A 230,686-nucleotide genomic window follows, 5' to 3' on the forward strand; every position below is an offset into this window, starting at 1 on the left:
AAAAGTTTCGTTTCTTATATTATTATTAATTTTATTATTAAAATGAAATATTTTTACGGCAAAATTTTCTCTTTTTTGCAGAAAACGCTTTTTTACCTGCCATTTTTCAAATTCTCTGCTAATCTTAATTACATTTTCAGATGTAATAGGTAGGCTTGGTTTGAACTCACTCATTGTTTCGGTTTCTATACTTGTTTTTAAATGAGTGTTAGCATATTTAATACGCTTAATGAGGTCTTTGAGTTTCTCATCCATTGTAGTTCCACTTTCGATATTTGGCTTAAAATTAAGTGAAAAAAAGAATATTCAACCCTATTTTTCACTGAGTTTGGCGAAATAAGGTGTGTTTAACGCACCTTATTTCTTGTATACCTAATGCCAATAAATTCACAACATATTTACTATTTTTACCTATCATTTCTTTTCTAAAGGAAACAGTGAATCCACTGTTTTTCGATGGTACTCCGTTATTAAATATAAATTTTTCTTGATCTTCGGTTTTTCTCACTTTAAGAATTCCCCCCAGATTGTTTATCTTCTTTTGGGAGAGATTGGTCTATCTTTCGTGGGGCTATAGCTCAGCTGGGAGAGCGCTTGCATGGCATGCAAGAGGTCAGCGGTTCGATCCCGCTTAGCTCCACCAAGAAGGTTGCGTTTTTTAAGAGGCGCAGATATTCAAGGGTAGGATTTATACAATAATTGGGGGATATTGCAGTGGTTGGGGTGGTTTTTCCAAGATTTTTTCAATGATGCTCGTGGCGTGTCTGTTTTGGGTCGCCTACACTTAAAATATGTTTTTTCCCCCGAATTGTGCCTTTTTAGTCACGTTTCAGCGCAAAAGAGAAAAAATATTCAAGGAAAAAGATAATGCCTTCCTACCGTTCAAGAACATCGACTCATGGGCGCAACATGGCAGGAGCACGCGGTCTTTGGCGTGCGACCGGAATGAAAGATGCCGATTTTGGTAAGCCTATCATCGCAATTGCGAATTCCTTTACACAATTTGTTCCGGGGCATGTACATTTAAAAGATCTCGGGCATTTAGTTGCGCAAGAGATAGTCGCTTCTGGTGGTGTTGCAAAAGAATTTAACACTATTGCTGTCGATGATGGGATTGCTATGGGGCATGATGGAATGCTTTATTCTTTGCCTTCTCGTGAGCTCATTGCGGATTCCGTCGAATATATGGTCAATGCCCATTGCGCAGACGCTCTTATTTGTATTTCCAATTGCGACAAAATTACGCCCGGTATGTTAATGGCTTCCTTGCGGTTAAATATTCCAACAATTTTTGTTTCCGGTGGCCCTATGGAGGCAGGAAAAATTAAATGGAAAGGCCAAGATATTGCCGTTGATTTAGTTGATTCAATGATCGCAGCGGCCGATAATCATAATTCAGAGGAAGAAGTTTCTGAAATGGAGCGTGCCGCGTGTCCTACGTGCGGTTCTTGTTCAGGGATGTTTACTGCTAATTCTATGAATTGCCTTACTGAAGCATTGGGGCTTGCTCTTCCCGGAAATGGATCAATGTTAGCCACGCATGTAGATCGTCGACTGCTATTTGAGGAAGCTGGTCGGCGTATTGTTACGCTGGCCAAGCGTTATTACGAAAAAGACGATGAGACAGTTTTGCCGCGTTCTATTGCTTCGCGTAAGGCTTTTGAAAATGCAATGACTTTGGATATCTCCATGGGTGGATCAACCAATACTGTGCTGCATCTTTTAGCTGCGGCGCGGGAAGGAGAGGTAGATTTCACTATGACCGATATTGATTATCTTTCACGCCGTGTTCCCGTTTTGTGCAAAGTTGCACCTGCTGTCTCTAATGTGCATATGGAGGATGTTCATCGAGCTGGCGGTGTCATGGGACTCTTAGGTGAATTAGCTGCAGCTGGACTTATCGATACGTCCGCTTATACTGTTCATGCAAAAACAATGAAAGAGGCTCTTTGCGAGTGGAACATAAAACAGACTGAAGAATCTACTATTCATAAATTTTACCGTGCGGCACCAGGAGGCGTTCCAACACAAACAGCTTTTAGCCAGGTACACCGTTATGAGGCCCTCGACCTTGATCGCGAAAAGGGCGTGATCCGCGATATTGAGCATGCTTATTCAAAAGATGGGGGGTTAGCAGTTCTTTATGGGAATCTTGCTGAAGATGGTTGTATTGTAAAAACAGCTGGTGTTGATCAGCCAAATTTAACCTTTAAAGGTCCTACGAGGATTTTTGAAAGCCAGGATTCAGCAGTTTCAGCGATTTTGACCAATAAAATTAAACCAGGAGATATCGTTTTAATTCGTTACGAAGGCCCGCGTGGTGGGCCTGGAATGCAAGAAATGCTTTACCCAACAAGCTACCTCAAATCGAAAGGATTAGGTGAGGTTTGTGCACTTGTGACAGATGGCCGCTTTTCAGGAGGATCTTCAGGGCTTTCTATCGGCCATATTTCGCCAGAGGCTGCTGAAGGAGGCACAATTGCTTTGGTGGAAGAGGGAGATATAATAGAAATCGATATCCCTAATCGCACTATTCATTTAATGATAGGTGGCACTGAGATTATGCATCGTCGTAACAAAATGGACGCAAAGGGAAGTGCGGCTTGGAAACCAATTGAGGAACGTAAACGTAAAGTTTCAAAGGCCCTTAAAGCCTACGCGGCCATGACTACTTCTGCTGCTAAGGGCGCAGTTCGCGATATCTGATTGAGGGAAGAATCTAGTTTTAGAGGATTTTCCGCGACTTTCTTTGTAAAATTTCAAACTGAAAAAATTGGTTTGAAATGTTTCGGGAGACAACTTGGAGAGGTTTTTAGGGCAGAGATAAAGAGGGAGTTGTGCGATTTGCAAACTGTGCGGATTTTCCTATTTTTACGTCAATTGTATAGGACACGGTAAGTTGCCTTAGAGTATGTCATAGATATACTGTGCTTGTTGTGGGAAAATGGGGATAACTGAAGCGCAGCTAACAAAATGAACAAAACCATAGGTCGTGAGTAAATGCACGTTTTGATTTTTGCTGAAAAGGGGAGGCATCCTTCAAGAGCAGAAAATTGCTGTAATGCCGCTATTAAATCATAAGCGTGACCACTGAACGATGAGTTAAGTCGGTGACGTTGTAACTATTTGAAAAAAAAAGCAACAGATATTTTTATGTGGAGGAAATCAATGAAGAAACAGATCCGGGCAAATCACTCTTGAGAATATAGCTCATATACACCACGGCCCTCTCTTCAACTTGTTATAAAGCGGTTATCCTTTTTCGAGTTGCTTAAGACGGTAAAGTTCTTCTAAAGCAGCTTTAGGGGAGAGATTGTCAGGATGAATAACTTTAAGAGCTTCTTTAATTGCACAACATTCATTTGTTTTTTTATTCGCAAAAGATGTTTCTTTAAGGGTAAACAGTGGTAAGTCATCAATTAATTTCTTGCCTTTTTTAGCCATTTCGCCTTGTTCTAATTGATCCAGAACGTTTGTAGCACGGGCGATAACCGTTTCAGGAAGTCCAGCAAGCTTCGCAACTTGCACTCCGTAAGATCGATCAGCGACTCCTTTAGTGACTTCATGGAGGAAGACGACGTCACCTTCCCAATTTTTGACTTTCATCGTCACATTATGAAGACGATTAAGCTTTTCGGTAAGTACTGTCATTTCGTGGAAATGTGTGGCAAGAATGGCGCGACAGCGGTTTACTTCATGAAGGTATTCAACCGCTGCCCAAGCGATTGAAAGTCCATCAAAAGTGGATGTACCTCGTCCAATTTCATCAAGGATAACGAGAGAATGGTCGCTAGCGTGATTAAGAATCGTTGCTGTTTCGACCATTTCCATCATAAAAGTCGAGCGTCCCCGTGCAAGATCGTCTGAGGCACCAACGCGGCTGAATAAGCGATCGACAACGCCGATATGGGCGGAAGAAGCTGGAACAAATGAGCCCATTTGCGCCATAATAGTAATGAGAGCATTTTGTCGTAAAAAAGTTGATTTTCCCCCCATATTCGGGCCTGTTAATAGCCAAATTGCCGCATATTGTTGTTTTTGTTGCGCTGAAAGGTCGCAGTCATTAGCCACAAACGGTTTATCTGTTTGTTTTCGCAATGCTTGCTCTACTACAGGGTGGCGTCCCGCGATGATATGAAATGTAAGTGAATCGTCAATTTTGGGACGACAATATCCTTGTTCTTCGGCTAAGTGGGCTAAAGCGACGGATACATCCAAAACAGAAAGCGCTTCAGCTGCTCCGCGAATGAAATCAATTTGTGTAGTAATTTCGTTAACGAGCTCATCAAAGATTTCTAGCTCGAGCGTTATGGCATTATTTGCTGCATGGGCAATACGACTCTCAAGTTCGGCAAGCTCTGTTGTGGTGAAGCGCATGGCATTTGCCATTGTTTGTCGATGAATAAAACGTGCTTTCGCTTCAGGACTATTAGTAAGAGCGGATGCTTGAGAAGCTGTTACCTCAATAAAATAGCCTAAAATGTTGTTATGCTTGATTTTAAGTGTTTTGACGTCTGTTTCTTGTGCATATTGTGCTTGAAGTTTAGCGATAATACGGCGTGATTCATCGCGTAAACAGCGCATTTCATCCAGTTCTTTATGATAATTGAGACGAATAAAATTACCATCGCGTTTGAGAAGTGGGAGATCATCAGCTAATGCTTGTTCTAAACGAAAATGTAAAGCAGTAGGTAGATGTGAAAGCGCTTTTTGTACATCACTTATTTCTTGAGGAAGCAATTGATTGCTAAGGAGCTGATTAAGCGTGTTGATGATATTAAAACCGCACAGAATAGCTCCTATATCACGTGGTCCTCCCCGGCCAAGAGCTAAGCGTGAAACTGCACGCGGCATATCTGGTCCCCCCTTTAAAATCAGTTTGATAGATTCTGCAAGGGAGGTGTTGCGCATAAAAAAGTCGATTGAATCGAGGCGTTTATTAATGGCAGCAGGAACTGTTAAGGGGGTAATTAAGCGATCAACAAGAAGACGTGATCCTCCTCCTGTAACAGTGCGGTCAATGGCCTTTAGCAAGCTTCCATCACGTTGGCCGGATGTGGTTCGGATGAGTTCAAGGCTAAGTCTAGTGGCTGCATCAATGAAGAGAGTGGCGCTTTCATTTTGACGCTCGGGTCGCATAAGAGGGGGACGATGAGTAATTTGTGTTTTTTCGATATAACGAATGGCAGCGGCAATTGCTGAAAGTTCAGAGCGCGAATAATCAGAGATGCCTTCAAGGGTTGATAGTTTAAAATAATTGCAAATATCCCGCTTAGCAGTGATTACGTCAAAAAGACTAGCTGGTTGAGGTGAGACGATGGGACCAAGAATATTAAAAAGCGCTTTTTGGGATTTGTCGTAGAAAAATGAGTCAATTACAATTATTTCTTGTGGATCTACGCGCATAATGTCTGTCAAAAGATTTTCATGGCGACTTTCTGCGACACGAAATATGCCAGTGGAAATATCAATCCAAGAAAAGGCAAATTCTTCTTTATCACTGGTTTTGATGCGGGAAAGTGTCATAAGATAATTTGCACGCGCTGGATCAAGGAGTTTTTCTTCTGTAATGGTCCCGGGTGTGACAAGGCGGACGACATTTCGCTGAACAACCGATTTTGAACCACGTTTTTTTGCTTCGGTCGGATCCTCTGTTTGTTCACATACAGCAACACGGTAGCCACGGGCGATAAGTTTTTGCAAATAATCGTCTGCAGCGTGAACAGGAACTCCACACATAGGAATATCTTCGCCTAAATGTTTGCCGCGTGTTGTGAGCGTAATTCCCAAAGCTTGAGCAGCTTCGACTGCGTCATTAAAGAATAATTCATAGAAATCACCCATACGATAAAAGAGGAGAGAATCGCTATTAACTGCTTTGATCTCTATATACTGCTCCATCATAGGAGTAAGGCGCTCTGGCTGGGTACGGGGTGGTGCTATGGATTGTTGAACTAAATGAGTATTGCTTTCAGTCTCTTTTTTCATTTTTGCGCGTCTTTTTCCTTAAAATATAGGCTTTTTACCCTTTTTTGTTTACTTAAATGTGTGTCTTCATTATCTCTGAACTGAAATACATGATAATCTGAGTAGGGCAGGGTAAGCGTAACGATTTCTAGCATGTGAATCAAATAATTGCACTCATTATCGAGCAAAATTTATATCGTTCTTGGGGAAAATAAGTGAGATGAAAAAAAGTGAGCAGGATCAGAAAAAGCATAAAGTAGTTTATGACGCAAACGAACAAGAAGCCCTCGATTTTCACAGTAATGGCCGACCCGGCAAGCTTGAAGTTATTCCAACAAAATCTATGACAACTCAGCGTGATTTAGCTCTCGCTTATTCGCCAGGGGTTGCCGTTCCTGTCAAGGAAATTGCTCGAGATCCATCTCTAGTTTACGAATATACAGCAAAAGGTAATCTTGTTGCTGTTATATCAAATGGAACCGCTATTTTGGGTTTAGGCAATTTAGGTGCATTAGCATCTAAGCCGGTAATGGAAGGCAAAGCGGCGCTCTTTAAACGTTTTGCGGATATTGATTCAATTGATTTGGAAATTGATACCGATGATACGGAGAGTTTTATAAGTTTGGTGCGTCATCTAGAACCATCTTTTGGTGGTATTAATCTGGAAGATATAAAAGCGCCTGAATGTTTTATCATCGAAAATCGCTTACGTGAGATAATGCATATTCCAGTTTTTCATGATGATCAGCACGGAACGGCAATTACTGCTGCTGCCGGATTAATAAATGCTTTGCATTTAACTGGGCGCGATATAAAAAATACACGGTTAGTTTGTAATGGCGCTGGTTCGGCAGGAATTGCTTGTATTCAACTTATCAAGGCAATGGGTTTTCGTCCTGAAAATATTCTATTATGTGACACTAAAGGTATTATTTATGAAGGTCGCGAAGAGGGGATGAACCAGTGGAAGTCTGCTCATGCTACTAAAACGCATAAACGCACTCTCGCTGAAGCAATGGAAGAGGCTGACGTGTTTTTTGGAGTTTCAGCTAAAGGTGCGTTGACGTATGAAATGGTGAAATCAATGGCGCAGCAGCCGATTATTTTTGCTATGGCCAATCCTGATCCAGAAATTACACCGGAAGAAGTGAGGCAAGTACGTGACGATGCCATCGTAGCGACAGGCCGATCAGATTATCCTAACCAGATCAATAATGTTCTTTGTTTTCCGTATATATTTCGTGGTGCACTTGATGTACGTGCGACCGCTATCAATGACAGCATGAAAATTGCGGCAGTAAAGGCTCTTGCCGATTTAGCGCGTAAGGAAGTGCCGGATTGCGTAGCGGAAGCTTATCGTGGAAATCATATGAAATTCGGTCCTAACTATATCATCCCCGTTCCATTTGATCCACGTTTGCTTACGGTCATATCAATGGCGGTGGCAAAAGCGGCCATGGAAAGTGGTGTTGCTGAAAAATATATTTATGATTTAGAAGCTTATGAGCGTGATTTGAATTCCAGACAATCCCGTTACATCTGTAATGCATAGTTCGTAATCTTGTCCGTCGAGTGTCAAAACAGATTGTATGTGCGAAAAGAAAAGGGGAAACAGGTGTAATATAGCTGGGTGTATTTCTTCTGTTCGTAGAAAATGGAGTAAGGCGATTTTGGTTGATTGCGGAAAGCAAGTTAGAAATTTGTTACTGCCGCTAGAATCGTTATTGAGTGCCAAAATTCTTCTGTTGTTAACGTTAAGTTAGTTTATCGCGCCGGATTCTTAATATTCGTTGCCTTTGCAAAAAAAAAACGCCGCATTAGGAATATTTTTCGCTGTTGCTACCAAAGCGTAATGAGGAAAATTATTTTCCTGCCTGTATGGTGCATTGATAAGCGCTGATGCGATTGCAGGAGTGGTGCGCGATTATGAAAGCACTTTAGTGGATATATGCCGGATGATTGATAAAAAATTAAAAGATGGTCAATTGGTACGATATCCGGTTGTTATTTACTGCAGGTAAATTGTGTATCACCGATACAGTTATTTTATGAGAACCACAACTTTAGAGAATTTGCTGATAAAACCGGTGGGACGGTTTTATCGTAGGTTAAGGTGCTAATATGGGTGGGGCTTTATCACACGAAACAGCGGGCCATAAAGCGTATCTAAAACGCTATACGCGGGGCTGAGTTTGATCTTGATGGAGGAATGGGCATAAATGTAGCGGTATCTTTTATGAAATAACGAAGTCTGCCGATATTCTGGTAATAGCCAGGTATTATCCATATCAATTCTTAGCACAATATCGGAGGAGCTCGGTACAGCAACAATTATCGATCCTATTTTATCGGGGCGGAGGACTTTGTCTAAATGCGCTATTTAATGTTATTATTGCGGCACCGGTCGTTTATTAAAAAAATAGCTTAAAAAACCCCCCCCATCCCTGGAATTCCAGTGAATTTTTATAATGAAAAATATAAGGAATGGGTTTTGTGTGATTGCGCAAACAAATTTTTAAGATGACTGCGTTTGATTGCTTTTTTGTTCTTCAGCAACACGTTTTTGAAACAAAGCAGCAAAATCAATTGGATCAATCCACAAGGGAGGAAAACCGCCATTTTGAGTAGCTTCAGATATGATTTGTCGTGCAAAAGGAAACAAAAGACGGGGGCATTCAATAAAGACCAAGGGCATAATATGCTCTTGTGGGATATTTTGAATATGAAAAACACCTCCGTAGACCAATTCTACATGAAACAATGTTTCAGTTTTATCACCAGCCGTAACCGACAAAGATAACACTACATCATAATTATCATCACCGATCGGATTGGCATTGACATTAATGTTGATATCAATTGGCGGCGCACTTTCTCGTGGACGCAGCGAACGAGGAGCATTTGGATTCTCAAACGAGAAATCTTTTAGATACTGGGTCAATACAGCGAAAACTGGTTCACCACTATTATTCTCTATTTTATCTTCGGCCATGCATAAACCTTCCATTGTGATATATACATTTTTATTTTATATTCGAGGATGATGTGGTTATCATGCCTTGCACAGGGTTTCAAGAAAGGTCTCCTTTGCTTTTGTTACTTTTTGTGCGTTTATTACAGTTTTTTGCGCATTAATAATCATCGTCATTTTTACGCCAAGGAGATTCTTCAGTGTTATAGCGTTGATAATCTTCTGCGTTAAGCTCGATTATTTTTTCAGCTCCCTCTTGAGCATTAGAATTGGTTCGAGAACGGGTGTTCGTTCTGTTTTTAAACAATAAAAGAAGAAAAATACGCATAGGTTTTATAAGAAGAAATATTCCTAAAATATCGCTCACAAAACCAGGAAGAACAAGCAGAATTGCACCGATAATAATTAAGGTATTTTCGGCCACGTAATATTCTGGCGCGCTTCCTTGGGCGAATCCACTCTGTATATTTTGTAAAAGGCTATAACCTCGGATGCGTAGCACAATAATTCCGCTTATCATTGTTAAGAGAGTCAAACTCAAAGTCGCCAAAATCCCGATTTCCCTCCCAACAAGGATAAAACCGGCAATTTCAGTGAAGAGGATACCGAGGGTAATAATTATAAAAAAACGGGGCTTTATATGATAAAATTTTGTCAAAAGAAATTCCTTCTCAACGTTTTTATAGAAATTATATAATCATTTTTTAAACTTAAACTGAGAGTCATGGACGATTTGAGCAGTGGGTTTACTTATTTTACATGTTTATTGATAAATGGTATGGACTGTAATGTTTATAATAGATCATTTTAGGTTCGGAGATTGACAGCCCCCATGGAATTTGATGTTGTATTTATAATAGCCCTCTTTGTCATGGTTGTCGTTTTTATGCAGCTGCGTAGTGTATTAGGGAAGCGGACTGGTTTTGAAAAGCCTCCTTTTGATCCTTATTCGGGCCGCTCCGAAAAACATGCTGAATCAGAAACGACCGATAAGGTTGTTTCGTTTCCTAATCAGATTAATTCACAAAAAAGTGATTTTGGTGAAATTGACGCAATTGCGCCAGAAGGGAGCGCGCTCAATGACGGTCTACGTGCTATACGTCAGATTGACCCCACTTTTTCCCCTCAATTTTTTATGAATGGTGTCCAGATCGCTTACGAAATGATTGTGACAGCTTTTGCACAAGGAGATCGCGACAAGCTTAAGAAGCTGCTTTCTCAAGATGTTTTTGAGAGTTTTTGTACGGCTATTGAGCGACGCGAGGGAAGCAATGAAAAAGTCCAGTTTACTTTTGTCGGGATTAACAAGGCTGAATTTATCGCGGCAGAAGCGCAGAAAAGAGAAGAATTTGTGACAGTGCGTATTGTCAGTGAAATTATTTCTGTAACTTATAATGAACGGGGGGAGCGTGTAGATGGTGATCCCGAGGCTATTGTAGAAATCAAAGATGTCTGGACCTTTGTTCGCGATAGCACATCACGGGATCCAAATTGGAAACTGTTCGCAACGGAAGGTGAAAATTAGGATAAATTTTTATTTGAGGAGCGTTTTTAAAGATCAAATAGAGGTCAAAGAAAGAAATGTTCGGGGATAAATGGGAAAAGAAACAGAGCCCATTGGTTTTAGGGGACCGTCTATTATGGGAGATGGTGTGTCGCACTACGTTACCGCTTCGTGGCAAGCTTCGTTCTTCTGTTCGTGAAGACACTGAAAGCAGCAAAAATGAAAAATTAAAAAGAACAAAAGTCCACTCATTTTCTCAAAAACATCAACAGAAGCCGATGATGGTTAAAGAGGAGAATAGGGTGCTAGCGCAAACAGACAAAATCTATTCCTTTGATCACACAGCGCACCGTAAACTTGCCAAAGGTCGCTATCCTATCGAAGCGCGTCTTGATCTTCATGGTCTCATACAGGAAAAGGCCTATTTTTCTTTAAAAAAGTTTTTACAATCATCTCAGCAGCGTGGATTGCGCTACGTTTTAGTAATAACAGGAAAGGGCCGTTCGCACGGAAGTGATGGTGTTTTGTGCCGGTTGGTTCCTCATTGGTTGTCAACGCCGATTTTTCGATGCTATGTCTACGCGTTTGAGCAGGCGGCTCAACGGCATGGTGGCAATGGTGCACTTTATATACAGTTGCAACATTTGATATGAGAGGAGAAGGCGCGAAGTTATCTGGCCTGTTTTAGATTCAATGATAGATTTAGATATATTGTTCTTCAGATCATGTTCTTTTGAGAGCAATATGTAAGAGGGTGTTTTCGCCGTACTATTTGGGGTGTTTTAATTTCTATAGCGCTATTGTGCTGACAAAAGTGGGTGATTTTGCTGAAAGCTGCCCGATAAAAGCCAAAAAGTAATTTGCGGTTGTTTTTTTTCGGAAAAATAAATTATAATCGAAGCCCGTTCTTATCATTAAAAACTATCGCAAGAATATCTGAAATATTAATTTTTTATGCGCCAAGCATGATAGGGGCGTTATAAAAGCAGGAAACGTATTTTCAGCAGTGAGCTGCTTTGATAAAGTCTGTGAACTCATTTTCGTGGTGTGCGTGGCAACTGTTCTTTATTTTAAAAGATTCGCATTGTTGTTTGATAAAGATAAAAGGGGTCTTTCATAAAAAGACCGCTCAATTTTTAATTTCAGAAAGTTCTGCCAGTTTAAAATGATAAGCTGTCGAGCAAAATTCGCATGTAACGGAAATTTGTTGATTTTCGGCCATTTGAGCGCGTTCTTCAGAAGGAAATCCCTCTAATATTTCTTTAATTTTTGTGTGCGAACACGAGCACTGGTCTATAATAGGGAGAGTTTTAAAAACTGTGACATCTCGTTCGTGAAAAAGTCGGAACAGCAGCCGTTCAGTACTAATTTCAGGATCAGTAAGTTCCGCACTTTCAATGGTTGCTGTCATTATTTTTGCTTCTCGCCACTGCTCTTCGAGTTGGGAACGGCTTTTAACTTTTTCTGTTTTTTGATTTGTTCCGTATGTTTTATCTTGAAGCGATGCTTGAGGCAAAAGTTGAGTTAAAATTCCCCCTGCGCGCCAGCTTTTTTTTACTTCCCCCTGTTGATCACGATTCACTAATACGGCGACTGCTAAGCGGATATCTGTAGGAATTTGTTCTGATTGGCCAAAATAATTACAAGAAACCTTCTGTAAATTTTCTCCATCTAATGCAACAATTCCCTGATAGCGTTGCATATGAGCACCTTGGTCAATCGTAAAAGCCAAGGTTCCTTTGCCAAGCAGCATTTCTGAAGATGTTTGATTACTAGCTATTGTTTGTTTTAAGCTTTCTTCATCAAAGCGAGCATAACCACGCAGACTTGAGGGAGGAGTAAAATCGCATACCAACATATTGACTGGCCCATCAGAATGAGTTTGTAAAATAAATTTTCCTCTAAGTTTGAGCGATGTTCCGAGCAAAACGGTCAAAACTAAAGCTTCCGCCAGAAGATAAGAGACTGGTTCGGGATATTGATGTCTTGCGAGGATAGAATTTAAAGTTTTTCCAAGCTGCACAGCGCGCCCACGAGTATCAAGTCCTTCGACTTGAAAGGGAACAACAATGTCATCTCCACCTAAGTAAGATTTATTTAGAAGGCTTTTGTCCTCGATTTTTTTACATGCTTCATTCATATTTTTACTTTTTTACGAATTTATTGTATAGGGAAAAATGTATCTTGCAAACGCCAAAAAATAGCTTCTTTTCGAATATGAAGGCAGTTTTCGGCTGCGTCGAAAACGATGGAATGCGGTAATATGCGCGCTGTCTCGGTGGTAGTTTTTCTGTGGCCAAGGCGCATTTTTGAATTAGTTAACATAATGGTATCTCCCCACCGAGCTGATGCATGCCGACACCGAATGAAATGCAGGTTCGTGTAGATAATTTTAAAAATCGTCGCCAGTGTTTCATCACCGGGGGATTTTAGGTCTTTCCTTGCTTTAAAAATTTCTTTAAGAGTTTTTGTGTAATTAACGATAAATCGCGCTGTTTTTGGGATTAAAATAGGTAAATCGGCAAAGTGGTGAAGAGTATTTACCATGATATTATGCTTGCCTTTTTTTGTTGGTCTGCGAAAGATTAGCGATTGCTTTTTCAATACGATGTAAGCCTTCACACATTTCTTCTTCAGTTATAATAAGAGGAGGCAATAAGCGCACTGTATTATTGCCGGAATTAACGGTCAAAATATATTCATTTTCTAATGCGCTGACGACTTCATTTTGGGGAACAACACACTGGATGCCCAGCATAAGGCCTATACCCCGAACTGAACATATAATATCAGGATAACTGTCGAGGATAGCTGAAAGTCCTTGTTTAAGCTTATGGCCCATATATTGAACATGATCGAGAAAGCTCTGTTTCAGGATAATGTCAAAAATACCGTTGCTGACAGCCATGCCAAGAAGATTACCTCCAAATGTTGAACCGTGAGTCCCTAGTGTCATGCCTTTAGCGGCTTTGTTTGTCGCAAGACAAGCCCCTAATGGGAAGCCACCACCTAATCCTTTTGCGAGGGTTAAGATATCAGGCGTGACGCCGCTCCATTCATAAGCGAAGAGTTTTCCTGTTCGTCCGATGCCAGTTTGGACTTCATCTAAGATCAGTAATAAGTTGTTTTCATCGCATAATTTGCGCAAAAATTTCAAAGTTTCATCAGATACTACGCGCAGCCCTCCTTCTCCTTGAATAGGTTCAATGAGGAGAGCCGCGGTATTTTCGTTAATGGCGTTGCGCAAAGCTTGTTCATTATTGAAAGGGACTTGAATAAAGCCACCAGCCCTAGGACCACAGCCTTCAAGATATTTTTCTCGTCCGCTAGCCGCGAGCGTCGCGAGTGTACGGCCGTGAAATGCGCCTTCAAAGGAGATGATTTCAGTACGTTCTGGCTGGCCGGATGAATAATGATAACGGCGGGCCGTTTTAAATGAACACTCTAGTGCTTCAGCACCAGAATTACAGAAAAAAACTTTGTCGGCGAAGCTGTTTGCGCAAAGACGTGCAGCAAGTGTTTCTTGTTCAGGTGATTGAAAAAGGTTGGAAATATGCCAAAGTTTTCCCGCCTGTATTTTAATAGCGTCGATTAATTTTGGGTGAGTGTATCCTAAAACATTGACAGCAATACCAGACGTGAAATCAAGATAACGTTCCCCTTTGTCGGAAATAAGCCATACACCACTGCCCCGTTCAAAACGTAAATCGCGTCGAGAGAAAACGTCATAGAGTGGTTGCGTAGGGGTAGTGCTCATCATTATTTCCTTTATTTGTAAAGCACTGCAACGTGATAAGCAGAATAACGCAGTGTTCATTAATGCAACGCCGTTGATAGTCGGCTAAGGCAGATTACCGCGCCAATCGACGAAAAGTCAATTGAGGTTTCAATGAGGTGTTTTACGTGTGAATGTAAGGATATTGTCTGTGATATGACGCGCAAGTTGGGGAAAACATTTTAAAAGGGTGCTTCAGAGGATAAAGGCCCTTGTCATAGAGTCGGTGTATATTGTAGTTTGAGTGAGTGAGCAGGGCTATATTTCCGCCTGTAGACCTTGCGGGGGGTGAACGGAGTCTTTTGATGCGTGGTTGATTATGGAGATTTCCTGCTGAGCTGTTCAGAGTATAGTTGAGATGTCTGAGGATGCGATTGAGTGTATCTCAGCGGGGTGGTTGTCGGGATGGAGTTCTGGTATGGGTTGGACATGTGAGCGCGTTGAGCTTCTTAAAAAGCTTTGGAGTGAGGGTCTGAGTGCAAGTCAAATTGCAGTTCAGATGGGTGGGGTCAGCAGGAATGCGGTGATCGGTAAAGTACATCGGCTAAAATTACCAGGGCGCGGTAAAGCGGTACAAGTAGTGTCACGTACACAAAAAACATTGACAAGTGCTAATTCATCAGCACCGTCGGTGCGCCGTACTGCCTCATCTATGTCGTCAGAGAGTACCGCTTCTCGCAGTGTTGGAGCGGCGAATTTGAGGGTGGAGTTTTCAACAGAAGATGCAGCAGAAGTTGACGCATCTGCGACATCGAATGTGGTTGTGCCTATATCGCGTCATCTTAATCTGCTACAATTGAATGAAAATACATGCAGATGGCCGGTCGGAGACCCTTTATCGCCGGATTTTCATTTTTGTGGCGCTGATTCCGGTGAAAGCAGTCCTTATTGTGCTTTTCACGCTAAGATAGCATTTCAGCCAATATCCGAGAGGCGACGGGCGAGAGCGTAATATCCAGATATATTGGATATTGAATTTATATCCCGTAAGTGAGATTTAGCCGGGAATATGGAGGGCTATCTTCTCTTCAGGGCGGCGTTTTGTGCTCTTAACTTACCATTGAGAGGGGGATATAAAGTAATTATTTATAGATACCGTGTCTTCTTCCGTTCAAGCGTAACTACTTGATGTAATTGCAATGACGACGTGCGTTAATAGAGACGAGGTATTACAGGTGATTGAAGCAGAAGTTATTCATTCTACTGACGTATTTTGGTTTAAGTTTTACCGTGGTATTTTTTTGAGTTAATTTTTTAGCGGTGCCACATAATAGAATTTGTGCTGTTTTTTGAGAGAATGTTCTTCATAATAGTTTTTATCATTGATTAGATAGATCGGCAGATATACCCCCTATGTGCGGAATTCTATATTGATATGATCGGGATGATCGTGTGGGTAAAGATGCCTTAGAGGGTGTGTAGGCGGCTTTGTTATGGCTTGGGGGTTGAAGGGTATTTATGAAAGAGCCATTCACGAAGCTAAAAAATATATTCAGTAAAAAACAGAATTCATAGAAAAAGATCGGTAGATATTTTGAATATGTCGGGAGCTTAAATTAAGAGGTAATTTTTAATTTATCTGATTTTTAAGGAAGGAGATTAAAAGGCTAAAACGGCCTACTTCAGTAAAATAAGTCATTCTTTGCCGGCAGATTCTCCCGCAGCTAGGGCTTTTTCGATTTTCGGCAATATGTCTCGTTGATAAATTTGCCACGTTAAGGGACCAATGTGTTTAGCGATGATGGTGCTCTCTTTATTTAAAATAAATGTTTCAGGTGGCCCATATACACCCCAATTAATTGCCGCGTGGCCTGAAACATCAAAGCCAACTGATTTAAAAGGATTACCAAAATTGGTTAAGAAGCGCTGAGCGTGATCTTTGTCATCTTTGTAGTTAATTCCAATGAGATTAAAGCGTTTATCTTTCGCAATTTCTACGAGGATGGCATGTTCTTCACGGCAGGATGGGCACCATGATCCCCAAAAATTGACCAATATCACGCGTCCCTTAAACTGCTCGGATTTTAAAAAGCCTTCGCTATTTAATAAGGGAAGTTCAGTTTCAGGAGCGGGTTTTCCAACTAATATATTTGGAATAAAAGCAGCGTCATTAGGATATTTTGTGTTCATAGAGTTTAAGAGAAGTGTGATGAAAAGGAAAAAAAGGCAAAACGGCCCTAAAAGACCGAATAAGACGAGAAAAGATGTATTTTTTTCAGCTCTAAGTGGAGTGATTTTCATTGCGTTTTTCTTTCCAAATTAACTCTTTTTCTTTTAATTGTCTCAGGACTTTTTTTTGATATGCTCCTTTATAAAGAATACGCCCAAGGAAGCACAGCAGAGAAATTGCAGAAATCATATAGCTTAAAACGACAATTTGCTCTTGATGAAGCGTGCCAAGAAAATAATCAATTTTCCGGGAAAAATTCCTTAAAACCCCGATTTGATCGCTATTTAAGTTAAGCATGAAGAAGAATCCTGATGTCGGGCGCGATGCACTGCTTTAGCTTGAAGTGTTCGAATATGACGACAGACGATTTCATTTTGCATAGCCATTAAATACAGCAAGGCAAACATAAAGGTGAAGCAAAGCATCATTGTTATAAGCGGCCACAGCATGGCACGATCAATTGTTATAGCGCCCGAACGCAAAAAAGATGTTGGTTGATGAAGTGTGTTCCACCAACTAACAGAAAATTTAATGATAGGAATATCAACAAGTCCAACTAAGGTTAAAATTGCTATGGCGTGCGCAGCTCTCGCTTGATTATCGAAAGCACGAGCGAGTGTGACAATGGCGAGATAGATAAAAAACAAAATCAAAACTGATGTTAATCTAGCATCCCACACCCACCATGTCCCCCACGTAGAACGTCCCCAAAGTGCTCCTGTCATCAAGGCTAAGGCAGTAAAGACCGCTCCAATGGGCGCCCCGCATTTAAGAGCTACACTGGCAAGATCGTGGTTCCAAATCAGGCTTCCTAGTGCAGCGATACTCATTGCGATGTAACAGAGCGTGGATAACCACGCAAATGGTACATGAATATACATAATCCTGACGGTGATTCCTTGTTGATAGTCATCAGGAGAACGTATAATCAAGATTAACCCTACAATAAGAAAAAGCAATGTTATTCCAGTTAACCAGGGCAAGGCAGCACCGCTTATTTTCATAAAACGGGCTGAATCTATGAGGGGAAATTGCATTTCTTTCTTTTGTAGTGATTTATTCATGGGCCTAATAATAGGTAGACTTCAGCATTGCGGCAATTAGCTTTTACTATTCTAATAAATATTTGAGTGTCATAGCGGCTATAAAAGGGCTAAAAATACTAAAAAAGAGCGAAAAAGCGATAAGAAAAGCTAAGGCAGTAAGAAAAAAAGTGCTCGATACCGCCGAGGCTGTAGCTGCTGCAACGCCAAAAATCATGATTGGAATGGTTCCTGGCAAGATAATAATGAAAATGAGAATAGCACTGTGTAATAATGTCGTCGTCAGAGCTGCACCGATAGCGCCGACAAAAATGATAGCGGGCGTTCCACATAAAAGAGTCAACATTGTTGCAAAAGTTGTTATGGCGTCTAAATGAAGCAAAGGAGCTAGAACAGGTGTAGCAAAAATGAGAGGAAGCATAGTCCCAGCCCAGTGTGCGAGACATTTGGTAAAAACTATAAGTGCTAGACTATATCTTTGGTTCGAGAGGATTAGTTGGTCGAGACTTCCGTCATCGCGGTCAGTTTGAAAAAGTTTACTAAGATTGAGGAGACCTGCGAGAAAGGCTCCGATCCATAACATCCCTGGTCCTATTTGTGTAAGAATGTCCGGATCTGGACCGACTGCAAAGGGAGTTATGACGATGACGGCAATGAAAAATAAAAGTCCCGTTAGCCAAGGGGCTTGCGGTGCTAAAGTTAATTTAAGATCGCGCCAAAAGAGTGCTATCATTCTATTGTTCCTGAGGGGGTAAAAAGCGCTCTAGAGCGATTACGTGATTTTCTGGAAGACCAAGGGGCATATGAGTTGCTGCTATAATCATTCCACCTTGGTTGAGATGGCGTCGAAAAAGCTCAGAAAAGACAGCCTGAGCATGACTATCAAGTCCTGATGTTGGTTCATCTAAAATCCAGATAGGGCGATATGATAGCAAAAGACGGGCGATAGCTACGCGTCTTTTTTGTCCAGTTGATAAAATACCAAAAGGTAAACGCTCAAGGTCAGAAAGACCTGCATCTGCAAGAGCTTCATGAGGGGACCGGAAATGTTGTCCGTAAAATGCTGCCCAAAATTGCAAATTGTCAATAACAGATACAGAGGGTTTCATAGCGTTCTGAGTACTTAGATAATGGCATACAGCCGCCAAAGGGTATATTTTTCCGTTTTTTTTGAAAACTACATAACCTTCAGCTGCTTCAAGGAGACCGACAATAATTCGCAACAACGTCGATTTTCCAATACCATTTGGGCCGGTAATTGTCGCGAGTTGTTGCGTGTATAAACAAAAAGAAAGGCCTTGGAAGAGAATTCTTTCATCTCTGCGTGCCGCCAAATTTTTGCCCAATAACACCATCTTTCCGCTCATTTTTTTGCTATTTTTATAGTTTTTATTACATTATATGAAGTAAAAAACACGTTTTTTATGTAATCGTACCTAGAATAGTTCTAGAAATAGTTCTATAAAGCACGCGTTGCGCCAGTATCTGGTGTAGGGTTTTGGGGCCAATTTCCGAATTTTCCGGTCAGAAGGCGAAAAATGAACAGCGAAAATGACGGCACCTGCTTTCGAACTGCGGTTCATTTTTGCGGTTTGCGTTGTTTATTTCGGGAAATGGGCGGTTTGTAGTACGTTACATGAGGGTGGATGGTTATGTCTCAAATTGACAGTTTCAGTTGTCGTAAAACTTTAAATGTTCGTGGCAAAGAATACATCTATTACAGCCTGGTTGAAGCTGAAAAAAACGGGCTCAGGGATATCTCCCGTTTGCCGTTTTCGATGAAGGTCCTCCTCGAAAATTTATTACGGTTCGAAGACGGCCGCACAGTTAAAAAAGAGGACATTTTAAATTTTACCAAGTGGCTAAACGACAAAGGTAGGGCCGGTGCAGAAATCGCCTACCGCCCCGCGCGCGTCCTCATGCAAGATTTCACTGGCGTTCCCGCTGTCGTCGATCTTTCTGCGATGCGCGACGCTATGGTTAAGCTCGGGGGCAACGCTGAGAAAATTAACCCCCTCATCCCTGTTGATCTTATAATTGACCACTCGATTATCGTCGACGATTTCGGTAATTCGATGGCGTTTAAGGAGAATGTCGAGCACGAATATGCGCGCAACGGCGAACGTTATCGTTTTCTCAAATGGGGGCAACAGGCTTTTCAAAATTTTCGAGTCGTTCCCCCAGGAACAGGAATTTGCCATCAGGTTAATTTGGAATATTTAGCTCAGTGCGTTTGGACAAAAAACGACGGCGATTCTCAGATTGCGTACCCTGATACATGCGTGGGGACCGATTCGCACACAACTATGGTGAATGGTTTAGGCGTTTTAGGTTGGGGCGTTGGTGGTATCGAAGCAGAAGCAGCAATGTTAGGACAACCGGTTTCTATGTTACTACCTGAAGTTATCGGTTTTTATTTGACAGGCAGACTCAAAGAAGGCGTGACGGCTACTGATTTGGTATTATTCGTTACGCAAATTTTGCGCAAAAAAGGTGTAGTCGGCAAATTTGTTGAATTTTTTGGCCCCGGTTTAGAATATATGACGATTGCTGATCGGGCTACAATAGGGAATATGGCGCCCGAATATGGAGCGACTTGTGGTTTTTTTCCAATCGATGAAGAAACAGTGCGTTATCTTAATATGACAGGGCGTGACGAAGATAGAATCGCTTTAGTGGAAGCTTATTCTAAGGCGCAAGGGATGTGGCGCGACAGAAAAACCATTGATCCCGTCTTTAGCGATATAGTTGAATTAGATATGGGCAGTGTTGTGCCTTCTATGGCTGGTCCTAAGCGTCCAGAGGGGCGTATTCCATTGGAAAATGTCGGGCAGAATTTTACGTTAGCTTTGGCTAATGACTATAAAAAAGCCGATGAGGAAAATGATCGCTATATGGTTGAAGGTGAGCAGTATAAGCTTGGTCATGGAGATATAGTGATTGCTGCGATTACTTCTTGTACAAATACGTCGAATCCGAGTGTCCTTATTGCTGCAGGTCTTTTGGCGCGTAACGCTGTGGCGAAAGGTCTCAAAAGTAAGCCATGGGTTAAGACTTCTCTTGCACCTGGTTCACAGGTAGTTGAAGCGTATCTCACTGAATCAGGCCTTCAACGAGATTTAGATGCCTTGGGGTTTAATTTAGTGGGTTTTGGATGCACGACGTGTATTGGAAATTCTGGCCCTTTGCTGCCGGTTATTTCTAAAACGATTAATGAAAATGGTTTAATTGCTGCAGCTGTTCTTTCAGGTAATCGCAACTTTGAAGGGCGCGTGTCACCCGATGTACAGGCTAATTATTTAGCCTCACCGCCTTTGGTGGTCGCGTACGCTTTGGTAGGAACAGTGCGTAGGGATTTAACGAAGGAACCTCTTGGTGAAGGTTCAGACGGTCAGCCAGTTTATTTGAGAGATATCTGGCCAACTTCTAAGGAAATACAGGAATTCATAGAGCGCAATGTTACCCGTAAAACTTTTGTTGAGAAATATGCAGATGTATTTAAAGGAGATGAAAATTGGCAAAAAGTTCAGCTCCCTGCGGGCGCTACTTATTCTTGGGATGATCAGTCAACTTATGTACGCAACCCGCCTTATTTCGATAAAATGCCGAAGGTCCCTAGTCCGTTAGGGGATATCAAAAATGCGCGTATTTTAGGGTTATTTGGTGATAAAATTACGACTGATCATATTTCTCCTGCGGGGTCGATTAAGTTTGATTCGCCTGCCGGGAAATATTTAACTGATCACGGGGTTGGAGTAGCTGATTTTAATCAATATGGGACTCGTCGTGGAAATCACGAGGTTATGATGCGTGGGACCTTCGCCAATATCCGTATTCGTAATTTTATGTTGGGAGAAAATGGTCGCGAAGGAGGCTACACAATCCACTATCCATCGGGGGAAGAAAAAACAATTTATGATGCAGCAATAGCGTATAAGCGAGAGGGGGTTCCCTTGGTTGTTTTTGCTGGTATTGAGTATGGTAATGGGTCTTCTCGTGATTGGGCTGCTAAAGGCACTAATCTTCTTGGTATAAAAGCAGTGATTGCTCAATCTTTTGAGCGTATTCACCGGTCTAATCTCGTTGGTATGGGAATTGTTCCATTTGTGTTTGAAGCCGGTGCAAGTTGGCAATCGTTCGGTCTAAAAGGGGACGAACAGATAACAATTGGAGGCATTCATGATTTAAAGCCTCGTCAGAGGGTTACGGCTACGATTACTTCTGCTGACGGGACAGTAAAAAATATGCCATTATTGTGCCGTGTTGATACCGAAGATGAGTTGGATTATTTGCGTCACGGCGGTATTTTGCAATATGTTTTGCGTGATTTAGCTGTTTAATAGAGTGTTTATTTGTTTATTAAAGTACGCGTTAAGTCGGGCTCTTGGGACGTCCTTCTAGTTTTTTACACTTATTCGTGAAAATTCAATTGACGTTAGCTTTAAGGTTAAGTTATAAGCTCACTGATGGGGGGCGGCTATCAGAGTTGGGGTGTGTGTATTTTAATGCCGGTATAGCTCTGGTTGTCCTTGCTGATAGGTCAAAAGAGAGAGATATATTTATGGCGAATACATTTTCGGCTAAAAAGGCGGTGCGCAAAATTGCAGCCCGCACACGGGTCAACAAAGCCCGTCGTTCGCGCGTTCGTACTTTTATTCGTAAATTTGATGATGCTCTGGCTGGGGGCGATAAAGCGTCTGCAGAAATGGCCTTTAAGAACTTTGAACCAGAGGTTATGCGCGCAGTTTCTAAAGGAGTTTTTCATAAGAACACCGCAGCGCGGAAAGTGTCACGTTTGGCGAAGCGTTTGAAGAATTTTAGCGCCTAATTTTTTTGCTTTAGAGGAATCGGGCCAGTATCCGTGAGGGTGCTGGTTTTTTTGTTAATTTTTGGGCAGAATCTATATAGTGCCATTTTTATCAAAAAATATAATAAGTTTTTTATGTTATGATAGTTATCCACAAGGTCTGTGAATTTTGAGAGAGTCTTTTTTGTCAAGCTTTTTTTATTTTTTTTTTTTAGCGAATAAATTCTTTAATTATTAGTAAATTTTACAAAAAAAAAGTGAATTGAATCAATTAGCTTTCCCATTTGTTCTTTCTGTTTACGGGTTTATATCGGCTTTTTGCGATATTTCGATCGTATTTTGACCTCTTGCATTTTACCTCTGCTGTTTTGTATGGTTCTAATGGAAATTAAAGATACACAAGGTTTTTGTTAGCCGAGTGTTCTGTTTCGTGTTGCATTGGGGGGGGGTGCTTTGGGTTGTAGGCTATATGAGGCTTCAGCTTAAGTAAGTTTTCTGGCAGGATCCTTTGGTTTCCTTTATTGGTATATTTTAAAAGAGCGTATCGTGCGATCGGTACGAAATGAATTTATCAATTACCTTTGTAATTGGGGTCGGTATGGAGTGATCCCGGCGGAGGTATAAGTAATCTTATTCGGGGAAGGGCGTGCTTGCTCTCGCGGAGCAGTTTTCGAGCTGCTTAGCAGGACGGGATTGTGGTTTTTTATCGGGATGGAAAATGGTGGATAAGTTGAACTCTAAAGTCAGTTCTTTTAAAAAGGTTTCAGTGGATATCCTGTCTACAGAGAGAATGATAGACAAGATGGCGGATGTAAGTGGGTCGGTTGTTGCGAATGCTTCTGCGGAGCGTCTGATTGCTTTAGAGGAAGAAGGAGCGTCCGCTTTTGCGCGTGTGATGGCTCAGTTAAAGGCACAGGTTGGTGTTGAGGCTTATACTAGTTGGTTTGGCCGTTTGAAGCTTGCCGAGTATAATCGTAATCTCGTGAAACTTTCTGTTCCTACTGCGTTTTTACGCTCATGGATTAATAATCATTATGGTTCCCTTTTAACAAATTTGTGGAAACGGGAGAATTCAGCGATTCTCCGTGTTGAAGTCGTTGTTCGTGGTATGAAGCGCGTTTCGAAGGGTGCTGTATGTAAGGCGGATGAGGGGCCTGTTGTTGCTGTTTCTGAGGAACAAGCTGCTTCATCTTTGATCGGAGAGTGCGCAGAATATACAGTAAAATCTGCTCGTGTAGGCATTTTTGGTTCACCGCTTGATTCGCGTTATACTTTTGAGAATTTTGTTGAAGGATCTTCTAACCGTGTTGCTTTGGCTGCAGCACGCTCAGTTGCAGAGGGGCATAAAAGCGCTTTGCGGTTTAATCCTCTTTTTATTCACGCATCCGTTGGTTTAGGAAAAACGCACTTACTGCAAGCTGTTGCCGCTGCAGCACTAAAGCGTTTAACGCCCGCGCGCGTTATTTATCTGACTGCTGAATATTTTATGTGGCGTTTTGCGACAGCTATTCGTGATAATGATGCTCTTTCTTTTAAGGAGCAGTTACGTGATATCGATCTTTTAATTATCGATGATATGCAATTTTTACAGGGAAAGTCGATTCAGCACGAATTTTGCCATTTGCTCAATATGTTGCTTGATAGTGCAAAACAGGTTGTTGTAGCGGCTGATCGCCCACCGGCAGAATTGGAATCACTTGATCTTCGGGTTCGCTCTCGTCTTCAAGGGGGAGTAGCCCTTGAAGTTGAGGCGCCTGATTATGAAATGCGCCTGAAGATGTTGCGTCAACGGCTGAAGGCAGCGCAGCAGGATGATAATGCAATTGCAATTTCTGATGATGTTTTGGAGTATATTGCTAAAACGGTTTTGGGGTCAGGCCGTGATATTGAAGGGGCATTTAACCAGTTACTGTTTCGTCAGTCTTTTGAGTCTGATTTATCTTTAGAGCGAATTGACGAATTATTGGGCCATTTAACGCGTTCAGGTGAACCAAAGCGCATTAGGATTGAAGAAATTCAACGTACGGTCGCCCGTCATTATAATGTTTCTAAGCAAGATTTATTATCGAATCGCCGGACTCGCACGGTCGTTAAGCCACGACAAGTCGCGATGTATTTGGCGAAAATGTTAACGCCTCGTTCGTTGCCAGAAATTGGGCGCCGTTTTGGGGGGCGCGATCATACAACAGTCTTACATGCAGTGCGTAAAATTGAAGATTCTGTTTGTGGCGATCAGACTTTAGCGAAAGAACTTGAATTGCTTAAGCGGTTGATTGGAGAACAGACTGTATAGCATTATATTCACACCCTATCGTCAAAAATGTTGCAGAGTGTCAGTAGGGAGATAGCGGTTGTTGCATTCAGAGTGGCCTATTGCCATTTTAAAGGATGTTGAATAAAATTTGGCACATGATTCTTTTGAATGAATCGTGGGCTTTTTAATTTAGTGAATTTACAGTCGTTGAAAAATTATAAACGGGGATTTTTAATGCGTATTACAGTTGATCGCAGCCAATTTCTTAAATCTCTCGGTCGTGTTCATCGCGTGGTTGAGCGCCGTAATACTATTCCTATTTTGTCGAATATATTGATTGATGCGGGCGAGGGCAGCGTGCAATTGAAAGCGACGGATCTTGATTTAGAGGTTACAGAATCTTTTGTCGCTAATGTTGAACAAGCAGGGGCGACAACTGTTCCAGCGCATTTACTTTACGATATTGTTCGCAAGTTGCCCGACGGCGGTGATATCGTTTTGTCAGCTGATGTAGAGCAGGTCGGTACTATGTCGATTACCTCTGGCTGCGCTAATTTCCGACTTCAATGTCTTCCTAAAATAGATTTTCCAGAGTCTCTTCCAGGTCAGTTTAGTTGCCGGTTTTCTTTACCCGCGTCGAGTCTCAAGCGTCTGCTTGATTGTACGCAGTTCGCTATTTCTATTGAAGAAACGCGTTACTACCTTAATGGCGTTTACTTCCATGTTATTGATGATGGTACCTTAAAACTGCGTTTAGTTGCTACTGACGGCCACCGCCTGGCACAAGCTGATATGGAAGCTCCTTCGGGAGTTGATGGTATGCCGGGCGTTATTATCCCCCGTAAAGTTGTAGGAGAATTGCAAAAGCTTCTGGCGGAGGAAGTCGATGCTGGCGTGTGTGTAGAGCTTTCGGAAGCGAAAATTTGTTTTTCTGTGGGATCTGTGGTTCTTACGTCAAAATTAATTGATGGAACCTTTCCGGAATATCAACGTGTTATTCCCCTCGGAAATGATAAAAAATTGACTGTAAATCGGCAGGATTTTTCTTCCGCCGTTGACCGTGTTTCAACAATTTCGAGTGATCGCGGACGCGCAGTGAAATTAATAGTTGAAAATGGACAATTGAGGCTTGTCGTTAATAATCCTGACTCTGGGAGTGCAGAGGATCAATTGGTTGCAAATTATACGTCTGATCCTCTTGAGATCGGATTTAATTCACGCTATCTTTTGGATATAGCGGCGCAACTTTCAGGTGACGAGATGATTTTGATGCTTGCGGAGGCTGGGGCGCCTGCGCTAATTCGTGATAATGGTGATGCAGAGGCGCTTTATGTGCTTATGCCCATTCGTGTTTGAGGGCAATACGTTTTGCAATGCGTTGCTGGTCATGTACATAAAGTGGCAGTAAGGCAGCTGAGGTTGGCGCGTTACCGCAATTATTGCTCTTTCAATATTCATTTATCAGGCCAGCATGCGGTTTTTACCGGTAGCAACGGTGCCGGTAAGACCAATCTTTTAGAAGCACTTTCTTTTCTTTCTCCTGGTCGCGGTCTGCGGCGTGCAGCGTATTCTGAGGTTAGTTTGTCTGACGGTACAGAAGGCGGGTTTGTCGTGTTTGCGCGTCTCCAGTGTGCTCTGTATGGTGAAGTTAATATTGGTACGGCCTTAGAAGCTAGCGGTAATGGTCGAAAAATACATATCAATGGCGTGAATGAAGCGAGTGACTGTTTGACAGATTACTGCCATATTAGCGTTCTGACTCCTTCTATGGATCAGCTCTTCGTGGGACCTTCGCTTGATCGACGCCGTTTTTTGGATCGTATGGTTTTAGCCATCGACTCTTTGCATAGTCGCCGTATAGCAGACTATGATAAGGTCATGCGTGCACGTAATCGTTTATTGTTAGAGGGGAGTAAGGACTACGCGTGGTTTAATGCTTTGGAAGCTCAGATGGCCGAGCTTGCGACTGCTATCGCGGCTGCGCGGATTGATATGATACGGTTTTTGAATGACATGCTTGCACAGACACCGGTTTATACACCTTTTCCGCGGGCTTTTTTACAAATTGACGGCTTTTTAGAAAAGATTCTTAGTGAGGCGTCGGCGATTGAGGTTGAGGAACGATTTTTGGATCGTTTACGTCGTAATCGCGCAATCGATCGTGCTGCAGGGCGGACATTGGAAGGACCACATCGCACAGATTTACGGGTTTTGTATGCGGATAAAAATATGGCAGCAGCGTCTTGTTCAACAGGCGAGCAGAAAGCTTTGTTGACGGGTTTAGTTTTATGTCATGCGCGTTTAACAGGTATGATGTCGGATATGGCGCCCATCCTTTTGCTTGATGAAATGGCTGCTCATCTTGATTCTTATCGACGTTCCGCTTTATTCGATATTCTTGACGATTTAGGTGGGCAGACATTTATGACGGGGACGGACCGCATTTTGTTTGATTCTTTAAAAGGGCGTGCAGAATTTTTTGAGATAAAAGATGGAACTTTGTTACAATAAGAAACATGCTAATAGATTTTTATAGGGTGACAATTGAGTAAAAGCGATTCGCTATATCTGCGGTTATAATGATTTTAAATGGCCCCGGTCTGAATTATTTTGGTAGACGTGAGCTAGAAATTTATGGCATTGGAAATATGGAAAAATTTTACAAAGAATGTGCGGAAAAACTCGAAGTAACGCTGCGCTTTTATCAAAGTAATTGTAAAGGTCGATGGATAGAGTGGGCATAGGCGGCGATTGAGGCGAGCGCCGGGTTGATTATTAATCCGGCTACTTATAGCCGCGCGTCTGTCGCAATTCTTGATGCACTAAAGATATTTACGGAATTGATAGAGGGGGTTCGCTTATCGAATATTTACCGACGTGAAGTCTTTCATCACTATTCTTATGTTTTTGAACGTGGATTCAGTTATTGCCGGGTGTGGGAGAGATGGGTATGATTCTGCGCTTGAATATATCGCTAAGTGGGTTAAGTAGTATTAATAGGAGGTGGAGGGAGAGAAAATCGGGTGATATTAATACGAGTATTTGAATTTGCTTGATAATTTTTTTCAAATAAGTAAGACGTATCTGCGAGAAGCTGTCATGGTATTTATAGAGAGTGCCGGTGAATGTAATGGGGGCAAGTAGGAATGAAAAGCGTTGTTCAACAAATAAAGATGCTCGTGGTTTCAGGGACGGCGTTGCTTTTATCTGGCTGTAAAATTGATGTACTCCAGCCAGCAGGGTACGTTGCGCGCCAGCAGCTTGTCTTAATCGTTATATGCGTTTTCGTTATGCTTTGCGTTGTTATCCCAGTAATGATTGCAGTGGTTTTTTTTGCCATCAAATATCGTGCATCAAAGGCGACAGAGGACTATTTACCTGATTGGGGGCATTCAAATAAAATCGAAGCCTTTATGTGGGGCATTCCAATTTTTATCGTGATAATTTTGGGTTTATTTACGGCTCATTATACCTATAAGCTTGAGCCTTCGAATTCACTTCCAGCGGATATTATCGGAGAGGAAAAGCCGTTACAAATAGACGCTGTTGCTCTGGACTGGAAGTGGTTATTCATCTATCCCGAATATGGTATTGCATCGGTTAATGAAATTTATGCGCCAGAAGGTCGCCAAGTATTGTTACAATTAACATCGGAAAGTTCCCTTAATGCATTCTGGGTGCCGAAGCTTGGTACGGTTCTTTACGCTATGCCGCAGATGAATGCTAAATTACATTTAATGGCTGATAAGCAAGGAATATTTAGTGGAAGCTCAGCGAATTATAGCGGTGATGGTTTCGCAAATATGCATTTTCAATGGCATTCTGTGTCTTTGAAAGATTTTGATAATTGGATTGCTAAGGCTCGAGTAAATGGCCAAAAACTTGATCGCGCATCGTATCGTCAGCTCTCTAATCCTCCCCGTATGGGCGATGTCGCCGCAAAAAATAAAGATGCTGAAGTACGTTATTTCGCGCCTGTCGAAAAGCGGCTTTATTACCGAATTGTTAATAGGTGTATCGATGAAAACACAGTGTGTAATGAAGATTTAATGAAGCGTGCTGCTGCTCAGACGCTTTGGGGTACGCTTTGTTCTGTTTTTGATCCTAGTGTTATTTAGGGAGCGCTAACCGAGAAAGAATCCTTTAAAATAAAAAGGTTTTTTGTAAACGTAAGATATTATTTGATATAGGTTGAGAAATGTTTGGAAGACTCACAGATCCTACAGCAGGTGCTTTTCATGCACTTACACATGAGCCAATCGTTCTTTATACGTGTATCGCGATTGTTTCGGGTGCTTTAGTCGCGATTATTGCTTTAACGGTGCTAGGCTGGTGGGGAGTTCTTTGGCGCAATTGGGTTACGACAGTTGATCATAAACGTATCGGTATTATGTACATCATCCTCGGCATTATCATGCTTGTTCGTGGTTTTGCTGACGCGATTATGATGCGGACACATCAAGCTCTGGCGCTTGGAGATGAAACAGCGGGTTATTTGCCACCTGAGCATTTTGACCAGATTTTTTCGGCTCACGGCGTCATTATGATTTTCTTTATGGCCACGCCGATTTTATTTGGCCTTTTCAATTATCTTGTGCCACTTCAGATTGGTGCTCGCGATGTTGCTTTTCCATTCGCAAATAATCTAGGATTTTGGATCACAGCTGCAGGAGCGGTGTTAATTAATATATCGCTGGGCATTGGCAATTTTGGCCGTGGTGGTTGGTTAATGTATCCGCCTTTTTCAGAGTTGCAAGGCAGTCCAGATACAGGGGTGGATTATTATCTGTGGTCGCTCCAGCTTTCTGGTATCGCAACAACGATGGGGGCAATCAATTTTATAGCGACTATTATTAAAATGCGTGCTCCAGGGATGACGATGATGAGGATGCCTGTTTTTTGCTGGGCCGCTTTCGTTACCAATATTCTTATTTTGATTATTTATCCCGTTTTGGCTGTGGCGTTTGCGTTATTAGCAGGTGATCGTTATTTAGGCATGAATTTTTTCACCAACACTGCTGGCGGGAATCCTATGGTGTGGATCAATTATGTTTGGATTTTTGGTCACCCTGAGGTTTATGTTTTGGTCATTCCTGCTTTCGGGATTGTTTCTGAAATTGTGCCGACTTTTTCTTCAAAACGCCTCTTTGGTTATAGTTCAATGGTATGGGCGATTCTAGTTATTTTAGTTCTTTCTCTCCTTGTTTGGGGGCACCATTTCTTTACAATGGGCGGCGGTGAAGCTGTGAACACCTTTTTTAGTGTTGCGACGATGATCATCGCGGTTCCAACGGGTGTTAAAGTCTTTAATTGGTTGTTAACTATGTATAAAGGGCGGATTCGCTTTGAGCCTCCTATGCTCTGGTGTATGGGGATGTTGTTTACATTTGTTGGGGGTGGATTGACGGGCGTTTTAATGTCGATTGTGCCGGCCGATTGGCAATTCCATAATTCTCTATTTTTGGTAGCCCATTTTCACCACACGATTATCGGTGGCGTTATCTTTTCTTATTTGGCGGGGCTCGCTTTTTGGTTTCCGAAAGCTTTTGGTGTTAAGCCGAATCGTGTACTGGGTATCGCGTCTTTCTGGTGCTGGTTTATCGGTTTCTATCTCGCGTTCTTCCCAGTTTATACGCTTGGCTTGATGGGGGCTACGCGTCGCCTTCAGCATTATATCGAGCCTAGTTGGCAGCCGATGTTTATTATTGCCGCGGCAGGGGCTTGTATTATTCTCCTTGGTATTCTTTGCTTTGTGTTACAAATCGTTTTGGCAGTTTGGTATGGTATTAAACATAAAGGGCGCTTGCCGATAACGTCGAATGATCCTTGGGGTGATGCGCGTACCCTTGAATGGTCTACTTCTTCACCACCTCCTTCTTATAATTTTGCGATTATTCCAGAGGTGCAGACCGAAGATGCTTATTGGGATATGAAGAAGAGGGGTTATCAGCGCCCAATAAGTGGGTTTACAAAAATTCATATGCCGTCAAATACGTCGGCGGGCGTTATTGCAGGTTTTTTCTCATTAATTGTTGGTTTTGCACTTGTATGGCATATTTGGTGGCTCGCTGCGATTGGGTTAGTCGGATTCGCTGCAACGATTATTGGTCATTCGTTAGTGGGCGATCATCATGGTTATTATATTTCAGCGGAAGAGGTGCAAAAAACGGAAGATGCATTTACGGCTGTTCTTAGAGAACAAGGAGCGAGAACATGAGCGCGACGACAATGAATAACGCGCATGCGGACGAGCACAATCACGACAATAGTTCGGTGATGATATTTGGATTTTGGATTTATATTCTTTCGGATTTAATCTTATTTTCAACGTTGTTTTCGAGTTTTGCGGTATTTTCTGCATCTTATGGTGCAGGAAAGGCTGGTAATGAATTTATTAATTTAAATTTTGTTTTAGTTGAAACGGCTATTTTACTGCTGTCGTCAATTACTTATGGATTTGCGATGGTGCAAGCCTATAAGGATAACTTAGCCGGCGTACGCTTATGGATGGCTCTCACCTTTGTGCTTGGATTTTGCTTTGTAGGGATGGAGATTTACGAATTCCGTGAACTTTTAAGCGAAGTATATTATCACGATTTCGGTGCTTATGCTGGGATTGATCCTGAAACAGGTGTACAGCTTTTTGGGCGGGAAGTTTTATCTGCCTATTGGTCAGCATTTTTTGCTTTAGTCGGCACCCACGGGCTTCATGTAAGCGTTGGGTTGCTTTGGATGATTGTGATGTTTTTTCATTTGCGGCGCAGTGGTTTAGATCAGTATAATAAGACACGCTTAGCGTGCCTCTCAATTTTTTGGCATTTACTTGATATTGTTTGGGTTGGCGTTTTTACTATGGTTTATTTATTAGGGGCACTGTAATGAGTACTCACAATGAAATACACGGTCCAAGTACTGGTCCTTATTTAATTGGCTTCATTTTGGCTGTATTTTTTACCTTAGGCTCTTTTCTTCCTGTGATGTATGGAATGATGGAAAGCTGGGCAATTAGTACAAAGGTCATTTATCTCATTGGGATGGCACTTATCCAGATTGCTGTGCAGATTGTTTTCTTTTTGCACTTAAATTCTGGCCCAGATGCTAAATGGAATCTGATTTCTTTGTGGTTTACGGTTATATGTGTTTTTATCATTATTGGGGGCACGTGGTGGGCTATTTCCCATTTGAACTATAATATGATGGGTGGGTCGGGGCGTATCATTGAGTCAGAAGTGAGTAGGACTATACCAGAAGAGCAGTCGTCGAGCGCAAAGGCTCCGACGGAATAGTTGCTCGGATACATAAATGCTAATAGAGAAGTCGCCGGACGCGTGAATTTTAGTGGAGTAACTCCCGGATACGTGGGCGTTAACTGAACGGCCGCCGGGCGCGCGGGCGCCTGCTCGGGCGGTGACAGTGATAAAATTTGCTGTTTTATGACGGAGCGCGCGCTTTAATTCTGGATGCATGAAAACGCCACTCCCCCCCCCGACGGCAAACGATACCGTCTTCTCAGCAGAATTTTGGAAGCTTAAAGCCCCTATTAAGATTTGTAAAAGTCCTTAAAATGGGAGAATTTGCCGTTTTTTATACTTTGTATGACTGTTCCTCTTGAATTTCGTCGCTTTGTTTTAATTCTTCGAGTATCGGCATAGACGTAATGTTGTAACCTGAATCAACATAATGAATCTCACCGGTGACACCTGACGACAAATCAGAGAGCAGATAAAGGGCGGATTTTCCAATTTCATTGATGTTCACAGTACGGCGCAATGGTGAGTTGCGGCGTTGATACGCGAAGATCGCGCGTGCAGCCGCAATGCCATTACCGGCTAGAGTTCGAATGGGGCCAGCTGAAATTGCATTGACACGGATATTTTGAGGGCCAAAATCAGCAGCTAAATAACGTACCATAGCTTCTAAAGCTGCTTTAGCGACGCCCATAACGTTGTAATTCGGCACAACTTTTTGCGAAGCCCCATAGGTGAGTGTTAAGAGTGTACCACCGTTAGGCATGAGCTTAACTGCGCGTTGAGCAATTTCAGTAAAGGAATAGGCTGAAATGACCATTGTACGATTAAAATTTTCGCGCGTTGTAACATCAACATAGCGTCCTTTTAATTGCGTTTTATCCGAAAAACCAATGGCATGAACAACAAAATCGATCGTCCCCCATTCTTTTTCAAGACATTTAAAGACGTGATCGACATTTTCAATTTTTTCAACATCACATTCGAATAATAATTTGCAACCGAGCTTTTCTGCTAATGGTTGAACGCGTTTTCCAAAAGCATTTCCTTGATAAGTGAACGCTAATTCAGCCCCCGCTTTCGCTAATTGACATGCGATGCCCCAAGCAATCGAATGGTCGTTTGCGACCCCCATAATAAGGCCACGTTTGCCCTCCATCAAACTTTTCATATCATTCTCCGTAAGACCCATGCTATTTTAATCAACCGAGAAGCTCCATTTATGTGTAGCGTTGAAAAATAAGTGTTGCGTTAGTTCCACCAAAACCAAAAGTGTTTGATAATACAGTATTAAGTTCTTGATGATCACGGCGTTCACGGACGATTGGCATGTCAATGAAAGCTGGATCGAGCTCTTCAATATGAGCACTTTCACAGATGAAATTATGATTCATCATTAATAATGTATAAATCGCTTCTTGAACACCTGCTGCGCCCAGGGAATGGCCTGTCAGAGATTTCGTAGCAGAGATGGGGGGACATTGATCACCTGATCCAAAGATACGGCGAATTGCCTCTATTTCAGGGGGATCACCAACTGGTGTTGCCGTTGCATGAGGATTGATATAATCAATTTTGTCATTCACCCTTGCGAGGGCCATACGCATGCACCGTTCTGCCCCATCACCAGATGGAGAGACCATATCGTATCCATCAGACGTAGCGCCGTACCCGACAATTTCCCCATAGATCTTCGCTCCGCGCGCTTTGGCTAATTCTAGTTCTTCAAGAACCAAAACACCAGCCCCGCCAGCGATAACAAATCCATCACGGTTAACATCATAGGCACGTGAAGCTTCTGCTGGCGTGTCGTTATATTTACTGGACATGGCCCCCATAGCATCAAATAAAACGGATAATGTCCAATCTAGGTCTTCGCAGCCACCTGCGAACATACGATTCTGTTTACCGTATTGTATCATTTCATAAGCGTTCCCTATGCAATGATTAGATGTGGCACAGGCTGAAGAAATAGAATAATTCACTCCCTTAATTTTAAAAAAAGTAGCGAGAGTTGCCGAAGCCGTGGAACTCATTGCTTTAGGCACAACAAAAGGGCCAACCCGCTTTGGGCCTTGTTGACGTGTAGTATCTGCTGCTTCAACGATTGAACGAGTCGAGGGCCCCCCAGAGCCCATAATAATACCGGTATGTTCATTTGATATTTCACTCGGTTCTAAACCCGCATCAGTAATTGCTTGACTCATGGCAATATGATTCCATGCTGTTCCACGGCCGTGAAAACGCAGAGCCCGTCGATCGATTAATCCTTCTACATCGACATTGGGCTTGGCATACACTCTGCTACGGAAGCCTAGTCTAGCATACTCTGACGAATAGGAAACCCCTGATTTTGCGTTTTGCAAACTGGCTAAAACGGCTTGAGGTTCATTTCCAATCGCGGAGATAATTCCCATTCCGGTTACAACAACTCGACGCATTTATACCTCCATGATTCATACAGAACAACGAGACGTCTCTTCTGATTGAAATAATGCTCAGTCTTTTTTAAATAGAGCAACGCGTAAATCACTCGCTTTATAGATAGTTTCCCCGTCTGCCTTCATCCATCCATCAGCTATTCCCAAAACCAAAATTCCGCGCCGGATACGTTTAAAATCTATTCCGTATTCGAGTAACCGGGTTTGTGGAGTTACCATACCGGATAATTTTACTTCACCTGTTGATATAGCGCGTCCCCTTCCTAACTCACCCAACCAACCGAGAAAAAAACCTGTTAATTGCCACATACCATCTAAACCGAGACACCCCGGCATCACAGGATCTCCAATAAAGTGGCAATTAAAAAACCATAGGTCCGGAGTAATATCGAATTCCGCACGGACCATTCCCTTATTGTATGCACCGCCATTTTCATTAATTTGAGTGATTCGATGAATCATCAACATCGGCGGCGTAGGCAATTGTGCATTACCTTTACCAAACATTTCGCCGCGAGCGCAGCTCAGAAGCTCTTCATAAGTATAGCGGGACTTTTGTTCAGCCATTGTTACTCCATTTATTTGCGTACATTTTCACTTTCTGCGCCTTCTACTAACCTACTTTTAGAGCAAATTTTAAAGAGAGGGAAACGATTTTATTTTATTTTGGATGACAAAAAGTCTTTTTTATGTATCTTAATGTGAAAGGTTATTGGAAACAGAATAAAAAGTCCATGTTTTGTGTCTTTTTCAGTTCACTGAATACCGGCCTTAGCTTGAATGTAAGTGTTCTGCGCTTTATAATTTGCCGGTAGGCGCGGGCAATTTGGGGTTTAATGAAGAAAAACAGCCCGTGAGAGAGTTGTGGATTATCATTCTTTATCTGAATTAGAGGAGCGTTTGCGTGAAAGTGGTCTGCGGCCGACGCGTCAGCGGATGGAGCTCGCTAATATGATTTTTTCTCAAGGTGATCGTCATATTGCTGCTGAGGAATTATATGAAGAAGCAATCAGATTAGGCGTCCCTGTGTCTTTAGCGACGGTCTATAATACCCTTCATCAATTTACGGAAGCTGGTTTATTGCGGATTATTGCCGTAGAAGGCTCAAAAACTTGGTTTGACACGAACACATCTGATCATTATCATTTTTATATCGAAAAAGAAAATCGCATTCTTGACATCCCTGATCATTTGGAAGGGTCCCCCATCATTGAGAATTTGCCTACACCGCCGGAGGGTATGGAAATTTCTCACGTTGATTTAATCATTCGGTTAAGACCGAAGAATCTAACCTGATTTTAGGAAAAAAGCTAAATAAGCCGGGCTAAAGTTCATCAGCCTTTAATTTTTTCATCGGGATAAATTCCCCATAATTGGGTTTGGGGAATCCAGCCGCGGACATTCTGAATATCCAATTCGCACCAGTGCCCGTCGCATCGGCGGATATTGCCAACGATGTTAGGCTCTACTTCCGCTATAAGTGCGGACTCATTTGTGGGAGTACGGCGTAGCATAAGTCTTTTCATTTTATCTTTTTGCCAGGGAATAGTAATTGCGGTTCGTTTTCCTGACAAAAGTGATTGATAAACCCACCCTTCATCGCCCTCGGCATCACGAATTTTGCGCCATTGGTCATATTCTTGAGTGATTTCGACAGGCAAGCCTTTTTTTTGGTAGATAAAGACGACAGAATAATCGCTTCCTGGTCCGACGCGGACATTAACGCGAGTAGGTTTAATTGAAGCAAACCGTGGAAGAGGCAGACCACTTGGTCCCACATTTTGATTGAGTATTTGGGCATGTTGCGCATGCAAAGAAGTGAGAGAACAAAACAAAAGCCCTGTTGCTATCGATATACACGACGAGAATAAGGAAAATCGAAACCAAATAGAATTTTTCATTTTTAACTATTTTTCCACTTTTTATATGCTTTCAATTTAAGATTTGAAAGGTAGTTTTTCGGCATCTCAGGCTGTAACATATCTCTGTTAAGGAGGTCTAAACAATTTAGAATTCATTGTAAAATAATAACTTAAAAATGATGCAAAGCTTCAAAGACTTGGATATATTCATAAAAGGCGATTAACTACGGGTTTAATAGGGAATTTTGACTTCCTGAGAAGGTGGGGGGGTATGTGCGCCTTCAATCAACTTAATTAATGTGGTGCGTTATAACACGGTGGCGCTGTGTCCAAGATCATCTAGCGAACGGATATATTGACCCGGGATTTTAGGGAAAGCTGGCGATATCTAATTTTTATAAATCAGCGCGGTAAGGGAGGACCATTTTTGCTCCTACAAAGAGAATTAGAAGCGAAAGTCCCGTTTCTTTATACGAGTAGGGCGGTCAGCACAGCGACAAACGCAATGCGGTCGGCGTCGCGTTCCGTGAATGGGTTGTGAACGCTGTTCTCAATTATGAGAGTTTGCATCATGTTTCTGATCTGGACGGCGTTTAGCTACGGGATATTCGTGGTGTTTAGCAATGCGTGCGATTGCTTCTTCTAAAGGCTCAACTGAAACATCCATGGAACCTCCATTCGCGTGGATGATATTTTCGTGATCGATCATAATAGCGACGTGGCCTTTCCAAAAGATCAAATCACCTCGTTGAAGGCTATCACTTTCTGTGAGTAGCCTCCCTATGGTTTTCTGTTGCACGCTCGTATCACGCAAAACCATTTGGCCGGCCATCATCATTGAAAGTTGCACTAATCCTGAGCAATCAACACCAAAACCACTGACTCCGCCCCAAAGATAGGGTGTGTGAATAAATGTTTGTGCAACTGCGACATAATCTTCGAATACATCTCCGACGAGACTGAGATGATGAGAAATAATTGCACTCCCATTTTCAAGGATAGAATACATTGTGCCGCGTGTTTCAGCTTTATCAACAACACTCACTTTGCTGCCCATAGATAAGGCCCTTTCCATAGGACTGCGTAGGTCAGCTTGTGAATATTGAAAAGTACGTGGCACTGAAACGATGTGGGTTTGCTTTATGGTTGGCGCACAAAGGACCTTTGCATCAATATACCCCACATAGCCGTCTTTAAGCAATTGGACACGTGACATAATTTCCCCTTCTTCTAAGATTAGAAGCTCTTCCCCCAAGAGGCATTCCGTTTGCCTTTCGCTAGTTGGGCTCTCATCCTTAAATAAACCAGCAACAGCGGTGGCGACGCGTTTTATCTCCCCTTGGGTAAAAGGGCGGGGTGTGGTTTCTTTTTTAGAGTTCTGATTTTTGAGGTCAGTTGTGCATGTATGTAACTGTGGGTTTTGGTTTTCCATTTTTTGTCCTTTATATTTTGCACTTAAAAAAGGCCAACAACAGCTACGCCACAACGTTCCATTTTTTCTTGAAAAACGTTACGCTGCGACTTCTTTTTGAAAGTGCCGACCTGAAAACCATTTCTGAACGTGCGTAATTTTGTATCTTTGTGTGCTATTTACGTTAGACCTGGTTTTTAAAGATAATTTGCGCATTTTTACCTACGGGATGATCTGTTTTTACCTATCCGTAAAGATCAAAATGAGCAAAATATCTGTCTTTTTGAAGGCAATCATGCACAAAATTGCCCCTGAATGCATATAATTTAGGTCTTTGTGTATTATTTGTATTAGACTTCATTTTTGAAAAAGTCGTAAAGGGCACGGAGAGTTTGTGCGTTTCCGCCTACGGGATGGCCGGGTTTTTCTTTTTCTACCCACCCATAGAGGTCAAAATGGGCAAAATATTTGGCTTTTTCGACGAAAGAGCTAAGAAACAAAGCAGCGGTTATAGAGCCGGCGGAATTGTCGCTTGCTGTGCTATTGAGATCTGCGATTGGCGATGATAATTTTTCTTTGTAGGGCTTCCAAAGTGGCATTTGCCAAAGGGGATCAGCAACCGAGTTAGCAGATTGAGAAATTTTTTGCGCCCATATCGAATCATCGCAATAAAATGCAGGAAGGTCCGGACCTAATGCTATGCGAGCAGCACCCGTTAAGGTGGCCATGCAAAGCATAAACTGCGGGCTTTGTTCATCACCGTAGGTCAGTGCATCAGCAAGAATAAGCCGACCTTCAGCGTCTGTATTGCCGACTTCCACATTGAACCCTTTACGACTTTTGAGGATATCACTTGGCCGGAATGCATTATCAGAAATTGCATTTTCAACAGCTGGGACCAAAACTTGTAGACTGAAAGGTAGTTTGGCATCCATAATAAGTTTAGCTAGCCCCAAAACGTGCGCACCACCACCCATATCTTTTTTCATAGTCAGCATATTATTCGCTGATTTAATATCTAATCCCCCGGTATCGAAAGTTACACCTTTGCCAACCAATGTTATTTTAGGGTGCTCTTTTTGCCCCCATTGTAGCTCAATGAGGCGCGGTGCCGAGATACTCGCACGTCCTACAGCGTGGATCATCGGGAAATTTTGTTTCAAAAGTTCATCTCCGCGAATAGTTTTAATATGAGCGCTGTAGGTTTGTCCCAGTTGGCACGCCACTTTTTCGAGGGCATCAGGGTTCATATCATTAGCCGGAATATTAATGAGATCGCGGACAAAAAAGACAGTTTCATAAATCCGTCTAAGCTCACCTAGATCAATCTCTTCGTGAACGTGAATCGATAATGATTTAAAAACAGGATTTTGGCGATATTGATTAAATTGGTAGCTTCCTAATGCCAATCCCAAATAGGTGTTTATTTCATTTACAGCTGCTCCTTCGAAATGCCAATGGCCAGCTGGAAGGTTTTTGGCGAGGAGGCCGGTAATAAAAGGCTCTTCACCACTACCCAGCCCGAATAACACTTTTTTTAATTGTCCCGTTTCTTGAGGAACAAATAATATCTGCCCTGCTTTACCGGTAAAGTCATGGACTTTCATCCAAGCGGTGGTTGACGCATCAAGTGATAAATCAGCAATATCTTTTGAATAAACTAAAAGGATAGGAAAGCTGTTATCGGCACGTGTTGAGGTAAAGTTAATCTGCTGTTCGGGCATGCCTATTAGGTCCTTATAATTTTCGGAGAGCTACATATTCTACAAAATGGTTTCTTCCCTTCCGTAAAATAAGATTAGCCCTCGGTCGTGTTGGTAGTATATTTTCCTGTAAATTTTTTAGATTAATTGTGCACCAGAGATCTTCGGCAATTTTTAAAGCTTCTTCTTCACTCAACAGTGCGTAACGATGAAAATAGGATTCAGGATTTTGAAATGCTGTTTTACGTAAACGTTTGAAACGTTCTATATACCAATGCCGGATCATTTTTATTTCTGCATCTACGTAGATCGAAAAATCAAAAAAATCTGAAATAAACGGCACGATTTTTTTATCGTTAGGGAAGTTACCAACCTGAAGTACATTGACACCTTCAACGATTAAAATATCGGGCCGGTCAATGATAATATTCTGATTTTCCAAGACATCATAGGTCATATGCGAATAAAGTGGCGCACGGACATTGCCGATACCAGCTTTTATGGAAGAAAGAAATCGCAGCAATTTTTTAATATCGTAGGAGTCAGGAAAACCTTTGCGATTCATGCGTTTTTTTTTCTGCAACACAGCATTAGGATAGAGAAAACCATCAGTTGTGATCAGATCAACTTTAAGATTGGATGCCCAACGTTTCAGAAGTTCTTGAAGAATGCGCGCAGTGGTTGATTTTCCTACAGCAACAGATCCTGAAATTCCAATGATGAAAGGAGTTTTTTTTGTTCTTTTTTGATGCAAAAATTGCCGGCGTTTTTGAAAAAGCTCCTGTACTGCTTCAATGTGGCACGATAAGAGACGCGATAAAGAGAGATAAATGCGCTGCACCTCTTCAAGATTAATTGGATCACCAATTGATCTTAGACGTTTAACTTCATCAAAGGTTAAAGTAAGCGGTGTATCCGCACGAAACTCGGACCATTCTTCAGCAGTAAAGATGCTATAAGGAGAATATTGTCCGGAGGCGTAATCGGCCAAATCATATTTGTGTTTGATTTTTAGCATAATAATATCGATTATTTGTACCGACTTTACTTCAAAAGAATTTTGTCGGAGGCGGTAGCAATGACGGCAGATGAAAAAGATTGCTGTTTTATTATTAAAAAAGTTTTGTTTCGCATATTCTTTTCTTTAAGATAATCATTGACGCTCTTTCAACTTATAGTCCAGTCATTCCAATGTGTATTGATTTGCGCTCGTGACAGGCCTTGTGCCAAAAAAGTCCACAAAAGTAAACGTGATTTTGCTGCTGATAAATATCCAGACATTAAAGCACCAGCAGCAATTAGATCGATTTCTGAGCCTTTATAGCCGTAAGTTGTACGAGCTGTTGGACCATTATAAGAGCGGCTGGCAATAATGATTGGTATTTTGGATGCATATTGTCGCACAATATCTGCTGCTTTAAAACTGCAATGGCCCGCGCCAAATCCAGCAATGACGATGCCTGAATAATATCCACTTTCGAGGCAAAATTTTATCAAATTTGTATCAGATGACAGAGAGGAATACAGTAACGCTACGTGGTGATCGTCATTTTTGGGTAGCGAAAAAGTTGTAGGACAGAAATTTCGGTTATTGAAATAGATAGGTTTTCCTTCCAAAATCGTCCCCAAAGTGCCGGCCAGGCCAGATTGGAATGTTTCGACATTGAAGGTGTGGCTTTTTTGCACCCAGTAAGGTGAATGGATGGTGTCATTTATCACAACTAAGACGCCTCTGTTGCGGCTCTGCTGATAAGCTGCGACACGGGTCGCTGCCAAAAGATTGGCTGGTCCGTCAGCGCCAGCTTCGGACGGGGTGCGCATGGCGCCGGTCACGACGAGTGGTTCAGCTTTATCCCAGTAAAGGGAAAGAAAAAAAGCTGTTTCTTCCAGCGTGTCAGTCCCTTGCGTTATGACAATACCGCTTGCGCCTGCCTCGATTTGCGCTGCTGCCCATTCTATCGTTTCAAAAAGAATTTCAAAAGATAAAGATGCGCTTGGCAATTGTGTTAACGTTTGAGCCTGAATATCAGCAATATTTTTTAAACCAGGAACATTTTTTACGAGCATTTCAGCGGTTAAAATAGGCTGCATTTGGCCATCACTATCGGCAGCTGTCGCAATCGTTCCTCCTAATGTTCCTATTGCCACCCTTTTCATCGTTTTTCCTTTGAATTGTAAATAGTTTGCGAAGGTTATGTAGCAATAATTTCAGAGGACAACAATAATATCATTTTTTTCATTCCAAAAAATTGAGTTGCACTCAGTTAAAAAATTGAATTGTGTTCAGCCGTTGTGTTTTGCAGTGTATATTCTTAAATAGAAAGGTTGACGGTTGGTATTTTATGTTTGACAAAGGGAAGCGATAATTAAGGAGTTTTTTATGACAGAGCATAAGCCCGATAGAATGTACGGTACTACTATTATTACTGTACGAAAGGGTGATAAAGTGGTTATAGCCGGCGATGGGCAGGTTTCACTTGGACAAACGATTATGAAAGGTAATGCACGTAAAGTACGCCGTCTCGGAAAAGGTGGTGCAGTCATTGCTGGTTTTGCTGGTGCTACAGCGGATGCTTTTACATTGTTGGAAAGACTAGAAAGGAAGCTTGAGCAATATCCTGATCAGTTAATGCGTGCATGTGTAGAGCTTGCAAAAGATTGGCGAACTGATCGATATTTACGTCGTCTTGAGGCGATGATGCTTGTGGCTGATAAAAAGGTGACTTTGGCTTTAACCGGTCTTGGCGATGTATTAGAGCCGGAAGATGGGGTTATGGCAATTGGTTCTGGGGGCAATTTTGCTCTGTCGGCTGCACGTGCACTCATTGATACAGATTTGGATGCGGAAACTATCGCATATAAGGCTATGAGCATTGCAGCTAAAATTTGTGTTTACACCAATGACAATTTTACGATTGAGACATTGGACGCTGAGTTATCTTCTTTAGAGAAAGCTATTTAAATGTGTGTTGTATTTTCCCCTCGCGAAACCGTTTCTGAACTTGATCGTTTTATTATTGGCCAGAAAGATGCTAAACGTTCTGTCGCTATTGCACTGCGCAATCGGTGGCGTCGGCAGCAGCTTGAAGGGCAGATGCGTGAAGAAGTTATGCCTAAAAATATTTTGATGATAGGGCCGACTGGTGTTGGGAAAACGGAAATAGCACGCCGATTAGCAAAACTCGCCGGAGCGCCTTTCGTTAAGGTAGAAGCAACTAAATTTACCGAAGTTGGCTATGTCGGTCGTGATGTTGAACAAATTATTCGTGATCTCGTTGAAATAGCGATTTCTCTTGTTCGTGAAAAAAAACGGGATGAGGTGAAAGCGAAAGCTCATATTAACGCCGAAGAGCGGGTTTTAGAAGCTCTTGTCGGTAAGACGGCAAGCCCCGCTACCCGTGATAGTTTTCGTAAGAGATTACGCGAAGGCGAATTGGATGACAAAGAGGTCGAGATTGAAGTGGCCGATCATAGCAATAATAATGCTCCAACTTTTGATATCCCTGGTATGCCTGGTGCACAAATGGGTATTATGAATTTATCGGATATTTTTGGCAAAATGGGTACGCGTACGAAGATACGTAAAACGACAGTAAAAGACGCCTTTAAACCATTAATTGATGATGAATCCGAAAAACTTCTTGATCAGGATAAAATTATTCAAGAGGCGCTTCGTGTTGCGGAAAATGACGGAATTGTCTTCATTGATGAGATTGATAAAATTGCGACGCGAGATGGTGGAGTAGGTGCCGCTGTTTCACGCGAAGGAGTTCAACGAGACCTGTTACCTTTGGTTGAAGGAACGACAGTTTCTACTAAATACGGGCAAATTAAGACAGATCATATCCTTTTTATCGCCTCTGGCGCATTTCATGTAGCTAAACCATCTGATTTATTACCAGAGCTTCAAGGTCGTTTACCTATTCGTGTAGAATTGAATGCTTTAACGCGGGAAGATTTACGGCGTATCCTTACTGAACCCGAAGCTAGTCTGATTAAACAGTATATCGCTTTAATGGCAACAGAAGAAGTTCATTTAGAAATTACTGATGATGCAATTGATGCTTTGGCAGATATTGCTGTTGATTTAAATGCGAGAATTGAAAATATTGGGGCACGTCGTTTACAAACAGTTATGGAACGCGTCTTAGACGATATCTCTTTTACGGCACCTGATAAAGCAGGGACTTCGTTTAAGGTTGACGCCGCTTATGTCAGGCAATCTATAGGTGACCTTGCTTCTGACATAGACCTTTCACGTTTCATTCTTTAGGAGATTATTATTTATCTAATTTGCTGGCGTGCTTCAATGACTTTAAAACCATGAGCTTCTTCGTGTATAAAAACTGTACGGAAGAGTTTTTTTAACAATATTTCGTAAGGAAGGTGGCGGTTAGCAACGAGAAGCAGACTGCCGTGGGGTTTCAGATATTTTGCGGCGTTGCTGATAAAATGCTTTCCCAGTGATACATCTGCAGCTTGTTGGGTGTGAAATGGTGGATTTGAAATAATTGTGTCATAAAGATCCGTAATAGGTTCATTAATGAGATCATGCCAATAAAAACCGATCGAAAGAGAGGTTTTTATATGTTTCAAATGTCGTTTGGCTGCTTCTAAAGAATTATAGTCGGCTTCATAAAGATCTATTGCGGTTAAGTTTCTGCTTTTTTCAAGCGCAGCATAAGAAAGGAAGCCCCAACCGGCACCGAAATCAGCAGTTTTTCCGAAAATAATTTCAGGTATATGGGCAGCAAGCATGGCCGATCCTGGGTCAATGCGACCATGAGAAAACATACCGGAAGTGGTCTGAAACTGACTCCCAAAATTAAGTGGCAGTGAGCGAAAGCGCGAAATATTTTGTTCATTTATCCGTTGTGGCACTTGAAGCCAAAATATAAGGCGGTGGTTTTTAGACATTTTATCGGTGACAGGAATAATCGTTTGAATCCATTTCATCATTGAAGCTGCACCGACAGTTTTATCCCCACCGACGACAATCCACCCGCCGGGCTTAACGCGTTCTAACAGGTCAAGAAAAGCATTTTGGTTGAGACCACGGTATTTGCCAAGTTGTAAAAGCGCGCCGTCATAGCTGAAATTTTTTCTTACTTGGGGGTAACAGCGGAATTTGGCGTTAATAAATTTTAAAAAGTCTTGTCGCCAAGGGGTTATAAAATCGAAATTTTGTACCCATCGTTCGTCAGGGATTTTGGTTAAACCAAAACTTAACCAACATTCACCTTGGTTTGGCTGAGGGAGATCATAGTTTTCGAACAGCAAAAACAGGGACATTTGGTTCTCTTAAAGAAAAATGCCATACTCACGTTTCCACGTTTATACGGCATTTTGTCCTGCGTAAAAAAAGGATTAATCTTCTTTTTTCTTACGACGTCGTTTATTTTCAGATTGTTTTTTTTCCTCAGTGTCGCTTTCTTTTTCTGTTTTTATCAAGTCGTCACAGACAATTTCTTGTCCAGTTTTCTGATCGACAACCTTCATCGACAAGCGAATTTTGCCACGTTCATCAAAGCCTATTAATTTAACCCACACCTTATCGCCCTCTTTAACAACATCGATTGTTTTAGCTACTCGTTCTGATGTAAGTTGGGAAATATGAACGAGCCCATCGCGTGAGCCGAAAAAATTAACAAATGCACCAAATTCTGCGGTTTTCACAACTGTTCCCTGATAGACGGCACCGACTTCAGGTTCATCAACAATCGAATGAATCCATCGTTTTGCTGCTTCAATAATTTTAGCATCTGTTGAAGCAATCTTAATCGTCCCGTCATCTTCAATATTAATTTTAGCGCCAGTTTGTTCAACAATTTCTCGAATTACCTTCCCACCGGAGCCGATAACATCACGGATTTTATCTACAGAGATGTTCATGACCTCAATACGTGGAGAAAATTCGCTGAGTTCACCACGTGCACTCGTTAAAGCTTTTGCCATTTCACCAAGAATATGGATTCGTCCATCTTTGGCTTGTTCAAGTGCTATTTTCATAATCTCTTCGGTAATGCCGTCAATTTTGATGTCCATCTGCAAAGCAGTGATACCATTTTCTGTGCCTGCTACTTTAAAATCCATGTCACCAAGATGATCTTCATCGCCTAGAATATCGGATAAAACAGCAAAACGTTCACCTTCTTTAATTAAGCCCATCGCAATACCGGCAATGGGACGTGCTAACGGAACGCCGGCATCCATCAAAGCAAGCGAAGTCCCACAAACAGTTGCCATAGAAGAAGATCCATTTGATTCTGTAATTTCTGATACGGTACGAATAGTGTAGGGGAAAGATTCTCTTGTTGGCAGCATTGGATGAATAGCGCGCCACGCTAATTTACCGTGACCAATTTCACGGCGGCCGGGGGAACCAATACGCCCCGTTTCACCTACTGAAAAAGGTGGAAAATTGTAATGAAGTAGGAATGTTTCCTTATACATACCCGTCAATGAATCTATATATTGTTCGTCTTCGCTCGTCCCCAGAGTTGTTACTACAAGCGCTTGTGTTTCACCGCGGGTAAATAATGCTGATCCATGTGTACGAGGAAAAATACCAACTTCTGATTTGATTGGACGCACGGTTGAAAGATTGCGTCCGTCAATGCGTTTTCCAGTATCAAGAATATTTTGTCGAACAATCATCGCTTGCAAATTTTTGAAGACGGTTGCAATTTGATCTACGCTAAAATCACAATTTTCTTCCATTTTTGGTCTGAATTCATTGATGATTTCTGTTTTAATGGCATCGATTGCAGCATACCGCTCTTGTTTGTCTGTAATCGCGTAAGCTTTGCGCAGATCCTGCTCTGCCATTTTAAGCATAGTTTTTTCGAGATCAGATAGATCTTCAGGAGTGAAATCGCGAGGTTCTTTCGCGGCTACTTCTGCAAGTTTTATGATAGCGTCGAGAACGGGCTGAAAGCCTTTTTGGCCAAATATGACTGCTCCTAGCATTACGTCTTCAGGCAGTTCTTGCGCTTCTGATTCGACCATTAGCACAGCACTTTCCGTTCCAGCGACGACAAGATCGAGTTTTGATTCGGGCATTTCATCGATGTTAGGATTGAGGATATATTGTCCGTTACAATAACCGACACGAGCGCCCGCGATGGGGCCCATAAAAGGGACACCTGATAGGGTTAATGCAGCGGAAGACGCTATCATTGCTAGAATATCGGGATTATTTTCTAAATCGTGTTGTATAACAGAAACGATTATCTGAGTGTCATTTTTGTATCCATCAACAAAGAGGGGACGGATTGGGCGATCAATCAAACGCGAAATTAATGTTTCATTCTCGTTTGGGCGCCCTTCACGTTTAAAATAACCGCCAGGTATTTTACCGACGGCATAGGCTTTTTCTTGATAATTGACAGTAAGCGGAAAAAAGTCCTGATCTGGTTTCGCACTTTTTGCTGAAACAACAGTCGCTAAAACAACGGTTTCGCCGTAAGTAGCGATGACTGCACCATCAGCTTGACGTGCAATTTTCCCCGTTTCGATGGTAAGTGGCCGACCGGCCCATTCAATTTCTACCTTATGGGTTTTAAACATTTTTTATCCTTAATGGCCAGTGTTCACATTTTGGTTTTGAGTGTTGCGTTTCAGCTCAAGGCAAGACAGCAAGACGCTTTTGCTTTTGCGCGGAGAGAGAAGTAAACCGCAACGCAGACGCGAAGCAACTGGCAAACCTGCCTTATGACTACTTTTCACCAACCTTTGACCGAAAGCAACAAACCGAAGCACGCAGGTGGACTTTTTTGTAAAAAAATGCCCAACCACTTTCCTTTTATCGACGCAGGCCTAATTTTTTAATAAGCGTTTGGTAGCGGTCTTGGTCGATTCTTTTAAGATAATCGAGAAGGCGGCGGCGCTGAGAGACCATCTTTAAAAGGCCTCGGCGGGAGTGATTATCCTTTTTGTGAGATTTAAAGTGGTCGGTCAAATTGGAAATGCGTTCAGACAGAACAGCAACTTGCACCTCGGGTGATCCTGTGTCACCGGTTTTCGTTGCGTATTCTGCGATAATAGCTTGTTTACGTTCAGCCGTAATCGACATCGTGTCATCCTTTCAAAAAACGAGGAAACCCCAGACGCCCACAGCCGAGATGTCGTTCAGCAGGGGTCCGCGAGACAACGAGAAGAGCGAAAACGCCCTCTCGCTTATGCGTTTATACAAGAAAGAAAGTAAAAATGCTAGCCCTTGAGAACTTCTTGCAAGCTTTATTTGGTGGGTGATATTGCTTCAGAAATACCATTTTAGCTTATTTATGAAAAAGTTTTGTAAAAATAGATATTCTATTTGACTGGGAGCTTGCAGCTTTACAGAGTGTGTTTATGGTAAAAAAGAAAATGAGTTGCCGGGGTTGGAGACAAAAAATGCCAAAAAATTCGATATTAGGTCTTTTTCAGAATAAAACGTTCCGAAATTTGTGGTCTGCTACCCTTGTATTTAATTTAGGAGGGCTCGTCCAAGTTGTGGGAGCGGGGTGGCTAATGACGTCGATCAGTTCTTCGCATTCTATGGTAGGGCTTGTCCAAAGTTCTATAACATTACCGCTCGTTATTTTTTCTTTGATGGCAGGGGCGTTAGCCGATAATTTTAATCGACGCCAGATTATGCTTTCCGCGCAGATTATGATGATGATTGTGGCAATTAATCTGACTATTTTGTCCTTGATGGGTCTGATAACGCCTTGGCTTTTATTGTGCTTTACGTTTTTGATTGGATGCGGGGGTGCTTTTTATAATCCCCCTTGGCAGGCGACGATAGGAGATATTGTAGGCAGAGAAGATATTCCTTCTGCTGTTAGTTTGAATAGTGTTGGTTTTAATTTAATGCGCAGTATAGGCCCCGCCATCGGAGGAATGATTGTCGCGACTTTAGGTGGTACCGCAGCGTTTTTATTCAATGCTATGAGTTATATTCCCTTAATTGTTACTTTATTTCTATGGAAGCCAGATTATGTGAGCAATACGCTGCCGCGAGAGAGGCTTTTGGGAGCTGTGTCGGATGGTATACGCTATGTCTCTATGTCGCCTAATCTCTTAAATATTATGACAAGGGCGTTCTTATTTGGCGCTGGGGCTATTTCAATTTTTGCGTTATTACCGATTGTAGTGCGTGGAATCCTTGGGGGAAATGCGCTTCTTTACGGTACGTTACTTGGGTGTTTCGGCGTAGGAGCAATTACAGCTGGCGTTGTTAATTCGTTTATAAGGCGTCATTTGAGTCCAGAGACAATCATCGCAAGTGCATTTATCGGAGTCGCTTTTTCTTGCTTTTTTTTGGCGACAAGTCGTTCATTAATTGTGAGTCACCTTGTTTTATTTCCCGCTGGGTTATGCTGGGTTTTAGCGTTATCACTATTTAATACATCAGTACAACTCTCCACTCCACGGTGGGTCGTTGCGCGCGCGTTGGCACTTTATCAAACAGCGTCTTATGGCGGTATGGCGGTTGGAAGCGCAATCTGGGGAATTGTTGCCGATAATTATTCTCCAGTAGTCGCTTTGAGTGTCTGCGCAATATTCTTAATTTTGGGCGCTATTGCAGGACTAAAATTTAAAATTCAAGAAATTCCTCGGATAAATCTAGAGCCGCTTGATCATTTTAGAGAGCCAGAGCTTTTACTCGATTTAAAAGCGCGTAGCGGCCCAATCATGATTATGGTTACTTATCAAATCAGTGAAAATGATCTTGAGGAATTTCTTGAAGTTATGACGCGTCGCCGCCATATTCGTTTGCGTGATGGCGCTCGTCAATGGGTCCTTTTACGTGATCTTGAAAGACCAGAGCATTGGACAGAAGCTTATCATATGCCAACATGGGTGGATTATTTACGTCATAATTATCGTCGCATACAGGCAGATGCGGAGGTTAATAAGCACCTTAAGCGGTTGAATTGTGCACCTAATGGCATAAAAGTGCGCCGCATGATTGAGCGGCAGACGGTACCGCACGCCAAAGAAATGCATTTGAAGCCTTCTATTGATCAATGACTTTGATGGCAAAAGATCAGATACGACGCTATAAATGCAGCTTTACTGTAGAAAGGGGTTTTTTTCATACCGCTAAAGTGTGAAGATTCGTTTTGGTCTGAATTGATTCTCATCAAGGGCACCTATAGCGAGAAGCTGGCCTTTGTAGGTCACATAAACATCATTTACATCAATGAGTGTATTTTGATTATATAAGGATATTGGATTGCCTGTTTTAACATACTGGGCTTGAACTTCGTTAAGTGCATAATGTGATAGGCAATTTAACGCGCTTTCGGTCTCAATTAGTAATCTGTCAAGCGCAGAAAAATCTTTCTTGGAAAGCTCCTGATTTTTATCTGTTCCGCCCTCATAGCGTGCTTCTTCTTCTAGTTTGTTCCACGTAATAAGGTCATCTGCATTAAAAGGCGCTACTGCGGTACGGCGCAGATCAGCAATATATCCGTAACAACCAAGATCACGGCCCATATCACGCGCTAAGGAGCGCACATAAGTTCCTTTCCTGCACGTTATTTCAAAGATAGAATGTCCCTGAACAGTAGTTTCGACGAGTTTGAAGGTATCAATTTTTACTTGGCGGGGCAAAATTTCAACAGTCTTACCTTCACGTGCCAGGTCATAAGCGCGGTTACCAGCAATTTTGATCGCTGAAAATTGCGGTGGTGTTTGAAAAATAACACCTATATATTTAGGTAAAAGGGATAGGATATCTTCTTGTGTAGGGCGTTTGGGGGATATTTTAGTAATTTCACCTTCTAGATCGTCTGTGGAACGTTCCTCTCCCCAAGCTACACGAAAATAATAAGTTTTGGCGCCTTCCATAACATAGGGGACAGTTTTAGTTGCCTCACCTAATGCAATAGGTAACATACCAGAAGCTAAGGGATCAAGCGTACCAGCGTGTCCCGCTTTTCGCGCTTCAAAGAGCCGTTTGATTTGCGAAACAGCTTCTGTTGATCTCATCCCTTTTGGTTTGTCAAAGATAACCCATCCAGAGACAGGGCGGCCTTTTTTTTTACGTTCCCGTGTCATGTTTTATAATCCTCAGCCTCATCATTTTTGCGAAGATCGCGTGCCACCTCAGGCGACCGGAGCAAAGCATCAATTTTTGCAAAATTGTCAAAACTGTTATCAAGTCGAAAACGCAGCTCAGGCATGTACTTCATTTGCCGTAACGGGCGGCTAATTTCTCTACGAATAAAACGGCTATGTTTATTTAAGACGCTGATGATATCGGCTTCGGGAGCATCAACAACAGTGTTGAGAGGAGAAATAAAGCAGGTGGCGATTTTTAGATCCGGTGACATACGTACTTCGGAGACAGAAATAACGACATCTTTTAAGACATCGTCAAATAAAATACCTCGCTGAAATATATGAGCTAAAGCGTGGCGAACCTGTTCTCCCACTCTTAGTTGTCGTTGTGACAGGCTTGCATTCTTCATCAAAACCGTTACCTTTTTCGCGATAGCCGCTTCCTTTATCGTCTCAAAAACGAAAAAGGATAGAGGCACTCCGCGTGAAACTTAAAAATCCCCTTCATTTAATAAAAAGGAGGGCAGTTGGGTTATTTTTACAATGTACGATTAATATGCTCGATTCGGAAGGCTTCAATGATGTCGCCTGCACGTATATCTTCGTAATTTTCAAATGCCATCCCACATTCCTGACCGGCGTGCACTTCACTAACTTCGTCTTTAAATCGTTTCAAAGTCTTAAGTTTTCCTTCGTGAATAACAATGTTGTCGCGAATAAGACGCACACCGATTCCCCGCTCTATTTTTCCTTCTGTAACTCTGCAACCAGCAACTTTCCCTATTTTTGTAATGCTGAACACTTCGAGAATTTCAGCGTTCCCAATGAAGGTTTCGCGCTGTTCTGGCGAAAGCAATCCCGACATAGTTGCTTTTATATCATCGACAAGATCATAGATGATGTTGTAGTAGCGGATTTCAATTCCTTGCGTTTTGGCTGAATCACGTGCTTGTTTATTAGCTCGCACATTAAAGCCGATAACAACAGAATTAGAAGCTTCAGCGAGAGAAATATCACTCTCAGTAATGCCCCCCGCACCGGAATGCACGATACGTGCACGCACTTCCTCGTTCCCTAATTTTTCTAATGCCGAAGCAATTGCTTCAATCGACCCTTGGACATCTCCTTTAATAATAAGCGGAAATTCTTTTATGCCGGTGGTTTTTAATTTCGTCATCATTTGTTCAAGAGAACTACGAGAACTGGTTTGCCGAGCTACAGCTTTATCACGTGCTAATCGTTGACGATATTGGGCAATCCCGCGTGCTTTCGCTTCGTTAATTACAACCGCAAAGCGGTCACCGGCCTGTGGTGTTCCTTGCATACCTAAAATTTCTATTGGTGTAGAAGGTTCAGCTTCCTTTATATGATGACCATGATCATTAATCAAAGTACGAATCCGCCCCCATTCATTGCCTGCAACGATGATATCGGAAGAGCGTAATGTGCCTTTTTGAACGAGAACAGTCGCAACAGGACCGCGTCCTCGATCAAGTTTGGCTTCAATAACAATACCTTCTGCTGTGCGTTCCGGATCTGCTTTGAGGTCGAGAATTTCAGCTTGAAGGAGAATAGCTTCCAAAAGTTTATCAAGATTTTGGTTAGTTTTGGCAGAAACCTCCACTTCCAGAGTTTCACCGCCCATAGATTCGACAATAACTTCATGTTGTAGTAGCTCTGTACGTACTTTTTGCGCGTCAGAAGCTGGTTTATCAATTTTGTTAATAGCAACGATGATAGGCACGCCAGCAGCTTTTGCATGATTAATTGATTCAACTGTTTGGGGCATGACGCTATCATCAGCGGCTACGACTAAAACAGCAATATCAGTAACGCGGGCGCCACGGGCACGCATTGCTGTGAAAGCAGCATGTCCTGGCGTATCGATAAAGGTGATTTTTTGATTATTTTGTTCAACTTGATAAGCGCCTATATGCTGTGTAATACCACCTGCTTCGCCAGAGACGACATTAGCTTCGCGGATAGCATCAAGAAGAGAGGTTTTCCCATGGTCAACGTGGCCCATAATTGTCACGACTGGCGGACGTTTTCGCATTTTTTGGGGATTATCTCCTACATTGAAAATGCCTTCTTCTACGTCAGACTCCGATACACGCTTCACTGTATGGCCAAATTCAGCGGCGATGAGTTCAGCAATATCTGCATCAATAACATCACCCGGCTTCATCATCTGTCCCTGCTTCATTAAAAATTTAATGACGTCAACAGAGCGTTCAGCCATACGTTGCGCAAGTTCTTGGATAGTGATAGTTTCTGGAAGAATAACCTCACGAGAAATTTTTTCCCGGGGTTCTTGGTTTTGTGCGCGTTTAAATTTTTCTTGTCTACGGCGCATTGCAGCCATCGAGCGGCCGCGCGCGTTGCCTTCTTCATCTAATGCGCTATTGAGGGTAAGTTTTCCACGACGTCGTTCGTCAGCACCTTTTATAATTTTGGGAGCGCGTACTTCCGATTTAGCGAGATTAGTGCGTCGATTATGTTTGTCTTCATCTTTATTTTCATCCGCGGTACGTTTTTCAACTGAGGCCGCATTTTTCAAGGGGAGAGCAATTTCCGCCGATTCTGCAAGTTCTTTCACAGAAGCTGAAGAGGAAAGGGGTGGGGTCGGGGTTTGTGGGATATTTTCATTTTCTTGCTGCATTTCTACTTCTTGGATAGCCTGCAGACGTGAGTTTTCTTCAAATTTTTTGGCCCGTTTTTCTTGTTCTTCGGCTCGCTCGCGCATGATCTTTTCTTGGATATGCGCTTCTTCTAAAGCACGAAATCTCGCCTCCATTTCAGCGGATGAAAGATTGCTTTGAGGAACCGGTTTATCAGGCGCTGCTTCTTCAAATCGTTGTTTAGGGCGCGGAGCTACATGCGGCTTAGTAATAGTAGGCTGTGGCACCTCAATTTTGTCATCAGGGCGCGCGATTTTGCGCCGTTTAGTTTCGACAACCACAGCTTTTGTACGGCCATGACTAAAATTTTGTTTGACTGTACCGGTTTCCAGTCCCGACCGCTTCAAGGTCAGAGTCCTCTTGACTGTTATTTTGTCGTTATCACTTTCACTCATTGTATTTCCTTCGCGACTTTTGCCGTTATCTCACCAGATTTATCACACTTATCACCACGATAGGCGATTAGTTTGTGCATCGTCGTGAGAAATCCGTCCGCAGCCTTCATATTCAGTAAGGCTGCATGTATCACAGGATTAGTACCAAAAGCCATACTCATTTCATCACTTGTCAATAAAGATATGGTTTCCACATTCTGATTTTTTTGCTGCTGTATTGCACAGATAGCCTGCGAAATTTTCCGTTTTCCATTCTCAGCAGCTTCTTTTGCATGGAGGACAAGAATGACCTGGCCAGAGCGAATAGCCGCATCGATTTTGGTTGAGCCCGTAACGACAGCGCCCGCTTTTCGCGCCATAGAAAGACTACCAAGGGTGGCTTTTAGCAAAAGTTTATCTACTATATCGGCTAGGTCTGGAACAGCTTCAACATCTTCCTTTAAATTTTTGCTAAAAGCCCTGCGTTTGATTGCCTCTTCAATAGTTGTGCGGTGAGCAGAGACCCAGACACCACGACCAGGCAAATTGCCTTTAAGATCTGGAATAATTTGATTATTCGGACCGACGACGAAACGGATCAACCTCGCTGTTGGAGCACTTTTTTTTGTTATAATGCAGGTCCTCTCATTCATTTAAAGTGTGCTCCGCGTCCAAGTTATCTGTTTTTTTGTTTTCTGAAGAATCTTCAGTGACAATATCAGATTGGTCTATCCAACCTGCTTGAACACGTGCCGCTAAAATCATAGCTTCTGCATCGGCGCGTGTAACATCAAACGGGGTTAAAATGCCAGAAAAATTCTGTATTTGACCTTCTTTACGCTCTCGCCAGCCGGCTAAATCATCAACCGCGTATCCCGCAAAGTCTTCCATTGTTTTGACGCCATCTTTACCAATAGCGACTAACATAGCGCTTGTCATACCAGGAAGCTTTCGTAATTCGTCAGCAACGCCCAACTCTTTACATTGTTCGTCCAGCTCTTTTTCTTTGCGTTGTAAATATTCACGCGCGCGGCTTTGGATCTCCGCGGCAGTTTCATGATCAAAACCATCGATGGAAGCAATTTCTCCAAGATCAACGTAGGCAACTTCTTCAATTGAGGCGAAACCTTCCGATGCCATAACTTGCCCAATCATTTCGTCAACATCTAATGATTCCATAAAAAGTTTACTACGTTCAGTAAATTCTTTTTGACGATTTTCGGATTCTTCTTGTTCAGTTAGGATATCAATGTTCCACCCCGTTAATTGCGAAGCCAAACGAACATTTTGCCCACGCCGGCCGATAGCGAGGCTAAGCTGATCGTCGGGGACGACAACCTCAATACGTTCTGCATCTTCATCGAGCACAACTTTCGAAACTTCAGCGGGCTGTAACGCATTGACGATAAATGTTGCGGCGTCAGGTGACCAAGGAATAATATCGATTTTTTCGCCTTGTAATTCTGCTACGACGGCCTGAACACGGCTCCCTCTCATTCCAACGCACGCTCCAACGGGGTCAATTGAGCCATCGCGTGAGACAACAGCGATCTTAGCACGTGAACCTGGGTCACGGGCTACAGATTTAATTTCTATAATACCGTCGTAAATCTCTGGCACTTCCATAGTAAACAGTTTGGCCATGAATTGAGGGTGTGTGCGTGAAAGAAAAATTTGCGGACCTCGCAATTCGCGGCGTACATCGTTGACAAAGGCCCGAATACGATCTCCATAGCGGAAAGATTCGCGTGGGATTAATTCATCACGTCGTACAATAGCTTCTCCGCGTCCTAGATCAACGATAATGTTGCCATATTCTACACGTTTAACTACACCAGAGATGATTTCACCAATTTTATCTTTGAACTCTTCATATTGGCGATCACGTTCTGCGTCGCGTACTTTTTGCACAATAACTTGTTTTGCGGACTGCGCTGCGATGCGTCCAAAATCCATAGGAGGTAAAAGATCAGAAAGAAAATCGCCGGTTTTTATATCTGCTTGATATTTTAATGCGTCGGGTAAAGCGATTTCGGTTGTATAATCCTCGACGACGTCGACAACTTTAAGTAGACGTTGTAATTTAATCTCACCCGTTTTGGAGTTGATTTCAGCGCGGATATTAGTTTCTTGACCATAACGAGAACGAGCTGCTTTCTGAATAGCATCGGCCATTGCAGAAATAACGATTTCGCGGTCGATCGACTTTTCGCGCGCAACAGCGTCTGCGATTTGCAAAAGTTCGAGCTTATTAGCGCTTGTGACCATCAATTTTCTCCTTGTTTATACTACGCGAGGGACGTGAGTACCGCCGGTGTTAATTTTTACAGTTTGCCCCTAGTTTTGAAACACTGAGATTATTTTTGGAGGTCAACTGTTAATGTAAATCTTTATTTTTCTTAAATGCGTCGCGAATAAGCTCGTCTGTAAGAACTAAATGCGCATTTATAACATCAGAAAAGGGGATAGAAACATGCGATACTCCTCCATAAGCGGCCTCATCTATACTTAAGGTGAGGCCATTTTGCGTAGTATCTTCGAGTATACCACGGAATTTTTTATGCCCATCAATTATTACTTTGGTTTCAATTTTTACGACATGTCCTCGCCAACGAAAGAAATCAGATTTTCTCACCAACGGACGATTAATTCCGGGGGATGAGATTTCTAAGTGATATTTATGTTCAATGACATTTTGCACATCAAGAAGAGGCGAAATAGTTCGACTAACGGTTTCACAATCTTCTATTGTCATCGTGCCGTCAACACGTTCAGCCATAATTTGAAGCGTCAAGCCATTTAAGCTGAGAAGTCTCACGCGAACTAAACGAAAGCCCAAAGGCTTAAGCAACGGTATGATGAGGTTAGCAATACGCGCCTCAGCACCATCTTCTTCAAATAGACGCACTTCGTTAATATCGCTCGTTCTTTCAGTTTCATCCATACGTTCATCCAAATTGTTCTTATCATTCCCACGACATTAAAAAAGAGCGGGTCCAACACGGCCCACTCTCCCTATCACAAGATCAAGAATTCGGCTCTTTATACTCTCGGATTCAAAATTTTTCAAGCTGTTTGTGATGAAAGCATCTCGCTACTTATTTCTTAATAAAAGTGAGATAAGCAGGAGTCCTGCCTTCGCGCAAAGCTTTTGCTTCATAGCGGGTGCCTGGCCACAGTGGATAAGGGATCTTCCAATCTTCAGGATTTTCTGCTTGCCATTCAAAGCTGTCGTGGTATGCACAATGGTATAGCGTCCAGTTCACGTAAGTGTCTATATCGCTGACAAAGCGCAATTTTTTACCTATTTTAAGAACTCTTGAAAACCGATCGAGGTTTTTTACGTTAATAAAGCGCCGTTTCCAATGCTTTTTTTTAGGCCATGGATCAGGATAGAGTAAATCTATTCCATCGAGTGATGCGTCAGGTAGCCAATCAAGAAGATGCGTGGCGTCATCATCATAAAGGCGTAAATAATTTTGATGCTTTTTACTCTGTTCGATATACGCTAATAATTTCGCCATGCCATTGGTGAAGGGTTCGATACCAATAAATCCTGTTTGCGGGAAACATTCCATCTCGTGAAGTAAGTGCTCGCCTCCACCAAAGCCGATTTCGAGTCGGATTTCTTTTACTTCACTGGAAAATAAAGATGTTAGATCTGTGGGTGCAGGTTTGTTTAAATCAATGTTGAGAATCGGAAGAAGAGTTTGCATACGCGCAAGTTGATTATCACGTAACTGTTTTCCACGCCGGCGACCAAAAAAGGCCTCACTTATACGTCCTTGATGTACAATCATGGTATTTTAACTATTGTTTTAAGAGTTTTAATGAGATCAGTTTTTTCCCATGAAAATGAGCCATCGCGTTCTGGTTTGCGGCCGAAATGGCCATAAGCAGACGTTTTAGTGTAAATAGGTTTATTGAGGTCAAGGTGTCTACGAATGCCTGTTGGTGAAAGGTCCATTATTTTGCGAATTGCTTCTTCGAGAACATCTTCGCTCACTTTTCCTGTTCCGTGAAAATTAAGGTAAATGGAAACTGGCTGTGCGATGCCAATCGCGTAAGAAAGTTGGATAGTGCACCGTTCTGCTAAACCGGCTGCGACGATATTTTTGGCCAAATATCGTGCAGCATAAGCCGCCGAACGATCAACTTTTGTGGTGTCTTTTCCCGAAAAAGCCCCGCCGCCGTGGGGAGCTGCTCCACCATAAGTATCAACAATGATTTTGCGGCCGGTTAATCCTGCATCGCTTTTGGGACCACCGACGACAAATTTTCCTGTTGGATTAATATACCAGCTGCATTGATCAGAAATAGGAATATCCTGTAAAGCTTGACGAATATAGGGTTCAACCACTGTACGTACTTTATTTGAATCCCAATTTTCATCTAAATGCTGTGTTGAAAGAACAATCGATGTGACCTCTGCGGGTTTCCCATTTTTATACCGTATTGTGATTTGGCTTTTGGCATCTGGTCCCAGTTTTTTAGTTTCTCCTTCTTTCTGATGACGGGCCGCAGCGAGTAATTTTAAGATCTTATGTGCATAATAAATTGGTGCAGGCATGAGATCTGGGGTTTCGCGACAAGCATATCCGAACATAATACCTTGATCGCCTGCTCCTTCTTCGCCTCGGCGATCTACTGCGTTATCGACTCCTTGTGCAATATCAGCCGATTGCGGGCGCAAGAGAACATCAATCTTAACTGTTTTCCAGTGAAAGCCTTCTTGTTCATAACCAATAGCGCGGATAGCACGGCGTGTGACTGCGCGAAAACGGGTAGGATTAATAACAGGGAAACCAGATTCATCATAGACAAAATTACCGTTTTTATCTTTTTTAAAGAATGTATTCGGCACACGTACTTCACCGGCAATAACAACACGATTTACGCTGACCAAAGTTTCACACGCGATTCGCACCAACCACGGATCAGTACCTGTTTTTCGGGATTCTCTATAGATCATGTCAACAATTTCGTCGGAAATACGGTCGCAAATTTTATCGGGGTGCCCTTCGGATACTGATTCACTGGTAAAGAGATAATCTCGGTGCGGCATGGAAACTTCCTTAAAAAAGAAAACCTATATTCTATTAATCGCGCAATAAAAGCTCCACCCTATTTGCCAACCCCACAGAAAATCGTCAATGCCAATTTGGGAAGGGATGTAAAAAGGATAGATGTATTTATTCTTAAAGCTCGTCTATTGGGTCTTCTTCAGAAAGAGCTTTTGCTAAATCAATGATTTTTCGACGCACTTTAGAATCAGATATATTTGTAAAAGCACGCATCAACTGGATTCCCTCACTACTGGAGCAAAAATCCATAAAATTGCTATCATCTTCAGAAAAGCCTTCTACGGGTTTGGCGCTGGTTCCTTTATCGAAAAAATAAGAAACAGGGACATCCATAATTTCTGCAATCGCTTGAAGACGGCTCGCACCGACGCGATTTGTACCTTTTTCATATTTTTGAACCTGTTGAAAAGTGATGCCAAGCTTCTCACCTAGTTTTTCCTGAGTCAAGCCTAATATATTACGACGCAAACGGATACGGGTTCCAACGTAAACATCTATTGGATCAGGTTTTTTTCTAGTTTCGGCCATAATGCAACTCTTTATTTTCAGTACTTCGCCTCTAAACCGACAACAGTAACACGCTGGGTCAGTTTATCATAAAATCAAAATATTTCCCCAACGCTACCCGTATGCACAACATAATATCGTGCACAAGCACTCAATCATTAAAGCTGTTTTGTAGAACCAAAACTAAAACGGCACAATAGCATAAGAATGAATAAGATGAAAGTGAAGAATATTCTGTATTCATTGCTCCATATGGGGATAATCGGCGCTGGAATCGGCAAATCGAGGACACCCACAGCATTTTGTTTAAGAGTGGTAATAGCTCGCCCATAGGGATCAACAACGGCTGATATTCCATTATTAGCTGCTCGGATGAGGGGTATTCCCAACTCAACAGCACGGAGTTGCGCTTGTTGAAAGTGTTGGTACGGGCCGGGCGTCACGCCAAACCACGCGTCATTTGTAATATTAATAATTGCTTGAGGCGAAGGATTTGTGAAAGTAATTTCATTAGGGAATATGGCTTCATAGCAAATGAGTGGCAGATAGGAAAAACCGTTTGGCATTGTTACAACTTTACGCTCAGTGGCTGCGCTATATCCACCAACATCATCAGCGAGGGCGCGTAATCCAATTTTGTCGAATAAATTTTGATAAGGGAGATATTCACCAAAAGGGACTAAATGTAATTTATCAGAAGTGTTAAGAATATCACCCTTAGCGTCAATAACTGCGATTGTGTTAAAATATTGCGTTTGGGTGTTAGATGGGTCGCGATTAATTCGTACAGCACCTATAATAGCCCATTGTTGGGACTTGAGAACAGAGGCAATGCGCATTGTTACAGAGGAGTTATTATCGAGGATGTATGGAACAGATGCCTCTGGCCATACGATAAAGTCGGGTTCGGGATTTTTGTTGACCGTTCGTGTTGTGCTTAAGTTTATATGGGTTGCGAATACAGCTTCTTGTGCGGTGTCATTTAATCTCACATTTTGTTGGACGGAAGGCTGAACGATGCGCACCCAAAAACGGCTGCTTGTTTGATAATCAGCTATGTCAGGTGCCATATGTAGGCGGTAAAATCCGAAGCCGCTATGGATTAATATAAGGAAGAAACAAAGAAAAAGAGCCAATCGCTTCTTTTCGTCTGTCAATAACACAGCAGGGAGACTGTAGGTTAAAACAGCGAGAATATTCATTCCATAAAGTCCAACGATTGCATCTGATTGCATGAGGACCGGTATCGGCATAGCTGTATAACCAAGAGCATTCCACGGAAAACCTGTGAATAAGGTAGCGCGCAGCCACTCAGCTAATCCCAATGCAAAAGCTAAGACGAAGAAACGTGTTATTCCCTTTGTCCACAAAAAACCGGCAATGAAGCCGGAAAAAAACCAATAAAGGGCGAGGTAAATTGGCGGGCCCAAAATAGCAAACGGCAACGCCCAAGCAAAAGTAGATGGGTCTATTAATAAGGCATTGGTCAACCACCAAAGGCTGCAAACAAAATAACCGATGCCAAAATTTCCACAAGTCAGTGCACTTATTAGAAGGCGTTTTTTTGTATTTTGGGTAGTATTCACTGAATCGAGTAAGACGACGAAGACAGGAAAAGTTAAAAAATTGATAGGTGTTAAATAAAAAGGGGGGAGCGTAAAAGATGTAAGCGCGCCGCACAGAAAGGCAACCGCCTGCCGTTTCCAGCCGGTTAAAGAAGACAATAGGAACGTAAATTTAGTTAAAAACACTTGATCATCCTTCAGGAATAGTGTTTCCCTCAAGATGTTCATTTTTGGGGATACGAAGAATGCGTAACCGCTTAATTCGGCGCTTATCGGCTTCTAAAATGCGAAATTGGTAACCGGGTATAGCTTCAATAATTTCACCTTTTGAAGGAATACGGTCAAGAATAGAAACGATCAAGCCGCCGATAGTATCGACTTCCTCACCATATTCTCCAACGACGAAATCAGGACCCAGAGCTTTTTCTACATCTTCTAATTCAGTTTTTGCATCAACGAGCCATTTATTATCGGGTTCGCAGATAATAACATTGTCAGCATTATCATGTTCATCTTCGATATCACCGACGACTAATTCAACAATATCTTCTATAGAAACCAAACCATCTGTGCCACCATACTCATCAATGACCAAAGCCATTTGTGTTCGTGTAGCTTGCATACGTGTTAATAATTGGCTTGCAAGCATAGAACCAGGAACAAACAGAACTGTTCGAATGAGGTTTAGCTCGCTGATAGGCTTATGTAAATCTGCGTGGCTTAATTGGAGCAAATCGAATTTCTGTTTATCCTCGGTCGAGCCCGTCATAAAGCGGGTCATATAGTTCAGGATATCGCGGATATGGATCATACCTCGCGGATCATCTAAAGTTTCAGCGTAAACGGGCATGCGGGAATGGCCAATTTTTTCGAAATATTTTAGGACTTCTCCAAGAGAGGAGCTTATTTCTAACGCTTCAATTTCAGAACGCGGAATCATAATATCGTCGACACGCGCTTCATGCAAACGTAGAATATTATGTAACATAACGCGCTCTTCAGGTGAAAAGGGCTTTGTGCCTTTCTCGTTATCGGCAGCTAGCACGTCAGTAAAGTTATCGCGCAATGATGCACGATTACGGCCACGTAAGAACGAGAATAAATGGCCCAACAGTGAGTCTTTTCTTGTATGATTTGCCCGCTGAGAGGGATCTTCGGTGTTAGGGGGTATCTGGCTGTTATTTTGTGTATTAACTTTATCCACCATGGTTCTAAAATCTTTTAAATTTTCTTTTTATAACAGACGTACGAGACATCGCAGGCTTTGTAAATATAATGCTTGTTTTTAAAAATCCGCTTTTTAGCATTTTAACATAGTTCAGTATAGGGATCTTTTATAGAAAGCTTTCGAAGAATTTCTCTCTCTAACTCTTCCATTTGATCAGCTTCATCGTTTGTTTCATGATCATAACCAAGAAGATGGAGGACACCATGGACAATCATATGCGTCAAATGATCCCGAAATGATTTTCCTTCTTTTTCTGCTTCACGCATAACGGTTTCTCGCGCGATGATAATATCACCGAGCATCGGCCCGGGGCGTTGCCCAGCTTTTAAAGGGAAAGCAGGAAAAGATAAAACATTAGTGGGTTTATTCTTATCGCGCCATCGCGCGTTAATCTGCGCCATACGCTCATCGTCGGTGAAAAGCAGACTAAGCTCGCTTGTTACTTTATTAAACGAAAAATGCTGCATCGTGGCGGTCAGTACTTTTTCACTGATATCATAAAGTACCCCCTTACTCCCCCATTTAGCGCTCTGAATGGTTATATCAATAATAATCATAACGAGCCCGGCTCATTTTTTGGTAAGAAGCACCAAACTAGCATTCTTTTTTTCATTCATCAGAATCACGAGCATAAGCACGAACAATGGCAGCAACAAGAGGGTGGCGCACGACATCTTTTTCACCAAAATGAACGACCGCGATATTTTTTATGTGTGAGAGAATACGGGTCGCCTCTATTAAACCCGATTTTTGTCCTGCGGGCAAGTCAATTTGACTTACATCGCCTGTTACAACCATTCTTGCTCCTTCTCCAAGACGTGTAAGGAACATTTTCATCTGCATAGGGGTGGTGTTTTGTGCTTCGTCAAGAATAATAGCTGAATGAGTCAGTGTCCGCCCGCGCATAAAAGCTAAAGGAGCGATTTCTATAACTCCAGAAGCTAAAACACGCTCTACTTTTCCAGCAGGCATTATATCATAAAGAGCATCGTAGAGCGGTCGTAAATAGGGGTCAACTTTTTCTTTAAGGTCACCGGGGAGGAAGCCAAGCTGTTCTCCCGCTTCGACAGCGGGACGCGATAGAATAATTCGTTCGATAATACCGCGTTCTAGGAGCATTGCTGCGTAAGCAACAGCGAGGTACGTTTTACCGGTTCCCGCTGGACCTACACCAAAAACAAGCTCAGCACATTCCATCGCTCGTATATAAGCGTTTTGTGCTGGGGTGCGGGCGTGGATCGTTTTTTTATAGGCACTCAAGCGCGCTGGTGCGTGTTTTGCTGAAAATCGGTTTATTTGGGGTGATTCTTGCTGTTTATCTGACAAATTTGCCATATTAATTGCGCCCTCTGTATCCGATAACGTGAGCTCTTGATTGGTTTTCGCTCGTTCATAGAGTTGATTTAGCGCGTATTGTGCGCGTTTTACGGCAGTGGTTCCTCCACGGATCAAAATTTCGTTCCCGCGTGGACAAATATAAAGCCCGAGCTTTTGCTCAATATAGGTAAGATTTTCATCAAATTTACCAAAAACTACCTTTGCGTAGTTATTATCGTCAAAAGTTAAAATAACATGATCGCTGTCCAATGCGTTAGCTTTTTCAGTGACAGCAATATTGTCAGAGGAAATACTTATTTTTTTTTGAATGCGGTTTAGTTTTTGGGTTGATCCCTTCAACCTTTTCTCCTGTATTTGTTAAATATGACGGATTTTGGGGATGAACGCCAGTAAAGGCAATAGCTGCCTCTTAGAGACCGTAAACCCGATAATAGTTTTCTTCTTTGAAATTGATACTTTAAAGGCATTTTCATGCATTAACTTTTTCACCAACAAAACTGTTTGAGCTTGCATCTTTAATATAAATTGCCATAACCGTACCCGCGGCAGCTTGTGTGTTCACTACAACGGGTAGGAGCCAAGGTGAACGGCCCACTACTTGTCCGGAGTGGCGGCCAGATTTTTCGATGAGGACATCTGTTGTTTGCCCAATTTTAGAGCGTAAGAACGCATGTTGTTGATCAAGAAGTAGTGCCTGCAAACGCTGAAGGCGAGAATTTTTTACTGCTTCATCAACGTGGTTTTTCATTGTTGCACTAAGTGTTCCAGGCCGGGGTGAATATTTGAAAGAATATGCTGAACTGTAGCCTACTTGCTCAACGAGCTTCATGGTTTCTTCGAAATCTTCGTCGGTCTCACCTGGAAATCCCACAATAAAATCCCCTGAAAAAGCAATATCGGGCCGCGCAGCGCGAATTTTCTCAATAATATGAAGATAATGGGTGCTTTTGTGCTGACGGTTCATCGCTTTTAGAATACGGTCTGAACCTGATTGAACAGGAAGGTGCAAGTAAGGCATGAGCATATCAAGATCTCGGTGCGCGGCAATGAGGCTTTCGTCCATGTCACGTGGGTGACTCGTTGTATAACGTAAACGCTTTAGACCATCAAGTTTGGCGAGATGATAAAGCAAATCGCCGAGGCGCCAAGCTTTACCATCAGCACTTTGTCCGTGCCAACCATTGACATTTTGTCCGAGAAGCGTAATCTCCTTCACTCCTGCTTCGATAAGTTGGCGCGCTTCATAGGTAATTTGCTCGACAGACCGCGATACTTCGGCGCCTCGTGTGTAAGGAACAACGCAAAATGTGCAAAATTTGTCGCAACCCTCTTGTACCGTTAAAAACGCGCTGACGCCTCGTTGTCTTACGGCGCCTTTATTATGAGGTGGCAGGTAAGTATATTTATCTTCGACAGCGTAGCTCGTTTCGACGATTTTCTCTCCCCGTTTAACTTGCTTTAACAACTCTGGCAAGCGGTGGTACATTTGCGGCCCAATGACGAAATCCACGGTTGGCGCGCGTCGCAAAATTTCGCTGCCTTCGGCCTGTGCAACACAGCCGGTGACACCAATAATCAAGGGTTTTTCGGATACGCGCTCCCGACGCATGATCCGCAAGCGACCAAGATCAGAATAGAGTTTTTCTGCTGCTTTTTCACGGATATGGCAAGTATTGATCAAAATAAGATCGGCATCACTCGGTGTGTGCGTTGTAACGTAACCTTGTGCGCTCAGACTGTCATTCATTCGCTGACTGTCGTAGACATTCATTTGGCATCCATAGGTCTTGATAAAAACCTTTTTAGGAGCGGCAGAAGGCGCATTTTTAGAATTAATCCGATTCATAATTATGCTTCTAAACATTTTTTATGCAAACCTCAATCAGCTTGCGTGAAAGTTTTTTGCATAACGATTGCATTTATGCGGCCATTTTGTGATTGATAATAAGCAAGGCGCTTAGCAATTTTTTTAAATTTGAAACGTTGGTAAAGAGCTAAAGCAGGGAGATTAGTTTCTTCTACTTCTAGGAATAATTTGGCGGCGCGCTCAAAGTGTAGGCGACGGAGTATGCTGTCAATGAGCAAATAACCGATTCCTTGTTGGCGGCTATAAGGCTGGACAGCGATAGTAATAACTTCCGCTTCGTCAAGAATAAGGCGGCATAAGCAAAATCCTAAAATTTGAGTAGGTTTCCCGATGGGAGAGGCTTTATAACCGAAAATAGAGCGGTCCTGTAAAAAAGTATCGAATGTTCGTTCTTCCCAAGCTGGCGTAAAACAGTTTTGGTGAATTTCGTGAAGAAGGGTGCTGTCACCAGTTTGCAATGGTGCAATCCAAAAATGCTTTTTTGTTAACGAAAGTCTGGCCATTATTTTTTGAGCGGCAAAGAAAAATTAGTCTGTCGTTTTGCGTCAGCGCCGCGCAGATAGAGCGGACGAGGCGGAATTTGTGGTTGTTTATTTGCAGCAAGGCGGGCATAAGTTAAGATGTCAGCCGCTTCGCAAGATATTTGATTTGATGGGGTGATCGCGTCCAGTTTATTATTTTTAATGTACAGAGTAATGATTTCAGCTGCTGGGCCGGTTAATACGGTCTGTGGAGGCAGATCTGCAACAACATTTTCTAGTGTTTTTAAGCTGGGTTGGCTCAGAGTTATGAGATTTTTATCAAAATTCTGAAAATAGAACATTTCTCTACCGGCTTCAATAACAGCAGTGATGGCCGATGCGCTATTTTCACAAATTACTTGCGCAGCCAAGGCTTCCAGTGCACTTACTCCGATAGCGGGTACTTGTAAGGCTAGAGCTAAAGCTCTCGCGGCGGAAACACCTACACGTATACCCGTAAACGACCCCGGTCCGATATTCACGGCAATACGATCAACTTGATCAAGTGTGACATCAGCCTGGTTGGTTATTTGTATAATTTGGCTAATGAGTTTTTCGGCGTGACCTTTGTTCATACGTTCGCTGATGCGTGCAATAACAGACTTATGACGAACGAGCGCAACGGCGCAATAAATTGAAGCGGTGTCTATGGCAAGAATAAGCATGTGGACATTTTAGCCGAATATAATGCTAAACAAAAGGTCAGCTATAATTTTTCGGTATTTTTGGTTTGTTTACGCATTTTGCTGTTCTATCGGACAACATCATTTCTGAGATATTTCACGATACACTGCTGACATCTACTATGCCGCCACCCCACTTGTATGTTATCTCTGAAGGAAATACAATATTTTTCTTTTTTGAAACACGCGATAAGCGTTAACAATTTTAGGAAGCTGCGCTGTAAGCTTACTGTCAATAAAAGAGGGTCGTAACTGAAACAGGAGAGTTATCGTTGTTCTTTTATTTCTTTGTAAAATTTATCTACATAAAAGTCTAATATTGCGGCCTTTTATGTAGATAATTTTAAGCTTGGCCAAAATAAATAAAATGGGAAGACGGCATACGTTCCCTGCGGGCTTGTGTGTTTCCGCATCGCGGGGCCAATTTAAGGAATGATTGTGCATTAAGAACAGTATTATCACCCTTTAAAATACAGCAACGGTGTTATTTTTTAAATGACGGCGAGAATCTTTGCCTGTTTGTAAGCCGTGCTAAAGAAAATAAATTATTTAATGCACTGTTTTAAAGCATTATGAACTAAGATCCATAAACTCTATCAGAGTCAAGGTGAGTACGCCTAGGACAAGGATAGAGCATATTGAAGTAATTATAACACGCCATCCTGCATCTTTTAATGAATGAAGATTAACTCCCAGTCCTAATGCTGCCATTGAAATGACAGTGAATAATTGGGTGATGAACTTAATGGGGGTGAGGGCACTTTCGGGAATGAGTTCGCTTGATCGCGCGAGCATCATCACGATAAAACCCATGATAAACCAAGGAACGAGGGTGTGTAAACGTAAGTGTATTTGTCCTGATTTGCGATAGATGATCGATAAAACAAGAATGAGAGGGCCTAACATTAAAACCCGTACGAGTTTGACAATTGTTGCAATTTGAACACTTACGAAAGATACAGACGCTGTTGCCGCTAAAACTTGCGGCACAGCATAAACGGTCATGCCTGCGAGTACACCGTATTGAGTAAAAGATAAATTTAAAAGCGGCTGCAAAAAGGGCAGAACAAAAATAACAATAATTCCTAAAAGGGCGGTGAAGGCGATTGATGCAGCTATGTCTGAATGCTTAGCATTAATAACGGGCGCGGTCGCAACGATGGCCGAATTACCGCAAATAGCGTTACCGCAAGCAACCAACATCGCTAAATGTCCAGAAAGCCCAAAAAGCCGCCCAATAAAAAAACTGGCAAGAATAGTTACAAATACAATGGATACGATGCCGATAAGCAAGTTCCAACCTGCTGAAAGAACAGTTTGGACGCTGATACTCGCACCTAAAAGCACAATAGCAATCTCGAGAAGCGTTTTGGCGCAGAAGTTTATCCCTTTTTGAAAATATTGAGGAGGGTGAAAATAGCTGCGGACAAATGAACCCAATAAGATCGCTAAAACAAGGCTTTCAAGCCATGCTTCTGCGAAAAAGTATTTTTCCGCGATTTCTAAACCGTAGGCTAACGCTGATATGAGCACACACAATAAGATGCCGGGACCAAAATTATTCAGGAGAGATGGATTGTTTTTACTTGGCATTTTGATACTTTATTTTAAGTAAAATAGATATGATGGGAAAGGAAAAAGAGTTTTAAAAATGTGTTCTTGCTTGTAGAGCAGCCGCCAAAGTCCCATCATCGAGATAATCCAGTTCCCCTCCGACCGGCACTCCGTGGGCGAGTCTGGTAATCTTAATTGAGAAATTAGAGAGTTGATCGGTGATGTAATGAGCCGTTGTTTGTCCTTCAACGGTGGCGTTAACAGCTAGAATAACTTCTGCGACTGAGCCATTAATAACACGGTTTATCAACGAGGTAATATTGAGTTCGTCAGGGCCTATTCCATCTAACGGAGACAGTCGCCCACCTAATACGTGATAACGTGCTGATAAAGTTTTGGCGCGTTCGAGGGCCCAAAGATCAGAAATATCTTCAACAACAATAATCGTTGTATCATCGCGGCGGGGATCTGTGCAAATTGAACAAGGATCAGCTGTATCGACATTGCCACAAACAGAACAGATGCGAACTTTGTTTTCTGCTTCCCGTATTGCTGCCCCTAATGGCTCCAGCAATGTTTCCTTTTTTTTGATAAGATGAAGCGCCGCACGTCGTGCTGAACGCGGGCCGAGACCAGGTATCCGCGCTAGAAGTTGGATGAGATGCTCAATTTCAGGGCCTGCAATATGCTTAGACATAAATTATTATTCCAGGAAATTATATCAAATTTTATTCATTAAAGGGGGAGTTTAAAACCCGGTGGAAGTGGTAATCCCGCTAATTCTACCGTTATCCTTTGGTTTTTTTCTGCAGCCGCCGCTTCAATTTTTACTTTTGCTTCATTATGAGCTGCCATAATAAGATCTTCAAGAATTTCGGTATCTTCGGGTTTGATTAGTGAAGGATCAATTTTGATCGCCGTTATGGTATTTTGGCCGTTCAAGGTGACACTGACGAGCCCGCCACCAGCTGTACCAGTTATTTGTAAGTTAGCTATTTCATCTTGGATTTGCCGCATTTTTTCTTGCATTTCTTTGGCTTTTTTCATCATGCTCATCATATCACGCATAGGGATCGACTTTCTTATTCATCATTTGTGTTATTATCATTTTCGTTTTTTAAGATATAGGAGGATAAATCAAGGTCTTTTTCTCGTTTTTTCAGACGGATATCTACAATTTTTGCTCCTGGAAAATGGTTAAGGATTTTCGCGACCTCAGGGTCAGTTTGTGCATCAGAAAAAAGAGATTCTTGGACGGCAACGCCTTCTTCCTGTAAAGTTGGCCCGCCTCCTTTATCAACAAGAGTTATGGTCCAGTGTTGTTCTGTCCATTTATGCAGCATTTTTTTTATATCGTGGGCCAGTGAACGTGGAGCGTCTTCGGTAAATCTTAAAGTGATGTGTCCTGGTTCAAAAGAAACGGGATGGACAAATTCTTTAATAAGTAATTTGAAATGCACTTCATTATGCCGTTCAGCCAGGTCAATGATATCAGCTAAAGAATTGATGGTCGCGGGCTTTTGTTTTTCGGTTTCCATTACTGATTGATAAGGTTTTTTTTGTAAATTTTCACTATTTTTAAAGAGCTCAGTGGTTTGGGAAACTTTAGAGATTTCTGCCTTTTCTAAGGAGTCCGTATTTTCAGGCGTTTGAATTTTTAATGGATTTTCCGGTTGTAAGGAAAGGCTAGGCTGATTTTCCGAGTGTATTTCGAAATTTTTCTGGTTTTGTGATACATCTAAAATTTTTGAAGGAAAACCCGGATACGTAGCTTCAGTTATCGCAGTATTATGCACGTTTTGTGTTTTTTCATGGGCAGTGCGGTGAATAATTGAAGAATGCTCTTTTTCTTGAGTAAATTTTTTTAAAGCTTCATCAAGAGTTGGTAAATCGGCAGCGTGGGTGAGACGAATTAACAACATTTCGGCTGCTTGGATAGGGTGCGCAACTTGACTAACTTCTTGTAGACCTTTGAGTAGCATCTGCCAGGTTCGAGAAAGAACACGTATGGAAAGTTTCTGCGAAAAGTCTAAGCTTCGCAGACGCTCACTTTCCGTAAATGGTAGATTCTCTGCTATTTCTGGTGTTAAACGCAATCGTGTAACTAGGTGGTTAAAATCGGCTAATTCCGTTAACATGATGAAAGGATCAGCCCCTGCATTATATTGACTACGTAATTCGTTTAGCGCCCCGACAATGTCTCCTTTCATAATAAATTCAAATAGATCAATGATACGTGTTTGATCAGATAATCCCAACATTGTGCGCACTGAAATGGCACTAACTTTACCATTAGAGTGGGAAATTGCTTGGTCAAAAATAGATAACGCGTCGCGTGCAGAACCTTCTGAAGCACGTGCAATTATAGACAATGCTTGATCTTCTGCTTCAACTTTTTCATGTTCGGCGATTTTTCGCAAATGGGCCACCAAAATTTCTGATTCGATGCGTCTTAGGTCAAAACGCTGACAGCGCGAAAGAATTGTAACGGGCACTTTGCGAATTTCTGTCGTCGCAAAAATAAATTTTACGTGTGGCGGTGGTTCTTCAAGTGTCTTCAATAGGCCATTAAAAGCTTGCGTCGAGAGCATATGGACTTCGTCTATGATATAGATTTTGTAGCGCGCAGAAACAGGTCTGTAACGTATTTGTTCAATGATTTCACGGATATCATCAATGCCAGTATGCGAAGCTGCGTCTATTTCTACGACATCGATGTGGCAGCCTTTGATGATTTGTGCGCAGTGTTCACCAATTGTACTAAAAGTGGTAGTTGGCCGGTCAATATCGTTTGTTTTATAGTTGAGAGCACGGGCTAAAATACGCGCTGTTGTGGTTTTTCCTACCCCACGAATTCCCGTTAACATCCATGCTTGCGCGATACGCCCTGTTTCGAAAGCGTTAGTAAGAGTACGCACCATCGCTTCCTGGCCGATAAGATCAGAGAAATTTTGAGGCCGATATTTGCGCGCGAGAACGCGGTAAATCGTTTCTGCCGGCATATTTTCCATCAATGATTCCAATCTTGAAGCTTCCTTGGATATTTTTGAAAGACGCGAAAAAACAGATTGAGGAATCCACCTTCATACAAAAAGATCTTCATCTCAACCAATTTATTTGTTTGAAGGAAAGGGAGTGGTTCATCTGAGGACACCCGAAACCCTTCTCTTCACGATTCCTAAAGCGCTATCGCAAAAAACTAAGGGCACTGTACCTAAAAATAACGAAAACGCAATTCGCTTAGTAAGGTAGGAGGCTGACATAGTGACCCGCATAAAACTCGTTAGGGCTGCTTCTTTCCAGATCTGACCCGGTTGGCGAGCAATCCGTCCACCACCAACCTCCCGATCTTATATTGTCGATTTAAAATGAAAAATCAAGCTAAGAAACAAACAACATCAAAATACCCACAACGCTCCCATTGACCTTGATCGCGAAAATTCTAGACTACTAATTTCACTGAATATTTACATAAAATAGGATTAAAGGCTCAGAATTTTATCAATTATAATCTCCTGTGTCACAGTCTTTTCCAGCGATCTTTCATCAGCGAAGTTTCGGAGTTTGTGTTTTCCGTATTGAAGGGGGGCGCATATAGACGATGTAACGCCCTTAGAGGCAAAGACATCGCCTTTTAATTATTATATTATTTTGCTTAGACACATTAAGAGTAAGTACTGATTCTTTTAGGCCGATGGCTAAAATAAATTATATTCCATATGTGATGAGCATGGCAACGGCTTTTGTATCAGAAATCGGTTCTCTGGTTTCTCAAAGAGCTGTTTTCGTCTGCTATGATGGAATGGATATAATTTGATAAAGATAACATTATGGGTTGTTTTTCTTTTTTCATTGGCTTTCGTTCCAATAGCGTTTTTTATAGCAGATACTTGCAAGGTTTATCGCTACAAATTTTATCACTGCAACCGCGCTAAACTTACTTCATAATCGTCAGGCTTATTAATGCTTCGTAGATTTATTTCGAATGCTACTTCAATTTTGTGGCTTATTGGACGAAGATCATAACGTTCAGAGGGTGGGCAGAGAGGGTAGCACCGAAGACATAACAAGACCAGCTCTCTTGCTTTTCCTTAAATTAAGCGTATTTTCAAAAATACTAGAAAGCGCGGCGTCTGTATTTAAAATATACTAAGACAAGTTGCACAAAATAAGCATCGTACTTTTTTCAGTAAAGAGATCTTACTGATTTTCAAGGATATTACTATGCTAAAATTTTGCGTACTTTATCAAGATCACGTTGTGTATCAATTCCCAAGGGAATGGTATTAATTATCTCTACATCGATACGCATATTGTCTTCCAATGCACGTAACTGCTCAAGTTTTTCACGTTGTTCTAAGCTAGATGGTTTAAGTGTTACGAACCGTTCAAGTGCTTCGCGTCGGTAGGCGTATAACCCTATATGATGGTAAAGGGGACCTGATCCATAAGGTGCTGTTGCACGAGTAAAGTAAAGGGCTCGGAGACGATTTTTGGCAATCGGCGTCCCAATAATTTTGACTATATTTTGGTCTGTTTTTTCACTTTCTTCAGTTATTTTTGCCCCCAAAGTTGCAATATCAGTTAAGCTGTTTTCTAAAGGCCGCAAGGCATTAATGATTTCATCGGGGGTTATCGTCGGTAAGTCACCTTGTACGTTTAAAATGGTATTGTAGTGCCGCTCGGGATCAACGCTATTTAAAGCTTCATAAATGCGATCAGTTCCTGATTGGTGATCAAGGCGCGTTATGATGCATTTGTGCCCACGAGCTGTGACTGCTTCGGCGATTTTTTCATGATCTGTCGCAACGATAGTGGGCCCTAATGCAGCTTTTTCTGCTTGCTCAGCGACATGAACGATCATCGGCTTGCCAGCGATCTCGGCTAACGCTTTTTCTGGTAAGCGAGTCGAACCCATACGGGCCGGTATGAGAATGAGCGGCCTAAAAGTCATAATAAGGCTCCAAATATTGTGTATGACGCGTCGCACAAATTATGATACTGTACATCGTAAATAAAACAAAGGTTTAAATTAGCGATAACGATAAAGATGTGAGCGTTTGAATTTTGATGAATCGGTTTATGTTTGCCTGTTGCATTTGCGCTTGTATGTTTTTGCTGATCGTTTGGATGGTAGTTTCCATTATAGGCGATGTGCTGTATAATGATTATGTGCCGATTGATGTTTCTCGTCGCGCCGTAGACGGTGAGGCTCTTAAAGGTACACAACATATATCGCGTACTCCTCTATTATTGAGTGATCGCCTTCAACAAGGCGACCTTGAAAATGGTCGTAAGATTTTTAAGCAATGTGCTCTATGTCATACATCTGGACGTAATGGGGTCAACCGTGTTGGCCCAACACTTTGGGGGGTTATTGATCGTCCCTTTGCAGCTGTAGAAGGCTTTTCTTATTCACGGGCATTACGCGAAAACTCTGATAAAAAATGGAATTTTTTTATTTTAGATCGTTATATTCGGTCGCCGCGCACAACGATTCCAGGGACGACAATGTCTTTTCGCGGAATCAAAGATGATCAAGATCGCGCTGATCTTCTACTCTATTTACGCAGTTTGTCTGATGAGCCGGTCCCTTTGCCACTGAGTCCGTTGGAATATGAGGACAGCGAGAAAGATTAATTTATGTGCTAATTTTGTTTCAAAATTACACGGGGTTGATTTTTATTTGGAATTTAGTTTTTATTAATTTAGCGAAAAAGTTATTATTGATTATCATTTGGGGTTAAGCGGTCGGGGCTTTATCAAAGGGTAAGGTAAAAGGATGATAGCTTATATTTTGCGGCGTCTTTTGCTAATTATACCGACACTCATCGGCATTTTAACGGTGACGTTTATTATCGTTCAGTTTACGCCGGGGGGCCCTGTTGAAAATATTATTGCCCAATTACAAGGAATGGGCGGCGACGCTGTAGGGAAGATAGCTGGTGGTAGCGGCGATTTTATGCCTCCTTCTGATTCTGCTTTTGATGGCGCTTATGCTGGATTATCTACCCGTGGGGATTCCAAATATCGTGGTGCACGAGGGCTAGATCCAGAATTTATTGCCGAACTTGAGCGGCAATTTGGTTTTGATAAACCACCTTTGGAACGTTATCTAACAATGCTTGGTAACTATTTGCGTTTTGATTTTGGGGATTCTTATATGCAAGGCCGCTCAGTCGTCGAGCTTATTAAGGATGCTCTGCCTGTTTCTCTATCTCTCGGTTTTTGGCACTTACTGATTTCTTATGCTATTTCCATACCGTTGGGAATCCGCAAAGCTATCAAGGAGGGATCTGTTTTTGATATATGGACAAGCGCAGTTATTGTTATCGGCTATGCGATTCCGAATTTCCTTTTTGGTATTTTTTTAATAGTTTTTTTCGCTGGTGGGTCTTTTTTAAATTGGTTTCCGCTGAGCCATTTAACTTCTGATAATTTTGATCAATTGTCATTTGGGCGCAAAATATTAGATTATTTTTACCATTTGATTTTGCCGTTGACGGCAATGATTATTTCTTCTTTTGCTACGACGACGTTATTGATGAAAAACTGCTTTCTGGAAGAAATTCGTCAGCAATATGTCGTTACAGCTCGTGCTAAGGGTCTAAGTGAGCACTCCATTCTTTATGGCCATATTTTTCGCAACGCAATATTGATAATAATTGCTGGTTTTCCTGCGACTTTTATGGGATCATTTTTTAGTGGGTCTTTGCTGATTGAAATGTTGTATTCGCTAAATGGTATGGGACTTTTAAGTTATACGTCTATTGTTGACCGTGATTATTCTGTCGTATTTGCCACCCTTTATATTTTTTCGCTCATTGGCCTCGTTATTAGCCTTATATCTGATATTGTTTATATGTTTGTTGACCCACGTATTGACTTTGATGAAAGGGATTTATGATGGAAAAGACAAGACACGATAGGCTTCGTGATTCTCAGATCCATAAACAGCCTTTTCTCTCTCCGTTGAACGCGCGCCGTTGGCATAATTTTAAACATAATCGTCGTGGTTGGTGGTCGTTATGGCTTTTTTTATTTTTATGTTTATGCTCTTTTTCAGCGGAGTTCATTGCCAATGACCGCCCAATTATCGCCTCTTATAAAGGAGAATTATTATTCCCTGTTTTTTTTGATTATGCCGATGAAAAATTTGGTGGAAATTTGGCCGTAGCAGATTTTCGTGATCCCTTAATTCAGAACGAAATCGCCCAACATGGTTGGGCATTATGGCCGCCGGTTCGTTATTCTTATAATACTATAGTAGGTAATAAAACTTTGGCGTTAGCGCCTCCTTTTTGGCTACAAAGTAAAGAGAAGCGTTGCGTTAATTATGCGCGAGGGAGTTCTGATACGGAGTGCACCATTAGCCGGTGGAATTGGCTTGGAACAGACGATATGACGCGTGATATTTTTGCACGGGTTTTATACGGCTTCCGATTATCGATAATTTTCAGTATTTTACTGACAGCTATTTCCGCTATCATTGGTGTTACAGCAGGAGCGGTTCAGGGTTATTGTGGCGGTTGGGTTGATTTAATTTTTCAGCGTTTAATTGAGATATGGTCTTCTGTACCGTCGCTTTATTTAGTTATTATAATGGCTTCTGTTTTTGCGCAGGGTTTTTGGGTATTATTGGGGATTATGCTTCTTTTCCAATGGGTGGCGTTGGTTGGCGTGGTGCGCGCGGAATTTTTGCGCGCACGGAATTTTTCCTATATCACCGCTGCGCGTGCTTTAGGAATCTCTAATAGCACTATTATGGTACGCCATTTATTGCCGAATGCTATGGTTGCTGCTTTAACCTATATGCCTTTTTTATTAACATCGGGGATTTCGTTATTAACGTCGCTCGATTATTTAGGGTTTGGTCTCCCTCCCGGTTACGCCTCTTTGGGCGAATTGATGCGGCAGGCTACCTCTAATTTAAGTGCTCCTTGGATTGGTATTACAGGCTTCGTCGTCATTGCTCTCATGTTATCGCTGTTAGCATTTATTGGTGAGGCAGTGCGAGATGCTTTTGACCCGCGGAAGGCATTATAATGACGGAGTTGCTTTCAGTTCGTGATCTTTCGATTACATTGTGCCAAGCAGAAGAAAAAAAATCTATAATTGAGAAAATTTCTTTTAATATTAAGAAGGGAGAAACGGTTGCCCTCGTAGGGGAATCAGGTTCAGGAAAATCAGTAACAGCGTTGTCTATTTTGCGATTATTGCCTTCTTCAAAAACGCTTTGTCAGTCAGGTGAAATTTTCTTTAATGATCAGGATTTGCTGAAGCAAAAAGAAGAAGCTTTGCGTAAAGTTCGTGGTAAAGACATTACTATGATTTTTCAGGAGCCGATGATCTCCCTCAATCCTTTGCATAATGTGGAACGTCAGATAGGTGAAGTCCTCAAAATGCACTCAGATGCGCGTGGCGAACAGTTGCGCGCGCGTATCATTGATTTGCTGATTCAAGTGGGAATTAGTGAACCACAAAAGCGTTTGGGCTCATTTCCTCACCAATTATCAGGTGGTCAGCGGCAACGAGTGATGATTGCGATAGCGCTCGCTAATAGCCCACAATTATTGATCGCTGATGAGCCAACGACTGCGCTTGACGTGACTGTTCAAGCGAAAATCCTTGAGCTGCTGATACAGTTAAAAAAGAGTCGCAATATGTCGATGCTTTTCATCACCCATGATTTATCTATCGTGCGTCGCATTGCGGATCGTGTTTACATAATGAGGGGAGGAGAAATTGTTGAAAATGGGCCAGTAAACGAGCTTTTCGAAAGTCCTCAACATCCCTATACAAAGCAATTGTTAGCGGCAGAGCCTAAAGGGCATCCTCTTCGCGCTGATAACAGCGCCCCTGTTTTGATAAGGGGTCAGAAAATACGCGTTTGGTTTCCTATTAAAAAAGGCTTATTTCGGCGAACAATCGGTTATGTGAAAGCTGTGCAGGATATCGATATTACAATTCGCGCTGGTCAAACGCTCGGTGTAGTAGGGGAATCAGGTTCAGGAAAAACGACATTAGGGCTTGCACTAGCGCGAATGCTTTCTTTTAAAGGCCAGATTTATTTTGATGGCACTGATATTAGCGATTTTAATTTTAGGAAAATGCGCCCTTTACGTCGTCATATCCAGATCGTTTTTCAAGATCCTTTTGGTTCGCTTTCACCGCGCATGTCTGTGGGAGAAATTATCGCTGAGGGGTTATCAGTCCATGAACCACAGCTTTCTTATGCTGAGCGCGACGACCGTGTGATCGAATCTTTATGCGAGGTTAATCTTGATCCTGCCACCCGCTATCGTTACCCACATGAATTTTCTGGTGGACAGAGGCAGCGGATCGCTCTCGCGCGCGCAATCATTCTTAAGCCGCGGTTTCTCGTTCTTGATGAGCCGACGTCTTCCCTTGATGCACGCGCGCAGGCGCAAATTGTCGATCTCTTACGTCAGCTACAACAAAAATATCACCTAGGTTATCTTTTTGTTAGCCATGATCTAAAGATTGTTAAAGCACTTGCGCACGAAATTATCGTGATGCACAATGGAAAAATGGTTGAGCGTGGTTCCGCTGACCGTATTTTTTCCTGTCCTCAAAATTCTTACACACAAACTTTGATGGCTGCTGCGTTTACGCTGGAATCTGGCCGTTTATAGGAAATCACATTAAATTGTGCTGATAATCCGTTATAGAGGAGGATTTTACCTATCAAAGGCTCTCCAATATTTGTGATAAGTTTAATCGCTTCCATTGCTTGGAGTGTACCAATAACTCCGGGCAAAGCACTGATGATTCCGGCTTCAACACATGTAGGGATAACGCCGGCGGCGGGCGGATTAGGGAACAAATCGCGATAATGGGGGTTATTGTCTTTATAGGGCATGAGAACTGTTAATGAACCCTCAAACCGGCTTACGGCACCGCTTATTAAAGGTTTAGCGCGTTGAAAAGAATGGTCAGCGAGAAGATAGCGTGTAGCAAAATTATCGCTTCCGTCAATAATAATATGGTAGGCGTCGATGAGTCTATCTATGTTAGTTTCGTCTAAACGCAGGCTATATTTTTCAGTCATAACATGGGGGTTAATTGCTTTTATCGTGGATTCAGCGCTAGTGGTTTTTCGTTGATTAATTGCGCTTGTTCTGTGAATGACTTGGCGTTGTAAATTGGAAAGCGAAACGATGTCGTCATCGACGATTCCGAGAGTTCCAACACCCGCTGCAGCAAGATAAGTTAAAACCGGTGCTCCAAGACCGCCTGCGCCGACAACAAGGACGCGAGCAGCTTTTAGCTTTTGTTGTCCTGTACCACCAATTTCAGGCAAAATAATATGGCGTGCATAGCGCTCAATTTCTTCTGTGCTTAATTTTGTATCAGCTTCTTGTGTCATAGGTTTTCTCTTGTCATGTCTGTTCGTTATTTAATAAGCTCATGGCTTATTGACAAATTTGCTTTCGGTGATAGGAGATTTTATTCATGAAAGTTGCCATTCAGATGGACCATATTTCGGAACTCAAAATTCGTGGGGATACTACGTTTTCTCTTATTTTGGAAGCACAAGAGCGTGGACATTGCCTTTTCCATTATACACCAGATTTTTTATCCATGCGCGACGGTCGTGTGATGGCACGCTTAGAACCGTTAACTGTGCGCGACGAAGAGGGATGCCATTATCAATTAGGCGAGTCTGTTTACACGGAGTTGACAGATATGGATGTGGTTCTTTTGCGCCAAGATCCGCCTTTTGATATGAATTATATCACGACAACCCATTTTTTGGAACGCATTCATCCCAAGACGCTTGTAGTGAATGATCCGATATGGGTACGTAATAGTCCAGAAAAGATTTTTGTTACCGAATTTCCTGATTTGATGCCAGAAACATTGATTACAAAAGATGTTGAAGAAGTGAGGGCATTCAGAGCTGTATTCGGTGATATTATTATTAAACCACTCTACGGTAACGGAGGTACAGGGGTTTTTTACTTAAAACAGGACGATCATAACCTGTCATCACTTTTGGAATTGTTTGGACAAAATTACCGTGAGCCTTTTATTGTACAGCGCTATTTGAGCGCGGTGCGGCAAGGAGATAAACGGATTATTTTGCTTGATGGTGCGCTTGTAGGAGCGATTAATAGGGTTCCGGCGGAAACGGACATCCGCTCCAATATGCATGTTGGAGGCCGAGCAGAAAATATTAAACTGACAGAACGCGACCACGAAATCTGCGCGCGCATTGGCCCAATTTTAAAGGAACGCGGTTTGCTTCTTGTTGGGATTGACGTAATCGGCGATTATATAACGGAAATTAATGTTACCTCTCCTACGGGAATTCGTGAAATTAAGCGTTTTGGCGGAGCGGATATAGCTTCTCTTTTCTGGGACGCTATTGAATTTAAGCGCCAAAATTAAGTTTGTTCAAGCTGATAACCGAAATATTATTGTGTCATAAAAATTATAAATGTCACTTTTTTGTTTCTTGTATTGCAGACGTCATTTAGAATCTAGGTTATTACAGTGGTAATGGCGTAGATATTAGTGCACATTTGGGGAGTTTATAGATGAGGAAAGTGTTATCAGTCGGAGTGGGGCTGGTTTTCGCTATTGCATTATCGGTTAATGCTGGCAATGCTCGTAATCAAATTCAAATTGCAGGTTCGTCCACAGTTTTACCTTATGAAAAAATCGTCGCCGAGATATTCGGAGAGATTTACCCTAATTTTAAGGTTCCTGTTATTGAATCAGGCGGTTCAGGCGCCGGTATCAAGGAGTTTTGCCGGGATGTTGGGGGAAATACGGTTGATATCGTTAATAGTTCGCGAGCGATGAAGCCAAGTGAGTTGCAGTCTTGTTTTAACGCTGGTGTAAAAGATATTGAAGAAATGCTCATTGGGTATGATGGTGTTGTTTTAGCGACGAACATCAATAGCCCTGATTGGAAATTGCAGCCGGAGGATGTTTATAAAGCGCTCGCTGCTCAAATTGTTATTGACGGGAAATTGCAGTTAAACAAAATTTCCAAGTGGAATGCGGTTAATAATACACTTCCTGACTGGAGGATCACAGCTTATATTCCAGGTGAGAAGCACGGGACACGTGAGGTTTTTGAAGAAAAATTGCTAATTGCTGGTTGCAAGGCCAGTGGGGCGGTTGAGGCGATGAAAGCTTTGGAGATGGATGATAAGGCGATTCATGCTGCTTGTATTGCAGTACGTAAAGATGGAAGTGTTATTGATATTGATGGTGATTATTCTGAAACATTCGCGCGTCTCATTTCCGATAAAACGGGTATCGGTGTTTTTGGTTTGTCTTTTTATGAAAATAATGCTGATAAATTTAAAGCGGTGTACATTAGCGGCGTTGGCCCAAGCGCTGAGACAATTTCCAGAGGTGAATATCCGATTTCGCGTCCACTTTTTTTCTATGTTAAGAAAGCGCATTTAGGTGTTGTTCCAGGTTTGCAGGAATATATTGATTTTTTCCTTTCTGATCAAATGATTGGTCCAGATGGGCCATTAGCTGAATACGGCCTCGTTCCAGCTTCTGAGAAGGAACGGCAAGCGCAGCGTGCTGCTTTTTCTGCTGGAACAGTAATGACTTTGAAATAACTCTCCGAATCTGCGGTACAAAATTCCTCTGTGTTACTTTTTTATAAAAAGTGAAAGATAATATGTTCGTTTCTCTCATTATTGTTTTGCTATTTATTTTGGGGTTTGCTGGTTTTTGCATTTCTTATATGCGGGCTCGTTTTCTTGAAAATACAGGATCTAAGATGCATTCTCGTGCATGCTATTATGGCTGGTGGACATTTTCAATAACTGTCATTCCAGCTCTTATTTTTTTGATTTTTTGGAGTGTGGCGAGTGCGGTTTATTTAGAGCATAATGCTTCGCGAGAAATTGAGGCGTACGCAGCGTGTAAGTCGAATATTGTTACTCATGACCTTATGTTGGGGACTATTCGCAGTCTAGCAAAAATTATTCACCACTTTGAAGGAGACCTTGCCGTAGTTTCTTACGGGGATATGCAGGCACAATTGTTAGCGAAGGGATTTGTTTTGCCTGAACAAGTGCCAGATTATATTTTGAGGATAGCACAGTCGTGGTACCTTTTTTCTACAAAGCTTCAGTTTGCAGGTCATATTTTATTTTTTACAATTGCGTTTTGTTTTTTTATCTTTGGAATTACGCGCGTCGTGCCGCGTCAACGTGCGCGCAATAAAGTTGAGCATTTGATTGTTATTGGTTTAATTTGCGCATCCGCTGTCACAGTTTTGACAACAGTTGGCATTGCAGTTTCCATGTTATTTCAGACGATCAATTTTTTTCAGTCCGTACCATTGTCAAATTTCTTGTTTGGAACGGTTTGGGATCCACGTTTTTCAGCCAGCGGTCTGGGAGACGAAGGAGGGCAATTCGGCTTAATACCACTCTTAGCAGGCACACTTTATATCGCATTTGTAGCAATGCTTTTCGCTGTCCCTATAGGATTATTTTCCGCTCTTTATATGGCCGAGTATGCTTCTACTCGATTACGGTCAATTGTAAAACCATTGTTGGAAGTGCTTGCTGGTATTCCGACTATTGTTTACGGTTTTTTTGCTTTAAAAGTTGTTGGCCCTTTTTTGCGCGACCTTTCTATTTCTCTTTCTGGGGGTGTTGGTTTTATTATGGCTCAAAGCGTTTTGACCGCCGGTTTGGTGATGGGAATTATGCTGATTCCTTTTGTTTCATCTTTGTCAGACGACGTTATTACTGCTGTTCCACGTTTTTTGCGGGAGGGTTCTTATGGGTTAGGAGCAACGCAATCTGAAACAGTCAAAAAAGTGGTTATACCAGCAGCTCTTCCTGGAATCGTAGGCGCTCTCTTACTGACGGCGTCACGTGCGATCGGGGAGACGATGATTGTAGTTTTAGCGGCGGGCGTTGCAGCGAATTTAACTATCAATCCATTTGAAGCTATGACCACTATAACAGTCAAAATTGTCAATCAATTGACTGGCGACTTTGAGTTTAATTCTCCGCAAACTCTTGTGGCATTTGCTTTGGGGATGACGCTTTTTAGTCTGACTCTTTTGATGAATATTCTCGCCCTCTATATAGTGCGTAAATATCAGGAAAAATATGAATGAATAAGGTTTTCTTTCCATATCATCGTAATATCAATCTGAACCGCCGCTATTGGGCTGAACGTCGTTTTCGTGCTTATGGTCTGATTGCTATTTTTATTAGTTTGTTTTTTTTATCTGCTCTTTTATGGTCTGTTATAAGCCAAGGTTATACGGCTTTTTTTCAAAGTGAAATGATATTATCAGTATATTTGGACGAAAAAGTAATCGATCCAGGTGGCCAGCGTAAGGTTAATCCGAAAATATTAATAACCGCGGATTATCCGCTTCTCGTGCGTAACGCTTTGGCTGCAAAGCTTGGAGTAAACCGTGAGGACCGAGCTTCTATGCGCGATATCAATCGCATGTTTTCGGGCAGTGTTCGTGTTCAGTTGCGCGATATAGTGACAAAAAATCCAGATTTAATTGGAACAACACAAAAAATCAGAGCCCCCGCCGCGGCAAACATCGACGCTGCTTATAAAGGGAAGATAGACCTAAACGCAGCGGAGAAAAACCGCAAGGTTTTAAATAAGCAAGTAGAATGGATGAGGCGCTTAACCGCTGACGGTACGCTTTATAAAACATTCAATTATGGTTTTTTTACATCCGGTGCATCAAGTCGTCCTGAGGTTGCGGGGTTGGGCGTCGCGATAATTGGCTCTCTCTATATGATGATTATTGTTTTAGCGATTTCTTTGCCAATTGGGGTGGCGACAGCTCTCTACCTCGAAGAATATGCACATAAAAATAAGTTCACAGATCTTATTGAGATTAATATCAATAATCTTGCCGCTGTTCCTTCGATAGTTTTCGGCCTTTTGGGGCTTGCTGTTTTTATCAATTTTTTGGAGATGCCGCGTTCAGCATCTTTCGTTGGTGGTCTTGTCCTAACTCTTATGACATTACCGACGATTGTTATTGCTACACGCTCCGCTTTGCGGACTGTCCCATCTTCTATTCGTGCCGCAGCTTTAGGATTAGGAGCCTCAAAAACGCAAGTGGTTTTTCATCATGTTGTGCCTTTAGCGGCGCCCGGTATTTTGACAGGTACGATCATCGGTTTAGCGCAGGCATTGGGTGAAACTGCGCCTTTGCTTTTGATTGGGATGGTTGCTTTTGTTGCAAATATTCCTACTACACCTATGGATCCTGCGACTGCTCTGCCCGTCCAAATTTTGATGTGGGCGAGCGAAGCAGAACGAACTTTTGTTGAAAAGACATCGGGCGCTATCATCGTACTCATGATTTTTCTGGCTGTTATGAATATTTCAGCCATCCTTTTGCGCCGGCGATTTGAGCGACATTGGTAAGTTAGATAAGTTTGTGAATTTGAACATCAAAATAAGGTTAGTTTTTAATGAACATTAAAATGAGCGGTCGAGATGTTAAGGTTTTTTACGGGAATAAAGAAGCACTTCATGGCATTACTCTTGATATCCTTGAACATCAAGTAACCGCGTTGATTGGCCCTTCAGGTTGCGGAAAATCAACTTTTTTGCGTTGTTTTAACCGTATGAATGATACTATTGAAAATGCTAAAGTGACGGGCCTTATTACTCTAGACGAGGAGAATATTTATGATTCGCGGATTGATGTTGTAGAATTACGTGCACGTGTGGGGATGGTTTTTCAAAAACCTAATCCTTTTCCAAAATCTATTTTTGAAAATGTCGCTTATGGGCCACGTATTCACGGTTTGGTAAAATCACGCGCTGAATTATGTGATGTAGTTGAAAGGAGCTTGATACAAGCCGGATTATTTGAGGAGGTAAAGGATCGTCTTCATGAGGCCGGGACGAGTTTATCGGGGGGGCAGCAACAACGTTTATGTATTGCTCGTGCCATCGCTGTAAGTCCTGAAGTTATTTTGATGGACGAACCATGTTCGGCTCTTGATCCGATTGCAACAGCACGTATTGAAGAACTTATTGATGCATTACGACAAAATTATACGATTGTTATTGTAACACATTCAATGCAGCAGGCGGCGCGCGTTTCTCAATATACAGCTATGTTTCATTTAGGGCATCTGGTGGAAGTTGGCGAAACTGACATGATGTTTACCTCGCCGAAGGAGCAGCGCACACAAGATTATATTACGGGCCGTTTTGGGTAAGTAAATGCAGGAGTATAGGATATGTTCATGAGTCATACCGTCAGTTCTTATGATGCAGAATTAAAATATTTAGAAGCAAAGATCGCAGAAATGGGAAGTCACGCGGAAAAGATGATTGAACGTTCTGTAGCATCGATTATTCATGATGACCTCCAGCTTGCAGCTACAGTTATTTCCGACGATTTATATTTGGATGAAATGGAACGTGACATTAATGAAAAGGCAATTACTGTTATTTGCAAACGTCAGCCAATGGCCGTTGATCTACGCGAGATCGTTGGGGCTATTCGTATTTCTTCCGATATTGAGCGAATTGGGGATATGGCAAAAAACATCGCTAAGCGGGCAGTTGCCATTTCGAAAATGCGTCAACCTGCCGCTTTTTATCGTGGTCTTGAAACAATTACAGCTTTAGCACTTGATCAGCTAAGAGAGATTTTAGGCGCTTACACCGACCGTTTATTGAATCGTATTGATACGGTACGCGAGCGTGACGATGAAATCGACGCTTTGTATACATCTCTTTTTCGTGAACTTTTGACCTACATGGTGGAGGATATGCGTAATATTACAGTTTGTACGCATTTACTTTTTTGTGCAAAGAATATTGAACGAATTGGCGATCACGTTACTAATATCGCTGAGACGCTGCATTATGTCATAACCGGTCATCATATGCCTTCTGATCGTCCCCGTGATGACCTCACATATCAAGTTGGAATAGATGAGAAAAAAACAGATTAAAGATTTAGTTTTGGGTATATAAAAGCCGCTTCGTTTTGTTGAAGAGAACGAATATATCTGAGATTCTCGGTGTTAGCGTAGACAGTTTTATCTAAGCTTCGATATTAAATTAATCATATAGTTTTCTTCGTACGGGAGCAGATATACCGCTTTCACGGGCGGGCATAGTGCAAATTTAGGGGATGGTACCGAATCATGTTTTAGTACAGTAGAGGTTTTCTGCGTGTCTACCCCGGCTGTGCCTTTTGTGTATACAGTGATTAAGAGACTCTTTAAGAGAACAACCCTCCACTGACGTTGGGGGCGAGAGCGCCGATGCCCAGCGGTTATATCGAGTTATGAATAACGGCAAGGTCGATTCCTCTATATAACCCGAGGGACGATAGATGTGTTGAAATTAAGACTTTTTTATTGTTTCTTCCGCATAAATGTTTTTTAAATACTGTGCGTGCTGGGAATTTATCGCGAGGTGGCGATTAACTGTGCGTTGTTTTGAATTTATGTTCACAGTTTAGTTGAAGCTTAAATGCTTGGAAGACAGTAAAATGAAAAAGAATTGGTGGGTTGTTTTTATTGCCTTTTTCGTAATACAGTTGGTTACTGCGGGATGTGCTCCTAATTACCTGGGAGTTAAGGGAGTGGATGACCGTAAAAAAATTAAAAAGACAGCAGGAAATGCACTAACCGAACGCGAATGCCTTATGCGTGCTATGTATTTTGAGTCGAATCGTTCAAGTCGTGAAGGAATGATTGCGGTAGGAACGGTTGTCATGAATCGTGTAAATTCGAGTGCTTATCCAAAAACGATCTGCGGTGTCGTTGGTCAGCACAAGCAGTTTGCCCCTGGCGTTCTGACGCGCCCTATGACCGAGCAGGCTTCCGTTGCGCGCGCTAAGGAGGCTGCTAACGCTGTTTTGCATGGTGAACGGGATAAGAAAAGTAAAAACGCTATGTTTTTTCACACCGCTGGTTTAGTTTTTCCCTACACAAATATGCACTACGTCCGCGTTGCAGGGGGGAACGCTTTTTATGAAAAAAGAGCGCGTAATGGGTTGCTTCAGGTCCCTACTAACGACCGCCCTTATAACGTCGCTTTCGCTTTTTCTCAAGATAATTCTGACGATGTGTCAGACTTTATAACCGCAGGCTTAAAAAGCAGCGGAAGTAAAGCAGATAGAACAAAAAATACATCTGTTTCAGTCAAGATAGCACAGGCGAATAAGGCCGCTGTGCCTTTTGTTGTTGCACAGCTTGGCAAGATTCCTATTCCCGCACCCGCGCCCAATCATGTAGAAAAAATACGAGAAGTCAGAGAAATTCAGGCATACACTGTACCTTCACCGGATAAGTTAGGTGCAGTCGTCGCAATGCTAGAAGAACAGCATAAAAGCCGATAATTTTTCAATCAAAGAAGGGGATATTGGCGATGCATCTTGATATTTATGAATTGGTATCACTTGAGATGCTCGATCGGCTTGCAGAAGTCGCAGTGAAGGTAGGGCTTAATTTACAAGAAGGGCAGGATCTTATTGTGACTGCTCCGGTTGCGGCTTTGCCACTGGTTCGGCGTGTTGCTTATCATGGCTATAAAGCAGGCGCTGGCGTTATTATGCCGCTTTTTGGCGATGAAGCCTTATCCCTTATACGCTTCGAAAATGCGCATAATGTTAGTTTTGATTGCGCACCTTCTTGGCTTTATGAGGGAATGGCAAAGGCTTTTGAAAATGGGGCGGCGCGTTTAGCTGTCGTTGGTGATGATCCTCTCCTTCTTTCTAATCAAGACATTAATAAAATAACGCGTTTGAATAAGGCTACTTCTGTCGCTTATCAACCTGCTCTTAAAAAAATATCGAATTTTGCTATGAATTGGTCGATTATTGCCTATCCAACGACAGGGTGGGCTGCAGCGATGTTCCCTGATTTACCACTTAACGAGGCGGTTCAGAAATTAGCTGATGCGATTTTTTCTGCTTCGCGAGTCACAGGAGATAATCCAATATATGCGTGGGGTGTGCATAATAAGGCTTTAAAACAACGGTCGTCTTGGCTTAATGAACAGCGTTTTGCTGCTTTGCATTTTAAGGGGCCGGGTACTGACTTAATAGTTGGTTTGGCCGATGATCATGAATGGCACGGGGGCGCTTCCGTTGCCCAAAACGGTGTTGTTTGTAATCCTAATATTCCAACTGAAGAAGTATTTACAACTCCCCATGCTCACAAAGTTAAAGGTTTTGTCCGTTCAACAAAACCACTTTCTTATCAAGGGGCACTGATTGACAATATTGAAATGCATTTCGAGAATGGACGTATTGTTAATGCGCGTGCTTCGGCAGGTCAGCAGGTTTTACAACAGATTTTACAAAGTGATGAGGGTGCTAGTCGATTAGGAGAAGTCGCTCTCGTGCCCCATTCTTCTCCTATTTCTAAAAGCGATTTACTTTTTTATAATACATTATTTGATGAGAATGCGGCATGCCATATTGCTTTAGGACAGTGCTATTCTAAATGCTTCCTTGGAGGGGAGTCTCTCACAGCAGAAGAGATTGCAGCGCGTGGCGGTAATAAGAGTGTGATTCATATTGACTGGATGATTGGGTCAGGCGACATCGATATAGATGGTGTTACACAGACGGGTGCGAAGGTTCCTGTATTCCGCCAGGGGGAATGGGCTTAAGATACTTATTTTTTGAACACTTTGTTTAAAGGTGCGTAATTATTGGGAAAATGAATGCCTGAACTTCCCGAGGTTGAGACGGTCCGCCGCGGACTTGAGCCGGTTTTGACTGGAGCAGAGATTGTATCTGTAACACTCAATCGTAAAAATCTACGATTTCCTTTCTCGGAAGCATTTTCTAAGCGATTGGTGGGCAGAACTATTGTGAAACTCGATCGGCGCGCGAAATATTTGTTGTTTCACCTTTCTCAGAATGAAACGATTTTGAGTCATTTAGGAATGTCGGGATCATGGCGTGTAGAAGATGACCTTTTAGGAAAAGGGAGTGCTTTTACGAAAAAATTGGTTGCGCATGACCATTGTATAATAGTTCTTCAAGCGAAGAGTGGCATAATCTACCGCCTTGTTTATAACGACATCCGTCGTTTTGGTTTTATGCTTTTAGTGGGCACGGAGGAACTCAGTGAGCATTCCCTTTTAAAGAAGTTAGGGCCTGAACCTGTAAGCAACATGCTTTCTGGTGCTTATTTGCGAAAGGCGTTTTTAAATAAGAAAGTTGCTCTCAAAGTAGCTCTGCTTGATCAATCTATTGTCGCAGGTCTTGGGAATATTTATGCTTGCGAGGTTCTTTGGCGTAGTCGTTTATCTCCGGGGCGTGGCGCGTTTACGTTGGCATTGGAAAACGCGCGTGCGCGCGCACTTGCAGATTGTTTAGCGCAAAATATATGCGATGTGGTCGCTGAAGCGATTTTTGCTGGGGGGTCTTCTCTGCGTGATTATGTCCGTGTAGATGGTTCACTTGGTTATTTTCAGTACTCTTTTTCAGTTTATGGACGAGAAGGGGAAAAATGTTCGCGGTGCGGGACATTCATCGCGCGTATTTCACAATCTGGACGTTCAAGCTTCTATTGTCCAGAGTGCCAAAAATAAGCGAGGTATCTTGCAAAATCTGATAACAAGCTTAAAGTTACGTGTAAGTTTTTTAATATTGGGAGATTTTATGCTTAATAAAGTATTGGCGTATCTCGATGAGAATAAGGAAAAAAGCGTCGAACGTCTTTTTTCTCTTTTACGTTTTCAGTCGATTTCCACAGATCCAGCTTATAAAAATGCGTGTCGTGAGACAGCTGATTGGTTGGTTGAAGATTTAAAAAGTATGGGCTTTGAAGCTTCGCGTCGTGATACTTCCGGCCACCCTATGGTCGTTGGGCACCATCCAGGTCCCTCAGATGATTGTTTGCATGTGCTGTTTTACGGACATTATGATGTTCAGCCAGTTGATCCACTGAATTTATGGGAAAATGAGCCGTTTGAACCTTCTATACAAGAACGAAATGGAGAAAAGGTTATTTGCGCTCGTGGAGCTTCGGATGATAAAGGTCAGCTCATGACTTTTTTAGAGGCATGCCGTGCTTTCAAAAATGAGACAGGTCAGCTTCCTGTTAAAGTTACTATTTTATTTGAGGGGGAAGAAGAAAGTGGTTCTCCTTCGCTTGTACCTTTCTTAGAGGCGAATGTCGACGAACTCAAGGCTGATTGCGCGTTGGTCTGTGATACGTCAATGTGGGATGCGGATACACCGTCGATTTCTGTCGGCCTCCGAGGGATGCTAGGAGAGGAAGTGATTATCACAGCCGCTAACTGTGATTTACATTCCGGTTATTTTGGAGGAGCGGCCGCTAATCCTATTCATATTTTAGCCAAAATTCTGGCAGGCCTTCACGACGAAAATGGTAAAGTAACGCTCCCTGGGTTTTATGATGGTGTAGAAAAAACACCTCCGCAGATTTTGCAATCGTGGGATGAGCTTGGTTGTGATGCTGAAACATTTCTTGGTCCTGTTGGGCTTTCTATTTCTTCTGGCGAAAAGGGATATAGTATTTTAGAACAAGTATGGGCTCGTCCTACAGCGGAAGTTAATGGTATTAGCGGGGGCTACGAGGGTGAGGGATTCAAAACAGTTATTGCTTCTAAAGCAAGTGCGAAGGTTTCTTTTCGTTTAGTGCATCAGCAAGATCCAGAAAAAATACGCCAGGGCTTTCGCGATTATGTACGTCGCTGTATTCCTGCTGATTGTACAGTCACATTCAAGGAACATGCTGCTTCCCCAGCTATTCAGTTACCTTATGATTCGTCTTTTGTTATGGCCGCAAAGGATGCTTTATCACAAGAATGGGATAAGCCCGCTTTATTGATTGCTATGGGCGGTTCTATTCCAATTGTTGGAAATTTTCGGTCGATTTTTAATATGGAGACTATTTTGGCGGGATTCGCGTTAGCTGATGACCGTATTCATTCACCTAATGAGAAATATAATCTAAGATCGTTCTACAAAGGACAGCGGTCTTGGGCGCGTATTCTTGTAACTTTAGCGAATAGGAAAATAAATGACAGAGATTCGTATTCATCAAAATGATTTGCCGAATTTGGATAATTATTGTGTTGATGCTGTCGCAGTTGATACTGAAACCCTAGGATTGCAGCCATATCGCGATCGCTTATGCGTAGTTCAGCTTTCTCCTGGAGATGGCACTGCCGATATTATACAGATCGCTAAAGGACAAAGTAGTGCTCCTAATTTAGTTGAATTACTTAAAAATAAAGCGGTTACGAAAATATTTCATTTCGGGCGTTTTGATCTCGCTATTTTAGCGCACACATTTGGTATTATGCCAGATGTTGTTTTTTGCACGAAGATCGCGTCAAAGCTCACTCGTACATATACGGATCGCCATGGTTTAAAGGAAATTTGCAGTGAATTACTGAACGTTAATATTTCTAAGCAGCAACAATCATCAGATTGGGCGGAAGAAGCTTTATCGCGTGCGCAAATCGAGTATGCAGCGTCCGATGTTTTATATTTGCATCGTTTAAAAAGTATATTTGAGGCACGTTTAAAGCGCGAAGAACGAGAAGACATTGCAAAGGCGTGCTTCCAATTTTTGCCTATGAGAGCAAAACTCGATCTTTTAGGGTGGCCAGAAACGGACGTTTTTGCGCATAGTTGATTAGAAATTTATTTTTTCACTTAAAAGTAGAGGAAATTAGTGATTCAGTGAGAAGACCATCTGCATTTTGCGGGTATTTTTGTTTACCCGTTTCTGCTGCATAATTTCATAGCGTAATGCTTTTACGGCAGATACTGTAGTGGTCCGAAGATTGGGCCACCAAAGTACCTTTTTAGTAAGGTGCGCGTTTTTTGGGGTGTTTGCTTTTACTTTAGTTAGATCGAGTAGACACGAAGAATGCATCTAAGATTTGTTGTAAAATTTGTGCTTTTTGCGTTGGCGTAATTTACAAATTTCACTTAGGTGTAAGCTTAAAGTTAAAAAAGGCTTCATATTTTTTATGAAGCCTTGATTTTTTTCAATGGCTATACTACCACGCCTGATTAAAATCCATTTCGGATAGTTCGAAATACAGAGGTAAGACTATGAATGTCAAATATCTTATTGTTATATCTGCCCTTACTTTAGGTTCAGTGTCTATAGCTCGGGGAGCTAATTTCACGGTTGTTAAGGAGTTGGGGGCGAGTTCTACGATTATTATTAATGCTCTATTTAATGGAGAGGTAGGTGACCTGGAAGGGATGTTCTCAAAGGTTATTGGTAGGGCTGACGAGAAACAGAAGGTGAATAGTGCACAAGTGTACAAGGTTTCTTCATCTAAAAAAGGATGCAAAAGATCTAAAGGAGAAAGAAACAGTAAATCTCGTAATGATAGTTGGCGCAAAATGTTTTCACGGTTTCCGTCGTGACCGCTTATGCGTAGTTCAGCTTTCTTCTGGGAATGGCATTGCCGATATTACACGGGTCGCTGGAGGACAAGATGGTGCTCCTAATTTAGCCAGGTCGCTTAAAAATAAAGCAGTTACAAAGATATTCCATCACAAAAAATGCGTCTGAGACTTGTTATAAAACTGGTGCTTATTACGTTGACATAATTTACAAATATCACTTGAGTGTAAGATCAAATTTAAAAAAGGCTTCATATTTTTTATGAAGCCTTGATTTTTTTTGTGGCTGCGCCATCTGCCCCCGTAAAACCCGTTTTGGATAGTTTGTGATATGGAGGTAAGCCTATGAATGTTAAATATCTTATCGTTGTATCTGTCCTTATTTTAGGTTCAATGTCTGCAGCTCAGGGAGCCGGTTTTGTGGCTGTTAAGGAATCAAATATTGTTCCCTCCTTTGCCGTTGTTACAAGCTCTCCGTCTGGTAGCGCGTCGGTGAGCCCAATCCTTGTGAAAGGGCGGGGAAATCCGAAGCTTCATAGAGGGCCGAAGTGGAAGAGTGCGTGGTCGAGAGGGCCGTTCGCTTATTAAAGGGGCGGTTTCGGCGCTGTTTCTTATGTTATTTATAAAGAGTGTTGATGTTGCTCCTCTACCGTGATTTCATGGAAGTCGCGGCAGGGGGGTGCCGCACGGGGGGTATTGAGTTTTTAGTGAACGACGGGGTGGTGGGGGTGCTCTTTGTCGCGGGGTGAGTGGGGAGTGCCGTTGGGGCGTTGTTAGGTGTTGCTGAATGACGCTGGCGTGAAAAGAGGGCAGGCGGTGCGTTATATTGCGGGGTTTCTGAAAAAAGGTAGAAGCGATTGGGAGTCCGTGCTTATTAAAGTGGTTTGCGGGTTTTTGCTTAATAAGTAAGGTGAAGCTCTATCGGGCGGGGGGGTGTTTTTTTTATTGATGTGTTATTTTTGCTACAGATATTTGAGAGAGGCGTTCCATATACCTACTTTGATTTGAATAGCTACGGAGTATATTTATGAATATGAAACGCTTAATTGCAACGTCGGTTTTCGCTTTAGTTGCAGCTTCTTCGGCGCAGGCGGCGGATATTATGGTTCCTCGTCAGCCAGAACCAACTGTTCCTCCAGTTGTTGTTGCTCCTACTTTTTCCTGGACGGGTTTTTATCTCGGGGGGCAAATTGGTAGTTTTTCTGGTAAAACCGATACAAGTAGGTTTAGTGATGGGAAAACCATTCCGTTTGATAAAGAGTTTTCTCCTAAATTATCGGGTTTTATAGGCGGTTTTTATGCAGGGTCCAATGTTGATCTTGGTAATGGCCTTATTTTCGGCGTTGATACAGATATCATTTGGGCTGATAAAAAGGACACAAGAAGCAAAGAGAGAAAGATTTCTGCAGGCCAGGTAGACAAAGTTACTCAAATATTAGAGGAGTTTGGGGCTAAGATTCCGGAGAAGCATTCTGTCGAGGGTGATATATTAGGTACCGCTCTCACTCTTAAAGAAAAATGGGCCGGTGCTACTCGGGCGCGTGTGGGTTTTGCTATGGACCGTATTATGCCTTATATCGCTGGTGGTGTCGCTTATGCGCGGATGCAAGCGATCGCGTCCTATTCGTTAAAGGGCGCTGATAGTCCTACTGTGATTGCCTCTGGTGATATATCGGATGATAAGAAAACTATGACCGGTTATACTATCGGCGGGGGTGTTGATTTTGCGGTGACCGATAATGTGATGATGCGTGCAGAATATCGCTATTCGGATTTTGGTAAAAAGAAATTCTCGCAGGATAAACTCGAAATCAACCACAAAACCAATGATTTTCGTGTTGGTGTAGCTTATAAATTTTAATATTTTGTAATTGAGTTTTTAAAGAGCCCTATCAGAGATAGGGCTTTTACTTTTTTTATAATTGTATCATTTTTACTACAGATTTCTCCGATCTATGTGTGTAGCATCGTGCACTATAACATATTAGCTATGGAGCAAATTTATGAATATGAAATATTTAATGATGTCTTCTGTTGTTGCTTTAGTTTCGGCTTCCGCAGCACAGGCCGCAGACGTCGTAATTCCTCAAAATGAAAGCGTAACAAATGTAGTTGTGGCCCCTTCTTTTTCTTGGACAGGTTTTTATATCGGTGGTCAAGTTGGTAGTTTTTCAAGTGATTTTTCTTGGGAAGGGGACGTGAAGGATACCAGTAATGCTCAGGAAGCTGCGAAAGCTTTTTTTGCTGAAAAAGATCCTAGAGCACCAGACTTTTCTGGTTTCCATGGGGGGCTTTTTGCAGGTTATAATATTGATCTCAGCAAAGGCTTTATCTTAGGTGTCGATACAGATGTAATGTGGTCCAAAAACAAAAGCGAAGAGAGCTCTCCTAAAAAGGTTATTGGGGCTGGAAAGCTTGATGAATTTAATGAACAATTGCAGGCTCTCGTAACTGGGCAAAATGGTGCAGAGCAGTATAAATTTGAAGAGGGTGATACATACATTCAAGGTCACGTCTTTAAAGAAAAAGTGACGGGTGCTACGCGGGTACGTTTAGGCTTTACCTCTGGCCGTATTATGCCTTATGTTGCTGGTGGTATTGCGTATGCGCAAATGCAAAACACTTTCTCTGTAGCATTTAATAAAAACCCTGCCGCTGCCGCTGCTGCTGCTGCTGGTGTTACTAGAGATGAGGAAGGTTCTGTTGTTGTCCCAGGTCCTTCAGCAACTGAAACTGACCCAAAGCCTCCAGTAGCTGATGCTGACCCGAAGCCCCCAGTAGCAAGTGATGGTCAAGATCCGGTAGCAGGTGCTGGCCAAGACTCTGTAGTAGCAGGCGCTGCTCAGAATAAATTACCAGTTGGTCCTGTTGAGCTATTAGATAAGAAAACAAATTTAGTTGGTTTTACTATAGCTGCTGGTGTTGATTTTGCTGTCACTGACAACTTCATTCTCCATGCGGAATACCGTCACTCCGATTATGGTAAAAAGAAAGTTCTATACGACACAGCTGAAATGAAGTACAAGACCGATGAGTTGCGTGTTGGTGTCGCTTATAAATTCTAATTCATTATAAAATTAGATCGCTTAGTGGGCCCTGTCTTTGACAGGGCCTTTATTTTTTTTATGACTGTATCATTTTTGCTACAGATATTTGCAATAGAATGACTTATAAAAACATCGTTTTGGATATTATTAAGTACTATTTTGGATATTTGGAGATATAACGAGCATGAGATCTTTAAAGATAACCTCTGTTTTTGCTTTGATTTCAGTTTCTACAGCGCAAGCCGCTGATGTTGTCCTTCATCATCAGCAGCAGTATCAGCCGGCACCGGTTGCCCCGCCGGTTGTCGTTTCTTCTACTTTTTCTTGGACTGGTTCTTATATTGGTGGGCAGGTCGGCGGTATTTTAACTAATGTTTCTGCAAATATTGCTGAGGGGGGTGCTTTAGACTCTCGTAGTGATAATAAAAAATGGATTCCGCTTCGGGAAGATTTAGTACCTGAAATACGTGGTTCGTCGGCTGGTCTTTACGTGGGGTCTGGTGTTAACGTCGGTGATGGTTTGATTCTGGGTGTTGATACGGATGTAATTTGGTCCGGGCACAATAAGGGTAAGAAGGATGTGCCAGTTAACAGCGCTAATGGCAATGGTAGCAGCAGCAGAGGCGGCAGTAGTAGTGGCGGTGGGGGTGCTTCAAAGTTGAATGCTGTGCTATCTTCTGTAAATAAGAGTGGTGCAAGTAGCGCGAAGGGTGCTCAGGGAGCTGAGGGTAAAACTCTCAGCCATACTTTAGAGCAAGAATGGGCTGCTGCTGCGCGGATTCGCATTGGTTTCGCTGTTGACCGTATGATGCCTTATATTGCCGGCGGTATTGCCTCTGCGAAGGTCAGAGAGGCCTTTTCTATGTCAGGTGGGAAAGAAGAGAAGAGTGAAGATTTAGTTGATGATGCAAAGACAGTTATCGGTTATACTGTAGGCGCTGGCCTTGATTACCTGATGACCGACAATGTCGTTCTGCGTGCTGAGTATCGTTATTCAGATTTTGGTAAAAAGAAATTTGCCAAAGATGAAGTTGAGCTTGATTATGCAGTTAACGATGTTCGCATCGGTGTAGCTTACAAATTCTAATTCATTATAAAATTAGGTCGCTTAGTGAGCCCTGTCTTTGGCGGGGCTTTTTTCTTGACTGTGTCATTTTTACTACATATATTTGCGATAAAATATTTTATATTAGAGATTTATTTTAAGAGTTAGAGATTATTTGTATAAGGGAGATACGAATATGAAATCTTTAATGATGACTTCTGTTTTCACTTTAATTCCGGTTTTCGCGGTACATGCCGCTGATGTTGCAGTTTTTCACAAATCGGAACCAGATTCCACCTTAATCGCTACTCCTCCAGCTTTTTCTTGGACAGGTTTTTATCTCGGCGCCCATGTTGGTGGTTTTTCGAGTGATACCGTTGCCAATGTTCCTGGTGGGGATATCCCACCCATTGGATTTTCGGTTCCTCTCAGCGGTAACGAAAAATGGGAACCACTTCAAAAAAGTTTATTGCCTGATCCTTCTGGTTTTATGGTTGGTTTTTACGCGGGGTCCAATATTGATTTAGGCAATCATTTTATTCTAGGTGTTGATACTGATGTGCTTTGGGTCGGACGAAAAGATACAAAGAATTTTGCTGTGAATGAAGGCGAGGAGTACGGACTTAGGCATCATTCAAGCATCAATCATACTTTAGAGCAGAAGTGGGTTGGCGCTACACGGTTGCAGGCTGGTCTTTCTATTAATCACGTTAGGCCTTATATTGCGGGGGGTGTCGCTTATACGGGGCTTCAGGATATTTTGTCGCTGTCGCTTAAGGAGGTGAGTCCTGAAAGGGGCAATGTAGGGAGTTATGACGCTGAAGAGAAGGATACGAAGACTATGATTGGCTACACCATTGGCGCTGGTGTCGATTTTGCGTTGACCAATAATGCTGTTTTACGTGCAGAATATCGTCACTCAGATTTTGGTAAAAAGAAATTCTCAAAGGATAAAATAGAGATTGGTTACAAAACAGACGATTTTCGCGTTGGCGTAGCCTACAAATTTTGATTTTCCTTAAAATTAAGTTTTTAGAGGCTCTGTTTTTGACAGAGCCTTTAATTTTTGAGAGGTTTATTCGGGGGTTTCTTTTTTTGATTATTTCATGATAGAGCTTGCAAAATGTGATAATATCCCTCTCTGATTACTGCTTTAAAACCGTTATTTGCCTAGTTTTCTCTGTAGATTGGATAAGCAGGGGTCAAGGGGGATGCAAAATAAGATCGTGAAAGCAGGTGGGAACGTCGCGCGATGGCTATGAAAAATGAAACTATAGATTATTCAGAAACTCTTTATTTACCGCAAACGAATTTTCCTATGCGTGCGGGATTGCCTCAAAAAGAGCTTGAGCTGATAGCACGGTGGGAAAAGATGGATCTTTATGCTCAGTTGCGTCAGCAAGCGAAAGATCGTCCATTTTATATTCTCCATGATGGACCCCCTTATGCAAATGGTCATATTCATATTGGGCACGCTCTCAATAAAGTTTTAAAGGATATAGTAATTCGTTCGTTTCAAATGCGCGGTTTTAACGCGAATTATGTTCCTGGTTGGGATTGTCACGGACTTCCAATTGAATGGAAAATTGAAGAAAAATATCGCGCGCGGGGAAAAAATAAGGACGATGTGCCACTTAACGAATTTCGTCGAGAATGTCGTGAATTTGCGCAATATTGGATAGCCGTTCAGAGTGGAGAGTTTAAGCGCCTTGGTATCATAGGAGATTTTGAGAATCCTTATACTACAATGGATTTTCGCGCGGAAGCACGTATCGCTAGTGAATTGATGAAGTTCGTTATGTCAGGCCAAGTTTATTGTGGCTCAAAGCCTGTGATGTGGTCTGTTGTTGAGCGTACGGCTTTGGCTGAAGCAGAGATTGAATATCATGATTATCAATCAGAAGTCATCTGGGTTAAATATCCTATTTCAAAATCCAATTCCGATGATTTGTGTGATGCTTTTGTAGTCATATGGACAACGACACCGTGGACAATTCCCGGTAGCCGTGCGGTCAGTTATTCTTCACAGATTTCCTACGGTATTTATGAGGTTGAAAGTGCAGAAAACGATTTTGGTCCTAAAGTTGGGGAAAAACTTCTTTTTGCCGACGCTTTGGCAATGAGCTGTGCAGAAAAAGCAAAAATTGTCCTGAAACGTTTGCGCGCTGTTTCTGCTGATGAGCTTAAAGCCCTTATTCTTTCGCATCCATTAAGAAATTTTGCTGGAGGTTACCACCACAAGGTTGCAATGTTTGATGGTTCACACGTTACGGACAATACTGGTACAGGTTTTGTTCATACGGCGCCTAGCCACGGACGCGAGGATTTTGAAATTTGGAATGCTCATAAATCTTTATTAGAGCAACACGGCATCGACACGGTTATACCTTTTTTAGTTGATGATGCTGGTTTTTATACGAAGGAGGCCCCTGGTTTTGGCCCAGATCGTAAAGAGGGTGCTGCCCGCGTTATCGACGATAATGGGGAAATAGGCAATGCAAATAAAGAGGTTATTTACGCTTTAATTAAAGCAGATAGGTTGTTTGCGCGTGGTCGTTTAAAACATTCATACCCTCATAGTTGGCGTTCAAAGAAACCTGTGATTTTTCGGAATACACCACAGTGGTTTATTTCCATGGATAAAGATCTTGGTGATGGTTCAACTTTACGTAGTCGGGCTCTGCAAGCTGTTATGGCGACGCGTTTTGTTCCCTCTTCCGCTCAAAACCGTTTAGCTTCCATGATAGCAGACCGTCCTGATTGGGTACTTTCTCGTCAGCGTGCTTGGGGGGTCCCGATTTGTATTTTTGCGAATGAAGATGGTGTGGTTCTCCAAGATGAACGAGTGAATCAGCGTATTTTGCAAGCTTTTGAGTCAGAAGGGGCGGATGCGTGGTTTGCCGAAGGAGCGCGTGAACGCTTTTTAGGTGAACGCGCGCATGAGCCTTGGTATCAGGTGCGTGATATTCTTGATGTTTGGTTTGATTCAGGTGCGAGTCATAGTTTTGTATTGGAAGATCGGGCCGATTTAAAGTGGCCCGCTGATGTTTATTTTGAAGGATCCGACCAACATCGTGGCTGGTTTCAATCTTCCCTTTTAGAAAGTTGCGGTACGCGTGTTTGCCCACCTTATAAGGCAGTGGTCACACACGGTTTTACTTTAGATGAGAATGGCAAAAAAATGTCTAAATCTCTGGGAAACACAGTTGTTCCACAGGATCTTACTAAGACATCTGGTGCTGATATTTTCCGTCTTTGGGTTGCAACAACTGATTATTGGGAAGATCAGCGTTTGGGTAAAACGATTCTTCAGACGAATGTGGATTCATACCGTAAATTGCGTAATGCTATACGCTGGATGCTTGGTACTTTAGCACATGATGAAGGAGAAGAAGTGCCATATAGTGCACTGCCGGATCTCGAAAAATTCGTATTACACCGGATTTATGAGATCGATCAGTTAATTAACCAATCCTATGATGAGTTTGATTTTAAAAAGATTATGCGCGCGTTATTAGACTTTTCTATTACTGAGTTATCCGCATTTTATTTTGATATCCGCAAAGATTCTCTTTATTGTGATGCACCTTCATCAAAAAAACGTAAGGCTGCTTTGCAGGTTGTTCGTAACATTTTTGATCGGGTGGTAACATGGCTTGCTCCAGTGCTGCCTTTTACTATGGAAGAAGCTTGGTTAGAGCGGTACCCGGAGAGTCGCTCGGTACATTTAGAACAGTTTCGTCCTGTACCAACAGAGTGGAAGAATGAACTTTTAGCGGAACGTTGGAGAAAGATTCGTAAAGTTCGTAAAGTTGTCACGGGCGCTTTAGAGCTTGAGCGGGCAGATAAGCGTATTGGGTCATCTTTGGAAGCAGCGCCTACTGTTTTTATTTCTAATCCCGTTTTACTAGAAGCGCTGGAAGATTTGGACATGGCAGAAATTTGTATTACTAGCGCTCTGACGATTATTCAGGGTGCTCCGCCTTCAGATGCATTCATTTTAAGTGATATTGAAGGTGTTGGTGTGCGTTCAGATAAGGCTTTGGGCGTAAAGTGCGCTCGATCATGGCGTTATACACAGGACGTTGGGAGTGATCCAGTTTATCCTGATGTATCTGCGCGTGATGCAGCTGCTTTGCGAGAATTGCAAGCTCTTGGAAAAATTTAGGAGATTTGGGGTATCGGTCATTTAGGTAATGGCATGAGTGGCTTTATTGTTATTGAAATTCTGCCATTGATGAGAGCTTTCTTTTGTGTTAGTCGTGAGGCGCTTTATTTTTTATAAATATGGTGGGGTCTGTGTGTGCGTAGGCGGGGCAGCCACCATGAATTGTGGCGATGTGAATAAAACGTACACCCAAGAGGAAATAGGTTAGTTAGTAGTGAGTAAGTGCAAAAGAAGGGTGTTGTTGACGAGCGTTTTAAGTGGGTGCCTCGTTATGGTTGGGTGTGGTTTGCGTGCGCCTACCTACGGTACGGATAAGACGGCTTCATTGCAGTTTTTAAGTGATATTGTAAATGTCGCTTCGTCAAAAAAGTCAACAAATGTGAGCGATCAGTTTGCAGGGGGACCGCGTCCGAACCTTATATTGCCAGGACCGGGCATGCGTGCGGTTTTGCCCCTACCTCAGGAGGATGCTACGCAGATTGGCTCTTCTGGTGGCGCGGGGTCTTTTGTACCGTACCAGAAGCGCTTGCAAAACGGAACGAGAGAAAATTTATCAAAAGTGACAGCACGGGAGTATTTATACCGCCAGCAAGAGATGCTCACAAAAGATGCGAATCATGGTCAAAATCTCAGTGAGCCACCTCCAATTTATCGTCAACCGGCAAAGACCGCGCCTATTAGCCAACGGGGTAAAGACGAGGAGACTAAAAGGCGCGAGAGAAAAAGGGCTACCTATAGTAAAAATAGTTAGTTGCCTTTTTAAAGAGGGGTAGAGCTTTTTGTGGAAGGAGCTGGTATTTTATAGTGAGAGCGGGATTTATTTTTAACGGCGCTTTTGTGCAAAAAAATCTTTGAGTAATTTGGCAGCTTCTCTTTCCTTAAAGCCGGAATAAATGTCGGGGACGTGGTGGCAAATTGGCTGTTGGTAGAAGCGCGGGCCATGCTCTACAGCGCCGCTTTTGGGATCACTTGCCGCATAATAAAGGCGTCGTATACGTGCAAATGAAATAGCTGCAGCGCACATAGCACAAGGTTCAAGTGTTACATACAGATCACAATCTGGTATTCTTTCGTTTTGGAACGCTCGACAAGCCATACGAATGGCGCGAATTTCCGCGTGTCCTGTAGGGTCGTGCGGAATTTTTGTGTAATTGCCAGCGCGTGCGATAATTGTTTTGCCGTGCACTATGACAGCGCCTACAGGGATTTCACCTTTTTTTTCCGCTGATTGCGCTTCCAAAAGGGCTATTTCCATGGGGGTGAGAATCATATTTTTCTTTCTATTTGAAAAGTAGATAATCAGGAGTTTATATAGAGGCTTGCTACAATGTGAGTGAACTTATTATTATTCATTTTATGATGAAAGGGATTTTATCGTTTTGTGAAAATATTCAGAGTTTATTTGAGAGGAAACAGGTGCGTTATTACTACTAAAGGATAAAACGCGATGAACGATTATGCTATCCCTTCGTCTCCTAAACAGCGCAACACGCGCAGTAAATTTGCCAAACAATCTAGTGGGGATTGGAATGAAAATGAAATGAGTAAAAAAGAGGAGAGTGAACGGATTGCTAAAAGATTAGCGCGCGCTGGTGTAGCATCGCGCCGTGATGCGGAGATGATGATCATCGCGGGTCGTATCGTTGTCAATGGCACGGTTGTGACTACCCCTGTTTTTAATGTAGTTCGCTCTGATGTTATTACAGTTGATGGTAAACCCTTACCTCCTATAGAACGAACGCGATTATGGCTATATCATAAGCCAGCGGGATTTGTTACTACTAACCGTGATCCTGAAGGAAGGCCTACTGTGTTTGAGAATTTGCCGAAAGAAATGCCTCGTGTCCTTTCTGTAGGTAGGCTTGATATTAATACAGAAGGTCTCTTATTATTGACTAATGATGGTGGTTTAGCGCGTATATTGGAACTTCCTGAAACAGGATGGGTGCGTAAATATCGGGTTCGCGCTCACGGAAAAATTAAACAGACTGAGCTCGATAATCTGAAAAATGGCATGGCAGTCGGTGGTATTTTTTATGGTTCGATAAACGCGATAATCGAGCGTGAACAGGGAACAAATATTTGGATTTCTGTGGCTTTGCGTGAAGGAAAAAATCGCGAAATTAAGAATGTTTTTGGCGCGTTAGGGCTATCAGTCAATCGTCTGATCCGCGTATCTTATGGCCCATTTCAGCTATCTGATTTAGCAGAAGGTGCAGTTCGCGAATTAAAAGGTCGAACATTACGTGATCAATTAGGAGAACGTCTGATTATGCGGGCTAATGCAGATTTTGATGCTCCCGTTCTTAAGCCATTTTCAAACATTGTTAAGCAGCGAAATAGCGAAAAGCTTCGTTTAGTAGATGATAGCTCAAGTTCCTCTAGCGCAAAGAATGCAAAGCGTAGAAAACGAGACAGTTTCGCTGAATATGGTCGGGCGCGATTAAGTACAAAACTTGATGAGAAACCGGTTGGCGACGATAATGATAAAAACGGAAAAGCAGAGCGTTTTTTACCACGCTCGCGCCGTTCCAATGTTTGGATGGCTCCTGGTGCGCGTCCACAAGTCTTGCGTAAACAATCTTCGCACAATGAAGATAATCATCATGATTGTAATAAAAGCGATTTGGTTAAGAAGAGATTTTTCGATGAGAGTAAGGAAAGAGCGCCAAAAGGCCGGTTACGGAATGCTGATTTTGGTCAAAAACGCGGCAGGCCATTTCGTGGTGAATTGAGTACCTCTGAAAAGGAGGACCGATTTTTCGATCACAAACGAAAAGCTCAATCATTTGGCGGTGGTGCAAAAAAGTCTAGATCATATAGCGATGGTGCGGGAATATCTCGGCCATTTAGGAGATCACGTGCGGATCATCAGCGGTAAATTTGCGAAGCGTGTTTTGTCAACGCCTACAGGTCAATCTATTCGGCCGACGAGTGATCGTATGCGCGAAAGCCTTTTCAATATTCTTGCTAACCGAGAAGAGCAATTTTGGGCAAATAAACGTATTCTCGACCTTTTTGCTGGCACTGGTGCTTTAGGAATTGAAGCGCTTTCCCGTGGCGCAAAGGCCGCTGTTTTTGTAGAAAACTCAGTTGAGGGTCGTGGTTTGATTCAAAAAAATATTGAGTCTTTTGGATTACAAGGGGTTGGACGCATTTTACGTCGTGATGCAACTAAACTTGGCAAGATTGGAACGATGTTACCATTTGATGTTATTTGTGCAGATCCACCTTACGGACGTTGCTTAGGTGAAAAGGCGTTTATTGAAGCGCTTAAAGGAGGATGGGCGAAAGCCGAGGCGCTTTTTGTACTTGAAGAAGCGAGAGAAGCGGTGATTAATTTACCTGATATATTTTTTTTGGATGACAAACGTTTTTACGGCGACACAGCGATACATATTTATAAACTTCGATCACAATTTTAGGTCTGAGAAAAGATATATCCCTATTAAGTAGAGAAAAAGAAGCTGTTTTATGTGGCCTTTCGCTGTACACTCTTTAGTGAGTGAGGTATTTTGCTAGTGCAGATCTCATTCTAGTCTTATTAATTAACGAAAATTATTTCACAAAGAAAGGGGCTATTTGTGATGAAATTCTTGCGAGGTTAGTAAACAAGGGCCTCATCAGAATTTATTATGCAAAATGACGCGGGCGCCTCTGTTTATGTTGCGGCAAATAATCGACGATATAGAAATGCGATGAGATAAAATCAATGTTGATTATCTTTGAGTAAACGCAATTAATCTCCAAAAAAAACTTTTAGGTGCAAAATTAGAGTTCTTCGTTGTCAGTTCACCAAAAATTCGATAAATACAAGAGATGGTAGGCGGTGTCGCGTAAAAAAGATAATAATTACAGCCTGTTAGCGATGCTCGGCATTAAATCTTTTTTATTTTTTTCAAGATTCAAAAAATTTTGCAACACGTAGAATTTTTCACGGGAAGACTAAAGGAGAAATTTTTCAATCCATTAAAGGAAATACAAATATATTAATGATTGCATAGTTTTTGGCTATGAACACGCAATAATTATGTTTTTTAATTTATTGAATTGCTGATCAATGTAAAATAATCGATATCGTAAGGAGTTTATAATGACTGATGACAGTCAGATTGATAAAGCCGCTTCGTTGATTGAAATGGCAAAGCGTTCTGGAGCAGATTCTGCCGATGCCGTTATTATTCGCTCACATTCCACCCATGTGTCAGTTCGCCTTGGTAAAATCGAGTCGACGGAAGCATCAGAAAGCGATAATTTTACATTGAGAGTTTTTGTTGGGAAGAAAGTAGCAAGCGTTTCTGCTAATTTGGCGGCTTATCCGCGGGAATTAGCGGAACGTGCTATTGTGATGGCCAAAGCCTTGCCTGACAGTTTGTTTGAAGGTTTGGCAGATAAAGAACGTTTGGTTACTCACCCGAAAGATCTTGACCTTTTTGATGATTTTACTCCGCAAAGTCACCTTTTAGCAGAAGACGCTTTGAAAATGGAAGCCGCATCTCTCGATGTTCAGGGGGTAAAAAATTCAGGCGGTGCTGCGACAACTTACGGAACTAGCGGACTCGTTCTTGTGACCAGCGATGGTTTTTGCGGTACTTACCGTTCTAGCTGTTTTTCGCGTTCTTGTAGTGCAGTTTCGGGCGAAGGTACAGCAATGGAGAGAGATTATGATTATACCACCGCCTTGCATTTTTCTGATTTAGAAGCTGCGGAAATTGTTGGCAAAAACGCGGGAATTAGAGCGGTCCGGCGTTTGGGGGCAGTGCGCGCTTCTACAGGAATTGTTAATGTTGTTTTTGACCCGCGTGTAGCTCGTGGAATTGCTGGACATATTGCGTATATGGTTAACGGAGCATCAGTAGCTCGCAAAACGAGTCTGTTACAAAATTTGATGGGGGAAAGGGTGATGAAGTCTAATGTTAATGTGACGGATCAGCCTTTAAAATTGCGTGGAAGCGCTTCTCGCCCTTTTGACGGCGAAGGAGTGGAAGGGCAGGCACTGAGCGTTATTGAAAATGGTATTTTAAAAAATTGGCTTCTTTCGTCATCCTCAGCTCGTGAATTGGGGCTTGAAACTAACGGACACGGCGCCCGCTCTGCGTCGCTGGTTCGCCCGGAAAGTACCAATTTTGCCGTTGAACCAGGTTCTGTATCACCTCACGATATGATAAAAGATTTGAAAAATGGTTTTTACGTGACAGAATTATTTGGGCATGGTGTTGATTTTGTTACAGGCCAATATAGTCGTGGTGCTTCCGGTTTTTGGATTGAAAATGGTGAAATTACTTATCCCGTGAATGAAGTGACACTTGGTTCTGATTTGCTTCATATGTTAGCGCATTTAACACCTGCGAACGATATTGATAGGCGTTATAGTATAGCTTCTCCAACATTGTTAATTGAAGGGATGACGCTTGCGGGAAAATAATGCGGACTATTATTCTGACCTAAATCTTTTACTTTCTGCTTGCGAAGAAGCAGGGGATTTAGCGATGAAATATTTCGGATATGAGCCGAATTTTTGGATAAAAGATGGTAATTCGCCAGTCAGTGAAGCAGACTTTGCGGTTGATCGTTTTTTAAAGCAAAAACTTCTCAGTGCGCGGCCGAATTATGGCTGGGTTTCAGAAGAAACAAAAGATGATAGAGGACCGCAGGTTTGTGAGCGTTTTTTCGTCGTTGATCCCATTGACGGAACTCGTGGTTTTCTTTCTGGTAGCATTTATTGGTGCATTTCGGTTGCCATCATCGAAGGTGGGCGTCCTATCGCGGGCGTTGTGCAATGTCCCGCTAAAGGCGATGTTTACGCGGCTGTCATTGGTGAAGGAGCAACATTAAATGGCACGGGGATGCCTTTTTTATCATCTCGAATTAATCAGAAATATAGGATTTCTGTTGATAAATCAGTGGCCAAAAAATTACCGTATGATTTTTGTAGTAAGGTCGATTTTGTTCATTATGTCCCTTCTCTCGCTTACCGTATCATTCTCGTTGCTCGTGGGGAGGCCGATGCGGTGTTAGTTCGACCGAATTGTCACGGCTGGGATATTGCTGCTGCTGATCTCATTTTACAAGAATGCGGCGGACGTTGTATATCTCTTGATGCTTCGTTTATTTTATATGAAGTTGAGGCTTTGCAGTATGGATTTTTAATTGCTGCTGAAAATAATTGTTGTAAAAATATGATAGATATTGTCCGCCAGGCAAAGTTAGGTTAATTAAATAGGAATGCTCTGAAATTTCTCACTAATACGGAGGCATATGTGATTGAAGCCAACGGAAAAAAGCAGTTATTGCATCTCGTATTTGGCGGGGAGTTAAAAAATCTTAATAGTAACCAGTTTAAAGATCTAGGTAAGTTAGATATTGTCGGTGTTTTTCCGGATTATCAATCAGCTCGAGAAGCGTGGCAGGCAAAAGCACAGAGCAGTGTCGACAACGCGTTACAGCGTTATTATATCGTGCATTTGCATCGACTCCTTGATCCTGAGGGGGATAATGAATAATAAATTAAATGTTATTCTCTGGAGCGCGGTGATATAGTAAAATCGGCCGCGTTTAGCATTAAGATAAGAGAGATAATTCAAAAGCAAGAATAGTATTTTAAAGCAGTTTCGGTGCAAAAAGCATCATTCAGTGGTAAAAACCTGATTTGCACAAATTTTTATTGGGTAGGCCTTAATTCGTTGTTTGCGTTTTGTTTATTGGGTAAAGCTGCGATTGAACTCTCCGAATGATGTCGGGGGAGCGCGGAGTGCTTATAATATTGCTGTTACTTGTTGGCACAGGCGCCGTATCGCGGCGCCTTTTTTAGTTCTTTGAGTAAAGTAGTTGTTGCCATATTTTCTCATTCTTCTGATGCAGAAATCAATGTTTAATTGGTAAAAAAATTGAGGTTTGAAATTACGCGCGATTCAAGAAAGTAAAATAGAGTTTGCTAAATTGATAAGGAGGGCAGGACGGGTATCAGAACAGGCCTTATTAATGCTTAAGAATGCTTTTAAACGGGCAGAATAGGAACTATGATTACGAATATAGTGCGTAAAAAAGCACTTAAAATCAGAAGAGGAATTATTTATTGGCTAAATTATCTGGCTGTCCTATTATTCTTTATATATACACACATTTTCTTGCGAGAAGATTCTTGAAAAACACAGGATAGAACCGAAATCCCGTTGCCTTTTAGGTAATTATTGTTCCTTAAGGGTGGGGTGTTTTTTGTTCAAAAAGATGCAGATGATATTTTTTGAAAAGAAAAGCGTGTGCGATTAATGAATATAATGATTGCTTAACGGTAGAAATTTACAACCGTCTTAAAATGGGTGAATGAGGTTACTAAAAGATGATGCAATTAACAGTACGCACGGCTTTTTCTATTTATCGGGTGGTTAGTTTTTGCCTAGGTTCCGTGGTTCCTCTGTGTTTGTTTCTTCGTGTTGTGCGTGGCAAAGAAGAACCAGGCCGCCAAAAAGAGCGTTTAGGAAAAAGCGATATAGCACGCCCTCCGAATGCATTGATTTGGGTCCACGCGGCTAGTGTTGGAGAAACACTTTCCCTCTTTCCACTTATTAATCACATTTTATCTTTAAAGATCAATATATTGTTTACAACAGGTACTGTTAATTCTTCCACCCTTGTTAAAAAGCATTTCGGTAATAGATTAATTCATCAATATGCTCCATTAGATTTAGAATCAGCTGTTCGCCGTTTTATCTGCCACTGGAAGCCTGATTTAGCGTTGGTTTGTGAATCGGAAATTTGGCCTTTGCGCATTAAGGAGTTGGCTAAAATGCGTATTCCGCAGATTTTGGTCAATGCTCGTATGTCGGAACGTTCTTTTAAGGTTTGGAAAAAATGGTTAGCTCTTGCTAGGTATATTTTTGGACATATTAATATGGCAATTTGCCAAAATGAGAAAGATGTAACTTATTATCGCGCGCTTGGAGTAAAATCTGTTGTATTTTCTGGCAATCTCAAGGCTGATGTTTCTCCTACTGAGAATTCGGCGTTACTGATGCATTATAGGGATGCTATCGGAGACCGACCAACTTGGGCAGCTGTTTCAACTCATGAAGGGGAGGAAAAAATAGCTTTTGAGGTCCATAAGACCTTGAAAAATCATTTACCAAATTTATTAACAATCATTGTTCCGCGCTATCCCGAACGTTCAGGAGAGATTCTCAGGTTATATAGTGAGGAGGGAGTGAATTGCGTCCGGAGGAGTAACAATGCTGTCCCCGTCGCAGAGACAGATATTTTATTGGGCGACACGATTGGAGAAATGGGGCTTTTTCTTCGCTTATCAAAGGTTTCTTTCATTGGAAAATCGTTGTGTAGACGTGGAGGCCATAATCCATTAGAATCGGCTTTGCTTGGTTCAGCTATTTTGACAGGACCTCACGTCGCAAATTTTCAAGATATGTTTGAGAAATTCGTGTCTTGTGATGCAGCTTACATGGTTGAAGATATGACGCGGCTCGCTTTTCAAGTAAATAGGCTGCTAACAGATGAAGCATCGCGTCAAGAAATGGTAGATAGGGCTTATAAAGTCGCAACGAGCATGGCAGGTGCATTTGAGCGCACACTGAAAGTTCTTCATCCATTTTTGCAGCCGCTTGTAATTCAGACAAGTTTAAGCCAATGTCGGAGCGGGTATGCGTGTTAGTTCTCCAGATTTTTGGTGGAAAAGTAAAAGCTTTTTGCGTTTTTTATTAGCACCAATCGCCGGAATTTACGGTTATTTTGCACGCCGCTATATGGCGAGAAAACCTCCTGCCATTGATCTGCCAGTTTTATGCATAGGTAATTTTACATTAGGGGGTGCGGGAAAAACGCCTGTTGTCATCGCTTTTGCGCAAATAGCTAAGGAACTTGGTTTAGTTCCCGGTATTTTGTCGCGTGGTTATGGTGGGACGGTCAATGGTGTACATCTTGTGAATAGAGAACGCGATAACGCGTATGATGTCGGAGATGAAGCGCTTTTGCTTGCACGCTACGCTCTCGTCGCCGTGTCGTCCGATCGTTATGCAGCTGCGCAACGGCTTAAGGAGGAAGGCTGTGATATTATTTTGATGGATGATGGATTCCAGAGTCGCCGCCTTTATATGGATTACGCATTGCTTGTCGTGGATGCGATGCGTTGCCTTGGTAATAGAGCCGTTTTTCCAGCAGGTCCTTTGCGTGCGCCATTAGAAATTCAACTTTCTTTGATGGATAGTGTGTTATGCATTGGGCGTTCAGATTACAGTGATAATTTAGCCTCTCTTATTACGCGCACAGGGAAGCCATTATATTACGCTAGCACTAAATCTTCGGCAACTGATGAGGTCGCAGGAAAGTCTTTTTTAGCGTTTACGGGGATTGGTAACCCAAATAAATTTTTTGAATCCATTAAAAAGATGTCTGGTCACATTGTGCGAGCACGTTCTTATCCTGACCACTATTTTTTCACTGATAAGGATTTAAAGAACCTTGCAAAAAAAGCGAAAATCCAAAATCTCTGGTTAGCTACAACCGCGAAGGATTACGCACGCATACAATCACGCAGCGCAGAGAAAGATTTAGCGCACCTCATCATATTTGACATTTCAATTGATTTCGCGCAGCCGGATTTTTGCCGTATGCTGCTTTTGGAAGTTATAACTCGCTTTAGGAAACGGAAAGGCTCCTTTCAATATACATAATGGGTTCTGCTTTATGAATTTTCAGCTGTTTGTTTTGGTTTTTTTTTCAATAATTGTTGGAGGTGTTTATTACATTCAAGTTCGCGATGATAAGAGAATTCGCAATTAGCGTACGCTTCTTGGCGGTGGTGATTCCAATATTTTAAATCATCTATAGGAATTTTTTGTCCACTGACGGCGCAGAGGGTATAAGTCCCGTATTTTACTACTTTGTACCCATTACTGGAATAATGGAGTGTGGCTTCGCGTTCATTATCGGAAAACATTTTGTACGAGTCCTTTTATAGTTTTATGGAAAAATAATTGCAGACCATAGTGCCATGAAGCGCTTTATAAAGTCGAGAGCGAAGGGGCAAAATATTATTTTTCAGCCAAAACAGCGAGTAAGGTTTTATTTTCTGCCAAAAAGACGTTCTATGTCGGCTAGTTTAAGTTCAATATAAGTGGGGCGACCGTGATTACAGGTGCCTGAATGGGGGGTTGCTTCTATTTGCCTTAAAAGTGCATTCATTTCTTCAGGGTGAAGAAGGCGGCCTGAACGTACTGAACCATGACATGCCATGGTTGCCGCAACATGATCAAGCATTGCTTTTAAATTATTTATGGTATCATATTCAGTAGCTTCATCGGCGAGGTCTTTGATGAGGGCCTGTGCGTCAACTTCCCCTAACATGGCAGGCGTCTCGCGCACAGCGATTGCGCCTGGGCCAAACGGCTCGATTCCTAAGCCAAATTTTTGTAAAGCATTTTTGTGATTTAAAAGGTTTTCTGCGTCTTCTTCAGAGAGTTCCACAATTTCAGGAATGAGTAATAATTGTGAAGGCAGAGCTTTATTATAAAGCGCGGTTTTGAGAGCTTCATAAATTAGTCTCTCGTGGGCGGCGTGTTGATCGACAATAATCAGGCTATCCTCAGTTTGAGCAATAATATAGTTTTTGTGGATTTGCGCTCTTGCTGCACCTAACGGATAGCGCAATTCGTCTGATTTAGGTATCGTAGTGCGAATGTCACCACTTGGTACATTTAGACACCCCATAATGGGGATGGCACTTTCTTCTAAACCAAAAGAATCAGCTGCGTTTAACGGTTTATGGACCATTGATGAGGCGGTTGATGTAATATGATGCGATTGCTGATTATGAAAAAAAGACTGACGTGCGTGCTTAAAGATTTCTGGTGATTGTGTTTGAAACGCAGTTAGCATTGCTTCAGAATTTGTCGAAGTATGGCGGATGCCGGTCTGATGTAATGCTTCACGGATGGATCCAATAATTAAACCACGAATTAAACCTGGATCTCGGAATCTTACATCAGCTTTCGTTGGATGCACATTGACGTCTACATCAGCGGGCGGTAAATCGATAAAAATAATAGCTACGGCGTGGCGATCTTTAGCAATAACGTCAGAATACGCCCCCCGAATCGCTCCCCATAAGAGTTTGTCACGCACTGGACGCCCATTGACGTATGCAAATTGATGAAGGCTATTACTGCGGTTAAAAGACGGCAAGCAGGCGAAACCAGTTAGGCGAACCGCTTCCCGTTCAGCATTAAGTGCAAGGCTGTTAGGGGCAAATTCTTTTCCCATAACTTGCGTAATACGCTGTAATTGTCCCTGAATATCGTTTTCTGTCGCTGGCAGTTCCATAAGACTTCGATCTGTACTAGAAAGAGAAAAGCGAATATGTGGGAATGCGATAGCAATTCGTTTAACCATATCCGTGATGGCATTTGTTTCAGCGCGGTCAGTTTTCATAAACTTCAGTCGTGCTGGAGTGACAAAAAAAAGATCACGAACCTCAACAATGGTTCCAAGGTTGGCCGCAGTCGGCTTTGGCCCTTCAATTTTTCCTGCTGTAACGATGATTTCAGCGGCATTATTGGAATCTTGCGTCCGCGAGATAAGCTTAAGTTTGGCGACAGAGCCAATAGAAGGCAAAGCTTCACCACGAAAACCAAGGAAGCAGATATTATGCACGTCATCGACAATTTTGGATGTGCAATGGCGAGAAATTGCTAAAGACAACTGTTCTTCTGGGATACCACAACCGTTATCGCTCACTCTTATGAGGTTTTTTCCACCGTTTGCTACAGAAATTTCAATTCTGGTCGCTCCTGCATCAATAGCATTTTCAACGAGCTCTTTTACGACGTTCGCCGGCCGCTCGATAACTTCACCGGCCGCGATTTGATTAATGATAGTTTCACTAAGATGACGTATGATCATGGTCAAATTTTAACAGATTCTTTTTAACTGTATAGAAATTTTGGACAGTGGTAATAATATTCCAGAGTTAAAAGGGGGGCGAGATATTATTTCGAGGGTGGTTATGCCTATTGTTAACGGGAAAAATGATGTATAATTTTGGGTATTAAGCACTTTTTCCCTTGGGGTTGTGCTTTATTAGGCTTTGTCTTAATCATTTATAGTCTTAGGTTGTTGATTGTGATTACAGACCAGTTTATCAAATTAGCAAAGAGTGGTTTTTATTGTTGTCAGGGCAGGTTACGCCACTCAATCACTTAGGTGAAAAAGATGGAAGGCAGGATGTATAATGCGCACGAGTGGTGTTCTCGCGGATAGTGATATACAGATTTTAGTTAACGACGGTGTTATCAAGACTATTTGCGCGCTTGATTCTGATCAAATACAACCTGCAAGCCTCGATTTGCGTTTAGGAGATAAAGCGTACCGCATACGCGCTTCCTTTATGCCGGGGCCTGACATCAAAGTTTGTGATAAGCTTGAACGGCTAAAATTACATGAATTTGACTTGCAAAATGGAGCGGTTTTAGAAACAGGATGCGTTTATGTTATTCCTCTTTTAGAAAGTTTGGCTTTGCCAAAAATTTTGTCTGCGGTTTCTAATCCTAAAAGTTCTACAGGACGGCTAGATGTTTTTACGCGTGTGATTACGGATAATGCTCAGGAATTTGATAAAATCTGTGCGGGTTATCATGGTCCGCTTTATCTCGAAATTAGTCCGTGCACATTTCCAATTTTAGTGCGTACGGGATCACGTTTATCACAGCTACGGTTTCGTAAAGGACAAAGTTATTTAAATGAAATTGAGCTACGAACCTTGCATAAAGATCAGACGCTTATATCGGATAATTTTCCCAATATTAGTGATAATGGTATTGGAATTTCTGTTAATTTGGAGGGAGACGGAAACGGGCTTGTAGGGTATCTTGGCAAACATTATACGAGCGTGATTGATATCGATAAACGCACTGCTGTTGATGTTTTAGATTTTTGGGAACCTATTTATAATAACGGCCGGAAGGAACTCATCCTTGATCCAGGCGAGTTTTATATTTTAGTTTCGCGAGAGGCTGTTCATGTTCCCCCACTGTATGCAGCCGAAATGACCCCCTTTGATCCTCTAGTTGGCGAATTTAGAGTCCATTATGCAGGTTTTTTCGATCCAGGATTTGGGCATATGGGAGCAGGTGGAACAGGAGCGCGGGCAGTTTTGGAAGTACGCAGTCACGAAGTTCCATTTATTTTAGAGCACGGCCAAATTATTGGCCGTTTGGTGTATGAGCATATGCTTAATAGACCGTCAGTGCTTTACGGATGCGATGTTGGTTCACATTATCAAGCGCAGGGACTAAAATTGTCTAAGCACTTTAAATGAACGCAGAAATATAATTTTTAATAAGGTGTGCGCAGAAATTCATTTTAAAAAGGACATTTCGATCTATTATAAGTATAATGCGACGCTGGTTTGCTTAATTTTTTGGGTTGAATATGCAGGCTCAACTTTTGTCATATACTTCAGAATCGAAGCAATAAGCAGTGGTGTTCGCGCGTTTTTCCGCGCACAATGAAATATAGATATGAGGCTGATATACAGGAAAATAAATACATTTTTATCGTAATGTGGGAAGGGATTTTTTCTAAAATTGAGGTTGATAGTACTAGAAATTCCTTAACATGTTTAATTTTTGTTCCAAACGCAATTTTGATAGTTTTATAAATTATCATCCTCTGGAATAATTGAGCTTGTATAAAGGATAGAAAAGGCATTTTACCGTTTAGTGTTTATAGTCAAAATTTTATAAGTAGCTCATATATAAATTGCGAAATTTCGATTCTGGCAATTTTTTCAACGAATGCTTTGACCAACTGAAAAATAACCAACTTTTCGATATTAATATAAGAAAATTGACCGGGTATATTCATCGAATTATTTAGCTACATAGCTATTTTTGGCCTTAATGATGGCATTTTTACGATGTACGTGCAGCAACCAGTCGCATTTTTTGAATTATAATCGGATCATTTTGTGTAAGAAAGCGGAATTTTTGAATTGGAACAAATCGCTCAAATAATGCGTTTTGATGAGGTATAAACCACAAAAGGTGTTGTTTCTCAATTATTAGATAGATATTAGTTGCATGTGAACTTTGTATCTTTGATTAGGCTCAAATATTGTTAAGCTCCTGATCTGGAAAATAAAAATAAAAGTGTTGCTTTAATTTATTGATTTTTGGGATCGCAACTGTGCCGTTCTTATTCCCTGAATTTAGGGTTTTATTAGCAGGTCTAATAGAAATTCTTTGTTTAGGGTTGTCAGTTTTTAAGTATTTTAGCTTTTCATTTACGGAGTGATAGTGCCATCATGATTATCTCCTCAACATTTGACTACCGAGAAGCAGCAAGACGTCGGCTGCCTCCTTTTCTATTTCATTATATCGATGGAGGGGCTTATGCTGAGGAAACAATGCAGCGTAATTATACAGATCTCCAAGCACTCGTGCTGCGTCAACGAATTCTTAAGCAGGTTGGTGAAGTTGATCTTTCAGTAAAGATTTTTGATCAAACACTTGATATGCCGATTATTCTTTCGCCTGTTGGGTTGACTGGCATGTATGCACGCCGTGGCGAAGTGCAGGCTGCGCGTGCAGCAGTTGCGAAAGGCACCCTTTTTACTTTATCCTCGGTTTCAGTTTGTCCTATTGCAGAAGTGCAGGCAGCAGTTGGGAGTGCGTTTTGGTTTCAGCTTTACGTCCTCAAAGATCGCGGATTTATGCGTGATGTGTTGGAGCGGTCTTGGGCAGCTGGTCTGCGTACATTAGTGTTTACGGTTGATATGCCGATTCCCGGCGCGCGTTATCGCGATGCTCATTCAGGGATGTCTGGGCCTTATGCTAGGCTACGTCGTATTCTGCAAGCTGTTATTCATCCTCATTGGGCCTGGAATGTCGGTATTATGGGGCGCCCACACGATCTAGGAAATGTCTCTGCTTATCTTAAAAAAAGGACTGAATTAGAGGATTATATTGGCTGGCTTGGTGCAAATTTTGATCCGTCAATTGGTTGGCACGATTTGCAGTGGATTCGAGATTTTTGGAAGGGAAAAATGGTTTTAAAGGGCATTCTTGATCCGCAGGATGCGCGCGAAGCGGTGCAATTTGGTGCTGATGGTATTGTTGTTTCTAATCATGGCGGGCGTCAGCTCGATGGAGTATTGTCAACTGTGCGGGCATTACCGGCAATCGCAGAAGCCGTGAAGGGTGATTTAGCTATTTTAGTTGATTCTGGTATTCGTTCTGGTCTTGACGTTGTACGTATGTTGGCACAGGGTGCAGATACCGTTATGATTGGCCGCGCTTTTGCTTATGCGCTTGCGGCGGCAGGCGAAAAAGGTGTAGCTCATCTTCTCGATCTTTTTGCCAAAGAGATGCAAATAGCTATGACATTAACCGGTGCACGTGCGATTAAAGAAATTACACGCGAGAATTTAGTGAGCGCAGGCCTCTTAAAAGGTTGATTAATTAAGAAAAGCCTGCTCCTCTGTCCTTTCGAAGCACAGAGGCCTTTTTGTTAAATAGAGGAAGATTATGCCTCGATGTATCTCTGTATGTTGTCATCGGGTATTCTCGATAATTTTATAAGCTATATTCGAATTTTTAATTATTTTTCTGTTATTTATAGTTAATTATAGCTCATAATCATGTATCTAATAAGATAATAATTATAATTTTGAAGTTTAAATAACAATTTTTGTAAATTGTATATTCTTTATATTGTATCATAAACGAATATATTAATTCTATACAGTAATATATTCGTTTATAAATTGTGTATTTCAGCACCAAATGGCACATTATATATGAATATTGTTACGCTTATATTCATTTGTCAAACGCACGCTTTTATCTTGTTCCAGGCTTATATTATCCGTCTTAATAAGGGGCCAATACTATACCTTCCCTGAATTATAGCGGGTATTTTAATTGTTAACGAATTTAGGTCAGGGGGTAGTGCGCCCACGTACCTGTATAGATTGAGAAAGGAATAATGATTATTTGGTTAGTCGTGGATCTGTCCGATTATTTATGGTCTATTTACTTATGATGAATAGCTTTTAAAAGGAATAAGAGTATTCGCCATATCAAAGAGATTTAAGTTCGCGTTTGCATCGTATGTCATCTTCGATAAGGTTGTGCAGTATAAATTATATTGTATAACAATAGTTTATAATATGCATATATGTGCGTTAATGTTTCTGTGTCGATATCCATAAGATGACGTATATAGAGAAAACACTACGTTACAAAAAGTGGTCGTTAAAAAATATTGGCTATGCTAATCACATTGATGTCGGCAGAATTCTTCGCCAACAACTTGAAAAATACCTTACAGCAGCGCTATGGTGATATATTCGTGAACGATGTTTTGCACCCAGAAGAGAGCTGCGATGAGTATGTTTTTGAATATGCTATGATATCGAGGCGATTTATTATAGGTTGGATGATAAAAAACCTATCTAAATATTCGAAGGCACCGTCCAGTAAACAGCGAAAACAGTAAACTTCGTAAACACTATAAAGCGGTATTTGACTGTATTTCTGGTGTTTGTAATGCTTTGAATCTCAGAAATTAAGTAGCACTAGCACGCAGCAGGGGGGGTGATTGCTTCCTTATCTCTTAATTATCGAACCCTAACCAGCGAAATTTCGCTATGTGCAGGAAATTAAATGCTCTGCGTGTTAATTATATCCGCGTATTTTTTCCCCACATCGACCGATATTATGACATATAAAGTGTATTTCGTGAGGTGATTAAAAAAATTATTAATACAATCACAAAAGTTTTATATTAATTTGCTATCATAAATATCCAGTAATAGCGGTGCCGCATGCCGGATTCGAACCAGCGACCCCATCATTACGAATGATGTGCTCTACCAACTGAGCTAATGCGGCATGGGGCTATACTCTGTCAATTGAACGAAAGTTTGCCTGAGGGTAATAACTAAAACTATGTTTAAAAGCAAGCGCACAATTTTTTTCAATAATTTATAAGTTATGGTCCCTAGGTAGATTAGAGATAAGATATTTATAAAGAGGTAGGATCAATAAAATGGCCGTTTAGTGTAGAGGTGCTTTTCATTTTTACGGGAGCGGTCGATATAAGGGATTTTTTAATAAACTTAGATATATTTTTACCGAATTGATTTACGCTCATTCTCTTCGTACCATAGCGGCCTTTTAATTTTTTTTGAGAATCTCAAAAGGTTTTGTTTTACAAACTGTACCAGTATCATTTTCTCGGTGTATTGCTTGTGTGGGGGCGGTTTATCCGAAACATAGGGAAAACTGCTTGAGAAGATAAGATCGGAGGCCGTGAGCACTTACCTTGGCTATTCCGACATTTTAGAATTTTCTCACATAAACCGTCTTATAAACGGTGTTGGGAGCAAAATTTGGGCGTAAATAAGTGTTTTCAGTTTGCTAGAATAGCTTATGGTAGTCTGCGCGGTTGTCTATATGCTTAGGGTGGGATGCTTTTAATTCGCGTCTTTTAAAAACAGTGTTCTAATATCAAATATATTTTTCCATTCTGTATGAAATTTTATGAAGAGGTTCTTGTTTTTCGCGGCTTAAGATACAAAATATTACCGCCAAAGTGCCCAAGATAAACCAAGTTGGCAGATAGGTTAGAGTGACGCATATTGAAGACAGAAAAGATGGCGTAAAACAGCGTATAAACTGATTGAGGCTATAGATATCGGTCTGAAAGAAGTATGCTACTGTCTTATTGAAAGGGGTTACGGTCCAGTGCGATGCGCTTATGGAATGCACACTATCGGTGACAAATGTTATAACTGTCAACGTGACGAGAATAAATGCCATTAATTTCAATAAAGGACGAAGCATATTTTTCCTAATTATTTTAGTGGGTTAATATCCTCGTAACTCGTGAAAAAATAAGTAGTTGCATCATGCTAAAAAAATAAATTAGCGTTTACTGCTTTACGATTTTTTTTTAAAGAAAGGTACACAAAATTATGATTGGCCTTTTCCGTAGAGCTTTAGGTTGAGCGCACGACAGTAATGGGGAATGATGCTCAAAGAAAAACGGAATGAACTGAAGTGCGACCTTCAAATCGCCATGTTCAAATGATTGCTTGGGGGGAGGATTATTGGAACAGGTCTTTTTTATGGACCAAAAGAGGCTATTCAATTAGCTGGCCCCTCGGCCGTCGTAGCTTATCTTTTTAGGGGATTTGTTATCTGCTTTATCACGTGGATGCTCGGCGAAGTGTCGGTAAAAGAGCCAGCGTCGGGCGCTTTTATTTTCTTTGCTTATAAATAATTGAGAATGCTTTGTCGGTTTTGTTACAGGTTGGAATTATTGGTTTCTTCTTATTCTAATCAGTATGACTGAACTCCCAGTTATCGGGTTTTACCTCGATTATTGGATTTCTATAGATCATTGGAAATCGTCCCTTGTTGTTTTTTTGTTTGTTACATTGGTGAACCTTGTTGATGTGCGTGTTTTTGGAGAATTTGAATTTTGTTTAGCTTTGATCAAGGTAATTACTATCGTTGGTATGATTATTTTGGGAATTTTTCTTGTCGTAACTGGAATGCATGGTAGTCAAGCAAGCGTTCGCTATCTTTGGGATCAGGGCGGTTTTTTCTTCACAGAGTGGAGGGGATTATTTCAGCTACTTATGTGGTGATGTTTTCCTTTGGCGGAACGGAGCTCATTGGTGTTGCCGATGGGGAAGTACCGAATCCACAAAAAACGATTCCGGCTGCTATCCGTGAGGTTGTGTAGAGGGTTGTGATTTTTTATATTGGCTCTATCATCGTTATTATGATGATAAGTTCGTGGAATATGATTGAGAAAAACGGTAACCCTTTTGCAACTATTTTTGAGACTGTAGGAATTCCCGCGGCTAGTCACATTTCGAATTTTGTAGTGATTATGGCCGCTACCTCGGTTTACAATAGCAGCGTTTATCCCAGTAGCCATATGCTTTATAGTTTAGCTATTCAAAAAAATGCGCCTCGTATTTTTAGTAAGCTTAGCGCTGCCCGTATTCCTTATGTCGCTGTTCTTTTTTCATCATTTTGTGCTGCAATAATTATCGTCGTTAATATGCTTATGCTGGATAATAGTTTTATGCATATTATGGCTGTTGCAACCGCGGCGACGGTCATCACTTGGGCTATCATTGTTATTACCCATTTGAAATTTAGAAAAACTCGTAAAAGCGAAAAAAATTCATTTATTTATGCATTTGGTTTATACTCTCACGCTAATTATTTTTGCCTTTGCTTTCTTGCATTGTTATTTTGCATCATGTTTGTAAGCGGATTTGGGCAAAATGGATTAATGACTCAACTTTTTGACGCGGTAAGAATAAAAACAGTATCTGTTTGGCCACGTATTCCTGGACATAGGCCTGATATGAGTTTGGTAGTCATTATTTCCTGTATAGTGTTTGCTTTTACTGTTAGGGTGCAGATTCAAGAGGCAATTTTAGAAGAAGTAATATACAAGGATTAGTTGGGATAAAGCTTTGGGGATAATAAAATTCGATAAGGTAACACGAGTTTTTGGTGATTTGTGTGCGGTGAGAGACGTGACTGTGCAGCTCAGTGAGAAGCGAGTCGCGGTTATCGGCGCGAATGGCTCCGGGAAGAGTACGTTTATCCGCCTTATTAATGGTTTACAGTTGCCATCAAATGGCTCTGTGAGCGTTGACGGACTTGATACGAAGCGTGATGCAAAGGCGGTGAAGCGTAAAATTGGGTTTGTTTTTCAAAATCCCGATAACCAGATCGTGTTGCCGTTAGTGGAAGAAGATTTATCTTTTGGTCTTAAAAATTTGAAACTCAGTAAGGACGAAATCAGAGAACGAGTAGACGAAATTTTACAACGTTATGACCTCCAATTTTACAGAAATCACCCAGTTCATTCGTTAAGTGGTGGACAAAAACAACTGATTGCTATTTCTGGTGTTGTGGCAATGAAACCGGATTATATTGTTTTTGACGAGCCAACGACATTACTTGATTTGAGAAATAAACGGCGTATTACGCAGGTTATAAAGGAGTTGCCGCAAACAGCAATTGTCGTATCTCATGATTTACAATTTCTTAAGACATTTGATAGAGTTTTGGTGTTTGATAAGGGGGAAATAATTATTGATGATATACCTTCGATTGCTATCAAAAAATATGTAAGAAGTATGTCATGATAGGTTTATATCTTCCTCGAGACAGCTTTATGCATAGGCTTAGGCCGGGGATTAAGCTGTTATCTCTCACTGTTTGCGGGACCATTATTTTTATGGTTTCGTCTGTGTCCGTTCTTTCACTATTATTATTATTGGTGGCTTTATTATATGTTATCGCTCAGGTTCCTTTTAAAAAGGTAGTGCAGCAATTTAGATTGATAGGGCCGTTTTTAATATTTATATTTGTCTTTCACACTGTTTTTGATAATTGGCTTGTGGGTTTAAAAGTCATATTACGTTTTATTATTCTTATTTTTTTAGCATTTCTAGTTCCCTTAACAACAAAAGTTTCAGATATGATGGAGTCAGTTGAAGGAGGGCTCCGGCCTTTTCAGCGCTTTGGTGTAAATCCATCAAAATTGAGTATAGTTTTATCGATGGCGATTAGATTTATCCCGGTTATTATCGAAAAATTCAATGAGGTGCGGGAAGCGCAGCGGGCACGCGGACTTGATGCGCATATTACAGTTCTTGCAATACCTCTTATTATACGAACAATGAGAATGGCCTCAGAGGTTGCTGAAGCATTAGAAGCGCGTTCTTATGATACAGTTACAGACAGCGAGATATCATGCGATGATAAAAATTCTATTTTAAAGGAGTAAGTAAGTGAGTACAAAAGATTTAGCTTATATCGCTTTATTCACCGCTGTTTACGCGGTATTAGGTTTGTTCCCTCCTATTTTTTTACCTTTTTTTTCCGGGGTTCCTATTACCGCGCAGTCTATGGGACCGATGCTAGCAGGTTCTATATTGGGGGCGAAAAGAGGGGCTCTGGCATCAGTATGTTTCCTTATTCTAGTTGCTATTGGAGTGCCTGTGTTAGCTGGTGGACGCGGGGGCATTGTTGTCTTTTTAGGACCTGGTGGCGGTTATATGATTGGCTTTCCGTTTGCGGCGTTTTTCATTGGCTTCATGGTCGAATTACTTTGGAAGCGACTCAACTTCGTTATTTTGATTATAATAAATGCTGTGGGCGGTATCGGTATTGTGTATCTTTTTGGGATACCATGGATGGCTTATATACTGAATCTTTCTTTACTGGCGGCTGCGACGATTTCATTAGGTTTTTTGCCTGGCGGCTGTTTAAAGGTTCTAATTGCATCCTTTATAGCAATGACTGTCAAAAAATCTGTTCCTCTCATTCACCCAAAGAGTTAGTAATAAGCACTTATTACAAGGGTTTTAGAGAGTGGCATACTGAAAGCTTAAAAAGGAAGGAAGAGAAAGAATGTGCTAATAGCTTCTTTCTCATCTTTTTATCTTTTAATGAGAGAGAAGATAACGAGTGAAAGGGGCTCCGGGAGGAGGGACGAGAGGCGAGCTAAAATATATTTCTATAATTTATTATTTTTATTGTATTTTATAGATATTATGGTGCCCAGACGCGGATTCGAACCACGGACACGCGGATTTTCAGTCCGCTGCTCTACCTACTGAGCTATCTGGGCGCTTCATAAATGCATAAAGCGTGTGCGGTTATAGCATCAAAATTCTTTCTGTCTAGGCGTCAAAATAAAAATAATCGATTTTTCATAAGTTTACCTTTATATCCCCAGATATACAATTATCCTTTTGCGAGACTAACTTGATAGATACGTTGTGTACATTGGGTGCGTCGTGATAAGCATGTTACTTCCTCTCGGTGGAAGCGGGGAGATCTCCCTTTTCAAGAGATATAATTGATTGAAATGTTTATTGTTGGAGAAGGCTCATTGTGCTTTAATTTTGCAAAATAAATGAAAAAAATTGATATTTGCGTTAACCAGCCTCAATTATCGGTGTAATTTCTTTAGAGAAATGTCCTTTTTTAGTGGAAGGCGAGTTGACCAAAAGGATAGGATAAATGATGATGTTAAAGGAACCGATTTGCCGGCCGGGGAATCCTAATTTTTCTTCTGGTCCTTGTAGTAAGCGGCCTGGTTGGACGGTTGAGATTCTTAAAAATGCATTGCTTGGGCGTTCACATCGTAGCAGAACGGGTAGATCAAGGCTTGCTGAGGCAATCGATTTAACTCGTGATGTCCTTGAAGTTCCATCTGATTACCGTATCGGCATTGTGCCTGCTTCAGACACGGGCGCTATTGAGATAGCTCTGTGGTCTTTATTGGGCCAACGGGGCGTTGATATGGTGTCGTGGGAAAGCTTTGGTTCAGATTGGATCACTGATGTTGTCCAACAATTAAAGCTTTCTGATGTGCGTCGATTAGAAGCACCCTACGGTGAATTGCCAGATTTAACTCAAATTGATTTTGATCGTGACGTTGTATTCACATGGAATGGAACAACTTCTGGTGTGCGTGTTCCTAGTGCTTGTTTTATCGCAGATAAGCGTGCAGGTTTGACAATTTGTGATGCGACATCAGCTGTTTTTGCACAAAATCTCGATTTTTCAAAATTAGATGTTGTCACTTTTTCATGGCAAAAAGTTTTGGGGGGTGAAGCAGCGCATGGTATGCTGATTTTGAGCCCTCGTGCTGTTGAGCGGCTCGAGCATTATGCTCCTACTTGGCCTTTGCCCAAAATTTTCCGTATAACAAAAGGTGGAAAGTTGAACGAAGGTATTTTTAAGGGAGAAACAATTAATACACCTTCTCTGTTGTGCGTTGAAGATTATCTTGATGCATTAAAGTGGGCGAAATCACTGGGGGGATTAAAGGCATTAATAGCACGTGCTGATAAGAACTTTGCCGTTCTTGATGCTTTTGTTCGCAAAACACCTTGGGTAGAGAATTTAGCAAAAGTCCCTCAAACACGCTCCAACACATCCGTTTGTCTAACAATTGTAGATCCGGTTATTTCTTCCTTAGATACTAAAGTGCAGGCATCTTTCGTGCAATCGGTCGTAGCTCGTCTTGATGAAGCAGGTATTGCTCACGATATTGGCGGGCACCGAAATGCTCCCCCAGGGTTTCGGATTTGGACAGGCGCGACGATTGAGGCTTCTGACCTTGAATCGTTAACGGAATGGATTGAATGGTCATTTCAGATCGAAAAATCTCGTCTTTAAGTAACTCTTGATAGTTTTTATGTGCTGTTTTTCATGAATTTTTACCGATTGTATTTGAATAAAATCTGAAAATCATTGAATTATAAGACTCACTGTTATCAGTAAGATGTCGGATATTATTAGGTTGCAGCAATATCGATTCCAGAATTAACCATTATTATGATCTTTTAGCTTTTTTATTTCTGGCCCATGCATATAAACTAGATATTACAATTGATTTAAGGGAGCTCAAAGAATTTGTCTTCTCGCTGCTTATTTTGGTGAATGGCACGATGAAAAAGACCGCCGCATTAATACGGAAGAAACAGATTTTTAAAAGCTTTTTTTAGTTCGTTGGAATTTTAGACTCTTATGTTGAATTTTTTTTAGAGAAGTATTTTGAAAATATGGATACACACGGTGCGCATAATATTGCTTTTATATCTGACACACACTTGGGCAGCACCGTCGCGAGAAGTGCTAGCGTTTTTTATGGATTACGTTTGGCAACAAAAATATTTATTTTTGATGTCAATTATTGTGTGGAGGTCAGCACTATTTCAGCAAAAATAATAACCTAATACCCTAATTTTTTTCAAAAGACTGTTTAGTATAATAAAAATATGTTTCTCACTGGGGCGTGATTTATTTTGATTATCGAGGAATTTTCGGCTTAATACAGGGATTGGTAAAAAATTGAGGTGAAGAGCCGCGTCTGCTATGAGGTTTCGCTATAAGAAGCCTCTTATTTTCGAATGCTGGGGTTACTTTGCCAAACATAACGGAGAAAATTATGGCCAATGTAGTAGTTGTCGGTACACAATGGGGAGATGAGGGCAAGGGTAAAATCGTAGACTGGTTATCTGAGCGAGCAGATGTTGTGGTCAGATATCAAGGGGGCCACAATGCGGGCCATACATTGGTTATTGATGGAGTGAGTTATAAATTGTCGCTTTTGCCGTCTGGTTTGGTTCGCGGTAAGTTATCGATTATCGGTAATGGCGTGGTGGTTGACCCTCACCATTTTGTGGCAGAACTAAAAAAATTACGCGCCCAAGGCGTAAAGATTACACCGGAAGTTTTGCGTATCGCTGAAAACGCTCCTTTAATTCTTTCTGTACATCGTGACCTCGATGAAGCGCGGGAAAATGGTATGTCGGATTTAATAATCGGCACAACAAAGCGCGGTATTGGGCCTGCTTACGAAGACAAAGTAGGCCGCCGTTCTATTCGTGTAATGGATTTAGCAGAAGCTGACACGCTTATGGCTAAGATTGAGCGACTTTTGAGACACCACAACGCATTGCGTCTTGGTATGGGCTTCACAGAAATTAGCGCACAAACACTGTATGATGAATTAATGCAAGTTGCTGATGAAATTTTGCCTTTTATGGATTGTACGTGGCGTCTTTTGGATGAAAGCTATCGTACGGGACAGCGCATTCTTTTTGAGGGTGCACAAGGCGCGTTGTTGGATAATGATTTTGGTACTTATCCTTATGTAACATCGTCTAATACAATTCCTGGGCAAGTTTTCACCGGTTCAGGTATGGGGCCTGGTTCAGTTCAGTACGTTTTGGGTATTGTGAAAGCTTATACTACACGTGTAGGAGAGGGACCGTTTCCGACAGAACAGGTGAATGATATTGGTAAATTTCTCAGAACACACGGGAAAGAATTTGGCGTTGTGACCAACAGAGAACGCCGATGCGGTTGGTTTGACGCTGTGGCAGTACGCCAGATGGTAGCTATTTGCGGCGTTTGTGGTATCGCGTTAACAAAGCTCGATGTGTTAGATGGTCTGGACAAAATTAAAATTTGTGTTGGCTATGAACTTAACGGTAAGAGAATTGATTATTTGCCATCTTCTATAGGCGCGCAAGCCCGTGTGAAGCCAATTTATGAAATATTAGAGGGTTGGAAGGGAACGACGGCACATGTACGTTGCTGGAAAGAATTACCGGTACAGGCCGTCAAATATGTACGCTATATCGAAGAATTAATTGGCACATCGGTGGCCTTATTGTCAACTGGCCCTGAGCGTGGAGATACAATTCTCATTACCGATCCTTTCGCAGATTGATCGTTTTTGTAGGTGTTAATGCCGGTTTTAATTTGTAGTTAAGATGAAGTTTAAGGAGTGTATGACAGGAAGGGAGCAAAGCGATATGTCGATGTTTTTTTAAAATTTTTGTGCTGTTTGTGCTGATATAAATTGTTAAGTAAGAACTTAAGAGCATTTTAAGTCCTATTACACCGAAATTTTTTTTCTTGAGCTTGAGAAAGAATATATAGGATATGATAGATTTCGTTGGAATCTTAAAAAAGACGATTAATGCGCAAGATAATGTCACGCCGCAATTACGTGAGCGAATTTATGAGCGTGCCACCGAAACTTTGGAACGCAAATTTGGAGAAGTTAAAATCTCTAAAGCTGCAGCGAACGCACAAAGAAAAGCCCTACAGAGTGCTATTGCGACTGTTGAAAAAGAGTATTTAGCTATTGAAGAGGAATTACTTTCTTCGATTATTGGGTGGAAACCTATAGACGAGATTGGTGCTGGCGAGGGCAAGCAAGATTCTGCACTATCGGAAAGTAATGGCGTTTCGGTTTCTACTACAAAAAAAATACAAAAATCATCTGTTGCGGGTTTAATCGGTGATAAGGTATTTGATGAGCCTTCTGTAATATCAGGTGTTCCAGGCGTAGAGCCTGCTAATATTGAAGATCTTTGGGTTAGTTACGCGCATGAAATAGATCGGAGCGCTAAAAAAAGAACGCGTGCGGTAAGCACTTCGACTCCACAAGAAGATAATTCCCATATCGTTTCGCATATTTTTTCTCAAGCTTTGCGGCGCACGAATAGGTCATCTGTACGAAGGCGTATCTTGGTAGGCATCATTGCTTTCGTTGGTCTTGTAATCTTATTCATCAGTATTTTTATTATTTTTGGGCGTATATTTATATCAGAAAATCATCCCTTAAAGGCGGCAGATGCTCAAGTCGTTGAGGGGTTGCCGAAAGTAGTTCAAGGGAAGCGGAAATTGACACAACGTCTATTAGATAATGGAAGAGAGATCGATGTTGGTCCAGCTGAACAAGCAGAATCTTTAAATGATATAGGGGCTGATAACAGTTGCTGTCGCTGAGTAGCTAGACCAAGCTATGTTTTATCAAAAGGCGTAGATTATGATGTAGGAAAAGATGTAATGGCCGGTTCGGGACAGACTAATCATATCATAAAAGGAAATTTTTGTTGAAGAAGCGCTAGAAAAATGAGCTATATAGGGCGGTATAACGATTCCGGAGAAGGGGATTTTGCTGCGGTTGGCTTTATGTCGTAATTTCAATCTTCTTTTCTTTATTGCTTGCGTTATGGATTTGTTTTTCGCCACAAGTGACACATGAGCGTTGACTTTTGATAAAAGTAAACGGCCGGTCGTGTATGTCTCAATGATAATTATCTCAGCTAAGATTGGTGATAACTTTTTTTACATTAAGCGGTAATGACCCTACTTTTTTACCGAATTTACGATCGGCACGCGAATTAGACCGGATTATTTCGGTAAGCGGCGAAACAACCGCACGCAGGCCGGAGAGCTAGTGCAAAAATCAGCCAGATTACCGCCTGCGTAAACGGACAACCCGACATCCCTTTTCTAAAAAAGCAGGGCACTGCCATACGTGGGATCGAAAACCACCCCCCCACAAATAAACACTCATAGTACGGCCCGCAGGGTGCAAGCACGCTGCATTCGCGCCTAGCTTCAATTAACTTTAGAAATACGAAAACAAAGCTGCTCTCGTGTTTGCTGCTGAGACGAGGTAAAAGCCCTCATAGCCTTTTGTACTTTTTCAAATGCACGCATTTCAATTTGCCTCACACGCTCCCGGCTGATGCCGAATTCACCCGAAAGTTCCTCTAAAGTCAGCGGTGCATCATTTAAGCGACGAGCTTCAAATATGCGCTTTTCGCGCTCATTGAGCTCGCTCACAGCCTGCGTCAACATGGAGCGGCGATTCTCTAATTCATCTTGCTCGACCAAAATTTGTTCTTGGCTATCCGAATCATCGACCAACCAATCTTGCCACTCGCAGCTTTGGTCTTCGTTTGTACGAAGAGGTGCATTGAGTGAAACATCGCCACTAAGGCGGCGATTCATTGATACAACTTCGTTTTCTGTAACATTTAACCGGGTTGCAATTTCTTTCACTTGTTCCGCGTTAAGATCGCCGTTATCGAGGGTCTGAAGTTTATTTTTTAATTTGCGAAGGTTGAAGAATAGACGCTTCTGATTAGCTGTCGTCCCCATTTTCACCAAACTCCATGACCGCAAAACGTACTCTTGAATTGATGCTTTAATCCACCACATCGCGTAAGTTGCGAGGCGAAAACCACGTTTTGGTTCGAAACGTTTGACGGCTTGCATGAGCCCTATGTTACCTTCCGAAATGACCTCCCCGATAGGCAAACCATAGCCCCGATATTCCATTGCAATTTTAGCCACGAGGCGCAAATGACTAGTTACCAACCTATGCGCCGCCTTCGAATCGCCATGTTCACGATAACGCTCAGCTAACATATATTCTTCCTTCGGCTTAAGCATCGGAAAACGACGTATTTCCTCTAAGTAACGATCGAGGCCCCCATCACCTGCTGTTACTAATGATAAATTTACATGGGCCATAATAGCACCCTCCTTTTACACGAATCCCCTGATAAGGCGAATTCTATTTACGAACACTAATATAAGCATCCCCTGCCTCATTTGCACGACTGTAATTTTAAACTTTGTCTAAAAATAGATATTTGATCATGAACTCATTGAGACGACTAAAAGTTTCAATTAAGTTTTCTCAAATGGCTGATAAGTTCAGCCATATCCCGAGGGGGAGGTGTGGAAAAAGATACAATACAACCCGTAACAGGATGCTCAAAGGTGAGGCTGGCTGCGTGGAGTGCTTGCCGATTAAATTGATTAATAATATTTTGAATTGCAGGACTAAGCGCGTTTGCTTTCGTTTTAAAAGCATTTCCGTACACTACGTCGCCCACCAATGGATGCCCGATATGAGCCATATGGACACGGATCTGGTGTGTGCGCCCGGTTTCTAATCGGCATTCTAGCAAACTAGCAAAAGGCGTTGTATCTGCGCGGGTTCCGTATTTTTCGAGCAGAGAAAAGTGCGTAATAGCTTGGCGAGCATCAGCTTTCTGGCTAAGGACAACAGCTCGTTTTGTTCGATCATAGGGGGAGCGGCCGAGGAAGGCATTGATAGTGGCAACATTACGACTAGGAAAGCCCCAAATCAGGGCATGGTAACGCCGGTCTAATACACCGCTACGTCCGTGATCGGCAAATTGAGCACTGAGACTTTTGTGAGCAGAATCATTTTTAGCAATAACCATAACGCCGCTTGTATTTTTATCGAGGCGGTGGACGATCCCGGGGCGCTTGATACCATTGATACCTGATAAACTATCACCGCAATGATAAATGAGGGCGTTGACTAATGTTCCGGTCCAATTGCCGTGACCAGGGTGAACAACAAGACCAGCGGGTTTATTAATAACGATGATGTGCTCATCTTCAAATAAGACGTCAAGCGCGATAGCTTCGCTTCCAGGACGTGCATCGCTAAGAGCAGGTATTACTAATTCAATTATTTGATTAGGTCTTAATTTGGTTTTCGATTCCCTTATTAATTGTCCGTCAATTTTAAGATGGCCTTCACGAATCAAAGTCTGTAAACGCGAACGCGATAGCTCACTTTGATAACGCTCGGCAAGCCATTGATCAATTCGCCGCCCAATAGCACCCTCATCTGTTATTTCTTGGATTACCATATAGCCCTATTACCAGTGCGAAATCGCTTTGGTATCCAGAAATTCTTCAATTCCCCACCGGCCACCTTCACGAGCGCGCCCAGAAAATTTTACTCCACCAAAATAACTTCCATCAGGTAAACCACACCCATTAATTTCTACCATGCCAGAACGCAATTGCGTGGCAACGCGTCGACATTTGCTCCGGTCCTGTGATTGTATATAGTTCGTGAGGCCGTAGTGCGTGTCATTAGCTAAGGCCACAGCTTCATCCTCTGTATCAAAGGGAGTCATCGAGAGGACTGGACCAAATATCTCTTCTCGAAAAATACGCATATCAGGCTTAACATCGGCAAAGACTGTCGGACGTATGTAATAACCGCGTTCCATTCCTGTAGGTAAGCCAGTACCACCTGCGATAAGAATTGCACCTTCGTCAATGCCAGATTGAATGAGGGCCTGTATTTTATCATATTGTTGTTTTGATACTACGGGACCAATGTGATTTCCCGCTTGACGGCTAGGTCCGACTGTTACTTTCTCAGCAATACGCTTGGCTGTCGCGACGGCTGCATCATAGGCTGAGCGTTCTACGAGCATACGTGTTGGCGCATTACAGCTTTGCCCGCTATTATAAAAACAGTGGTGCACACCGCGTTGGACGGCATTTGCGTCCGCGTCAGCAAAGACCACGTTAGCTCCTTTGCCTCCAAGTTCTAAGCAGACTCGTTTCAAAGTACCGCCGGCATTTTTAGAAATGTCTCTTCCTGCTCTTGTTGAGCCGGTAAAGCTAATCATTGCTAAATCTGGGTGAGAAGACAGGTACGAGCCTACGCCGGGTCCGTCACCGTTGACTAAATTAAAGACACCGGCGGGAAGGGCCGCTTCGTCTAAAATTTCAGCAAAGAGCATGGCGGAAAGAGGCGCAATTTCGGAAGGCTTCAGGACCATTGTACATCCAGCCAATAACGCGGGAATCACTTTAAGAGTTATTTGATTCATGGGCCAATTCCACGGAGTAATTAATCCTACGACGCCGATAGGATCATATTGAAGAATTGCGTCATCGTTTCCTTCTATTAAACTTCTTTGGAAAAAAAACTCTTTAAAAGCTTCGATAAAATTACGAATATGACGATTGCCTGACGCAGTTTGCGCATTGCGTGCTATATCGATAGGCGCGCCCATCTCCATTGAAATAGTTTGGGCCATGTCTTCAGAGCGTTTTTCATAAATCTCTAAAATTTTTTCAACAAGGGCAAGACGTTCGTGTGGCGCTGTCATTTTCCAGTGATAAAAAGCTCCTTTTGCAGCGGTAATTGCTTTATCTGCATCTTTTGTGCTGCCGAGGCTGATAATAGCACACGGCTTTTCTGTTGATGGATCGATGACATGAAAATCACTTACAGCGTCTGGTTCTTCCCATAGGCCATTGATATAAAATTTCCGCTTATTTAACATAATCTTATTCCCTATATCATCTTTATTATTTCCCAAATTATACACTATTGAAGTCCTTTGTAACAAGGGCACTTTTATTAACAGTTATTAATAACGGTAGAGGCTCGCAGGTTTCATTTTTGGTGTGCGTAAAATTGCTAAAGGCAACTTTTTTCATTGAAAATTGATAACCAGCAAAAGGTTATTAACCTTCATAAAGTAACATTTGCGCATTCTTTTTGAAAAAGCAATTATTCTCCTTGCTATAATTTTGTTGGGTACCATGCGTAATTTGAAAATAAAGTCTATTTCTGCACCCTGTGTCACTGATCAAAGTATGGAAACTGTGTCAGAAAAAACATTATCTCCCGATATTTCTGAGATGTTTTCTTATCCAGAAGTGTGGAAAAAGGCATTTTCCCTCGGAAAGAATGTGCGTTTTACACGGACACCAGAGGTTGAAATTTTGCGTCGCCGCATAGAAACAGACCCAATTTTTGCAAAACAGTTTAAAGTGTTTGCACAGCAAGAGAAACAGAGGCTTGCAAGCATTACAAAATTCGACAAAAAAACGGTAAACTCTCAATTAGTAGAGAAAGCGGTTAATCCTCGATCAGTTGAAAATAAGGCATCGTTGTATTGTTCGACAGTCATTAGGCAGCCGGTACAGCAGATTGCTGAAACATCAACCGAAGGAAATGCCGAAAAGCACGCATCGTCAGTAAAAAATACAGTGCAAAAAATAGAACCTGTTTTTTATCTTTCTGATAACGCATTTTTCGAGTGCGGGCCCTTTATGCTAGAACAAGCTGGTATTAAAATTTTGTGCGAAGAGGGGACGTCTACCGATGCCGCGAGGTCGACGGAGTGCCAAGATAATGAAATTTTTCAAGAAATGTATTCCGCTTTTGATGAGTCAATTACTTCCTTTTACCGCGTTCTTGAGCATCGTTTTCCGCGATTATATGATTCAATTGCGCCAGAAGCTTCGGCAGCAGATATTAAAGACGCTGAGGAAATTTGTGCTTTAGATCATACTGAGAATAATTCTGGCAGAGAAATTTTGATACGCGGTGTTGAATCTGTTTTCGAAGAAAACGAAGAAGCCGAAAAAAATCAAGAGTCACCTTTTATTCAGGTCCCTGTTCAGGGAGCGGGTAATATGACAGAAATTGCGATAAACAACGAGGACAACGGTGTTGCCGATTACGCGGTGGTAGACGAAACAAAGGGCACAACAGATTCTTATGCAGTAAAAGAAGAAAGAAACGCATTTCGGGCCATTAATATGCCATTTCGCAGTCATACTCCCGCTTCTGTGCCTATTTTGCAATCTGTTGATTACGATGACTATAAACTTCCCCCGGCTAATTTATTACATGAGCCTATTTTTCAGAATGATACTATTATTTCTCAGGAAATGTTGGAGCGTAGTGCTGAGCTTTTGGAAAATGTTTTGAAAGATTTTGGAGTTAAGGGAGAAATTACTCATGTTCGCCCGGGGCCGGTGGTGACGATGTATGAATTTAAGCCCGCTGCCGGAGTAAAATCATCTCGGGTTATCGGCCTTTCTGATGATATTGCTCGTTCTATGTCCGCTATTTCTGCGCGCGTCGCTGTGATTCCTGGACATAATGTTATCGGAATTGAATTGCCAAATGCAGTACGTAAAACTGTCTATTTTAGTGAGTTAATTCAATCGAGAACTTTTCGCGATAGCCAACTTAAATTAGCTCTTGCTTTAGGGAAAGGAATTAACGGCGAGCCTGTAACTGCGGAATTAGCAAAAATGCCTCATTTATTAGTTGCAGGAACAACGGGGTCGGGGAAATCTGTTGCTGTTAATACAATGATTTTGTCGATTCTTTATAGAATGACGCCGGAGCAATGCCGCTTGATTATGGTTGATCCGAAGATGTTAGAGCTTTCTGTTTACGATGGTATTCCGCATCTTTTAACGCCTGTTGTGACTGATCCCAAAAAAGCCGTAACAGCTCTAAAATGGGCGGTACGCGAAATGGAAGAACGATACAGCAAAATGGCCAAATTAGGTGTGCGTAATATTGATGGTTTCAATGCACGTATTGCGCTTGCGGTAGAAAAAGGCGAGACGATTATGTGCACTGTGCAATCTGGCTTTGATAAAGAAAGTGGGGAGATGCTTTATCACGAAGAAGCGATGAATCTGGCGCAGCTACCTTATATTGTCATCATCGTTGACGAAATGGCTGATCTTATGATGGTGGCTGGTAAAGAAATTGAGGGGACCATTCAGCGTCTGGCGCAAATGGCACGTGCTGCTGGTATCCATCTTATTATGGCCACACAGCGTCCTTCTGTTGACGTGATAACTGGCACGATTAAGGCGAATTTTCCTACACGCATTTCTTTTCAGGTAACATCGAAAATTGATAGCCGTACAATTTTGGGGGAACAAGGTGCGGAGACGCTCTTGGGTCAGGGAGATATGCTTTATATGGCCGGTGGTGGGCGCATTGCGCGTGTTCATGGATCTTTTGTTTCTGATAAAGAAATCGAATCTGTTGTGGCACATCTTAAGGTACAAGGGAAACCGAATTATTTAGCGACGATAACAGATAGTGAGAGTGACAATGATGATGAGGGAATTGTCGATTCAGCCACCGGGATTGTTGCGGCAGGAAGCTCTGCAGAGGAAAATAGAGAGCTTTATACGCAAGCTATTGAGATTGTGATGCGCGATAGGAAATGCTCAACATCTTATATACAGCGCCGGCTTGCAATTGGTTATAATAAAGCAGCTTCCCTTGTTGAGCGGATGGAAGAAGAAGGTATTGTCGGGGCTGCTAATCACGTAGGTAAACGCGAAATTTTACTCGATGAATGTAATGATATTCAGGGTGATTTTTAAATCACGTAACAACGGAAATTTTTGAAATAAGCTATTTTATAAGGACTGGTGCTACCCCATGCTTGCTTTTTGCTATGGGGCATTAATAAAACTCTAACAAAAAGCGACGATGCAAAAGCGCCGTTCTATATCAAGCTTGTTGGCAGGTAAGGTAGGCTTATTGAAAATGCCTTCGTCGCGACAACACGTCCGCCGGAATTTTTCCGCAACCACCACTGCGCCCCAAACGATAGTAGAAGAGAATTGGGGCGATTTGTTTTATTTTTACGACGCAACCACGGAACAATTGCAAAAATATTCTCTCTGTGCCCCGTGAATGAAATTAAAGCTATCAGTTTACTTTTTTTTGGCTAATAGGTCTCTGATCTCTGCTAAAAGTTGTTCTTCAAGAGACATTGCCTTTGGTTTTTTTTCTGCCTCTTGCGTCCGGCGCAATTTATTCATTCCCTTGACAAATAAGAAAAGAATCCAAGAAATAATGAGAAAATTGATGAATAATGTTATGAAATGCCCATAGCTTATGGTAGCTCCAGCTTCTTTAGCTGCGGTCAGGGTGGCCTTTTTTTCGCCAGCGAGTTGAAGGAACATATTAGAAAAGTCGATACCGCCTGTGACGAGGCCGATAATCGGCATAAAAATGTCATTGACAATTGAATTAACTAAGCTAGTGAAGGCACCCCCTATAATCACACCGATGGCTAAATCAATCATATTTCCTTTTAAGGCAAATTCTTTAAATTCTTTAAGCATTGTATTTTCCCGTTTATGTATGGAGTATATGATAGCCCACTTACCGCTTTTGATAAAAAAAGAAAGGGTGGTCTTTATTTTTTCGCCGTTTTATATCGCAGCTATTATTAATATTCAACGGCATCAGACTGTATAAAAAGTTTCTACGTTAGTACCCTATTTAGTTGCGGCGATAATTCATAAAGCCCAGCTTAACGGAAGGATTTTTGAATTCAGGAATTGTGATTATTAAAGTGGCGAGATATTTCGGACTTATAAATTTATGTCAGAGACCTTATGACGAGATGGCGAAAAGACGGTATATTTTATTGGTAAATTTACCAAATTTTCGATATTTGGGTGACGGCTAGAAAATATCTTCAAGAAAATAAAGAACTTTATTTAACTAATATTATAAACACAAGCTTGATTCAGTGTTAATTGCGGGATTTTTTATAGTGTGCGGTGTAGTTTCAATTGTATTATATGCCACTTTAGCATGAATTTTTGATGTTTAAGAGCTTCAATAATATGGGAAGAGTAATATTGATTTTTTGGAGAAAGCTGTATGAGTTTCTTTCGTTGTATTGGCCGTCCCGCTTTATTTATGTTGGATCCAGAGCGTGCACACTATCTGGCAATCGCTGGGTTAAAAAGTGGATTAAACGGCTGCCAGAAGATCATTGATAAGCGTTTGCGTGTAACGGTTGCAGGTCTCGAATTTGAAAATTTCGTCGGCCTTGCTGCAGGTTTTGATAAGAACGCAGAGGTTATAGATGCTGTTCTGTGTCTAGGATTTGCTTTTACTGAGATTGGCACAGTTACGCCAAAACCACAAATTGGAAATCCTAAGCCACGGCTATTTCGTCTAATAAAAGACGAAGCAATTATTAATAGAATGGGCTTTAATAATGATGGGCACCAAGTTGTTTACGAGAGGATTGGCACGCGCCGACGGGCAGGTATTGTAGGAGTCAATATCGGTGCCAATAAGGATACAGTCAATAAGATTGACGATTATACTGCTGGTATCGCTCGTTTTTACGATGTTGCTGATTATTTCACGGTTAACATTTCTTCACCTAATACACCAGGTTTACGCGATTTACAGGCGCGCGATAATTTACGCCTCCTAATGAGCGCAATTTCACAAGCGCGTCGTGAACAAAAGAAAAAGTATGGAGCTCTTGTTCCAATTTTTTTAAAGATCGCACCCGATTTAACAGAGCAGGAATTAGACGATATAGCTGAAGAAATGAAGCTTTCTGATTTTGATGGCGTGATTGTTTGTAATACTACTCTTTCACGTCAAGATCTCAAGAGTAGCACATTGATTCGTGAGGAAGGGGGATTATCAGGACGTCCATTATTTAAGCTTTCCACCATTGTACTTGCAAAAATGCGTCATAAATTAGGGAAAGATATCGCGATCATCGGTGTTGGTGGTGTGCGGGATGCGCAAACAGCTTTAGAAAAAATAAAAGCTGGTGCAGATTTGGTGCAGTTGTATAGTGGGATGGTCTATGAGGGGCCAGATCTCGCTGTGACCATTATGAAGGGGGTTTTACAGCTTATGGAGAAAGACGGCGTCGGCACCATACAAGATTATCGTGATTATAATGTCGAATATTGGGCAAAACACGCTCTTCCTTCGCAATAAAGCCGTTGTTTCTCAACAAAAAACACAGGATTTTTTTTAAGGGGCTTGCAAACTCTTCTGATCTTCCTTATGTCACACAAGCAGAGGATAAATAGTTTATCATGCGGTTGTAGCTCAGCTGGTTAGAGCGCTGGTTTGTGGCACCAGAGGTCGTAGGTTCAAATCCCACCAACCGTACCATTTTTCGTGACATTCGACACGGTTAGCGGTTCATAGAGATTGTAGAGCGTGTTTTGTCTTGATGAAGGTTGCGGTGTCCTTTAGAATCGGCGGTATTTATACATAAAAGGATACCATAACGTGGGCCCGATCATGTTTAAGTAATAGTTGTGGCTGTAAGAAATAGTGAGCGAATGAAACACTGTGAGCCGGTTGCCGGTTTTTTGAAAAATTTGCGTGGTGTGAAAAATTGGGAGCAAGCTTCGCGGTGGCTTGCATCTCGGGATGCAGAGGATATCGAATGCATTACGCCTGATCAGGCAGGCGTGGCGCGTGGCAAGATGATGCTTTCTAAGAAATTTACATCAGGTACGTCGCTGGCATTACCTTCAGCAGTCTTTATAGCGACGATTTCGGGAGATTATCCCGAAGATGGTAATGGCTTCGAATATCCGAAAACGGATGGTGATTTACGTCTTGAGCCTGATCTTTCTACATTGAGCATTGTACCATGGGAAGACGCCCCTACAGCGCAGGTGATTTGTGATCTGATATATCAAAATGGGCAGGCTGTTGATTATACGCCGCGTAATGTTTTGCGTACAGTAGTAGATTTTTATACTCAAATGGGGTTGAGACCAGTCGTTGCACCAGAAATCGAGTTTTATTTAGTGCAAAAAAATCCTGACCCTGATTATCCTTTAATGTCTCCAGTTGGTCGTTCTGGGCGCTCAATTGGCGGTGGGCAAGGCTATTCGATTGCTGGTGTAAACGAGTTTGATGAGCTGATTGATGATATTTATCATTTTTCGGAAGCGCAGGGATTAGAAATTGATACCCTTATTCATGAAGAGGGGGCAGGTCAGTTTGAAATTAATTTACGTCACGGCGACCCCATCGAGTTAGCTGACCAAGTTTTTATGTTTAAACGGACCATCCGCGAGGCAGCGCTTAAACACGATATGTACGCAACTTTTATGGCTAAGCCTATTCAGGGGCAACCAGGATCTGCTATGCATATCCATCAATCCGTCGTCAATCAGAAAACTGGTGCTAATATTTTTACGGAGAAGGACGGGGGGGAAAGTATGTGCTTTCGCCACTTTATCGGCGGGTTGCAGAGGCATATGGCCGGGGCGCTTGTTATGCTTGCTCCTTATGTTAATTCTTACCGGCGCCTCATGCCTTGTGCCTCGGCGCCTGTTAATTTGCGGTGGGGATATGATAATCGCACTACAGCGTTTCGCGTGCCACGTTCTGTTCCACAGGGGCGGCGTGTTGAGAATAGGCTACCTTCGTCAGATGCTAATCCTTATTTAGCGCTTGCAGCTTCCCTGGCTTGTGGTTTAATTGGTCTGCAGCAAAAAATTGAGCCGGATAAGCCGGCAACAAAGACCGTGAACGCCGATAATATCGAACTCCCACGCGGGTTGATTGAAGCTGTCACTTTGTTTGAGCAAGATAAAGCATTACGCGCCATTCTAGGTGATGCATTCGTGAGCACTTATGCCGCTATTAAAAGGCAAGAATTTGAAACTTTTATGGAAGTGATTAGCCCGTGGGAGCGTGAATACCTCTTGCTGAACGTTTAAATATTGTCACTATGATTGATTATAATCCAATTTCTCCGGGAGTTTCTTGGTATGAAGACACTCTAACAGGGCGTCCTTCTTATCCGTTTTTTAACGAACAAACGCAGTGCGATGTAGTTATTATTGGAGGCGGTTTCACAGGGCTTTCGGCTGCTTATCATTTAGCCGAAGTCGGAATGAATGTTGTTTTATTAGAGGCTTCACGTTTTGGTGATGGTGCTTCGGGGCGCAATGGTGGCCAATTGGGAACAGGCCAACGACGATGGGTGGAAGCATTGGAGAAAAAGTACGGTTTTGAGCGGAGTAAAGCTCTATTTGATTTAGCTGAAGAAGCGAAAAGAGATGTTTTATCTTATTGTTCTACACCTGATTGTAATATAGACTTTATGCCGGGACAGCTCTCAGTTATCCATAAAAAACGTGAAATGGCAGCTTATCAACAGCATGTTGAAATCATGCAGCGTTATGGTTATCACGGTCTTTCTTATATGGACAAAGCTGAAATAACAGAACGACTTGGTTCTTCTTTTTACCACGGCGGTATTTATGATGCAGAAACTGGCCATATCAATCCCTTAAAGCTGATTGTTTGGTTAGCAAAAAAAGCAGAAAAAGCTGGCGCTAAACTTTATGAAAAGGCACAAGTAACGGCAGTAAAGCGTGAGAATGGCCGGTGCATGGTGGTAACAGCGAAAGGCGATATAGCGGCCGAGAATGTTCTATTGGCGACGAATGGATATAATCTTGGGCTCCAGCGTTTTGTCAAAAAAAATATTATTCCTATTCGCTCTTACATCGGAGCTACTGCGCCATTGCCGAAGGATAGTTCTATTCTTCCTGGAGGGGAAGCAGTGGATGATTCCCGGTTTATGGTTCGTTATTTTCGAAAGAGCATTGATAATTGTTTGCTATTTGGCGGAGTAGAAAGTTACGATAATCGGCATCCGGTTAATTTGGATGCGCGTATACGACAACAGATCGTTGAAATTTATCCTCACTTACGGTCCATAAATTTGACTCATAGTTGGGGTGCAACGGTGGCGATCACAGTTGAACGCATGCCCTATGTTCGCCAATTAACATCAGGCATCACTTATTGTGGTGGATATTCGGGACACGGGGTTATGCTTGCTCCCTTTATGGGGAAATTATACGCTGAATGGCTATCTGGGAGACGCGAGCGTTTTAAATATTTTCAGGATTTAAAGATTTCACCTTTTCCAGGTGGAAAAATTTTACGTTATCCGCTTGTATTTTTAGCGATGAGTTGGTTTTCTTTTATGGATCGCTTATAATTGGTTATCGTTTTAAATAAAGAAAGTCAGTATTTCTCCAGTGTTTATTTACTTAACAGTGAGAATTTTAAATAGCCAGCTTTGAGCGGATATACGCGAAATAGCTCAGTGTAAAGCAACAAAAGTATTTGGCGCCGTTTAAATTTCGAAGCGCCTTTTACTTTAGCGTTGCAATTTGGCTTATCGAACTACAGTGGAATTTAGCATATTTATCCCCTTTTGTATTTAATAATAAGAGGAATAGGAGAGGCTTTTAAAGCGCCAGTACCAAACGGCGAAAAGTTTATCATTGTGGTTTATTATCAAGAGCTAAAAATGAATAAATTGTCGTGAATTAAAAATAATTAAGCTATTTTAGAAGGTCATAAATAAAAAGCTGCATTAGATAGGTGGTTATGTTTTAAGTGTATCAGGCTCAATTTTTATCATATTCGGCGTAATATAAGGGGTTTAGGAGGCTTTGTTACGCGATTGCGGGGCAGTAATATTGTATTTGGTGGCTATACATACAAATAGCCTAGCCATGATGGTGGCGCCTAGAAACATTTAATGTGTGAACGGTCGGCGCGATTTGGCTTTTTAAATAGCAAATCTGGCAGCAATATACTGTTTTTGCAGCATTTTCGTTGATGAATTGTGCTAATAAAAGAGCGTCTACCATAGCAGCACGGCTGAAGCTAAAAATTCTGGCAATTTACGTAAATATTATGAAAGCGCTGAAAATTCTTAGAATTTTGGGATGGGCAGTTTATGAGCTCGAGCAGCGGCTTTGAGTGTGTTGACCATGAGCATAGCAATAGTCATGGGGCCAACGCCTCCTGGTACAGGAGTTATAGCGGCGGCTTTTTCTTTAATTTGTTCAAAATCAACGTCACCAACGATACGGGTTTTTTCTGTATTTTTTTCCGATGTCGCAATTCGGTTAATGCCGACGTCTATGATGACAGCACCATTTTTGACCCAGTTTTTTTTGATCATTTGCGGACGGCCGACAGCCGCTACCAAAATATCGGCGCTGCGGCATACTTCTTCAATGTCGCGGGTATGACTATGAGCGATTGTTACGGTGGCATTGGCCGCCGTTAATAGTGCTGCCATAGGTCGGCCGACAATATTAGAGCGTCCGACGACAACAGCATCAAGGCCTGATAAATTTCGCCCGCATTGTTTTTCTATCATCATCATAGCGCCAGCTGGTGTGCAGGGAACAATTGCATCCTCAAGCGCATTCGCTGCCAATTTTCCCATATTAATATAATGAAAACCATCAACATCTTTCTGAACCGCGATAGCTTGCGTTATTTTGTTTGTATCAATGTGAGCAGGGAGGGGGAGTTGCACTAAAATGCCGTGAATTTTGGGATCAGAATTTAATATTTCGATGAGCTGGAGCAGTTCTTTTTCTCGCGTTTCTTTAGAAAGCGTATGTTTGATCGAAAGAAATCCGCATTCTTCAGCTTTTTTACTCTTAGATGAAACATAGATTTGACTTGCGGGATCATCCCCAACAATAATAACAGCGATGCCAGGTTGTATTTTATGGTTGTTGCGAAGTTTCTTTGTTTCAACTTTAATTTTAGTGATAATATCTTCAGCAAGCTTTTTTCCATCAATAACATTGCTCATGAGGGAGATCCTTTCGATAGGGCTGTTTGGACTTTTTGTAGAACATTTATTAATAATAAGATAGAATTTTATAAAAACATTTAGGTCATAACAGGAAAAGTAGTTATATTGTTTTTATCTATTTTTAGCTTTTGTGAAGTATTTAAAATATTTATTTTGCAAATAATCCTTCATATTATTGTTCCAATATAGTTTTTATAAGAGTAATCGAGCTATGAAATGGCTCAAGTGGCTTTAAAGTTATATAATTTGGCTTGAGTCTAAGCTGTTATAAGGATGGGAGCATAGAGAAAATTGTGCCTGTCAGTAGAATAAAATTTTCGAGCAAAATTTTTATTACAATCTTTTTTTTATTCGGGGTCGTTGTCATCATTTGACTTTATGTTGTACCAACGAGCATAATTCATGCTCGTTTAGCACAAGATCTGAAGTCATAGACCACGGCTATAATGCGCAATTATTTAATCCTACATAGTTAACTTTTTTTCCTATTCGAAAGTATTCTTTTCAGGAGTTATGTTAAAACCAGGAATTGATGATGGTGCGCCTTTGATGAAAGCAGAATCGACGAAAGGCGATCTTTTTTTAGGTGATCTCCTCGGTGGGTGTATTTCCTTTTTGGAGACACGGATTATACGTCCACAATTTGTTACGGAAAAACTTATTGAGACAGTGGCCAGTTTTTTAACACAATTTCTCGATCGCGAGGTGCATTGGGATTAGCAATAGCTAATGTTCGTGAAGTCGTAAAACATAGCTCTGATAAAATAAATCAGATACAATATTTTAAATCAATCTCTTAGCGTATTGCGATTGAAAATAGCGTATTGGTCTATAGTAATGGTATTTTTAATATAACAAAAGATAACGGGGCTAAATGCAGCTGTAAATTGTCTAGAATCAGTACAGACAGCGCATTTTAGCGTAAATGCTCGTTGGCACGGAAAGCTGATGGAATTATCGATCAGCGCTGATCAAGCTTTGTTGTTTTGGTCAGGGGGGGAGAAGCCCACGTGAGGAGAATTTTAGTTCTTCATGTGGCAGCATAACATTTATAGGGCGGGCGCGATTACCCGAATATTACATTTTGGGTAGAAAGATATCAAATATATTCTTTTGGTTGGAGCCAGATATTGGCTTGGATCAATAGCAATCAATGTTTAAGCATGGATTAGAAATGCCTATTATGCGGGATTTTCATTTTTTAACGCGATAAAAAATTATGCAAATGGACGCTATTACCTTCATAAATAGGTACAAAAAGAGGTGCGTGAAGCTCGGGAATTTATTTTACAAAACCACGTTCCTGTTGTGGTCGATTCTTCAGAGGTTGATAATCTGGATTTTAACGTATTTGGAAGTTGATATTTTTTTAATTAAGGGAGAAGATAAGTGTTCTGATATAGTAGCTTTAACCGCTTAGATATTGAAGCGAGATTTTCAAATGGTGCAGTGATTGCAACAGAGATACTGATGCATAAAGTAGTTTGGGGTCTTTTCATCTAACGGGGGTAGCGAATTTTGGCACTGAAAACAAAAAATAAGCGGGCATTTCAGGTACACCCGCGAAAATAATCATCCGGAAACTGTATATCGAGGTATCCAGCGTCTTGCCGCTAGCCTCACGCAGTCGCTCGTTTTTTCGCTCAATTTCACGGGGGACTCTTAGTGATTTTTTTTCAAAAATTTACAAAAGCCGAATTTTTTCTTTCGTCATTGACGGTCATTAGTAGGGGAGCACCGAAAAATATTGTAGTTGCACAAAATTTTAAAATGTGCCGAGAGGCATCTACTGAAGTTGGGCGGAGATTCCATAGCCGTCTTTTGGGAGTGCGCTTTTTCCATCAGCTCCAACTGAACCAATTCCCACCGTTATTAGAACGAAGGCCAAAATCGCGGAGACAGTAATGATTGTAGCTTTTTTTGCAGACATGTTTTCCTCTCTAATTACAGCGAGCCGTTGAATATAATGTCGGGTGCTATTCAGTTTCATATTTTTATTAAGCAAAATCATTTAACATTACTATTGGTTGCACTTGTTACCTAATAAAGGTAAAAAAACTTTATTGTTCTTTACACAATCAGCTTTATGAGCTTTCTTTTTTGATTGCGCTTTTTGCTTCACCGTCTTGACGATAGCGATTGGCTCTGGCACACTTTTCCGATGCGTGCAAGTTATAAATTTCAAAGATTATTTACCCAGCAGCCACTTGCTTTAAATAAAGAAATAAGGATAGAGGGCCCACAAGCTTTTTATCTTACGCGTGTTTTGCGCATGAAAGAAGGGGGTAAAATTTTGCTTTTTAACGGGCAAGATGGAGAGTGGTCCGCTAATCTTGAGGTTATTAAGAAAAAATTTTTAGTTGTTAAGCCTACTCGTCAAGAGAGGCCGCAAATAGCGCGTTCAGATCTTATTTATTGCTTTGCTCCACTTAAACACGCACGTTTAGATTACGTGGTACAAAAGGCCGTAGAAATGGGAGCATCTGTCTTGCAGCCGGTTATAACGCATTATACGCAAATTACCCAAGTTAACACAGCGCGTATAGAGGCCAATATCATCGAAGCCGCCGAACAATGTGGCATTTTGGCTTTACCAGAGTGCGCGCCTGCTTTATCATTGGAAGCGCTTTTAGCAAATTGGGATAAGACGCGCATTCTGTTTTTTTGTGACGAGTCATACGGATCGTGCAATCCGTTACCTCTTCTAAAAAAGCATAAGAATTTTCGCCCGGGCGTTTTGATTGGGCCAGAAGGTGGGTTCAGTGAAGAAGAGCGAATCTTTTTAAAAAAGCATCCATTTGTAATTTCTATGTCATTAGGACCACGTATTTTACGGGCTGATACCGCAGCTGTTGCAGCACTAGCTGTTATTAATGCTACTGTAGGGGATTGGTCGATTGATTAACGAATTTATAATAACCATTTAATGTGATTCATGCAAAATGACGGGACTAATGGCAGGATGAAAATAAATTATGGCTCTTGATACGGTTGATAAAAGGGAAATTCCTAATCTAGATTTCTTGGTTAGCTATTTTCAGGGGGGATGCAAAGCGGAAAGTGATTGGCGTATTGGTACAGAGCATGAGAAATTTCCATTCTATATAGATGGTCTTCGCCCTGTCCCGTATGAAGGGACAAAGGGTGTTCGCGCACTTTTGGAAGGAATGCAAGGAGCGTTAGGATGGAACGCTGTTTTAGATGAAGGTAACATTATTGGCCTTGTAGGGGCGGCCAACCAAGGCGCTATTTCTTTAGAGCCAGGGGGGCAGTTCGAATTATCTGGCGCGCCACTAAAAACGGTAGGTCATACTTATCGTGAAGTGATGGAACATTTGGCTCTCCTTAAAAAAATCTCAAAACCATTAGGTATCGGTTTTCTAGGTATTGGTGCCAGTCCAAAATGGACTTTAGCTGAAACGCCGCAAATGCCTAAATCACGTTATCAGATTATGGCCAATTACATGCCGAAAGTCGGTCATAATGGTCTTGATATGATGTATCGGACGTCAACGATTCAGGTTAATCTTGATTTTTCATCTGAAGCTGATATGCGGCGGAAAATGCAAATATCAATGAAGTTACAGTCTATTGTGACTGCGCTATTCGCTAGTTCACCTTTTACTGAAGGACGCCCAAATGGTTTTTTATCTTGGCGTTCTGAAATTTGGTGTAACACCGATAATCAGAGAACGGGGGTGCTCTCTTTTGTATTTTCTGAGCGTTTTGGTTTTGCGGATTACGTTGAATGGGCACTAGATGTACCAATGTATTTTGTTGTACGCAATGGGCATTATCACGACTGTACACATATAACATTTCGCCAATTTATGAACGGAGCGTTAAAAGGACAGATTGCGGATTCAACGCCCAATATAGGTGATTGGATCAATCATTTATCAACATTATTCCCCGAAGTACGCTTAAAACGTTTTTTAGAAATGAGGGGAGCTGATGGCGGTTCTTGGCAGCATATCTGCGCGTTATCCGCTTTTTGGGTCGGCCTTCTTTATGACAGCGAAGCGCTTAATGAAGCCGAGTCTTTTACTAAAGACTGGCGTTTTGAAGAAGTTTTAGAGATGCGGCGACGCGTCCCCAAAGAAGGACTAAAAACACCTTTTCGTCGGACTATAATTTTGGAATTAGCGCGCCAGGCTGTTGCTATTTCACGCAAGGGTCTAGAAAATCGCAAGCGGGGTGGCGCTTATGGTTTTGACGAAACGAACTTCCTTAACCCTTTAGAGGAAATTATTACAGCGGGTCAAACGGATGCTGATAAATTTTTGTCCAATTACTATTCTATTTGGGGTAAGTCAGTGGAACCTGTATTTTTAGAGCGCACTTATTAGATCTCAAGACGAAAAAAAATACAAAAAAGCACACACCACACTTTATCAGAGCAACACTTGCAACACTTTGTCCCACAACGAAGAAAAACCGCGAGCATCAGCTCTGTCCAAGGCAATATTGGAGGAACCGCACACATACAGCCCGCCCCAGACACAAAATTTTCTGTGTTATTTATGCTGTTTCACAACGCGCTAACGACATATCACCGCGCGAAAGAAGCACGGCCATTACCGACCAGACCCTCTCTCTGCGCACGCTTACGGGCGAGCTTACGCGTGCGACGAATAGCCTCAGCTTTTTCACGAGCACGCTTTTCAGAAGGCTTCTCATAACAACTACGCATCTTCATCTCGCGAAATATGCCCTCGCGTTGCATCTTTTTTTTAAGCGCACGCAACGCTTGATCGACATTATTATCACGAACGAGTACTTGCACGATGCATCCTGTTTTGTTTCAATACCACAAATTAAACGCGAAAAACCCCACCCTCTCAAACACAAAACTGGAAGGATATACGCTCCAGTGTGCGTTTATCATATAATTAAGGTATTTGTCTATAATTATTTTTAAAAACATTATTCGTTCTGTTATTGAGTAATTTTTTGTGATTTTATTATGGTGAGCAATATGAATTTTTAGAGACGGGGGTGTATGATAAGTCGAATATAACGCGGCGGTTTTATGGGGCTCTAAAATTATAATTTAAAGGATGAGCGCACTTAAGCTTAAGAAAAAGGACGTGGCGCACCTGAAGACGCTGTTATTATATAATAAAATCAATTAATTATGTGAAAGTAAGGGATTTCTGCCCCTTTGATTTTATTAAGTTTTTTTAATGCCTATCCCGTACCTTTTTCGAGTTTTTTAATTGCCTCAATAGCGAGTCTCCTTCTATCTGCTGTCTTTGTGTAATGCGACGCCATGGCATCATCTATCCAACCAAACAACGCTTTTATTTGTGCCAGTGTTGCACCCGCATTTGCGGCACGTGTGGCGGCTATTTTTCGAACCCCATGAGAAGATTTTTTAATCCCAGCTTTACGACAGGCTATACGGAATAAAAGTCCGAAGCTCTCTTTTGTTAGAGAATTCCCTTTTTTACCGCATATAAAGGTATCGGAACCTGTTTTGCCGCGCTTTAAACTGTCTTTGAGCACTGGCAAAATCGGCAGGTGGACCTCTGTTTTAAAGCCGCTCTTTTCCGTTGTTAGAGATAAGATATCATCTTGAACATCTCGCCAACCGATACGAACCGCATCACCACGACGCAAGCCCGTGTAAAGTAAAACGTCGAGCCATACACGTTCTTTGCTGTGCTCAGCCCAATATGCGTAGTAGACCTCTATGTCTTTTTCCGTCCATGCTATAAATCCCTCTTTATTTTGTAATACAGGTCTTTTAACGCCAATCGTCGGGTCCACCGTAACATAATCCATGTCGAGGGCCCATTTGAATAAACTGCTCATGGCTCCCATAAAACTCTTTGCAGCCCCCGGTGTACCCAGCTGTTCATTTACGGCGTGTTGCAGCGTCTTCCTGGTAATTGTCAGATAAGGAATATCACTATTTTTAGCGATGATGTTACGGTAGATTGATTCTCTCAGGCGGCGAGTTCCTTTCGATAATTTATTCCAGCTAACGCTTTGATAGTAATTATAGATGAGCTCTTTGAGAGAGCCACTCTTTATAGAATCTTTCTTGCGCAGTATCGGCTCATCACTCTTTAGCTGCTGAATGGCCTCATTATATTGATCAACGAATTCCTGTGTTCCATACACCGCTTTGAGACGTATACGGGGGCCGTGTCCGACACGGACATACCATAAAATCTTCCCGTATCTTGTGACTTCTTTCACAAGATGTGGTGGCCTTCTCTTCGGCATTTGATTAAACTTTTCTGTAATATTAGAGTTTCAATTTGACAAAATCTTCTAAAGATGCGTCCTGGTGTTTTTCTTGCATGATAGGCGGTGGTGGATCTTTGAGATGCATTAAAATGGAGCAGCCTTGAGTTCTTACCTCTACGGTATCCACCCCGTTTTTTTTGGCTGAACGTATGACACGGTTAATTTCTGGTTCTGTTATGACAGCTTTTCTCATAGCCATGATTTAATTCCCCCCGGAACAGAGCTGTTCTTCCATTTGATCAATTTCTTCCAGGGCCTTTATGACTTTTTCTTCAACTTTTTTAATAGCGCTATCATCACGGAAAAAGCGCTTCACTCTCATGCGAAATTTGGTGGGAAAGCGTGGATCATAGGACATGAAGTCGCACCATTGTCGGCCTGTACAGGCCATCTGAAATATCATTTGTCTCATATATTCTTCCTTAGGTTCACCCGTCACCAAGAAGCCTATGTGGGTTTTGCTTTCAGGGCACTTGACTTCAACCAGGCCTTCATCACCGACGAGACCATCAGGGCTTGCCCCAGCCATTTCAATTTCAGGGTGGTTGATAAAAAAGGTCTTTTGCACCTTATGCCCCGTTGCAAATGCGTAAGCATCAAGAGCATCTTGTTCATGATCTATGCCCCACTGCATGGAAGCTGTGACTTTATGTTCTTTCAATTCACCAGTGAGGCGTTCAGATAATTTCTCAAAAATATATCCCTCGTAAGTCGCTTTGCCCGAAAACAGCTTACTAACACCACTAGCCGTAATTTTGCCCAAGCGGGCTTTAAACCATTCAGTTGTACGTTGTTCCATATTATACCTCACGAGAGCCAGAGACTTGCTCATGAAGCATATCTTTAAGATGAGCTAAGAGCTCTAATGCTTGCGTCTCTGTTAAAAAGCCTAATGAAGGGACACGTGCATATTTGAGGAAAGATTCTTCATCACGACCTAATGCCGACAATAGATTCTTAATTTCTGTCTGCTGTGCGTCTGTTATAGTGGTGGTATCCTGTAAATCCTCATGATCAGGGATTTGTCCAATTTGATCATAACCTTCGGCAATGCCCTTAAGTGTGTCTTTGAGATGGGAGAATTTATGCTTGGTCTCTTTGTCGAGACTATTCCACCATTCAAGCAAAGCCTTCGTGCCGTTTGAGGCAGCTATCATTCCGTTTCGCTTTAACAGTTCCTGCTCTTCGTCAATGGCAACGCCCATATTACTCCATTCAAGCACTGCCGTACCAGAGCTAATGTCAATTGGCTTATTATCTGGAAATGCATGACGAATATCACCTGGACATTTTTTTATTTCTGGAAAATGAGTGCCTTCCGATAGCATCATTGATATTGTCATTTCATAGGGGAAGGATTTGTCTTGGATAGGGGCGTAACCTTCCTTGACAATTTCTCTTCTTCCTTCAACCGTTACTTGCTTGAGGTCATCTTTTACCCGACAACAAAAGATTAAATGTGCGTTGGTTTGTACAAGTTCACGGATAAGCTTTTTATGCTCCTCCTTTGGCTTTATCCAGCAGTGCAATCCTGGTTTCTTTGTTTTCATTTCGGCGTTTTTTGCTTGTTCAAGAACGCCGCCTGGACCTTCCCATTCATCAGAAATGCTATCAATAATGATCGCTTTATACCCGGCCTCTTCAAATTCTTTAATAGCTTGTATATAGCGCTCAGCTGTAAAGGGCGGGTCAAGGTCAATGACATCAAAACCACCTGAGACATCTGCATAAAAGCACGAGCGTTTATTTTCGGTGTCAATCAGGCCTATTTTCCCGTTTGGTCCCGCCAAACCACGGGCATATAATAGGGCGCTATACGTCTTTCCTGAACCAGACGGGCCGGCAATTAAAGTTAGAGTATGCGCCCGTTCACGGACAGCGCGTTGGATATTCATTATTGCTCTCCCTTTTAAATTTTCGTGATAAATTGCTGTGTTCTGTATTTTCAATGAAGAGTCACGGGGAAGGAGAGGGGTGCCTCGCCATGAGCCGTATTCTCGGTAAAATCCATATCTTGCCTTAATGCAGGATATTTATTGGGTTAGCTGGCTAGAAAGCTTTTTATAGCGCCGTGTCGTGTTGCTGATACACTTACTTCCGTGAATCCAAATATTGCCGCCGATATGCACATTTTCACAGACAGTCGCATCGTAGCCTATCCAACAATTACCTTGTTGACTTAGATTCCATTCGCCTTGAATCTGCCCGCCTATATTACCGATATCAACGTAATGATATTGTCCCAAATTCCTTGAGTTGCGAGGACTTTTTAAACTAAACTTACGTAAGGCAATAATTCTATAAAATACGCTTCCAAGCACTTCGATGTAGTTACGTATAACTCCGTATTTTACTTCCGTAAGATCAGGCTCATCACCGGTCTCAGAGTCACCAAAGACCCATACCTCGCCTTTATAATACGGTGTCCACCCGCCCACGAAACGGACTTCATGAAGTATTGCTTTGCCTACTTTTTTGATTTGGCCCGTAAATTCCAATTGTAAGCCTTCAGGAGACTCTTTTATAAATTCGAATTGTTGTTGCATTGTCTTTCTTTTTCTATAAATTTAGCCAATAGAGTGCCTTCTACAAAAGCATGCGCTAGATGTAGTGTTTGAGGCTCTATATGAAGGGGGAATAAAACGGGAAGTCTTAAGGGCGAGAGTCCTTCAAAGCTTTCCCGCTTAAACTATAAGAAGCGTGACTCAATATCGTAGTCTTTGCCTTCTTCCAGATATTCTCTCCAAACATCTGAATCTTCGACAAATTTTGGAACTACACTATTCTCACCGATATAACGACCTCGTGAATTTTCCTCTAAAATCCATAGCCACGCGACGTCTTCTGTGTAGCTGGTTGTCTTGAGCTTCAGTATATCTCTTAAGCTAAAATGATCGATGTGATAAAACTGATCATCGGCCAATAGCTCGGGCAATTCCTTAATAATTTGTTGTAGATTGTCTATATCCTCAAAAGATACGGCTACGGGGATATCTTCGAGCTTTTCTCCGTTAAGAGTGAAGATTAATTGGTACATTTCGTCACCAGCTTTGAGTCAACTTTCTCGTTACCTCTTTTCCAAACCCGAATATAGCCTCTGGGACCGGCTGGATAATCAATAAAGGTAAGCTTTATTGGCAGATTTGCCCTGTCATGATAAGTAGAAGATGTCCTCTTATGAGGACGATACCGCGTAATGAGTCTCTTTAAAAATCTCATTTCCCCACCCTTTTCTGTAAGTAATTTTGACTCACACCAGATCGGCTTTCGCTTCTTCGTGATGTGTTGTGATGAGGAATATATACCGTAAAGGATTATTATGATCAAGTCATTTTATGCTAAAATGGTTTTTTTATCATTTTTATATTATTGCTTATTGCGAATCGATTCGGGCATTATAACATTCAGTGCAGAATCTCAGTATTCTCTACGTTTCAATTGCTTCTTCATTCGATATAGTTAATGTCGATACAAAATGAGTATTCAAATCTATATAAAAATTTTCTAAAAGCAGTATAAGGGGACATATGCTCGATAAAATTTTGGGACGCATTGATAAAAGACTGAGGGCTGTAGGGCTTACAGAAAGCCGTTCTGCAATAGAAGCTGGTCTTTCGAATTCTACAATTCGTAGCATGCGCATAAAAGTAAAAAGAGGCGACATAAATAAAGGAGTTGAGACAAAAACACTTGCTGCTCTCGCCCCTGTCTTAAAAACGAATGTTGCTTGGCTGATAGATGGAACAGGCAACGAAGAAGGTGACGCTTTCAAATCAGACCAAGATAGCGCGTTGCTTACACCTTGGGCGGATGTCGATAAATTAGGGCAAAGAGAAGTACCGCTCGTATCTTGGGTCAGTGCCGGCGAAATGACTGACCAGGAAGGCGTAACAGATTTCTCTGACTTTCCTACCGTTACAGCGTATAATCTCCCAGAAGGTCAATGGATAGCATTGCGTGTTGATGGCCTTTCCATGAATAAGATCAGTCCGCCTGATTCAATAATCTTCGTGAATATGCTTGATCAAGACCTGGTCTCAAGCGCCTATTATGTCATTGCAGATGAAACAGGTAAAGCAACTTATAAGCGCTATCTCCTAAGTGAAACGCCTCCATGGCAATTTGCTTCATATAAAAACATACCGGCGCCAAAACTTAAGGGCGTCATAAGAGTGATTGGCCGCGTTAGACGGACTGTTATTGAAATGTGATTTATTTCACAGAAAAAACAGAATTCTGTAAAAAAGGCTTTTATCCAAACGCAACTCTTTTGTTTTTAGGGTTTTCTTAAAATCCACAGAACCTTGCCGATTATGCGGATTTCTTCTCCATCAGCTACGCCGTTCACTTTGATAGGTTCCTGATGGTTTGGCTCGGTACTTTCAGGCCATAATTCAAATCCGTTAGTAGTTTGGCGTATACGCTTAGCTGTACGTTCAACCATTTGACCATTAAACCGGCTACGCTCAACTATTACAAGATCATTAGGTTCTACGTTAACGCCAGATTTTATTACATCCAAACAGATTAACTGATCTCCGTTACGGGCAATTTTATTGAGGCAATTGCCGTCGACCTTTAAAGCGAATTGAAAATGAATTGGATATTCCGTAGTGCAAGGAACATACTCTATATCGTCAAATCCAAAATCCATATCTTCTACTGACATCCATGCGCTAGCCGCGACTCTCCCTATTACCGGTATCATTCCGATAGAATGGGATGCTCTTCCTTCGTTCGGAAAGAGAAGGTCAGATGGTTTAACGCCGAGGTGTAATGCTAACTTTTCCGCCCACTCTTTGGTTAGTTTTCGTTCAGATAGTTCAAGGCGTTTGATTTGAGGCTGTGTGGTACCGACCTTTTCAGCCAATTGCACTTGTGTGAGCCCCAACTCTTTTCGCAATTTTCTAATTATGTTCATATTCTGAATACTATACCAAGACGGCCTTTTTCACAAAATCCATATAGGTATTTTCTTTGTTGATTAAAATAGTCCTTTATGGTATTTATGTGATATGGAAAAATTGAAATCATATCTCGAACAGAATAAACTGTCTCAGGCCAAATTTGGGCAGCAAGTTGGTGTATCACAAAGTACGGTTAATCGTTATTTGCGCGGCTTGCGTTTTCCTGAACCTGAGGTTGTTTTGAAAATTGAAGAGGCAACAGGTGGTGTTGTTCGTCCCGTTGATTGGTATGCTCATTTATACCCAAGCTCCTCTGAAGCGGATATGATGCCATTCAGCACGAAAACTTTGAAACAACAGCATCAACAGCCAGGGAGAGTCTATGACAGAGAAGTATGAACTTACAAAAGAAAACGTAAAAACGAGCTGTGGGATAACGCTTCACAGAATTCGTGCTCTACGTGACTTTGGCGATGTTAAAGCCGGTGACTTAGGCGGCTTCATTGAAAGCGAAAAGAACCTGTCTCATAAAGGCGATTGTTGGATTGGCGGCAATGCTCACGTTTATGACGATGCCCGTATCCATGATAATGCGCAAATTTTCGGCAATGCGCAGGTTTTTATAAACGCTCAGGTTCGCGGCAAGGCTAAGGTCTATGGTGATACAGTTGTTTATGACGATGCGCAGGTTTACGGCGATGCTAAAGTCTACGGTAATGTCGAAGTTCGCGGCAATGCTGAAATCAGCGACGATGCTAAAGTCTGCGGTAATGCCGAGGTTTTAGGCAATGCTGAAATCAGCGGCAATGCTAAAGTCTACGGTAATGCGTGGGTTATAGACAATGCGCAGGTTTACGGCGATGCATGGGTCGGCGACGATGTTAAAGTCTATGGTAATGCACGGGTTCACGACAATGCGCGGGTTTACGGCGATGCATGGGTCGGCGACGATGCTAAAGTCTATGGTAATGCACGGGTTCACGACAATGCACGCATCTTCGGTAAGGCGCGCGTCTTTGGCGAGGCACAAATCTGCAACAGAGCGCATGTTGCCGGTAGTGTGCGTATCTTTGGCGATGCTGAGATCTGCAACAGTGCTCAGGTTTATTACCAAGAGTGGGTTCCCGTTCTTCGTTAATCTCAATAAAGCGTAGGGGTGGGGCTGGTTTTTTTGACTCCTTGTGTAACCAGCCCCTCTTCTTTTTTAGCCATGAGACCGTCCAAAACACGAAATGCGATACGGCCAATTGGCTCAAACCCAAATTCATCACTCTCTTTTCTTTTTTCAACTCCTTTCATGAGTTCCAATATAGCGGGAGAGTTTTCGTAAATGTCCAAAAATCCTTCGGAGAATTCCGAAATGTCTGAGTTAGTTTTTGCGTCTGAAATTTTGAAAAAATACGTCGCTCCGCGTAGTGCGGGCGGTTTGATTAGTGAGCGTATTCGCTATGCTTCGCGGCGTCTTGGTTGGACTTATAGTCGTACAAGCGATGTTTGGTACCAGGATGAACGCATTTCTTTAAAGCCTCGCGAATTGCGTCAGATTGAAGAATATACAGGAATTTATTATGGCCGAAAAGAAGTGCGAGAAATCGAAAGCCTCATCAAAATCGCAGACACTCTCCTTATGGGGGAGGAAGAGAATTTCTATCGCGCGTTTCTTGATGGCTTGCGCGCGTTCTTGCGCACTTATCATAGCACCGGAACTGAAAAGAGAGGCAAAAGATGAGTGAGCGTCACTCTGTTTTAATGCACTCGTATCTTATCACACGAAAATAGCAATACAGATTTAATAAAGGGCACAAATTGGGCCCTGTAGGGTTTTAAGGGGGTATTCAATTATGGCAGCGAATTCATGGATAAAATTTTATCCTGCGGATTGGAGGTCTGATCCGGGACTAAGGACGTGTGGCCTTACTGCTAGAGGGCTATGGATAGAAATGCTTTCTATCATGCATGAAGCAACACCACGGGGCAGCATGGTCATCAACGGAGTTGCGGTGAAGTCAGAGAAGCTTGCCATGTTGTCTGGTGCGACCGTTGATGAGGTTAATTTAGCTTTATCCGAATTAGAAAATGCCGGCGTGCTTTCACGCAAGAAAAATGGCGTGATTTATTCGAAAAAAATGGAAAAAGAGGAGAATCTTTCGAGAAAAAGAAGAGAATCTGGTGAGAAAGGGGGTCGTGCAAGTCTTTGTAAAATAAGGGAAAAAAAGGTTTGCTTAAGCAAAATTTTTTCACTGAGGATAAGCAAAATCAAAAACAGAAGAACAATGCAGAACAAGCTGATCTATCTAACTCATTGAGTAATAATGAAATATTTCTAGAAAATTCTGATATTTTTCTAGGAAAAAACTCAGGAAATTCTCACTTTTTTCTCAACTTAGCTGAACGGCAAGAAGAGAAAGAAAAAGTAACCAAAAAGAAAGAGAAGAATTTCAAGAAAGAAGTATACCCAAAAAGAAGAAAGAAGTTACAGCTGCTGATATTTTCGCAGTGATAGGGGAGGAGCAGATTGTTCCAGAGCCTATTACCCCTTCATCAGCCAAAGCGATAGCAGTCAAGGATACAGCTGAAGAGCGTAAGCGACAGCTTGAACGCGAATTTCACGAGACCTTTTGGCCCTCTTACCCACACAAAGTTGGCAAGCCCAAGGCTTTGACCTCCTTCCTCAAAGCGCGGAGCAAGGGGGAGTTATCGGTGATCATGGAAGGGCTTAATCGCTACGTCATGTCGAAGCCGCCAGACAGGCAATGGCTCAATCCCACTACCTTTTTGAACCAGGAACGGTGGGCAGATCAACCGGCACAAATTTCGGAGAAAAGCTATGGAAGCAGTCACAACAATCGACCAAAATCTAAGTCTGAAGAAATCGGAGAGCACATGCAGTATCTCATCGATAAATTCCATCTGGACTCACCTCAACAGCCTTCTGGAGCCTGGTTTTCCCCGGAAATTCCGTTTTGGGAAGAAGCCAACAGTTGCGCAGATGATGGCTATACGAGCCGATTTAGCACAAGCACGCAGAGCGCTTGGTTCTGAAGCAACAGGCACTGAATTCAAGGAATTATTGCAGGTGCTTTTTGGAGGCATGCGGTTGCCAAGAGACGTTGATAGCAGACAGGCTTCAGGAGCTTATTTACTAGCTTTGACAGGGGTGCCTTCAGTGATTTTCAGATACGCCGTGACCCAGATTTTGAAGGGAGAGGTTGATGATCTTCATAAGACTTATGCTCCTACTGCGCCGGAATTGGCCGCTTACTGCAAAAATTTGGGAGAACAGATGGTCTCTAAGATCACCAGCATCGAGAGGATATTGAGGGCGCCCGAACAACAAGCGGTTGCCCCTCGCATATCGGAGGAAAAGTTTCAGCTTTTAAGCCATCAACTGAAGCAGATGAAGGTTATGGGGTGAGAATGACGCACATCTATGCCCTGTTTTATACTCTATTTCCTATTTTAAAGCCCACTGGCGAGCTTTTCATGGTAAAAATGAACGGAACTATATCGAGGTTAAAAATAGCTCTCTATGGCCTTTGTTTTAAGTTTTTATATTTAGGGGAGTTGAACACTCACAAACAGCAAGGCAAGGAGCTGTTTGATGATCAGACTTGAACTTCCTTTTCCCCCTTCTGTCAATGCCATGTATGCCAATGGAGGGAACAAACGCGGGCGGCATAAAACAGCCCGGTACAAAGCATGGATGACAGAGGCCGGCTACAGGATTAAGGACAGCCATAGGCAGGGGCTGAGGGAATATAGCCTGTCCGTTGCTGTCAAACGTCCCGATAAACGGTGCAGAGATATCGATAACTTGGTCAAGCCCATTAATGACCTCTTACAGGGCAGTGGGATTATCAAGAATGACAGTCATTGTGAGCAATTAACCCTGTCATGGGACAGCGCCCTTAATTGCGAGTGTTTAGTATGTGTAGAGCCATTTCAATTAACGAGCAGAGAGGATGATCATCATGGCAAGCGGTGTCAATAAAGTGATTTTACTGGGGAACCTTGGAGCTGATCCCAAAATCAGTAGCCTCAATTCAGGGGACAGAGTTGCTAATCTCACTCTTGCCACCTCTGAAGTCTGGAAAGACCGCAAGACAGGGGAAAAGCGCGAGCGTGTTGAATGGCACAATGTTGTGATCTTCGACGAACGTTTGGTGAAGCTTGCGGAACACTATCTCAAAAAAGGCCACAAGATTTACGTTGAAGGGCAATTACAAACCCGTAAATGGCAAGATCAAAGTGGGAATGACCATTATAAAACCGAAGTGATTTTAAAGTCCTTTGGTGGCAATATTGTCCTTTTAGAAACTCAGGGACACAGCAGTTCAAACACAGCAGGCGGACATCAGGCGATGGGTGCTAACCGGGCAACGCAGCACACATCAGCACAGAGCCCTTTTAGTGATGAGATACCATTTTAAGGTGGTTTGAATGGGAAAAGGAAGTATAACAAAAGCGCGCTCAAAAGCGAGGAAATTACGTACGAAGAGAAGACGAGGGCGGCCAAAGCTTAAGGGAATTAGCCGACAGCCCAATGGGCAGCCATCGAGAGCGAAAAACCCACCGGATAATACATCTCTTGAAGTCAGGGCAAGATTAACGGGTTTAAGCCTTGAACAGGCCAGAGACCCGCGGTCCGCCACCAATTTGGGCAGGCTGGTGCTCTTGAATGAAAGGGAACCAGGCAAAGGTATTACGGCAGATCAATATGATGCTGTTGTCAAATATCTTGACGTAGTCAACGCTTATAAGAAAGCAATATGTTCACCAGGAGCTGTATGGGGTGAGGATATAACCGTACCGAGTGGAGATAATGTAGAATATGCGGAATGGTGCAAAAGAGCCATTAAGCGTTATGATGATGCGAATAAGGCTATTGCGAAAGGGCAGAGGGATAATCCAAATGCTCATTTTGCAATTATCATAAAACACGTAATATTGCGCGACATCGCCATGTCCCACTATATGGCTAGTTTACGTCTTTTATGCGATATTCTTCACGCCCATTTTTACCCCAAAAAAAGCTAATATTATGGGGAAGAGACCTGCGTGTGGCGGCCGTCGTCACGCGATAGCATCAAGTCCTCTTTGTTCAGCTAGCACCAATAATTTCAAGGTTCCACCATCTGGTTTCCGTTCACCGCGTTCGCATTTACTAATGAAGCTAGCTGATACGTTCAAATAATCAGCGAGAACGGCTTGGCTTACTTTTTCGCGCTCACGCAATTTGCGGAGCTGTTCCGGTGTAAATTCATGAATGGGCGTTAGCGTATTCTTATCAAATTTGCGCATAGTCTTTTTGTCTATCACACCAATTTCGAATAGCGCAGACGCGAGTTCTTGAATGGTATCGTCAACGCTGTTAGCCTGGTTACTCTTTTTTTTCATTTTGAATCTCCGTAAACTTTTTAGTAACGAGAAGTTTATCAAGTTCGGTTTTTGTCAAATCTAAAAAGATTTTTGCCAACTCCTTAAATTTGTCTTCTTGTGCTTTACTGATATTATCCTCTTTCGACTTAGCAAAGCCATGAACGAAAAATGCTAATTTGCCGACTTTATAGAGGAGGACAACCCGATAACTGCCGCGCTTTCCTTGACCGTCTCTGGCTATTCTCTGCTTTATGACATTACCGCCTAAATCGGCGTGTATGATTCCGGCTTCTACTTCTTCCACAACAGCCCGAAGTTTATCGTCGCAGAGTCGTTCTTTGTCGGCAAATTTGGCAAACGATTTGAGTTTAAAAATACGCATTTAAAGAATTTTCTCTTTTTTCTTTATTTATAAGACTATGTCCTATATTTCAAGTATTTTTTTACTTGATTTTATCGAAAAGCGTGGAATAAGTCGCACGACTCCCAAAGTGACGGAGTGTGTCCAGAGGCAGGAATTTGTTCCTGCTTTTTTGATTCAAGGGTCCCGTTATTTATTAACGTTTGTTTTTTGAATAGGGAAGATTTGAGGTCTTGATGATATTGTGAATTTGTACTACATTGTAGTACAGTTTTAACAATTAGGAGATCTTAGAAATGGTGAAGATTCAAGCTCGAGTGCCCGATGAGGTTCAGAAGGTTGCGAGCGCGATTATAAAGTCTACGGGTTTAACTGTGTCGGATGCTGTGCGCATGTTTATGACACGTATCGCTACAGATAAAGCTTTGCCTCTTGATCTATTCCAGCCTAGTCCAGAAACGTTGCAAGCTATTGAAGAATCGAAGGCAGGCAAGTTAACACCGACGACGATTGACGGCATCATGGCTGATATAGAAAAAGCGCAAAGCGAAGATTAGCATGCGAAAAATTCAAGAATCGACAGTTTTTAAAAGGGATATAAGGCGTGAAGCGAAAGGAAGATATGGCAAAACACTTGCGGTATTGTTACGTCCTGTCCTGGTGGCATTAGCGAATGACGAGCCTTTGGAGGTGCACTATCGGGACCATGCCTTAACCGGAAATTGGCATGGTTGCCGTGATTGTCATATTAAACCAGATTTGGTCCTGATTTACAGGAAAACGGATGGGAACGTACTAGAACTCTTGCGGCTTGGTTCGCATTCAGAATTACGGCTATAATTTTGCTTGTATTTTTTACTTGACTTCCCAAAAAAGTTTGATTAAATTGCACGTAACTCAATGGTAGAATTGTATCCAGAGGCAGGAATTTGTTCCTGCTTTTTTCATTTAAACGCCTCGTTATTTGTCGTTAAAACCCTTTATTTTCTTATAGTTAGACACTTCATCCCTCAATCTTGATCATCACCTCTAATTGGCAAAGAAGAATTGCGTCTTTTTTGGCAGTTTCAGGGCAGTAAAATATCAAGCTTTCAGTGTGGTTTGAAAGTCGTGTTTTTTGAACAAAATTGGCTGGTCCATTTTGCCGATATCAAAATTTATTAATCAGCCATTTATGTCATTAGTTTCCCACCTCAAAAGGAGCAAAGATGAAAGCAGTTATCACTAAACCCATGTGTGTTGTCGGTGATAGTAAAAGCACCGTCCGTTTTGAACCTTCAACGCCGGACAATCCATTTGTCGAAGTTTCCCATCATGTCTATGCTCGTCTTAAACGTGCTAACGCTGCAAAGCCTTTTACTATGATCAATACAAGAGAAAAGCCTGGTAAGGTAGTTGAACAGATGGAGCAGAAACGCGGCCTGTGAATGCGACAGTTATTTACGCCATAAAGGCATGAGATTTTCGAATAAATGCTTTTTGATGAATCTTGCTCAGGACGCATGGGTCTCAGGTTCATTTCTGCAATGTCTTTAATTTTTACAGTATCAATTACATCATATTGTTTCGATAGTAACATTTTTGTTGACAGTTGTCACTCATTACATTACATTCTACTTAAAATGAAGCCATTGAGTTGCTATGATCAAAACATTTAAAAATAAAGACTTGCAATCTCTTTGGGAGACAGGAAAGAGCAAGATTGATAATAGGCTCCATAAGCGTATCATTCGCCGTCTTGACACTCTTGAAGCCGCTTCTCAAGTGAGCGACGTTAATATACCGGGCTATGATTTTCATATGCTTAGGGGATTTAATCCAGCTCGTTATACTATCCACGTCAATGGACCGTGGTGCATTACTTTTGAATTTATTGATGGTCATGCAATTCATGTTGATTTAGAGCAATATCATTAAGTTCTTCAGAAGGAGTTTTTACCTATGACTACACGCAATCCCGAACGTTGTCCTTCTCATCCAGGAGAGATTTTAGCTGAAGCTTTAGAAAATCTAGATATAAGTAAAACAGAAATTGCTCGAATTCTTCAAATATCACGCCAGCATTTGCATGGTGTTCTTAAGGGGACACGCCCTGTCACAGCAGCCACAGCTGCACGTATCGGCAAACTTTTAGGCAATGGACCAGCTTTATGGTTACAGTTGCAGGCAAATTATGACACATGGCATGCATTACGCGATATTGATGTTTCTTCCATTCCAACATTAACGGTTGGGAGTGTGGACGCGCAAATAGAACATAGTCACTAGAAATTTGCTTTTCAGAAGCAAATAATCATATCGGACGATAGCGCCAACTTTAGATATTTTCATCGCCATTCCAACTATCATCTAAAGCACAATCTAAATCATCTCATATATCCTTTGAGGCATCTGCATAGACGAGAGGTTCTATAGCGGAACGGGATTCTATTAACTCATTATATGAATCGGCGGGAAGTATAATGAGTTTTTCACCCCCCATTAATCTTAAAATCATCCAACCATTTTAAAGGAGCATAAAGCATGGCAGCAGATTTTTTACACGGCGTTGAAGTTGTCGAGGTTGATGATGCCACGCGTCCCCTTCGCGCAGTTCAATCAGCGGTTATCGGCATCGTCGGCACAGCACCGGATGCAGACGAGCTAGCCTTTCCTCTCAACACACCGGTTTTGATATCAGGTTCTCTTTCACAAGCAGCCAAACTTGATAAAATAGGCAAGAGACGCGGCACTTTGCCCAATGCTCTTGACCTGATTTTCAAGCAAGTGGGAGCTGTCGTTGTTGTCATACGGGTAAAGGAAGGCGACAATGAGAGCGCGACATTGACGAATATTTTGGGTGGTGTAGACGCAAATGGTTCTTATGAAGGCGTTCACGCTTTGATTGGAGCACAATCCCTTGTGGGGCAAACACCACGCATCCTGATCGCTCCAGGCTTTACCCATAAGCGTCCTCTTAGCATTAACAAGATTGATGTTACAAACCAAGGGAGTGGTTACACCCAGGCGACAGTTAAGATTGCCGGTGATATAGAAGCAGAAGCGATCCTTACGGATGGGAAAGTGACGTCTATCGTCATAAAGAAAAATAGCTTTGATGATCAAACTGCTCCAATTGTAACCATTGAAGGTGACGGGACTGGTGCTACCGCCAAGGCTGAAACCAGTACAACGTCTAATCCTGTTGCGGCAGAACTCATCGGTATTGCAGAACGTCTGCGTGCTATTGTGGTGATTGATGCACCAAACACGACAGATGAAGCAGCTCTTGCTGCGGCACAAGATTTTGATTCAAAACGTGTCATTCTCATTGATCCCTTTGTGAAGGTTAATCGAAATGGCAAAATCTTAGAAGAACCGGCGAGTGCAGCAGTTGCAGGTGTCATTGCCAAAACTGACGCTGCAAATGGTTTTTGGCATTCCCCTTCAAATAAAGTAATCAATGGGATTGTTGGTATAGCACGCCCGATTGATTTTTCTATCGGTGACAGCTCTAGCCGCGCCAATCTTCTCAACGAACAAAATATCACGACTATTATCCGGGAAAACGGTTATCGCCTATGGGGCAACCGCACACTTTCAAGTGACGCAAAATTTGCTTTTTTATCGGTGGTGAGAACTGCGGATATGATCAATGATGCCATTTTACGCGGGCATCTATGGGCAGTCGATCGCAATATCAAAAAAACCTACATGAGCGATGTGAGTGAAAGCGTCAATGCTTACTTACGCGATTTAAAAGCACAAGGCGCCATTCTTGGTGGGCACTGCGCTCCCGATCCAGAGCTGAACACAGCTAGCGCTCTTGAAAGTGGCAAAGTCTATTTCAACGTGGAATTCACACCAACAACACCGGCAGAACATATCACATTCCGTTCACAAATCGTCAGTGATTATTTAGAGGAGATCTTTTAATGGCCGTACCCGTTTTACCAAGAGTTCTGAAATATTTTAATATTTATGTCGATGGCATTCCATATCAGGCCAAATGCGAAAGTGTAACCCCCCCGAATTTGAATTTTACCGTTGAAAGTTACCGAGGAGGCGGCATGGATGTGCCCATTGAGATTGATATGGGTCTCGAAGTTTTGACACTCGCCATGACCATTTCTGATTGCTCTCCAGAGCTTATGACGCAATTAGGACGTCCTGATGTAGACATCTCATTACGAGGTTCCGTGCAAGCGCAAGGTGCAGCGGCGGAAGGTGTTGTCATCACCATGAGAGGACTTTGCAAAGGTTTCGAAATGGCAGAATGGCAACCAGGAGGCAAAAATACATCTACGGCAACATTCGCATTGAATTACTTTAAATATGTCCAGAAAGACGTCGAAATTGTCGAGATAGACGCCATCAACATGGTGAGAAAATTCAATGGTGTTGATCAATTAGCAAAGCATAGAAAACTTTTAGGAATATAAAAATGGCATCACAATCAAGCGTTACGTATCAATTATTCATGCCTGTTGAATTTGAAGGAAAAGAACATAGCGAGATTACTTTGCGTCGTCCAAAAGCAAAGGATTTGCAAGCGATCGATAAGAAGGAAGGCGTAGAGCAAACGATTGCTATGATCACACGCCTTTCTGGGTGGCCTTATGAGGCTATCAGCGAACTCGATATCGATGACTTATCGGGCATTGGAGAAATTCTTGAATCTTTTATCAAACGGCGGGCATCCTCGACTGGGAAACCGCCGCAAAACTCATAGCCGATATCGCCATCGTTTTTCATTGGCCGCTTTCAGACATGATGGAAATGGAGCCAAAAGAGTTAATTTTTTGGCGTAATCTAGCAGCAGAAAGGCATAAAACAAAATGAGCAAAAAAGTTGCAGATGCAAAAGTAAAACTGTCTTTAGAAGACGGGCTCACTGCACCTATCAAGCGTCTTCAAAAGGAATTTGATGTCCTTTCAAAGAAGATATCGCATAAATTGGGTGTTCACCGTTTTTCTGCTGCGGTAAAAAATATGACCAAAAGTCTGCAAGGTGTTCAAGGTGCCCTCAGCACGGTGGCAAAACGTGCTTCGATTTTGTCTGGAGCTTTAGGGCTGGCTGGTGGTGGCCTTGTGGCAAGCTTAAGTGCCATTACCATGAAAACCATACATATGGGGGATAGCCTTCATCACGCGTCGCGGCACCTAGGTATGAGTGTCGCAGCGCTTCAATTATGGAGTGATGCTGCCGATCGTTCAGGATATTCTGGTGAACTCTTTCAGCAGTCCTTGGCAACTTTGAATAGGCGTTCTGCACAAGCTTTCGCTGGACAAAGAAGAGGTGTTATGGGGTTTAAGGCACTTGGCATTTCTGTCAAAAATGCCTCGGGGCAGCTCAAATCAAACTCAGCCTTGTTGGAAGAAATTATTGACAAGATGAGTAAAATGAAAAATCAAGCACAAAGGCAACACATCGCAGCTCTACTATTTGGTGGCGATGGCAAAGAAATGGCTGCCATGCTCTCGCAAGGCATGGAGCCCTTCAAAGAACTATTCGCGAAGGCGCGCAAAGGAAAGTGGCTAATAGGTGCAGATGTCGCGCACTATGCAGCAGATTTAAGTGATAAGCTTGGGGCTTTTAAGAAAAAAATAGGTGGTGTCGCTAATTTCATTGGTTCACGTTTCATGCCCGTGCTCAATGACATGATTGATATCTTTTCAAAATTGATTGATGAAAACCGCGATCTCATTCAAACAACCGCTTCTGAATGGGCAAAAACCCTGAAGCAATTTATGCTGGATTTGCTTAATCCCGCTTCTGATTTGAGAAGGGGTATCAGCGATATCACGGAAAGCATTAAAGCCTGGTTTCGGTGGATGGAGCCACTGATCGGTGAAATAACACTCTTTAAGGTTGGTCTCGTTGCGCTGAGCGCTTTCATTGTGGGCCCGCTCATTGCGTCTTTAATTGTGGTTGGGGAAGCAGTCGTTTCGCTAGGTGTCGCTATTATGACCACCCCTATCGGTTGGATAATTGGGGGCATTGCATTGCTTGTGGGGGCTGGGTATCTGCTCTACAAAAACTGGGATAGGGTCGCAGGCTTTATAGGAAAATTATGGGATTCTTTTGTCGGTTTATGCAGTAATGTTTTTGATGAATTAATAACTCTCTTTAAAGATTTTTCACCACTCTATTGGATAGCCAAAAAAATCAACGCATTGGTTAAGTGGTTGCTGGGGGTTAGTTTAATCGAAGTAGGCTCTAATCTCATTGCAGGGTTATGGGAAGGCATGAAAAGCAAATGGAATGCTCTGTGCAATTGGTTCAGCGATAGCGTTAACAAATTAACGAGTTGGATGCCCAATTGGATAAAAGAAAAGTTAGGTTTTAACGTCACGATCAATAAAACTTCAACGGAAACCCTGAAAACCTTCACCGATGAAACTAATGCCCGCGCAAAAAGAATGGTTGATAGGGCAGTTGTTACGAGCACTCCGTCTGGAAAAAGCGATAATGGTTTCTATCCAGGTGAAGTCAAAACAGAATACGGGGAGGCTACAAATGTAAAAGTTGGATCCTTTAAGGCTCCTGAACCTATTAGGGTCCATAGATCAGCAGAAATAGACGCTTCTATAACCATTACAAATTTAAATATTTCGGGGGGAAATGGTTCCACGGAAGAAATCCACGCGGCGGTTAACCGAGCATTTGAACGCCACGCTAAGCAACAACGCTTAGCTATAGCCTCCAGCCTTTCGGACTAAATACCATGATGCTGGCTTTAGGGTGTTTTATTTTTTCGATTGAAACAGCAGCCTATCAAACACTTGATATGTCTTACGAGGTCCCGTGGGTTGAGCAAGGGCGATTGGGACGGAAAACGGCACTTCAATTGCCTGCTGCTGCAAATGTGGAATTTTCTTTAACAGGTGTGATTTATCCAGATTTCAAAGGCGGTTATGGACAGCTAGAATATTTGCGGCACATGGCGCATGGGGGACCTCACATCCTGGTGACGGGTCAGGGCCTGATTTTAGGCAAATTTGTCATCCTTTCCGTGAGCGAAACGCAGAGCGTTTTTCATCAAAATGGCCTTCCCAAGAAACAAGAATTTACCGTGCATTTAAAAGAATATGGTGAAGATTAATGAGTGATCTTTATGTGACCAAAGAAGGCGATATGGTTGATGCCATTTGCTGGAAATATTATACCAAAGGTCAGCAAGCGCTTGCTGTTGAGCGCGTCTATGCGGCTAATTTTGGACTTGCAGAATATGGGCCAATCTTAGAAGCGGGCATCACAATCCTCTTACCTGTCCTGCCTTATCCCAAAGCGATGCCCGTGATTAGAATTTGGGGCAGCAGGCAATGAAACCTTTTTGCACGGTTACAGCAAATGGAGAAGACATCACAAGAAGCTTAATGAATTATGTGTTGTCGATTGAAATCACCGATGAGGCAGAGAACAAAAGTGATCGTATCACCATAGAGCTTGATGACCGTGTACGGGACAGTGATAACGGCTCGCTCGATATCCCTTTAATAGGGACAATCATTTCTGTGACACTTGGATATGAGGGTGGCAAAATACGCAATATGGGAGCCTATTTGATTGATGAGATATCTGTTAGTAGTCCACCACGAAATTTAAGTGTTACAGGACGCGCGGCATCTATGAACACGTCTTATAGGACGCCAAAAAGCCAATCTTATCACCAGCAAACATTAGGGAATATCGTCCAGGAGATAGCACAGCGCAACGGCTATACGCCAAAAGTTGATCCTACTCTTGCAAAAATTGTTGTCCGTCACATAGACCAAACGGCTGAAAGCGATATGGCTTTTGCAGCGCGTCTTGCAGGGGAATATGATGCTGTCGCAAAGCCCGTTAATGGCAAACTTGTTCTCGCTAAACGTGGTGGAGGCAAAGCTATAACTGGTGAAACACTTCCTGTCGTGGTTATTCATGAAAAATTATGCACCTCTTGGGATTTTAAATATAGTGCGCGTGATGAAGCTGGTGCCGCAAATGGCTTAGAAACAGACGCCGGAGACGACCAAAAAGCCGCGGCGGATATACGAGAACCCGAAGAGATTGATGATGGTGGGGATTTCATTCACATGGATGAAAAGGATATGCCGGACCCACCTGAACCAGAAACGACAGTCAAAGAACCTGAAAAGCAAGAGGAAGAAAAAAAGGGCGGCGTTACCGCGACTTATCATGATATACGCAGTGGTGAAAAAAAGGAAGTCAAAGTTGGTAACCCGCCTTTTCATGAATTGAAATACACCTATCATAATCAATCAGAAGCGGTTGCAGCAATCGCCGCTTACCGCAATAAGTCATCACGAGGGAAGTCATCTTTTTCGTGCGATATTGGCGGTGATCCCTTTGTCCAAGCAGAAGCAAAACTTGTACAAGAACCGCCATTTCGGCCTTACATTCCTGCTGAGTGGTGTATAAAAAGTGTCAAACACAAACTCGATAGAACGGGCGGATATACAACGAGAATAGACTGCGAGCTTTTTGATAAAGCGCAGGAAGATGCTGCAGGAAATGTAGCAAATACGATGCCAGATAAGGATGATACTATCGACCCAAATGCTCCGCCAGATGCATCTTATGATGAAGGCGAGGGCGTCATTCACATGGAAGAAGGCGATATATGAGGGGGCATTCTAAAAATGAAAGTCCGCTTTAATGGCTAAGCTACTAAACGTGTTATATGGGGCTGTTTGCGCTGCTTTGCTTGCCAAAGGTCGAAGCTTGTTTGCAGTGAAAGCCACAAGCGTGCGGTGCTAATACCGGCCATTTCAAGGCGGATAGCGAGGTCAGTTGAAATGCTTGCATGCCCATTGATGATCCGTGATAAGGCTACACGCGACATTGCTAAGCGCTGTGCTGCTTCACTCACTGTTAAACCAAGTTCCTCGATCACTTCATCACGTAAGATATAACCAGGGTGAGGAGGATTGTGCATCATAATTTATCTCCTAATGATAATCTTGATAATCAACGAGCTCAATATCTTTGCCTATAAACTTAAATGTAACGCGCCAGTTCCCATTTACACGGATTGACCAATAATTTTTTAAATCACCTTGAAGGGAATGCAGACGGAAGCTCGGGAACGCTACATCGTTCACATCTTCAGCTACATCGAGGATTGCCAGAATATATCGAAGCTTTTGAGCGTGCTTTATTTGGATACCTTTCGTTGAGCCAGTTTCATAAAACTCCCTCAATCCTTTGTGTCTAAAGCTAATAATCATCTTAATTCACTGACTCGTGTAACGATACGCTATACACTTTACATCTGTAATCAAGTATAATCAAGACAATTCTATTCGAAGGCAGGAGGCATTTATGCGAAAAATCAATAAAGACGGCATTGAAGCTCTCAAGAGGTGGGAAGGTTTACGGCTTGAATCCTACCGAGATATTGGAGGAGTTTGGACCATTGGTTACGGCCATACAGAGAATGTTAAGGAGGGGGAGACGATCACGGCTAAGCAAGCTGATGCGCTTTTGAAAAAGGATCTCATAGGCTTTGAACGGGCTGTTCATGAAGCAGTCAAGGTGGAGTTGAGCGACAACCAGTTTGCCGCCCTCGTTTCCTTTGCGTTCAATATTGGTGTAGCTGCTTTCAAAGAATCTACCCTGGTTAAGAAGCTCAATCAAGGTGATTACGACTGTGTGCCCGGACAGCTCAATCGGTGGGTGTATTGCTCCGGAAAAAGATCGCAAGGCTTAATCAATCGCCGTGCTGCGGAAATAGGCTTGTGGTCTAAGGGCTCCTTTATCGCATCACAATGTGTTGAGTGTGCAGAACCTGAACGTCAACGCCTCCATAAGACAGGTGAGGGGAAATCGGCCATCGTTGCGGGTTTAGGGCTTTTGGGATCTACATGTTCTGAGGCAGCTCACCAGCTAGAGCCTTTCATCGGTAATCTGGATATAATGCGCTATGCGTTTTTAGCCTTGACGCTTGCAGGTGTTGGTTTCGGATTGTGGGCCACGATGAAGCGCTTGAAGGAAGCATAATGGTGAAAAACTATCTGCTGATGATAAGTGCGGCATTAGCCGCTTTTTTTATGGCCTTCTTCAAGATCTTTAAGCTTGGACGGGAGAAAGAGCGGGATAGACAAAGCCAGGCTGATTTAAAGGCCGCGCAAATAAGACTGGAGGTTGATCATGAAATTGATCAAATGGACGATAATAGCGTGCGCTCTAATCTGCTTAAATGGGTGCGCGACAAATAGAGTGCCGTCTTCGTCTTGCATAGGGTGGTTTCCGATTTATTCAACATCAAAGGATGTGGCTGATATGAGCCTCTCCTTAGCCCGCCAAATCTTAAAGCATAACACCCAGGGAGCCAGGATTTGTGGGTGGAAATCTAGTGAAAAAATCTTTTAACTTATTGATTATTATTGCATTTTTGTGCAATAATAACGAACATGCAACCGCACCTTTAAGGAAGATTATTTCATGCACAGACCGGACCATTCTGTTGCAGAGAAGTTTGAATCAATCTCTGCTCGAAACGAGGATTATTGGGATTTCAGAGGGAGGCGGTCACGGCGTGAGCATTGTCATGCTCTCATGGCTTATCCCGCTATGATGGTCCCGCAAATGCAGGCGGAATTGATTGATCTTCTGCTGCAGGTAAATCCTAAAATCAAAACAATCTATGATCCCTTTGTCGGTTCAGGTACGGTTTTGGCAGAGGCCCTTTTGAGAGGAAAGAATTTTATCGGGACAGATGTAAATCCCCTGGCTATTCTTTGTTGCAAATCTAAAGCGGACTTTTTTGATCAAAGTAAGATCGAGAAGATCATTCAAGATATTGAGCAAAATTTGCAGAAAGAAAATGTGTCATTTGATCTATGCTGCTTTAAGGGAGCGGACAAATGGTTTGATGAAGATGCCCTCAAGGCCTTATCAAAAATACGCCATTTCATAAATCAACAAGAGTTAGTCTGGTGCAGGCGGTTTTTATGGATTGCCATGGTGGATATTATTCGCAAATATAGTAATACCCGCCTTTCTACCTACAAGCTTCATATCCGAAAAGACAAATCGCTTTACACAGCCGAGGGTATTTTTCGTGATTTTATTAAAAAATGCACTCTCAATATTAAACTTAAAGTAAAATTTTGGAACGAGCTGAGCGAGAATGGGTACGTAAAACAAGATGAATTATCACTGAAAAATGAATTATATATTCAGGATGTGCGTCATTTACCTGAGACTGTTAAAGCGGATTTGGTTATTACGTCTCCGCCTTACGGGGACAATGCAACGACCATCACCTATGGGCAATATTCCTATTTACCGCTACAGTTTATAAATTTAGGGGATATAGGTGCGTCCTTTGATGACAATTTGATTTGCTCTCAATCGGCGATAGATAGCGTGAGTTTGGGAGGTAAATTAGGGGAGTGGGATTTACGCCGCTTTTGGGTAGAAAAACAATCACCTAGTCTTAAAAGAATCACCACCTTGCTTATTCAGAAAGCCAAAAGGGGAGAGCGGAAGCTTATTATGTTCGCTTATGATTTATTTTTATCCTTACAAAGGATTGTCAAGACGCTTAGTCATGGTGGATTCATGATGTTTACTCTTGGAAATAGATCTATCAGTTCGGTCAGCATCCCCCTGGATAAGATTGTAAAAGAGTTTTTGGAAAGACTAGGTTTAAGAAAAGTCCATCTTCTAGAAAGAAACATTCCAAGCAAACGTATGCCTGGTTCCATGAAGAACGAATATGTCCTCATTATGCAGAAACTTTGACTGAGTGAGGTGTAGTTCTTGAAATAATCAAAATTTTCAAAAAAGCGTTAGAGGCTATGTTCACGAAAACTCCCTCTAACGCTTCAATATCACAACCCTTAGAAAGGATTAACAATATGAATGATCGTAACATGATTCCATGTGAACCGAAAATTGAAAATGTAAATACGCCTCTCACCATGTCTAGCCGTGAAATCGCGGAAGTATGCAACACTAGGCACAATCAAGTCATTGAAACCATAGAAAGATTGTTTAAGAAAGGGGTTTTACGGGAAAGCCGTAAAACTCTGAGAGATTATTTTTCTCCCAATGGCGGTCGGCCAACTAAGGTTTACGACCTAAGTAAATTGGACACACTAAAAGTTGTTTCAGGATACAATGAAACATTGAGAGGAAAAATTATTGACCGTTGGCAAGAGTTAGAAAATGCATCAAAGCGACAGAGCTTAGCGGTTGACTATTCTGATCCTAAGTTGATTCTCGGTGTTGTCACGCATCTGCGAGAAGAAAGTGCTAAGAAGGATATGGTGATTGCAAATTTAAGGCCCAAGGTTGCAGCCTATAAACATTTAACCAGGATAGGCGGTAGCACATGCATTACAGATGCAGCCAAAGCATTAGGGATAACTCCTAGATATCTGTTCTCCTATCTTGAAAAAGGCAAATGGATATATAGGAGAAAAGTGAATGGCCGTTACGCCCCTTACCAAGATAAAATACAATTAGGCTATATGGATTGTCGCGTGATATCTGTCAGAAACGCGGACGGTTTTAAGAAGATTGCTATAGAGCCGCGCCTTACAGCAAAAGGTAAAGCGCGTTTAGCGGAGTTTTTTTCGAGAACTTCTTCAGCCAGGAGGGCAATCCAATGAGTAGAAGAAAATAAGTTTATGTTAATTATTTAACACCGGCCCCCATTTGGGGGCATCTATTTAAACCGGCTTTTATGAAATGAACCCGAACGGGACGAATTCACTAAAAACACCCCCATTTTTGATAAAATAGTACCGAACGGGTTCATTTTAAAATAACGAGTAAATGCCTCTTCTCAGCCCATCAAATCTTGAGTTATACTCAGAAATATTATTTTACGAAGATGTTATTTCTAAAGCCTCATGAAGGATTGAAGTGTATAAAGATAAATTAAGCTTAATGAGCACGAGTTGAAAGTTAATGGACGAGACAGTTCAAAGATTAGGAAGCCTTATTCGGCAAACACGAAAAATGCAAGGCCTTACACAACGGCAACTGTCGGGTGTAGGTGGTGCTGGGGAGCGTTTTATTCGTGAATTGGAACGAGGGAAAGCATCTTGTCACCTTGGCAAGGCCCTGTTGGTTATCCGTGCGCTAGGGCTTACGGTTCAAGTCGATGATGAGATATTGTGAGGCACGAATTAGATGTTTATGGCTGTCCATCCAATTTTGGAGAGACAGAGGTTTTCCGGGAAATCCGTACAATTTTGATCGAGCACGGTAGCTCTCCCCAAATTTGGGGTGAATGATTTAGGCGGCCTTTCCTTTGGCCTCTTCAACCATACCGTTAATAATGGCGTTCATCAAAAGCCGCATGTAAAAAATGTTGAGCGCGGCACTTCCAAATAGGCCGGAGCTTAACAATAGATTCAAGTCCAGTGCTGTATTTGTTAAAGGTACAGTTAACGAGGGAATCTTCGTGTTTAATACGCCACTAGTATCTTTGGTTGCGAATGCCGTAAAAAGAGTAATCGATGTAATAGAAAAAATGGACAAACGGCCACTGGTAAGCAAATAAGATTTTAGAATATATGTGCCGCGTTTCTGCAACTTTTTATCTACGTACTTATGCACGCTTTTGAGGTAGGATGATTTATATAAAATGGCGATCGAGATCATGTAGAAGATGAGTGTGGTAAAGAAGAACATCACAAGAGTTTGTACTGTTGTATCAGTCATCTGTGCTTTAAAGAAAAAAGCTGCAAAAATAGATGTTAGTAAAATGAAACGGGAAATAATCTTATGACTTTTCTTCATCAAGATCTCCAATCTATTTATGTGAAATTTCTTAAGCTAGAATATTGCGCTAGTAACGTTTAATAATAAAACTAACTGACTGATAATTTTAAACTATTTTACAAATATATCTACCAATTTTATTGTCAAAAAATACTTATTGACAAATATTTTCTAATGTGATTCCTTAAGGGGAAGGTGCTTGAAAAACACTATAGCAACAAGCGGGTGAGTTCCGATCAACTTTCTTCCGCGATGATTTTGACTCTTTGCGCGCTTTCGTGCATTAATAGTCTTGCCGGGTGTGGTTACGCCATACAATACCCTTATGGGGAAAGCGTGACGACGGGCTTGTTGCCGTGTTTTTCAGCGCCCGGCAACCTTCTAGGTTGTCTTCATGAAAAACATTTAAACAACAAGGAGGCCTATTATGGCTGATCTCATTACAATATCAAAGCAAATGCTCGGGCAGGAGACTGTTCAAACGGTGAATGCGCGTGATCTGCATGCGTTCTTGGAAATAGGGAAAGACTTTTCTAATTGGATTAAAGACCGTATCAGCAAATACGAATTTACAGAAGGGAGCGATTATACTTTAACGCTCGCCAAAATTGGCGAACGTCAAAATGTAGTATTAAAGGAATATCACCTCTCGCTAAATATGGCGAAAGAGCTATCCATGGTCGAGCGTAACGAGAAGGGCAGGCAAGCACGACAATATTTCATTGAGTGTGAACGTCAGGCTATGGCTCCTACAAATGTCCAGGAGATTTTAAACGACCCAAACCATCTAAAGACTTTGCTCTTGAATAATGTCGAAAAAGTCATCGCCCTAGAAAGCAAGGTTAAAGAGCAAGAGCCCAAGGTTGCAGCCTATGAGCACTTAACCAGGGCAGATGGTACCATGTGTATCACTAATGCAGCTAAAGCCTTAGAGGTAAGACCGAGAGATCTATTCACCTATCTGTCGCAGAATAAATGGATATATAAGCGCATGGGGAGCACTCCTTATATTCCTTACCAGGAGAAGATACAGTCAGGCCTCATGGATTGCCCTACGACGACTATCAGCCGTGGTGACGGAAGTGAGAAGATCGCTGTTCAGGCACGTGTTACTTCAAAGGGGCTGGCACGTTTAGCGGAGGCTTTATCAGGAGATTCGTCAGTGCAGATGCTTCACTGAGTGCCTAAAACTTTTTTTCTAAATAATTGTTGACAAACGTTTTCTAATGTGATTCCCTAGGGCAAGTGCTTAGAAAACACTGCAAAAAACTAGGCGGATAGATTACCGAAATAATCTCTCTCCGTGATAATTTTGACTCTGCGCGTACTTTGTGCGTTAATGGTCTCTGTCGGGTGTGGTTATGCCATATAATACCTGCTTTTGCGGGGAAAGCATAACGACGGGTCCTAGTAGCCGTGTTTTCTAGCACCCGATACTCCTCTGAGTATCTCAATAGAAAACATTTAACTATCTAGGATTTTAAAATGAAAAATCTCATTACAATATCAAAGCAAACGCTTGGGCAGGAGACTGTTCAAACGGTGAATGCGCGTGATCTGCACGCGTTTTTAGAGGTACCAACTCGCTTTAATGATTGGATTAAAAACCGCATTAACGAATATAATTTCCAAGAAAATAAGGACTTTATAAGTTTTACTAAAATTTTAGTAAAACCCTCAGGAGGCCGTCCAAGCATGGAATACTACCTCTCACTAAATATGGCGAAAGAGCTATCCATGGTCGAGCGTAACGAGAAGGGCAAGTAAGCGCGACAATACTTCATTGAGTGTGAACGTCGGGCCATGGCTCCTACAAATGTCCAGGAGATTTTAAATGATCCGAACCATCTAAAGACTTTGCTCTTGAATAATGTTGAAAAAGTCATTGCCCTAGAAAGCAAGGTTAAAGAGCAAGAGCCCAAGGTTGCAGCCTATGAACACTTAACAAGGGCAGATGGTACTATGTGCATTACAGATGCTGCTAAGATATTAGGGACCAGCCCCAAACGTCTGTTTTCCTATCTATCACAGAATCAATGGATCTACAGGCGCATGGGGAGCACTCCTTATATTCCTTACCAGGAGAAGATACAGTCAGGGCTCATGGACTGTCCTACGAAAGTCATCAGCCGTCCTGATGGTTCTGAGAAGATTGTCTCAGATGCGCGTGTTACTTCAAAGGGACTAGCGCGTTTATCGGAGATTCTTTCAGGAAATTCAACGCTGAGGGAGGCCGTATGATGAGTAAAAAGAGAATAGATGAACTCTTTACTTTGTGCGAATATTTAGATGAATGTCGCAAAGTTGCCCGCCTATACGATGATTTGTTTGTTGATATCCAAAAAGCTATGAACAACGTCGTAGTTAAAATGAGGGGAGTCGTCGACGGCGATTCAACAACCGAGGACTTAATGAAACTCATTATTGCCGATACGACCTATGGCAATGGTGAATTGATATCGCGTTGTTACCCTATTTTAGAGAGCTTACAGCTTGAGAAGAGCGTACAGATCAAGAAGTGCGCATAAGTTCATAATCAATTATATCAACACCGGCCTCCATTTTGGGGGCTTTTTTTATGAGGTGATGCATGGAAGAGAAGGATAGAATCACTCGTGAAAAAGATATCCAAAAGCTCAATGAAAAAGAGTTCAGGCTCTTACTTGATTTTTTAGGTCATTACGAAAAATTCAAGCTGCTTACGTGGATGTTGAAATGGATTATATTATGTTTTTTAGCATTCACGCTTGCGATATCACAGTTCATTGATGCAATTGATAACTGCCTCACTCATATCAAAAGGTGGCTTCTGAAACTTTGATCCTATTCCCTTACCTTGGATTTAGGGATCCCTAACCTAAAAAAATATTATTAAAATTCAGTACGTTATCATTAATATAAAAGAGTATGGCGCACCCGAAGAGATTCGAACTCCCGGCCCCCAGATTCGTAGTCTGGTGCTCTATCCAGCTGAGCTACGGGTGCGTAAGCTTTAAGTCCTCTATGCTATGAAGATACGGGGTTCCTAACCGTTTCATTGATGAATTGCAAGCGAAACTTAGTGAAAGTAAAAATTTTATCCGGCAGTATATAGTATGCTTTCGTCAGAAGATTACCGTATATTTCAAGTTTTTTGGACTGCTATATCCTGCCTTCTCGCTGAAATTGGCTGAAAAATTCAACATGAACGATCGGTAACTTGACGATTTAATCCACGAGAGGTAATCCAGAGTAGGTGAAAAATATTTTCGCGGTTGGGGTCTAATATGCTATCTGCCGATCCGGTTTTATGTAAAACTTGGGTATTTTGCTGTTTAAGACTATTTCAAGAAAATTTGCATATAATTACGAAGCAGGGGTAGATTATTATGGGGTCACTGAGAAAGATTATTCCATTAGCGCTTTTAGTTATTGTTTTGCTGGCTGCTTACTTTGGATTCAAATCGAAACGATCTGTCCCTACGGTGGATAAGACAATCAGTAAACTACAGAAAACATCAAAAATTCCAGCGGGAAGACCACCAACAAATGTTGTTGTTGGCGGTGTTACGGTTCAAAATTTTTGTGAACAGTTCACTGCTATTGGTAGTGGACGGGCTATTGCTGCAGTGGAATTAACGCCTTGGTCAAAGGGCATTATTGACAAACTTTTTGTGTCGGCCGGAGCAAAAGTGCGAGAGGGTGATTTAATTGCAAAGCTTGACTCTGAAAAGGAAGAAATAGCGGCTGCAAGAGCAAAGGTGCAACGCGATAATAGTGCATTAACGCTTTCGCGTGTCCTTAAGTTACGTGCTACCAATACAGCGACAGAGGTCCAGGAAATTTCTGCGCGTTTGGAGTTAGATAACGCAAATTTGGCTTTACGCGATGCTGATTTAGCGCTTAACCGGAGAATGATTCGTACGCCAATTAGCGGGGTCGTTGGTATTTTGCCTATTGATGTAGGGAACGCTGTTTCTTCCGATACGGTGATAGGCCGTATTGAAAATAGAGAACGCATTTTAGTTGATATATGGGCGCCTGAGCGATACGCGTCGCGCATTCATATAGGGGATAAAGTAACCGCAACTTTAATAGCGCAGCCAGACAAGACCTTCGTTGGTCATATTTACGCCTTCGATAATGTAGTCGACGTAGGAAGCCGCACATTGCACGCCCAAGTCGAAATCCAGAATGAGAAGGATATGCTCATATCTGGCATGTCTTTTTCCGTTATGTCCCAATTTTGCGACGGCTCTTTTCCCGCTGTTGATCCTCTTGCAGTTCAATGGGATAGAAAAGGGTCATTTGTTTGGCGTGTAAAAGAAGGGAAAGCAGAATATGTTCCAGTATCAATCATTCAGCACAAAGGAGACAAGGTATTTGTGAAAGCTCCTCTAAAAAACGGTGATCAAATCGTCATTCAGGGGGTACAAATGCTCCACCCTGGCAGCTCCGTTACTGTGGATGATTCAGAAACCTCTCGGCAAAAATCACCAAAAGCTAATGAGCAGGACGCACGATGAATCAAAAAGTCGAAACTGGACAATCGCTGATAAAGTCAGAACAAGGCGGGATGATGGCATTTTTCATTCGTAGGCCGGTTTTTACTTTTGTCTTAAATGCTATGATTGTAATTGCAGGGCTCGCTGCGTGGATGAGTGTCGATGTTCGTGAATTGCCCGATGTTGACATGCCAGTAACAACGGTTGTGACAACTTTTTCTGGTGCATCAGCAGAAACAATTGACCGTGAAATTACGAAGGTTATAGAAGACGCAGTTGCCCGTGTTTCAGGGGTTAAAACTATTTCTTCAACTTCTTCTTTTGGTCGTTCTCGTGTAGTGATCCAATTTAATGTCGGTGTTGATTTGAATATTGCTGCGTCTGATATTCGTGATGCTATTTCTCGCGTTGCCCATTCTTTACCGAAAGACGCAGATGCACCTCTGATTATTAAGGCAGATTCAAATGCTTCTGCAATGATGTATTTGGTTGTTACTTCACCGGTAATGAGTATAGACGATTTGACAACCGTTGTGGATGATCAGATCATTGAGGCTCTGTCTTCTGTCGATGGCGTTGGTGACGTGCAGGTTTACAGTGCTCGTGCGAAGATTTTCCAAATTGATGTCGATCAGGCGAAGCTTGCTAGCTATGGATTAACTGTGGCAGATGTTGCGCGTGTCCTTTCTGATATGACCACCGATGCACCTGTAGGATCATTACGCAATTCTGAGCAGACTCTGATTGTACGTGCCACTGCTCGCTTGACAACTCCGGAGGCTTTCGAACAGGTCGTATTAAAACCTCATGTACGTGTCGGCGATGTTGCGCATGTTACTTTATCTCCTGATAGAGAAACGATGATTTTTCGTGTAAACGGAAAACCGGGGATTGGGTTAGGTATCGTGCGCAAAGCGCAATCCAACACCATTAATATTTCTAAAAATATCCAAAAAATTCTTGAGCACATCAAAATTATCCTTCCTCCTTCTGTGGATGTAAGCATTATTAGTGACGATGCCATTTTTATCAAAAGTGCTCTTCACGAAGTCGAGGTGGCATTAATTATCGCTGTTATTAGCGTTATTTTTGTTATTTTTCTTTTTCTCAAAGATATTCGGGTAACGTTTATTCCTGCTTTATCTATCCCAGTAGCTCTAATTGGAACGATCGCTGCGATTTATCTTGCGGGTTTTTCTTTGAATATTCTTACATTTTTGGGGCTTGTTTTGGCAACGGGACTTGTTGTGGATGATGCAATTGTCGTTCTCGAAAATATTGTTCGGTGGCGTAATATGGGATTTGGTTCCCGGTCAGCAGCAGTATTTGGAACACGAGAAGTATTTTTTGCTGTTTTGGCAACAACATTTACTTTGGTAGCTGTTTTTGTACCTATTTCTTTTCTTCCTGGACAAATTGGGGGGCTTTTCAGAGAATTTGGTTTTGTGTTGGCGATCGCTGTTTTGCTTTCTGCAATTGTTGCTTTAACTCTTTGCCCTATGCTCGCTTCGCGCTTTCTTAAAGAGCATGTTGAGGGGAACGAAGAGGGTGCACACCATTTTGCCCTTTTTGATAAATTGGGTGTTTTTTTCGGAAAATATTATACTTACAGTCTACACCGGTGTTTGGAGCGACCTTGGACTGTTATATTTGCTTCACTTATTTTTTTCGGTCTTTGTGCCGCTGGATACACGCAATTACAGCATGAATTGACGCCAGCAGAGGATAGAGCAGCTGTTTTTTTGGTAATTAGTGGGCCACAGGGCATTTCGACACAATATTTGAATGAGCAGGTTGAGCAAATTGAAGCTAGTTTAAAACCATTGCGTGATTCTGGGGAGATTATTAATAGTTTCTCCATAGCGGGTGTAAATGATTCATCTAATAGTGCTTTTCTCATTTTGTTGCTTTCACCGTGGGATAAGCGTTCGCGTAGTCAACAAGAGATTGTAAAGGAGATTAATGCGAAAGTTAGACGATTTCCTGCGGTATTTGCATTTACCGTACAAGGTAATTCTTTAGGGGTTTCCGCAAACGGCCAAGGATTGCAGTTTGCAGTTCTTGGGGATAATTACGCGCAATTACAGTCATCCGCTGATAAGCTTCTTAACGCCCTGCGAGCTGATTCTCATTTTATCCGTCCACGTTTGACTGTTGATGCAACGCAGCCGCAGTTTTTTATAGAGATCGACAGAGAAAAAGCTTCTGATTTAGGAATTAATATTTTCAATTTAGGTGATACATTACAGGCAATGTTAGACGGGAAAAAAATTGGTTCTGTTTATATAGACGACCACTCTTATGACGTTAAGCTTACATCGCGTAAGAATCCTATAGGCGATCCCGCTGGTTTAGAGAATATCTTCTTGAAAACAAAGGAGGGCAAATATGTTCCTTTGTCGGTTGTTGCAGATTTGCGTGAAAAAGCCATCGCACCTCAATTAAAACGAGAGGAACGCATGAGTGCGGTTATTCTAAGTGCCAATCTTGCTCCTGGAGTTGCTTTAGGAAGTGCTTATCAGACTGTAGAAAAAATTGCTTCTTCATTGTTACCAGAGGGAAATTATATCATTCCACTGGGAGAAGCCGCAACACTTGGTGAAACATCTTCTAGTCTAATGGTTGCCTTTGGAATTTCTTTTTTGATTATTTTATTGATTTTAGCGGCGCAGTTTGAGAGTTTTATTTCAGGGTTTATTATAATAGCTACCGTGCCATTGGGGCTTGGTTGCGCAGTAATTGCTATGCTTTTGAGCGGTATCAGTCTCAATATCTACAGCCAAATCGGCTTGATTTTGTTAATTGGTATTATGGCTAAAAATGGTATTCTGATTGTTGAATTTGCAGATCAACTGCGCAATCAAGGTAAAAGTGTGCGTGAAGCTACAGAAGAAGCGGCTAATGTTCGTCTCCGTCCAGTTTCTATGACGATGATTTGCGCTATTTTGGGTGGTATTCCGCTGATTTTAGCAAAAGGTGCTGGTGCAGAGGCACGCATAGCTTTAGGTTGGGTTATTGTCGGTGGCTTAGGTTTAGCAACTATTTTTACTCTTTACGTAACACCGGTTGTTTACCTTTTTCTTGGACGTTTTATAAAGCCGAAAGCAGAAGAAGCCGCGCGTTTAGCCAGAGAACTAGGCCAAGCTAAATGATCTTTCTGAATTAAGGAATGAGATGATTATCGAGGCTTTTAAGCGTATCACTTTAGAACCTTATCTCTAATTTCGGCGGTATTTCATTTTGTGTGTAAGGGGTATATATGTACCGCCAGGAAGGAATGGCTCTTTTAATTTCTTTGATATACAATTATAAGTGACTATGAGAGACAGGATTTATGCTTCACGTTTAAAGAGCTTTTCTTTTAGTGTAGGGTTTAAAGCTTCAAAAAACGGCTTAGGGGGCAGGTTCGTGATATCGGCCGGTATTTTACCGAAGATGAACGGCGTTTTAGCCATTTTTCTCCGAAACTCAATGATCTCCTTTTTGATTTTGTGAAACGTGGAATAATGCCTTATATATAAGATTTTATATGACCTTGCCGTCACTACGCAGGTGTCAGAAAGGCCATGAGGCGGTATTTTCGGGTGAGATAATTAATATGGCTGAAAATATCCAGCGCTTCATACTATGTTATATTTGTTCACTGGCGAGGTCTTTTGCTAGATGAGTGTGATCTTATCCAGGTCGTTCTTTCTCACATGGAAAAAAATTCGGAAATGGTCCGCTATAGTAGCTACAAAGAGAATAGTGGTGAAAAGATAGATGATATTACGAATATTGGTAATGGAGGATCTAATATTGGGCCTTTGACGGTTGCCGCTGCTTTAGAGTCTTATCATGATGCTACAATATCACTTTATTTTTAATGCAGTCAGCACACATATTGCCGATATCCTCACAGAATTTAGAGCCAGAAATAACACTTCATTATTATTTTTCTAAAAAATTTGCTACAACTTAGACAATAGAACATGCCTGGACTGCGCATCGGTGGATTAGTTCGCACTCGGAAGAAAAGGCGGTAAGAATGCATTTTGTCGCCGTTTCGAGTATTATTGATAATGAAAGAATTTTGTGTAGATTCTTCGAAAATTTTTGAATTTCATGGTCGAGTAGGAGGGCATTATTCGGTTTGGCCAGCAATTGATTTAGTCATTTTTGCGATAGATAGCCAAAATTTTCTCCAATCTTTTGAAGGTGCTCAGCAAATAGGTTAGCATTTGGAGAATGCGCCTTTAAATAAAAAGATTCCTATCAGAGTTTGCTCTTTTAGGATTTTAGCATAGTGTTAATTTGTGGTTATTCGCCGCATTCTGTTATTCCGTAAGCACGGTGTTTAGCGGGCTTTCCAGCTTATTTGAAGCAGCTATATATGGGGTAAAATAGTAGGCATATTCCTTCAGTTGGCAAATTGGTAACTTTTTCCAGTAGTTTTAGCTATTTGGAGTGATTTGGGAATGAACGGGCAGCACACTGTTTTCCAATTTTTACATCAAGCGCTAGGCTTTGTTCCTGTGGAATTTGTTTGATTTGCAAAAGGGGATGGGACCAGATTTATGTCGTACGCATGATATTTCGATGGCTAATTGTTTGGCGCAGTTAGGAGCTTTGATGAAAGAGCGCAGTATCGAAGATGCTCGGCATTTTATTGTAAAAAAGGGCGCAATAATAGTGAAATGAATAATTCGGCGCTTCATAAAAGTCTGCAGGAAAATCGACCAAAATTATGTCAATTCGGGATTTATCAACGCCCTTTGCTTTTAACTGCTTAATTACGCTTTATTAACATCGTGTTTTATGGAAGGTGTTTTAATAAACATTAATTCGTTTGATCAATGGGATGTTGAGCTTTGTAGGGAATGGGTGAATGAATTATTACTAATTATTGGTGGTGCAAACAAAGCAAATAATCATGGTGATTTGATATCAGAGCCGTCGGCGCATATCTAAGCGAGACGCGGTAAGTGATGATTTTAAATTGCTTTCAATTAATATTTTGGCGGAGAGAGAGGGATTTGAACCCCCGATAGAGTTGCCCCTATGCCGCATTTCGAGTGCGGTGCTTTCAACCACTCAGCCATCTCTCCATATTAAAGTAATTTGAATGCACGGTGGCTAGATAACCTTCAATTGTTTTGAGTACAACCCCCTTTTTTGCTTTTTTGTTCACCTTTCTTGACAGAAAATAGAAATTCTATCATATATCGGGTGTGAGTGTGTGGGGAAGCTCGCGCGCTTATGTGGCAGGAGGTGTTTTTGCCTCTTTTAAAATTTTATAGACTGATAAAAAGCAGACCGTTTTTCCCGTTGACAAAACAGGGGGGAAGGTGAGATCTGGATCGAGCGAAAGGGTAAAAAATGTTCGCAGTCATTAAGACTGGGGGTAAGCAGTACCGCGTTATTGCTGGCCAACGGTTAAGGGTCGAAAAGATTGTTGGTGATGCCGGTGATGTCGTCGAGTTTAGTGATGTGTTAATGATCGGTGAAGAAGAGAGCGCAATTATTGGTGCGCCTGTTCTCGCTGATGCTGTAGTTACAGCTGAAATCGTGGAGCAGGCGCGTGCACGTAAGGTTGTCGCTTTTAAAAAGCGCCGTCGTCAAAACTCAAAACGTACGCGTGGTCATCGTCAAGAAGTAACGGCGATTCGCATTTTAGAGATTTCAGCTAGTGGTCTAAAGCCAAGAAAAGCGGCTGTAAAATCAGTTGAAAAGAAAGAGACGGTGCCTAAAAAAACAGAGGCTCATTCATCTCCTGAAAAACACGCTGGAGAGACTGGTAAGAAGAAAGCGGTGTCAAGCAAAGTAAAGACTGTGACACCAGATGAAAGCAAAAAAGATTAAAGGAGAGCGCCCGTGGCTCATAAAAAAGCTGGCGGTTCTTCGCGTAATGGTCGCGATTCAGAATCGAAACGCCTCGGCGTTAAAAAATTTGGCGGTGAGATTGTGTCTGCCGGGAATATCATCGTTCGTCAACGTGGTACGCGTTGGCATCCTGGTGAAAATGTTGGCATTGGAAGAGACCATACTCTTTTTGCACTTTTGAATGGGATGGTTTCTTTCCGTACAAAGGCTAATAATCGTTCTTATGTATCGGTTGTTCCCGCGGTAAAAGCAGCAGAGTGAATCGGTTACTTTTTTCTGAATATGATGTAAACGTGAATTTTGGAGAGGTGGCCGAGTGGTTGAAGGCGCACGCCTGGAACGCGTGTATATGGGAAACCATATCGAGGGTTCGAATCCCTCTCTCTCCGCCATTCATTTAAAATAGACCTTCTTATGTCTTAAATGGCATTATTATCAAAAGCCCAATGTTTGCGGGCTTTTTTGCTGCTTGTAATTGACATCGCTTCACTAAAAATAGCTTATTTTCCCTATTTTTCTTTCTATATACAGCTTTTTTCCGAAAGATACCGTACCTTGAAAAATGAAGTACGGAACTTTTAGTCATAAAAAATCAAAGTGTTAGCAAGTAAAAGTAACCAGTTTGCAGCTAATCTATAGATAACATTGTTAACGAGTAAGTTGGCGATGTACATTATAGACAATTTTAACAGTGAAGCTGCTCTCATAGCGTTTCTCACTTACGCTGCACGGAAAAGGATTATCTGAAAGTTTAAAGATTTTGTATCAGTTTCTTGGCCAATGTCTGCTTCCATTTTTTGATGCAGGCGGTAACATCTGGGGTTTACTACGGAAGATCCTCTGCGAAAATATATTGGCAAAATTCGACAAAATGAACCAGAAAGATTCAAAATTAATCCAAATCAGAAAATTATGGAACTAAACGCTCGGCGCAAGGCTCATTAATTAAGGTGAGATAATAACGCTGCAATAACGCAGTTATTAAGAAAGATACGAGCGTGTCTGCCATAACATATTATAATATACCGCCGATCTTTTAGTTAGTGGACATATTCCCAGTTTTACGCGGATCCTATTGCCCCGCTTCGCTTCTTTACTTTAATGAATCTAGAGTCCTTGTCAAATAAAACAGGTGGATCCCGCTTTGAGCGCTCGTCTAAACTGATCTACAGCATACACCTGCTCAATTACCAACTCCGGTATATCAGGCGGGGCAAAGACGGAAATTCGCTACTCAATTATAGGCAACATGAAGCCCGAATTATAAGTTATCTTTAGACTTTTAAAGACAAATATATCAAGCATATAATGTGTTAAAGCTCCCAATTCACCGCTTTATCCGCCACGCACTCAAAGATATTTATCGAACCAGTACATATTTTTGTCATATTATCAATGTACAAATCAGGTGGTCGTTTCCCTGAAAATTATTTTCTGTGTATGGGGGGTGCGGGCCGTTTTTCGCGGTCCGCAGGTGTCTGAGTGCAGCTATATCAGGCTTTTAGGTTAATAGGCTGAAAGTCGGAGGGTGGTTTGTGTGATTTTTTGGTGTATTGCCTGCGTGGGGCATTTTCGCCGTCGCCCAGGCAGGGGGGTCGTTCGCTGTTTCGTGGACGGTCTGTCGGTGTGGTCTTCTTTTTCGCCTTGAAGTAACTTGAGTTGTTGACGTTAGAGCTTATGTATAATGAGACGCAGTGAAGTTCCGTTGGTTGATTTAGACGGTTGCCGTTTAACGGCTAAAACTAATCTAAGGTTTTTGCTGTTCTTTTTTGTATTTTTATTATCTCTTCATTCTCTTTTTGCTGCTCCTGTTCCTACGCCTGTTCCTCAAAAGCTCACCGATACGCCTAGTGATCAATCTATCCGTGTCAGAGTTAGTGGGGGAAAGGAATATTGTTATGCTCCAGTATTTGTGAGAGTGGGTGGCTACGTTTATATCGATAACTGCTCTTCTTCCAAAGTTCAATCTGGTAGATATGATGTTTTTCAGAGGATAGGTTGGAATATTAAAAATGTTTGGTTATGTATGACGGCCCCAGGTTCGGTTACAGGCATTGACGGAAGTGGGTCAGCAAATTGGGATTATATTATGCTTAGGCCCTGTGTTATAAACGATCCTAATCAGCGTTGGATTGTTCAGGGTAGAGCTTTGTATACGGCCGATGGAAAGTTCCGTGTTAAAGATTACGGGTGGTACGCTTATATCTCGAAAAATGCAGGGGACTATTATGATCATACCTTAGATCCCTCAATGGACCACTGGGTGGGCACTATCGCAACTCCTGGTAATATGAGCTTCAAGACTTCAGTAGGCTGGAAGTTCGTGACTTCCTCGGGTTTCGATATGTATTATATCTCAGATAACGGGTCTAAATCTGATGTCTTTGACCTTTATTATAACCCAGAAAACGGCCATATTGCCAGATATTTTCCTACTAGTGGGTTGCTTACTTGCATGTCCTCTGAACAGTCTCCTTCGGAAGATTGGAATTGGGTAGAGTGGAGATTTTGCTATGATGTCGTCTTCAAGGAGAAGCATAGAGGCTCCTGGGATGTTTCTTTTCTGTTCGGACGTGAGGGGCCGATTTTTGACCGTTACGGTAATATATTAAGAATTACTCAGTATGGTCCCAATTGGGGGAGGCCTTATACGGCGAAACCTGATTATGTCAAACAAGACACGGCTAATTCCCCAAAATCTGAGTTTGTTTTATCCTACGATATTGAGCGGTGGAATCGCTACGTTATGGCGAACGCGGAAGAAGCGCTTACTTACTGCCCGGCTCCCGGTAAAGAACCGAGTGTTTCTGGGCCCCAAAAAAGAGTGAAGTGGACTTTACCTCCTGATTTTGAACTTACCGAGGAATGGAAAAGGCGCCTTTACGCGATAGCAACAAGCACGGATGGTTCTTGGGTTTTGGTAGGGATGTGCGGTACCTGCTTTTTACAAACTCTTCAGATGATTGCAGAGCTCCAGGAAGGTTATCCGGGCTCTCCTCGTACGAGTGGGGGGTATTTCTTTGATACGGCTCCTGACACTAATCCGTTTATTTCATTAAGACGAAGATCCCGTCAGCTTTACCGGGAGTTGCAACTTTCTGTTATCGTTGATGGTGTTTTGTTAACTCAAGCAGACGATCTTGTCACGGCTCTTGCGAGGTCAGCAGCTACAGTAACGCAGGCCGCTTTGCCGAATTTTACTTGGTCGCTATCGGCTATAGCTATTGGTCAAACTGCTATTCACAGTGCCATCCGGGGTCTTCTCAGGGCGCCTGCTGGAACAATTTGGGTTGCACTCGCTTTCTATACTCTTCCAGATGGCAGAAGAGTCGGGCATGCAGTTCCAATTTTGCGTTCTTCTGGGGGGCTTATAGTCATTCCGGCAAATCTTCCAACTTATACGACGAGTTTCCAAGATTTTTCCCTCGAACTTTCGCCGCTTATCGATTCTGATGCCATTTTGCGTCAAATTGCCCATCAAGAAGGTGTGACCTATGATGCTTTGGCGACGGTTCAGCTGACCGGGGTGGCGAGTCGGCCTCTGAGTGTCACAATCTCTCAAAATAACTGTACCGGAGAAGGAGAAGGAAGAAGAGGAAGTGGGCGGGAACCAAGAAGTTCTCTGCTTAATCAATGTATGAGTGGGAGATGCACTCTACTTTAACAAGAACAAAAAGCCGCGGTATGGTTTTGTGCGCGGTTTTTATTGTTAAAATTGCTTCTGCATCAGGCATAATCGACAATTCTTTAACGGGGGCGTTTTTGGCATTTTCTTGTTTTGGTAGAAAGCTAACTATAGATTTTTGGGGCTGTTATTAAATTTTGAAACGCGAGGTTAACTATTTAAAAATCGACTAAATTTTATTTTAAATGCGGCCTGAAAGTTGGGCATTAGGTTTTAATCATGTAATGAAGTGCGATGAAGCTCTATTTTTGGGTCTAGGGGTGAAGCGCAATTCTAAAAAAGTAGCTAAAGTTTTTCCGTTCCTGTGTTCTTCAAAAGCTCACCGATAAGTCCATTAATAAGGCCGTTCGCATTAAGGCTTATAACGGAAGGGAATATCATCGCCTAGTTTTTGTGGAGGATGAAAGCTGTATTTACATAAATAGCTGTTTTCCTCCAAAGTGAAATTTACTCGGCGCGATTTTTTAAAAGGGTAGCTCGGAAGATTAACGATATTTGGCCGTGTATAACACAGTCCTGGTGTGGGCACAGGCGTTTATGGAAGTGAAATGGCAAATCGGGATTATATTGAGCTCAGACTCTGTGCTGTAAACGCAACACCAACCGGCGTCGAAGCTGAGGATGAACCTGTCTCTACGGGGCCGATAGGAGATTCTGCGTTAAATCAAAAAATAAAAAGGGCCCTACGATTTTACGCTTTAAGCTTCGCCATTAACTTAAAATGGACTTTCTTACATTCTAAATAGCATATCGTCAAAAGCTTAATGTTTGTGGGCTTTTTTGCTGTTCGTAATTAACATCATTTCGCTAAAATAGTCCATTTTTTTCTATATACAACTTTTTCCTGAAAGAAACCGTACCCGGAAAAATGAAGTACGGAACTTTTATCTATGAAAAATCAATATGGTAGCAATGAATAAATTTACATCAGTTTTATGGGAAGTGTTGTTAGTGAGCAAGTGGGCAGTGTGCGCGTAGGTCAAAAATTTATAATAAAAATGATATAATTACAAAGAATAAGAGCCCTATCAGAGATAGGACTCTTTGAAAATTTGATCACAAAACATCAAAATTTATAAGCTACACCCACACGAAAATCGTTGGTTTTATACTTAAGTTCCAGGTTATCATTACTGAATTTCTTTTTACCAAAATCAGAATAGCGATATTCTGCACGCATTACGATATTGTCAGTCATTGCAAAATCAAGACCAGCACCGAGAGTATAACCGATCATTGTGTTCGTATCGTCTGATAGTGGAGTAGGAGCAAGTACCGCATTACCGTCTCTGGCTTTTATCGAAATCAAAGAGGCTGCTTTTACTTGTGTATAAGCAACACCACCGGCGATGTAAGGCATCATACGGCCCATTGCAAAACCTAAACGTGCCCGTGTAGCACCCGCCCACTTTTCTTTAAGAGTGATATCATTAGTTACTATATCAGTAGCACTAGGGTGCCCTGATTCTATAGAAACATCGACCCCGAAGTCCTCCAATAATCCTGCTGCAAATGCACCGTCTTCCCCTTGAAGCTCACTTCCTGGTATCGATGCGCTTTTTGTGCGCTTTTTATTAGCCCAAACGATATCTGTGTCAACACCGAGAATAAAACCACTACCGAGATCAATATTAGAACCTGCGTAAAAGCCACCCATAAAACCGGAAAGTTTAGGAGAAAAATCTTTTCCGAGCGAAACAAATTCGCCGTCATAGTCGAGTGCACTTACGTTTGTTTTACCTGAAAAACCGCCAATTTGACCACCGACGTAAAAACCTGTCCAAGAAAAAGAAGGGACAGAAACAATCGGCGAAATAGTCGACGTCGTTTGACGAGGGACTACAACGTCTGCCGCCTGTGCTGCAGAAGCCGAAACTAAAGCAACAACAGAAGACATCATTAAATATTTCATATTCATAAATTTGCTCCATAGCTAAATATCATAAAGTGCACGGTGTTATACACATAGATCAAAAAAAGACTATAGCAAAAATGGTACAATTACAGAAAAAATACGAGCCTTATCTTCTGTGGGGCTCTTTTACTCTTCTATAAAATGGACATCTCCGAGTTTTACAATTCTGTTTGATTTTTTAACAACAGCGTCAATAATGTTGCTGGTTTATCCAGGTAACAGAACTTGCCCGCGAACATCGATTACCACTACTTGCGTCGTTCCATTATACTAAGTGTTTGTTTCGTTTCACAGTATGCACTAGGTTAAGCAGGTGGGAAGAAATGGTATATCATCAAATAATGGGGTTAAATAACTAACCCTTAAAGTTTAATTGACGATGGTACAGTCCTTTCTTGAAAACACTGTCCTTTAAAAACGAAGTACAGGATTTTTACCCTATGGAATCAATACGTTAGAAAGTAACTGGTTCTCATTCAATCTATGGAGAGCATCAGCAACGAGTGAATTAGAGAAGCACATTATCGGCAATTTTAATAGTAAAGTGGCTCTTATAGCATTTTTCATCTTTATTCCGCGGAATCAAATTATCTGACAGTTCGAAGATTTTTTCTCAGTCAGTCTCTGCTTTTATTTTGACGTAAAGGACAGCATTTTGGTTTTACTGAGAAAATCTCCTATACGGATGTATTTGAAAAATTCAGCAAAGTGAACCAGAAAGATTCAAAATCAGCCCAAATCGGAAAATTGTGAGACTAAATCTATTCTCATTTACGCAGATCTTATTGTGCCCCCCATTCCTTTCTTTTAATGAATCGGTGCCTCTATCAAACTAAATGGTAAAGTCCTTTTCTGAGTGCTTGTTCGAATTGGCTTACAGCGCATTCCCTGACCTGCAGCATATCCCCACTTAATTATAGTTTTTGCACATTAGGTTAAGATAGAAATGGAGGCCTGCCAACCAATTAGAGGCGACATTAAGCTTGGACGGTAAGTTGTCTTTGGATTTTAAAATTCGCAACAACATAATGCGTTAAAGTTCCCAATATACAAACGGGAGACTGTTTTGGCACTTTAATTTGCTGTGTACTCAAGATATTTATCAAACCATCACATATTGTTGTCATATTATCAATGTAGAAGCTAGTCGCTGACTCTCCTAAAAAGTTTTCGGCGTCCGGTTTTGTGGGTGCGGAAAGATGGTTTTTTGGGCTTTTAGATTGAGAGGCTAAAAGCAGGGCTGGAGTGCGCGCTATTTTTTTGGTATATTGCCCCCTTAGTTTGGGATTTTCCCCATTGGAGTTTGCCATTTGCCGTTCGTCGTTTTTTAGGTAATTCGTGATTTGATTCTTGTCTTGCCGTGGGTCAAACGTAATATGAGGGCTTATGTGTTATGAAACGCTGTGAGGTTCCGCGGGTCGGTTTTTGCTCAGATGGTTGGCGTTTAACGAGCAAAATTAATCTGAGATTTTCGCCGTTCTTTTTTGCCTTTTTATTATCTCTCCATTCTCTTTCTGCTGCTCCTGTTCCCAAAGTTGAACAAAAGTTGGTTGAAGCGCCTGTCGATAAAGCTATTCGCGTTAAAGTTCATAACGGGGGGGAATATTGTTATGCCCCAGTATTTGTAAGGGGTTATAGCTACGTTTACATCGATAAATGCTCTTCTTCCAAGGTGAAATTTGGCCGGTATGATGTTTTTCAGAGGGTAGGTTGGAATATTAAAAATGTTTGGTTATGTATGACTGCTCCGGGTTCAGTTACGGGCATTGATGGAAGCGGGACGGCGAATTGGGATTATATTATGCTTAGGCCCTGTGTCATAAATGACCCTAATCAGCGTTGGATCGTCAAAGATAATGCCTTTTATACGGCCGATGGGAAATTTCGCGTTAAAGATTACTTATGGTATACTTATATCTCGAAAAATAAAGAGGACTATTATGATCATACCTTAGATTCCTCAATGGACCACTGGGTGAACACTGTCGCGGTTCCCGGTAATATGAGTTTCAAGACTTCAATAGGCTGGAAGTTCGTGACTTCCTCGGGTTTCGATATGTATTATGTCTCAGATAATGGGTCTAAATCCGACGTCTTTGACCTTTATTATAACCCCGAAAGTGGCCACATTGCTAGATATTTTCCTACCGGCGGGTTGCTTGGTTGCATGTCTTCTGAACAATCTCCTTCAGAAGATTGGAACTGGGTAGAGTGGAGATTTTGCTATGATGTTGTCCCTAAGGAAAAACATAGAGGCTTCTGGGATATTTCTTTTCTGGCCGGACGGGAGGGGCCGATTTTCGATCGCAATGGTAATATATTAAGAATTCCTCAGTATGGTCCTAATTGGGGGAGGCCGTATACGGCGAAACCTGGTTACGTCAAACAAGACACAACTAGCTCCCCAAAATCTGAGTTTGTTTTGTCTCATGATATTGAGCGGTGGAATCGCTATGCTATGGCAAATGCGGAAGATGCACTTACTGAGTGCCCAGCTCCCGGGACGAAGCCGAGTATTTCTGGGTCTAAAAAGAGAGTAAAACGAACTTTACCTACTGATTTTAAGCTCACTGAGGAATGGAAAAAGCGGCTTTACGATATAACAATTTCCACAGCCGGTCTTCCGACGGGGGCGGGTATGTGTGGTACCTGCTTTTTACAAACTTTTCAGATGATTGCGGAGCTCCAAGAGAGTTATCCGAGGTCTCCCGGTCAGAGAAGAGGCTATTTCTTTGATACAGCTCCTAACACTGATCCGTTTATTTCGTTAAGGAACAGGTTCCCTAGGCTTTTTCGGGCTTTGCAATTTGCTCCTCTCCTTTATGGTGTTCCTTTAAGTCTCACAGAGAACAGTGAGGCGACTGTTATTAGAGCAGCGGCTGCGACGACACAGGTCGCTTTACCCAACTTTATTTGGTTAGCATCGAGCGTTGCTACTGGCCAACAGGCTATTCGGGAGTCCATCCAGAGGCTTGTAAACGCGCCTGTTGGAACGATTTGGATTAGCGTGGTGAGCTATACTCTTTCCAGCGGTGGCGTAATCAGGCACGCAGTTCCAATTTTGCGTGCTTCTACTGGAGTTGTAGTAATTCCGACGAATGTTCCAGCTAATTCACTAACTTTTGAAGCTTTTTCCAGAGACGTTGAGCCATCTACTAATGTTGATACTATTCTCGGTCGCTTTGACGTAATGACAGGTGCGTCTATGACTACTTTTGGGACATTGTTACTAGTCAGAGAGGAGACTGACTCTCTGAGTGTTTCAATCTCTCAAAATAATTGCACCGGGGAGGGAGAAGGCAGAAGAGGCAGCGGGCGAGAGCCAAGTAGTCGTTTTCTCAATCAGTGCACAAGTGCAAGCGGGAGGTGCAGTATTTTTTGAAAAATACGAAGATTACATTGCGGTCTTATATTTATTTCAAATTTCCTCTGAAACGGGGAGCCTACGCGGGGGATTGATGTGCGATGGAGTAACGAACAAAATTATTTGGGTTGTCGGCTTTCTGTGGCTTATAGGGAGTGGAGCTTAGTGATTTTTGTATAGACATTAAGAGCATTATTTTTTATGATCGGGATTATTACAGTACTCTTTTTCTCTTGGATTTCCACATATTAACATGGAATAAATTTCTCGTAATTGAAGCTTGAAATGCCTGGCCCAATGCGGCAAAGACACAAATTTTCATTCATATCGGCTTTCGAGTCCAAAATAGTGCCCTTGCGTTATATTACTCCACGCGGAGTCTCCCCGTTCCCCGTGAAATAACTCTTCGCAGTACGCTGCGCTCCGAGCAATAATTGCAAGTTGTGCAGTATGTTTCTCCTTAATTTGAAACGCTTCTTTTTTCACAATTTTCCCAACCTAGTCCGCCTTTTTGTCTTAAATTTTGACTTGAATATGACCTAAATTTCTGGGTATCGGGATTCATAATAGGAGCGCGGTGGGATTCTGTTTTTTAATTTCGGTCGTCGCGATTTGGAGAAAGGGGCGCTGGATTTCTTTTTTTTCGCCTTTTTATTATTTTTTAATTTGCGTGCTGCTCATCCGCTCTTTTTGTTTTTTAAAAGATTGCTAATAAACCTATTGATAAAGCTCTCTGCTTTAAAATTTATGGAGGAGGGGGATACTGCTACGCTTCAGTATTAGGTGGGTAGTGCAATCCGTGTTTATGTCGATAACTGCTCGTTTTCCCTTCCTGCGCTAAATTTGGTGAACTCGCTGTTTTTAATCGACAATACTTCACTAAAAACGCTGTATTTTGCCTCTCTATGGTTCTTTCCTGAAAAATACTGTACTTAGAAAACGAAGTACAAAACTTTTAGGTATGAACAATAAAGGCGTTAGCAAGTAATCAGTTCGGACTTAGTCTATGGATGGCATTGTTAACAAGTAAACTAATGATGCACATTATGTGCGGCTTTAATAATCACACGACGGGAGTTGGTAAAACAATAAACACCCTTCTTACGATCAGTGTAAGAGTTCAAGATCCGACTCTTTGAAATTATAATATGCATGTCGCGCTACAACCATCTCGACAATTTTGCGATAAATTGTATTCTTTAAGATAAAATGCAGAGTCCGATAATTCCCATCTAGCTCTGACGAAGCTTTCGCTAAACTGTAATTAAAATTCTTTGGAAATGAAATTTCTAATCCATATTTTTTTGCAAATTCTGCGGCATCTTCTAGTACACGATCAGTGTCGATCTTAGAAGCTAAATCCATGGTGCTAGGCTGCTTTAAATGGAGGTAAAAATCTATACGGTAAGCTAATTCAGGAAGGAAACCAACTGAAATAAGTTCGCTATAAGAGTAAATTTCTTGATTTTTAAAGCTTCCCGTAAAAATAAAAATAATATTATTCGTGTTTAATATTATACTTCCACTCGGATTCATCCGAGATTTCTGCAAGGATTGAAGAATGATATCGAAACCATCCAAAGGCTTTAATAAAGATTGCTGTACGCCTACTCCATTGACGTCTTTCTCAAATTGACTAACAGAGGCCAGTTTATCAAATTCATCTAAATGTATGATCCCATTTTCAGCTTCTTCGATATTGCCTGAAGTAGCAGAAAGCAGTTTCTCAAAAATAGATATCGGGTCTTTGCCACTATATCCAACTTCTGATAAATCCTTAGCATCTATTGTAACCATAGTTTTAGCGGTGGCATGTTTTAATATGTTTGCTAAATAAGTTTTACCAGAGCCAGACGGGCCAGAAACAAGGAGGCACCTTGGTTTAAATCTGGGGAGATGATCATTTAAAGTTAATAAAAGTGAGCTTCGTACCTTCTGGTCTAATATACCATATTCAACAAATTTTTCATTTAAGCTATGAATATCACACATTATTTTTCCGCTTTTAATGTTTTTAGGTAAATTGCTGCTCCTTTCGTGGCGAAGACAGGCGCAAATGCCCCCAACACCATGAAAAAGAGGTATGGCCCTGTGAGGCCTAATATGTTCACGAGTAATAGAAGAAAAAGCGCATATAATGCTGTCACTCCCCGGACTAAGGCATCTCCAGCTAAGATCACTTCCCCTAAATGTTCTGGTGGTGTAACGGCTTGCCCTAGTGTCATACCGGATACGCGAAAATAAAATTGCCCATAACCTAGCAAAAAAGCCATGACATATAAAGCACGTTCTTGAAAATCGCTAATGAGTGCAATAATCATACCTATGAGTGCTACAGCGGTCGCACCGCGCACAAAATATACCGCTAATTGAGGTGTTTTTTTTAGTAAATAGCTTGAAATTGTACCATTTAAGATAAAGCCCATCCCGATGAGAGAAAGGATAAAATTTTGGGCTATCGTAAAACGTACATTTTCTTGTGTATTATGAGTAACCATTATTGGGAGTAATACGAGCGTCCCGGTATAAAGGAAATTATTCAGAATGCGGTTCACCGTTAAATCTCGCAGCGCTGGTATACGCCAAAGCAGTTGGCTTCCGTGCCAGTGTGCCCGGTTTTTACCGCGATCGGTTTGCTGCTTCTCAAAAGTAATTTTCCGAAGGAATGGGGTAAAAAACCATATAAGCGAATTAAGTAAATAACTCGCTATAATCACTAAAATTGCAAAATAATGGCTATATTTTACTATTAAAAATGACGCAATTAACGGCGATATAATAACAAAAAATTGAGAACACGTCGTATAAATAGCAAATATCCGCGCTTTTTCTCTATTCTCTTTAATGAAGCTATTTAATACGCTATTATTATTTGGATTATCGAGCCCTGTCGCGAGTGAAATAGAAAATATGATCACATTAATGGCCAAGGGGCTTTGTACAAAAAATACGAGAGATAAAAGGACGGCGCAAATCAGTGGTGAATAAAAGCCGATAGAGAATCCTTGGTGGCGATAAAGGACACCCCCTAAGCAGAGTCCTGCTACGCTGATGGCCAGCATATTAGAAATATTTATATAAGCAGATGCAGCCCCTTTTGAATCCATTAACTGCAATAACGATAAAGCGACAGAAACAACTGATACAGTCGAAAAACACGTTATGCACCCAATTATAATTAGGATATAAAGCTTATTTTTTTCCACCGACCGCTTTCCCCGTTAGGTAGGCGCGCCATTTCTGGATTTCTGCGGCTGTTAAACCTGGTTTCGCGCTAAAGCCCAGGATGTCATAATATTCTGGGACCGCAGGATTTTTGGCGCTTAGATTTTGAAAACCGTCAACAAGCATAAACTCCGCTCCAGCTAGCGTGGTGGAAATTGACTGTGCCAGGTAATAACTCATAGCTCTCCAGTATAATTCACTGGGGTAACGGTCGAGGTAATTCTCCAAAGAAAATTTAGGGTAGCATCCATCTAAAATACGCTTTGGACACCGATATAAGGGGTAGAGAAAGTCAACACCATCAAGGGGACGCCTAGGAAAGGGAGAGAGATTTTCTCCACGCATTACTGCATAGAAAGACTCTGCCAAAATATCTTCCAAATTTATCCCGGTGATAACCAATCCTGTTCCAATCTCTCTGGCTACAGAACTCAAGGCCAAGCGAACAGCTAAGGTCCCTATAACCTCTAGATCAGAGCTCGGATAAAATGTTTCAAAATCTTCAGCCCAATTCCCATTATCGCGCCCTAATAATAAACCAACTTCTTGAGCGCTAACAACGCGCAAAGATAAACCGGCTTCTGCACAGATTTCTTGGGCGCGTGGCAGGCCTTTATCCCAATCAGGAATGCCCATCATCATAACGGGAACGAGAGCTCTTGAATCTACCCCGATATCAAGCAAGCTTTTCAGCAATGTGTTAGAATCTCCTCCGCCGCTGATTCCAACAACAATCTTCTCGCTCAGATAGGTTGGGGCGAATTTCTCCATGGCCTTACGCACCTCTGAGGTAACGAAGGAGCGGCATTCTTCTTGGGTTAATAAAACGTGCTCTTTAGCTCCTTGGCCGTGCGTATCAAATACATACTCTGCTGCTATTTTGCCAGCGGGTTTATACAAATTTGTATCTTTAGTCAAAAGGGCCTGGTAATTAATATTTCGGTCTGTTCGGAAGATAAAATCCGCACCCTCTACCTCTTTTATTAAATCCCCAACAGATTTACCAATAAAAGAAATAAGCTCAGCTTCTCCTGTTTCGGATATTCTATACGCAGACACGGAATTATATGGAATATCATTAATTTTTAACACATGCTCAACATGTAATTCTTCAGACACACAATTCAATAAATAAGTGCCGTGAGGGGTCAATAAGCGCAAATTTAACATTATTTAAAAACCAAAGAATCTGTGTAAATTACCCACACCACTCAAAAAAGCGCCGAATCATTCAATGCGATGACAAAGGTGGATACTGCACACACTCACCCCTCGAAAAATAAATTTTTTATATTTTTCGAGGGGTAGTAAAATTATCCGCTTAAAACAGTGCTACTTGCGCCGCAAATCTCAGATTCACCGCAGAGCCCCATTTTTGCTCGCTCTATTTTAGTTAAAATTTCTAAATTGATAGCGTGTTTTATGTTTACATTGGCCTGGCGAACAGGCTCTGTAGATGCCTTAGGCAAAGTATCGCTCTGTGCCATAATCCCCTCCTCATTTTGCAATAATATAAAACGGTAGTCACCAATTATATTTACATTTTTTTGTCAATGCAGAAAATTCAGAGTCCGCAGAATTAATAATCCTTCCATTTCTATATAACTCTGGTTTTTCCTCAGTTTTTCAGCTAATTATTGCTTCCATTTTTTGATATAGGCAGCGATAGCGGGTTTTACCAAACAAGCCTCCCAAACAAATATGCCGGCAAAATCTGTTAAAACGAACCAGAAAGATTCAAAGTCAATCTAAATCAGAAAATTGTAGGACTAAATGTCTAGCGCACGGCTCATTAAATTAAGGCGAGCTAAAAATGCTGCAATAACGCAGTTATATAGAAAAGGTATAAACATATTCGCCGTAACATTTTATAATATATCGCCAATCTTTTAGCTCGGTGGATATATTTTCAATTTTGTGCAAATCCTATTCTCCTGCTTCGCGTCTTCCTTTAATGAATCTGGTGTCCTCGCCAAATAAGACAGGAAGATCACACTTTGGGCGCCTTTCTAAATCGATCTACAGCATATCCCTGCTCAATTATCAACTTTGGCGCGTCGGGTAGGGCGGGCACGAAAATCCGCCACTCAATTATAGATAACGCAAAACTTGGACTATAAGTCATCTTTAGGCTTTAAAACTACAAGAATGTAACGCATTGAAACCTCCAATTCACCACTTTATCTGCCGCGCACTAAAGATATTGAACCAGTACATATTTTCATCATATTATCAATATAAGGGTTAGCCGCTGTTCTTTCTAAGAATTGTTTTCTATAATTAGTGTCGTTGATCGCTTTTTGAGTTTGGTGAGTATTTGAATATAAATTGCTCGGCCTTTTAGATTAATAGGCTAAAATTAAACTGGAGTTTGTGGGAATTTTAAATTACGCTGCTTCTTAGCTCAAAATTTTCATCATAATTTGCCATTTTTTTGGCGACCCGGTTAGTCTATTTTTCTTTGGAGTCCCCAATTTGATTTTGAGTGTAACTCAAGTTGTAAATATCGGGGTTTATGCGTCGTGAAACACTCTGAAGTTTTGTTGATTAATTTTGATTTAGGTAGTTGGCGTTTAATGGAAAAAACTAGCCTGAGATTTTTGTCGTTCTTTTTCGCCTTTTTATTATCCCTCAATTCTCTTTTGGCAGCTCCTATTCATCAAAAGCCTACCGATAAACCTATTGATAAACCTATTCGCGTTAAGGTTCATAACGGATGGGAATATTGTTATACTCCGGCATTTGTGGATGGTGAAAGTTACGTTTACCTCGATAACTGCTCTTCTTCCAGTGTCCAAGCCGCTCGCTATGATGTTTTTCAGAGGGTGGCCTGGAAGGTTAAAAATGTCTGGTTGTGTATGACAGCTCCTAATTCGGTCACAGGCGTTGGTAGAAGAGCGACGGCAGATTGGGATTATATCAGACTTAGACCCTGTGTCATCAATGATGCTAATCAGCGTTGGATTATTAAAGGTAGAGTTTTGTACACCGCTGATGAGAAGTTTCGTGTTAAAGATCACAAGTGGTATGCTTATATCTCGAAAAATAAAGGAGATTACTATGATCATACTTTAAGCTCAACGATGGACACATGGATAGACACTATCGCGACTCCTGGCAATATGAGCTTCAAAACTTCCCTGGGCTGGAAGTTTACGGGTACTTCTGGCTTCAATATCTATTATATATCAGATGATGGATCTAAACCTGAGATCTTTGATCTTTACTACAACCCCGAAAATGGCCATATTGCCCGATATTTCCCTTCCGCTGGGCTTCTTTCTTGCATGGCCTCTCAGCAATCTCCTTCGGAGGATTGGAACTGGGTAAAGTGGTTATATTGTAATGATAATATTTCTAGTACAAAGGATAGGGGCTACTGGAACGTTTCTTTTTTAGTTGGGCGCGAAGGACTACTTTTGGACCGAGGGGGCAATATTTTAAGAGTTACTCAATACGGTTCCAATTGGGGGATCCCTTATACAGTGAAGCCCGATTATATTAAAAAAGACACACAAAATTCGCCAAAATCTGAATTTGTTTTGTCCTACGATATTGAGCGTTGGAATCGCTATGCTACGGCAAATATGGAAGACACGCTCCCTTACTGCCCAGCTCCTGGAAAAAAGCAAGATGTTTCCAGATCTAAACAAAGAGTGAAGCGAACTTTGCCTTCTGATTTCCAACTCAGCGATGAATGGATACAACGGCTTCATGCGATAATGCTTACTAGGACTGGTGCTATACCTAACGTGGGGATTTGCGGTGTCTGCCTTTTACATGCTTTTCAGATGATGGCAGAGCTCCGAGATAGATTTCCAGATCCCCCCCGTCCAAGAGGCTATTTCTTTGATATAACCCCAAACACTGACCCGATAGCTTCGTTACAACGAAGATACCCTTCGCTCCATCGGGCTTTGGAACTCGCTCTTACCCTTTATGGCATTTCTACAACCCCGAGGGAAAGAATCGAGGTGACTCGTGTTAGGGGAGTAGCTGCAATAGCGCAAATTATTCTGCCAGCCGTTGATTGGACACCGTCGAATATAACCACTGACCGAGCTTCTATGCTGGGTGCCATTCGAAGGCTTTTAATGGCGCCCCCTGGGACAATGTGGCTTGGTTTATCTACTCATATTATTCCAGGGGGTGGCGAAAATGGGCACGCATTTCCGATTTTGCGTTCTTCTAGGGGGCTTATAATGATCCAGACAAATGCTCCAGATGATTTGCCCACTTTTTCCCGTTTGCTTGGGGAGGTTAGCGATCCTGATGCTATTCTTTCTCGGATTATTGAACTGAATGGTCTGCCCATTACTACTTTCGCAGCAGTGCGGATGAGCGAAATAGCAGCCCAACCCCTAAATGTTATAATCTCTCAAAATAACTGTAGCGGAGAGGGAGAAGGTAGAAGAGGAAGCAGGGAACCCCCAAGGAGTTCTTTTGTTAGTCAATGTATAAGCGGAAGGTGTACTCTTCTTTAAAAAAATACAAAAACTCGCGGCGCAACTTCGCGCTTAAGCCTCACGTTTCAAACTGCTTCTGAAACGGAGGCAGATGCTCTCAGCATATATGCAAAAAAGTGAGAAAAATCATTTTGGTGACCAGCTTTATAATGCATGGCGCGGTCCGTTATTTCTAATTTTTCATGAAAGCGCCTCACGACACAATCACGCTTAGTTGGATTTTTTAAACCACAAGCACATTACAAGTCAGAGTTTCCAATATGCGACAAGAGATTGTTTCAGTACTTTATCTACAGTACATTAGAGATAACTATTAAGCTAATAAAATTTTTATCATGTTGTTAATATAGAGATTACTTATTGTACTTTTAAAAAAGTATTTTTTGTATATAATATAATTAAGCATTTTTTAGATTTTGTAGATATTTAAATACGGCTGTCATAGGCCTTTATTAAATTTTAAATCCACAAATTAATATTCCAATTATAGTAATTTATTGCCTTTTTTCTTTGAATTTGAGCTTAAATGTATCTTAAGTTGTAAAACATTAGGACTGACGTATAATGAAATACTGTGGGGTTCTATTTGTTAGTTTAGATAATTGCAGCTTCAAGAAAAAAAGTAACTTGAAGTGTTTGTTGCTCTTTTGTGTCTTTCTATTATTTATCAATTCTCTTTTTGCTGCTCCTGTTCCCCCAATTTCCCAAAAGCTTGCAGATGAACCTATTGAAAAACCTATTCGCATTAAGGCTCATAACAGATGGGAATATTGCTACGCTCCAGCATTCGTGGATGGCGAAAGTTACGTTTATATCAATAACTGCTCTTCTTCCAGTGTTCAATCCGCTCGCTATGATGTTTTTCAGAGGATAGCTTGGAAGGTTAATGACGTCTGGTTGTGTATGACAGCTCCTAATTCAGTCACAGGTGTTGATCGAAAAGCAACGGCGGATTGGGATTATATCAGGCTCAGGCCTTGTGTCATCAACGATCCTAATCAGCGTTGGATTATTACAGGCAGAGCTTTGTACACCGCTGATAAGCAATTTCGTGTTAAAGATCACAAATGGTATGCCTATATCTCGAAAAATAAAGGGGATTACTATGATCATACTTTAAGCTCAACGATGGATGAATGGATAAACACTATCGCGGCTCCCGGCAATATGAGCCTCAAAACTTCCCTGGGCTGGAAGTTTACAGGTACTTCTGGCTTCAATATATATTATATTTCGGACGATGGATCTAAACCTGAGATCTTTGATCTTTATTATAACCCCGAAAATGGCCATATTGCCAGATATTTCCCTTCCGCTGGTCTTCTTTCTTGCATGGCTTCTCAACAATCTTTTTCAGAGAATTGGAACTGGGTAGCTTGGAAACATTGTAACGATAATATTCTCCGTAAAAATGTGAGGGATAGTGGTTATTGGAACGTTTCTTTTTTAGTTGGACGTGAGGGGCCGCTTTTGGACTATCGGGGTAATTTTTTAAGGGTTACTCAGTACGGCTCCAATTGGGGGGTGCCTTACACGGCAAAGCCTAATTATCTTAAAACAGACACGCAAAACGCCCCAAAATCTGAATTTGTTTTGTCTTATGATATTGAGCGATGGAATCGCTATGCTATGGCGAATGTGGAAGATTCTCTTCCATACTGCCCAGCTCCCGGAAAAAAACAGGATGTTTCCGGATCTAAACAAAGAATAAAGCGGAATTTACCTTCTGATTTTCAACTTACTGAGGAATGGCTACAGCGGCTTTACGCGATAGCGACTTCTACAACATCTAGTACTCAAGTTGCGGCGGGGATATGCGGCATCTGCTTTATCCAGGCTCTTCAGATGGTTGCAGAGCTCCAAGAAAGTTACCCAGGTCTTCCCCGTGCAAGAGGTTATTTTTTTGATCCGGCTCCAAATGTTAATCCGCTGTTTTCGTTAAGACAAAGGTACCCTTTGCTTAATCGGGCCCTGCAACTTGCCAATGTTCTTTACGGTGTTTCTTTAGCTCCAGGAGAAAGAGGCTTCGCAGGTGATATGAGGGCAGCAGCTGCGGTAACACAAGTTGCTTTACCAAATTTTGATTGGGAACTATCAGTCACAGCTACTGGTCAGGATGATATTCGAAGTTCTGTTCAAAGGCTTTTAACTGCTACTCCTGGAACAATATGGATCGGTTTGTCTATCTTCACCCTCCCAGATGGTAGAGTAGGCAGACATACATTTCCAATTTTGCGTTCTCCTAGAGGGCTTGTGATAATTCCGACAAATATTTCAATGTTTTTTACAAGTTTTGCTAGTTTTTCCCAATCACTCGTGGAGGTTAGAGATGTGGAAACTATTCTGCCGCGGCTGGTTATACAACAAGGGTCGACTTTGAATGCTTTTGCAACATTACGGCTAGTCGGAACAGAAAGCCGACCCTTAAGTGTTATGATCTCTCAAAATAATTGTACAGGAGAAGGAGGTGGTAGAAGAGGAAATAAACGATACCCAAGCAGTGATTCAGTCAATCAATGTACGAGCGGGAGATGTACCCTGCTTTAAAAAAATATAAAGGCCTACAGCGAGTTTCACACTTAAGCTCCATGTTTCAAACTCCTCCTGAAACTGAGTCAAAAGCTCTCAGTTTCTATGCAAAAAAGTGAGGAAAATCATTTTGGTGATCGACTTGTACAAAAAACTCGATCGCATTTATTTGGGAGAAAAACTTACAGTTCTGAAGCCCAGAGGCTAGTATACACATGTTCTGATGGTAATGACTTCGGTCGTAAATATCGGACATTGTCTTTAAAGTTGCCGCTGCGCGAAGGTGGACTTTTGTATGATAAGTTTATGGAGAAAATATAATAATTGGAGTTTATTTAAGTAATAGATTACAAATTTAGAGGAAATTTAACTGTTTTTGCTACGTTTTGAGCAGCTAATTTTCTATTTAGTACGATCATATGATTTCTCAAATGCACATAATTTTTAAGCTCTTAGTTTTTCTTCAGAAATATTTAAGAAAAAATACGGCCTGGTTTTATAGTTTTAGCATTAATTTGCAAAAGAAACCCGCAGCTAAACTCCCTTGAGCTGGGATAAAGCGAGAGAAGAAAATACATATCTGTTGCATAAAACAATTTTCTTATTTTTTAATCGAGGCAAGATTTTTCTCGTTATGTGCTGCAGCCTGTCTACAGCTGAGAATAAAGCAGTAGATTTAATGCCTAATCCATAGGGCCAGTTTTCACAAATTTTTTTTACGCCTGGAAACTAGTGATAGCAATCGATAGGTTACTGAGTGGTGTAGAGCTGGTATCTGTTTTGTTTAAAAAACTTTCGCAACATTCGATTTATGTCGCTTGACCCGCTTCATCAGAGCTACAAAATCACCGACTTGCCAGAGTAGATCATCGATTTATCATATAAATTAGTAATTTCTCCCATTTTTATAAATACCTTCGATTAAAAGAATGTGCATTTTACTTGATTTTTTGGTAACCAACCGTGACGTTTTTATATAAAAAGGAATTTTTATGACTTTTATAAAGCGATTCTATGATATTAGAAATATTTACGGCCCTTTATGTATAGGGTTTGACCCTAGTCATGATGTTTTAAAATCGTGGAGCTTGCCTGTTGACGCTGATGGGCTGGGGAAGTACTGCGACACTATGTTGGAGGCCGTACACGGGCAGGCCGGTATTATTAAACCACAAGTCGCTTTTTTTGAGTCTTATGGCCCTGAGGGGATGTACATATTACATGATTTAATTTTAAAGGCGCACAATTTAAATTTTATTGTTATAGCTGATGCCAAACGGGGTGATATTGGGTCAACAGCGAAAGCTTATGGTGAGGCATGGGTGAGCTCGATCAACGGCTTTGGCGTTGATGCTCTTACAGTCAACGCTTTTTTAGGTTTTGATGCACTCATCCCTTTAATTCATGTTGCAGAAGCGTGGGGTAAAGGAGTTTTCGTTGTTGTGCAATCGTCCAACCCTGAAGGCGAAATTATACAAAGCGCTAACATAAAGGGGAAAACGCTAGCAGAACATCTGGCACATTCGATTTATCAATATAACAGCATCTCTTCTGTTATTGACACCGAGGTCGGTTTAGTTGGTGCAGTCATTGGCGGAACCCTGGGGGATAAATCAAAAAAAACAATCGAATATTTAAAAAATAGTTTATTTTTAGTCCCGGGTATTGGGGCGCAAGGGGGTGACATGGCCTCCCTTAAATATCAATTTGACAAGGAAAGCCTGCAAAGAATTATCCCCACTATTTCTCGCGCAATTTCTTGTACGGGGCCGGATATTTATGTTTTAAAGCAAACGATATCAGGCTTTGCAAAACAGGCGAAAGCTTTAATCCAACTTTGAGATGTACGGATTAATAAGCAAAGAGATTATATATTTGAATGTATGCAACTACAAGTTATCCAAAATCTAAAATAGCTTTAGCTGTCTATAATCGGTCTATAATAAACAGCTGCAACTTAGTATATGGAATATTGTTGTTTGCTAATGTAAGCGCTTCAGCTTTATTATCATTCAATAATAAAATATCCTTGAAAGCTGGCAGAAAAGCACGCTGTAGCTATTCGCTACTTCGGAAGTTGTAGTAATATCATCGCACTTCGTTTTAGCTACATAATCCCGATTAGTGTAGCAGCCCAAAGTTAAGATAAGCGAGAATATCGGAAGAAGGGTACCGTTTTGTTTATATAAATACTCAGCCAGATTATAATGCCGCCAACGCCTTCTTTGTAAGGTGAGTTGCGATTATCAACTTGAGGCGCTTCAATATGGAATTAAAGCGTCAAATTCGAGACACATAATAGATGAGACTATGGAAAAAGTAAGGTTGGTAAGTGTAACGATATTTTATTACAGTAAGCTTCAGACATGCCCGATTCTTTGCGACTACTGAAGCATGAATTTCCGAGAGTTCGCTTGCAGTTTTTAATATAGCTTTTTTTGTCGCAATGAAATAAAAACTATGATCAAATTAACAGCCAAGGGACTGTGTGCAAAAAATACGAGCTACGTTATAGAAAATTGCATAAACTTTGCACAATGCGGTTAACCCAATCCAATGCTGTTCGCTTTCGGTAAAATGGGATATGGCTGCAAAAACTGCTGGCTACAGCATTAAAAGAACTGATCCTAAAGCCGCGGCTAGGATGATATGAGCCCAAAATTGGCTTGAGAAGACAGCAATAGTGATAAGAGCTGCTTCGTTATAAAAAATAGCCAAAATAAGCTAAAGGGTTCAAAATGATGCAATAAATAAGGGGCTGCAGGGCTTGAAGCAATGCTGCATAGTAAACCTGTCGACAAAAGTGCAGAGACAAAGCTTTTATTCTTTGCCAAGCGAAAGGCGGAGGTAATTTGCACTTCTTCATCGAAAAGGCCTGAAAAAGTTAACATAAAGCAAGCACAAAGCCGCAAAAAATACTGAATTTATTCTTAGCACAGCGCTCCCTGCACGACTAAATTTGCAATAAAATCCAAAAATGTTCGTCGTTCAACTTTGATAATTTGCAAATTAAATTGGCTGTTTTTGCTCTTTTTATAGAGCGAATAGATATAATGATTATTCGCGGAAACAAATAACTCTTTTTGCGCAAAAAGTGGCATCCATCGTGATATGACGTATGGCGCGAATTTCTCAACTATTTCTCAAGAAAGAGTGACTAGCGAAAATCTTTTCCGAACAGCAATTGGTATGATCCGCGCAGTTTAGGCTGCATAAAGATTTATTTTATCGCACTTATGCTTGCTGATCATATTCGGTGCGGGCACCACTTAAATGTCCATTGATGTGAGTCAAAATAGAAAATTTGAATAGATTTGAATAGAAAAGAATTTCCCGAATATTAAGATCAATCAAAAATTATTGCGCGGCACCCTTGTCAAGTCACATGTGCGCTTTATCTGACTAACCGAGTTTATTTTAGTAAGGCCGTTTTTTCGGAAGGGCGGGGTGCCCGCCGGTCGGTTCGTGGAGTTTTTTCGGGTGGTTCAGGTGAATGGCGTGTTTGTGTTTTTTATTTGAAGCTTTCTGAGGGAAATACCGCGGGTGCGGTGTTTCTCTGAAGGTGTCGGGGCGATGCTTCGGCGGGGGGTGGGCTTTTCGTATCGGGGGTTTTCGCTTTTTTTTGTTTTTTCGCAAATAGCTTTGCAGGGGTATTTTCCCGGTGCAGGGCCCTGTTTCAGCATGTGGATATGTCGATTTAATTGAGGGGGTTTTTTATGAAAAAATTGTATGTAGCACCAAAAAGCGTCAGCGCGAGTCGCCGTTTTTCTTTGGTTCAAGTAGTTTCGTTAGGAACTGCAGCGGCTGCGCTCTTATCGAGTGTTTCCCCCGTTTTCTCCGCTAATTTGGCGATAACAGCAGCAATTGTTAGAAGCACAAATGCTCCAGGGGTAGATTATCCAAGGGGGAGCCAAGGAAGTATTGTTTTGGCTGGTGATAATGATAGCTGCGGTGTAGATCAGGTCGAAGGTCGTATAAATGGAGGCGGGGTTACTACGATAAGCGCAAAGGAGCAATACGAGAGATTCGTTGAAAATAAAGTGTTCGGAGACAATAAAACGCCTTATGGTACTACCACTACGCAAGTTACCAAAAACGACGCTTCTTATATGGGAACACTTACTGGGGGCATTGAGGATTCTATGCCGAGTGCCTATGGTATTTATTCTTTTGCGACTGGATGTGGGTCTTATGCAGCAGGCAATTATTCAACGGCGTTCGGTGCAGGCGCTACGACAAATGGTGGGGGAGCACAGGCCTTCGGCGTTTCCGCTCTTGCGACTGGGGCTACGAGCGTCGCTTTAGGTGTAGGAGCGGAGGCGTCGGGCTTATCCAGTCTTTCTATTGGTGGACTGGCAAAAGCGACCGCCAAAAATAGTGTCGCTATAGGCGTTGAATCGAGTGCGACGGCTGATTATGCAGTCGCTATAGGTAAGAGTACTGTGTCTAAGGCTGATGGTTCTATTGCAATAGGAAGTGCTACTCCGCTTCAGCCAGAAATCGATGAAGGTATAACAACGGGGGCGCAAGCAGAGACAGCAAATGCTATCGCTATAGGCGCGAGATCTCATGTTGGGCCTGATGCTACTGATTCGATTGCTATCGGTAGATCTGTGTATGTAAGCACTGAAGAATCTGTCGCTATAGGTGGGCAATCTTTTATTATAGATGACGCTGCTGGCGGGACAGCTATCGGTGCGGGCGCATTTGTGCTAACGAATGGTGGTATTGCTTTGGGTAGAACATCTAAAGCTGAGACTGCTGCTTTTGTTCCGGGTTATGATCCTGAGGCAAATGCTGCTTCGCAGGATACTAACCTTGCTTGGAGAAGTACTTTTGGTGCGCTAAGTATCGGTAATACCAAGAGTAAGATAACAAGACAAATCACGGGAGTAGCTGCTGGTACTGGCGATACTGATGCGGTTAATGTTGCGCAGTTGAAAGCGCTGAGGGCATTGGCAAGCAAAGGGTGGACGCTTTCTGTTGACGACGTTGACGGTACCACCGTCGGCCTGGGAGGTTCTGTGGATTTTTCCGCTAAAATCAATAATGATAATCTCACAGGCACAAACTTAGAGATTACGAAAAGCGTGGATAATAACGCCGGCAAGACGAATATAACAATTGGTCTGGCTGACAGTATTGTAGTTAACCGTGTGGCAACAGGAAAAAGCTCTTTAAGTGATGACGGCCTCGTTATTACAGGGGGTCCGAGCGTGATTTCTGACGGCATTGATGCCGGAAATAAAAAGATCACAGGAGTAGCGGATGGCGTTGACGGCAACGATGCGGTTAATTATTCACAGTTGAAGACGCTGAAGGATCAGGTGGATGAAGGATGGAATATTTCTGCTGGTGGTGCAGATGGCGGTCCTGTTACCTCGGGAAGTACTGTAGATTTCTCTGGTAAAGACAGGGGGGATACTACCGGAAGAAATATAGAGGTCACAAAAACTACGGTCGGTGATACAACGACCATGACGTTTGATTTAGCTGAGTATATTAAAGTGGGTCGTGTTGAGACAGGATTAAGCAGTATGAGTAATGCTGGCTTTATGATTACTGGGGGCCCGAATATGACTGAGGGCGGTATTTTTGCTGGAAATAAAAAGATCACAGGAGTAGCGGATGGCGTTAACGACAACGATGCGGTTAATTTTGCACAGCTAAACGAGCTGAAACAGCAGGTAAGTGGGGGCTGGAGTCTTTATGTTAATGACGACAGTGAAACTATTATTGGTCCAGAACGTTCTTTAATGCTCGTTGCTACACCCTCTAAGGATGGAAACAAGAACCTGAAGATCACACAAACTGTGCTTGCAGCCGATAATAAGGATTACGCGTCGGTGGCGTTTGATTTGGCCGACGATATTACAGTTAGTAGTGTGACGACAGGGAGTAGCAATTTAAGTAATAATGGTCTCGTTATTACAGGGGGTCCGAGCGTGGTTTCTGGAGGCATTGATGCCGGAAATAAAAAGATCACAAGCGTCGAGAAGGGTGACAAAGACAGCGATGCGGTTAATTTTGCACAGCTGCAAGAGCTAAGAGAGATGATAGTACAAGGTGAGGGATGGAAGCTTTCTGTCGATGGCAAGAGTCCGTCTCTTATCGATCCTGGGAGCACTGTGGATTTCTCCATTGATTCTGCTAATCCTGACAAGAAGAACCTGAGGATCGAGAAAACTTTGGAGAATGACGTAACGAAGATAGCAATCAGCTTGGATCGCAATATTGCAATTGATACTGTCCTGACAGGAAATAGCAGATTAAGTAGTGATGGTCTCACTATTACGGACGGCCCGCGTATGATCGCCGCTGGCATTGACGCTGGAGACAAAAAAATCACGGGAGTGGCGAAAGGTACTGACAATAATGATGCGGTTAACTTTTTGCAGTTTTCTGAAGTTTCTGAACGTATATCGCAATATCTCGGTGGTAGTGCCAATGTACTCACCGGTGCAGCACCAGTTTATTATATTAAAGGTGCAGAATATCATGATGTCGCTACAGCTTTCGCTGCAGTTAATAGTGAGCTTTCTGATATAGTAAATGACAGCCTCATTAAGTATAATGAGGAGGAAGAGCTTATCACGATCGGCAAAGAAGTGCCCGGTACTAAGATTGATATTATTAACAAAGACGGAGCGAAGCGGGTTATTTCTGGTATTGCTAACGGGCAGGTCGCCGAAAATTCGACTGAGGCAGTAAATGGTGCGCAGCTTTACGGTATCGATCAAAAAGTTACAGAATTAGGTGAGGCTACCAAGTATATTAATAAGCTTTTAGACACGACTCGGGATAAGCTTGCGCAAGCTGCCCAAAGTATGACAAATTATTTGGGCGGCGGTACGGATATGTTTAATGATGTTGCACCGACTTATACTGTTCAGGGTAATAAGTACAATAATGTTGGTGATTCGTTCAGCAGTGTTGATGCTTCTCTTACGGATATTTATAGTAAGATTGCTGATGTGTCAGGCAACGGCATTGTCCAGCAAGATACGGGGACGAATGTTATAACTATTGGTAAGAACGTATCTGGTACGAAAATTGATATCACCAGTAAAGACAGCGCCGAGCGGACTATTTCTGGTGTTGCAGAGGGAACGATTTCTGCCACCTCTACGGAAGCTATAACGGGAAAACAGCTTCAATCTATGGGCACTCAGATTGCTGCTTATTTAGGAGGTGGCGCTGCGTATAATAACGGCCAATGGACCAACCCTAAATTTGTAGTCACTACTCCCGATGTTAATGGTTCTCCCACTGACGCGACTTATGATAATGTTGCTAATGCTTTTGGTGGAGTCAATAATAGTTTAAAAAATATAAATAGTCGTCTTGACGATGGTTTGAGCTGGAATAAGGATAAAAAGGCTTATGATGCGGGTCGTGGCGGTCAAGCAAATAAGATCACAGGAGTGGCAGACGGCGTTAACAACGACGATGCGGTTAATTTCGCGCAGCTAAACGAGCTGAAGGCGCAGGTAGATGGAGGATGGAATATTTCTGCTAGTGGTGCAGATAGCGGTCCTATTGCTCCGGGAGGTACTGTAAATTTCTCTGGTAAAGACAGGGGGGATGCTACCGGAAGCAATATACAGGTCACAAAAACTACAGTCGGTGATACAACCACCATGACGTTTGATTTAGCTGAGTATATTAAAGTGGGTCGTGTTGAGACAGGATTAAGCAGTATGAGTAATGCCGGCTTTATGATTACTGGAGGCCCGAATATGACTGAGGGCGGTATTTTTGCTGGAAATAAAAAGATCACAGGAGTAGCGGATGGTGTTAACGGCAACGATGCGGTTAATTTTGCACAGCTTTCTGGAATTTCTAGCAATATATCGAAATATTTCGGCGGTGGTGCCAATGTATTCACCGGTGTAGCGCCACTTTATACTATTCAGGGTGAGGGGTACGATAATGTTGGCGAGGCGTTCGACAGTGTTGATGCTTCTCTTACGGATATTTATAATAAGATTGCTGATGTGTCGGACAATAGTCTTGTCCAGCAGGATGCAGGGGCGAATGTTATAACTATTGGTAAGAACGTATCTGGTACGAAAATTGATATCACCAACAAAAACGGGGCTGAGCGAACTATTTCTGGCGTTGCAGACGGGGAAATTTCTGCTACCTCTACGGAAGCTATAACGGGAAAACAGCTCCAATCTATGGGCAGTCAGATTGCTACTTATTTAGGCGGTGGCGCTGCGTATAATAACGGTCAATGGACCGACCCTGAATTTGTAGTCACTACTCTGAGTGCTAATGGCTCTGCTGCTGATGCAACTTATTATAGTGTTGCTGGTGCTTTTAGTGGGGTCAATCATAGTTTAAAAAATATGAATAATCGTCTTAATGAAATTGAAAATAAAGCAAATGATGGTTTAAGTTGGGACGAGGATGCAAAGGTTTATGATGCAGGTCGTGGAGGTCAAGCAAATAAGATCATCAATGTTGCGGATGGCAGAGTCGCGGAAGGTTCGAAAGAAGCCGTGAATGGCGGGCAGCTTTCGGAGGTTGATAAAAAGATCAGCAAACTTAAAGATCAAGTTGATAATATTGAAATTGGAGATGGCATAAATCTTGGGGGTATTGTCAAATATGAAAAAGATCAAGATGGAAATAAGAAAGTCGTTTTAGAAGGGGCCAAGGAAGGCGAACCTGTTTTGATTGACAATGTAAAAGATGGTGAAATTGAAGTAGGTTCGAGGCAAGCAGTAAACGGTGGACAGTTGAAACAACAGATGGGTATCGTATTCGATAATACGAAACAGTATACTGATCAAGCTATTAGTAGTGCTATCACTCAGGCTAAGAGCTACACTGATATGAAATTTAACGCTTTGAATTACGGCCTCGAAGAGACGCGGAAAGAAGCGAGACAAGCAGCAGCGGTCGGTTTAGCCGTGGCGAATTTGCGCTACAATGATGTCCCTGGAAAATTAAGCGTAGCGTTTGGCGGCGGTTTATGGCACGGCCAATCTGCGTTCGCCTTTGGTGCAGGTTATACATCTGAAGACGGAAAGTTCCACTCTAATGTATCCGCGACTAGCGCTGGAGGTCAGTGGGGTGTGGGAGGCGGAATAAGCATCACATTGAATTAGCTAAGAATTTCAAAGTCACACGAGCTCCATAGCCGCCCTTGTCTCAATGAGGCAGGGGCGGGTTTTTTGTAAAAACCATCCTACCTGGTACACTCCCTTTAATATAACGCGCAAAAAAAACGATATTGCATAACAAAAAAACAATTTTAAAAAGCTTTACACTGTAGCAATACGCTCGCTTCTTCATCTAGAGTACATTAATACAGCCAAAAAAAATCATCTTCGCTCTTGCTATTTTCTTTATATAGTTATACACGATGACGACACGCCAAAAAGCGCGCTAAAACAAGCACGCCAAAAATCGTGGGGGGAATACTCCAAGAAAAAGGAAAAACTCAAGGCAAAGACGGACGAAATGCACCCGGATACCACATTTTATCGCTTTTCACGCGACACACACAAACACCCTGTGCAAAAAAAGCACCAACGTCCGACCCGAATCGAACACACACCGCACCCCTTAGAGATGCGCGGTAACCTCTCTTTGTTCCTTAATCACAGATCAATCGCAGAAACGACACCTCCCTCAAAACGAATACAAAAACGCCAAACACTCAACATTTTAAACAAAGACACACTGATTTCACGAAACAACGTACCTTCTACCCCTTAATCTAGGGGGCAAACTAAAGAAGTAAATAAGACACAGGACAAATGAATGAAAAAAACACAAACCTTCCATCCTTGGCCTTTTTGTTCCCGGCCTTTTGCACGACCCAAACCCCCCTACGAATATTTCACGCTCGAGCCCTGAATGACCTCTAGCGTTTAAATGTGTTTTTTATATGTCTTAAATTTGTTTTTTTTTGAATTTTATTTGGAGAATTTATCATGAAAAAATTATACGCGACCTCACAGAGGAGTGATTCGAATAGTCTTCGTTTTTCTTGTCACTTGCCTTTGGTTAAAGCAGTTTCGCTCGGAACTGCGATGGCCGCGCTTTTATCGAGCGTTTCGCCAGTTTTTGCTGCTAATGTGTCTATAACGGGGGCGCTTATTAGAAGCACAAATGGTACGGGTGTTGACTATCCGAGAGGGAGCCACGGAAGTATTGTTTTTGCTGGCGATGATGATTATTGTGGTGTGGACGTGGTTACGGGACGTGGCGGGCCAGGCGCTACAGGGGGCAGGGTCATAACTCCGGAAGAAGAATATAAAAGATTTATTGAAAATCAAAAATATAACAACCGCAACCCCTATGGTACCACGGATCATCGGGTTGATTGGACCGGTAATGGTACGACGAGTACCAATGGTGGTTATATGGGGCAGCTTACTGGGGGCGCTACGAATAACTTACCTACTGCTTATGGTGTGTATTCTTTTGTCACAGGTTGTGGAGCTTATGCATCAGGTAACTATTCTACGGCATTTGGTGCGGGTGCTACGACACTGGCTGGAGGGGCGCAAGCCTTCGGTGTTTCTGCTCTTGCGAGTGGGACGGCGAGTATCGCTTTCGGTATAGGATCGGAGGCATCAGGTGAATCCTCTGTTTCTGTCGGCGGACTTTCGAAAGTAACCGGTAAAAATAGTGTTGCTGTAGGTATAGGAGCAAATGTTAAGGCTGATTCTGCGCTTGCTGCAGGTAACGGCGCATTATCTGAGGCTGATAGTTCAGTTGCAGTTGGTGAGTCTTCGGCCGCGCGCGCTTCAGCCTCTGTTGCTTTAGGTAAAAAAGCTGAAGTTTTAAGCGGTGCTGATGGCGGGATTGCCTTTGGTGGAGACGCGCAGGTAAGCGTGGAGAATGGTGTCGCTTTGGGGAGCTCATCTGCAGCTGTGACTGCAGCTGGCATTCAAGGTTATGATCCTAAAACAGAAGCTGATTCATTAAAGCAGGATTCTGCTTGGAAAAGCACTTCAGGCGCGCTGAGTATTGGTAATGTTGGCAAGGGTATAACACGGCAGATCACAGGAGTGGCTGCTGGTTCTCAAGATACTGACGCAGTCAATATTGCACAGTTGAAAGAATTGAGTGAGCTAGTACAAGATGCTGGAAAGGGATGGTCACTTTTAGTTGACAATGGGAGTCTTATTACGATTGGTGCAAAAAGTGAAAGCGCCAAGATCGACGTTTCTGGTAGTGGGGGCATTACACGAACCGTTTCTGGTCTTACTGACGGATCGATTTCCGCTACGTCTACGCAAGCCATAACAGGAAAGCAACTCTACGAAACGCGTAAAGAATTTGCTCATTATCTTGATGGTAAAGCGGGGTATGACTCGGACGGTGATTCATGGACTAATCCTAGTTTTGAGGTTCATGGGCAAAAGGCGGAGAGCGTTTCAGATGCTTTCAGCAAGATTGATGCTGCTGTTAGTAAAATTGAAAAAGGAGAGACCGGCCTCGTTAGGGATGACTTAGGTGCTCAGACGATTACCATTGGTGCAGAAAGTGGAAGCACCAAGATCGACGTTTCTGGTAAAGGAAAAATCACGCGGGTCATTTCCGGTGTGAAAGGAGAGGAACTTACAGAAAATTCCACCTATGCAGTCAGTGGTGCTCAGCTTTGGAAAGTCGATGATAAGGCAAGCAAAATTAATAAAAATATTAATAAATATTTAGGTGGTGGTGCCGATGTTCTCGAAGGAACAGAGCCGAATTTTACGATTCAGAGTGAAAGCGCGCATAGTGTAGCAGAGGCTTTTAATAAGGTCGGCACGTCTCTTGGTAGTCTTGAAGGAAATATAAATGGAGTTAAGGCTGAGGTAGCGCAGGTTGAGAATAATATTACCAACAATATCTCGAAGAATTCCTTGATGTGGGATCAAGGCGAGGGGGTATTTTCTGCATCTCATGGAGAAGAGAAAACAGCAAGCGTCATCAGACATATTAAGGACGGAAAAATTGCTTCTGACTCTACAGAAGCCGTAACAGGAAAACAACTCTACAAGACTCGCCAAGAATTTGCTCATTATCTTGATGGTAAAGCGGGGTATAACTCGGATGATGATTCATGGACTAATCCTACTTTTGAGGTTCACGGGCAACAAGCGACAAATGTAGCAGATGCTTTCAGTAAGATTGATGCTGTCGTTAGTAAAATTGAAAAAGGGGAAACTGGTCTCGTTAGAGATAACTTAAATACGAAGACGATTACTATTGGCGTAGAAAGCGAAAGCGCCAAAATCGACGTTTCTGGTGAGGGAAAAAGAACACGGGCGATTGTCGGTGTGAAGGGTGAAGCACTTGAAGAAAATTCCACCTACGCAGTGAGTGGCGCTCAGCTTTGGAAAGTCGACAATAAAGCAGACAAAATTAATGAAAATATTAATAAATATTTAGGCGGTGGCGCCAATGTTCTTGAAGGAACAGAGCTGAATTTTACGATTCAGAGTGAGCGCGCGCATAATGTTGCAGATGCTTTTGGTAAGGTTGATACTTCTCTCGGTGAACTTAACCAAAGTATAATTAGCGTTAAGAACGATATAGCGGACATCACAAATAATGTCGCCGGCGGAATTTTGAAGAATACCATATTGTGGAATACTTCAGAAGATGCATTTGTTGCATCTCATGGAGAAGAGAAAACAGCAAGTGTCATTAGATATATTAAGGGTGGAAAAATTGCTGCTGATTCTACAGAAGCCATAACAGGAAAACAGCTTTACGACACGCGTAAAGAATTTGCTCATTATCTTGATGGTAAAGCGGGGTATAACTCGGACGGTGATTCATGGACTAATCCTAATTTTGAGGTGCATGGGCAAAAGGCGGAGAGCGTTGCAGATGCTTTCAACAAAATTGATGCTGTTGTTAGTAAAATTGAAAAAGGAGAGACCGGCCTCGTTAGGGATGACTTAGGTGCTCAGACGATTACCATTGGTGCAGAAAGTGGAAGCACCAAGATCGACGTTTCTGGTAAAGGAAAAATTACGCGGGCCATTTCCGGTGTGAAAGGAGAGGAGCTTACAGAAAATTCCACCTACGCAGTAAGTGGCGCTCAGCTTTGGAAAGTCGATGATAAGGCAAGCAAAATTAATAAAAATATTAATAAATATTTAGGTGGTGGTGCCGATATTCTCGAAGGAACAGAGCCGAATTTTACGATTCAGAGTGAAAGCGTGCATAGTGTAGCAGAGGCTTTTAATAAGGTCGGCACGTCTCTCGATGGTCTTGAAGGAAATATAAATGGAGTTAAGACTGAGGTAGCGCAGGTTACAAATACTGTTACCAACAATATCTTGAAGAATTCCTTGATGTGGGACCAGAATGAGGGAGTGTTTTCTGCGTCTCATGGAGGAGATGGAGATAAAACGCCAAGCACTATTAGATATATTAAGGACGGAAAAATTGCTTCTGACTCTACAGAAGCCGTAACAGGAAAACAACTCTACAAGACTCGCCAAGAATTTGCTCATTATCTTGATGGTAAAGCGGGGTATAACTCGGATGGTGATTCATGGACTAATCCTACTTTCGAGGTTCACGGGCAACAAACAACAAATGTAGCAGACGCCTTCAGTAAAATTGATACTGTTGTTAGTAAAATTGAAAAAGGGGAAACTGGTCTCGTTAAAGATAACTTAAATACGAAGACGATTACCATCGGTGCAGAAGGCGAAAGCACCAAAATCGACGTTTCTGGTGAGGGAAAAAGAACACGGGCGATTGTCGGTGTGAAGGGTGAAGCACTTGAAGAAAATTCCACCTACGCAGTGAGTGGCGCTCAGCTTTGGAAAGTCGACAATAAAGCAGACAAAATTAATGAAAATATTAATAAATATTTAGGCGGTGGCGCCAATGTTCTTGAAGGAACAGAGCTGAATTTTACGATTCAGAGTGAGCGCGCGCATAATGTTGCAGATGCTTTTGGTAAGGTTGATACTTCTCTCGGTGAACTTAAAGGAAGTATAAATGACGTTAAGAACGATGTAACGAATATCACAAATACTGTTACCGGCAATCTTTCAAAGAATGCTTTGATGTGGAATGATTCAGAAGGCGCATTTGTTGCATCTCACGGAGACAGTAAAACACCGAGCAAGATTAAGCATATTTTGGACGGAGACATTTCCGCTGAGTCTTCAGAAGCTATAACGGGAGGCCAGCTCTACGATACGCGTCAAAAAATTGCTCGTTATCTTGATGGTAAAGCAGGATATGATAGAAAAGGCGAATGGACTGATCCTAGTTTCAAAATACGTACAATTAGCGAAGACGGCGATATTGGTGAAAAAGATTATGATACAGTCGCTGGTGCTTTAGCAGATGTAGGTGGTTCCCTCAAAAATATTAGGGATGGACTTAAACACGAAATAGATAATGCTCTTGTTAAAGAAGACAGTGGAGTTATCACCGTAGGTGCACAAAGTAGTGCAGGCACGATCAATGTTATCGGTCAAGGCGGCCAAAAACGCGTTCTTTCTGGTTTAGGGGAAGGGCAAATCTCTGCTGGATCTACCGATGCAGTGACAGGTGGTCAGCTTCACACTGTCGACCAGAAAGTCGCTGGTCTAGGCACGGCTGTAGAAAATGCTCAAGGTAATGTTGGAACAATTGCTGCCAATATTAATAAATATTTAGGTGGTCAGGCTGACATTCTTGGGGGAGCAGAACCAACTTTCACAGTTCAAGGTAATTCGTCTCATAATGTCGCGGATGCTTTTGGTAAGGTCGATCATTCTCTCGGCGAAATTAAGGGAGATCTAAATGATGTTAGACGCGATGTAACAGACATTACGAATAATATTACCAGTAATATTTCAAAGAATGCCTTGATGTGGAGCGATGAAGAAAGTGCATTTGTTGCATTTCACGGAGGAGATAAAACGCCGACCAAAATTAAGCATGTTTTGGACGGAGATATTTCTACTACCTCTTCAGATGCCATAACGGGAGGTCAGCTCTACGATACGCGTCAAGAATTTGCTAGTTATCTTGACGGTAAAGCAGGATATGATAGGAAAGGTCAATGGACTGATCCTAGTTTCAAAATACGCACAATTGGCAGAGATGGCGACGTCGGTGAAGAAGAGTATGATACAGTCGCTGGTGCTTTAGCAGATGTGGGTGGTTCTCTCAAAAATATTAGGGATGGACTTCAGTATGAAATAGATAATGCCCTTGTTAAAGAAAATGGTGGGGTTATCACCATAGGCGCGCAAAGCGGTGCAAGTACAATCAGTGTCACTGGTAAAAGCGGCCAAAAACGAATTCTTTCTGGTTTAGGGGAAGGTCAAATCTCTGCTGAATCTACCGATGCAGTAACAGGCGGTCAGCTTTTCACTGTTGACAAAAAAGTTGCTGATCTAGGTACGACTATAACAAATACTCAAGATGACCTTTCAGAGGTTAAAGGTAATGTTGGAACAATTGCTACCAATATTAATAAATATTTAGGTGGTCAGGCTGACATTCTTGGCGGAGAAGCGCCAACTTTCACAGTTCAAGGTAATTCGTCTCATAATGTTGCGGATGCTTTTGGTAAGGTTGATACTTCTCTCGGTGAACTTAAAGGAAATATAAGTGACGTTGAGAACAAGCTAACGGACGCTACAAATAATATTACCGGCAATATTTCAAAGAATGCTTTGATGTGGAGCGATGAAGAAAGTGCATTTGTTGCATCTCACGGAGACGGTAAAGCACCGAGCAAGATTAAGCATGTTTTGGACGGAGATGTTTCTGCCGCCTCTTCAGACGCTGTAACGGGGGGGCAGCTTTACGATACGCATCAAGAATTTGCTCATTATCTTGATGGAAAAGCAGGATATGATAGAAAAGGTCAATGGACTGATCCTAGTTTCAAAATACACACAATTGGCAGAGATGGCGATGTCGGTGAAGAAGAGTATGATACAGTCGCCGGTGCTTTAGCGGATGTGGGTGGTTCTCTCAAAAATATTAGGGATGGACTTCAGCATGAAATAGATAATGCCCTTGTGAAAGAAGACAGTGGGGTTATCACCATCGGTGCACAAAGTAGTGCAGGCACAATCAATGTTACCGGTCAAGGCGGCCAAAAACGCGTTCTTTCTGGTTTAGCAGACGGAAAAGTGCTCGCTGGGTCTACCGATGCAGTGACGGGCGGTCAGCTTTTCACTGTTGACAAAAAAGTTGCTGATCTGGGTACGACTATAACAAATACTCAAGGTGACCTTTCAGAGGTTAAAGGTAATGTTGGAACAATTGCTACCAATATTAATAAATATTTAGGTGGTCAGGCTGACATTCTTGGCGGAGAAGCACCAACTTTCACAGTTCAAGGTAATTCGTCTCATAATGTTGCGGATGCTTTTGGTAAGGTTGATACTTCTCTCGGTGAACTTAAAGGAAATATAAGTGACGTTGAGAACAAGCTAACGGACGCTACAAATAATATTACCGGCAATATTTCAAAGAATGCTTTGATGTGGAGCGATGAAGAAAGTGCATTTGTTGCATCTCACGGAGACGGTAAAGCACCGAGCAAGATTAAGCATGTTTTGGACGGAGATGTTTCTGCCGCCTCTTCAGACGCTGTAACGGGGGGGCAGCTTTACGATACGCATCAAGAATTTGCTCATTATCTTGATGGTAAAGCAGGATATGATAGAAAAGGCGAATGGACTGATCCTAGTTTCAAAATACACACAATTGGCAGAGATGGCGATGTCGGTGAAGAAGAGTATGATACAGTCGCCGGTGCTTTAGCGGATGTGGGTGGTTCTCTCAAAAATATTAGGGATGGACTTCAGCATGAAATAGATAATGCCCTTGTGAAAGAAGACAGTGGGGTCATCACCGTCGGCGCGCAAAGTAGTGCAGGCACAATCAATGTTACCGGTCAAGGCGGCCAAAAACGCATTCTTTCTGGTTTAGAGGAAGGAAAAGTGCTCGCTGGGTCTACCGATGCAGTAACGGGCGGTCAGCTTTTCACTGTTGACCAGAAAGTTACTGATTTGGGCACGGCTGTAGAAAATGCTCAAGGCAATGTTGGAACAATTGCCGCCAATATTAACAAATATTTAGGCGGTCAGGCTGATGTTCTTGGGGGAGAAGCACCAACTTTCACAGTTCAGGGTAATTCTTCTCATAATGTTGCGGATGCTTTTGGTAAGGTTGATACTTCTCTCGGTGAACTTAAAGGAAATATAAGTGACGTTGAGAACAAGCTAACGGACGCTACAAATAATATTACCGGCAATCTTTCAAAGAATGCCTTGATGTGGAATGATTCAGAAGGTGCGTTTGTTGCATCTCACGGAGACGGTAAAGCACCGAGCAAGATTAAGCATATTTTGGACGGAGATGTTTCCGCCGCCTCTTCAGAGGCTATAACGGGAGCTCAGCTCTACGATACGCGTCAAGAATTTGCTAGTTATCTTGATGGCAAGGCAGGATATGATAGAAAAGGCGAATGGACTGATCCTAGTTTCAAAATACACACAATTAGCAGAGATGGCGACGTCGGTGAAGAAGAGTATGATACAGTCGCTGGTGCTTTAGAAGATGTGGGTGGTTCTCTCAAAAATATTAGGGATGGACTTAAACATGAAATAGATAATGCCCTTGTTAAAGAAAATGGTGGGGTTATCACCATCGGTGCACAAAGTAGTGCAGGCACAATCAATGTTACCGGTCAAGGCGGCCAAAAACGTGTTCTTTCTGGTTTAGCAGAAGGAAAAGTGTTCGCTGGGTCTACCGATGCAGTAACGGGCGGTCAGCTCTTCACTGTTGACCAGAAAGTTACTGATTTGGGCACGGCTGTAGAAAATGCTCAAGGCAATGTTGGAACAATTGCCGCCAATATTAACAAATATTTAGGTGGTCAGGTTGACGTTCTTGGCGGAGAAGCACCAACTTTCACAGTTCAAGGTAATTCGTCTCATAATGTTGCGGATGCTTTTGGTAAGGTTGATACTTCTCTCGGTGAACTTAAAGGAAATATAAGTGACGTTGAGAACAAGCTAACGGACGTTGCAAGTAATATTACCGGCAATCTTTCAAAGAATGCTTTGATGTGGAGTGATGAAGAAGGTGCCTTCGCTGCATCTCACGGAGATGGTAAAACGCCGAGCAAGATTAAGCATCTTTTAGGTGGAGACATTTCTGCTACCTCTTCAGACGCTATAACAGGAGGTCAGCTCTACGATACGCGTCAAGAATTTGCTCATTATCTTGATGGTAAAGCAGGATATGATAGGAAAGGTCAATGGACTGATCCTAGTTTCAAAATACGCACAATTGGCAGAGATGGCGACATCGATGAAAAAGAGTATGATACAGTCGCTGGTGCTTTAGCGGATGTGGGTGGTTCTCTCGAAAATATTAGGGATGGACTTCAGTATGAAATAGATAATGCCCTTGTTAAAGAAGATAGAGGGGTTATCACCATCGGCGCGCAAAGCGGTGCAAATACAATCAATGTCACTGGTAAAGGCGGCCAAAAACGCGTTCTTTCTGGTTTAGCAGAAGGAAAAGTGCTCGCTGGGTCTACCGATGCAGTGACGGGCGGTCAGCTTTTCACTGTTGACAAAAAAGTCGCTAATTTGGGCGCAACTATAACAAACGCTCAAGGTGACCTTTTAGAAGTTCAAGATAATGTCGGAGCAATTGCTGCCAATATTAATAAATATTTAGGCGGTCGAGCTGATGTTCTTGAAGGAGAAGCACCGACTTTCACAGTTCAAGGTAATTCGTATCATAATGTTGCGGATGCTTTTGGTAAGGTTAGTACGTCTCTTGGTAATCTTGAAGGTAGCATAAGCGAAGTTAAGACTGAGGTAACGCAGATTACAAGTAACGTTACCAATATTACCAGCAATATGTTGCAGGGTGCCTTGATGTGGAGTGATCTAGAAGAGGCATTTGACGCATCTCATGGAGAAAATAAAACACCGAGCAAGATAACGAATCTTTTGGGAGGGATGATTTCCGCTGCGTCCACGGAAGCCGTAACAGGAAGTCAGCTTCATGATATGGGAACTAAGCTTGCTACTTTCCTTGGTGGTGGCGCGCAATATAAGGGAGGCGAATGGACTGGTCCTACTTTCGGATTTAATATTATCGATCTAAAGGGCAATTTTGTTTTAACGGAAAACAAGAGCGTTACTGAAGCTTTTCATAATGTAGCCAATTCTGTAGAGAACGTTAATTCTAGGCTCCAGCACACAATAGATAATGCCCTTGTTAAAGAAAATGGTGGGGTTATCACCATCGGTGCAGAAAGTAATGCAGATATAATCAATGTTATTGGTTCTGTCGGCCAAAAACGCGTTCTTTCTGGTTTAGCAGACGGGAAAGTGCTCGCTGGGTCTACCGATGCAGTGACGGGTGGTCAGCTTTTCACTGTTGACAAAAAAGTCGCTAATTTGGGTACGACTATAACAAATACTCAAGGTGACCTTTTAGAAGTTCAAGATAATGTCGGAGCAATTGCTGCTAATATTAATAAATATTTAGGCGGTCAGGCTGATGTTCTTGGGGGAAGGGAACCGACTTTTAAAGTTCAAGGTAATTCATATCATAATGTTGCAGATGCTTTTGGTAAGGTTGATCGTTCTCTCGGTGAGCTTAAAGGAAATATAAGTGACGTTGAGAATAAGCTAACAGACGTTACAAATAATATTACCGGCAATGTTTTACAGAATGCCTTAATGTGGGATGATATAGAAGGTGCCTTTGTCGCATCTCACGGAGAAAATAAAACACCGAGCAAGATAACGAATCTTTTGGGTGGGAAGATTTCCGCTGAGTCTACGGAAGCCGTAGCAGGAAGTCAGCTTCATGATATGGGAACTAAGCTTGCTACTTACCTTGGTGGTGGCGCGCAATATAAGGAAGGCGAATGGACCGGTCCTACTTTCGGATTTAATGTTATTGATGGAAGCGGCAATCTTGTTTTAAAGAAAAGCGAGACGGTTGCTGAAGCTTTACAGAATGTAGCCAGTTCTGTAGAGAATGTTCATTATGAATTCCAGCATGAAATAGATAATGCCCTTGTTAAAGAAGACAAAGGAGTTATCACTGTTGGCGCGCAAAGTACTGCAAATGCAGTCAATGTTATTGGTAGTAATGGCCAAAAACGCGTTCTTTCTGGTTTAGCAGACGGGAAAGTGCTTGCCGGGTCTACCGATGCAGTAACGGGCGGTCAGCTTTTCACTGTTGAACAAAAAGTTGCTGGTCTGGGTACGACTATAACAAATGCTCAAGGTGACCTTTTAGAAGTTCAAGATAATGTCGGAGCAATTGCTGCTAATATTAATAAATATTTAGGCGGTCAGGCTGATGTTCTTGGGGGAAGGGAACCGACTTTTAAAGTTCAAGGTAATTCATATCATAATGTTGCAGATGCTTTTGGTAAGGTTGATCATTCTCTCGGTGAAATTAAGGGGGATATAAATGACGTTAAGACTGAGGTAGCGCAGATTACAAATAACGTTACTGGCGATCTTTCAAAGAATGCTTTGATGTGGAGTGATGAAGAAGGTGCCTTTGTCGCATCTCACGGAGATGGTAAAACATCGAGCAAGATTAAGCATCTTTTGGGTGGAGATATTTCTGCTACGTCCACAGAAGCTATAACAGGAGGTCAGCTCTATGACACGCGTCAAGAATTTGCTCATTATCTTGATGGTAAAGCGGGATATGATAGGAAAGGCAAATGGACTGACCCTAGCTTCAAGATACACACTGTCGGTAAAGACGGTGATATTAGCGAAAAAGAGTATGATACAGTCGCTGGTGCTTTAGCAGATGTAGGTGGTTCTCTCGAAAATATTAGGAACGGGTTTAAACACGAAATAGATAATGCCCTTGTTAAAGAAGACAAAGGAGTTATCACTGTTGGCGCGCAAAGTACTGCAAATGCAATCAATGTTATTGGTAGTAATGGCCAAAAACGCGTTCTTTCTGGTTTAGCAGACGGAAAAGTGCTTTTTGGGTCCACCGATGCAGTAACGGGCGGTCAGCTCTTTGTAGTCGATCAGAACATCAAAAAAATACAGGGTGATATGGTAGATATTCACGGAGGTCTATCAGAAATTCAAGACAACCTCGGTGATTACGCTAAAATTGTATCAAAATATTTAGGCGGTGGCGCTCGTGTTGCTGATGATATACAACCAAGTTACTATATTCAGCAGGAGATATATCATGATGTTGGTTCTGCATTTAAAGCTGTTGACGTTGCTTTCGATGATATAGGCGTGAAGTTTTCTGACGAGATAAAGAAACTTGATAAGAAAATTTCCGGCAATATTTTGCAAAATACTCTGTTTTGGAGCGATGACGAAGGAGCATTTATCGCGTCTCGTAATAGCAGTGGTAACGGCAAATTGACGAAACTTTTGGACGGGGATATTTCCGCGGGTTCATCGGACGCCATAACAGGAAACCAACTCTATTCTATGAGCAATCAGATTGCCGCTTATTTTGGTGGTGGTGCGAACTATAAGAACGGCCGATGGACTTCCCCTACTTTTACGGTTGATGTTGTTGACTCGGAAGGCAATATTATTTCTAAGGAAAGTAAGACGGTTGCTGGAGCTCTAAAACATGTGAGCGATTCTTTCAAAAATATTAGCCATGAAGCCGAGACCAAGAGTGAGCGTGGGGTAGGAAACTTCCTTGTTGCAGAAGATGAAGGGATTATCACTATTGGTGCGAAAAGCAGCGCAAGGGCAATCAATGTTGCTGGCAAGGATGGCAATAGGATGGTTCTTTCTGGCTTAGAAGAAGGAAGGGTTTCTTCTGACTCTAATGATGCAGTGACGGGTAGTCAGCTTTACGTTGTTAACAAGAACGTTAGTGATCTGGACGCGACTATAACAGATACCCAAAATAGTCTTTCAGAAGTTCGAGAGGATGTTGGATCAATTTATACAAATATTAATAAATATTTAGGTGGTCAGGCTGATGTTCTTGGGGGAAGGGAACCGACTTTCACAGTCCAAGGTAATTCGTATCATAATGTTGCGGATGCTTTTGGCGGGGTTAGTAATTCTCTTGGTAAGATTGACCAAAGTATAGATAGCTTTGGGAACAAGTTGAAGGATGCCTTGATGTGGAGTGATCTAGAAGAGGCATTTGACGCATCTCATGGAGAAAATAAAACACCGAGCAAGATAACGAATCTTTTGGGAGGGATGATTTCCGCTGCGTCCACGGAAGCCGTAACAGGAAGTCAGCTTCATGATATGGGAACTAAGCTTGCTACTTTCTTTGGTGGTGGCGCGCAATATAAGGGAGGCGAATGGACTGGTCCTACTTTCGGATTTAATATTATCGATCTAAAGGGCAATTTTGTTTTAACGGAAAGCAAGAGCGTTGCTGAAGCTTTTCATAATGTAGCCAATTCTGTAGAGAACGTTAATTCTAGGCTCCAGCACACAATAGATAATGCCCTTGTTAAAGAAAATGGTGAGATTATCACCATCGGTGCAGAAAGTAATGCAGATATAATCAATGTTATTGGTTCTGTCGGCCAAAAACGCGTTCTTTCTGGTTTAGCAGAAGGAAAAGTGGTCGCTGGGTCTACCGATGCAGTGACGGGTGGTCAGCTTTTCACTGTTAATAAAAAAGTTATTGATCTGGATACGGCTGTAAAAAATGCTCAACATGATATTTCAGAGGTTCAAGGTAATGTCGGAGAAATTGCTGATAATATTAATAGATATTTAGGCGGTCAGGCTGACGTTCTTAAGGGAAATGCACCAAGCTATACGATTCAGGGTAAGGGGTACCAAGGTGTTGATCGTGCGTTTGCTGCCGTTAATAGATCTTTTGATAATATCAAACAGGAGTTCAATGAGAATATAGGTGAAATTAAGGATGAAATTTTAGGACAGGTTACAGACAACGCTTTATTATGGGATGACAGCGAGAACGCGTTCGTTGCGCTTCATAAAAATGGCGGAGGCTCCCCAGAAAAGGGCACGTTAAAGTATCTAAAGAATGGGGATGTTTCTTCTGATTCTACAGAAGCTATAACGGGAAGTCAGCTTCATCATCTGGGTACTAAGCTTGCTGCTTATCTCGGCGGTGGCGCACAATATGAGCAGGGGGTATGGACAGCTGATCCTACCTTTAAAGTTGGCATCATCGATGAAGAGGGTAATGTTGTTGAAAAGGAAAGCAACACGGTTGCTGGAGCTCTGGCGGATGTAAGCAGTTCTATCTCGAATCTTCAGCAAGGGATAACGAATGGTCTCGTTCAGGAAGATAAAGCTAACGACCGCATTACTATTGGCAAAGAAAGCAAGCTTTCTAAGGTCTATATTGGTGCTGGTGACGATGCACGAACCCTTCTCGGTGTAGCTGCAGGAGATATTTCCGAGGGGTCGACTGATGCGGTGAACGGCTCGCAAATCTTTGCATATAATAAGCAGGTTTCTGAATATTTAGGCGGTGGAGCTGATATTACTGCAGGTACAGGGCCGGTTTACGAGATTCAAGGCGAAAAACACCAGAGCATTGGTGATACGCTTGCCGCTGTCGATGAATCTTTCGATAAAATTAAGGAAGAATTTAGTGAAAATATAGGTGGAATTGAGGATAATATTTTAGGACACGTTACAGAAAGCGCTTTGTTGTGGGATAACGACGAGGGTGCATTTGTCGCGCTTCATAAACATGGCGGAGGCTCCCCAGAAAAGAGCACGTTAAAGTATCTAAAGGATGGGGATGTTTCTTCTGACTCTACAGAAGCTATAACGGGAAGTCAGCTTCACCATTTGGGTACTAAGCTTGCTGCTTATCTTGGCGGTGGTGCACAATATGAGCAGGGGGTCTGGACAGCTGATCCTACCTTTAAAGTTGGCATCATCGACGAAGAGGGTAATGTTGTTGAAAAGGAAAGCGACACAGTTGCTGGAGCTCTGGCGGATGTGAGCAGTTCTATTTCGAAACTTCAGCAAGGCGCAATGAGTAGTCTTATTCAGGAAGATGAAGCTAATGACCGCATTACTATTGGCAAGAAAAGCAAGCTTTCTAAGGTCTATATTGGTGCTGGTGAAAATGCACGGATCCTCTCCGGTGTAGCTGGGGGAGATATTTCCGAGAAGTCGACTGACGCGGTAAACGGTTCGCAAATCTTCGCATATAATAAGCAGGTTTCTGAATATTTAGGCGGTGGAGCTGATATTACTGCAGGTACAGGGCCGGTTTACGAGATTCAAGGCGAAAAACACCAGAGCATTGGTGATACGCTTGCCGCTGTCGATGAATCTTTCGATAAAATTAAGGAAGAATTTAGTGAAAATATAGGTGGAATTGAGGATAATATTTTAGGACACGTTACAGAAAGCGCTTTGTTGTGGGATAACGACGAGGGTGCATTTGTCGCGCTTCATAAAAATAGTGAAGGAGTCCGAGAAAAGGAAAAACTGACGAAACTTTTGGATGGGAGCATTTCTGCTGATTCCACAGACGCCATAACAGGAAAACAACTCTACGAAACGCGTCAGGAATTTGCTCATTATCTCAGTCCTAATGCGGGCTATGATAATGGCCAATGGAATAATCCGGTTTTCAAGGTTTTACAATTTAATGCCAATGGTGAGATTTCCTTAAAAGACTACGCTAGTGTTGCAGAAGCTTTTGGCGGAGTTAACGAGAGTTTGGAAGATCTAAATAACCGCCTTAATGGGATGCAAAATGCAGGTGGCTCATCATCTGGAAACGGAGGTGGATCGTCGCCTGTAGATGGCTCGTCGTCCGGAAACGGAGGTGGCTCATCATCTGGAAACGGAGGTGGATCGTCACCTGTAGGTGGCTCGTCGTCCGGAAACGGAGGTGGCTCATCATCTGGAAACGGAGGTGGATCGTCGCCTGTAGATGGCTCGTCGTCCGGAAACGGAGGTGGCTCATCATCTGGAAACGGAGGTGGATCGTCACCTGTAGATGGCTCGTCGTCCGGAAACGGAGGTGGCTCATCATCTGGAAACGGAGGTGGATCGTCGCCTGTAGATGGCTCGTCGTCCGGCAACGGAGGTGGCTCGTCATCTGGAAACGGAGGTGGATCGTCATCCGGCAACGGAGGTGGCTCGTCGTCTGGAAACGGAGGTGGCTCATCATCTGGAAACGGAGGTGGATCGTCATCCGGCAACGGAGGTGGCTCATCATCTGGCAACGAAGGTGGATCGTCATCCGGCAACGGAGGTGGCTCATCGTCTGGCAACGGAGGTGGAGCGTCATCTGGCAACGGAGGTGGATCGTCATCCGGCAACGGAGGTGGCTCATCGTCTGGCAACGGAGGTGGATCGTCATCCGGCAACGGAGGTGGCTCATCGTCTGGCAACGGAGGTGGCTCGTCGTCTGGAAACGGAGATGGCTCATCGTCTGGCAACGGAGGTGGCTCATCGTCTGGCAACGGAGGTGGCTCATCGTCCGGAAACGGAGGTGGCTCATCGTCTGGCAACGAAGGTGGATCGTCATCCGGCAACGGAGGTGGCTCATCGTCTGGCAACGAAGGTGGATCGTCATCCGGCAACGGAGGTGGCTCATCGTCTGGCAACGGAGGTGGCTCGTCATCCGGCAACGGAGATGGCTCATCGTCTGGCAACGGAGGTGGCTCATCATCCGGCAACGGAGGTGGCTCATCGTCTGGCAACGGAGGTGGCTCGTCGTCCGGAAACGGAGGTGGCTCATCGTCTGGTAACGGAGGTGGAGCGCCGTCTGTAAACGAAAAGCCGGTTTTAGCTGATAATGTTTTGAGTTGGAATGAGGGTAAAGGTGCCTACGACGCGACTCATGATGGTAAGGACGGTAAAATTACCAATGTAGCAGATGGTAAAATCGAGAAAGATTCGACAGATGCTGTGAACGGCGGGCAGATCGCTGAAATTCAGCAGAATATGGAGCAAAACATCAACGCGCTTGAAAATAAAGTCAACAATATCGACGTTGACGGCGTAAAACTCGGCAACATCGTTCAATATACAACGGACGAGGATGGTAAAAAGAAAATCGTCTTAGAAGGAGCTCGTGACGGAGAACCTGTTATGATTGAGAACGTCGCCGATGGTAGAGTCGAAGAAGGCTCGAAAGACGCCATAAACGGTGGAGTGTTGAAAAAAGAACTAGATCTCGTTTTCGACAACTCAAAGAAATACACTGACGAAAAGATAAAGAGCGCTGTAGAAGAGTCCGTTGCCCAAGCTAACAGCTACACCGACTTCAAATTCAACGCTCTAAGCTACGGCATCGAAGAAGCCAAACAAGAGGCGAAACAAGCCGCAGCAATCGGCATAGCAATGGCCAGCCTCCGTTACGGTGAAACACCTCCCGGAAAAACAAGCATTGCCTTCGGTAGCGGTGTATGGCGCGGCCAATCCGCATTCGCCTTCGGTATGGGCTACACTTCCGAAGACGGAAACATCCGGCCTAACATATCGGTCACCACCTCTGGCGGCCACTGGGGCGTCGGCGCAGGCCTGAACATCATCCTAGATTAGTCAGGACGGCGATACACACATCAGACGCGTAGGGACAAAAGAGAAACCAACAGTTCCCTCCCTACGCGTCTTAATTTTCTGCAATACACCCGCCGCACAACTCACACCAAAAAAGCACGCAAATAATACCAACCTAAAAAGAAACAACCACAAAAACAGAAGAGAAAAATATCCTCTTTCTTTCTTTTTCACTCACACAACCACCTCGAGCGAAACTAAACGTCTCCCTTTTACTGATTAAAAACACAACCCACAAAAAAACAACACGCCCGCTTTTGATCTCAAAATGTGTTTTTTTTATGTTTTAAATTTATTTTTTTAAGTTTTGTCTATTGGATAATTTGTTATCATGCTCTTCTTAAGGGAAGTGACGCGAATTATCCTCGCTTTTCTTATCGTTTACTTTGGTTAAAGTAGCTTCATCCAGAGCCGTAATGGCGGTATTTTGCGCATTTCTTTAATTTTTGCTATGGACAGTTCTCTAAAAAGAACAGAATTTTTTTTGTCAAAAACGAATGGAGAGGCTTAAAACAGTGAGAAGAGAGCTGCGTTAGATGAAACCGGTCAAGGCAGTTTTGAGACCAGGGATGCTAATGTACTGCAGGCAAAGGGAGGGTGAATAGAAATACCCAGGTGAACGGTGAAGGAGCCCCTGAATATATTGAAATCGCGGTAAAAAATTGTCTAAACAGATAAGACAATACATCAATGAGGCACTGTAGGACGTCGAGAAAAATAGGACTAAAAACGCAGCAGAAGCTTTTTGTGAGACTGAAGCTCAGATTAAAGGCTACCTTGAGGCGAAATTTGGTTCTTTAAGTTACGCCAACATTGTCACGAAAAAAGAGGTTAAACAAGCTGCGGCAATGAACTCGGCAGTAGCTAATTTGCGTTGCAATAGCGCACATAGAAAGATGAGCGTTGCATTTAATGATAGTGTACGACGCAGCCAGTCTGCTCTTACTGTTGGTGCTAGTTATGCTCGTACAAGTGAAAAGTTTTTCTCTAATTTTTTCGTAATTGGTAGTAGTGGTTATTGGAGTTTGGGAGCCGAAATAAGTATGTCATTGAATTGACGAAAGAGATTAGCACAATATCGCAAATCTTGGATTTGTATCTGATTTCTTATCGGGAGAAAAGGCTGGCGGAAAGGGAGCATGTGGAGGCTGGTTCGTGCAGCTCGGGAATCATCTGTAGAGGGCCGTTTTGTGATTTTCTTAAGTATAAATATATTTCAATTACCCGGAACGCTTTTAAGAGGGCTGAAGAGTCTTATTTCCACCCATATATTGTATGCATAAGGAAATTTGCCGGCAATAGGGCTCATTTAGGCAAAAAATGACCTCCTCGTTAAAGCGGTACGTGCTTTTAATTTTTTTAGTTCGGAGTATAAGGTGGCTTCTTTGGGGGAGAGGCGTAGCGTCTTCTTTATTTTTTAGATAATTGGAAATTATTCTGGGATGCATCTTTCGCTTTTGGTGATAATTTCGGGATGCACCGCCAGTTTCCTGTCAGTGCACAGGCATATTTTTCTGATATGGTCTTAATTTATCTCCGGAGAATTTATTATAAAAATTATATGCTGTATGAGGGAGGGGCTTTGAATCACTGTATCGCCCATAATTTATCAGATATGAACGCGACAATGATGGGAGGTGGTGTTGTACAGTTATTCACTATATATCGGTATAGGTTTTATCAAGGACGATACCATACAATTATTTTTCATGAATAATATTACGCTAGATAATTCAGGTTTTTTCTAAGAGTGTGCGACTAAAGTAGTTGCCGTTTGTTGTGATTCGAAAAGGGACTAGAAATAGGATGATGTCAAAAAATTGGAATATCACCGCAAGCTTTTTGTTTATCTTTATTTTGCTGAGCAATAGTGTAGGTTTTGCTGATGAAAAAGATAATATTTACACAGTGCATCCGCCACGGTTATCTGTTCCGCGTGGGAAGCCTGGTGAAACGCGTCGGGTTATTATGCAATTTAATTATTGGACTTTGATTTGCGATGAAAATCGGGTGCTGAAGCAAGGGATCTGTAATGTGACACAGACTATCCACGATAAAGAAGATCAGGTAATTTTTAGTTGGTCGCTTGTATCTACAAAGAGTGGTCAACCGGTTATGCTTTTCCGGGCGATGTCAAACGCTGACACGAAAATTCCTATTAAATTGCTTTTAGATGGGGTTAAAGAGCCTCTTTGGGTTAATTATAAACAATGTGATGAAACAGTTTGTCTCGCGCAATTAGCTGTCGGGCCGACTTTAAGTAAGCAAATAGAGCAGAAGAAAAATGTGCGCATTTCTTACAAGATTAAAAATGGCAAAACGCTTTCTTTTGTGGCCCCTTTTGAAGGACTGAGTGAAGCACTTTTCTCTTTACAACGATGAAAGCCGCGAAGCCGATTTTATGAATGGGGCTATTTTTAGGTCACAGAAAATATTATTGCAGATAGGAGTATAGGCGATTTGATACGAAAATGGTTTTCCCGAATCATGCGACATTTCGCAGATATAGATTCATGATTGACGGTGAATATAGGGCTAACAATAAATGAGGTAAATTGGTTTTTTCGAGGATTATGGTCGTAAAAAACTTACATGCGCGGTGATAATAAAAATAGTCATAAAGATTAAAGACGCACTCTGTTACTGTTTGTGAGAGGGAATAATTGCGGATGAGGCATAAGAAGAAAAACGGATACTTCCCCGGTTGTATGTGGACTGCGATTCCACGGTTATAGATGCGAAAATGGGGAATAGAAAAACAATTTTTCTCAGTTAAAGCTTTTTAAATGCACTACTTAAATTTAAAATTAATAACTGCTATTTTCTTATTACGTTCCGTAACAAGCTCGATATTTCCGAATTGTTAATGCTCTTTTGCGCACCGTAAAGTCACGAGACGGACTCATTAAAAATGACTTTCTCAATATGAAGACTTGCGGATCGCGCTGTTGAAGCAGTGTAGATTTGTTGTCCGAAATTAGAACAAAAGCGTACGGTATACTACCGAATGATCATGATAAAAGCTTGCTATTCAGCCAAAAATGGCCAATATTTTGTTTCGTGTGCTTTGGATGATGTGATTTTGGGTTAAAAATTATTGAACGAAAAATAGGGGTGCATTTTTCTGTTTTTGGGCGGTATCTGAAGCTGGGTGTTGGTGTACTTGTTCTTTTGATGCTGGAGGTGGGCACCGAGAAATGGGGTTTCTTTGTGTTTGGTAGAACAGATCGTGGTTAGGACGTTTCTTCCTACTGAAATTGTTATCTTGCTCGACGTTTTTGGGGATATGTTAGTTTAGGCGATTTTGAACAGGTGAGGACTATATGCGCGTTTTTTGATGACTTCTCAGATTGTCGTAAATTAGCCAATAGCGTAAAAATTTTATCTTTTGGGATCTTCGGAACAGCGGCAATTTTAGCAAAATATATTCCAATCTAGAGTTAGAGTACTGTGATCAGAAAAAATTGGCAGTATGGAGTTAATAGTGTGGGCGTTATCCTCATAATGAGGCGTTTATTATCATAGGGTATAAGAAAAATAAGCAAATAATCCTGGCATTGAGTGAGAGAGGACAGGCTTATTTTAGCTAGATACGCGATTAATATTATCCGAGAAGCTTCGTCCAGTTAGCAGTTGAGAGTGCTAATTGTAGAATGAAGGGGGCGTTTAATAGAGTTGGTATTGGGCTGTGGTGTGCAATATTATTGCAATAAAAAGACATTTTAAGCGCCAAAAATTGCCGAAATATGGAGACAATAAGCGGCTATGAAAAAAACGACAATAATATCAACAGGTGGACGTGGTGGTTCAGGGTCGCATGAATTATATCAACGAGTGAAGAAGAAAGCAGGGGCTATTAAGCCGTCATCACGGCGATGGCTAGAGAGGCACTTAAATGATCCTTACGTTCATCAGTCAAAAATAGATGGTTATCGTTCACGCGCTGCTTATAAATTGATCGAAATTGACGAGCGTTACAAGATATTCAAAAAAGGTCAAAAGATTATTGATTTAGGAGCAGCACCCGGGGGGTGGTGTCAAGTGGCGGCATGTATAGTTGGATCAAGTGATCAAAAACCTAGTGTGGTCGGTATCGATTATTTGCACGTGGATCCGTTGCCTGGAGTTGTGATGTTGGAAATGGATTTTTTGCATGAAAATGCGCCGCAAGAATTAATGAGGGCTTTGGGAACAAAACCAGATATAGTCCTTTCTGATATGGCGGCACCGACAACAGGCCATCGTCAGACAGACCATTTAAGAACAATTTATTTATGTGAAGCCGCTGCTGATTTCGCTATTTCAGTTCTCAAGCCTGGTGGG

185 protein-coding genes, 7 tRNA genes, 1 other RNA gene and 6 pseudogenes (2 of these 199 only partly in view) are annotated in these 230,686 nt (G+C 42.0%); 119 read left to right on the plus strand and 80 right to left on the minus strand.

Annotated features, from left to right (window positions below):
• Window positions 1-255 carry the start of a hypothetical protein gene (locus BANH1_RS00525; protein WP_015397503.1) on the minus strand. It extends 606 nt beyond the left edge of the window, so the window shows 255 of its 861 coding nt (coding positions 1-255); its start codon is at window positions 253-255; its stop codon lies beyond the left edge, outside the window.
• Between the two features lie 312 nt (window positions 256-567).
• Between BANH1_RS00525 and BANH1_RS00535 the strand changes: the two genes are divergently transcribed.
• Window positions 568-643, plus strand: a tRNA-Ala gene (locus BANH1_RS00535).
• A 224-nt stretch (window positions 644-867) separates the two neighbouring features.
• Entirely contained in the window at window positions 868-2,706 is a 1,839-nt protein-coding gene (gene ilvD / locus BANH1_RS00540; protein WP_015397504.1) for a dihydroxy-acid dehydratase, read from the plus strand.
• Between the two features lie 546 nt (window positions 2,707-3,252).
• On the opposite strand, the gene mutS is transcribed toward ilvD, so the two are convergent.
• Window positions 3,253-5,988, minus strand: coding sequence for a DNA mismatch repair protein MutS (mutS, locus tag BANH1_RS00545; RefSeq protein WP_015397505.1), 2,736 nt, complete (start codon window positions 5,986-5,988; stop codon window positions 3,253-3,255).
• A 199-nt stretch (window positions 5,989-6,187) separates the two neighbouring features.
• Here mutS and BANH1_RS00550 point away from each other — a divergent pair.
• Window positions 6,188-7,579 (plus strand): annotated as a pseudogene (locus BANH1_RS00550) (malic enzyme-like NAD(P)-binding protein); the annotation flags it as partial.
• Window positions 7,580-8,482: 903 nt separating this feature from the next.
• Here the strand turns inward: BANH1_RS00550 and secB are convergent.
• Both secB and BANH1_RS00560 read right to left on the minus strand, forming a co-directional pair.
• Window positions 8,483-8,959, minus strand: coding sequence for a protein-export chaperone SecB (gene secB, locus BANH1_RS00555; RefSeq protein ID WP_015397507.1), 477 nt, complete (start codon window positions 8,957-8,959; stop codon window positions 8,483-8,485).
• A gap of 139 nt (window positions 8,960-9,098) precedes the next feature.
• A complete protein-coding gene (locus tag BANH1_RS00560; protein WP_015397508.1) occupies window positions 9,099-9,596 on the minus strand; it encodes an FxsA family protein in 498 nt (165 codons plus the stop codon).
• Window positions 9,597-9,770: 174 nt separating this feature from the next.
• On the opposite strand from BANH1_RS00560, the gene BANH1_RS00565 reads away from it, so the two are divergent.
• Window positions 9,771-10,463, plus strand: coding sequence for a Tim44/TimA family putative adaptor protein (locus BANH1_RS00565; protein ID WP_015397509.1), 693 nt, complete (start codon window positions 9,771-9,773; stop codon window positions 10,461-10,463).
• Between the two features lie 56 nt (window positions 10,464-10,519).
• On the plus strand, window positions 10,520-11,095 hold the full coding sequence (locus tag BANH1_RS00570; protein ID WP_015397510.1) for a Smr/MutS family protein: 576 nt from the start codon (window positions 10,520-10,522) through the stop codon (window positions 11,093-11,095).
• A 476-nt stretch (window positions 11,096-11,571) separates the two neighbouring features.
• Here the strand turns inward: BANH1_RS00570 and BANH1_RS00575 are convergent, their stop codons facing one another.
• The 3 genes from BANH1_RS00575 to BANH1_RS00585 are packed head-to-tail and all read right to left on the minus strand — an operon-like array spanning window position 11,572 to window position 14,199.
• Window positions 11,572-12,582, minus strand: a complete 1,011-nt coding sequence (locus BANH1_RS00575; RefSeq protein WP_015397511.1) for an Hsp33 family molecular chaperone — start codon at window positions 12,580-12,582, stop codon at window positions 11,572-11,574.
• A 20-nt stretch (window positions 12,583-12,602) separates the two neighbouring features.
• Window positions 12,603-12,989 carry a hypothetical protein gene (locus BANH1_RS07610; protein WP_051039087.1) on the minus strand — a complete coding sequence of 129 codons (387 nt, stop codon included), beginning with the start codon at window positions 12,987-12,989 and terminating at the stop codon, window positions 12,603-12,605.
• A gap of 4 nt (window positions 12,990-12,993) precedes the next feature.
• Window positions 12,994-14,199: an aspartate aminotransferase family protein gene (locus BANH1_RS00585; protein WP_015397512.1), complete on the minus strand. Its 1,206-nt coding sequence runs from the start codon at window positions 14,197-14,199 to the stop codon at window positions 12,994-12,996.
• Between the two features lie 436 nt (window positions 14,200-14,635).
• Between BANH1_RS00585 and BANH1_RS00590 the strand changes: the two genes are divergently transcribed.
• Window positions 14,636-15,169: a GcrA family cell cycle regulator gene (locus BANH1_RS00590; RefSeq protein ID WP_015397513.1), complete on the plus strand. Its 534-nt coding sequence runs from the start codon at window positions 14,636-14,638 to the stop codon at window positions 15,167-15,169.
• A 683-nt stretch (window positions 15,170-15,852) separates the two neighbouring features.
• Here BANH1_RS00590 and BANH1_RS00595 read toward each other — a convergent pair.
• From BANH1_RS00595 to ccmA, 5 genes are all read right to left on the minus strand, one after another.
• Window positions 15,853-16,458: a DsbE family thiol:disulfide interchange protein gene (locus BANH1_RS00595; RefSeq protein WP_015397514.1), complete on the minus strand. Its 606-nt coding sequence runs from the start codon at window positions 16,456-16,458 to the stop codon at window positions 15,853-15,855.
• Window positions 16,439-16,684, minus strand: a complete 246-nt coding sequence (locus tag BANH1_RS07475) for a hypothetical protein (RefSeq protein ID WP_015397515.1) — start codon at window positions 16,682-16,684, stop codon at window positions 16,439-16,441. Before BANH1_RS07475 ends, BANH1_RS00595 begins: the two co-directional genes overlap by 20 nt.
• Entirely contained in the window at window positions 16,672-17,424 is a 753-nt protein-coding gene (locus BANH1_RS00605; protein WP_420804619.1) for a heme ABC transporter permease, read from the minus strand. The genes BANH1_RS07475 and BANH1_RS00605 overlap by 13 nt, the downstream gene beginning before the upstream one ends.
• A gap of 73 nt (window positions 17,425-17,497) precedes the next feature.
• Window positions 17,498-18,163, minus strand: coding sequence for a heme exporter protein CcmB (ccmB, locus tag BANH1_RS00610; RefSeq protein ID WP_015397517.1), 666 nt, complete (start codon window positions 18,161-18,163; stop codon window positions 17,498-17,500).
• A gap of 1 nt (window position 18,164) precedes the next feature.
• Entirely contained in the window at window positions 18,165-18,785 is a 621-nt protein-coding gene (gene ccmA / locus BANH1_RS00615) for a heme ABC exporter ATP-binding protein CcmA (protein ID WP_015397518.1), read from the minus strand.
• Window positions 18,786-19,082: 297 nt separating this feature from the next.
• Between ccmA and acnA the strand changes: the two genes are divergently transcribed.
• The 10 genes and pseudogenes from acnA (at window position 19,083) to cyoD (ending at window position 31,777) form a co-directional block, all read left to right on the plus strand.
• Window positions 19,083-21,770 carry an aconitate hydratase AcnA gene (acnA, locus tag BANH1_RS00620; RefSeq protein ID WP_015397519.1) on the plus strand — a complete coding sequence of 896 codons (2,688 nt, stop codon included), beginning with the start codon at window positions 19,083-19,085 and terminating at the stop codon, window positions 21,768-21,770.
• A 221-nt stretch (window positions 21,771-21,991) separates the two neighbouring features.
• On the plus strand, window positions 21,992-22,258 hold the full coding sequence (gene rpsT, locus BANH1_RS00625; RefSeq protein WP_015397520.1) for a 30S ribosomal protein S20: 267 nt from the start codon (window positions 21,992-21,994) through the stop codon (window positions 22,256-22,258).
• Window positions 22,259-22,955: 697 nt separating this feature from the next.
• On the plus strand, window positions 22,956-24,530 hold the full coding sequence (gene dnaA / locus BANH1_RS00630; protein ID WP_015397521.1) for a chromosomal replication initiator protein DnaA: 1,575 nt from the start codon (window positions 22,956-22,958) through the stop codon (window positions 24,528-24,530).
• 195 nt (window positions 24,531-24,725) lie between these two features.
• Window positions 24,726-25,847 carry a DNA polymerase III subunit beta gene (dnaN, locus tag BANH1_RS00635; RefSeq protein ID WP_015397522.1) on the plus strand — a complete coding sequence of 374 codons (1,122 nt, stop codon included), beginning with the start codon at window positions 24,726-24,728 and terminating at the stop codon, window positions 25,845-25,847.
• A 12-nt stretch (window positions 25,848-25,859) separates the two neighbouring features.
• A complete protein-coding gene (gene recF / locus BANH1_RS00640; protein WP_015397523.1) occupies window positions 25,860-27,002 on the plus strand; it encodes a DNA replication/repair protein RecF in 1,143 nt (380 codons plus the stop codon).
• A gap of 53 nt (window positions 27,003-27,055) precedes the next feature.
• Window positions 27,056-27,482, plus strand: a pseudogene (locus BANH1_RS00645) (type II 3-dehydroquinate dehydratase).
• 155 nt (window positions 27,483-27,637) lie between these two features.
• Window positions 27,638-28,609 carry a ubiquinol oxidase subunit II gene (gene cyoA, locus BANH1_RS00650; protein WP_015397524.1) on the plus strand — a complete coding sequence of 324 codons (972 nt, stop codon included), beginning with the start codon at window positions 27,638-27,640 and terminating at the stop codon, window positions 28,607-28,609.
• A gap of 80 nt (window positions 28,610-28,689) precedes the next feature.
• Window positions 28,690-30,708 carry a cytochrome o ubiquinol oxidase subunit I gene (gene cyoB / locus BANH1_RS00655; protein WP_015397525.1) on the plus strand — a complete coding sequence of 673 codons (2,019 nt, stop codon included), beginning with the start codon at window positions 28,690-28,692 and terminating at the stop codon, window positions 30,706-30,708.
• A complete protein-coding gene (locus BANH1_RS00660) occupies window positions 30,705-31,370 on the plus strand; it encodes a cytochrome (ubi)quinol oxidase subunit III (protein WP_015397526.1) in 666 nt (221 codons plus the stop codon). The genes cyoB and BANH1_RS00660 overlap by 4 nt, the downstream gene beginning before the upstream one ends.
• On the plus strand, window positions 31,370-31,777 hold the full coding sequence (cyoD, locus tag BANH1_RS00665; protein WP_015397527.1) for a cytochrome o ubiquinol oxidase subunit IV: 408 nt from the start codon (window positions 31,370-31,372) through the stop codon (window positions 31,775-31,777). The genes BANH1_RS00660 and cyoD overlap by 1 nt, the downstream gene beginning before the upstream one ends.
• A 298-nt stretch (window positions 31,778-32,075) precedes the next feature.
• On the opposite strand, the gene fabI is transcribed toward cyoD, so the two are convergent.
• Genes fabI through fabA form a run of 3 tightly spaced genes read right to left on the minus strand, consistent with a single transcriptional unit; the run spans window position 32,076 to window position 34,746 of the window.
• Entirely contained in the window at window positions 32,076-32,909 is an 834-nt protein-coding gene (fabI, locus tag BANH1_RS00670) for an enoyl-ACP reductase FabI (RefSeq protein ID WP_015397528.1), read from the minus strand.
• Between the two features lie 49 nt (window positions 32,910-32,958).
• On the minus strand, window positions 32,959-34,179 hold the full coding sequence (gene fabB, locus BANH1_RS00675; protein ID WP_015397529.1) for a beta-ketoacyl-ACP synthase I: 1,221 nt from the start codon (window positions 34,177-34,179) through the stop codon (window positions 32,959-32,961).
• A gap of 57 nt (window positions 34,180-34,236) precedes the next feature.
• Window positions 34,237-34,746, minus strand: a complete 510-nt coding sequence (fabA, locus tag BANH1_RS00680; protein WP_015397530.1) for a 3-hydroxyacyl-[acyl-carrier-protein] dehydratase FabA — start codon at window positions 34,744-34,746, stop codon at window positions 34,237-34,239.
• 238 nt (window positions 34,747-34,984) lie between these two features.
• Between fabA and irrA the strand changes: the two are divergent.
• Window positions 34,985-35,475, plus strand: a pseudogene (gene irrA, locus BANH1_RS00685) (iron response transcriptional regulator IrrA).
• Between the two features lie 38 nt (window positions 35,476-35,513).
• Here the strand turns inward: irrA and BANH1_RS00690 are convergent.
• The 5 genes from BANH1_RS00690 to BANH1_RS00710 form a co-directional block, all read right to left on the minus strand.
• Window positions 35,514-36,080 carry an SH3 domain-containing protein gene (locus BANH1_RS00690; RefSeq protein WP_015397532.1) on the minus strand — a complete coding sequence of 189 codons (567 nt, stop codon included), beginning with the start codon at window positions 36,078-36,080 and terminating at the stop codon, window positions 35,514-35,516.
• A 511-nt stretch (window positions 36,081-36,591) separates the two neighbouring features.
• Entirely contained in the window at window positions 36,592-37,473 is an 882-nt protein-coding gene (locus BANH1_RS00695; protein ID WP_015397533.1) for a C40 family peptidase, read from the minus strand.
• 329 nt (window positions 37,474-37,802) lie between these two features.
• Window positions 37,803-39,176, minus strand: coding sequence for a leucyl aminopeptidase family protein (locus BANH1_RS00700; RefSeq protein WP_015397534.1), 1,374 nt, complete (start codon window positions 39,174-39,176; stop codon window positions 37,803-37,805).
• 13 nt (window positions 39,177-39,189) lie between these two features.
• A complete protein-coding gene (gene coaA, locus BANH1_RS00705; protein ID WP_015397535.1) occupies window positions 39,190-40,173 on the minus strand; it encodes a type I pantothenate kinase in 984 nt (327 codons plus the stop codon).
• Window positions 40,174-40,322: 149 nt separating this feature from the next.
• On the minus strand, window positions 40,323-41,312 hold the full coding sequence (locus tag BANH1_RS00710; RefSeq protein ID WP_015397536.1) for an asparaginase: 990 nt from the start codon (window positions 41,310-41,312) through the stop codon (window positions 40,323-40,325).
• A gap of 223 nt (window positions 41,313-41,535) precedes the next feature.
• On the opposite strand from BANH1_RS00710, the gene hslV reads away from it, so the two are divergent.
• Together hslV and hslU are read left to right on the plus strand one after the other, a co-directional pair.
• Complete coding sequence (gene hslV / locus BANH1_RS00715; RefSeq protein WP_015397537.1) at window positions 41,536-42,117, plus strand: ATP-dependent protease subunit HslV; 582 nt, start codon at window positions 41,536-41,538, stop codon at window positions 42,115-42,117.
• Complete coding sequence (hslU, locus tag BANH1_RS00720) at window positions 42,118-43,428, plus strand: ATP-dependent protease ATPase subunit HslU (protein ID WP_015397538.1); 1,311 nt, start codon at window positions 42,118-42,120, stop codon at window positions 43,426-43,428.
• A gap of 11 nt (window positions 43,429-43,439) precedes the next feature.
• Here hslU and BANH1_RS00725 read toward each other — a convergent pair whose 3' ends face one another.
• The 3 genes from BANH1_RS00725 to rpsO form a co-directional block, all read right to left on the minus strand.
• Window positions 43,440-44,447: a class I SAM-dependent methyltransferase gene (locus BANH1_RS00725; protein WP_015397539.1), complete on the minus strand. Its 1,008-nt coding sequence runs from the start codon at window positions 44,445-44,447 to the stop codon at window positions 43,440-43,442.
• 75 nt (window positions 44,448-44,522) lie between these two features.
• Window positions 44,523-46,724, minus strand: a complete 2,202-nt coding sequence (pnp, locus tag BANH1_RS00730; RefSeq protein ID WP_015397540.1) for a polyribonucleotide nucleotidyltransferase — start codon at window positions 46,722-46,724, stop codon at window positions 44,523-44,525.
• Window positions 46,725-46,959: 235 nt separating this feature from the next.
• Window positions 46,960-47,229: a 30S ribosomal protein S15 gene (gene rpsO, locus BANH1_RS00735; protein ID WP_015397541.1), complete on the minus strand. Its 270-nt coding sequence runs from the start codon at window positions 47,227-47,229 to the stop codon at window positions 46,960-46,962.
• A gap of 320 nt (window positions 47,230-47,549) precedes the next feature.
• On the opposite strand from rpsO, the gene BANH1_RS00740 reads away from it, so the two are divergent.
• Window positions 47,550-49,172 carry an MFS transporter gene (locus BANH1_RS00740; RefSeq protein ID WP_015397542.1) on the plus strand — a complete coding sequence of 541 codons (1,623 nt, stop codon included), beginning with the start codon at window positions 47,550-47,552 and terminating at the stop codon, window positions 49,170-49,172.
• Window positions 49,173-49,244: 72 nt separating this feature from the next.
• On the opposite strand, the gene truB is transcribed toward BANH1_RS00740, so the two are convergent.
• The 22 genes from truB to BANH1_RS00845 all read right to left on the minus strand — a co-directional run bounded on the left by truB (window position 49,245) and on the right by BANH1_RS00845 (window position 72,563).
• Window positions 49,245-50,204 carry a tRNA pseudouridine(55) synthase TruB gene (gene truB, locus BANH1_RS00745; protein ID WP_015397543.1) on the minus strand — a complete coding sequence of 320 codons (960 nt, stop codon included), beginning with the start codon at window positions 50,202-50,204 and terminating at the stop codon, window positions 49,245-49,247.
• A complete protein-coding gene (gene rbfA / locus BANH1_RS00750) occupies window positions 50,201-50,617 on the minus strand; it encodes a 30S ribosome-binding factor RbfA (RefSeq protein ID WP_015397544.1) in 417 nt (138 codons plus the stop codon). The genes truB and rbfA overlap by 4 nt, the downstream gene beginning before the upstream one ends.
• A gap of 128 nt (window positions 50,618-50,745) precedes the next feature.
• Window positions 50,746-53,283, minus strand: a complete 2,538-nt coding sequence (infB, locus tag BANH1_RS00755) for a translation initiation factor IF-2 (protein WP_015397545.1) — start codon at window positions 53,281-53,283, stop codon at window positions 50,746-50,748.
• Complete coding sequence (locus BANH1_RS00760) at window positions 53,280-53,915, minus strand: RNA-binding protein (RefSeq protein ID WP_015397546.1); 636 nt, start codon at window positions 53,913-53,915, stop codon at window positions 53,280-53,282. Before BANH1_RS00760 ends, infB begins: the two co-directional genes overlap by 4 nt.
• Window positions 53,908-55,530, minus strand: coding sequence for a transcription termination factor NusA (gene nusA / locus BANH1_RS00765; RefSeq protein ID WP_015397547.1), 1,623 nt, complete (start codon window positions 55,528-55,530; stop codon window positions 53,908-53,910). Before nusA ends, BANH1_RS00760 begins: the two co-directional genes overlap by 8 nt.
• Window positions 55,531-55,639: 109 nt before the next feature.
• Window positions 55,640-56,206: a ribosome maturation factor RimP gene (gene rimP, locus BANH1_RS00770; protein WP_015397548.1), complete on the minus strand. Its 567-nt coding sequence runs from the start codon at window positions 56,204-56,206 to the stop codon at window positions 55,640-55,642.
• A gap of 154 nt (window positions 56,207-56,360) precedes the next feature.
• Window positions 56,361-57,062: a tRNA (guanine(46)-N(7))-methyltransferase TrmB gene (gene trmB / locus BANH1_RS00775; protein WP_015397549.1), complete on the minus strand. Its 702-nt coding sequence runs from the start codon at window positions 57,060-57,062 to the stop codon at window positions 56,361-56,363.
• Window positions 57,059-58,327 carry a methionine adenosyltransferase gene (gene metK / locus BANH1_RS00780; protein ID WP_015397550.1) on the minus strand — a complete coding sequence of 423 codons (1,269 nt, stop codon included), beginning with the start codon at window positions 58,325-58,327 and terminating at the stop codon, window positions 57,059-57,061. The genes trmB and metK overlap by 4 nt, the downstream gene beginning before the upstream one ends.
• A gap of 133 nt (window positions 58,328-58,460) precedes the next feature.
• Window positions 58,461-58,874 carry a helix-turn-helix domain-containing protein gene (locus BANH1_RS00785; protein WP_015397551.1) on the minus strand — a complete coding sequence of 138 codons (414 nt, stop codon included), beginning with the start codon at window positions 58,872-58,874 and terminating at the stop codon, window positions 58,461-58,463.
• Between the two features lie 137 nt (window positions 58,875-59,011).
• Window positions 59,012-60,646 (minus strand): apolipoprotein N-acyltransferase, encoded by a 1,635-nt coding sequence (lnt, locus tag BANH1_RS00790; protein ID WP_041582871.1) that lies wholly within the window; start codon window positions 60,644-60,646, stop codon window positions 59,012-59,014.
• Window positions 60,609-61,625 (minus strand): hemolysin family protein, encoded by a 1,017-nt coding sequence (locus tag BANH1_RS00795; RefSeq protein ID WP_015397553.1) that lies wholly within the window; start codon window positions 61,623-61,625, stop codon window positions 60,609-60,611. The genes lnt and BANH1_RS00795 overlap by 38 nt, the downstream gene beginning before the upstream one ends.
• A 101-nt stretch (window positions 61,626-61,726) precedes the next feature.
• Window positions 61,727-62,203 carry an rRNA maturation RNase YbeY gene (ybeY, locus tag BANH1_RS00800; protein ID WP_015397554.1) on the minus strand — a complete coding sequence of 159 codons (477 nt, stop codon included), beginning with the start codon at window positions 62,201-62,203 and terminating at the stop codon, window positions 61,727-61,729.
• Window positions 62,204-62,255: 52 nt separating this feature from the next.
• Complete coding sequence (locus BANH1_RS00805; RefSeq protein ID WP_015397555.1) at window positions 62,256-63,323, minus strand: PhoH family protein; 1,068 nt, start codon at window positions 63,321-63,323, stop codon at window positions 62,256-62,258.
• Window positions 63,324-63,453: 130 nt separating this feature from the next.
• Window positions 63,454-64,830, minus strand: a complete 1,377-nt coding sequence (gene miaB / locus BANH1_RS00810) for a tRNA (N6-isopentenyl adenosine(37)-C2)-methylthiotransferase MiaB (RefSeq protein ID WP_041582874.1) — start codon at window positions 64,828-64,830, stop codon at window positions 63,454-63,456.
• Between the two features lie 32 nt (window positions 64,831-64,862).
• Window positions 64,863-65,354: a ribosomal protein S18-alanine N-acetyltransferase gene (gene rimI, locus BANH1_RS00815; RefSeq protein WP_015397557.1), complete on the minus strand. Its 492-nt coding sequence runs from the start codon at window positions 65,352-65,354 to the stop codon at window positions 64,863-64,865.
• Window positions 65,354-66,037: a tRNA (adenosine(37)-N6)-threonylcarbamoyltransferase complex dimerization subunit type 1 TsaB gene (gene tsaB / locus BANH1_RS00820; RefSeq protein WP_015397558.1), complete on the minus strand. Its 684-nt coding sequence runs from the start codon at window positions 66,035-66,037 to the stop codon at window positions 65,354-65,356. The genes rimI and tsaB overlap by 1 nt, the downstream gene beginning before the upstream one ends.
• 588 nt (window positions 66,038-66,625) lie before the next feature.
• The gene (locus tag BANH1_RS00825; protein WP_015397559.1) at window positions 66,626-67,648 is read right to left on the minus strand and encodes a YeiH family protein; all 1,023 of its coding nucleotides are present in this window, start codon (window positions 67,646-67,648) and stop codon (window positions 66,626-66,628) included.
• Between the two features lie 52 nt (window positions 67,649-67,700).
• Complete coding sequence (gene recR, locus BANH1_RS00830) at window positions 67,701-68,306, minus strand: recombination mediator RecR (RefSeq protein WP_015397560.1); 606 nt, start codon at window positions 68,304-68,306, stop codon at window positions 67,701-67,703.
• A gap of 38 nt (window positions 68,307-68,344) precedes the next feature.
• Entirely contained in the window at window positions 68,345-68,677 is a 333-nt protein-coding gene (locus BANH1_RS00835) for a YbaB/EbfC family nucleoid-associated protein (RefSeq protein WP_015397561.1), read from the minus strand.
• Window positions 68,678-68,691: 14 nt separating this feature from the next.
• Window positions 68,692-70,620, minus strand: a complete 1,929-nt coding sequence (locus BANH1_RS00840; protein ID WP_015397562.1) for a DNA polymerase III subunit gamma/tau — start codon at window positions 70,618-70,620, stop codon at window positions 68,692-68,694.
• Window positions 70,621-70,857: 237 nt separating this feature from the next.
• An RNA gene (ffs, locus tag BANH1_RS07125) (signal recognition particle sRNA small type) lies at window positions 70,858-70,954 on the minus strand.
• Between the two features lie 877 nt (window positions 70,955-71,831).
• On the minus strand, window positions 71,832-72,563 hold the full coding sequence (locus tag BANH1_RS00845) for a 3-deoxy-manno-octulosonate cytidylyltransferase (RefSeq protein WP_015397563.1): 732 nt from the start codon (window positions 72,561-72,563) through the stop codon (window positions 71,832-71,834).
• Between the two features lie 116 nt (window positions 72,564-72,679).
• On the opposite strand from BANH1_RS00845, the gene BANH1_RS00850 reads away from it, so the two are divergent.
• The 4 genes from BANH1_RS00850 to BANH1_RS00865 all read left to right on the plus strand — a co-directional run bounded on the left by BANH1_RS00850 (window position 72,680) and on the right by BANH1_RS00865 (window position 77,265).
• Window positions 72,680-73,249: a c-type cytochrome gene (locus BANH1_RS00850; protein WP_015397564.1), complete on the plus strand. Its 570-nt coding sequence runs from the start codon at window positions 72,680-72,682 to the stop codon at window positions 73,247-73,249.
• Between the two features lie 142 nt (window positions 73,250-73,391).
• Window positions 73,392-74,516 (plus strand): microcin C ABC transporter permease YejB, encoded by a 1,125-nt coding sequence (locus BANH1_RS00855; protein WP_015397565.1) that lies wholly within the window; start codon window positions 73,392-73,394, stop codon window positions 74,514-74,516.
• Entirely contained in the window at window positions 74,513-75,655 is a 1,143-nt protein-coding gene (locus tag BANH1_RS00860; RefSeq protein ID WP_015397566.1) for an ABC transporter permease, read from the plus strand. The genes BANH1_RS00855 and BANH1_RS00860 overlap by 4 nt, the downstream gene beginning before the upstream one ends.
• Window positions 75,655-77,265 carry an ABC transporter ATP-binding protein gene (locus BANH1_RS00865; protein ID WP_015397567.1) on the plus strand — a complete coding sequence of 537 codons (1,611 nt, stop codon included), beginning with the start codon at window positions 75,655-75,657 and terminating at the stop codon, window positions 77,263-77,265. Before BANH1_RS00860 ends, BANH1_RS00865 begins: the two co-directional genes overlap by 1 nt.
• On the opposite strand, the gene BANH1_RS00870 is transcribed toward BANH1_RS00865, so the two are convergent.
• Window positions 77,211-77,999, minus strand: coding sequence for a molybdopterin-synthase adenylyltransferase MoeB (locus tag BANH1_RS00870; RefSeq protein ID WP_015397568.1), 789 nt, complete (start codon window positions 77,997-77,999; stop codon window positions 77,211-77,213). The genes BANH1_RS00865 and BANH1_RS00870 overlap by 55 nt on opposite strands.
• 86 nt (window positions 78,000-78,085) lie before the next feature.
• On the opposite strand from BANH1_RS00870, the gene gshB reads away from it, so the two are divergent.
• From gshB to BANH1_RS00965, 19 genes and pseudogenes are all read left to right on the plus strand, one after another.
• The gene (gene gshB / locus BANH1_RS00875; protein ID WP_015397569.1) at window positions 78,086-79,024 is read left to right on the plus strand and encodes a glutathione synthase; all 939 of its coding nucleotides are present in this window, start codon (window positions 78,086-78,088) and stop codon (window positions 79,022-79,024) included.
• Window positions 79,025-79,173: 149 nt separating this feature from the next.
• Window positions 79,174-80,220 carry a PstS family phosphate ABC transporter substrate-binding protein gene (locus BANH1_RS00880; protein WP_015397570.1) on the plus strand — a complete coding sequence of 349 codons (1,047 nt, stop codon included), beginning with the start codon at window positions 79,174-79,176 and terminating at the stop codon, window positions 80,218-80,220.
• Window positions 80,221-80,282: 62 nt separating this feature from the next.
• Window positions 80,283-81,743 (plus strand): phosphate ABC transporter permease subunit PstC, encoded by a 1,461-nt coding sequence (gene pstC, locus BANH1_RS00885; RefSeq protein ID WP_015397571.1) that lies wholly within the window; start codon window positions 80,283-80,285, stop codon window positions 81,741-81,743.
• Complete coding sequence (gene pstA / locus BANH1_RS00890; protein ID WP_015397572.1) at window positions 81,740-83,032, plus strand: phosphate ABC transporter permease PstA; 1,293 nt, start codon at window positions 81,740-81,742, stop codon at window positions 83,030-83,032. Before pstC ends, pstA begins: the two co-directional genes overlap by 4 nt.
• A gap of 47 nt (window positions 83,033-83,079) precedes the next feature.
• Window positions 83,080-83,838: a phosphate ABC transporter ATP-binding protein PstB gene (pstB, locus tag BANH1_RS00895; protein WP_015397573.1), complete on the plus strand. Its 759-nt coding sequence runs from the start codon at window positions 83,080-83,082 to the stop codon at window positions 83,836-83,838.
• A 21-nt stretch (window positions 83,839-83,859) separates the two neighbouring features.
• Window positions 83,860-84,582 carry a phosphate signaling complex protein PhoU gene (gene phoU, locus BANH1_RS00900; protein ID WP_015397574.1) on the plus strand — a complete coding sequence of 241 codons (723 nt, stop codon included), beginning with the start codon at window positions 83,860-83,862 and terminating at the stop codon, window positions 84,580-84,582.
• 545 nt (window positions 84,583-85,127) lie between these two features.
• The gene (locus BANH1_RS00905) at window positions 85,128-85,979 is read left to right on the plus strand and encodes a cell wall hydrolase (protein WP_015397575.1); all 852 of its coding nucleotides are present in this window, start codon (window positions 85,128-85,130) and stop codon (window positions 85,977-85,979) included.
• 29 nt (window positions 85,980-86,008) lie between these two features.
• A complete protein-coding gene (locus tag BANH1_RS00910) occupies window positions 86,009-87,256 on the plus strand; it encodes an aminopeptidase (RefSeq protein WP_015397576.1) in 1,248 nt (415 codons plus the stop codon).
• 54 nt (window positions 87,257-87,310) lie between these two features.
• Window positions 87,311-88,186 (plus strand): bifunctional DNA-formamidopyrimidine glycosylase/DNA-(apurinic or apyrimidinic site) lyase, encoded by an 876-nt coding sequence (gene mutM, locus BANH1_RS00915; RefSeq protein WP_015397577.1) that lies wholly within the window; start codon window positions 87,311-87,313, stop codon window positions 88,184-88,186.
• Window positions 88,187-88,256: 70 nt separating this feature from the next.
• Window positions 88,257-89,672: a dipeptidase gene (locus tag BANH1_RS00920; protein ID WP_015397578.1), complete on the plus strand. Its 1,416-nt coding sequence runs from the start codon at window positions 88,257-88,259 to the stop codon at window positions 89,670-89,672.
• Complete coding sequence (locus BANH1_RS00925; RefSeq protein ID WP_015397579.1) at window positions 89,644-90,264, plus strand: ribonuclease D; 621 nt, start codon at window positions 89,644-89,646, stop codon at window positions 90,262-90,264. Before BANH1_RS00920 ends, BANH1_RS00925 begins: the two co-directional genes overlap by 29 nt.
• 744 nt (window positions 90,265-91,008) lie before the next feature.
• Window positions 91,009-91,143, plus strand: a pseudogene (locus BANH1_RS07295) (ribonuclease D); the annotation flags it as partial.
• Window positions 91,144-91,337: 194 nt separating this feature from the next.
• A complete protein-coding gene (locus BANH1_RS00935; protein WP_041582879.1) occupies window positions 91,338-91,580 on the plus strand; it encodes a hypothetical protein in 243 nt (80 codons plus the stop codon).
• A 439-nt stretch (window positions 91,581-92,019) separates the two neighbouring features.
• Window positions 92,020-92,853: an outer membrane protein gene (locus BANH1_RS00940; RefSeq protein WP_015397582.1), complete on the plus strand. Its 834-nt coding sequence runs from the start codon at window positions 92,020-92,022 to the stop codon at window positions 92,851-92,853.
• Window positions 92,854-92,995: 142 nt separating this feature from the next.
• Window positions 92,996-94,057: an outer membrane beta-barrel protein gene (locus tag BANH1_RS07480; RefSeq protein ID WP_015397583.1), complete on the plus strand. Its 1,062-nt coding sequence runs from the start codon at window positions 92,996-92,998 to the stop codon at window positions 94,055-94,057.
• 166 nt (window positions 94,058-94,223) lie between these two features.
• Complete coding sequence (locus tag BANH1_RS00950; RefSeq protein ID WP_015397584.1) at window positions 94,224-95,126, plus strand: outer membrane protein; 903 nt, start codon at window positions 94,224-94,226, stop codon at window positions 95,124-95,126.
• 154 nt (window positions 95,127-95,280) lie between these two features.
• Window positions 95,281-96,096, plus strand: a complete 816-nt coding sequence (locus tag BANH1_RS00955) for an outer membrane protein (RefSeq protein WP_015397585.1) — start codon at window positions 95,281-95,283, stop codon at window positions 96,094-96,096.
• A gap of 240 nt (window positions 96,097-96,336) precedes the next feature.
• Entirely contained in the window at window positions 96,337-99,252 is a 2,916-nt protein-coding gene (ileS, locus tag BANH1_RS00960; protein WP_015397586.1) for an isoleucine--tRNA ligase, read from the plus strand.
• A 271-nt stretch (window positions 99,253-99,523) separates the two neighbouring features.
• Window positions 99,524-100,003 (plus strand): hypothetical protein, encoded by a 480-nt coding sequence (locus tag BANH1_RS00965; protein WP_144050529.1) that lies wholly within the window; start codon window positions 99,524-99,526, stop codon window positions 100,001-100,003.
• Window positions 100,004-100,075: 72 nt separating this feature from the next.
• Here BANH1_RS00965 and BANH1_RS00970 read toward each other — a convergent pair whose 3' ends face one another.
• On the minus strand, window positions 100,076-100,522 hold the full coding sequence (locus BANH1_RS00970) for a nucleoside deaminase (protein ID WP_015397588.1): 447 nt from the start codon (window positions 100,520-100,522) through the stop codon (window positions 100,076-100,078).
• Window positions 100,523-100,792: 270 nt separating this feature from the next.
• Here BANH1_RS00970 and BANH1_RS00975 point away from each other — a divergent pair, with 270 nt between their 5' ends.
• The 7 genes from BANH1_RS00975 to lpxK all read left to right on the plus strand — a co-directional run bounded on the left by BANH1_RS00975 (window position 100,793) and on the right by lpxK (window position 108,932).
• Window positions 100,793-102,133 (plus strand): pseudouridine synthase, encoded by a 1,341-nt coding sequence (locus BANH1_RS00975; RefSeq protein WP_041583147.1) that lies wholly within the window; start codon window positions 100,793-100,795, stop codon window positions 102,131-102,133.
• Window positions 102,114-102,677 (plus strand): 16S rRNA (guanine(966)-N(2))-methyltransferase RsmD, encoded by a 564-nt coding sequence (gene rsmD / locus BANH1_RS00980; protein ID WP_041582880.1) that lies wholly within the window; start codon window positions 102,114-102,116, stop codon window positions 102,675-102,677. The genes BANH1_RS00975 and rsmD overlap by 20 nt, the downstream gene beginning before the upstream one ends.
• A gap of 668 nt (window positions 102,678-103,345) precedes the next feature.
• Complete coding sequence (locus BANH1_RS00985; RefSeq protein ID WP_015397591.1) at window positions 103,346-104,677, plus strand: TldD/PmbA family protein; 1,332 nt, start codon at window positions 103,346-103,348, stop codon at window positions 104,675-104,677.
• Window positions 104,664-105,467, plus strand: coding sequence for a 3'(2'),5'-bisphosphate nucleotidase CysQ (locus BANH1_RS00990; protein ID WP_015397592.1), 804 nt, complete (start codon window positions 104,664-104,666; stop codon window positions 105,465-105,467). The genes BANH1_RS00985 and BANH1_RS00990 overlap by 14 nt, the downstream gene beginning before the upstream one ends.
• A 45-nt stretch (window positions 105,468-105,512) precedes the next feature.
• Window positions 105,513-105,755, plus strand: coding sequence for a DUF4170 domain-containing protein (locus tag BANH1_RS00995; protein WP_015397593.1), 243 nt, complete (start codon window positions 105,513-105,515; stop codon window positions 105,753-105,755).
• A gap of 836 nt (window positions 105,756-106,591) precedes the next feature.
• Complete coding sequence (gene waaA / locus BANH1_RS01000; protein WP_015397594.1) at window positions 106,592-107,914, plus strand: lipid IV(A) 3-deoxy-D-manno-octulosonic acid transferase; 1,323 nt, start codon at window positions 106,592-106,594, stop codon at window positions 107,912-107,914.
• On the plus strand, window positions 107,904-108,932 hold the full coding sequence (gene lpxK / locus BANH1_RS01005) for a tetraacyldisaccharide 4'-kinase (protein WP_015397595.1): 1,029 nt from the start codon (window positions 107,904-107,906) through the stop codon (window positions 108,930-108,932). Before waaA ends, lpxK begins: the two co-directional genes overlap by 11 nt.
• Before the next feature lie 11 nt (window positions 108,933-108,943).
• Here the strand turns inward: lpxK and BANH1_RS01010 are convergent, their stop codons facing one another.
• Both BANH1_RS01010 and mutL read right to left on the minus strand, forming a co-directional pair.
• Window positions 108,944-109,198: a DUF2093 domain-containing protein gene (locus BANH1_RS01010; RefSeq protein ID WP_015397596.1), complete on the minus strand. Its 255-nt coding sequence runs from the start codon at window positions 109,196-109,198 to the stop codon at window positions 108,944-108,946.
• A gap of 125 nt (window positions 109,199-109,323) precedes the next feature.
• On the minus strand, window positions 109,324-111,159 hold the full coding sequence (mutL, locus tag BANH1_RS01015; protein WP_015397597.1) for a DNA mismatch repair endonuclease MutL: 1,836 nt from the start codon (window positions 111,157-111,159) through the stop codon (window positions 109,324-109,326).
• Between the two features lie 325 nt (window positions 111,160-111,484).
• Between mutL and BANH1_RS01020 the strand changes: the two genes are divergently transcribed.
• Both BANH1_RS01020 and lldD read left to right on the plus strand, forming a co-directional pair.
• Complete coding sequence (locus BANH1_RS01020) at window positions 111,485-112,573, plus strand: 2'-deoxycytidine 5'-triphosphate deaminase (RefSeq protein ID WP_041582881.1); 1,089 nt, start codon at window positions 111,485-111,487, stop codon at window positions 112,571-112,573.
• Between the two features lie 987 nt (window positions 112,574-113,560).
• Window positions 113,561-114,712 (plus strand): FMN-dependent L-lactate dehydrogenase LldD, encoded by a 1,152-nt coding sequence (gene lldD, locus BANH1_RS01025; RefSeq protein ID WP_015397599.1) that lies wholly within the window; start codon window positions 113,561-113,563, stop codon window positions 114,710-114,712.
• A 1,365-nt stretch (window positions 114,713-116,077) separates the two neighbouring features.
• Here the strand turns inward: lldD and BANH1_RS01035 are convergent.
• Window positions 116,078-116,150: transfer RNA gene (locus BANH1_RS01035), tRNA-Thr, on the minus strand.
• A 1,141-nt stretch (window positions 116,151-117,291) separates the two neighbouring features.
• On the opposite strand from BANH1_RS01035, the pseudogene BANH1_RS01040 reads away from it, so the two are divergent.
• The 4 genes and pseudogenes from BANH1_RS01040 to BANH1_RS01055 all read left to right on the plus strand — a co-directional run bounded on the left by BANH1_RS01040 (window position 117,292) and on the right by BANH1_RS01055 (window position 120,640).
• Window positions 117,292-118,723: pseudogene (locus tag BANH1_RS01040) on the plus strand (amino acid permease).
• 36 nt (window positions 118,724-118,759) lie between these two features.
• Window positions 118,760-119,440, plus strand: a complete 681-nt coding sequence (locus tag BANH1_RS01045; RefSeq protein ID WP_015397601.1) for an energy-coupling factor ABC transporter ATP-binding protein — start codon at window positions 118,760-118,762, stop codon at window positions 119,438-119,440.
• Window positions 119,437-120,084 carry an energy-coupling factor transporter transmembrane component T family protein gene (locus BANH1_RS01050; protein WP_015397602.1) on the plus strand — a complete coding sequence of 216 codons (648 nt, stop codon included), beginning with the start codon at window positions 119,437-119,439 and terminating at the stop codon, window positions 120,082-120,084. The genes BANH1_RS01045 and BANH1_RS01050 overlap by 4 nt, the downstream gene beginning before the upstream one ends.
• A 4-nt stretch (window positions 120,085-120,088) precedes the next feature.
• Window positions 120,089-120,640 (plus strand): biotin transporter BioY, encoded by a 552-nt coding sequence (locus BANH1_RS01055; protein ID WP_015397603.1) that lies wholly within the window; start codon window positions 120,089-120,091, stop codon window positions 120,638-120,640.
• Window positions 120,641-120,854: 214 nt separating this feature from the next.
• On the opposite strand, the gene BANH1_RS01060 is transcribed toward BANH1_RS01055, so the two are convergent.
• Window positions 120,855-120,930, minus strand: a tRNA-Phe gene (locus BANH1_RS01060).
• A 395-nt stretch (window positions 120,931-121,325) separates the two neighbouring features.
• Between BANH1_RS01060 and BANH1_RS01065 the strand changes: the two genes are divergently transcribed.
• The 3 genes from BANH1_RS01065 (at window position 121,326) to BANH1_RS01075 (ending at window position 125,618) form a co-directional block, all read left to right on the plus strand.
• Complete coding sequence (locus BANH1_RS01065; protein WP_041582883.1) at window positions 121,326-122,489, plus strand: phosphoserine transaminase; 1,164 nt, start codon at window positions 121,326-121,328, stop codon at window positions 122,487-122,489.
• Window positions 122,490-123,261: 772 nt separating this feature from the next.
• Entirely contained in the window at window positions 123,262-124,551 is a 1,290-nt protein-coding gene (locus tag BANH1_RS01070) for an adenylosuccinate synthase (protein ID WP_015397605.1), read from the plus strand.
• Between the two features lie 215 nt (window positions 124,552-124,766).
• Complete coding sequence (locus BANH1_RS01075) at window positions 124,767-125,618, plus strand: hypothetical protein (RefSeq protein WP_051039089.1); 852 nt, start codon at window positions 124,767-124,769, stop codon at window positions 125,616-125,618.
• Between the two features lie 618 nt (window positions 125,619-126,236).
• On the opposite strand, the gene rpoH is transcribed toward BANH1_RS01075, so the two are convergent.
• The 3 genes from rpoH to BANH1_RS01090 form a co-directional block, all read right to left on the minus strand.
• Window positions 126,237-127,157: an RNA polymerase sigma factor RpoH gene (rpoH, locus tag BANH1_RS01080; RefSeq protein WP_015397606.1), complete on the minus strand. Its 921-nt coding sequence runs from the start codon at window positions 127,155-127,157 to the stop codon at window positions 126,237-126,239.
• Between the two features lie 155 nt (window positions 127,158-127,312).
• Window positions 127,313-128,317, minus strand: a complete 1,005-nt coding sequence (locus BANH1_RS01085; protein ID WP_015397607.1) for an RluA family pseudouridine synthase — start codon at window positions 128,315-128,317, stop codon at window positions 127,313-127,315.
• 9 nt (window positions 128,318-128,326) lie between these two features.
• Window positions 128,327-129,757 (minus strand): aldehyde dehydrogenase family protein, encoded by a 1,431-nt coding sequence (locus BANH1_RS01090; RefSeq protein WP_015397608.1) that lies wholly within the window; start codon window positions 129,755-129,757, stop codon window positions 128,327-128,329.
• 262 nt (window positions 129,758-130,019) lie between these two features.
• On the opposite strand from BANH1_RS01090, the gene BANH1_RS01095 reads away from it, so the two are divergent.
• The gene (locus BANH1_RS01095) at window positions 130,020-132,626 is read left to right on the plus strand and encodes a DNA translocase FtsK (protein WP_015397609.1); all 2,607 of its coding nucleotides are present in this window, start codon (window positions 130,020-130,022) and stop codon (window positions 132,624-132,626) included.
• A gap of 336 nt (window positions 132,627-132,962) precedes the next feature.
• Here the strand turns inward: BANH1_RS01095 and mscL are convergent, their stop codons facing one another.
• A complete protein-coding gene (mscL, locus tag BANH1_RS01105; protein ID WP_015397610.1) occupies window positions 132,963-133,376 on the minus strand; it encodes a large conductance mechanosensitive channel protein MscL in 414 nt (137 codons plus the stop codon).
• Window positions 133,377-133,923: 547 nt separating this feature from the next.
• On the opposite strand from mscL, the gene BANH1_RS01110 reads away from it, so the two are divergent.
• From BANH1_RS01110 to BANH1_RS01125, 4 genes are all read left to right on the plus strand, one after another.
• Window positions 133,924-135,015, plus strand: coding sequence for a quinone-dependent dihydroorotate dehydrogenase (locus BANH1_RS01110; protein ID WP_015397611.1), 1,092 nt, complete (start codon window positions 133,924-133,926; stop codon window positions 135,013-135,015).
• 103 nt (window positions 135,016-135,118) lie between these two features.
• Window positions 135,119-135,195 (plus strand) — tRNA-His (locus tag BANH1_RS01115).
• 173 nt (window positions 135,196-135,368) lie between these two features.
• On the plus strand, window positions 135,369-136,766 hold the full coding sequence (locus BANH1_RS01120; protein WP_420804620.1) for a glutamine synthetase family protein: 1,398 nt from the start codon (window positions 135,369-135,371) through the stop codon (window positions 136,764-136,766).
• 11 nt (window positions 136,767-136,777) lie between these two features.
• Window positions 136,778-138,061 carry an NAD(P)/FAD-dependent oxidoreductase gene (locus BANH1_RS01125; protein ID WP_015397613.1) on the plus strand — a complete coding sequence of 428 codons (1,284 nt, stop codon included), beginning with the start codon at window positions 136,778-136,780 and terminating at the stop codon, window positions 138,059-138,061.
• A gap of 726 nt (window positions 138,062-138,787) precedes the next feature.
• Here the strand turns inward: BANH1_RS01125 and folD are convergent.
• The gene (gene folD, locus BANH1_RS01130; protein WP_015397614.1) at window positions 138,788-139,687 is read right to left on the minus strand and encodes a bifunctional methylenetetrahydrofolate dehydrogenase/methenyltetrahydrofolate cyclohydrolase FolD; all 900 of its coding nucleotides are present in this window, start codon (window positions 139,685-139,687) and stop codon (window positions 138,788-138,790) included.
• Window positions 139,688-140,203: 516 nt separating this feature from the next.
• Here folD and BANH1_RS07010 point away from each other — a divergent pair.
• Window positions 140,204-140,410, plus strand: coding sequence for a hypothetical protein (locus BANH1_RS07010; RefSeq protein WP_051039090.1), 207 nt, complete (start codon window positions 140,204-140,206; stop codon window positions 140,408-140,410).
• A 1,066-nt stretch (window positions 140,411-141,476) separates the two neighbouring features.
• Here BANH1_RS07010 and BANH1_RS07395 read toward each other — a convergent pair.
• Window positions 141,477-141,620 carry a hypothetical protein gene (locus BANH1_RS07395; RefSeq protein WP_015397615.1) on the minus strand — a complete coding sequence of 48 codons (144 nt, stop codon included), beginning with the start codon at window positions 141,618-141,620 and terminating at the stop codon, window positions 141,477-141,479.
• A gap of 231 nt (window positions 141,621-141,851) precedes the next feature.
• Between BANH1_RS07395 and BANH1_RS01140 the strand changes: the two genes are divergently transcribed.
• Window positions 141,852-142,595 carry a 16S rRNA (uracil(1498)-N(3))-methyltransferase gene (locus BANH1_RS01140; protein WP_041583151.1) on the plus strand — a complete coding sequence of 248 codons (744 nt, stop codon included), beginning with the start codon at window positions 141,852-141,854 and terminating at the stop codon, window positions 142,593-142,595.
• A gap of 70 nt (window positions 142,596-142,665) precedes the next feature.
• The gene (locus BANH1_RS01145) at window positions 142,666-144,039 is read left to right on the plus strand and encodes a glutamate--cysteine ligase (RefSeq protein ID WP_015397617.1); all 1,374 of its coding nucleotides are present in this window, start codon (window positions 142,666-142,668) and stop codon (window positions 144,037-144,039) included.
• A gap of 203 nt (window positions 144,040-144,242) precedes the next feature.
• Here the strand turns inward: BANH1_RS01145 and rpsU are convergent, their stop codons facing one another.
• The 7 genes from rpsU to BANH1_RS01180 all read right to left on the minus strand — a co-directional run bounded on the left by rpsU (window position 144,243) and on the right by BANH1_RS01180 (window position 148,985).
• Window positions 144,243-144,476, minus strand: coding sequence for a 30S ribosomal protein S21 (rpsU, locus tag BANH1_RS01150; RefSeq protein ID WP_015397618.1), 234 nt, complete (start codon window positions 144,474-144,476; stop codon window positions 144,243-144,245).
• Window positions 144,477-144,880: 404 nt separating this feature from the next.
• Window positions 144,881-145,924: a tyrosine-type recombinase/integrase gene (locus BANH1_RS01155; RefSeq protein ID WP_041582888.1), complete on the minus strand. Its 1,044-nt coding sequence runs from the start codon at window positions 145,922-145,924 to the stop codon at window positions 144,881-144,883.
• Window positions 145,925-145,946: 22 nt separating this feature from the next.
• Window positions 145,947-146,147 (minus strand): hypothetical protein, encoded by a 201-nt coding sequence (locus tag BANH1_RS01160; protein WP_041582890.1) that lies wholly within the window; start codon window positions 146,145-146,147, stop codon window positions 145,947-145,949.
• A 3-nt stretch (window positions 146,148-146,150) separates the two neighbouring features.
• Complete coding sequence (locus BANH1_RS01165) at window positions 146,151-146,747, minus strand: lambda exonuclease family protein (protein WP_015397620.1); 597 nt, start codon at window positions 146,745-146,747, stop codon at window positions 146,151-146,153.
• Window position 146,748: 1 nt separating this feature from the next.
• The gene (locus BANH1_RS01170; RefSeq protein WP_015397621.1) at window positions 146,749-147,843 is read right to left on the minus strand and encodes an AAA family ATPase; all 1,095 of its coding nucleotides are present in this window, start codon (window positions 147,841-147,843) and stop codon (window positions 146,749-146,751) included.
• 138 nt (window positions 147,844-147,981) lie between these two features.
• Window positions 147,982-148,494, minus strand: a complete 513-nt coding sequence (locus BANH1_RS07020; RefSeq protein ID WP_015397622.1) for a hypothetical protein — start codon at window positions 148,492-148,494, stop codon at window positions 147,982-147,984.
• A 143-nt stretch (window positions 148,495-148,637) separates the two neighbouring features.
• Window positions 148,638-148,985 carry a hypothetical protein gene (locus tag BANH1_RS01180; RefSeq protein WP_015397623.1) on the minus strand — a complete coding sequence of 116 codons (348 nt, stop codon included), beginning with the start codon at window positions 148,983-148,985 and terminating at the stop codon, window positions 148,638-148,640.
• 490 nt (window positions 148,986-149,475) lie between these two features.
• Here BANH1_RS01180 and BANH1_RS07025 point away from each other — a divergent pair, with 490 nt between their 5' ends.
• Entirely contained in the window at window positions 149,476-150,159 is a 684-nt protein-coding gene (locus BANH1_RS07025; protein ID WP_015397624.1) for a S24 family peptidase, read from the plus strand.
• 65 nt (window positions 150,160-150,224) lie between these two features.
• Here BANH1_RS07025 and BANH1_RS01195 read toward each other — a convergent pair whose 3' ends face one another.
• A complete protein-coding gene (locus tag BANH1_RS01195; RefSeq protein WP_015397625.1) occupies window positions 150,225-150,869 on the minus strand; it encodes a LexA family protein in 645 nt (214 codons plus the stop codon).
• 94 nt (window positions 150,870-150,963) lie between these two features.
• On the opposite strand from BANH1_RS01195, the gene BANH1_RS01200 reads away from it, so the two are divergent.
• Window positions 150,964-151,254, plus strand: coding sequence for a helix-turn-helix domain-containing protein (locus BANH1_RS01200; protein WP_015397626.1), 291 nt, complete (start codon window positions 150,964-150,966; stop codon window positions 151,252-151,254).
• Complete coding sequence (locus BANH1_RS01205) at window positions 151,238-151,993, plus strand: polymer-forming cytoskeletal protein (protein ID WP_015397627.1); 756 nt, start codon at window positions 151,238-151,240, stop codon at window positions 151,991-151,993. The genes BANH1_RS01200 and BANH1_RS01205 overlap by 17 nt, the downstream gene beginning before the upstream one ends.
• Window positions 151,994-151,995: 2 nt before the next feature.
• Here the strand turns inward: BANH1_RS01205 and BANH1_RS07400 are convergent, their stop codons facing one another.
• The gene (locus BANH1_RS07400) at window positions 151,996-152,154 is read right to left on the minus strand and encodes a hypothetical protein (protein ID WP_187287499.1); all 159 of its coding nucleotides are present in this window, start codon (window positions 152,152-152,154) and stop codon (window positions 151,996-151,998) included.
• 61 nt (window positions 152,155-152,215) lie between these two features.
• On the opposite strand from BANH1_RS07400, the gene BANH1_RS01210 reads away from it, so the two are divergent.
• The 6 genes from BANH1_RS01210 to BANH1_RS01250 all read left to right on the plus strand — a co-directional run bounded on the left by BANH1_RS01210 (window position 152,216) and on the right by BANH1_RS01250 (window position 155,892).
• Window positions 152,216-152,584 (plus strand): hypothetical protein, encoded by a 369-nt coding sequence (locus BANH1_RS01210; RefSeq protein WP_015397628.1) that lies wholly within the window; start codon window positions 152,216-152,218, stop codon window positions 152,582-152,584.
• A 112-nt stretch (window positions 152,585-152,696) separates the two neighbouring features.
• Window positions 152,697-153,161 carry a hypothetical protein gene (locus BANH1_RS01215; RefSeq protein WP_015397629.1) on the plus strand — a complete coding sequence of 155 codons (465 nt, stop codon included), beginning with the start codon at window positions 152,697-152,699 and terminating at the stop codon, window positions 153,159-153,161.
• Window positions 153,162-153,682: 521 nt separating this feature from the next.
• Window positions 153,683-154,270, plus strand: a complete 588-nt coding sequence (locus tag BANH1_RS01230; RefSeq protein WP_144050530.1) for a hypothetical protein — start codon at window positions 153,683-153,685, stop codon at window positions 154,268-154,270.
• 186 nt (window positions 154,271-154,456) lie between these two features.
• On the plus strand, window positions 154,457-154,846 hold the full coding sequence (locus tag BANH1_RS01240; RefSeq protein WP_015397631.1) for a RusA family crossover junction endodeoxyribonuclease: 390 nt from the start codon (window positions 154,457-154,459) through the stop codon (window positions 154,844-154,846).
• Window positions 154,827-155,285: a single-stranded DNA-binding protein gene (ssb, locus tag BANH1_RS01245; RefSeq protein WP_015397632.1), complete on the plus strand. Its 459-nt coding sequence runs from the start codon at window positions 154,827-154,829 to the stop codon at window positions 155,283-155,285. Before BANH1_RS01240 ends, ssb begins: the two co-directional genes overlap by 20 nt.
• Before the next feature lie 10 nt (window positions 155,286-155,295).
• On the plus strand, window positions 155,296-155,892 hold the full coding sequence (locus BANH1_RS01250; protein WP_015397633.1) for a hypothetical protein: 597 nt from the start codon (window positions 155,296-155,298) through the stop codon (window positions 155,890-155,892).
• Window positions 155,893-155,928: 36 nt separating this feature from the next.
• On the opposite strand, the gene BANH1_RS01255 is transcribed toward BANH1_RS01250, so the two are convergent.
• Window positions 155,929-156,252: a helix-turn-helix domain-containing protein gene (locus tag BANH1_RS01255; protein WP_015397634.1), complete on the minus strand. Its 324-nt coding sequence runs from the start codon at window positions 156,250-156,252 to the stop codon at window positions 155,929-155,931.
• The gene (locus tag BANH1_RS01260) at window positions 156,236-156,616 is read right to left on the minus strand and encodes a type II toxin-antitoxin system RelE/ParE family toxin (protein WP_015397635.1); all 381 of its coding nucleotides are present in this window, start codon (window positions 156,614-156,616) and stop codon (window positions 156,236-156,238) included. Before BANH1_RS01260 ends, BANH1_RS01255 begins: the two co-directional genes overlap by 17 nt.
• A 275-nt stretch (window positions 156,617-156,891) precedes the next feature.
• Here BANH1_RS01260 and BANH1_RS01265 point away from each other — a divergent pair, with 275 nt between their 5' ends.
• From BANH1_RS01265 to BANH1_RS01320, 13 genes and pseudogenes are all read left to right on the plus strand, one after another.
• Window positions 156,892-157,152, plus strand: coding sequence for a type II toxin-antitoxin system RelB/DinJ family antitoxin (locus tag BANH1_RS01265; RefSeq protein WP_015397636.1), 261 nt, complete (start codon window positions 156,892-156,894; stop codon window positions 157,150-157,152).
• Window position 157,153: 1 nt separating this feature from the next.
• Window positions 157,154-157,435 (plus strand): type II toxin-antitoxin system YafQ family toxin, encoded by a 282-nt coding sequence (locus tag BANH1_RS01270; protein ID WP_015397637.1) that lies wholly within the window; start codon window positions 157,154-157,156, stop codon window positions 157,433-157,435.
• Window positions 157,436-157,803: 368 nt separating this feature from the next.
• Window positions 157,804-158,007 (plus strand): annotated as a pseudogene (locus BANH1_RS01275) (hypothetical protein); the annotation flags it as partial.
• Between the two features lie 229 nt (window positions 158,008-158,236).
• A complete protein-coding gene (locus tag BANH1_RS01280; protein WP_015397639.1) occupies window positions 158,237-158,512 on the plus strand; it encodes a type II toxin-antitoxin system RelE/ParE family toxin in 276 nt (91 codons plus the stop codon).
• Window positions 158,513-158,536: 24 nt separating this feature from the next.
• Window positions 158,537-158,863, plus strand: a complete 327-nt coding sequence (locus BANH1_RS01285) for a HigA family addiction module antitoxin (protein ID WP_015397640.1) — start codon at window positions 158,537-158,539, stop codon at window positions 158,861-158,863.
• A 255-nt stretch (window positions 158,864-159,118) separates the two neighbouring features.
• Window positions 159,119-160,510, plus strand: a complete 1,392-nt coding sequence (locus tag BANH1_RS01290; RefSeq protein WP_015397641.1) for a phage tail sheath subtilisin-like domain-containing protein — start codon at window positions 159,119-159,121, stop codon at window positions 160,508-160,510.
• Complete coding sequence (locus BANH1_RS01295) at window positions 160,510-161,016, plus strand: phage major tail tube protein (protein WP_015397642.1); 507 nt, start codon at window positions 160,510-160,512, stop codon at window positions 161,014-161,016. Before BANH1_RS01290 ends, BANH1_RS01295 begins: the two co-directional genes overlap by 1 nt.
• Window positions 161,017-161,018: 2 nt before the next feature.
• Window positions 161,019-161,306, plus strand: a complete 288-nt coding sequence (locus BANH1_RS01300; RefSeq protein ID WP_015397643.1) for a phage tail assembly protein — start codon at window positions 161,019-161,021, stop codon at window positions 161,304-161,306.
• A 41-nt stretch (window positions 161,307-161,347) separates the two neighbouring features.
• Window positions 161,348-161,416: a hypothetical protein gene (locus tag BANH1_RS07485; RefSeq protein WP_476693087.1), complete on the plus strand. Its 69-nt coding sequence runs from the start codon at window positions 161,348-161,350 to the stop codon at window positions 161,414-161,416.
• Window positions 161,413-163,296: a phage tail tape measure protein gene (locus BANH1_RS01305; RefSeq protein ID WP_015397644.1), complete on the plus strand. Its 1,884-nt coding sequence runs from the start codon at window positions 161,413-161,415 to the stop codon at window positions 163,294-163,296. Before BANH1_RS07485 ends, BANH1_RS01305 begins: the two co-directional genes overlap by 4 nt.
• A gap of 5 nt (window positions 163,297-163,301) precedes the next feature.
• Complete coding sequence (locus BANH1_RS01310; RefSeq protein WP_015397645.1) at window positions 163,302-163,679, plus strand: phage tail protein; 378 nt, start codon at window positions 163,302-163,304, stop codon at window positions 163,677-163,679.
• A complete protein-coding gene (locus BANH1_RS01315) occupies window positions 163,679-163,903 on the plus strand; it encodes a tail protein X (protein WP_015397646.1) in 225 nt (74 codons plus the stop codon). Before BANH1_RS01310 ends, BANH1_RS01315 begins: the two co-directional genes overlap by 1 nt.
• Window positions 163,900-165,204 carry a phage late control D family protein gene (locus BANH1_RS01320; protein WP_015397647.1) on the plus strand — a complete coding sequence of 435 codons (1,305 nt, stop codon included), beginning with the start codon at window positions 163,900-163,902 and terminating at the stop codon, window positions 165,202-165,204. The genes BANH1_RS01315 and BANH1_RS01320 overlap by 4 nt, the downstream gene beginning before the upstream one ends.
• Before the next feature lie 35 nt (window positions 165,205-165,239).
• Here the strand turns inward: BANH1_RS01320 and BANH1_RS01325 are convergent, their stop codons facing one another.
• Together BANH1_RS01325 and BANH1_RS01330 are read right to left on the minus strand one after the other, a co-directional pair.
• Entirely contained in the window at window positions 165,240-165,518 is a 279-nt protein-coding gene (locus tag BANH1_RS01325; protein WP_015397648.1) for a HigA family addiction module antitoxin, read from the minus strand.
• 10 nt (window positions 165,519-165,528) lie between these two features.
• Window positions 165,529-165,807: a type II toxin-antitoxin system RelE/ParE family toxin gene (locus BANH1_RS01330; RefSeq protein ID WP_015397649.1), complete on the minus strand. Its 279-nt coding sequence runs from the start codon at window positions 165,805-165,807 to the stop codon at window positions 165,529-165,531.
• A 94-nt stretch (window positions 165,808-165,901) separates the two neighbouring features.
• Between BANH1_RS01330 and BANH1_RS01335 the strand changes: the two genes are divergently transcribed.
• The 5 genes from BANH1_RS01335 (at window position 165,902) to BANH1_RS01360 (ending at window position 169,714) form a co-directional block, all read left to right on the plus strand.
• Window positions 165,902-166,579, plus strand: coding sequence for a lysozyme (locus BANH1_RS01335; protein WP_015397650.1), 678 nt, complete (start codon window positions 165,902-165,904; stop codon window positions 166,577-166,579).
• Complete coding sequence (locus BANH1_RS01340; protein WP_015397651.1) at window positions 166,579-166,797, plus strand: hypothetical protein; 219 nt, start codon at window positions 166,579-166,581, stop codon at window positions 166,795-166,797. The genes BANH1_RS01335 and BANH1_RS01340 overlap by 1 nt, the downstream gene beginning before the upstream one ends.
• A 226-nt stretch (window positions 166,798-167,023) precedes the next feature.
• A complete protein-coding gene (locus BANH1_RS01350; protein WP_015397652.1) occupies window positions 167,024-168,328 on the plus strand; it encodes a class I SAM-dependent methyltransferase in 1,305 nt (434 codons plus the stop codon).
• A gap of 116 nt (window positions 168,329-168,444) precedes the next feature.
• Window positions 168,445-169,200 carry a phage antirepressor KilAC domain-containing protein gene (locus tag BANH1_RS01355; RefSeq protein WP_015397653.1) on the plus strand — a complete coding sequence of 252 codons (756 nt, stop codon included), beginning with the start codon at window positions 168,445-168,447 and terminating at the stop codon, window positions 169,198-169,200.
• A 301-nt stretch (window positions 169,201-169,501) separates the two neighbouring features.
• Complete coding sequence (locus tag BANH1_RS01360) at window positions 169,502-169,714, plus strand: helix-turn-helix domain-containing protein (protein ID WP_015397654.1); 213 nt, start codon at window positions 169,502-169,504, stop codon at window positions 169,712-169,714.
• A gap of 117 nt (window positions 169,715-169,831) precedes the next feature.
• Here BANH1_RS01360 and BANH1_RS01365 read toward each other — a convergent pair whose 3' ends face one another.
• Complete coding sequence (locus BANH1_RS01365) at window positions 169,832-170,338, minus strand: hypothetical protein (protein WP_015397655.1); 507 nt, start codon at window positions 170,336-170,338, stop codon at window positions 169,832-169,834.
• Between the two features lie 409 nt (window positions 170,339-170,747).
• Here BANH1_RS01365 and BANH1_RS01370 point away from each other — a divergent pair, with 409 nt between their 5' ends.
• The 4 genes from BANH1_RS01370 (at window position 170,748) to BANH1_RS01380 (ending at window position 172,848) form a co-directional block, all read left to right on the plus strand.
• A complete protein-coding gene (locus tag BANH1_RS01370) occupies window positions 170,748-171,500 on the plus strand; it encodes a phage antirepressor Ant (protein WP_015397656.1) in 753 nt (250 codons plus the stop codon).
• A gap of 305 nt (window positions 171,501-171,805) precedes the next feature.
• Window positions 171,806-172,087, plus strand: a complete 282-nt coding sequence (locus BANH1_RS07585; RefSeq protein ID WP_338022614.1) for an antA/AntB antirepressor family protein — start codon at window positions 171,806-171,808, stop codon at window positions 172,085-172,087.
• Window positions 172,088-172,123: 36 nt separating this feature from the next.
• Complete coding sequence (locus BANH1_RS07590) at window positions 172,124-172,561, plus strand: phage antirepressor KilAC domain-containing protein (protein WP_338022615.1); 438 nt, start codon at window positions 172,124-172,126, stop codon at window positions 172,559-172,561.
• Window positions 172,558-172,848, plus strand: coding sequence for a hypothetical protein (locus BANH1_RS01380; RefSeq protein ID WP_144050531.1), 291 nt, complete (start codon window positions 172,558-172,560; stop codon window positions 172,846-172,848). Before BANH1_RS07590 ends, BANH1_RS01380 begins: the two co-directional genes overlap by 4 nt.
• A gap of 380 nt (window positions 172,849-173,228) precedes the next feature.
• Here BANH1_RS01380 and BANH1_RS01390 read toward each other — a convergent pair.
• A tRNA-Arg gene (locus BANH1_RS01390) sits at window positions 173,229-173,305 on the minus strand.
• A gap of 383 nt (window positions 173,306-173,688) precedes the next feature.
• Between BANH1_RS01390 and BANH1_RS01395 the strand changes: the two genes are divergently transcribed.
• The 7 genes from BANH1_RS01395 (at window position 173,689) to BANH1_RS07510 (ending at window position 179,754) form a co-directional block, all read left to right on the plus strand.
• On the plus strand, window positions 173,689-174,825 hold the full coding sequence (locus BANH1_RS01395; RefSeq protein ID WP_015397658.1) for an efflux RND transporter periplasmic adaptor subunit: 1,137 nt from the start codon (window positions 173,689-173,691) through the stop codon (window positions 174,823-174,825).
• Window positions 174,822-177,956: an efflux RND transporter permease subunit gene (locus BANH1_RS01400; RefSeq protein WP_015397659.1), complete on the plus strand. Its 3,135-nt coding sequence runs from the start codon at window positions 174,822-174,824 to the stop codon at window positions 177,954-177,956. Before BANH1_RS01395 ends, BANH1_RS01400 begins: the two co-directional genes overlap by 4 nt.
• Before the next feature lie 504 nt (window positions 177,957-178,460).
• Window positions 178,461-178,670 (plus strand): hypothetical protein, encoded by a 210-nt coding sequence (locus BANH1_RS07490; protein ID WP_244427662.1) that lies wholly within the window; start codon window positions 178,461-178,463, stop codon window positions 178,668-178,670.
• Window positions 178,671-178,865: 195 nt separating this feature from the next.
• Entirely contained in the window at window positions 178,866-179,021 is a 156-nt protein-coding gene (locus tag BANH1_RS07495; protein ID WP_244427663.1) for a hypothetical protein, read from the plus strand.
• A gap of 240 nt (window positions 179,022-179,261) precedes the next feature.
• The gene (locus BANH1_RS07500) at window positions 179,262-179,333 is read left to right on the plus strand and encodes a hypothetical protein (protein ID WP_244427669.1); all 72 of its coding nucleotides are present in this window, start codon (window positions 179,262-179,264) and stop codon (window positions 179,331-179,333) included.
• Window positions 179,326-179,484: a hypothetical protein gene (locus BANH1_RS07505; RefSeq protein WP_244427664.1), complete on the plus strand. Its 159-nt coding sequence runs from the start codon at window positions 179,326-179,328 to the stop codon at window positions 179,482-179,484. Before BANH1_RS07500 ends, BANH1_RS07505 begins: the two co-directional genes overlap by 8 nt.
• A 117-nt stretch (window positions 179,485-179,601) precedes the next feature.
• Window positions 179,602-179,754, plus strand: a complete 153-nt coding sequence (locus BANH1_RS07510) for a hypothetical protein (protein ID WP_244427665.1) — start codon at window positions 179,602-179,604, stop codon at window positions 179,752-179,754.
• Window positions 179,755-179,801: 47 nt separating this feature from the next.
• Here the strand turns inward: BANH1_RS07510 and BANH1_RS01410 are convergent.
• Window positions 179,802-179,891, minus strand: a tRNA-Ser gene (locus BANH1_RS01410).
• 271 nt (window positions 179,892-180,162) lie between these two features.
• On the opposite strand from BANH1_RS01410, the gene rplU reads away from it, so the two are divergent.
• The 5 genes from rplU to BANH1_RS01435 all read left to right on the plus strand — a co-directional run bounded on the left by rplU (window position 180,163) and on the right by BANH1_RS01435 (window position 185,097).
• Window positions 180,163-180,645 (plus strand): 50S ribosomal protein L21, encoded by a 483-nt coding sequence (rplU, locus tag BANH1_RS01415; protein ID WP_015397660.1) that lies wholly within the window; start codon window positions 180,163-180,165, stop codon window positions 180,643-180,645.
• Window positions 180,646-180,657: 12 nt separating this feature from the next.
• Window positions 180,658-180,927: a 50S ribosomal protein L27 gene (gene rpmA / locus BANH1_RS01420; protein ID WP_015397661.1), complete on the plus strand. Its 270-nt coding sequence runs from the start codon at window positions 180,658-180,660 to the stop codon at window positions 180,925-180,927.
• A gap of 41 nt (window positions 180,928-180,968) precedes the next feature.
• Window positions 180,969-181,058 (plus strand) — tRNA-Ser (locus BANH1_RS01425).
• 1,292 nt (window positions 181,059-182,350) lie between these two features.
• On the plus strand, window positions 182,351-184,330 hold the full coding sequence (locus BANH1_RS01430; protein WP_015397662.1) for a DUF1561 family protein: 1,980 nt from the start codon (window positions 182,351-182,353) through the stop codon (window positions 184,328-184,330).
• Between the two features lie 569 nt (window positions 184,331-184,899).
• Window positions 184,900-185,097, plus strand: coding sequence for a hypothetical protein (locus BANH1_RS01435; protein WP_041582906.1), 198 nt, complete (start codon window positions 184,900-184,902; stop codon window positions 185,095-185,097).
• Between the two features lie 320 nt (window positions 185,098-185,417).
• On the opposite strand, the gene BANH1_RS01440 is transcribed toward BANH1_RS01435, so the two are convergent.
• Together BANH1_RS01440 and BANH1_RS01445 are read right to left on the minus strand one after the other, a co-directional pair.
• The gene (locus BANH1_RS01440) at window positions 185,418-186,269 is read right to left on the minus strand and encodes an outer membrane protein (protein ID WP_015397663.1); all 852 of its coding nucleotides are present in this window, start codon (window positions 186,267-186,269) and stop codon (window positions 185,418-185,420) included.
• A 974-nt stretch (window positions 186,270-187,243) separates the two neighbouring features.
• Window positions 187,244-187,576: a hypothetical protein gene (locus tag BANH1_RS01445; protein WP_015397664.1), complete on the minus strand. Its 333-nt coding sequence runs from the start codon at window positions 187,574-187,576 to the stop codon at window positions 187,244-187,246.
• An 83-nt stretch (window positions 187,577-187,659) separates the two neighbouring features.
• On the opposite strand from BANH1_RS01445, the gene BANH1_RS01450 reads away from it, so the two are divergent.
• Complete coding sequence (locus BANH1_RS01450; RefSeq protein ID WP_015397665.1) at window positions 187,660-189,648, plus strand: DUF1561 family protein; 1,989 nt, start codon at window positions 187,660-187,662, stop codon at window positions 189,646-189,648.
• Window positions 189,649-190,737: 1,089 nt separating this feature from the next.
• Here the strand turns inward: BANH1_RS01450 and BANH1_RS01455 are convergent.
• The 4 genes from BANH1_RS01455 to BANH1_RS07405 all read right to left on the minus strand — a co-directional run bounded on the left by BANH1_RS01455 (window position 190,738) and on the right by BANH1_RS07405 (window position 194,342).
• Window positions 190,738-191,622: an AAA family ATPase gene (locus BANH1_RS01455; protein WP_015397666.1), complete on the minus strand. Its 885-nt coding sequence runs from the start codon at window positions 191,620-191,622 to the stop codon at window positions 190,738-190,740.
• Window positions 191,622-192,836 (minus strand): MFS transporter, encoded by a 1,215-nt coding sequence (locus BANH1_RS01460; protein WP_015397667.1) that lies wholly within the window; start codon window positions 192,834-192,836, stop codon window positions 191,622-191,624. The genes BANH1_RS01455 and BANH1_RS01460 overlap by 1 nt, the downstream gene beginning before the upstream one ends.
• The gene (locus tag BANH1_RS01465) at window positions 192,823-194,025 is read right to left on the minus strand and encodes a tRNA lysidine(34) synthetase (RefSeq protein WP_015397668.1); all 1,203 of its coding nucleotides are present in this window, start codon (window positions 194,023-194,025) and stop codon (window positions 192,823-192,825) included. The genes BANH1_RS01460 and BANH1_RS01465 overlap by 14 nt, the downstream gene beginning before the upstream one ends.
• Before the next feature lie 143 nt (window positions 194,026-194,168).
• Window positions 194,169-194,342 carry a hypothetical protein gene (locus tag BANH1_RS07405; RefSeq protein WP_187287500.1) on the minus strand — a complete coding sequence of 58 codons (174 nt, stop codon included), beginning with the start codon at window positions 194,340-194,342 and terminating at the stop codon, window positions 194,169-194,171.
• 1,035 nt (window positions 194,343-195,377) lie between these two features.
• Here BANH1_RS07405 and BANH1_RS01470 point away from each other — a divergent pair.
• Both BANH1_RS01470 and BANH1_RS01475 read left to right on the plus strand, forming a co-directional pair.
• Complete coding sequence (locus tag BANH1_RS01470) at window positions 195,378-197,339, plus strand: DUF1561 family protein (protein ID WP_015397669.1); 1,962 nt, start codon at window positions 195,378-195,380, stop codon at window positions 197,337-197,339.
• A gap of 546 nt (window positions 197,340-197,885) precedes the next feature.
• Complete coding sequence (locus tag BANH1_RS01475) at window positions 197,886-199,868, plus strand: DUF1561 family protein (RefSeq protein ID WP_015397670.1); 1,983 nt, start codon at window positions 197,886-197,888, stop codon at window positions 199,866-199,868.
• Between the two features lie 516 nt (window positions 199,869-200,384).
• On the opposite strand, the gene BANH1_RS07615 is transcribed toward BANH1_RS01475, so the two are convergent.
• Window positions 200,385-200,561, minus strand: coding sequence for a hypothetical protein (locus BANH1_RS07615; protein ID WP_083878107.1), 177 nt, complete (start codon window positions 200,559-200,561; stop codon window positions 200,385-200,387).
• Between the two features lie 281 nt (window positions 200,562-200,842).
• Here BANH1_RS07615 and pyrF point away from each other — a divergent pair, with 281 nt between their 5' ends.
• The 6 genes from pyrF to BANH1_RS01505 all read left to right on the plus strand — a co-directional run.
• Entirely contained in the window at window positions 200,843-201,691 is an 849-nt protein-coding gene (gene pyrF / locus BANH1_RS01480; protein ID WP_015397671.1) for an orotidine-5'-phosphate decarboxylase, read from the plus strand.
• A gap of 1,875 nt (window positions 201,692-203,566) precedes the next feature.
• A complete protein-coding gene (locus BANH1_RS07035; RefSeq protein WP_015397672.1) occupies window positions 203,567-208,969 on the plus strand; it encodes a YadA-like family protein in 5,403 nt (1,800 codons plus the stop codon).
• Window positions 208,970-209,800: 831 nt separating this feature from the next.
• Entirely contained in the window at window positions 209,801-226,345 is a 16,545-nt protein-coding gene (locus BANH1_RS01495) for a hypothetical protein (RefSeq protein WP_015397673.1), read from the plus strand.
• 914 nt (window positions 226,346-227,259) lie between these two features.
• On the plus strand, window positions 227,260-227,421 hold the full coding sequence (locus BANH1_RS07305; protein WP_187287501.1) for a hypothetical protein: 162 nt from the start codon (window positions 227,260-227,262) through the stop codon (window positions 227,419-227,421).
• 751 nt (window positions 227,422-228,172) lie between these two features.
• Window positions 228,173-228,745: an invasion associated locus B family protein gene (locus tag BANH1_RS01500; protein ID WP_041583177.1), complete on the plus strand. Its 573-nt coding sequence runs from the start codon at window positions 228,173-228,175 to the stop codon at window positions 228,743-228,745.
• A gap of 1,383 nt (window positions 228,746-230,128) precedes the next feature.
• Window positions 230,129-230,686 carry the 5' portion of an RlmE family RNA methyltransferase gene (locus tag BANH1_RS01505; RefSeq protein WP_015397675.1) on the plus strand. Its footprint extends 171 nt past the window's final position, so only the first 558 of its 729 coding nucleotides appear in the window; it begins with the start codon at window positions 230,129-230,131; its stop codon lies off the right edge, out of view.

Source organism: Bartonella australis AUST/NH1 (assembly GCF_000341355.1).
GTDB classification, from domain to species: domain Bacteria; phylum Pseudomonadota; class Alphaproteobacteria; order Rhizobiales; family Rhizobiaceae; genus Bartonella; species Bartonella australis.

What these genes read in the sequence shown, in the direction of transcription:
- ilvD (WP_015397504.1), top strand. Translation starts at nt 868, where the DNA reads ATGCCTTCCTACCGTTCAAGAACATCGACTCATGGGCGCAACATGGCA.
- mutS (WP_015397505.1), bottom strand. Translation starts at nt 5,988, where the DNA reads ATGAAAAAAGAGACTGAAAGCAATACTCATTTAGTTCAACAATCCATA.
- secB (WP_015397507.1), bottom strand. Translation starts at nt 8,959, where the DNA reads ATGGCCGAAGATAAAATAGAGAATAATAGTGGTGAACCAGTTTTCGCT.
- BANH1_RS00565 (WP_015397509.1), top strand. Translation starts at nt 9,771, where the DNA reads ATGGAATTTGATGTTGTATTTATAATAGCCCTCTTTGTCATGGTTGTC.
- BANH1_RS00570 (WP_015397510.1), top strand. Translation starts at nt 10,520, where the DNA reads ATGTTCGGGGATAAATGGGAAAAGAAACAGAGCCCATTGGTTTTAGGG.
- BANH1_RS00575 (WP_015397511.1), bottom strand. Translation starts at nt 12,582, where the DNA reads ATGAATGAAGCATGTAAAAAAATCGAGGACAAAAGCCTTCTAAATAAA.
- BANH1_RS07610 (WP_051039087.1), bottom strand. Translation starts at nt 12,989, where the DNA reads ATGGTAAATACTCTTCACCACTTTGCCGATTTACCTATTTTAATCCCA.
- BANH1_RS00585 (WP_015397512.1), bottom strand. Translation starts at nt 14,199, where the DNA reads ATGAGCACTACCCCTACGCAACCACTCTATGACGTTTTCTCTCGACGC.
- BANH1_RS00590 (WP_015397513.1), top strand. Translation starts at nt 14,636, where the DNA reads ATGGGTTGGACATGTGAGCGCGTTGAGCTTCTTAAAAAGCTTTGGAGT.
- BANH1_RS00595 (WP_015397514.1), bottom strand. Translation starts at nt 16,458, where the DNA reads ATGAAAATCACTCCACTTAGAGCTGAAAAAAATACATCTTTTCTCGTC.
- BANH1_RS07475 (WP_015397515.1), bottom strand. Translation starts at nt 16,684, where the DNA reads ATGCTTAACTTAAATAGCGATCAAATCGGGGTTTTAAGGAATTTTTCC.
- BANH1_RS00605 (WP_420804619.1), bottom strand. Translation starts at nt 17,424, where the DNA reads ATGCAATTTCCCCTCATAGATTCAGCCCGTTTTATGAAAATAAGCGGT.
- ccmB (WP_015397517.1), bottom strand. Translation starts at nt 18,163, where the DNA reads ATGATAGCACTCTTTTGGCGCGATCTTAAATTAACTTTAGCACCGCAA.
- ccmA (WP_015397518.1), bottom strand. Translation starts at nt 18,785, where the DNA reads ATGGTGTTATTGGGCAAAAATTTGGCGGCACGCAGAGATGAAAGAATT.
- acnA (WP_015397519.1), top strand. Translation starts at nt 19,083, where the DNA reads ATGTCTCAAATTGACAGTTTCAGTTGTCGTAAAACTTTAAATGTTCGT.
- rpsT (WP_015397520.1), top strand. Translation starts at nt 21,992, where the DNA reads ATGGCGAATACATTTTCGGCTAAAAAGGCGGTGCGCAAAATTGCAGCC.
- dnaA (WP_015397521.1), top strand. Translation starts at nt 22,956, where the DNA reads ATGGTGGATAAGTTGAACTCTAAAGTCAGTTCTTTTAAAAAGGTTTCA.
- dnaN (WP_015397522.1), top strand. Translation starts at nt 24,726, where the DNA reads ATGCGTATTACAGTTGATCGCAGCCAATTTCTTAAATCTCTCGGTCGT.
- cyoA (WP_015397524.1), top strand. Translation starts at nt 27,638, where the DNA reads ATGAAAAGCGTTGTTCAACAAATAAAGATGCTCGTGGTTTCAGGGACG.
- cyoB (WP_015397525.1), top strand. Translation starts at nt 28,690, where the DNA reads ATGTTTGGAAGACTCACAGATCCTACAGCAGGTGCTTTTCATGCACTT.
- BANH1_RS00660 (WP_015397526.1), top strand. Translation starts at nt 30,705, where the DNA reads ATGAGCGCGACGACAATGAATAACGCGCATGCGGACGAGCACAATCAC.
- cyoD (WP_015397527.1), top strand. Translation starts at nt 31,370, where the DNA reads ATGAGTACTCACAATGAAATACACGGTCCAAGTACTGGTCCTTATTTA.
- fabI (WP_015397528.1), bottom strand. Translation starts at nt 32,909, where the DNA reads ATGAAAAGTTTGATGGAGGGCAAACGTGGCCTTATTATGGGGGTCGCA.
- fabB (WP_015397529.1), bottom strand. Translation starts at nt 34,179, where the DNA reads ATGCGTCGAGTTGTTGTAACCGGAATGGGAATTATCTCCGCGATTGGA.
- fabA (WP_015397530.1), bottom strand. Translation starts at nt 34,746, where the DNA reads ATGGCTGAACAAAAGTCCCGCTATACTTATGAAGAGCTTCTGAGCTGC.
- BANH1_RS00690 (WP_015397532.1), bottom strand. Translation starts at nt 36,080, where the DNA reads ATGAAAAATTCTATTTGGTTTCGATTTTCCTTATTCTCGTCGTGTATA.
- BANH1_RS00695 (WP_015397533.1), bottom strand. Translation starts at nt 37,473, where the DNA reads ATGGAAAACCAAAACCCACAGTTACATACATGCACAACTGACCTCAAA.
- BANH1_RS00700 (WP_015397534.1), bottom strand. Translation starts at nt 39,176, where the DNA reads ATGCCCGAACAGCAGATTAACTTTACCTCAACACGTGCCGATAACAGC.
- coaA (WP_015397535.1), bottom strand. Translation starts at nt 40,173, where the DNA reads ATGCTAAAAATCAAACACAAATATGATTTGGCCGATTACGCCTCCGGA.
- BANH1_RS00710 (WP_015397536.1), bottom strand. Translation starts at nt 41,312, where the DNA reads ATGAAAAGGGTGGCAATAGGAACATTAGGAGGAACGATTGCGACAGCT.
- hslV (WP_015397537.1), top strand. Translation starts at nt 41,536, where the DNA reads ATGACAGAGCATAAGCCCGATAGAATGTACGGTACTACTATTATTACT.
- hslU (WP_015397538.1), top strand. Translation starts at nt 42,118, where the DNA reads ATGTGTGTTGTATTTTCCCCTCGCGAAACCGTTTCTGAACTTGATCGT.
- BANH1_RS00725 (WP_015397539.1), bottom strand. Translation starts at nt 44,447, where the DNA reads ATGTCCCTGTTTTTGCTGTTCGAAAACTATGATCTCCCTCAGCCAAAC.
- pnp (WP_015397540.1), bottom strand. Translation starts at nt 46,724, where the DNA reads ATGTTTAAAACCCATAAGGTAGAAATTGAATGGGCCGGTCGGCCACTT.
- rpsO (WP_015397541.1), bottom strand. Translation starts at nt 47,229, where the DNA reads ATGTCGATTACGGCTGAACGTAAACAAGCTATTATCGCAGAATACGCA.
- BANH1_RS00740 (WP_015397542.1), top strand. Translation starts at nt 47,550, where the DNA reads ATGCCAAAAAATTCGATATTAGGTCTTTTTCAGAATAAAACGTTCCGA.
- truB (WP_015397543.1), bottom strand. Translation starts at nt 50,204, where the DNA reads ATGACACGGGAACGTAAAAAAAAAGGCCGCCCTGTCTCTGGATGGGTT.
- rbfA (WP_015397544.1), bottom strand. Translation starts at nt 50,617, where the DNA reads ATGAAGAATGCAAGCCTGTCACAACGACAACTAAGAGTGGGAGAACAG.
- infB (WP_015397545.1), bottom strand. Translation starts at nt 53,283, where the DNA reads ATGAGTGAAAGTGATAACGACAAAATAACAGTCAAGAGGACTCTGACC.
- BANH1_RS00760 (WP_015397546.1), bottom strand. Translation starts at nt 53,915, where the DNA reads ATGAATGAGAGGACCTGCATTATAACAAAAAAAAGTGCTCCAACAGCG.
- nusA (WP_015397547.1), bottom strand. Translation starts at nt 55,530, where the DNA reads ATGGTCACAAGCGCTAATAAGCTCGAACTTTTGCAAATCGCAGACGCT.
- rimP (WP_015397548.1), bottom strand. Translation starts at nt 56,206, where the DNA reads ATGGATGAAACTGAAAGAACGAGCGATATTAACGAAGTGCGTCTATTT.
- trmB (WP_015397549.1), bottom strand. Translation starts at nt 57,062, where the DNA reads ATGATTGTACATCAAGGACGTATAAGTGAGGCCTTTTTTGGTCGCCGG.
- metK (WP_015397550.1), bottom strand. Translation starts at nt 58,327, where the DNA reads ATGCCGCACCGAGATTATCTCTTTACCAGTGAATCAGTATCCGAAGGG.
- BANH1_RS00785 (WP_015397551.1), bottom strand. Translation starts at nt 58,874, where the DNA reads ATGGCCGAAACTAGAAAAAAACCTGATCCAATAGATGTTTACGTTGGA.
- lnt (WP_041582871.1), bottom strand. Translation starts at nt 60,646, where the DNA reads ATGAACATCTTGAGGGAAACACTATTCCTGAAGGATGATCAAGTGTTT.
- BANH1_RS00795 (WP_015397553.1), bottom strand. Translation starts at nt 61,625, where the DNA reads ATGGTGGATAAAGTTAATACACAAAATAACAGCCAGATACCCCCTAAC.
- ybeY (WP_015397554.1), bottom strand. Translation starts at nt 62,203, where the DNA reads ATGATTATTATTGATATAACCATTCAGAGCGCTAAATGGGGGAGTAAG.
- miaB (WP_041582874.1), bottom strand. Translation starts at nt 64,830, where the DNA reads ATGAATCGGATTAATTCTAAAAATGCGCCTTCTGCCGCTCCTAAAAAG.
- rimI (WP_015397557.1), bottom strand. Translation starts at nt 65,354, where the DNA reads ATGGCCAGACTTTCGTTAACAAAAAAGCATTTTTGGATTGCACCATTG.
- tsaB (WP_015397558.1), bottom strand. Translation starts at nt 66,037, where the DNA reads ATGCTTATTCTTGCCATAGACACCGCTTCAATTTATTGCGCCGTTGCG.
- BANH1_RS00825 (WP_015397559.1), bottom strand. Translation starts at nt 67,648, where the DNA reads ATGCCAAGTAAAAACAATCCATCTCTCCTGAATAATTTTGGTCCCGGC.
- recR (WP_015397560.1), bottom strand. Translation starts at nt 68,306, where the DNA reads ATGTCTAAGCATATTGCAGGCCCTGAAATTGAGCATCTCATCCAACTT.
- BANH1_RS00835 (WP_015397561.1), bottom strand. Translation starts at nt 68,677, where the DNA reads ATGCGTGATATGATGAGCATGATGAAAAAAGCCAAAGAAATGCAAGAA.
- BANH1_RS00840 (WP_015397562.1), bottom strand. Translation starts at nt 70,620, where the DNA reads ATGGAAAATATGCCGGCAGAAACGATTTACCGCGTTCTCGCGCGCAAA.
- BANH1_RS00845 (WP_015397563.1), bottom strand. Translation starts at nt 72,563, where the DNA reads ATGACTTTTAGGCCGCTCATTCTCATACCGGCCCGTATGGGTTCGACT.
- BANH1_RS00850 (WP_015397564.1), top strand. Translation starts at nt 72,680, where the DNA reads ATGAATCGGTTTATGTTTGCCTGTTGCATTTGCGCTTGTATGTTTTTG.
- BANH1_RS00855 (WP_015397565.1), top strand. Translation starts at nt 73,392, where the DNA reads ATGATAGCTTATATTTTGCGGCGTCTTTTGCTAATTATACCGACACTC.
- BANH1_RS00860 (WP_015397566.1), top strand. Translation starts at nt 74,513, where the DNA reads ATGATGGAAAAGACAAGACACGATAGGCTTCGTGATTCTCAGATCCAT.
- BANH1_RS00865 (WP_015397567.1), top strand. Translation starts at nt 75,655, where the DNA reads ATGACGGAGTTGCTTTCAGTTCGTGATCTTTCGATTACATTGTGCCAA.
- BANH1_RS00870 (WP_015397568.1), bottom strand. Translation starts at nt 77,999, where the DNA reads ATGACACAAGAAGCTGATACAAAATTAAGCACAGAAGAAATTGAGCGC.
- gshB (WP_015397569.1), top strand. Translation starts at nt 78,086, where the DNA reads ATGAAAGTTGCCATTCAGATGGACCATATTTCGGAACTCAAAATTCGT.
- BANH1_RS00880 (WP_015397570.1), top strand. Translation starts at nt 79,174, where the DNA reads ATGAGGAAAGTGTTATCAGTCGGAGTGGGGCTGGTTTTCGCTATTGCA.
- pstC (WP_015397571.1), top strand. Translation starts at nt 80,283, where the DNA reads ATGTTCGTTTCTCTCATTATTGTTTTGCTATTTATTTTGGGGTTTGCT.
- pstA (WP_015397572.1), top strand. Translation starts at nt 81,740, where the DNA reads ATGAATAAGGTTTTCTTTCCATATCATCGTAATATCAATCTGAACCGC.
- pstB (WP_015397573.1), top strand. Translation starts at nt 83,080, where the DNA reads ATGAACATTAAAATGAGCGGTCGAGATGTTAAGGTTTTTTACGGGAAT.
- phoU (WP_015397574.1), top strand. Translation starts at nt 83,860, where the DNA reads ATGTTCATGAGTCATACCGTCAGTTCTTATGATGCAGAATTAAAATAT.
- BANH1_RS00905 (WP_015397575.1), top strand. Translation starts at nt 85,128, where the DNA reads ATGAAAAAGAATTGGTGGGTTGTTTTTATTGCCTTTTTCGTAATACAG.
- BANH1_RS00910 (WP_015397576.1), top strand. Translation starts at nt 86,009, where the DNA reads ATGCATCTTGATATTTATGAATTGGTATCACTTGAGATGCTCGATCGG.
- mutM (WP_015397577.1), top strand. Translation starts at nt 87,311, where the DNA reads ATGCCTGAACTTCCCGAGGTTGAGACGGTCCGCCGCGGACTTGAGCCG.
- BANH1_RS00920 (WP_015397578.1), top strand. Translation starts at nt 88,257, where the DNA reads ATGCTTAATAAAGTATTGGCGTATCTCGATGAGAATAAGGAAAAAAGC.
- BANH1_RS00925 (WP_015397579.1), top strand. Translation starts at nt 89,644, where the DNA reads ATGACAGAGATTCGTATTCATCAAAATGATTTGCCGAATTTGGATAAT.
- BANH1_RS00935 (WP_041582879.1), top strand. Translation starts at nt 91,338, where the DNA reads ATGAATGTTAAATATCTTATCGTTGTATCTGTCCTTATTTTAGGTTCA.
- BANH1_RS00940 (WP_015397582.1), top strand. Translation starts at nt 92,020, where the DNA reads ATGAATATGAAACGCTTAATTGCAACGTCGGTTTTCGCTTTAGTTGCA.
- BANH1_RS07480 (WP_015397583.1), top strand. Translation starts at nt 92,996, where the DNA reads ATGAATATGAAATATTTAATGATGTCTTCTGTTGTTGCTTTAGTTTCG.
- BANH1_RS00950 (WP_015397584.1), top strand. Translation starts at nt 94,224, where the DNA reads ATGAGATCTTTAAAGATAACCTCTGTTTTTGCTTTGATTTCAGTTTCT.
- BANH1_RS00955 (WP_015397585.1), top strand. Translation starts at nt 95,281, where the DNA reads ATGAAATCTTTAATGATGACTTCTGTTTTCACTTTAATTCCGGTTTTC.
- ileS (WP_015397586.1), top strand. Translation starts at nt 96,337, where the DNA reads ATGGCTATGAAAAATGAAACTATAGATTATTCAGAAACTCTTTATTTA.
- BANH1_RS00965 (WP_144050529.1), top strand. Translation starts at nt 99,524, where the DNA reads ATGGTTGGGTGTGGTTTGCGTGCGCCTACCTACGGTACGGATAAGACG.
- BANH1_RS00970 (WP_015397588.1), bottom strand. Translation starts at nt 100,522, where the DNA reads ATGATTCTCACCCCCATGGAAATAGCCCTTTTGGAAGCGCAATCAGCG.
- BANH1_RS00975 (WP_041583147.1), top strand. Translation starts at nt 100,793, where the DNA reads ATGAGTAAAAAAGAGGAGAGTGAACGGATTGCTAAAAGATTAGCGCGC.
- BANH1_RS00985 (WP_015397591.1), top strand. Translation starts at nt 103,346, where the DNA reads ATGACTGATGACAGTCAGATTGATAAAGCCGCTTCGTTGATTGAAATG.
- waaA (WP_015397594.1), top strand. Translation starts at nt 106,592, where the DNA reads ATGATGCAATTAACAGTACGCACGGCTTTTTCTATTTATCGGGTGGTT.
- lpxK (WP_015397595.1), top strand. Translation starts at nt 107,904, where the DNA reads ATGCGTGTTAGTTCTCCAGATTTTTGGTGGAAAAGTAAAAGCTTTTTG.
- BANH1_RS01010 (WP_015397596.1), bottom strand. Translation starts at nt 109,198, where the DNA reads ATGTTTTCCGATAATGAACGCGAAGCCACACTCCATTATTCCAGTAAT.
- mutL (WP_015397597.1), bottom strand. Translation starts at nt 111,159, where the DNA reads ATGATCATACGTCATCTTAGTGAAACTATCATTAATCAAATCGCGGCC.
- lldD (WP_015397599.1), top strand. Translation starts at nt 113,561, where the DNA reads ATGATTATCTCCTCAACATTTGACTACCGAGAAGCAGCAAGACGTCGG.
- BANH1_RS01050 (WP_015397602.1), top strand. Translation starts at nt 119,437, where the DNA reads ATGATAGGTTTATATCTTCCTCGAGACAGCTTTATGCATAGGCTTAGG.
- BANH1_RS01065 (WP_041582883.1), top strand. Translation starts at nt 121,326, where the DNA reads ATGATGATGTTAAAGGAACCGATTTGCCGGCCGGGGAATCCTAATTTT.
- BANH1_RS01070 (WP_015397605.1), top strand. Translation starts at nt 123,262, where the DNA reads ATGGCCAATGTAGTAGTTGTCGGTACACAATGGGGAGATGAGGGCAAG.
- BANH1_RS01075 (WP_051039089.1), top strand. Translation starts at nt 124,767, where the DNA reads ATGATAGATTTCGTTGGAATCTTAAAAAAGACGATTAATGCGCAAGAT.
- rpoH (WP_015397606.1), bottom strand. Translation starts at nt 127,157, where the DNA reads ATGGCCCATGTAAATTTATCATTAGTAACAGCAGGTGATGGGGGCCTC.
- BANH1_RS01085 (WP_015397607.1), bottom strand. Translation starts at nt 128,317, where the DNA reads ATGGTAATCCAAGAAATAACAGATGAGGGTGCTATTGGGCGGCGAATT.
- BANH1_RS01090 (WP_015397608.1), bottom strand. Translation starts at nt 129,757, where the DNA reads ATGTTAAATAAGCGGAAATTTTATATCAATGGCCTATGGGAAGAACCA.
- BANH1_RS01095 (WP_015397609.1), top strand. Translation starts at nt 130,020, where the DNA reads ATGCGTAATTTGAAAATAAAGTCTATTTCTGCACCCTGTGTCACTGAT.
- mscL (WP_015397610.1), bottom strand. Translation starts at nt 133,376, where the DNA reads ATGCTTAAAGAATTTAAAGAATTTGCCTTAAAAGGAAATATGATTGAT.
- BANH1_RS01110 (WP_015397611.1), top strand. Translation starts at nt 133,924, where the DNA reads ATGAGTTTCTTTCGTTGTATTGGCCGTCCCGCTTTATTTATGTTGGAT.
- BANH1_RS01120 (WP_420804620.1), top strand. Translation starts at nt 135,369, where the DNA reads ATGAAACACTGTGAGCCGGTTGCCGGTTTTTTGAAAAATTTGCGTGGT.
- BANH1_RS01125 (WP_015397613.1), top strand. Translation starts at nt 136,778, where the DNA reads ATGATTGATTATAATCCAATTTCTCCGGGAGTTTCTTGGTATGAAGAC.
- folD (WP_015397614.1), bottom strand. Translation starts at nt 139,687, where the DNA reads ATGAGCAATGTTATTGATGGAAAAAAGCTTGCTGAAGATATTATCACT.
- BANH1_RS07010 (WP_051039090.1), top strand. Translation starts at nt 140,204, where the DNA reads ATGTTAAAACCAGGAATTGATGATGGTGCGCCTTTGATGAAAGCAGAA.
- BANH1_RS07395 (WP_015397615.1), bottom strand. Translation starts at nt 141,620, where the DNA reads ATGTCTGCAAAAAAAGCTACAATCATTACTGTCTCCGCGATTTTGGCC.
- BANH1_RS01140 (WP_041583151.1), top strand. Translation starts at nt 141,852, where the DNA reads ATGCGTGCAAGTTATAAATTTCAAAGATTATTTACCCAGCAGCCACTT.
- BANH1_RS01145 (WP_015397617.1), top strand. Translation starts at nt 142,666, where the DNA reads ATGGCTCTTGATACGGTTGATAAAAGGGAAATTCCTAATCTAGATTTC.
- BANH1_RS01155 (WP_041582888.1), bottom strand. Translation starts at nt 145,924, where the DNA reads ATGCCGAAGAGAAGGCCACCACATCTTGTGAAAGAAGTCACAAGATAC.
- BANH1_RS01160 (WP_041582890.1), bottom strand. Translation starts at nt 146,147, where the DNA reads ATGGCTATGAGAAAAGCTGTCATAACAGAACCAGAAATTAACCGTGTC.
- BANH1_RS01165 (WP_015397620.1), bottom strand. Translation starts at nt 146,747, where the DNA reads ATGGAACAACGTACAACTGAATGGTTTAAAGCCCGCTTGGGCAAAATT.
- BANH1_RS01170 (WP_015397621.1), bottom strand. Translation starts at nt 147,843, where the DNA reads ATGAATATCCAACGCGCTGTCCGTGAACGGGCGCATACTCTAACTTTA.
- BANH1_RS07020 (WP_015397622.1), bottom strand. Translation starts at nt 148,494, where the DNA reads ATGCAACAACAATTCGAATTTATAAAAGAGTCTCCTGAAGGCTTACAA.
- BANH1_RS01180 (WP_015397623.1), bottom strand. Translation starts at nt 148,985, where the DNA reads ATGTACCAATTAATCTTCACTCTTAACGGAGAAAAGCTCGAAGATATC.
- BANH1_RS07025 (WP_015397624.1), top strand. Translation starts at nt 149,476, where the DNA reads ATGCTCGATAAAATTTTGGGACGCATTGATAAAAGACTGAGGGCTGTA.
- BANH1_RS01195 (WP_015397625.1), bottom strand. Translation starts at nt 150,869, where the DNA reads ATGAACATAATTAGAAAATTGCGAAAAGAGTTGGGGCTCACACAAGTG.
- BANH1_RS01200 (WP_015397626.1), top strand. Translation starts at nt 150,964, where the DNA reads ATGGAAAAATTGAAATCATATCTCGAACAGAATAAACTGTCTCAGGCC.
- BANH1_RS01205 (WP_015397627.1), top strand. Translation starts at nt 151,238, where the DNA reads ATGACAGAGAAGTATGAACTTACAAAAGAAAACGTAAAAACGAGCTGT.
- BANH1_RS07400 (WP_187287499.1), bottom strand. Translation starts at nt 152,154, where the DNA reads ATGAAAGGAGTTGAAAAAAGAAAAGAGAGTGATGAATTTGGGTTTGAG.
- BANH1_RS01210 (WP_015397628.1), top strand. Translation starts at nt 152,216, where the DNA reads ATGTCTGAGTTAGTTTTTGCGTCTGAAATTTTGAAAAAATACGTCGCT.
- BANH1_RS01215 (WP_015397629.1), top strand. Translation starts at nt 152,697, where the DNA reads ATGGCAGCGAATTCATGGATAAAATTTTATCCTGCGGATTGGAGGTCT.
- BANH1_RS01230 (WP_144050530.1), top strand. Translation starts at nt 153,683, where the DNA reads ATGGAAGCAGTCACAACAATCGACCAAAATCTAAGTCTGAAGAAATCG.
- BANH1_RS01240 (WP_015397631.1), top strand. Translation starts at nt 154,457, where the DNA reads ATGATCAGACTTGAACTTCCTTTTCCCCCTTCTGTCAATGCCATGTAT.
- ssb (WP_015397632.1), top strand. Translation starts at nt 154,827, where the DNA reads ATGGCAAGCGGTGTCAATAAAGTGATTTTACTGGGGAACCTTGGAGCT.
- BANH1_RS01250 (WP_015397633.1), top strand. Translation starts at nt 155,296, where the DNA reads ATGGGAAAAGGAAGTATAACAAAAGCGCGCTCAAAAGCGAGGAAATTA.
- BANH1_RS01255 (WP_015397634.1), bottom strand. Translation starts at nt 156,252, where the DNA reads ATGAAAAAAAAGAGTAACCAGGCTAACAGCGTTGACGATACCATTCAA.
- BANH1_RS01260 (WP_015397635.1), bottom strand. Translation starts at nt 156,616, where the DNA reads ATGCGTATTTTTAAACTCAAATCGTTTGCCAAATTTGCCGACAAAGAA.
- BANH1_RS01265 (WP_015397636.1), top strand. Translation starts at nt 156,892, where the DNA reads ATGGTGAAGATTCAAGCTCGAGTGCCCGATGAGGTTCAGAAGGTTGCG.
- BANH1_RS01270 (WP_015397637.1), top strand. Translation starts at nt 157,154, where the DNA reads ATGCGAAAAATTCAAGAATCGACAGTTTTTAAAAGGGATATAAGGCGT.
- BANH1_RS01280 (WP_015397639.1), top strand. Translation starts at nt 158,237, where the DNA reads ATGATCAAAACATTTAAAAATAAAGACTTGCAATCTCTTTGGGAGACA.
- BANH1_RS01285 (WP_015397640.1), top strand. Translation starts at nt 158,537, where the DNA reads ATGACTACACGCAATCCCGAACGTTGTCCTTCTCATCCAGGAGAGATT.
- BANH1_RS01290 (WP_015397641.1), top strand. Translation starts at nt 159,119, where the DNA reads ATGGCAGCAGATTTTTTACACGGCGTTGAAGTTGTCGAGGTTGATGAT.
- BANH1_RS01295 (WP_015397642.1), top strand. Translation starts at nt 160,510, where the DNA reads ATGGCCGTACCCGTTTTACCAAGAGTTCTGAAATATTTTAATATTTAT.
- BANH1_RS01300 (WP_015397643.1), top strand. Translation starts at nt 161,019, where the DNA reads ATGGCATCACAATCAAGCGTTACGTATCAATTATTCATGCCTGTTGAA.
- BANH1_RS01305 (WP_015397644.1), top strand. Translation starts at nt 161,413, where the DNA reads ATGAGCAAAAAAGTTGCAGATGCAAAAGTAAAACTGTCTTTAGAAGAC.
- BANH1_RS01310 (WP_015397645.1), top strand. Translation starts at nt 163,302, where the DNA reads ATGATGCTGGCTTTAGGGTGTTTTATTTTTTCGATTGAAACAGCAGCC.
- BANH1_RS01315 (WP_015397646.1), top strand. Translation starts at nt 163,679, where the DNA reads ATGAGTGATCTTTATGTGACCAAAGAAGGCGATATGGTTGATGCCATT.
- BANH1_RS01320 (WP_015397647.1), top strand. Translation starts at nt 163,900, where the DNA reads ATGAAACCTTTTTGCACGGTTACAGCAAATGGAGAAGACATCACAAGA.
- BANH1_RS01325 (WP_015397648.1), bottom strand. Translation starts at nt 165,518, where the DNA reads ATGATGCACAATCCTCCTCACCCTGGTTATATCTTACGTGATGAAGTG.
- BANH1_RS01330 (WP_015397649.1), bottom strand. Translation starts at nt 165,807, where the DNA reads ATGATTATTAGCTTTAGACACAAAGGATTGAGGGAGTTTTATGAAACT.
- BANH1_RS01335 (WP_015397650.1), top strand. Translation starts at nt 165,902, where the DNA reads ATGCGAAAAATCAATAAAGACGGCATTGAAGCTCTCAAGAGGTGGGAA.
- BANH1_RS01340 (WP_015397651.1), top strand. Translation starts at nt 166,579, where the DNA reads ATGGTGAAAAACTATCTGCTGATGATAAGTGCGGCATTAGCCGCTTTT.
- BANH1_RS01350 (WP_015397652.1), top strand. Translation starts at nt 167,024, where the DNA reads ATGCACAGACCGGACCATTCTGTTGCAGAGAAGTTTGAATCAATCTCT.
- BANH1_RS01355 (WP_015397653.1), top strand. Translation starts at nt 168,445, where the DNA reads ATGAATGATCGTAACATGATTCCATGTGAACCGAAAATTGAAAATGTA.
- BANH1_RS01360 (WP_015397654.1), top strand. Translation starts at nt 169,502, where the DNA reads ATGGACGAGACAGTTCAAAGATTAGGAAGCCTTATTCGGCAAACACGA.
- BANH1_RS01365 (WP_015397655.1), bottom strand. Translation starts at nt 170,338, where the DNA reads ATGAAGAAAAGTCATAAGATTATTTCCCGTTTCATTTTACTAACATCT.
- BANH1_RS01370 (WP_015397656.1), top strand. Translation starts at nt 170,748, where the DNA reads ATGGCTGATCTCATTACAATATCAAAGCAAATGCTCGGGCAGGAGACT.
- BANH1_RS07585 (WP_338022614.1), top strand. Translation starts at nt 171,806, where the DNA reads ATGAAAAATCTCATTACAATATCAAAGCAAACGCTTGGGCAGGAGACT.
- BANH1_RS07590 (WP_338022615.1), top strand. Translation starts at nt 172,124, where the DNA reads ATGGCTCCTACAAATGTCCAGGAGATTTTAAATGATCCGAACCATCTA.
- BANH1_RS01380 (WP_144050531.1), top strand. Translation starts at nt 172,558, where the DNA reads ATGATGAGTAAAAAGAGAATAGATGAACTCTTTACTTTGTGCGAATAT.
- BANH1_RS01395 (WP_015397658.1), top strand. Translation starts at nt 173,689, where the DNA reads ATGGGGTCACTGAGAAAGATTATTCCATTAGCGCTTTTAGTTATTGTT.
- BANH1_RS01400 (WP_015397659.1), top strand. Translation starts at nt 174,822, where the DNA reads ATGAATCAAAAAGTCGAAACTGGACAATCGCTGATAAAGTCAGAACAA.
- BANH1_RS07495 (WP_244427663.1), top strand. Translation starts at nt 178,866, where the DNA reads ATGAAAGAATTTTGTGTAGATTCTTCGAAAATTTTTGAATTTCATGGT.
- BANH1_RS07510 (WP_244427665.1), top strand. Translation starts at nt 179,602, where the DNA reads ATGGAAGGTGTTTTAATAAACATTAATTCGTTTGATCAATGGGATGTT.
- rplU (WP_015397660.1), top strand. Translation starts at nt 180,163, where the DNA reads ATGTTCGCAGTCATTAAGACTGGGGGTAAGCAGTACCGCGTTATTGCT.
- BANH1_RS01430 (WP_015397662.1), top strand. Translation starts at nt 182,351, where the DNA reads ATGAGACGCAGTGAAGTTCCGTTGGTTGATTTAGACGGTTGCCGTTTA.
- BANH1_RS01435 (WP_041582906.1), top strand. Translation starts at nt 184,900, where the DNA reads ATGGCAAATCGGGATTATATTGAGCTCAGACTCTGTGCTGTAAACGCA.
- BANH1_RS01440 (WP_015397663.1), bottom strand. Translation starts at nt 186,269, where the DNA reads ATGAATATGAAATATTTAATGATGTCTTCTGTTGTTGCTTTAGTTTCG.
- BANH1_RS01445 (WP_015397664.1), bottom strand. Translation starts at nt 187,576, where the DNA reads ATGGCAAACTCCAATGGGGAAAATCCCAAACTAAGGGGGCAATATACC.
- BANH1_RS01450 (WP_015397665.1), top strand. Translation starts at nt 187,660, where the DNA reads ATGAAACGCTGTGAGGTTCCGCGGGTCGGTTTTTGCTCAGATGGTTGG.
- BANH1_RS01455 (WP_015397666.1), bottom strand. Translation starts at nt 191,622, where the DNA reads ATGTGTGATATTCATAGCTTAAATGAAAAATTTGTTGAATATGGTATA.
- BANH1_RS01465 (WP_015397668.1), bottom strand. Translation starts at nt 194,025, where the DNA reads ATGTTAAATTTGCGCTTATTGACCCCTCACGGCACTTATTTATTGAAT.
- BANH1_RS07405 (WP_187287500.1), bottom strand. Translation starts at nt 194,342, where the DNA reads ATGGCACAGAGCGATACTTTGCCTAAGGCATCTACAGAGCCTGTTCGC.
- BANH1_RS01475 (WP_015397670.1), top strand. Translation starts at nt 197,886, where the DNA reads ATGAAATACTGTGGGGTTCTATTTGTTAGTTTAGATAATTGCAGCTTC.
- pyrF (WP_015397671.1), top strand. Translation starts at nt 200,843, where the DNA reads ATGACTTTTATAAAGCGATTCTATGATATTAGAAATATTTACGGCCCT.
- BANH1_RS07035 (WP_015397672.1), top strand. Translation starts at nt 203,567, where the DNA reads ATGAAAAAATTGTATGTAGCACCAAAAAGCGTCAGCGCGAGTCGCCGT.
- BANH1_RS01495 (WP_015397673.1), top strand. Translation starts at nt 209,801, where the DNA reads ATGAAAAAATTATACGCGACCTCACAGAGGAGTGATTCGAATAGTCTT.
- BANH1_RS07305 (WP_187287501.1), top strand. Translation starts at nt 227,260, where the DNA reads ATGAGCGTTGCATTTAATGATAGTGTACGACGCAGCCAGTCTGCTCTT.
- BANH1_RS01500 (WP_041583177.1), top strand. Translation starts at nt 228,173, where the DNA reads ATGTCAAAAAATTGGAATATCACCGCAAGCTTTTTGTTTATCTTTATT.